At 58.5% G+C, this 230686-nt stretch carries 208 protein-coding genes and 1 pseudogene (1 of these 209 running past the window's edge); 105 read left to right on the top strand and 104 right to left on the bottom strand.

The genetic code is table 11. The features are described 5' to 3' along the window. Both KP808_RS06140 and KP808_RS06135 read right to left on the bottom strand, forming a co-directional pair. A protein-coding gene (locus KP808_RS06140; protein ID WP_230017798.1) for a type III effector HrpK domain-containing protein crosses the window boundary here: on the bottom strand, positions 1-1923 show its 5' portion. Its footprint begins 384 nt before the window's first position; the window shows 1923 of its 2307 coding nt (coding positions 1-1923); its start codon is at positions 1921-1923; its stop codon lies beyond the left edge, outside the window. A gap of 73 nt (positions 1924-1996) precedes the next feature. Continuing rightward, on the bottom strand, positions 1997-2551 hold the full coding sequence (locus KP808_RS06135; RefSeq protein WP_230017797.1) for an RNA polymerase sigma factor: 555 nt from the start codon (positions 2549-2551) through the stop codon (positions 1997-1999). A gap of 243 nt (positions 2552-2794) precedes the next feature. On the opposite strand from KP808_RS06135, the gene sctW reads away from it, so the two are divergent. The 12 genes from sctW to sctU are packed head-to-tail and all read left to right on the top strand — an operon-like array spanning position 2795 to position 13251. After that, complete coding sequence (gene sctW / locus KP808_RS06130; RefSeq protein WP_230017794.1) at positions 2795-3901, top strand: type III secretion system gatekeeper subunit SctW; 1107 nt, start codon at positions 2795-2797, stop codon at positions 3899-3901. Then, on the top strand, positions 3898-5985 hold the full coding sequence (sctV, locus tag KP808_RS06125; protein WP_054076889.1) for a type III secretion system export apparatus subunit SctV: 2088 nt from the start codon (positions 3898-3900) through the stop codon (positions 5983-5985). Before sctW ends, sctV begins: the two co-directional genes overlap by 4 nt. 33 nt (positions 5986-6018) lie before the next feature. Then, on the top strand, positions 6019-6993 hold the full coding sequence (sctD, locus tag KP808_RS06120; RefSeq protein ID WP_058399593.1) for a type III secretion system inner membrane ring subunit SctD: 975 nt from the start codon (positions 6019-6021) through the stop codon (positions 6991-6993). After that, complete coding sequence (locus KP808_RS06115; protein ID WP_122280230.1) at positions 6990-8339, top strand: FliI/YscN family ATPase; 1350 nt, start codon at positions 6990-6992, stop codon at positions 8337-8339. Before sctD ends, KP808_RS06115 begins: the two co-directional genes overlap by 4 nt. Before the next feature lie 2 nt (positions 8340-8341). Then, complete coding sequence (locus tag KP808_RS06110) at positions 8342-8788, top strand: YscO family type III secretion system apparatus protein (protein WP_005778280.1); 447 nt, start codon at positions 8342-8344, stop codon at positions 8786-8788. Between the two features lie 6 nt (positions 8789-8794). Next, positions 8795-9367: a type III secretion system HrpP C-terminal domain-containing protein gene (locus KP808_RS06105; protein ID WP_230017792.1), complete on the top strand. Its 573-nt coding sequence runs from the start codon at positions 8795-8797 to the stop codon at positions 9365-9367. After that, positions 9364-10080 carry a type III secretion system protein gene (locus KP808_RS06100; RefSeq protein WP_230017790.1) on the top strand — a complete coding sequence of 239 codons (717 nt, stop codon included), beginning with the start codon at positions 9364-9366 and terminating at the stop codon, positions 10078-10080. The genes KP808_RS06105 and KP808_RS06100 overlap by 4 nt, the downstream gene beginning before the upstream one ends. After that, on the top strand, positions 10070-10456 hold the full coding sequence (locus KP808_RS06095) for a FliM/FliN family flagellar motor switch protein (protein WP_230017788.1): 387 nt from the start codon (positions 10070-10072) through the stop codon (positions 10454-10456). The genes KP808_RS06100 and KP808_RS06095 overlap by 11 nt, the downstream gene beginning before the upstream one ends. Beyond that, positions 10453-11106 (top strand): type III secretion system export apparatus subunit SctR, encoded by a 654-nt coding sequence (gene sctR, locus KP808_RS06090; RefSeq protein ID WP_057430737.1) that lies wholly within the window; start codon positions 10453-10455, stop codon positions 11104-11106. Before KP808_RS06095 ends, sctR begins: the two co-directional genes overlap by 4 nt. A gap of 7 nt (positions 11107-11113) precedes the next feature. Beyond that, entirely contained in the window at positions 11114-11380 is a 267-nt protein-coding gene (gene sctS / locus KP808_RS06085) for a type III secretion system export apparatus subunit SctS (protein WP_002552413.1), read from the top strand. Continuing rightward, positions 11381-12175 carry a type III secretion system export apparatus subunit SctT gene (gene sctT, locus KP808_RS06080; protein WP_230017786.1) on the top strand — a complete coding sequence of 265 codons (795 nt, stop codon included), beginning with the start codon at positions 11381-11383 and terminating at the stop codon, positions 12173-12175. It abuts the gene before it with no gap. Beyond that, positions 12172-13251 (top strand): type III secretion system export apparatus subunit SctU, encoded by a 1080-nt coding sequence (sctU, locus tag KP808_RS06075; protein WP_230017784.1) that lies wholly within the window; start codon positions 12172-12174, stop codon positions 13249-13251. The genes sctT and sctU overlap by 4 nt, the downstream gene beginning before the upstream one ends. 205 nt (positions 13252-13456) lie before the next feature. On the opposite strand, the gene KP808_RS06070 is transcribed toward sctU, so the two are convergent. From KP808_RS06070 to KP808_RS06005, 14 genes are all read right to left on the bottom strand, one after another. Continuing rightward, positions 13457-13804: a hypothetical protein gene (locus KP808_RS06070; protein WP_002552410.1), complete on the bottom strand. Its 348-nt coding sequence runs from the start codon at positions 13802-13804 to the stop codon at positions 13457-13459. 2 nt (positions 13805-13806) lie between these two features. Further along, the gene (gene hrpT, locus KP808_RS06065; protein WP_002552409.1) at positions 13807-14010 is read right to left on the bottom strand and encodes an HrpT family type III secretion system protein; all 204 of its coding nucleotides are present in this window, start codon (positions 14008-14010) and stop codon (positions 13807-13809) included. Further along, positions 14007-16106, bottom strand: coding sequence for a type III secretion system outer membrane ring subunit SctC (gene sctC, locus KP808_RS06060; protein WP_230017782.1), 2100 nt, complete (start codon positions 16104-16106; stop codon positions 14007-14009). Before sctC ends, hrpT begins: the two co-directional genes overlap by 4 nt. A 1-nt stretch (position 16107) precedes the next feature. Then, entirely contained in the window at positions 16108-16539 is a 432-nt protein-coding gene (locus tag KP808_RS06055) for a type III secretion system protein HrpG (protein ID WP_058399586.1), read from the bottom strand. Continuing rightward, positions 16526-16750 (bottom strand): type III secretion protein, encoded by a 225-nt coding sequence (locus KP808_RS06050; RefSeq protein ID WP_002552406.1) that lies wholly within the window; start codon positions 16748-16750, stop codon positions 16526-16528. The genes KP808_RS06055 and KP808_RS06050 overlap by 14 nt, the downstream gene beginning before the upstream one ends. A gap of 83 nt (positions 16751-16833) precedes the next feature. Beyond that, complete coding sequence (gene sctL / locus KP808_RS06045; RefSeq protein ID WP_230017780.1) at positions 16834-17415, bottom strand: type III secretion system stator protein SctL; 582 nt, start codon at positions 17413-17415, stop codon at positions 16834-16836. A 35-nt stretch (positions 17416-17450) separates the two neighbouring features. Further along, on the bottom strand, positions 17451-17978 hold the full coding sequence (locus KP808_RS06040) for a type III secretion protein (RefSeq protein WP_230017778.1): 528 nt from the start codon (positions 17976-17978) through the stop codon (positions 17451-17453). Continuing rightward, positions 17978-18784, bottom strand: coding sequence for a type III secretion system inner membrane ring lipoprotein SctJ (sctJ, locus tag KP808_RS06035; protein WP_230017776.1), 807 nt, complete (start codon positions 18782-18784; stop codon positions 17978-17980). Before sctJ ends, KP808_RS06040 begins: the two co-directional genes overlap by 1 nt. An 8-nt stretch (positions 18785-18792) precedes the next feature. Then, positions 18793-19167 carry a type III secretion system inner rod subunit SctI gene (sctI, locus tag KP808_RS06030; RefSeq protein WP_230017774.1) on the bottom strand — a complete coding sequence of 125 codons (375 nt, stop codon included), beginning with the start codon at positions 19165-19167 and terminating at the stop codon, positions 18793-18795. Between the two features lie 27 nt (positions 19168-19194). Continuing rightward, a complete protein-coding gene (gene hrpZ / locus KP808_RS06025) occupies positions 19195-20232 on the bottom strand; it encodes a type III secretion system effector HrpZ (protein ID WP_230017772.1) in 1038 nt (345 codons plus the stop codon). A gap of 53 nt (positions 20233-20285) precedes the next feature. Continuing rightward, positions 20286-20612 carry a membrane protein gene (locus tag KP808_RS06020; protein WP_016980446.1) on the bottom strand — a complete coding sequence of 109 codons (327 nt, stop codon included), beginning with the start codon at positions 20610-20612 and terminating at the stop codon, positions 20286-20288. Positions 20613-20703: 91 nt separating this feature from the next. Beyond that, positions 20704-21612: a sigma 54-interacting transcriptional regulator gene (locus tag KP808_RS06015; RefSeq protein ID WP_230017770.1), complete on the bottom strand. Its 909-nt coding sequence runs from the start codon at positions 21610-21612 to the stop codon at positions 20704-20706. 50 nt (positions 21613-21662) lie between these two features. Then, positions 21663-22583 (bottom strand): sigma 54-interacting transcriptional regulator, encoded by a 921-nt coding sequence (locus tag KP808_RS06010; protein ID WP_058399578.1) that lies wholly within the window; start codon positions 22581-22583, stop codon positions 21663-21665. A gap of 1083 nt (positions 22584-23666) precedes the next feature. Further along, on the bottom strand, positions 23667-25130 hold the full coding sequence (locus KP808_RS06005) for a transglycosylase SLT domain-containing protein (RefSeq protein ID WP_230017768.1): 1464 nt from the start codon (positions 25128-25130) through the stop codon (positions 23667-23669). Between the two features lie 218 nt (positions 25131-25348). Between KP808_RS06005 and KP808_RS06000 the strand changes: the two genes are divergently transcribed. Beyond that, the gene (locus tag KP808_RS06000) at positions 25349-30493 is read left to right on the top strand and encodes an AvrE-family type 3 secretion system effector (RefSeq protein WP_230017766.1); all 5145 of its coding nucleotides are present in this window, start codon (positions 25349-25351) and stop codon (positions 30491-30493) included. A gap of 48 nt (positions 30494-30541) precedes the next feature. Here the strand turns inward: KP808_RS06000 and KP808_RS05995 are convergent, their stop codons facing one another. From KP808_RS05995 to KP808_RS05985, 3 genes are all read right to left on the bottom strand, one after another. Continuing rightward, on the bottom strand, positions 30542-30931 hold the full coding sequence (locus tag KP808_RS05995) for a type III secretion system chaperone (protein WP_230017760.1): 390 nt from the start codon (positions 30929-30931) through the stop codon (positions 30542-30544). 77 nt (positions 30932-31008) lie between these two features. After that, positions 31009-33243 (bottom strand): restriction endonuclease, encoded by a 2235-nt coding sequence (locus tag KP808_RS05990; protein ID WP_230017758.1) that lies wholly within the window; start codon positions 33241-33243, stop codon positions 31009-31011. After that, entirely contained in the window at positions 33240-33734 is a 495-nt protein-coding gene (locus KP808_RS05985) for a CesT family type III secretion system chaperone (protein WP_230017756.1), read from the bottom strand. The genes KP808_RS05990 and KP808_RS05985 overlap by 4 nt, the downstream gene beginning before the upstream one ends. Before the next feature lie 302 nt (positions 33735-34036). Here KP808_RS05985 and KP808_RS05980 point away from each other — a divergent pair, with 302 nt between their 5' ends. Next, positions 34037-35317: a pectate lyase gene (locus tag KP808_RS05980; RefSeq protein WP_230017754.1), complete on the top strand. Its 1281-nt coding sequence runs from the start codon at positions 34037-34039 to the stop codon at positions 35315-35317. An 86-nt stretch (positions 35318-35403) separates the two neighbouring features. Here the strand turns inward: KP808_RS05980 and KP808_RS05975 are convergent, their stop codons facing one another. Beyond that, positions 35404-36774: a type III effector gene (locus KP808_RS05975; RefSeq protein ID WP_230017752.1), complete on the bottom strand. Its 1371-nt coding sequence runs from the start codon at positions 36772-36774 to the stop codon at positions 35404-35406. 460 nt (positions 36775-37234) lie between these two features. On the opposite strand from KP808_RS05975, the gene KP808_RS05970 reads away from it, so the two are divergent. Then, the gene (locus KP808_RS05970) at positions 37235-38179 is read left to right on the top strand and encodes a bestrophin family protein (protein ID WP_230017750.1); all 945 of its coding nucleotides are present in this window, start codon (positions 37235-37237) and stop codon (positions 38177-38179) included. 149 nt (positions 38180-38328) lie between these two features. Here the strand turns inward: KP808_RS05970 and KP808_RS05965 are convergent, their stop codons facing one another. From KP808_RS05965 to KP808_RS05955, 3 genes are all read right to left on the bottom strand, one after another. Continuing rightward, positions 38329-40953 carry a GAF domain-containing hybrid sensor histidine kinase/response regulator gene (locus KP808_RS05965; protein WP_230017748.1) on the bottom strand — a complete coding sequence of 875 codons (2625 nt, stop codon included), beginning with the start codon at positions 40951-40953 and terminating at the stop codon, positions 38329-38331. Positions 40954-41271: 318 nt separating this feature from the next. Beyond that, on the bottom strand, positions 41272-42087 hold the full coding sequence (locus tag KP808_RS05960; protein ID WP_230017746.1) for an SDR family oxidoreductase: 816 nt from the start codon (positions 42085-42087) through the stop codon (positions 41272-41274). A 107-nt stretch (positions 42088-42194) separates the two neighbouring features. Beyond that, a complete protein-coding gene (locus KP808_RS05955) occupies positions 42195-43112 on the bottom strand; it encodes a LysR substrate-binding domain-containing protein (protein WP_005735171.1) in 918 nt (305 codons plus the stop codon). Positions 43113-43300: 188 nt separating this feature from the next. Here KP808_RS05955 and KP808_RS05950 point away from each other — a divergent pair, with 188 nt between their 5' ends. The 8 genes from KP808_RS05950 (at position 43301) to KP808_RS05915 (ending at position 50759) form a co-directional block, all read left to right on the top strand. Next, complete coding sequence (locus KP808_RS05950) at positions 43301-44050, top strand: SDR family NAD(P)-dependent oxidoreductase (RefSeq protein WP_058399568.1); 750 nt, start codon at positions 43301-43303, stop codon at positions 44048-44050. A gap of 100 nt (positions 44051-44150) precedes the next feature. Next, a complete protein-coding gene (locus KP808_RS05945; protein WP_230017744.1) occupies positions 44151-45452 on the top strand; it encodes an MFS transporter in 1302 nt (433 codons plus the stop codon). Between the two features lie 18 nt (positions 45453-45470). Then, complete coding sequence (locus KP808_RS05940) at positions 45471-46319, top strand: transketolase (protein ID WP_230017742.1); 849 nt, start codon at positions 45471-45473, stop codon at positions 46317-46319. Then, positions 46316-47335 carry a transketolase family protein gene (locus tag KP808_RS05935; protein ID WP_005735175.1) on the top strand — a complete coding sequence of 340 codons (1020 nt, stop codon included), beginning with the start codon at positions 46316-46318 and terminating at the stop codon, positions 47333-47335. The genes KP808_RS05940 and KP808_RS05935 overlap by 4 nt, the downstream gene beginning before the upstream one ends. Before the next feature lie 48 nt (positions 47336-47383). Then, a complete protein-coding gene (locus KP808_RS05930) occupies positions 47384-48337 on the top strand; it encodes an alpha/beta hydrolase (protein ID WP_230017741.1) in 954 nt (317 codons plus the stop codon). A gap of 41 nt (positions 48338-48378) precedes the next feature. Further along, positions 48379-48666, top strand: a complete 288-nt coding sequence (locus KP808_RS05925) for a YceK/YidQ family lipoprotein (protein WP_058399565.1) — start codon at positions 48379-48381, stop codon at positions 48664-48666. Positions 48667-48789: 123 nt separating this feature from the next. Beyond that, entirely contained in the window at positions 48790-50535 is a 1746-nt protein-coding gene (locus tag KP808_RS05920) for an OPT family oligopeptide transporter (protein WP_122259252.1), read from the top strand. A 62-nt stretch (positions 50536-50597) separates the two neighbouring features. Continuing rightward, on the top strand, positions 50598-50759 hold the full coding sequence (locus KP808_RS05915) for a DUF2986 domain-containing protein (RefSeq protein ID WP_230017739.1): 162 nt from the start codon (positions 50598-50600) through the stop codon (positions 50757-50759). A gap of 643 nt (positions 50760-51402) precedes the next feature. On the opposite strand, the gene KP808_RS05910 is transcribed toward KP808_RS05915, so the two are convergent. The 3 genes from KP808_RS05910 to hmpA form a co-directional block, all read right to left on the bottom strand. Continuing rightward, positions 51403-52029, bottom strand: a complete 627-nt coding sequence (locus tag KP808_RS05910) for a glutathione S-transferase family protein (RefSeq protein WP_058401732.1) — start codon at positions 52027-52029, stop codon at positions 51403-51405. A 127-nt stretch (positions 52030-52156) separates the two neighbouring features. After that, the gene (locus KP808_RS05905; RefSeq protein WP_230017737.1) at positions 52157-52573 is read right to left on the bottom strand and encodes an ester cyclase; all 417 of its coding nucleotides are present in this window, start codon (positions 52571-52573) and stop codon (positions 52157-52159) included. An 87-nt stretch (positions 52574-52660) separates the two neighbouring features. Continuing rightward, a complete protein-coding gene (gene hmpA, locus KP808_RS05900; RefSeq protein ID WP_230017735.1) occupies positions 52661-53848 on the bottom strand; it encodes an NO-inducible flavohemoprotein in 1188 nt (395 codons plus the stop codon). A gap of 309 nt (positions 53849-54157) precedes the next feature. On the opposite strand from hmpA, the gene KP808_RS05895 reads away from it, so the two are divergent. Next, positions 54158-55579 carry a sugar porter family MFS transporter gene (locus KP808_RS05895; protein WP_002552378.1) on the top strand — a complete coding sequence of 474 codons (1422 nt, stop codon included), beginning with the start codon at positions 54158-54160 and terminating at the stop codon, positions 55577-55579. Positions 55580-55628: 49 nt separating this feature from the next. Here the strand turns inward: KP808_RS05895 and KP808_RS05890 are convergent, their stop codons facing one another. The 8 genes from KP808_RS05890 to KP808_RS05855 form a co-directional block, all read right to left on the bottom strand. Continuing rightward, complete coding sequence (locus KP808_RS05890) at positions 55629-56249, bottom strand: LysE family translocator (protein ID WP_005743272.1); 621 nt, start codon at positions 56247-56249, stop codon at positions 55629-55631. Positions 56250-56311: 62 nt separating this feature from the next. Next, positions 56312-57235: an ornithine cyclodeaminase family protein gene (locus KP808_RS05885; protein ID WP_230017733.1), complete on the bottom strand. Its 924-nt coding sequence runs from the start codon at positions 57233-57235 to the stop codon at positions 56312-56314. Between the two features lie 39 nt (positions 57236-57274). Next, the gene (locus KP808_RS05880) at positions 57275-57859 is read right to left on the bottom strand and encodes a carboxymuconolactone decarboxylase family protein (RefSeq protein ID WP_230017731.1); all 585 of its coding nucleotides are present in this window, start codon (positions 57857-57859) and stop codon (positions 57275-57277) included. Between the two features lie 50 nt (positions 57860-57909). Then, on the bottom strand, positions 57910-58530 hold the full coding sequence (locus KP808_RS05875) for a bacilysin biosynthesis protein BacA (RefSeq protein WP_230017728.1): 621 nt from the start codon (positions 58528-58530) through the stop codon (positions 57910-57912). A gap of 2 nt (positions 58531-58532) precedes the next feature. After that, positions 58533-59516 (bottom strand): branched-chain amino acid transaminase, encoded by a 984-nt coding sequence (locus tag KP808_RS05870; protein ID WP_005743267.1) that lies wholly within the window; start codon positions 59514-59516, stop codon positions 58533-58535. A 2-nt stretch (positions 59517-59518) separates the two neighbouring features. Further along, the gene (locus tag KP808_RS05865) at positions 59519-60916 is read right to left on the bottom strand and encodes a phenylacetate--CoA ligase family protein (protein ID WP_058408956.1); all 1398 of its coding nucleotides are present in this window, start codon (positions 60914-60916) and stop codon (positions 59519-59521) included. Positions 60917-60941: 25 nt separating this feature from the next. Further along, entirely contained in the window at positions 60942-61364 is a 423-nt protein-coding gene (locus KP808_RS05860) for a DUF2000 domain-containing protein (protein ID WP_005743265.1), read from the bottom strand. A 14-nt stretch (positions 61365-61378) separates the two neighbouring features. After that, complete coding sequence (locus KP808_RS05855) at positions 61379-61759, bottom strand: Dabb family protein (RefSeq protein WP_058408957.1); 381 nt, start codon at positions 61757-61759, stop codon at positions 61379-61381. A 233-nt stretch (positions 61760-61992) separates the two neighbouring features. Between KP808_RS05855 and KP808_RS05850 the strand changes: the two genes are divergently transcribed. The 12 genes from KP808_RS05850 (at position 61993) to KP808_RS05795 (ending at position 73186) form a co-directional block, all read left to right on the top strand. Further along, on the top strand, positions 61993-62472 hold the full coding sequence (locus tag KP808_RS05850) for an Lrp/AsnC family transcriptional regulator (RefSeq protein ID WP_005745878.1): 480 nt from the start codon (positions 61993-61995) through the stop codon (positions 62470-62472). Positions 62473-62570: 98 nt separating this feature from the next. After that, complete coding sequence (locus KP808_RS05845; RefSeq protein WP_058408958.1) at positions 62571-62951, top strand: glyoxalase superfamily protein; 381 nt, start codon at positions 62571-62573, stop codon at positions 62949-62951. A gap of 249 nt (positions 62952-63200) precedes the next feature. After that, positions 63201-65006 (top strand): allophanate hydrolase, encoded by a 1806-nt coding sequence (gene atzF / locus KP808_RS05840; RefSeq protein ID WP_230017726.1) that lies wholly within the window; start codon positions 63201-63203, stop codon positions 65004-65006. Between the two features lie 15 nt (positions 65007-65021). Next, positions 65022-66131, top strand: coding sequence for a BMP family ABC transporter substrate-binding protein (locus tag KP808_RS05835; RefSeq protein WP_230017724.1), 1110 nt, complete (start codon positions 65022-65024; stop codon positions 66129-66131). A gap of 9 nt (positions 66132-66140) precedes the next feature. Further along, positions 66141-67250, top strand: coding sequence for an ABC transporter permease (locus KP808_RS05830; protein WP_230017722.1), 1110 nt, complete (start codon positions 66141-66143; stop codon positions 67248-67250). After that, positions 67243-68163, top strand: coding sequence for an ABC transporter permease (locus tag KP808_RS05825; protein WP_230017721.1), 921 nt, complete (start codon positions 67243-67245; stop codon positions 68161-68163). The genes KP808_RS05830 and KP808_RS05825 overlap by 8 nt, the downstream gene beginning before the upstream one ends. Positions 68164-68188: 25 nt before the next feature. After that, positions 68189-69205 carry a formamidase gene (locus KP808_RS05820; protein ID WP_230017719.1) on the top strand — a complete coding sequence of 339 codons (1017 nt, stop codon included), beginning with the start codon at positions 68189-68191 and terminating at the stop codon, positions 69203-69205. A 4-nt stretch (positions 69206-69209) separates the two neighbouring features. Next, complete coding sequence (gene biuH / locus KP808_RS05815; protein ID WP_058397441.1) at positions 69210-69896, top strand: biuret amidohydrolase; 687 nt, start codon at positions 69210-69212, stop codon at positions 69894-69896. Further along, positions 69893-71434, top strand: coding sequence for an ABC transporter ATP-binding protein (locus tag KP808_RS05810; protein ID WP_230017717.1), 1542 nt, complete (start codon positions 69893-69895; stop codon positions 71432-71434). Before biuH ends, KP808_RS05810 begins: the two co-directional genes overlap by 4 nt. Continuing rightward, positions 71431-72108 (top strand): cysteine hydrolase family protein, encoded by a 678-nt coding sequence (locus tag KP808_RS05805; RefSeq protein WP_058408964.1) that lies wholly within the window; start codon positions 71431-71433, stop codon positions 72106-72108. The genes KP808_RS05810 and KP808_RS05805 overlap by 4 nt, the downstream gene beginning before the upstream one ends. Continuing rightward, positions 72108-72503: an oxalurate catabolism protein HpxZ gene (gene hpxZ / locus KP808_RS05800; RefSeq protein WP_058408965.1), complete on the top strand. Its 396-nt coding sequence runs from the start codon at positions 72108-72110 to the stop codon at positions 72501-72503. The genes KP808_RS05805 and hpxZ overlap by 1 nt, the downstream gene beginning before the upstream one ends. Then, positions 72500-73186 (top strand): GntR family transcriptional regulator, encoded by a 687-nt coding sequence (locus KP808_RS05795; protein WP_054079125.1) that lies wholly within the window; start codon positions 72500-72502, stop codon positions 73184-73186. The genes hpxZ and KP808_RS05795 overlap by 4 nt, the downstream gene beginning before the upstream one ends. A 14-nt stretch (positions 73187-73200) precedes the next feature. On the opposite strand, the gene KP808_RS05790 is transcribed toward KP808_RS05795, so the two are convergent. After that, positions 73201-74319 (bottom strand): HWE histidine kinase domain-containing protein, encoded by a 1119-nt coding sequence (locus tag KP808_RS05790; protein WP_058408986.1) that lies wholly within the window; start codon positions 74317-74319, stop codon positions 73201-73203. Positions 74320-74480: 161 nt separating this feature from the next. On the opposite strand from KP808_RS05790, the gene KP808_RS05785 reads away from it, so the two are divergent. Further along, on the top strand, positions 74481-74774 hold the full coding sequence (locus tag KP808_RS05785) for a hypothetical protein (protein ID WP_058408966.1): 294 nt from the start codon (positions 74481-74483) through the stop codon (positions 74772-74774). Positions 74775-74863: 89 nt separating this feature from the next. Here KP808_RS05785 and KP808_RS05780 read toward each other — a convergent pair whose 3' ends face one another. Beyond that, complete coding sequence (locus tag KP808_RS05780; protein ID WP_316903252.1) at positions 74864-75100, bottom strand: hypothetical protein; 237 nt, start codon at positions 75098-75100, stop codon at positions 74864-74866. A 288-nt stretch (positions 75101-75388) separates the two neighbouring features. Here KP808_RS05780 and KP808_RS05775 point away from each other — a divergent pair, with 288 nt between their 5' ends. Continuing rightward, entirely contained in the window at positions 75389-76666 is a 1278-nt protein-coding gene (locus KP808_RS05775) for a sensor domain-containing diguanylate cyclase (RefSeq protein ID WP_230017714.1), read from the top strand. Positions 76667-76734: 68 nt separating this feature from the next. On the opposite strand, the gene KP808_RS05770 is transcribed toward KP808_RS05775, so the two are convergent. The 3 genes from KP808_RS05770 to KP808_RS05760 form a co-directional block, all read right to left on the bottom strand. Next, positions 76735-77748 carry an SMP-30/gluconolactonase/LRE family protein gene (locus tag KP808_RS05770; protein WP_230017712.1) on the bottom strand — a complete coding sequence of 338 codons (1014 nt, stop codon included), beginning with the start codon at positions 77746-77748 and terminating at the stop codon, positions 76735-76737. Between the two features lie 18 nt (positions 77749-77766). After that, positions 77767-78339, bottom strand: a complete 573-nt coding sequence (locus KP808_RS05765; protein WP_219171053.1) for a cupin domain-containing protein — start codon at positions 78337-78339, stop codon at positions 77767-77769. 144 nt (positions 78340-78483) lie between these two features. Further along, positions 78484-80223 (bottom strand): dipeptidase, encoded by a 1740-nt coding sequence (locus tag KP808_RS05760; protein WP_230017711.1) that lies wholly within the window; start codon positions 80221-80223, stop codon positions 78484-78486. Positions 80224-80555: 332 nt separating this feature from the next. On the opposite strand from KP808_RS05760, the gene KP808_RS05755 reads away from it, so the two are divergent. Continuing rightward, entirely contained in the window at positions 80556-81791 is a 1236-nt protein-coding gene (locus KP808_RS05755; protein ID WP_230017709.1) for a DUF1835 domain-containing protein, read from the top strand. A 104-nt stretch (positions 81792-81895) separates the two neighbouring features. On the opposite strand, the gene sodC is transcribed toward KP808_RS05755, so the two are convergent. The 3 genes from sodC to KP808_RS05740 all read right to left on the bottom strand — a co-directional run bounded on the left by sodC (position 81896) and on the right by KP808_RS05740 (position 84021). Next, positions 81896-82414 carry a superoxide dismutase family protein gene (sodC, locus tag KP808_RS05750; protein WP_230017707.1) on the bottom strand — a complete coding sequence of 173 codons (519 nt, stop codon included), beginning with the start codon at positions 82412-82414 and terminating at the stop codon, positions 81896-81898. 224 nt (positions 82415-82638) lie between these two features. Next, entirely contained in the window at positions 82639-83649 is a 1011-nt protein-coding gene (locus KP808_RS05745) for a zinc-dependent alcohol dehydrogenase family protein (RefSeq protein WP_058401709.1), read from the bottom strand. A gap of 63 nt (positions 83650-83712) precedes the next feature. Next, positions 83713-84021, bottom strand: a complete 309-nt coding sequence (locus KP808_RS05740; protein WP_074594616.1) for an ArsR/SmtB family transcription factor — start codon at positions 84019-84021, stop codon at positions 83713-83715. Between the two features lie 146 nt (positions 84022-84167). Between KP808_RS05740 and KP808_RS05735 the strand changes: the two genes are divergently transcribed. Both KP808_RS05735 and KP808_RS05730 read left to right on the top strand, forming a co-directional pair. Continuing rightward, the gene (locus tag KP808_RS05735; protein ID WP_230017704.1) at positions 84168-84956 is read left to right on the top strand and encodes a transporter substrate-binding domain-containing protein; all 789 of its coding nucleotides are present in this window, start codon (positions 84168-84170) and stop codon (positions 84954-84956) included. A gap of 117 nt (positions 84957-85073) precedes the next feature. Then, positions 85074-86066: an ATPase gene (locus tag KP808_RS05730; protein WP_230017697.1), complete on the top strand. Its 993-nt coding sequence runs from the start codon at positions 85074-85076 to the stop codon at positions 86064-86066. Positions 86067-86122: 56 nt separating this feature from the next. Here KP808_RS05730 and KP808_RS05725 read toward each other — a convergent pair whose 3' ends face one another. From KP808_RS05725 to KP808_RS05685, 9 genes are all read right to left on the bottom strand, one after another. Next, the gene (locus KP808_RS05725) at positions 86123-87142 is read right to left on the bottom strand and encodes a branched-chain amino acid aminotransferase (RefSeq protein WP_058408976.1); all 1020 of its coding nucleotides are present in this window, start codon (positions 87140-87142) and stop codon (positions 86123-86125) included. Between the two features lie 172 nt (positions 87143-87314). Further along, on the bottom strand, positions 87315-88199 hold the full coding sequence (locus tag KP808_RS05720) for a glycosyltransferase family 2 protein (protein WP_230017695.1): 885 nt from the start codon (positions 88197-88199) through the stop codon (positions 87315-87317). Positions 88200-88454: 255 nt separating this feature from the next. Further along, entirely contained in the window at positions 88455-89342 is an 888-nt protein-coding gene (gene cyoE, locus KP808_RS05715; protein ID WP_002552346.1) for a heme o synthase, read from the bottom strand. A gap of 10 nt (positions 89343-89352) precedes the next feature. Then, positions 89353-89685, bottom strand: a complete 333-nt coding sequence (gene cyoD, locus KP808_RS05710; RefSeq protein WP_024643949.1) for a cytochrome o ubiquinol oxidase subunit IV — start codon at positions 89683-89685, stop codon at positions 89353-89355. After that, complete coding sequence (locus KP808_RS05705; protein WP_002552344.1) at positions 89685-90317, bottom strand: cytochrome o ubiquinol oxidase subunit III; 633 nt, start codon at positions 90315-90317, stop codon at positions 89685-89687. Before KP808_RS05705 ends, cyoD begins: the two co-directional genes overlap by 1 nt. 3 nt (positions 90318-90320) lie before the next feature. Continuing rightward, positions 90321-92333: a cytochrome o ubiquinol oxidase subunit I gene (cyoB, locus tag KP808_RS05700; RefSeq protein ID WP_058401704.1), complete on the bottom strand. Its 2013-nt coding sequence runs from the start codon at positions 92331-92333 to the stop codon at positions 90321-90323. 3 nt (positions 92334-92336) lie between these two features. Beyond that, positions 92337-93278 carry a ubiquinol oxidase subunit II gene (cyoA, locus tag KP808_RS05695; RefSeq protein WP_003433560.1) on the bottom strand — a complete coding sequence of 314 codons (942 nt, stop codon included), beginning with the start codon at positions 93276-93278 and terminating at the stop codon, positions 92337-92339. A 10-nt stretch (positions 93279-93288) separates the two neighbouring features. Then, entirely contained in the window at positions 93289-93489 is a 201-nt protein-coding gene (locus tag KP808_RS05690; RefSeq protein ID WP_003314077.1) for a hypothetical protein, read from the bottom strand. Positions 93490-93741: 252 nt separating this feature from the next. Then, positions 93742-94251: a disulfide bond formation protein B gene (locus KP808_RS05685; RefSeq protein ID WP_058401703.1), complete on the bottom strand. Its 510-nt coding sequence runs from the start codon at positions 94249-94251 to the stop codon at positions 93742-93744. Positions 94252-94863: 612 nt separating this feature from the next. Here KP808_RS05685 and KP808_RS05680 point away from each other — a divergent pair. From KP808_RS05680 to KP808_RS05670, 3 genes are all read left to right on the top strand, one after another. Beyond that, positions 94864-95760 carry a chemotaxis protein gene (locus KP808_RS05680; RefSeq protein ID WP_058401701.1) on the top strand — a complete coding sequence of 299 codons (897 nt, stop codon included), beginning with the start codon at positions 94864-94866 and terminating at the stop codon, positions 95758-95760. A gap of 65 nt (positions 95761-95825) precedes the next feature. Further along, positions 95826-96287: a GNAT family N-acetyltransferase gene (locus KP808_RS05675; protein ID WP_058401700.1), complete on the top strand. Its 462-nt coding sequence runs from the start codon at positions 95826-95828 to the stop codon at positions 96285-96287. Positions 96288-96403: 116 nt separating this feature from the next. Beyond that, the gene (locus KP808_RS05670) at positions 96404-97159 is read left to right on the top strand and encodes a YkgJ family cysteine cluster protein (protein WP_230017693.1); all 756 of its coding nucleotides are present in this window, start codon (positions 96404-96406) and stop codon (positions 97157-97159) included. 18 nt (positions 97160-97177) lie between these two features. Here the strand turns inward: KP808_RS05670 and KP808_RS05665 are convergent, their stop codons facing one another. The 7 genes from KP808_RS05665 to KP808_RS05635 all read right to left on the bottom strand — a co-directional run bounded on the left by KP808_RS05665 (position 97178) and on the right by KP808_RS05635 (position 104045). Beyond that, positions 97178-97402, bottom strand: coding sequence for a hypothetical protein (locus KP808_RS05665; RefSeq protein WP_002552338.1), 225 nt, complete (start codon positions 97400-97402; stop codon positions 97178-97180). Between the two features lie 93 nt (positions 97403-97495). Further along, a complete protein-coding gene (locus KP808_RS05660; protein ID WP_058408980.1) occupies positions 97496-98494 on the bottom strand; it encodes a fimbrial protein in 999 nt (332 codons plus the stop codon). A gap of 1 nt (position 98495) precedes the next feature. Beyond that, positions 98496-99281 (bottom strand): fimbrial biogenesis chaperone, encoded by a 786-nt coding sequence (locus tag KP808_RS05655; protein ID WP_122259271.1) that lies wholly within the window; start codon positions 99279-99281, stop codon positions 98496-98498. Continuing rightward, positions 99278-101821 carry a fimbria/pilus outer membrane usher protein gene (locus KP808_RS05650; protein WP_456107277.1) on the bottom strand — a complete coding sequence of 848 codons (2544 nt, stop codon included), beginning with the start codon at positions 101819-101821 and terminating at the stop codon, positions 99278-99280. The genes KP808_RS05655 and KP808_RS05650 overlap by 4 nt, the downstream gene beginning before the upstream one ends. Positions 101822-101951: 130 nt before the next feature. Then, positions 101952-102713, bottom strand: coding sequence for a fimbrial biogenesis chaperone (locus KP808_RS05645; RefSeq protein ID WP_058408988.1), 762 nt, complete (start codon positions 102711-102713; stop codon positions 101952-101954). Positions 102714-102775: 62 nt separating this feature from the next. After that, the gene (locus KP808_RS05640; RefSeq protein WP_058401696.1) at positions 102776-103360 is read right to left on the bottom strand and encodes a fimbrial protein; all 585 of its coding nucleotides are present in this window, start codon (positions 103358-103360) and stop codon (positions 102776-102778) included. A gap of 307 nt (positions 103361-103667) precedes the next feature. After that, the gene (locus KP808_RS05635) at positions 103668-104045 is read right to left on the bottom strand and encodes a hypothetical protein (protein ID WP_058401695.1); all 378 of its coding nucleotides are present in this window, start codon (positions 104043-104045) and stop codon (positions 103668-103670) included. A 293-nt stretch (positions 104046-104338) separates the two neighbouring features. Between KP808_RS05635 and KP808_RS05630 the strand changes: the two genes are divergently transcribed. The 5 genes from KP808_RS05630 to KP808_RS05610 all read left to right on the top strand — a co-directional run bounded on the left by KP808_RS05630 (position 104339) and on the right by KP808_RS05610 (position 112387). Further along, positions 104339-105505, top strand: coding sequence for an efflux RND transporter periplasmic adaptor subunit (locus KP808_RS05630; protein ID WP_230017685.1), 1167 nt, complete (start codon positions 104339-104341; stop codon positions 105503-105505). Next, a complete protein-coding gene (locus tag KP808_RS05625; protein ID WP_219171045.1) occupies positions 105502-108606 on the top strand; it encodes a multidrug efflux RND transporter permease subunit in 3105 nt (1034 codons plus the stop codon). Before KP808_RS05630 ends, KP808_RS05625 begins: the two co-directional genes overlap by 4 nt. Before the next feature lie 10 nt (positions 108607-108616). Next, positions 108617-109294, top strand: coding sequence for a heavy metal response regulator transcription factor (locus tag KP808_RS05620; RefSeq protein WP_002552331.1), 678 nt, complete (start codon positions 108617-108619; stop codon positions 109292-109294). Continuing rightward, a complete protein-coding gene (locus KP808_RS05615) occupies positions 109284-110648 on the top strand; it encodes a heavy metal sensor histidine kinase (RefSeq protein ID WP_230017683.1) in 1365 nt (454 codons plus the stop codon). The genes KP808_RS05620 and KP808_RS05615 overlap by 11 nt, the downstream gene beginning before the upstream one ends. A 209-nt stretch (positions 110649-110857) precedes the next feature. Next, positions 110858-112387: a sensor domain-containing diguanylate cyclase gene (locus KP808_RS05610; protein ID WP_058408984.1), complete on the top strand. Its 1530-nt coding sequence runs from the start codon at positions 110858-110860 to the stop codon at positions 112385-112387. A 67-nt stretch (positions 112388-112454) separates the two neighbouring features. Here KP808_RS05610 and KP808_RS05605 read toward each other — a convergent pair whose 3' ends face one another. Next, entirely contained in the window at positions 112455-112934 is a 480-nt protein-coding gene (locus tag KP808_RS05605; protein WP_058401690.1) for a PA2169 family four-helix-bundle protein, read from the bottom strand. 218 nt (positions 112935-113152) lie between these two features. Here KP808_RS05605 and KP808_RS05600 point away from each other — a divergent pair, with 218 nt between their 5' ends. Beyond that, complete coding sequence (locus KP808_RS05600; protein WP_003341842.1) at positions 113153-113392, top strand: DUF3820 family protein; 240 nt, start codon at positions 113153-113155, stop codon at positions 113390-113392. 127 nt (positions 113393-113519) lie between these two features. On the opposite strand, the gene KP808_RS05595 is transcribed toward KP808_RS05600, so the two are convergent. From KP808_RS05595 to zwf, 3 genes are read right to left on the bottom strand one after another with little or no spacing between them, the layout of a single operon-like run. Continuing rightward, positions 113520-114194, bottom strand: a complete 675-nt coding sequence (locus tag KP808_RS05595) for a bifunctional 4-hydroxy-2-oxoglutarate aldolase/2-dehydro-3-deoxy-phosphogluconate aldolase (RefSeq protein ID WP_002552327.1) — start codon at positions 114192-114194, stop codon at positions 113520-113522. Between the two features lie 17 nt (positions 114195-114211). Continuing rightward, positions 114212-114925, bottom strand: coding sequence for a 6-phosphogluconolactonase (gene pgl, locus KP808_RS05590; RefSeq protein ID WP_044319951.1), 714 nt, complete (start codon positions 114923-114925; stop codon positions 114212-114214). Further along, the gene (gene zwf / locus KP808_RS05585) at positions 114912-116381 is read right to left on the bottom strand and encodes a glucose-6-phosphate dehydrogenase (protein ID WP_122280467.1); all 1470 of its coding nucleotides are present in this window, start codon (positions 116379-116381) and stop codon (positions 114912-114914) included. The genes pgl and zwf overlap by 14 nt, the downstream gene beginning before the upstream one ends. Positions 116382-116600: 219 nt before the next feature. Here zwf and KP808_RS05580 point away from each other — a divergent pair, with 219 nt between their 5' ends. Further along, positions 116601-117467 carry a MurR/RpiR family transcriptional regulator gene (locus KP808_RS05580; RefSeq protein ID WP_002552324.1) on the top strand — a complete coding sequence of 289 codons (867 nt, stop codon included), beginning with the start codon at positions 116601-116603 and terminating at the stop codon, positions 117465-117467. A gap of 594 nt (positions 117468-118061) precedes the next feature. Here KP808_RS05580 and KP808_RS05575 read toward each other — a convergent pair. The 10 genes from KP808_RS05575 to edd form a co-directional block, all read right to left on the bottom strand. After that, positions 118062-118937, bottom strand: a complete 876-nt coding sequence (locus tag KP808_RS05575; RefSeq protein ID WP_230017681.1) for a D-hexose-6-phosphate mutarotase — start codon at positions 118935-118937, stop codon at positions 118062-118064. Between the two features lie 108 nt (positions 118938-119045). Further along, positions 119046-120407 (bottom strand): carbohydrate porin, encoded by a 1362-nt coding sequence (locus tag KP808_RS05570; RefSeq protein ID WP_058402193.1) that lies wholly within the window; start codon positions 120405-120407, stop codon positions 119046-119048. A 126-nt stretch (positions 120408-120533) separates the two neighbouring features. Continuing rightward, positions 120534-121700 (bottom strand): ABC transporter ATP-binding protein, encoded by a 1167-nt coding sequence (locus KP808_RS05565; RefSeq protein ID WP_122281755.1) that lies wholly within the window; start codon positions 121698-121700, stop codon positions 120534-120536. Between the two features lie 2 nt (positions 121701-121702). Then, positions 121703-122548: a carbohydrate ABC transporter permease gene (locus KP808_RS05560; protein WP_004656028.1), complete on the bottom strand. Its 846-nt coding sequence runs from the start codon at positions 122546-122548 to the stop codon at positions 121703-121705. Next, positions 122541-123449, bottom strand: coding sequence for a carbohydrate ABC transporter permease (locus KP808_RS05555; RefSeq protein ID WP_004666129.1), 909 nt, complete (start codon positions 123447-123449; stop codon positions 122541-122543). Before KP808_RS05555 ends, KP808_RS05560 begins: the two co-directional genes overlap by 8 nt. Before the next feature lie 104 nt (positions 123450-123553). Continuing rightward, entirely contained in the window at positions 123554-124840 is a 1287-nt protein-coding gene (locus KP808_RS05550; protein WP_005745826.1) for an ABC transporter substrate-binding protein, read from the bottom strand. Between the two features lie 169 nt (positions 124841-125009). Next, a complete protein-coding gene (locus KP808_RS05545; protein ID WP_326839564.1) occupies positions 125010-126416 on the bottom strand; it encodes an ATP-binding protein in 1407 nt (468 codons plus the stop codon). A gap of 61 nt (positions 126417-126477) precedes the next feature. Further along, the gene (locus KP808_RS05540; protein ID WP_044319266.1) at positions 126478-127215 is read right to left on the bottom strand and encodes a response regulator; all 738 of its coding nucleotides are present in this window, start codon (positions 127213-127215) and stop codon (positions 126478-126480) included. A 50-nt stretch (positions 127216-127265) separates the two neighbouring features. Continuing rightward, positions 127266-128231 (bottom strand): glucokinase, encoded by a 966-nt coding sequence (locus KP808_RS05535; RefSeq protein WP_002552316.1) that lies wholly within the window; start codon positions 128229-128231, stop codon positions 127266-127268. After that, a complete protein-coding gene (edd, locus tag KP808_RS05530) occupies positions 128228-130054 on the bottom strand; it encodes a phosphogluconate dehydratase (protein ID WP_004656012.1) in 1827 nt (608 codons plus the stop codon). The genes KP808_RS05535 and edd overlap by 4 nt, the downstream gene beginning before the upstream one ends. 219 nt (positions 130055-130273) lie before the next feature. Between edd and gap the strand changes: the two genes are divergently transcribed. The 15 genes from gap (at position 130274) to KP808_RS05455 (ending at position 148497) form a co-directional block, all read left to right on the top strand. Then, a complete protein-coding gene (gap, locus tag KP808_RS05525; protein ID WP_044321796.1) occupies positions 130274-131275 on the top strand; it encodes a type I glyceraldehyde-3-phosphate dehydrogenase in 1002 nt (333 codons plus the stop codon). Positions 131276-131388: 113 nt separating this feature from the next. Beyond that, entirely contained in the window at positions 131389-131907 is a 519-nt protein-coding gene (locus tag KP808_RS05520; RefSeq protein ID WP_057402358.1) for an RNA polymerase sigma factor, read from the top strand. Positions 131908-131966: 59 nt separating this feature from the next. After that, positions 131967-132932 carry a FecR family protein gene (locus KP808_RS05515; protein WP_058402189.1) on the top strand — a complete coding sequence of 322 codons (966 nt, stop codon included), beginning with the start codon at positions 131967-131969 and terminating at the stop codon, positions 132930-132932. 121 nt (positions 132933-133053) lie between these two features. Beyond that, positions 133054-135633 carry a TonB-dependent receptor gene (locus KP808_RS05510; RefSeq protein WP_230017678.1) on the top strand — a complete coding sequence of 860 codons (2580 nt, stop codon included), beginning with the start codon at positions 133054-133056 and terminating at the stop codon, positions 135631-135633. 129 nt (positions 135634-135762) lie between these two features. Then, the gene (locus KP808_RS05505) at positions 135763-136377 is read left to right on the top strand and encodes a biliverdin-producing heme oxygenase (RefSeq protein WP_230017676.1); all 615 of its coding nucleotides are present in this window, start codon (positions 135763-135765) and stop codon (positions 136375-136377) included. Next, positions 136374-136832 carry a YbaN family protein gene (locus tag KP808_RS05500; RefSeq protein ID WP_002552308.1) on the top strand — a complete coding sequence of 153 codons (459 nt, stop codon included), beginning with the start codon at positions 136374-136376 and terminating at the stop codon, positions 136830-136832. The genes KP808_RS05505 and KP808_RS05500 overlap by 4 nt, the downstream gene beginning before the upstream one ends. A gap of 98 nt (positions 136833-136930) precedes the next feature. Next, on the top strand, positions 136931-137287 hold the full coding sequence (locus KP808_RS05495; protein WP_230017674.1) for a DUF5064 family protein: 357 nt from the start codon (positions 136931-136933) through the stop codon (positions 137285-137287). Between the two features lie 507 nt (positions 137288-137794). Continuing rightward, complete coding sequence (locus KP808_RS05490) at positions 137795-139303, top strand: sigma-54-dependent transcriptional regulator (protein WP_230017672.1); 1509 nt, start codon at positions 137795-137797, stop codon at positions 139301-139303. Between the two features lie 171 nt (positions 139304-139474). Next, positions 139475-141205: a PAS domain-containing sensor histidine kinase gene (locus KP808_RS05485; protein ID WP_230017665.1), complete on the top strand. Its 1731-nt coding sequence runs from the start codon at positions 139475-139477 to the stop codon at positions 141203-141205. Continuing rightward, complete coding sequence (locus KP808_RS05480; protein ID WP_057402352.1) at positions 141190-141579, top strand: response regulator; 390 nt, start codon at positions 141190-141192, stop codon at positions 141577-141579. Before KP808_RS05485 ends, KP808_RS05480 begins: the two co-directional genes overlap by 16 nt. 9 nt (positions 141580-141588) lie before the next feature. Beyond that, the gene (locus KP808_RS05475) at positions 141589-143706 is read left to right on the top strand and encodes a putative bifunctional diguanylate cyclase/phosphodiesterase (protein ID WP_230017663.1); all 2118 of its coding nucleotides are present in this window, start codon (positions 141589-141591) and stop codon (positions 143704-143706) included. Positions 143707-143793: 87 nt separating this feature from the next. Continuing rightward, entirely contained in the window at positions 143794-144543 is a 750-nt protein-coding gene (locus tag KP808_RS05470) for an efflux RND transporter periplasmic adaptor subunit (protein ID WP_122269244.1), read from the top strand. After that, positions 144540-145862 (top strand): efflux RND transporter periplasmic adaptor subunit, encoded by a 1323-nt coding sequence (locus tag KP808_RS05465; protein ID WP_230017661.1) that lies wholly within the window; start codon positions 144540-144542, stop codon positions 145860-145862. Before KP808_RS05470 ends, KP808_RS05465 begins: the two co-directional genes overlap by 4 nt. Next, positions 145862-147958, top strand: a complete 2097-nt coding sequence (locus KP808_RS05460) for an HlyD family efflux transporter periplasmic adaptor subunit (RefSeq protein ID WP_230017659.1) — start codon at positions 145862-145864, stop codon at positions 147956-147958. The genes KP808_RS05465 and KP808_RS05460 overlap by 1 nt, the downstream gene beginning before the upstream one ends. A gap of 29 nt (positions 147959-147987) precedes the next feature. Continuing rightward, a complete protein-coding gene (locus KP808_RS05455) occupies positions 147988-148497 on the top strand; it encodes a GNAT family N-acetyltransferase (protein ID WP_044318610.1) in 510 nt (169 codons plus the stop codon). Here KP808_RS05455 and KP808_RS05450 read toward each other — a convergent pair whose 3' ends face one another. Next, a complete protein-coding gene (locus KP808_RS05450; RefSeq protein ID WP_230017657.1) occupies positions 148498-148809 on the bottom strand; it encodes a DUF6916 family protein in 312 nt (103 codons plus the stop codon). 54 nt (positions 148810-148863) lie between these two features. Further along, positions 148864-149454 carry a phage tail protein gene (locus KP808_RS05445; RefSeq protein WP_058409392.1) on the bottom strand — a complete coding sequence of 197 codons (591 nt, stop codon included), beginning with the start codon at positions 149452-149454 and terminating at the stop codon, positions 148864-148866. Positions 149455-149819: 365 nt separating this feature from the next. Between KP808_RS05445 and KP808_RS05440 the strand changes: the two genes are divergently transcribed. The 7 genes from KP808_RS05440 to KP808_RS05410 all read left to right on the top strand — a co-directional run bounded on the left by KP808_RS05440 (position 149820) and on the right by KP808_RS05410 (position 164062). Beyond that, a complete protein-coding gene (locus tag KP808_RS05440; RefSeq protein WP_002552296.1) occupies positions 149820-150656 on the top strand; it encodes a sulfotransferase family protein in 837 nt (278 codons plus the stop codon). 139 nt (positions 150657-150795) lie between these two features. Continuing rightward, positions 150796-157047 (top strand): Ig-like domain-containing protein, encoded by a 6252-nt coding sequence (locus KP808_RS05435; RefSeq protein WP_230018817.1) that lies wholly within the window; start codon positions 150796-150798, stop codon positions 157045-157047. Between the two features lie 98 nt (positions 157048-157145). After that, positions 157146-158639: a TolC family protein gene (locus tag KP808_RS05430; RefSeq protein ID WP_031595939.1), complete on the top strand. Its 1494-nt coding sequence runs from the start codon at positions 157146-157148 to the stop codon at positions 158637-158639. A gap of 322 nt (positions 158640-158961) precedes the next feature. Beyond that, entirely contained in the window at positions 158962-159345 is a 384-nt protein-coding gene (gene gcvH, locus KP808_RS05425; protein WP_230017655.1) for a glycine cleavage system protein GcvH, read from the top strand. Between the two features lie 10 nt (positions 159346-159355). Beyond that, positions 159356-162220, top strand: coding sequence for an aminomethyl-transferring glycine dehydrogenase (gene gcvP, locus KP808_RS05420; protein WP_230017653.1), 2865 nt, complete (start codon positions 159356-159358; stop codon positions 162218-162220). A gap of 92 nt (positions 162221-162312) precedes the next feature. After that, entirely contained in the window at positions 162313-163437 is a 1125-nt protein-coding gene (gene gcvT, locus KP808_RS05415; RefSeq protein ID WP_230017651.1) for a glycine cleavage system aminomethyltransferase GcvT, read from the top strand. Between the two features lie 412 nt (positions 163438-163849). Further along, positions 163850-164062, top strand: coding sequence for a cold-shock protein (locus KP808_RS05410; protein ID WP_002552288.1), 213 nt, complete (start codon positions 163850-163852; stop codon positions 164060-164062). A gap of 144 nt (positions 164063-164206) precedes the next feature. On the opposite strand, the gene lptG is transcribed toward KP808_RS05410, so the two are convergent. Next, positions 164207-165268, bottom strand: coding sequence for an LPS export ABC transporter permease LptG (lptG, locus tag KP808_RS05405; RefSeq protein WP_002552287.1), 1062 nt, complete (start codon positions 165266-165268; stop codon positions 164207-164209). Further along, a complete protein-coding gene (gene lptF, locus KP808_RS05400; RefSeq protein ID WP_002552286.1) occupies positions 165255-166382 on the bottom strand; it encodes an LPS export ABC transporter permease LptF in 1128 nt (375 codons plus the stop codon). Before lptF ends, lptG begins: the two co-directional genes overlap by 14 nt. Before the next feature lie 319 nt (positions 166383-166701). Here lptF and KP808_RS05395 point away from each other — a divergent pair, with 319 nt between their 5' ends. From KP808_RS05395 to KP808_RS05385, 3 genes are read left to right on the top strand one after another with little or no spacing between them, the layout of a single operon-like run. Next, positions 166702-168192: a leucyl aminopeptidase gene (locus KP808_RS05395; RefSeq protein WP_002552285.1), complete on the top strand. Its 1491-nt coding sequence runs from the start codon at positions 166702-166704 to the stop codon at positions 168190-168192. Between the two features lie 57 nt (positions 168193-168249). Then, positions 168250-168678: a DNA polymerase III subunit chi gene (locus KP808_RS05390; protein ID WP_005756882.1), complete on the top strand. Its 429-nt coding sequence runs from the start codon at positions 168250-168252 to the stop codon at positions 168676-168678. A gap of 7 nt (positions 168679-168685) precedes the next feature. Next, positions 168686-169126 carry a DNA polymerase III subunit chi gene (locus KP808_RS05385; RefSeq protein WP_230017649.1) on the top strand — a complete coding sequence of 147 codons (441 nt, stop codon included), beginning with the start codon at positions 168686-168688 and terminating at the stop codon, positions 169124-169126. 43 nt (positions 169127-169169) lie between these two features. Here the strand turns inward: KP808_RS05385 and KP808_RS05380 are convergent, their stop codons facing one another. Then, positions 169170-170264, bottom strand: a complete 1095-nt coding sequence (locus tag KP808_RS05380; protein ID WP_230017647.1) for an RHS repeat-associated core domain-containing protein — start codon at positions 170262-170264, stop codon at positions 169170-169172. A 273-nt stretch (positions 170265-170537) separates the two neighbouring features. Between KP808_RS05380 and KP808_RS05375 the strand changes: the two are divergent. Further along, positions 170538-170708, top strand: a pseudogene (locus tag KP808_RS05375) (DNA polymerase III subunit chi); the annotation flags it as partial. Positions 170709-170752: 44 nt separating this feature from the next. On the opposite strand, the gene KP808_RS05370 reads toward KP808_RS05375, so the two are convergent. After that, the gene (locus KP808_RS05370; RefSeq protein WP_230017645.1) at positions 170753-171838 is read right to left on the bottom strand and encodes an RHS repeat-associated core domain-containing protein; all 1086 of its coding nucleotides are present in this window, start codon (positions 171836-171838) and stop codon (positions 170753-170755) included. A gap of 168 nt (positions 171839-172006) precedes the next feature. Here KP808_RS05370 and KP808_RS05365 point away from each other — a divergent pair, with 168 nt between their 5' ends. Together KP808_RS05365 and rlmF are read left to right on the top strand one after the other, a co-directional pair. After that, positions 172007-174853: a valine--tRNA ligase gene (locus KP808_RS05365; RefSeq protein WP_230017644.1), complete on the top strand. Its 2847-nt coding sequence runs from the start codon at positions 172007-172009 to the stop codon at positions 174851-174853. 86 nt (positions 174854-174939) lie between these two features. Further along, on the top strand, positions 174940-175926 hold the full coding sequence (rlmF, locus tag KP808_RS05360) for a 23S rRNA (adenine(1618)-N(6))-methyltransferase RlmF (protein ID WP_058402069.1): 987 nt from the start codon (positions 174940-174942) through the stop codon (positions 175924-175926). Between the two features lie 816 nt (positions 175927-176742). Here rlmF and KP808_RS05355 read toward each other — a convergent pair. Next, positions 176743-177024, bottom strand: coding sequence for an HU family DNA-binding protein (locus tag KP808_RS05355; protein WP_002552279.1), 282 nt, complete (start codon positions 177022-177024; stop codon positions 176743-176745). 393 nt (positions 177025-177417) lie between these two features. On the opposite strand from KP808_RS05355, the gene yejK reads away from it, so the two are divergent. Then, the gene (gene yejK / locus KP808_RS05350) at positions 177418-178419 is read left to right on the top strand and encodes a nucleoid-associated protein YejK (protein ID WP_044320535.1); all 1002 of its coding nucleotides are present in this window, start codon (positions 177418-177420) and stop codon (positions 178417-178419) included. Between the two features lie 5 nt (positions 178420-178424). After that, positions 178425-178775, top strand: coding sequence for a glutaredoxin family protein (locus KP808_RS05345; RefSeq protein WP_230017632.1), 351 nt, complete (start codon positions 178425-178427; stop codon positions 178773-178775). A gap of 285 nt (positions 178776-179060) precedes the next feature. On the opposite strand, the gene KP808_RS05340 is transcribed toward KP808_RS05345, so the two are convergent. The 4 genes from KP808_RS05340 to KP808_RS05325 form a co-directional block, all read right to left on the bottom strand. Next, a complete protein-coding gene (locus tag KP808_RS05340; protein ID WP_230017630.1) occupies positions 179061-179993 on the bottom strand; it encodes a glutathione S-transferase family protein in 933 nt (310 codons plus the stop codon). 103 nt (positions 179994-180096) lie between these two features. After that, positions 180097-180399, bottom strand: a complete 303-nt coding sequence (locus KP808_RS05335; RefSeq protein WP_058409298.1) for a GIY-YIG nuclease family protein — start codon at positions 180397-180399, stop codon at positions 180097-180099. Continuing rightward, the gene (locus tag KP808_RS05330) at positions 180392-180883 is read right to left on the bottom strand and encodes a nuclear transport factor 2 family protein (protein ID WP_230017628.1); all 492 of its coding nucleotides are present in this window, start codon (positions 180881-180883) and stop codon (positions 180392-180394) included. Before KP808_RS05330 ends, KP808_RS05335 begins: the two co-directional genes overlap by 8 nt. Before the next feature lie 87 nt (positions 180884-180970). After that, the gene (locus KP808_RS05325; RefSeq protein ID WP_003365360.1) at positions 180971-181414 is read right to left on the bottom strand and encodes a winged helix-turn-helix transcriptional regulator; all 444 of its coding nucleotides are present in this window, start codon (positions 181412-181414) and stop codon (positions 180971-180973) included. Positions 181415-181462: 48 nt separating this feature from the next. Between KP808_RS05325 and KP808_RS05320 the strand changes: the two genes are divergently transcribed. Further along, positions 181463-182401, top strand: a complete 939-nt coding sequence (locus tag KP808_RS05320; RefSeq protein ID WP_230017626.1) for an aromatic alcohol reductase — start codon at positions 181463-181465, stop codon at positions 182399-182401. A 42-nt stretch (positions 182402-182443) separates the two neighbouring features. On the opposite strand, the gene KP808_RS05315 is transcribed toward KP808_RS05320, so the two are convergent. The 5 genes from KP808_RS05315 to KP808_RS05295 all read right to left on the bottom strand — a co-directional run bounded on the left by KP808_RS05315 (position 182444) and on the right by KP808_RS05295 (position 188003). Further along, positions 182444-183673, bottom strand: coding sequence for a CynX/NimT family MFS transporter (locus tag KP808_RS05315; RefSeq protein ID WP_230017624.1), 1230 nt, complete (start codon positions 183671-183673; stop codon positions 182444-182446). Positions 183674-183839: 166 nt separating this feature from the next. Beyond that, a complete protein-coding gene (locus tag KP808_RS05310) occupies positions 183840-184604 on the bottom strand; it encodes an amino acid ABC transporter ATP-binding protein (protein ID WP_003365366.1) in 765 nt (254 codons plus the stop codon). Between the two features lie 10 nt (positions 184605-184614). Next, positions 184615-185712 (bottom strand): amino acid ABC transporter permease, encoded by a 1098-nt coding sequence (locus KP808_RS05305; protein WP_058400626.1) that lies wholly within the window; start codon positions 185710-185712, stop codon positions 184615-184617. 10 nt (positions 185713-185722) lie between these two features. Then, positions 185723-186904, bottom strand: a complete 1182-nt coding sequence (locus KP808_RS05300) for an amino acid ABC transporter permease (protein WP_122258173.1) — start codon at positions 186902-186904, stop codon at positions 185723-185725. Between the two features lie 70 nt (positions 186905-186974). Beyond that, a complete protein-coding gene (locus tag KP808_RS05295; RefSeq protein ID WP_002552268.1) occupies positions 186975-188003 on the bottom strand; it encodes an amino acid ABC transporter substrate-binding protein in 1029 nt (342 codons plus the stop codon). Positions 188004-188488: 485 nt separating this feature from the next. Between KP808_RS05295 and KP808_RS05290 the strand changes: the two genes are divergently transcribed. Then, positions 188489-189148, top strand: a complete 660-nt coding sequence (locus KP808_RS05290; RefSeq protein ID WP_058400625.1) for an alpha/beta hydrolase — start codon at positions 188489-188491, stop codon at positions 189146-189148. Positions 189149-189264: 116 nt separating this feature from the next. Next, positions 189265-190719 (top strand): ATP-dependent RNA helicase RhlB, encoded by a 1455-nt coding sequence (rhlB, locus tag KP808_RS05285; protein ID WP_058409302.1) that lies wholly within the window; start codon positions 189265-189267, stop codon positions 190717-190719. Between the two features lie 79 nt (positions 190720-190798). Here rhlB and KP808_RS05280 read toward each other — a convergent pair whose 3' ends face one another. The 8 genes from KP808_RS05280 to KP808_RS05245 all read right to left on the bottom strand — a co-directional run bounded on the left by KP808_RS05280 (position 190799) and on the right by KP808_RS05245 (position 196924). Further along, positions 190799-191458 (bottom strand): DUF799 domain-containing protein, encoded by a 660-nt coding sequence (locus tag KP808_RS05280; protein WP_058400623.1) that lies wholly within the window; start codon positions 191456-191458, stop codon positions 190799-190801. Further along, on the bottom strand, positions 191455-191826 hold the full coding sequence (locus tag KP808_RS05275; RefSeq protein ID WP_058409308.1) for a DUF4810 domain-containing protein: 372 nt from the start codon (positions 191824-191826) through the stop codon (positions 191455-191457). The genes KP808_RS05280 and KP808_RS05275 overlap by 4 nt, the downstream gene beginning before the upstream one ends. 27 nt (positions 191827-191853) lie before the next feature. Then, complete coding sequence (locus KP808_RS05270) at positions 191854-192504, bottom strand: CsgG/HfaB family protein (RefSeq protein ID WP_058400622.1); 651 nt, start codon at positions 192502-192504, stop codon at positions 191854-191856. 260 nt (positions 192505-192764) lie between these two features. Further along, positions 192765-193211, bottom strand: coding sequence for a molybdopterin synthase catalytic subunit MoaE (gene moaE / locus KP808_RS05265; protein ID WP_005746013.1), 447 nt, complete (start codon positions 193209-193211; stop codon positions 192765-192767). A 2-nt stretch (positions 193212-193213) separates the two neighbouring features. Continuing rightward, entirely contained in the window at positions 193214-193459 is a 246-nt protein-coding gene (gene moaD, locus KP808_RS05260; protein WP_004658311.1) for a molybdopterin converting factor subunit 1, read from the bottom strand. Beyond that, positions 193456-193941 carry a cyclic pyranopterin monophosphate synthase MoaC gene (gene moaC / locus KP808_RS05255; RefSeq protein ID WP_044320541.1) on the bottom strand — a complete coding sequence of 162 codons (486 nt, stop codon included), beginning with the start codon at positions 193939-193941 and terminating at the stop codon, positions 193456-193458. Before moaC ends, moaD begins: the two co-directional genes overlap by 4 nt. Before the next feature lie 115 nt (positions 193942-194056). Beyond that, entirely contained in the window at positions 194057-195451 is a 1395-nt protein-coding gene (locus KP808_RS05250) for a PhoH family protein (protein WP_002552259.1), read from the bottom strand. 294 nt (positions 195452-195745) lie between these two features. After that, a complete protein-coding gene (locus KP808_RS05245) occupies positions 195746-196924 on the bottom strand; it encodes a polysaccharide deacetylase family protein (protein ID WP_058400633.1) in 1179 nt (392 codons plus the stop codon). A gap of 202 nt (positions 196925-197126) precedes the next feature. Here KP808_RS05245 and yaaA point away from each other — a divergent pair, with 202 nt between their 5' ends. The 16 genes from yaaA (at position 197127) to KP808_RS05165 (ending at position 217201) form a co-directional block, all read left to right on the top strand. Further along, positions 197127-197906 carry a peroxide stress protein YaaA gene (yaaA, locus tag KP808_RS05240; protein ID WP_230017618.1) on the top strand — a complete coding sequence of 260 codons (780 nt, stop codon included), beginning with the start codon at positions 197127-197129 and terminating at the stop codon, positions 197904-197906. Positions 197907-198727: 821 nt separating this feature from the next. Continuing rightward, complete coding sequence (locus KP808_RS05235; RefSeq protein WP_002552256.1) at positions 198728-200044, top strand: nucleotide sugar dehydrogenase; 1317 nt, start codon at positions 198728-198730, stop codon at positions 200042-200044. A gap of 100 nt (positions 200045-200144) precedes the next feature. Continuing rightward, positions 200145-201626: a mannuronan synthase gene (alg8, locus tag KP808_RS05230; RefSeq protein WP_002552255.1), complete on the top strand. Its 1482-nt coding sequence runs from the start codon at positions 200145-200147 to the stop codon at positions 201624-201626. A 40-nt stretch (positions 201627-201666) separates the two neighbouring features. After that, entirely contained in the window at positions 201667-202839 is a 1173-nt protein-coding gene (locus KP808_RS05225) for an alginate biosynthesis protein Alg44 (protein WP_002552254.1), read from the top strand. 2 nt (positions 202840-202841) lie between these two features. After that, positions 202842-204254, top strand: a complete 1413-nt coding sequence (gene algK / locus KP808_RS05220) for an alginate biosynthesis TPR repeat lipoprotein AlgK (protein ID WP_230017611.1) — start codon at positions 202842-202844, stop codon at positions 204252-204254. Further along, positions 204251-205735, top strand: a complete 1485-nt coding sequence (locus KP808_RS05215; RefSeq protein WP_058409304.1) for an alginate export family protein — start codon at positions 204251-204253, stop codon at positions 205733-205735. Before algK ends, KP808_RS05215 begins: the two co-directional genes overlap by 4 nt. 26 nt (positions 205736-205761) lie before the next feature. Next, the gene (gene algG, locus KP808_RS05210) at positions 205762-207372 is read left to right on the top strand and encodes a mannuronan 5-epimerase AlgG (protein ID WP_058409305.1); all 1611 of its coding nucleotides are present in this window, start codon (positions 205762-205764) and stop codon (positions 207370-207372) included. A gap of 14 nt (positions 207373-207386) precedes the next feature. After that, positions 207387-208826 carry an alginate O-acetyltransferase AlgX-related protein gene (locus tag KP808_RS05205; protein WP_058400617.1) on the top strand — a complete coding sequence of 480 codons (1440 nt, stop codon included), beginning with the start codon at positions 207387-207389 and terminating at the stop codon, positions 208824-208826. A gap of 8 nt (positions 208827-208834) precedes the next feature. Beyond that, positions 208835-209971 (top strand): mannuronate-specific alginate lyase, encoded by a 1137-nt coding sequence (locus tag KP808_RS05200; protein WP_230017605.1) that lies wholly within the window; start codon positions 208835-208837, stop codon positions 209969-209971. Between the two features lie 190 nt (positions 209972-210161). Next, positions 210162-211718, top strand: a complete 1557-nt coding sequence (locus KP808_RS05195) for an MBOAT family O-acyltransferase (RefSeq protein WP_058400616.1) — start codon at positions 210162-210164, stop codon at positions 211716-211718. Positions 211719-211728: 10 nt separating this feature from the next. Then, positions 211729-212904: an alginate O-acetyltransferase gene (locus KP808_RS05190; RefSeq protein ID WP_031595142.1), complete on the top strand. Its 1176-nt coding sequence runs from the start codon at positions 211729-211731 to the stop codon at positions 212902-212904. 12 nt (positions 212905-212916) lie between these two features. Then, a complete protein-coding gene (locus KP808_RS05185; protein ID WP_002552248.1) occupies positions 212917-213585 on the top strand; it encodes an alginate O-acetyltransferase AlgF in 669 nt (222 codons plus the stop codon). A 118-nt stretch (positions 213586-213703) separates the two neighbouring features. Next, on the top strand, positions 213704-215155 hold the full coding sequence (locus KP808_RS05180; RefSeq protein ID WP_004663964.1) for a mannose-1-phosphate guanylyltransferase/mannose-6-phosphate isomerase: 1452 nt from the start codon (positions 213704-213706) through the stop codon (positions 215153-215155). A 259-nt stretch (positions 215156-215414) separates the two neighbouring features. Then, positions 215415-215774 (top strand): hypothetical protein, encoded by a 360-nt coding sequence (locus tag KP808_RS05175; protein ID WP_058400613.1) that lies wholly within the window; start codon positions 215415-215417, stop codon positions 215772-215774. Positions 215775-215900: 126 nt separating this feature from the next. Then, complete coding sequence (locus tag KP808_RS05170) at positions 215901-216365, top strand: hypothetical protein (protein ID WP_054077852.1); 465 nt, start codon at positions 215901-215903, stop codon at positions 216363-216365. 17 nt (positions 216366-216382) lie between these two features. Further along, a complete protein-coding gene (locus KP808_RS05165; RefSeq protein WP_122258166.1) occupies positions 216383-217201 on the top strand; it encodes an SDR family oxidoreductase in 819 nt (272 codons plus the stop codon). 581 nt (positions 217202-217782) lie between these two features. Here the strand turns inward: KP808_RS05165 and KP808_RS05160 are convergent. From KP808_RS05160 to KP808_RS05145, 4 genes are read right to left on the bottom strand one after another with little or no spacing between them, the layout of a single operon-like run. Continuing rightward, positions 217783-218643: an efflux RND transporter periplasmic adaptor subunit gene (locus KP808_RS05160; protein ID WP_219171030.1), complete on the bottom strand. Its 861-nt coding sequence runs from the start codon at positions 218641-218643 to the stop codon at positions 217783-217785. A gap of 23 nt (positions 218644-218666) precedes the next feature. Beyond that, complete coding sequence (locus tag KP808_RS05155) at positions 218667-218867, bottom strand: DUF1656 domain-containing protein (protein WP_005752937.1); 201 nt, start codon at positions 218865-218867, stop codon at positions 218667-218669. Then, entirely contained in the window at positions 218857-221043 is a 2187-nt protein-coding gene (locus KP808_RS05150) for an FUSC family protein (protein ID WP_230017598.1), read from the bottom strand. Before KP808_RS05150 ends, KP808_RS05155 begins: the two co-directional genes overlap by 11 nt. After that, positions 221040-222521: an efflux transporter outer membrane subunit gene (locus tag KP808_RS05145; protein ID WP_230017593.1), complete on the bottom strand. Its 1482-nt coding sequence runs from the start codon at positions 222519-222521 to the stop codon at positions 221040-221042. Before KP808_RS05145 ends, KP808_RS05150 begins: the two co-directional genes overlap by 4 nt. Before the next feature lie 183 nt (positions 222522-222704). Here KP808_RS05145 and KP808_RS05140 point away from each other — a divergent pair, with 183 nt between their 5' ends. Continuing rightward, positions 222705-223652, top strand: a complete 948-nt coding sequence (locus tag KP808_RS05140) for a LysR family transcriptional regulator (protein ID WP_002552240.1) — start codon at positions 222705-222707, stop codon at positions 223650-223652. A gap of 87 nt (positions 223653-223739) precedes the next feature. Beyond that, positions 223740-224714: a 2-hydroxyacid dehydrogenase gene (locus tag KP808_RS05135; protein ID WP_058400607.1), complete on the top strand. Its 975-nt coding sequence runs from the start codon at positions 223740-223742 to the stop codon at positions 224712-224714. 36 nt (positions 224715-224750) lie between these two features. Here KP808_RS05135 and KP808_RS05130 read toward each other — a convergent pair whose 3' ends face one another. Then, a complete protein-coding gene (locus tag KP808_RS05130; protein ID WP_057422374.1) occupies positions 224751-225653 on the bottom strand; it encodes a DMT family transporter in 903 nt (300 codons plus the stop codon). 136 nt (positions 225654-225789) lie between these two features. On the opposite strand from KP808_RS05130, the gene KP808_RS05125 reads away from it, so the two are divergent. Continuing rightward, the gene (locus KP808_RS05125) at positions 225790-226665 is read left to right on the top strand and encodes an AraC family transcriptional regulator (RefSeq protein WP_122281322.1); all 876 of its coding nucleotides are present in this window, start codon (positions 225790-225792) and stop codon (positions 226663-226665) included. On the opposite strand, the gene KP808_RS05120 is transcribed toward KP808_RS05125, so the two are convergent. From KP808_RS05120 to KP808_RS05110, 3 genes are read right to left on the bottom strand one after another with little or no spacing between them, the layout of a single operon-like run. Continuing rightward, positions 226654-226986: a DUF3325 domain-containing protein gene (locus KP808_RS05120; RefSeq protein ID WP_122281321.1), complete on the bottom strand. Its 333-nt coding sequence runs from the start codon at positions 226984-226986 to the stop codon at positions 226654-226656. The two genes, KP808_RS05125 and KP808_RS05120, sit on opposite strands and share 12 nt — an antisense overlap. After that, complete coding sequence (locus KP808_RS05115) at positions 226986-228527, bottom strand: PepSY-associated TM helix domain-containing protein (protein WP_230018815.1); 1542 nt, start codon at positions 228525-228527, stop codon at positions 226986-226988. The genes KP808_RS05120 and KP808_RS05115 overlap by 1 nt, the downstream gene beginning before the upstream one ends. 20 nt (positions 228528-228547) lie before the next feature. Beyond that, positions 228548-228892: a DUF3649 domain-containing protein gene (locus KP808_RS05110; protein ID WP_230017588.1), complete on the bottom strand. Its 345-nt coding sequence runs from the start codon at positions 228890-228892 to the stop codon at positions 228548-228550. A 202-nt stretch (positions 228893-229094) separates the two neighbouring features. On the opposite strand from KP808_RS05110, the gene KP808_RS05105 reads away from it, so the two are divergent. Both KP808_RS05105 and KP808_RS05100 read left to right on the top strand, forming a co-directional pair. After that, complete coding sequence (locus KP808_RS05105; RefSeq protein ID WP_004658339.1) at positions 229095-229598, top strand: sigma-70 family RNA polymerase sigma factor; 504 nt, start codon at positions 229095-229097, stop codon at positions 229596-229598. Then, positions 229595-230572 (top strand): FecR domain-containing protein, encoded by a 978-nt coding sequence (locus KP808_RS05100; protein ID WP_230017581.1) that lies wholly within the window; start codon positions 229595-229597, stop codon positions 230570-230572. Before KP808_RS05105 ends, KP808_RS05100 begins: the two co-directional genes overlap by 4 nt. Positions 230573-230686: the final 114 nt, after the last annotated feature.

The raw sequence follows: 230686 nt of genomic DNA, 5'->3' as shown, positions 1-230686 counted from the left end.
GGATACCGATGCAAAGCCCATGACTGAATTCAGCACCTTGCCACCCGCCCCGGCATCAGCAAGCTGAGCCAACAGCGAAGGGCCGCCCTCTTCATCGCTTTTGCCTTCCAGCAACTTGCGACCTTTTTTGGAGTTCTGCAGCTCATTCAATGTGCTGGTCGTGTAGTTTTCATGCTCGCCTTCAACGAAATCAGCGGGCAGCACACTTTCATAGGCCGCTTTCTGGTTGTCTGCGGTTTGCAGGGCTTCGCTGGCATCGGCCTTTTTCTGGCCGAGCAATTGTTTCAGTGCGCCGCCTTCGCTGAAGTTGCGAACGTACGAATCGGCAATAGACGATTGCAGATCAGGTCGATTGCTGACCACTTGCTCGGCCGTCGGCACTTCGGCATCGGGAAACAGATCTTTCTGCAGTTGCAATTGCGCCGACAGACCGCTGATAGCGCCGCTGTAATCGGGATCTGGCTTGTGCTTGTCGACCGCTTTGTCCGCTGTCGACATATCGGTCTGCAGCGCCTTGCCGCTGTTGACGTTTTCAGCTTGCTCGGCCACCGCTTTTTGCAGCGCGCTATCGCTGCGCACCAGTTTGCGTTCCTGCTCGGGAATGCTTTTGTTGAGGTAAGCCTGAACGTCGGGATCGGCCTGTAGCTGAGCGATTCTTTCGTTGAGGCCAGCCTCGGTTTTTTCAGTGTTGCGCAAGCCGCGACCGGCGATCACGCTCTGCTGGGTTTGCTGCAACTTGACCATCACGGCGGCTTTCTGCGCGCCGGTGTAAGACTTGGGTTTATCGAAAACACCGGCGTCCAGCTTGCTGATGTCGATACCCGCTACAGAATTCAGGGTCGCCGCATCGCTGAGCATGCTGGCGAACTGGCCACCATTGGTGGGCGCACTTTTCCTGATCCATTCGCTCATGTTTTTCGCGTCAAACAACTGGTCGGGACTGTGCGCAGCTTTCTTGCGCCCGGTCATCCCCGCCTCGTCCACCTGGCTGAGGAAGCCCGGCTGCGACCACGTGCTGCAGGATTGCTTGAGCGTACCCGACAACCCGGGGTTATTTTCAGCCAGCCCTTTCAAGTCGTCGGCACTGATATTGCCGTCCACGTCGGTCTTGTCAGTCGCACCGACCGCATGATGCGGGTCAGCGGCCACCGTCAGCGGCATATTGGCCCGCATCACTGCGGCATTGCGCACCATTTCCAGGGATTGAGGATCCGCATCGGGGTTGTCCTCCATGTATTTACCCAGGTCCTTGTCGGCAGCGTCCGCGGCCTTTTCCATATTTTTGGCGAACGCCTTGAGGTCTTTGTTGGTGATTTTGCCATCCGCGTTGCCGCCATCCTTACCGACGTCCACAGCCGTCTTCAACGCAGGGTTGGCGTTGATGAACGCCATCGCCTTGTCAGCATTGGGGCCGTGCTCTCTGGCCATCCAGGCGGCCGCAATCGGCCGGTTGAGTTCTTTTGCCGCCTGCTCGCGTTCTTCGGGCGGCAGATGGGCGACCATCGGATCCCAGCGCTTGAGGGCCTCGGGCGAAGAGTATTCGGAGTTATCGAGAAACGCGGCATCGGTAGCGCTTGGGGCGTTTGCCGGGTCGGAGGCAGCCGCCGCAGGTGACGCGCTCGCGGTTGACGAGACCGATGTCATCGGCGATACCTGATCACTGTCCTGATCGATGCTGGAGGTACTTTCGCTACTGCTGCTGCGAGTCAGCAGACTCATCAGCGATGAGCCGCTTTGCTCGGTATCGGAAAAGGAAGATGTATTGTCGTTGGCCTGGCCGAACTGCACAAAGGCCTGACCACCACCTGCGCTGCTCTGCGTGAGCGAGGCCTTGGCTAATGGCGTCTCAGCAGCCAGTTCGCCAGAGGTGGGTTGATTCACGATGCTGCCGAGGGCAGGACTGGGAGAACTGGATATACGCATGGTTGCCATCCAAGTGGTGAGGGATGGCAACTGTGTGGTTTTGCGCGCGAGTTGGTTCCAGACAGATATCCACTCAGGCGAACGGGTCAATCTGCTGCTTCAATTGCACCCGCGCCCGGGACAGTCGCGAGCGCACAGTGCCAATCGGTACGCCGAGCGTGTTCGCCGTATCCTGATAATTGCCATCCATCTCCAGCGACACTTCCAGGACCTTTTGCATGTTCGACGGCAAGCAATCGATGGCTGCGATGACGCGTGCCAATTGCCTGTGTCCGTCTACCTGATGAGTGATATCGCCATTCCATTCCAGCTCTGAATGAACGTCGTCTTCCCAGCTTTCCTGATAGGGCTGACGATACATTTTGCGGAAGTGATTGCGGATCAGGTTCAACGCAATGCCACACAGCCAGGTCTGCGGCTTGCTGGCATGCTGAAACTTGTGCTCGTTGCGCAGGGCCTCCAGAAATACGCATTGCAGGATGTCATCGACATCATCCGGGTTCATTACGCGCTTCTGAATGAACGCTCTGAGCATCTGTATCTGATCAGCCGTCAGTTGACGGATACCGGCAGACGAAGAGTCATTACGTGGCTGGGTTGCATCAAGGATCACAAGGTTGGGAAACATGGGCTTACCTTAATTTAATGGTGTGCAAGCCCTATAGCGATAACCGTGCCAGCCAAAATACTTATTTAAGCTACTGATTTATATAGCTATTTTAAAATGTGTAATTCCTTGTAATACATTTTTTTGCGCAACGCCGTTTTTATCCCTACAGCTTTTGGCACAAACGCGTCAGCCCCTTTTACAAGGGAACCGAATCCTGGCCAGGCCCCACTCAACGGTCATGACCAGGCTCAGAACCGTCCTATGAAAATCGTCGCCCCGCCTATATTGCCAACCCACACGGTCACGCCGATTCGCGCCGTCACGCCCGCTGCGCGAGCGATTCCCGGCACCCTATCGTCGGAAAAAGGCACGTCATCGCAACAGGTCTCGCGCTTCGCCGCAGCACTGGTGCAAAACAGCCGGATACTGCGCCAGCGCGAACTGATCGCAAGCAGAAATGCACTGCAGTCGCGGGCCGTCAAACTGGGTGAGCTCTATCAGTTGTTGATGAGCGCCAACGACACCGGGCTGGATAATGCCGCGAGGCTGCTGCGCAAAAAACTGCTGCAAGAGAACGACACAGAACTGGAACAGGTTCTGGAATTTGCCGATGGCGATGCGGCCAAGGCCCACGTGGTGCTGCAAGCAGCGCGCAAACAGGCTGAGGACGATGGCGCTGAAGGCGAGTACGTGGCGCTCACCCAAACGCTGAAACAGCTGCGGCGCAAGTTCGGACCACACGCACGGGCGGGCATTAATACTGCCAGGGCGTTCGGGCGACAGAACGTCGACAACAAACGCCGAGCCGCATTGCGCAACCTGTATGGCGTAGCGGTTTCCGGACAGCCGAACGTGACCGGTCTGATCGAAGCCTTGATCAGCGAGCAGGAGGAGACCGGAGACTTCGACCTCAACCTGCGCGACATGCGCAGAGCCATTGCCGACGATCTGTCGGCGATTACCCCTTCGGCATCTCATGAACAGCTGCGCACATTGATGCACGGGCTGACCACGGCACGGCACGTGACGACGTTGTTGCGCGGTTGTGAACACCTGCTTGGGCGCATGCGCAACAAGAACCCTGACCTGAAGGTGGATCCGCCAGCCTTTCTCAAACACTTGCTGACCCTGACGGCCAATGGAATGAACGTGAACCAGACCCTGCAACTGACTCAACACATCGGCGGTGCCAGGCTCAAGAACCAGCTGGCGTTTCTCAATGGCTTGCGGCCGATGCTGATGCAATTGCCCATCCTGCTCTGGAAGGACATGAAAAGCCGCCAGGCTGCGCTGAATAACCTGCTCACCCTGATGGCAGAACTGACTCAACAGGAACAGAAGCAGCTTTTTGAGGGACTTGCCGGATGAATCAAGTCATCAACTTTCTGAACATGATTGCCCTGTCGGCCATGCGCCGGTCAGAGCTGGTTGGCGCATTCTTCGTCATCGCCATTGTCTTCATGATGATCACCCCCCTGCCCACCGGGCTGGTTGATGTGTTGATTGCGGTGAACATCTGTATCTCGTGCCTGCTGATCATGCTGGCGATGCATTTGCCCAGGCCGCTGGCATTCTCGACCTTTCCGGCCGTGCTGTTGCTGACCACCATGTTTCGTCTGGCGCTGTCGATTTCCACCACACGATTGATCCTGCTCAATCAGGACGCCGGGCACATTGTCGAAGCCTTCGGCCAGTTCGTGGTGGGTGGCAACCTGGCGGTAGGCCTGGTGATCTTTCTGATCCTGACAGTGGTCAACTTTCTAGTTATCACCAAAGGTTCGGAACGGGTTGCCGAGGTCGGCGCACGGTTTACGCTGGACGCGATGCCCGGCAAGCAGATGTCCATCGACAGTGACCTGCGCGCCAACCTGATAACCGTTCAGGAGGCGCGCAAGCGTCGCGCCGAGCTGAACAAGGAAAGTCAGTTGTTCGGAGCCATGGATGGCGCGATGAAGTTCGTCAACGGTGATGCCATTGCCAGCCTGATCATCGTTGCCATCAACATGATCGGCGGTATTTCCATCGGCGTGTTGCAGCACAACATGAGCGCAGGCGATGCGTTGCAGCTGTATACCGTGTTGACCATTGGTGACGGCCTGATTGCACAGATCCCGGCGCTGCTGATCTCCGTAACCTGCGGCATGATCATCACCCGTGTACCCAATACCGAGGCCGGCGCAGAGGCCAACATTGGCCGTGAAATCGCCGAACAGATCACCAGCCAGCCCAAGGCGTGGATCATCGCCGCAGTGGCTATGCTCGGCTTCGCGGCCCTGCCGGGCATGCCCACGGGAGTGTTCATCACCATCGCGATCATCTGCGGTGCCGGGGGCATGCTGCAGTTGCAACGGGCAAAACCCAAGCCCGACGAACAACGCGCCACTGCCGTCGCCCCGGAAATGAACGGCAAGGAAGACCTGCGTACCTTCTCACCCAGCCGGCAGTTCGTCCTGCAGTTTCACCCAGGCCAGGACAGCGCACAGATAGAGGCACTGATCAGCGAAATACGTCGGCGACGCAATAGACTGGTGGTGCAATACGGTCTGACCCTGCCTTCGTTCATCATTGAACATGCCGATCATCTTCCTCCGGACGAGTTTCGCTTCACCGTCTACGACGTACCCATGCTCAAGGCGACATTTACCCAGTCCCATGTCGCCGTGGACGCTCGCCAACTGGGCGGTGAAAACCTCCCGGCGGCGATTCCGGGCAATACCGACCGCCAGGAAGATCAATGGGTGTGGTTGCCTGCCGAGCAATGCGGTGAGCTGAACCCGGTCAGCGCCATGACTCTGATTGTCGAACGCATGGAACGCGCATTGCAGTCCTGCGCGCCGCAGTTCATCGGCTTGCAGGAGACCAAAGCCATCCTCAGCTGGCTGGAATCCGAGCAGCCGGAGCTCGCGCAAGAGATACAGCGGGTGCTCACGCTGACGCGCTTCTCGGCGGTTCTGCAACGTCTCGCGTCGGAGCGCGTACCGCTCAGGGCAATCCGGCTGATCGCCGAAACCCTGATCGAGCATTGCCAGCATGAACGCGATACCAACGTGCTGACCGACTACGTGCGCATCGCGCTCAAATCGCAGATCTACCACCAGTATTGCGGTGCCGAAGGCCTGCAAGTGTGGCTGCTCACGCCGGAAAGCGAGGGCTTGTTGCGCGACGGTCTGCGCCAGACACAGACCGAAACGTTCTTCGCACTGAGTAACGAGATCAGTCAGATGCTCGTGCAACAAATGAATATCGCATTCCCGGTGCGCGCGCCCGAACAGGCGGTACTGCTGGTCGCGCAGGACCTGCGCAGCCCGCTGCGGACCTTGTTGAGGGAGGAGTTCTATCACGTTCCCGTACTGTCTTTCGCAGAAATCAGCAACGCGGCCAAGGTCAAGGTAATGGGTCGCTTCGACCTAGAAGACGATCTTGAGCCAATGGACAACGAGCACGCAGCTTGAGCCTTTCAGGCTTGAGCAAAGGGAGACTTTCAGATGTTTGAATTACGCGTACTGAACGGTCAGCACCAAGGCGCAGCCTTGCCACTGGTGGGCGAGCAATGGTCGATTGGCTCTGCCGCGCAACACGATCTGGCACTGGACGACGCGGGTGTGGAAAGCCTGCACTGCCGCCTGCAACGCCTGGACGACAGCTGGACACTGAACGCTGAAGAAGGCGCGGTGTGCGACGAAGAAGGTAACGCCCGGCCCAGCATTGACCTGACACTCAACACTGCGTTCATGTTGGGTTCAGTGTGGTTGTGCGTTTCGCCCGCAGACGATGAGTGGCCTTCAGTGCCAGCAGTCATCCCGAAACAGCCACAGGCTGACCCCGAGCCAGCACGCAATGATGTGCCGCTGAAAAAGGTCAAGTCGCGCTCGCAATTGCTCAACCGTACCACAGGGATCATCGCCGGCTTGCTGGTGGGTGTCATCGGCAGCGCCTGGAGCCTGACCCGCCCGCCCGCCATTGCAATGGACCAAGGCCCCGGCCACATGGCCTCGGTCACAGCAGAGGCACCGGCAGAGACACCTCCAACACCGGCAAAGACCATCAAACCCGCGGCCGACAAACGCATACGCCTGACCAGCGCGGAGGCAGTCCGCCATCAGTTGGGCACCATGCTCAGCGACCGGCTGCTGACCGATGTCAGCGTGGAAGAAACAGCCGAGGGGCTGGTGCTCAACGGCGATCTCAAAGAGGAATCCCTGCTGGTCTATCAACGCATGCTGCAGCGTTTCAAGGACCGCTATGAGTCGCCGGTGACGGTGTTCGACAACGTCGCCAGCACACGTAGCGCCCTGCCCTTCGTGGTGGTTCAGATCATGACCGGCCCGCATGCGCATCTGGTGACTGCAGACGGCCGCCGTATCTATGTGGGTGACGAAGTGGATGGCCTGCGCCTGACGCGAATCGACAATCAGCGCCTGCAATTCGACGGCAATCGCCACATTGAGGTGAACTGGTGAATGCTGCACTGAGCCAATGGAAAGACACCCACGCAGCGCGCTTGCGTGACTACAGCGCCGTGCGCGTCAGTGGCCGGGTCAGTGCAGTGCGCGGGATTCTGCTGGAATGCAAGATCCCTGCTGCCAAGGTGGGCGATCTTTGCGAGGTGAGCAAAGCCGACGGCAGTTTCCTGTTGGCTGAAATAGTCGGTTTCACTCAGGAATGTACGCTGCTCAGCGCCCTGGGCGCACCCGACGGAATTCAGGTCGGGGCTCCGATCCGCCCGCTGGGCATCGCCCACCGGATTGGCGTTGACGACAGTTTGCTGGGCTGTGTTCTGGATGGCTTCGGACGTCCGCTGCTCGGTGATTGCCTCGGTGCTTTTGCCGGACCGGATGATCGTCGCGAAACACTGCCGGTGATCGCCGACGCCTTGCCACCCACCCAGCGCCCGCGCATCACCAACGCCCTGCCCACCGGGGTACGCGCCATCGACAGCGCCATCCTCCTGGGCGAAGGTCAACGTGTGGGGCTGTTCGCCGGTGCTGGCTGCGGCAAGACCACACTGATGGCCGAACTGGCCCGCAACATGGGCTGCGATGTCATCGTCTTCGGGCTGATCGGCGAACGGGGCCGCGAGCTGCGCGAGTTTCTCGACCATGAACTGGACGAAACCCTACGCGCCCGCTCGGTGCTGGTCTGTGCCACCTCCGATCGCTCAAGCATGGAGCGCGCACGCGCAGCGTTCACCGCGACCGCTATCGCCGAGGCATTCCGCGCACGAGGCCAGAAAGTGCTGTTGCTGCTCGACTCCCTGACCCGGTTTGCCCGTGCGCAGCGGGAGATCGGGATTGCCTCGGGCGAACCGTTGGGGCGTGGCGGCCTGCCACCCTCGGTGTACACCTTGCTGCCACGCCTGGTCGAGCGCGCCGGCATGAGCGAGAACGGCTCGATCACCGCCCTCTACACCGTGCTGATCGAGCAGGACTCGATGAACGATCCGGTGGCGGATGAAGTGCGCTCATTGCTCGACGGGCACATCGTGCTGTCCCGCAAGCTGGCCGAGCGCGGGCATTACCCTGCCATTGACGTGTCCGCCAGCATCAGCCGGATCCTCAGCAATGTCACCGGCCGCGAACACCAGCGAGCGAACAATCGTCTGCGCCAGCTACTGGCCGCCTACAAGCAGGTGGAAATGCTCCTGCGTCTGGGCGAATACCAGGCCGGGGCAGACCCGGTGACCGATTGCGCCGTGCAACTGAATGACGCCATCAACGAATTTCTGCGCCAGGACCTGCGTGAGCCGGTGCCCTTGCAGGAAACCCTGGACGGGTTGTTGCGGCTCACCTCCCGACTGCCGGAGTGACCATGGACGACACACTGGAAGACGACCCACAGCGAGCAGCACTTGAGCAGGTGATCGGCTTGCTGACCCCGCTGCGCCAGCATCGTCAGGCGAGCGCTGAACGGGCCCATCGCCACGCGCAGGTGGAACTGAAATCGATGCTCGACCACTTATCAAAAACACGGGCATCGCTGGATCAGGAACGTGACAACCACAAGCGGCGTCGCGAGGGCCTGTCTCAGGAACACCTGGAAAAGACCATCAGCCTGAACGATATCGACCGATGGCATGAGAAAGAAAAACACATGCTCGACCGCCTGGCCTGTATTCGGCAGGACGTGCAGCAACAGCAATTGCGGGTAGCCGAACAGCAGGCGTTGCTTGAGCAGAAGCGCCTGCAAGCCAAAGCGTCTCAGCGCGCGGTCGAGAAACTCGCCTGCATGGAGGAGACGCTCAACGAAGAAGGTTAAGTGACGATGACCGCACCGATCAAACACCCGGCCAAAGCGCCAACGGCACCAGCCGTAGTGCATGCCACAGCGCCTTCTGCGCCCGCGCAGTGCGCACCGGACAAGGCTGATGACAAGCTACCGGTTTTTGGCGGCACAGCACGTACCGACATGCCAAAGATCCGCTTCGCACAAAACCGTTCGGCGACAGAGACACCGGAGAGCGCCGACGGCCTGTTCTTTTCCCAACTGCTGATACCTCAGGTCGGTGAAGAGCCTGATCAGCAAGGTTTCGGCGGCAGCAGCATCGCCCTGCCCGTGCACGCCGAAAATGTACCGCCCCAATTGATCGACGAGCTGGCGCAGCGTTTGCCCGAACAGCCCGTCGGCCCGCTGGCGTTTACCCTGCTGATGCCCAGCCTGGGGACAGTACGCGTCAATGCCGAAAGAACCGAACACCGTTGGAGCATTCAGCTGGGCTTCGCCCGTCGTGACGTTCTGAAGCGTTTGCAGGGTCATACCGGCGCATGCCGTGATTCACTGTCGCGGGCACTCGGCCATGACGTTGAGCTGGACCTGCATGAAGATCTTGCAGCATGAGCGCGCTGCGTCTGCGCAAGGTCGATGCCCTGCTGGCCCAGGCCACGCGTGAGCTGGGTGCCGGTCAGAGCCTGGGCTTCAGCGCCGCAGGTCAGGACGCCGAACTGACCCTGTTGCCACTGTTTGCCGACACAGGCGAACCGGCAGGCGCTGTCTGGCTGAGCACAGCCGTCGGCCCCCTTTTGCTCAGCGACGCCGAAGCGCTGCTCAGCCTGCTGGGCGATATCCCCTTTACGCTCGGGGGCGAGCAACAAGCCTGGTACTGGCAGCTGTTCAATCAACGCCTGAGTCCGACCATTGCCCGACTGCTGGCACCGATCGAACCCCTGCACAACAAACCGCACGCACTCACCCTGGGCTGCCGGGTTCAGATACGGCGCGGTGGTGAGCAGCTTCACGCGCACTTGCATGCCACGCCCGACACACTGCTCAGGCTGCTGCAATCGGCGCCCTGGCAAGCCCGCACGCGCCCTGTGGATGAGTCCTGGTCAGTGGCCAGCCCCCTGATCATCGGTGAAACGTCGCTGACCCTGGAACAAATCGCCTCGCTGCGCCCCGGTGACGTGGTGCTGCCCGCCCACTGCCAGTTCGACAGCGCCGGGCAAGGGTTCCTGAGCCTGGCAGGACGGCAATGGGCGGCGCAGACCGACCAGCACGCGCAGCGTCTTTTTTTGCGGCTCAGTCATGAGGAGCACCGCCACCATGAGTACTGAAGATCTGTATCAGGAAGATGTCGAGATGCTCGACGACTATGAAGACCCGTCGACTGAACAGCACTGGTCCGAAGAAGACGGCGAGCCATCCGGGTATGTGACGACCGAACCGGACGATCACGCAGCGCAGGAAGAACAGGACGAGCCCCAAGCGCTTGATTCGCTGGCACTGGACCTGACCCTGCGTTGCGGCGAGCTCAGGCTGACCCTCGCCGAACTGCGCCGGCTGGATGCCGGGACCATCCTTGAAGTCACCGGCATTTCGCCGGGGCACGCGACACTGTGCCATGGCGAACAGGTGGTGGCCGAGGGCGAGCTGGTGGATGTCGAGGGTCGCCTGGGTCTGCAGATTACCCGCCTGGTGACCCGCTCATGATCATGGAGGGCGTAAACCCGATCATGCTGGCGCTGTTTCTCGGCTCGCTGTCACTGATCCCCTTTCTGTTGATTGTCTGCACCGCCTTTCTGAAAATCGCCATGACCCTGCTGATCACCCGCAACGCAATTGGCGTTCAGCAGGTGCCGCCGAACATGGCCCTGTACGGCATTGCCCTGGCCGCCACGATGTTCGTCATGGCCCCGGTGGCGCATGAGATCCAGCAACGGGTCCATGAACACCCGCTGGAACTGGGCAGCGCCGACAAGCTGCAAGCCAGTCTGAAAACAGTGATCGAGCCACTGCAACGCTTCATGACGCGCAATACCGACCCGGATGTGGTCGCCCATCTGCTGGAAAACACCCAGCGTATGTGGCCCAAGGAAATGGCCGACCAGGCCAACAAGAACGACCTTTTGCTGGCGATTCCGGCCTTTGTGTTATCGGAGTTGCAGGCCGGTTTCGAGATCGGCTTTCTGATCTACATCCCGTTCATCGTCATCGACCTGATTGTTTCCAACCTGTTGCTCGCACTGGGCATGCAGATGGTCTCGCCGATGACCCTGTCGTTGCCGCTCAAGCTGCTGCTGTTCGTGCTGGTCTCAGGCTGGTCACGCCTGCTCGACAGTCTCTTCTATTCCTATATGTGAGGCGGCCATGGAAGCGTTGGCGTTGTTCAAGCAAGGCATGTTTCTGGTCGTCATCCTGACCGCTCCGCCGCTGGGTGTCGCCGTGCTGGTCGGGGTGCTCACCTCGCTGCTGCAGGCACTCATGCAGATTCAGGATCAGACGCTGCCGTTCGGCATCAAGCTCGGGGCGGTCGGGCTGACCCTGGCCATGACCGGCCGCTGGATCGGCGTCGAGCTGATTCAGTTCATCAATATGGCCTTCGACCTGATTGCACGGTCCGGGGTCAATCACTAAATGCCCTTCGACGCCCACGAAGCGTTCCAATTCATGCTGGGCATGGGTCTGGCGATGGCGCGCCTGCTGCCGTGCATGCTGCTGGTGCCAGCCTTCTGTTTCAAATACCTGAAAGGCCCGTTGCGCTATGCGGTGGTGGCCGTGCTGGCGATGGTCCCGGCTCCCGCAATCAGCCGCGCGCTGGGTTCTCTTGACGATAACTGGTTTGCCATCGGCGGCCTGATGATCAAAGAGGCGGTACTGGGGACGCTATTGGGGCTGTTGCTGTATGCGCCGTTCTGGATGTTTGCCTCGGTCGGTGCCCTGCTCGACAGTCAGCGCGGGGCGCTCAGCGGTGGCCAGTTGAACCCGGCACTCGGTCCGGACGCCACACCGCTGGGCGAATTGTTTCAGGAAACCCTGATCATGCTGGTGATTCTCACTGGCGGCCTTTCACTCATCACTCAGGTCATCTGGGATAGCTACAGCGTCTGGCCACCGACTGCCTGGCTGCCGGGCATGACCGCAGGTGGCCTGGATATCTTTCTGGAACAGCTCGACCAGACCATGCAACACATGCTGTTGTATGCCGCGCCGTTCATTGCCCTGCTGCTATTGATCGAAGCCGCGTTTGCGATCATCGGTCTGTATGCACAGCAACTGAACGTATCGATTCTGGCCATGCCAGCCAAAAGCATGGCTGGCCTGGCATTTCTGTTGATCTACCTGCCAACGCTGCTGGAGCTGGGCACCGGTCAACTGTTGAAGCTGGTTGATCTGAAGTCGCTGCTGGCGCTTCTGGTGCAAGTGCCGTGAGTGAAAAAACCGAAAAGGCTACCCCCAAACAGATACGTGACGCTCGCGAAAAAGGTCAGGTGGGGCAGAGTCAGGACCTTGGCAAACTGCTGGTACTGATGGTCGTCAGTGAAATCACCCTGGGCCTGGCCGATGACAGCGTCGACCGATTGCAATCCTTGCTGGCGCTGTCTTTCAAAGGTATTGACCGGAGCTTTGCTGCATCCGTCGAGCTGATCGCCAGCGAAGGCCTTTCCGTGTTGCTCAGCTTCACGTTATGCAGCGTCGGCATGGCCATGCTGATGCGCCTGGTCAGCAGCTGGATGCAGATCGGCTTTCTGTTCGCGCCCAAGGTCTTGAAGCTGGACATCAACAAGATCAACCCCTTCTCGCATGCCAAGCAGATGTTTTCCGGGCAGAACATCCTCAACCTGCTGCTCAGTATCCTCAAGGCTGTTGCCATTGGCGCGACCTTGTACATGCAGGTCAAGCCCGCGCTGGGCGCTCTTATCCTGCTGGCCAACAGCGACCTGACGACGTATTGGCACGCATTGGTCGAACTCTTTCGCCATATTTTGCGCGTTATTCTGGGATTGCTGCTGGTCGTCGCCATGGTCGACTTTGCCATGCAGAAATACTTTCACGCCAAGAAGCTGCGCATGAGCCACGAGGACATCAAGAAAGAATATAAACAGTCCGAAGGCGACCCTCATGTCAAAGGTCATCGTCGACAACTGTCCCATGAAATCCTCAACCAGGAGCCCAGCGCCGCCCCCAATCCGGTGGAGGAAGCGGACATGCTGTTGGTCAACCCTACGCACTACGCGGTGGCGCTGTATTACCGGCCAGGCGAGACGCCTCTACCGCTGATTCATTGCAAGGGTGAGGACGAGGAAGCGCTGGCGCTGATTGCGCGGGCCAAAAAGGCCGGTATCCCGGTGGTGCAGAGCATCTGGCTGACAAGGACGCTGTACCGCGCCAAGGTCGGCAAATACATCCCTCGCCCCACGCTGCAAGCTGTCGGGCACATCTACAAAGTGGTTCGCCAGCTGGATGAAATCACCGATGAAGTGATTCAGGTTGAGGTGGAGCTTTAGGCTGGGAGCTGCAAGCCAGGCGTAACAGGTGCTTATGCACCAGCCCTCCCCCACGCCCTGTTTCAATCTCTAGCCTCTAGAAGACCGCGTCCCGAAACAATCCTCAACATTACCTTACCTGTAGCTCGTGCCTGCAGCTCCAGCTGCCCCAAAAAAAGACCGCCTCCTCTGCAGGGGCGGTCTTCTTTCATGCTGGCCGAATTGCCTAAGCCAGGTGTTCCAGACCTGCCAGCATCAGCTCATGTCGCCGGATGTCATCCAGGTTGGTGACGGCATCCGGCGCGTCGCTTACGGCATGCCACACTACAAAATCACGCTGTACATCCAGAAACAGAAAGTAGTTACGGAACCGCTCGGCCTCTGAGAACCTCATTTGCAGCGCCTCTCTCAGTTGCTCGGGACGCAGCGCACGCCCCTCGATGTGCAGCGCGATGCCCCAGTCATGATGCTCACGCCGACTGACGAAGGACACCCCGTTTGCCACCGGCCAGACCGCAGGGCTCTGGGCAGCGACGTTGTAGTAGAACGCCGCTTTTTCCTTTACCTCAATCATTTCTAATCCTTTAACTTCACGACAGTGTAATCCCGCTCGTGGTCCTGGTCGTCCAGACCGTCGCGCATGTCCGGCGGCCACCAGATGACCAGTTCGCGGTTTGTGGAGTCCGGACGTTTGCAGGCAACTCCCGTACAGCCATGGGTGGCACACCCCGACAGGGTAGCGAACAGCACCAGCACAACTGCAATGCTACTGATCTTCATGGTTTCGCTCCCTTGAGCAGTGATGGCCGACTCTCTTTCGCCATTTTCGATATCTGTGGCTGGCGCACAGCGATATATACCTCGCTCTCTTCACCCGGTTGCAGCCAGGCGTGAGGCCAGGCGGCAACGCCGATGACCCAGCGACCGCCGCAGCGGCTCTCGTCGATACGCACCGGTTTGTCGGTATTGTTGTGCGCCACGACAACCGCAACACCCCAATCCTTTCTGGCGTACCACTGCGAACGTTGACCGTCGAGCGTCAGCCCCGCGCCCGGATCACAAAGGCTATCGGTTTCAAATGGCAGTGTTTCGCCGGTGCGCATACCCACGGGGGCAGTTCCATCGACCATCTGGGTGAAGACCTTCTGGACATCGCCACGGGTCGGCAACTCTCCACCGTCGCGTCGCTCCTTGATCCTTTTCATCTGATCATCGACGTCATGCGGGTTACCGTTTTGCACATAGCGAGCCGGGTTGACCTGATCACCAATCAGCCGCGGCGTCAGAATGAACAGGCGTTCGCGCTGGCTCAGTTCACGGCTGCGGGACTGGAACAACAGCTTGCCGATGTAGGGAATGTCGCCCAGCAAGGGAATCTTGTGGACCTTGTCGTTGGCTTCCAGCCCGTGGAAACCACCGATCACCAGCGAACCATGTTCGGCGATGACGGCCTGGGTGCTGACGTTGCCTTTGCGCACGCTGGGTTGCGTATCGTTGATATCGGAGATATCGATCTGGCCGTCTTCAATGTCGACGATCAGTTGCACCTGAGGCTTGCCATCGTGGTCCAGTGAACGCGGGATCACTTGCAGACTGGTCCCGGCGGTGATGGGCTCGATATTGGCGACGCGTTCTGAGGTCGCCGTGATGTATTCAGTACGACTGAAGTCAATGACAGCCGGCTGATTTTCCAGGGTAAGAATGGACGGGTTGCCGATCACGGACGCTGAACCGTTGCCTTCCAGCGCGTGCAACTCTGCAGAAAACTTGCCCGCGTTCTGAATGAACATCGTCGAACTGGTGCCCGCGTCGAACAGGTTGACGCCACCGCCGACGCTGCCTGCGTTAAAATTCCAGCGACTGGAGAGCTCCGCCAGCTCGTTGCGATCAATGTCGAGGATCACCGCATCGATTTCGATCAGGTTGCGCGAGACGTCCAGTTCCTTGATGAGTTTCTCGTACATCGGCTTGCGCGACGGCAAGTCATAAATCAGTACCGCGTTGTTGCGCACATCGGCTGTTACACGAATGTTCGCGCGGCCACCGGAACGGCTTTTCCCGGATTTCTTGCTGCCGCTGCCATAGCTCAACACCCGATCAAGGCCCTGTTGCAAGGCGCCGGTATCGATGCCGCTGGAATCCAGAGGCAGGCTTTGAGTGTCCGAGCCGCCACCCGCGAGTCCGGCATTTGCGCCACCGTGCCCCAACAGGTTGATGCCATTGATGGCTTCGCCGCGAGAACGCGTGTCGAGCAAATCCTGAAGAATGCTGGCGACACCCGCTACTGTCAGTTGTTGATCACGATAACGAATGGTCCGGTCCGACGCGTTGGCGTATTTGAGCGGAAACACAACAATGTCTTGCTTGTCGCCCTTTTCCGGCGTCTCGACTTTTTTGCTGTAGTCACGCACCAGTTCCACGTATTTTGCCGGGCCGCGAACCAGCACCACACCCTCGTTAGGCAGAACGCCCCAGCCAAAGCGTTTATCCAGCAGGCCTACATCGGTCAACGCCGTCTGCAAGTCATCTACCGCATCGGATGAGACTTCTACGCGCGCCGAGGTGTGTTCGCTGGACGGGCTGACGTAGAGCGTGTCGTTATAGACAAACCACTGGAAGTGGTATTCCTGACCAAGCCGATCGAGAAACTCTTCCGGGCTCTGGGCACGAATCCGGCCATCGAGCGTTCCTGGAATGGGCGGCATGTCCAGCGCCATGCCGAACTCTTTGGCAAAATCAGCCAGCGCCGTGGTCAGTTCAGTCTGCCGGGCGTCGTAGGCGTAAGCCGTGTGTTTCCAGGCTTCGGGGGTGACCGCCCATGTAACAGGGGTCAACCCGATCAACAATAAAGGCAACCACATCAAGGCCTTGCGCATTTCAAACTCCCGGTTGCCGGTGATTGAGGGTCGTGCGCCCGGATATCGCGGGCGTCATGTCGCCAATGGTGGTATGCATCAGGCTGAGCAAGGCCGCACGCTGATTGGCCAGGCTTTCAAGGCGATCGAGTAGATCGGCGAGGTTGCAGGGGTTGGGTATCCAGGTGACCAGGACCATGCAGCGGGTCTGCGGATCAATGGCGAAGGCGCCATCACAGGCACACGCAAGACTGGCACCCCCGTGGCTGAGCAACGCCTCGATGCGTTGGGAGTCATTGGCATCGTAGGGATCGAGCAGCTCGATGCTGCAACGTATTCCATGACCAACCACTTCCAGGCGGGCGTTGGCGTCGTCGACCCAGCAGTCCAGCGCAGTCGCCGGACGCTGATCACACCACTGGCCGACGACCTCAGCGAACTCACTGAAATCCATCGATGACATTTTTGGTCATTTTGTAGCCGGCTTGCTGGCACTGGTCAGCGATGTTGGAGCTGACAGCGGCCTGCTGACTTGCCTCACCGAAGGCATCAATGTCGTCGGCAGTAAAATGCCCGTTGCCACCCTCAAGCACGTCATCCACGTCGGACAAGGCGCGATTCAGCGTGCTGTCGAGGTTATTTTGCAGAGATTTGAAACTTATCATGTCCTTTTACTCCAGCAGGAAGGTTCAAACCTTGAGTGGAGCAAACGGCTGGAGCGGTTCCATTTGCGGCGCAAGAGCCTGTTTCAGGCAGACGAGTCACGGCCTGCCAGCCCGTTGCGCAGCGTCGCCCAATCGATGTCGAACGCGCCATTGGCATCGCTCAGGCGCAGGCTTTCGCTAGTCAGCGATGCGTCGCGCTTGAGCTGCCAATACTGGGTAAACCGGCTGTCAGCCAGCCACTCGGCGACCGGCTCGGCCATGTCGGGATGAACGCTGAGGGTCGCCACCGCTTCGTTGAGCTGACTGGCCGCGAGATTTTTCACCAGTGCCCTGGCGCGCTCGGCCAGCATGGTGTCGTCAAGCAGGTGCCGAAGTGACTCGCTGAGCAATTCCTCTACGGCGGTCATTGCTTGCTGCTGTAACACTTCACGCTGCACCTGCAGATCAGCGAGAAACGCATTGGCGTTTTCCCAGAAGCTGGCCAGCGCCTGCTGATGCAACAGGTCGGCCTTCTCTTGTTCGAGAACCAGCATTTGCTCTGCCTGGCGTTGCGCGTCGGCCAGAACATCGCGAGCCAGCAGGCTGTTGGCAATGTCTTCACGACGCAGTACAGGTTCAGGCAGAAGCGCAGTGGCAGTCAGCGTAATACTGCGTTTGGCGAGCATGGGGAATTCCTGATACAGAGCGAACCGGATCGAATTCAAACCGCCGTGACACGCCATAAAATGGCCTGCCACAACGTCTGAAGTTTATTCTCGGGTGCCTCGCACGGGGTGTCGGGAAGCTCATCTGGCGCCCATGCCAGACGCAATCGCGACCAATACTCAGGCCCCAGCCAGGCCCCCAACAGCAAGCGAGGGTCTTCGTTGGCAAGTTCCAGCCAGACGCCGGGGCGCAGCGCTTTGGTCAGCGCCCAGCACCACTGCCCGTCAGCGCCATCGCTTTCATTTCGGCAAAAGCAGATGCGCCCGGCCAGATCCAGCGCCCGTTCACGCTGTATGGGTGTCAGCGCCAGCCAGCGCAACACCGGCTCAGCAGCCATCGGCGGTTGATCGGGGTCAATGCCGACACTCTGCAAAAATACGCTGTGACGACTGGCCATCAGCCCATCACAATCACTGAGTGTCAGCCCGCAGTTCAAGGCAAAACGGCGTTGCCAGTCCGGATGCGCAAACTGCCAGGGGTTGCACCACCATTGAACCCAGTGCTCCTCGGCAATCAGCTCCATCAGGCACGCGCCGGTACGGTCGATCGACTCCGGGCGCCGAACCCGATTCGCCGAAGCAGCGCGGTACGCCAGTCACTGCGCAGCAGCAGCGCAATAATCAGCAGCAATACGACAACACCGGCCGGTACCAGCCAAAGCATCAGGTGCCAGAACGGCAAGTCTTCGCTGTCGAGCTTGAACGGTCCGAAGCTGGCCCATTGCGTCGTTTCCTGAAACTCGGTGGCCGGTACAAAAACGATGGAAAATTTCTTCGATTCTGCCGATTGCGTGGACATGCCGGGGATACTGCTGGCGACCATCTGCTGAATACGCCCACGCACACTGTCCGGGTCCAGCGCAGCCGAGTGCTTGATAAATACCGCCGCGGAAGCAGGTTGCACCGGCTCGCCCGGAGCGATGCGTTCCGGCAGCACCACATGCACTCTGGCCACGATAACGCCGTCTATCTGCGACAGCGTGGCTTCAAGTTCCTGAGACAGGGCATAGATGTAGCGGGCACGCTCTTCGAGAGGGGTCGAGATGACCCCTTCTTTCTTGAAAATGTCGCCCAGACTGGCGCGCGACTGGCGTGGCAGGCCGGCAGCGTTAAGCACGCGTACAGCGCGGTTCATGTCGCTGGTTGCGACCGTAACCACGACACCGGTCTTTTCAAGGCGCTTGCGCGCATCGATGTGCTGATCCGCAAGGCGTGCAACCACCTCGTTGGAGTCCTGCTCGGACAAGCCAGTGAAAAGATCGGTTTCATCACTGCACCCGCCAAGCAACAACATGCAAAACAACAGCAGCCCTGCGCTCAGAAATTTCACGAGAACCTCTACTGCAGGTTGGTCAGCTTGTCGATTGCCTGCGCAGTCTTGCTGACGACTTTGGTCGTGAGCGCTGTCTGCAGCGAGCATTGCGACAATGTGCGAGTCATCGCCGCGATATCCAGTGCCTCTCCGCTGCCGGAGGCCTTTTTCATGGAGCGCATGGCTTGCTGGGACATTTTTTCGGTTTCGCCCAGACCGCCGGAAATCGCGCTGGCGATATGCTCGGAAAGCGGTGCACCGCTTGAAACATTATCCGGGCGCGTTGCGGCGGTGAAGATATCGACATCCGCCTGGGGAGGTTCTGAAACGAGCCCTTGTGGTACATCCTGCCCGAGTTCCGGCGGGATGTTTTTAACATTACCAAGGTGGGAAATGGTCACTTGAGTTCTCCGTCAGGCGGGTGTCAGTCAGGCAGCAGCCTGATTTTTAGTGCTTTGCAGCAGCATGTTGACCAGCAGCAAGGCAACTTGAGCAGCGCTGGACTGCACGCCGGTCCCGGTCTGGCCAGCATCCTGAAGCGTCGCTTCCAGACCTTTCTGCAACAAGCCACCGAGTAACTGACCCAGGTCCTGATTCGGCTGTTCGCCGCCAGGCACAAGGGCAGTATTGGCGGTGCTCACAGGTGTTCCCAAGCCACCACCGGCCAATACCGATTGCAGGCCTCGGTCTATCAGCTCACCTATCAACTGGCCCACATCACCATTGGAATTGCTGTTGCTGGCGGGGCCGGTGTTAGCGTCGATAAGCGGATCACCCAGTGAACCAGGCGAATTTTCCGTATTGCTCACAGGGCTGCCCAGGCCACCACCGCTGCTATCGCCCGCCAGACCGCCGGCTGTATTCTGTTGACTGCCCAATTGCTGGCCGATGATGTCGAGTGCCGAGCGGAACTGCGCTGTTTCGTCGCCGTCGAGGAAGTTATCTTCCTTGAGTTCGTTCACCCACGAACCCGAGTCCGGTTTGGGAAACTGTGCGGGGTTGTCGTCCATGAACTGCGCGATCTTTTTCAGCATCGGCATGTCGTCCTCGGAAAAACGAGTTCCGCCATCCTGCTTGGTCAGAAGATCATTCAGCATCGACTTGGCCAGGCCATTGAGCACCTGTGTCATCAAGTCGGGTTGTCCGGTATCCGAGGCGTTGTCGGCAGAAGCGCCAAAATTGTCGCCCAGCTTTTCGTGGATAAGCGTGTCAAGCGCAGCCTTGATGTCCTCGAGGCCGCCGCCAGCCTTGCCACTGGCAGCCATCGCCTTGCCGAGCAACTTGCCCAATGGCGAACTCTCGTCCAGTTGACCATTATGGGTCAGCTCCTGGGCAAGCTGCGCAACCACTTCCTGAAGCGCCCGGCTGGATGTACTCGCCCCAGCAGTCTCGGTTTCAGGACGGATCAGAACGAGTGCCATCGTCGGGCCTTGCAGCGTACTGTTGTTAAGACTGAGACTCTGCATCACAACCTCCTCAAAGTAGCAGCCCCCTCTGTGTGAAGGGGGCATTCAAGAAATCAGAACTGGACGACCGAGTTCCGGATCTTGCTCGCAACGATTTGGTTGGAAAGCGCCTCTTTCTTGTCTTCGAAGCCCGCCAGCATGCTCGTCTCTCGCAGCAGGCCGTTCTCTTCGTTCGCAGTGCCGTCAAGCTCGGCGCTTTTTGCATCACCTTTACTGATGCTCGAGCGGGTAGCGTCGATACTGTCAGTGCTGCCCGTGTATTTTGTCATTGCAATGTTGCGGTCGGCGCTGCTCTTGACGCTGTTGATACCCTGCGCAGCGCCACCCACTGTGTTAACGACACCGCGACCCGCGTTAGTCAGAGAACTCATGATGCTCATAACGTGATACCCCTTGGTCTGTACCAGCGTAATTGCTTGGTACAGATAGGTGGTAACGACCCTTAAATCGGTTCCAGCGCTCTGCAAAAAATCAGATCTGCAACTCCTTGATACGTCGATAGAGCGTGCGGCGTGGCATGTCCAGCTCCAGGCTTGCCGCATCAATGCAGTTACGGTGACGCTTGAGTGACTGTTGAATCAGGGCCTTTTCAATCGCCCGCAGCTGGGATTTGAGCCCACAGGCCAAGTGCTCTTCACTCTGCGGGTCGACGCCCAGCACCGGAAAACCCAATACATGACGTTTTGCAGCAGCCTTGAGCTCACGAATGTTGCCGGGCCAGTCATGCCCCAACAACACCTGCTGAAGCAGCGGACAGACATCGGGCGGAGCAACGTCCAGTTCTTTGGCAGCCGCGGCTAGAAAGCGCTTGAACAAGGGCTGAATGCGCTCAGGCTGTGCGCGCAAGGGTGGCAGCTGGAGTGTCAACACGTTAAGGCGAAAGTACAGATCGCGACGAAATTTCCCCTGCTCGACGGCATCATCCAGAGACGACTGGGCCGAAGCGATCACGCAGACATCCAGCTTGATCGTCGATGTCGAACCCAGTCGCTCCAGTGCTCGGGTTTCCAGCACCCTCAGCAGCTTGGCCTGCAGGCTGAGCGGCATGCTATCGATCTCATCCAGATACAGCGTTCCGCCTTGTGCCGCTTCGATGTAGCCGACTCTGGAGCGATCAGCACCGGTGTACGCACCGCTGACCACTCCAAACAGCTCACTTTCCGCCAGAGATTCCGGAATCGCAGCACAATTCATCGCGACCAGGCGACCTTTACGGCCCGACATTGCGTGAATGCGCTGGGCAATCGTGTCTTTGCCGGTTCCGGTTTCGCCTGACAGCAACACATCGATACCGAGTTGCGAAATGCTTTCAGCGACGATCCCCAGATTTGGAACACGCTCCTCGTCCAGGTCGTCATCAAACCCCTCATCAAGATCCATCACATGACTCCCGAGACATCAGCTTTTTGGACTCCAGCCGTTGCTGCGATCTATGCAGCAACTCCCAGCTCCTTCATACGGTGGTAAAGCGTACGTCTAGGCAGTTCGAGCTCCTGAAGCACGGCGTCGACATTGTGTCGATGCCGTTTCAACGCATCCTGAATAAGCATCTTTTCGATCACGCGCATCTGCATGCGCAGACCGGTCACCGGATCACGCGCATCCATCGGCTCGGCCCCCAGCAGCGGGAACCCCAACACAAACCGCTTGGCTGCGGATTTCAGTTCGCGCACGTTGCCCGGCCAGTCATGGCTGAGCAGGATCTGCACACGCCCGTTATCCAGTGCAGGAACGGGACGTTGGAACTCAGCGGCAATCTCCTGGGTGAACTGGTCGAACAATGGCAGGATCTGTTCGCGACGTTTGCGCAAGGCTGGCAAGTGGAGCGTCAGCACGTTGAGCCGAAAAAACAGGTCGCGACGAAAAAGTCCTTGTTCCACCAGTTCATCCAGAGGGCGCTGGGCGGAAGCAATCACGCGCAGATCCAGTGGAATGAATTCGGTCGAGCCCAGCCGCTCGACTCCCCGGCTCTCCAGCACGCGAAGCAGCTTGGCCTGGAGGCTAAGCGGCATGCTGTCGATTTCATCGAGGTAAAGCGTGCCGCCGCTGGACGCCTCGATGTAGCCCTCGCGAGCGCGGCAGACGCCGGTAAATGCGCCATTGACGACACCGAATAACTGGCTTTCTGCCAACGATTCGGGGATGGCGGCGCAGTTCATGCCGACAAAGGGCCCGGACCTGCTGGACAGCTCATGAATGCGATTGGCCAGGGTGTCTTTACCCGTCCCGGTTTCCCCGCACAGCAGTAAGTCCATATCCAGAAACGCGCTGTTCATTGCAATTTGATGACCAGCGGATAATGCAGTTACGTCCCAACACTCTCGGACGTCCTTATCAATGTCTGTGCTCATCGATCACTCTCACTGTGGGTGGCAAGCGGACTATTAATACCACGTCTTACAAGGCACACATATAGTAATTTAGTTCCCCATGAAATGAGAAAAAGCTCACAAAGTTGAGAATTATTATCATAGTAATATCGTCATATGACGAGCAACACCCGCATAGAGCCAGACTGTTGGGATGATTAGTTTAATCTATCGATATTCCATTCCGATCAAGCGCTTACCGTTCATAAAAACCTTAAACCCCCCGGCGTTCGGGCCGTTCGTCCGACTGCCCCGTCTTGGACCCGGGCAAAAAACCATGTAATCACACGGTTTATTATTAGAAAAAACCGTGCAGGAAAGTGACTCGACTTATAAAAAATCAACGTACCGTTACAGGCCACATGAAAGGGCTCAACTAATAACAGGCCGAAAGAAATAAAAACGAGAAACACAAACTTAACCGCCCCCCTTCCAAGGAAAATTATTTTACCCAACTACCCGACCAAAACAAAAAGTTCGACATTGAAACTTAACTTACTGATTGGAAACGGAAGACGTTACACGTAACGCTGAACAGCGTTACTCATAGTTTTTCATCCATTCGGTTTTCCGAACGCTGCTCACGCTAGACATGGAGGGTTACAAAATCATCCCGGTTTTCGGGCTCGAAACTAGATAGCCTTTTGCCACCCACCCATTCGGCTATCCGAACGAGTGGATTCCGTCGCGCGTAGACTCAAAATTGGAGGGAAGGGATAGTTAACTGAAAGGATTCAGTGTAGGACAATCCATCAATCGCAAGCTGTCGCTGCGCCAAAGGTAGTGACCATAACCAATGGTGATACCTCGTCATCACGGAAGAATGTTTCTAAATGTGTGTAAGCACTAGCTTACAAAACTTTACAAAAGTTCAGCAAAAATAGTCGGCGAGTGTAAAAAGTTCATGGCTACCTGCCACGAACGAGAAAAAAAACAAGGACGTATCAGCGTTGAAATATAGCGTCTTAACGGCGAGTCACACCGAAACGCCAACAAGAAAAAGCACCAAAAAAGGGCATTTTTCAGGTGATTTTGCTAGGCATCCGGCTTTAAAACCGCAGGTTATTAGCGTGAACCGCTGGCATAGACCACGATACGCGGGCCGCTTGGCAGCTCGCGCGGGCCCGTACGATCCTCGATATCATCACGTCTGCGAGGCGACGAGCGGTCATCCACGTAGCGCCCGGCTTGTACCACGCTAGGCACCGTTAATGCCTCCCTTGCCGGTGTCCGCGGGGTCATCGGCGGCTCTTTATGCTCGACAGCCGGTACCAAGGGTGGTGTTTGCGGCGTAGAAGCCTGCTCTGCCACCCGCATGGGTTGCACGGGCTTGGGCACAGGTGCCCGCTCAGCAACCTCCACCGCCTGCACGGGCCTGGGCACCGGCGTTCGCTCGACCACACGCACAGGCTGCGGCGTCCGGGGTAATGCCAAGTGCTCGACCGCAGGCTTATCAACGCGCTGAGGGGCGCTCATGGTTACGGGCGATTCTCCGGTAATTCGCGCGATACCGGCTGTCAGCACTTGCTTCTGAGTCTTGGGCAGCAGCAACCGCCCCGGTCCATCCGGCGTTTTTTTGCGCAGAAACGCCGAGTTGAGTCTCAGCAACTGCCCCTCATCCACGCCCGCAGTGGCCGCAAGCTGGGTCAGGTCTACGGCATGGTTGAGTTCGACCACGTCGAAATATGGCGTATTGGCGACCGGGGTGAGTTTTACACCGTAGGTAGCGGCGTTGCGCACGATCAGCGAGAGCGCCAGCAGCCTGGGCACGTAATCCAGGGTTTCCCTGGGCAAATTCAGGTGCCAGTAATCAACAGGCAGGCCGCGCCGCCGATTGGCCTCGATCGCCCGGCCGACGGTGCCTTCGCCCGAGTTGTAGGCCGCCAGTGCCAGCAGCCAGTCATTATTGAACTGATCATGCAGGCGGGTCAGGTAATCCATCGCCGCCCTGCTGGATGCCACCACGTCACGGCGAGCGTCGTACGTAGCGCTTTGATAAAGATTGAAGCTGCGCCCGGTAGAAGGCATGAATTGCCACAGGCCAGCCGCCGCAGCCGGTGAATTGGCCATCGGGTTGTAGGAGCTTTCGATCATTGGCAACAGTGCCAGCTCCAGCGGCATGTTGCGCTCGTCCAGGCGCTCGACAATAAAATGCAGATAGGGGCTGGCCCGGACACTTGCCCCACTGATAAAGCCACGATTGCTCAGCAGCCAGTCGCGCTGGCGAGCGATACGCTCATTCATGCCCTGGCCAGCGGCCAGCCTGCTGCGTTGCGCAACGCGCTGCCACACGTCCTCGCCGTTATACACGGGCAAATCGGAAATGCTCTCTGCCGCACGCGCACCTTCCTGATCATCTCCCCCCCAGTAGACCAGGCCCGTAACCAGCCGCGGATTGCGTTCCTGCCGGGGTGCTGAATAGTCCACAGACTGACAACCCACACACAGCGAGCCCAAGGCGAGGACAGCGATTTGAATAGCGCGAGCCAGCAAGCGGGGGCGCGATACGAAGGAGGCAACGGCGGGCATGGGGGGAATGTCCTGAACGTGTCCATCCTACGTGGCACGTTCACCGTTACGGTTCCCTTTGAAACCGATATCAGCGCAGCAAGGCGCTTGGCTGAATCATTTCAGCCATAAGTATTTGCGATGGAACCCTCCACCATCACTTGCCACTCAGCCGATGAAGGAATTTTCACGCTTTGCATCAGGCTGCCATCAGTGGCAAATGGACAGGGAGATTCACCGTGCATTCATCATCGATCCACCGCAACACCGGAAGCATCATTCAGCCGCCGGTCCCGGCAAATACGAACGCTGCAACTGATCTACAGCAAAAAACCGAACAACCCAAGCAGCGCTCCTCGCACTCACTGAGCAGTGTCGGCAAGCGAGCGCTGAAGAACGTCAGCAAACTGTTCCAGAAATCCAAGGCACCGCAGCAGAAAGCGGCCACGCCTCCCACCGTAAAAAACGTCAAGCCTTCACAGCCCACTTCAAATGCGAAGACAGCCAAAGATAAAGCGCCTGTATCTCAGTTATCGAGCAATAGTCTTGATGACCTGGACGATACGCGCCAGCCAGTGACGCGTGCGGGGCATAGCGGCGCCAGCACTTCCGGCACCAAAGCCCAAGACCCGGACGAGCCGGCAACGCTCCAGAGTTCTCGGCAATCGATGATGACGCGCAGCAATGGAGGCCGTTTCGAGCTGAAAGACGAAAAACTGGTTCGCAACTCAGAGCCACAAGGCAGCATTCAACTGGACGCCAAGGGAAAGCCTGACTTCTCCACGTTCAATACTCCCGGCCTGGCCCCATTGCTGGATTCCATTCTCGCCACCCCCAGGCAAACCTACCTGGCCCATCAAAGCAAAGACGGCGTGCACGGCCATCAGTTGCTACAGGCCAACGGGCACCTGCTGCACCTGGCGCAGGACGACAGTTCGCTAGTCTTGATCCGCAGCAGCAAAGAAGCACTGCATATAGAAGGAAAGAAACCGCCAGCTGTGAAACTGGAGCGTGAAGACGGCAACATTCACGTCGACACCGCGAGCGGACGCAAGACTCAAGAGTTACCCGGCAAGGCGCACATCGCTCACATCACCGGCGTGCTTCTCAGGCACGACGGCGAGCGTATGCGTGTGCATGAAGACCGGCTCTATCAGTTCGACCCGATCAGTGCTCGCTGGAAAGCGCCTGAAGGCACGGAGGACATCGCTTTCAACAGTCTGGCCGCAGGCGGCAACGGCTCGGTCTATGCGAAAAGCGACGATGTGGTAGTCGACCTTACAAGCCCGTTCATGCCGCACGTTGAAGTCAAGGATCTGCAGTCATTTTCGGTGGCGCCGGACAACAGAGCGGCATTGCTCAGCGGCAAAGAGACCCAGGCGATTCTGCTCACAGACATGAGCCCGGTGATTGGCGATCTGACCGAGAAGAAAACCAAAGCGCTTGAACTCGACGGCGGCAAGGCGCAAGCGGCTGCGGTCGGCCTGAGCGACAACAAGCTGTTCATAGCAGACACCCAAGGCAGACTTTACAGCGCGGACCGGAGCGCATTTGAAAGCAATGACCCGCAATTGAAGCTGATGCCCGATCAGGCAAACTTTCAACTGGCAGGCCTGCCGCTGGGTGGCCACGACAGCGTCACCGGATTCATCAACGGGGATGACGGCCGTGTGCATGCATTGATCAAAAACCGCCAAGGCGAGATTCACTCCCACGCACTCAATGAGCAGAGTTCAAAACTGGAAAGCGGCTGGAACCTGACCAATGCTCTGGTACTGAGCAACAATCGCGGGCTGAGCATGCCCCCGCCCCCCACCGCCGCTGACCGGCTCAACCTCGATCGTGCGGGTCTGGTTGGCCTGAGCGAAGGACGCATTCAGCGCTGGGACGCGACGCCCGAATGCTGGAAAGACGCCGGTATAAAAGATATTGACCGCCTGCAACGCGGTGCCGACAGCAACGCCTATGTGCTCAAGGGCGGCAAGCTGCACGCGCTCAAGGTGACTCCTGAACACCCCAACATGGCCTTTGACCACAACACGGCGCTGGCCCAGACCGCGCGCTCGACAACAGTCGAGATGGGCAAGGAAATCGAAGGCCTCGACGACCGAGTAATCACAGCCTTTGCAATGGTCAGCAACAAATGCTTCGTCGCCCTTGATGACCAGAACAAGCTGACCGCCCACAGCAAGGATCACAAACCCGTCACTCTCGATATCTCCGGCCTGGAAGGCGATATCAAGAGCCTTGCTCTGGATGAAAAACACAACCTTCATGCGCTCACCAGTACCGGCGGGCTTTATTGCCTGCCCAAGGAAGCTTGGCAATCGACAAAGCTGGGGGATCAGATGCGCCCCCGCTGGACGCCGGTTGCCCTACCTGAGGGTCAGCCGGTCAAGGCACTTTTCGCCAATGACGACAACGTGCTCAGCGCCCAGGTCGAAGACGCCGAGGGCCAGGGTCTGATGCGGCTCAGTGCAGGCAAATGGCAAGCTTTCGAGCAGCGCCCGGTAGAAGAAAACGGTTTGAATGACGTGCACTCGCGAATCACGGGATCGAACAAGACCTGGCGAATTCCAAAAACCGGGCTGACGCTCAGAATGGACATCAATGCATTCGGGCGCAGCGGTGTGGAGAAATCCAAAAAAGCCAGCACCAGCGAGTTCATGCGCGCCAACGTCTACAAAAACACCGCAGAAGTGCCCCGCTGGATGAAGAACGTTGGCAACAATATTCAACATCGCCACCACGGTCACCTGGGTCTGAATGAGGTATATGAAACCGAGTCCATGCTGTTCAAGCAGTTGGAGCTGATCCATGAATCCGGTGGCAGGCCGCCTGCCCCGGGCAAGGATTTAAAAGCACGTATTGCCGCACTGGAATCAAAACTGGGGCCTCAAGGCGCTACGCTGGTCAAGGAACTGGAAACTCTGCGCGAAGAGCTGGAAAATCACAGCTACACGGCGCTGATGTCTATCGGCCAAAGCTATGGCAAGGTGAAAAACCTCAGGCAACAAGACGGCATTCTCAACCAGCACGGTGAGTTGGCCAAGCCGTCGGTGCGCACCCAGTTCGGCAAGAAACTCGCTGAGCTGGGCACAAAGCTCAACTTTAAAAGCTCTGGACATGACCTGGTCAAAGAGCTTCAGGACGCCTTGACTCAAGTTGCTCCGTCTGCTGAAAACCCCACCAAAAAGTTACTCGGCACGCTGAAGTATCAAGGGCTGAAACTCAGCCACCAGAAAGCCGACGTACCCTTGGGGCAGCGCCGCGATGCCAGTGAGGAGCATGGCCTGAGTAAAGCGCGTCTGGCGCTGGATCTGGTCACGCTGAAAAGCCTCGGCGCGCTGCTCGACGAGGTCGAACAGCTACCGCCGCAAGCCGACATAGATCGGTTACAAAACAAACTGGCGACGCTGCGTGATGTGACTTACGGCGAAAACCCGGTCAAGGTGGTTACAGACATGGGCTTTACCGATAACAAAGCGCTGGAAAGCGGTTACGAAGCGGTCAAGACATTCCTCAAATCGTTCAAAAAAGCTGACCATGCGGTGAGCGTCAACATGCGCGCAGCCACAGGCAGCAAGGACCAGGCGGAGCTGGCCGGGAAATTCAAAAGCATGCTCAAGCAACTGGAGCATGGAGACGACGAAATTGGGCTGCAACGCAGTTACGGACTGAACCTTACCACCCCGTTCATCATTCTTGCCGACAAGGCCACAGGACTATGGCCAACGGCAGGCACCACCGGCAACCGTAACTACATACTCAATGCCGAGCGTTGCGAGGGCGGCGTTACCCTGTACCTGATCAGCGAAGGTGCGGGAAACGTAAGCGGTGGCTTCGGTGCCGGCAAAGACTACTGGCCGGGCTTTTTTGACGAAAACCATCCTGCTCGTAGTGTCGACGTCGGTAACAACCGCACGTTGACCCCCAACTTTCGCCTGGGCGTGGACGTGACAGCCACCGTCGCCGCCAGCCAACGTGCCGGCGTGGTCTTCAACGTTCCGGATGAAGACATTGACGCATTTGTCGACGATCTGTTTGAAGGCAAGCTGAACCCCTTGCAGGTACTTAAAAAAGCAGTAGACCATGAGACCTACCAGGCGCGGCGATTCAACTTCGACCTCACGGCGGGCGGAACTGCCGATCTACGCGCAGGAATAAACCTGACCGAAGACAGAGACCCGGATGCCGATCCCAATAGCGATTCGTTCTCTGCGGTGGTGCGCGGCGGATTCGCGGCGAACATCACCGTTAACCTGATGACCTACACCGATTACTCGTTGACCCAGAAAAACGACAAGACCGAGTTGCGCGAAGGCGGCAAGAACCGCCCGCGCTTTCTCAACAACGCAACGCTTGGCGGGCAGCTTCGCGGTCAGATCGGCGGCACCCACACCGCCCCCACAGGCACACCCGCCTCCGCGCCGGGACCGACGCCTGCTTCACAGTCAGCCGCCAACAATCTGGGAGTAGCGGTCAACTTCAGCGTAGAGAACAGGACTGTCAAACGGGTCAAGTTTCGCTACAACGTCGCCAAGCCGATAACCACCGAAGGTTTGGGCAAGCTGTCTAAAAGCCTCGGCGAGGCCTTCAAGGACAGCACGACCAAAGCAAAACTGGCCGAACTGGCCGACCCGCTGAATGCGCGTTACGCAGGCAAGAAACCGGATGAGGTTATTCAGGCGCACCTCGACGGCCTTGAAGAACTGTTTGCCGACACTCAATGGCAGAACGACAAGCAGTACAAAGCACTTCGTGGCCTGAAACGCGGGGCGGTCGAGCATCGGGCATCAGTCAACAAGCACAGCGTGATGGATAACGCACGTTTTGAGACCAGCAAAACCAACCTCTCCGGCCTGAGCAGTGAAAGCATACTCACCAAAATCATGGGCTCAGTACGTGAAGCGAGCGCCCCCGGCAATGCAGCCAGGGTTGCCGAGTTCATGCGCCAGGACCCGAAACTCCGCGCCATGCTCAAGGACATGGAGGGCAGCATCGGGACACTGGCACGCGTACGGCTGGAACCGAAGGACTCACTGGTCGATAAAATCGACGAAGGTAGCCTGGACGGCACCATGACCCAAAGCGACCTCTCCGACCTTCTGGGGGACCGCAACCAGATGCGCATCAAGCGCCTGGTGGTATTCCACACCGCGACTCAGGCTGAAAACTTCACCTCACCAACCCCCTTGGTCAGCTATAACAGCGGAGCGAATATGAGTGTCACTAAAACGCTGGGGCGCATCAACTTCATTTATGGCGCAGACCAGGACAAACCGATTGGTTACACCTTTGACGGCGAGTTGTCGCGGCCTTCGGCGTCGCTCAAGGAAGCGGCGGGCAAGTTGAAGCAAGAAGGGTTTGAACTGAAAAGCTGAAAACGCAAACAGTGAAAAAAGCGCCGCCTTTACGCGGCGCTTTTTTATTCACGCCTGCAAAAATGCCCGAGCATCACGAGCCTGAGAAATGAAGCCGCGAGTCACGTCGCAGAACGCCGGTTCATCGAGTGAAGACAGTTCACGCTGGGCACATAGACGTACATCGCCCTGATCGACAGCAAACCAGCAACCGTGCAAACGGGCGACGTCGAAGTTCAGGCTCAACAGGCGCTGCAGATCAGTGGAACGCTCCGGACAGCGGCCTACACGGCAATGAAAGACGACCATTTCGCTGTGCTCGGGCAACTCGATGATCGCCGCTTCGTTGTTCTGGCCGTCGTAAAGGGCGCATACGCCATTCTGCAAGGCCAATGATGTACCGAGCTGGACGCTCAGAGCGTTGATGAAGCCGGCAAAATCGGGTGTCGGGTTTCTCATCGTTATAGTCCTTTAAAGTTAAAGCAGTCTGAATCAGCCGGACAACAGACAGGTACGGACTGTGCCCGGCGTTGGAATCAGCGCGGAGCGAGCAAGCCTTCTTCCAGCGCCCGCAACTGCTCGTCGTCAAGCGGAACGGAAGGTGCCGGCCGCTGCACTATCGGGCTGGTTGGCGACGTTGGGGCCGCGTTCCGGGGCTCGTCGACGGACCCGCGAGCTTCAGGCGGTTTTGCTGGCGTAAGCGCAGCGCGTGCTGACGACACGCCGTTCAGCACACCGTCTGCCAACACTCGAACCGTGTCCACAGCCATCTGGGTTGGCAGCTGCAACGCGCCTCGGCCCATGTGATAAGCGTTTTCCATAGCCCTTGGAATGCCGCTCAATGTGCCCGGCTGGGAGGTATGTGGCAGCGATTCCCTGTTCGGATGGCGGATGTTGTTCAAGGCTGTTTCGGTACGATCCAGCATCGGCGTTGCGCCGCCCATGCCCGCATCCTTCAGCGCCTTGGCTTCGGCGGTGACAGACTGGTTGGCGTACAGCGTGGACAGGTAGGAAATCGAGCCCGTTGCGGCCAGCGCCATGTTGCGCAGGATATTCCCCGCACTGAGCGTACCGCGCGCGCCTTCGGGCTGGGCTGTCACTGGCGGCAGTGCCGAGGTCAGCGCCGAGCTCTGAATACCCGATATTGCCTTGCTGTAGAACGTGGTACGTACCGACGCTTCGCGCAGGTCCATGCCTTTGGCCAGATCCTTTTTCAGCTCTGTCTCGGCACGGTCTGGCGTGAATACCGGAATTTTGCGCCCTGCGGGATCGACATACGTCGACTTCAGCTGCAAAAGCGTTTGCGAACTGGCAGACACCGCCCCGCCAAAGCCGGATGCCAAGGCTCTTGCACTCAGCGTCTGACCATTGATCTGGTGTAAATCGTTGAGCATCTGGCGCACGGCCTGTGAACCACCAAAGGCACTGTAAGCCATCATTTCACCCACCGGATGGGTGGACGAACCCTGGACCTTCTTCTGGTTCAGCACCGCGCGTTCGCCCTTGACGAATGCATTGTCCTGAGCGAGCTCATCGGGCGTTTTTCTGATCAGTTCACCGTGCTCGCTTTTCAGTTCGAAGGGGTCAGGAATCACCGAATTGGTATCGATAGCCTTGAGTGGCACCATGTTCAAGCGCTCGTTCAGGCCGGTCTTCTGCAAGGCAGCCTGAAACACCGGCTTCACTACGCTGTTGACTGTCTCGTGAGCAATGCCCGCGACCATTCCGGTTATTGCCGCCTTGAGCATGCTGGCGTCGCTGCTGGTCTCAGGCACCTCCTCTCGCAGCTTGTCACTGGTGGACAAACGCACGTAACCCAGGTGCGTCATTGACGACAGGAACTGTGGAACCGCAGCTGCGACAATCGGCCCGGTACCTTTCCAGCCGCCAACCGAGTTGCGGGCAGTGACAAGATCACTGACGACGGTGTCCAGTTGTGTATGTGCGGCGACCGAAGCAAGGCGTTTGGCCTCTGGCGATTTGACGAAATCGGCGTGCAGGCCGATCAGAGTGGTTTTGGCATCAACCAGCGCCTGCCTGTTAGCGTGCAAAGCTTCCTTATCGCCCTCTTCGGCACTTTGCAGGCTCACATCCACTGCAGCGATATGCTCATCCAGCGACACGATGCCTTTGCTCAGTCCTTCGCCGATTGCCTTGCTTGCACGACCGGCGTACTCGCCAAGGGCTGTCTGACTGACGGCAAGAGTCGCCCGATCCTCGTTGGCATGCGGGCCTGTCTTGGTGGGCGTAGCGTCATGCATCAACTGAAAGTGCTCCAGTTGATCGGCGACCGATTGCGCGAAGCCCTTGATCAGTTGACCGACTTCGGCTTTGTCGGGGGCCTGACCCGGCTGGGTAAACTTGTCCAGCAGTTGTTGCAAGTCCGAACCATGAAACTGCTTCAGTTGATAGCGCTCAGGGGAGAGACGCTCGGCCATGACTTCAAAAGGCAGCTTTTCAGCCTGCAGCAAGCTGCCAATCAATAACGCGGCACGCGAGCTGATCATCGGCGCGCCGCTGACCGGAGCCGTCGCAGGCTCAGCCTTGAAGGCTTGCAAAAGCTGCGTATGTCGCGCCGCAACATTCAGCCGCGCGGCACCGGCAGCCGAGCTTTCTGCTGCGTGCGGCCCTGCCTGATTGGGAGTCAGCGGCGGATTCATGCCTGGCGTCACTGCATTCGGGTGAGCGGTCTGGGCGGGAATAGCATCGGGCTGCTGGTTTATCCGGGCGAGCTCGATGCCGCCCGATCCAGCGATTCGCGGAGTGTTCATTGAAACCTCCCTGAGGCCGACAGGCTCTCGCGTTTGGCTGCCGTGGCAACAGGCTGCTCAACCGGGGCACCTGCTGTTTTGACCTGCCCGATGAACCCGTGCTCGCGCCACTCGTTCGCCAGATCAGCGAACGACTTCATCAACAGCAGCACGCCTTCGGCAGAGGCTCGTTCCAGGCTCACGGACCCCATAAGCAGCACCCGGCTGGTCTGAGCATTCCAGGAGAAGACCGGGCTATGGGCGCCAGAGAACATATGAAAATTGATGTCCATCAACGCCAGCAATGCAGCGTCACGATTGCGTGTCGGCAACGCTCCCATGTCGCCGTAAATCAGAACAGCACGGCCCTCATCACGATCCTGATACTGAAGTGTGAAGTCCACTTCGCTGATTTTGAAATTGGCAGATTCGTAAAAACGTTCAGGCGTGGAAATAAGGCTGAGCGCGCAGATTTCGTTTATCAGGATGTGGTACGGGTCATTATTGGTCATTTCACGGCCTCTGAGTGCGATATGAAGCCACACCGTTTTTCTGCCGGTGTGTTCGCACTGAGTCGACGGTAAAGGCGTTTTGGTTCCTTGCGCTCGTCAAGCGCACAAGGGATGGCGTCTTGAAAACATCGCCATCAATAGCGGCGAAACGGGAACCGCTCACCTCGCTTTGCCACTCACTTCGAGCAACATCTGGCGAATTCCTCGTCGACCTATAGAACTGACAGGGACGCGGCGACCGACGCTGGTAAATCCGGAAGACGACGCTGGTTCATATGTCCACCCCATCGAGGTAAAACATCATGAGCATCGGTATCACCCCCACGCCCTACCAACCCACGTCAGCCGCGCTGGACTTCTCGGCGCTGAGTGAAAAAAGCCCGCAGACAAACACCTTCCACGATGAGAGCGCCCCCCAGGCCGTAGACGCTGGCGCCATGCTGTTCAATAGCGCCGCACAGAAAAACGTCAGTTTCGGGCAACCCGACAACAGCGTGCAGAGCCCGCAGGATGCCAACAACACAGCAAACCCCGAGTCCAACCTCATCAAGCTGTTCAGTGCATTGATTGTTTCACTGCTGCAGATGCTCATGAACCTTAACAAAAAACAGGACACCGATCAGGACTCGAGCGGGTGGCAGGACCCTTTTCAGAACAATGGCGGGCTCGGTACGCCTACGACCGATAGCGGTGACAGCGGTGATGGCAGTACGCTAGCCGCAACGGGCGATGGTGGGGGCGATACACCCACTGCAACAGGTGATGGCGGTGGCGATACGCCGACTGCAACAGGCGGTGACGGCGGCGATAGCCCTGCACCCACTGCAACAGGTGGCAACACGCCTTCTGTCGATGGCAGCAGCGAGAACGATGATGGCGTAACACCGCAAATCACACCGCAACTGGCCAACCCCAACCACACCTCAGGCACTGATCCGGTTTCGGATACAGCGGGCGCCAACGACCAGGCCGGCAAGGTCATTGTGGTGAAAGACACCATCAAAGTCGCGGCCAACACAGTCTACGACGCCCACGGCGCAACCTTCACTGCCGACAAGTCGATGGGTACCGGAGACCAGCGCGAAGACCAGAAGCCTTTGTTCGAACTGGCAGAAGGTGCCACCTTGAAAAACGCGAACCTGGGTGAGAACGAAGTGGATGGCATACACGTGAAAGCCAAGGACGCCCAGCAAGTCACCATCGATAACGTGCACGCCGAAAACGTCGGGGAGGACATGATCACCGTCAAGGGCGAGGGAGGCGCAAAGGTGACCAATCTGAAAATCGAAAACAGCAGTGCTGAAAACGCAGACGATAAGGTTGTCCAACTTAACGCGAACACTCATTTGAACATCACTGGTTTCGAAGCCAACAATTTCGGAACGCTGGTTCGCACCAACGGTGAAAAGCAGTTTGATGACATGAATATCAAGCTGGACGGTGTAGACGCTAACCACGGCAAGTTCGCACTGGTAAAAAGCGACAGCGAAGACCTGAAGCTGGAGACCAGCAACATCGCCATGACCGATGTCAAACATGCCTATGATAAAACCAAGGCCTCGACCCAACACACAGAGCTTTGAATCCCAACCGGACAGCTGGAAAAAAGAGGTGGCCTCACTCGTTGAGCCCACCCCTTTTTACCGTCTAATTGCAACTCACAGGCTGCTTACGACCACCCAGGCTGAAACGGTGTTTCACTTGGAGAAGCCGCAATACCACCCTCTTCAATATCCGCTTCACGCGCGGGACGATGACGCAGGTTATTGACCGTGTTACGCAAGCTGGCACCGGTATTGACGAGCGCTTCCCCGCCTTTGTCTTTGACGGTTTTCGCCAGTTTTACGGTCTGGTCGGCGACATAGCCTGTCGTACTGGACGCAGTCGACTTCACCGTGTCCTGTATGAACGACTCGGCCTTTTTAACCGCAGGGTCAGTCGCCAGTGCAGCGGTGGTCCAGCCTGCGAAAACGCCTGCCGAACCCGCCAGGTTGGTCAACTGACTGACCGCAGCACTGGTCGCCGGATGGGAGATGTTTTTCGTCGCCATCTCCTGCAACTTGCCTACCCCTGCGAAACCGCCCGCCAACGCAACCCCGTTTTGTACCAGACTGGTTGCCGAGACCAGACTTCTCACCGCCTTGAGCCCGTCAGTCGCGATGTCCAGTGGCAGACCGGCCATCCGCTTGCCAGCGTTAAACGCCGCACCTGAGTAGCTGGCTGACTTGATCGCGTTGTAAGCATCAAGCCAGTCGGTTTCGTCATTCAGGTCAGCCTTGGGCTGTTTATCCTTCAGGCCGAGCACGAATGCACCACCGCGCAGGTGATCGCGCGACTGCACACTGAGCATGCGGTTGCCAAAGCCTGCGTTGGCAGCCAGACCACCCGCCGTCGACACGCTGATGTCGACAGCACTCTGGACTGCCGGTCTGGACGCCAGTGCCGGAGCCAACACCGTACGCACTGCGTTGCGCGCCGAGTACGTCTGCACCGCAATCCCCATGTCCACAATCTGCCTGCCAAGCCCTGGCGAGTGGCGCTTCACAGATGCAGCCATCGCATCATGGAGCCTGTCCGGCGAGGTGCTCAGGTAATGCAGATCACCTGTCGCACGATCCATCATCTTGGTGCCCACCTGGTCCATCACCCCCGACAGCGCCCCGGAAATGAACGGGGTTAGCGGCTTGAGTGGCGCAGGTAGCCAATCGCCCTTGTTAATCGCTGGCTGCATGTACTGAAGCACCGAAGCAGCGGCAAATGGCGTGGCCCGTAACGCGCTTGATGCCGTCGTCGCCAATCGGTCGAACTTTTCCGCCTTGGCAAATGTTTCTCCGATGCTTGCACGGGTTTCGCCCTGCTCACTCAACCGCCTGGCGCGCGCATCGATCAGCGCATCGATCTGCTCGTTATGAGCATGAATGGCAGCGTGGTCGTCCAATGAGTCGGTCAACGGCAATTTGTGTGCAGCGAACACATGATCCTTCAGGTAATCAGTAATCGCATGCAGATTGTCCTGCGCACCGGAGTTGACGGACCGCACAGAACTGGAAGCAAGAGACGCGTCAGACGCGGTTCGAAAGCTCTCCATCTCAATACCAGGCGGTTGTTGGACGGATCGATTGATGTGCATGGAAATTACCTCTCGGTCTACGGAGTTTGAACAGCAAAGTGCTGAGGCGGGCTTGTCCGGAACAAGTATTTGCATGAAAGCAATGCAACGAAGTGTCGATCAAACAACGCCAGAAACTGCGAAACGTCCGGCTACCCGCCAATTGAACAGGATCGACAAAGGCTGTGTGGTCCCGGATCCGTTGACGGTTCCAGTGCATGACCTGTGCATGCCGAATTCAAAGGCACCAGCCGAAACAGCACAGCAAACCGTGTTGAAAATTACGCACCTGGAAATTAAGCGGGCTTTAAGGCGAGCGGCGTAAGTTCGCGGCATAACGTGTTCACTGAACATGTACAGCCTTCTTCCAACCCAGCAAGGGAGTGCCGTAATGACGGGTCTTTTCGAAAAAAAATGGCGGTGCATCAGCAGAACGATCACCTACGTTGGCTGGTCGCTGTTCTGGCTTCTGCTCTGGGACCTGGCCGTGACCATGGATGTCATGCTGATCGAAGGCAAGGGCATCGATTTCCCGCTGATGCCTCTCACGCTGCTTTGCTCGGCACTGATCGTGCTGATCAGCTTTCGCAACACAAGCGCCTACAACCGCTGGTGGGAAGCGCGCACGTTATGGGGCGCGATGGTCAATAGCTCACGCAGCTATGGCCGCCAGGTGATTACCCTGATTGAGGGTAATACCGATGATCGCAACAACCCGGTGAAAGAAGTGCTGTTTCATCGCCACGTGGCCTACCTGCGGGCACTGCGCGCCCACCTCAAAGGCGATGTCGGCACCGCAAGGCTCGACGGTCTGTTGTCGAACGCCGAAATTCGTCGGGCCTCTGACAGCAATAACTTTCCCAATGACATTCTGAACGGCTCGGCAGCCATCATCTCCGAAGAGTTTGCAGCGGGACGCATCGACAGCATTCGTCTGGCGCGACTGGAGTCGACCATGGTCGAACTGTCCAACTGCCAGGGCGGCATGGAACGCATCGCCAACACACCGCTGCCCTACCCATACATCTATTTTCCGAGGCTGTTCAGCACCCTGTTCTGCATCATCATGCCACTGAGCATGGTGACTACCCTGGGCTGGTTCACCCCGGCGATATCCACGGTGGTCGGCTGCCTGCTACTGGCAATGGACCGTATCGGCACCGACCTGCAAGCGCCCTTCGGCAGCAGTCAGCACCGGATTCGCATGGAAGACTTGTGCAACACCATCGAAAAGAACCTGCGCTCGATGTTTAGTGCGCCGGAAAAGCAGCTGCTGTCGACAGGCTCGCAAGGCGAGGACGGTGATGCTTGGCAGGCGCATCGGCTGGCCGTTTGAGGAGCTGATATAAGCGCTAGGCGGCCAACCATACAAGTTTTCACAGGCGAAGGAGGTTTGGAGGCATAGCCTGGGATTAATGGCGCATCATTGACTGCCAAATCCAAGCTGACAGGAACGATGGCCTTCACCCCATACTCTGGCGAAGGTCAGGGTGCCAAGCCATAAGCTTCTGGCGCGGGGCCGCCGCCCTTGCCGTGAAGCGGGGCAAGGCATGCTGCAAGTTCGCTTTTGCGAAACGGCTTTGTGAGCCGCGGAAGATCCGGATCAAGGCCCTCACGTTCGGCATATCCGGAGACCAGCAGGATCGCGGTTCCAGGCCTTGAGGAGCGGACCACTCGGGCCAGATCGGTCCCGTTGATACCCGGCATGAGGTGGTCCGTGATCAGCAGATCAAATGCCTGCCCGTTGGCTATCAGTTGCATGGCCTCTTCACCTGACCCGGCCTCGATCACGCGGTAACCCAGCTCGGCCAGCATGTAACAGGTGCTTGCCCGTACCAGTTCCTCATCGTCGACCAGCAGCGCGATCCCGCGCGTCAATTGCGGCTCTGACGCCTCGACAATGTGCAAAGCCGCTGCTGGCACGGTCATGCTGCGCGGCAACCACAGCTCCACTTTCGTCCCGGAACCTGGCGAACTCTGAATCGTGAGAGCACCGTTCAATTGTGATGCCAGCCCATGCACCATCGAAAGACCCAGACCAGTCCCTTTGCCGACACCCTTTGTGGAGAAGAATGGCTCCACCGCTCGGCCAAGCGTGGCAGCGTCCATGCCAGTGCCCGTGTCTGCGACAGTTAAACAGAGGTATTCGCCTTTCGGCAGCTTCGAACGATGCCCATCGCCCACCAGCACCGTGCCGGCAGATATGCACAGGGTGCCGCCTGCGGTCATCGCGTCACGCGCGTTCACGGAGAGATTGAGAACAGCCATCTCCAGCTGGTTTTGATCGGCAATGGCAGCAGGCAGATTCTCTGGAGCATCGACGACCACCTTGATTTTCGGCCCGGCCGTTCTGGCCACCAGATCACCCATATCGCTCAGCAATTTGGCCACATCGACCGGAACCGTCTGCAACGGCTGACGGCGCGCGAAGGCAAGCAGTCTCTGTACCAGCGTCTTGGCACGCTCCGCCGACTGCATCGCGCCCGAGATGAGACGTTGCTCTCGATCGCCACCCACGCCACGTCGCAGGAGCAGATCGAGCGTGCCCACAATGGGCGTGAGCAGGTTATTGAAGTCATGCGCAACGCCGCCGGTAAGCTGCCCCATCGCTTCCATCTTCTGGCTCTGGCGCAGCGTCTGCTGGACCTCCTCGCGCTCGGCGATGGCCTGGACAATTCGCCTTTCAAGGGTGTCGTTAAGCTCTCTCAGCTCCTCCTCGGCAGCCTTGCGAGCAGTGATTTCGATTGCGGTGCCGGTGACGCGCAAACAGACACCGGCTGCATTGAACACCCCGCGCCCCTTGGCCGTGATCCAGCGAACGACGCCGTCCTCTCGGCCAATCGTGCGATAGTCGACCTCGTAGAGCGCGCGACGCTCTGGGTCTGCGGCCGCCAGGAAGGCGTCGATCGTCGCATCACGATCCTCGGGGTGCAAACCATCATAGAAATCTTGCAACGTGACCGTCACGTTAGCCGAGATGCCGAACATCGCCTTGGTTTGTAAAGGCCAAACCAGCGTGTCATGCACCAAATCCACGTCCCAAAAACCCACATCGGCGTGGTCAACGGCCAGGCGCAACCTCGACTCGCTGATACGGATCGCGGAATCCGTTCGTGCACGGTGAACAATCAGTCCGACCGTATGAGCCACGAAGTCGATGATCTCAACATCCTCTGGCAACGGCTCACGCAGCTCACGGTGGTACAGGACGAAAGCACCGAGCAGTGCGCCCTGCGCCGAACGGATAGGGACTGACCAGCAGACGAACAGCCCATGTCCGACGGCCAGATCGCGGAACTCGCTCCAGCGTGGGTCGATCATGATGTCGGCCACTGCCATTAATGCGCTCTGGTAGCCCAGGAACGGGGCGACAGCAATAGCTTTGAGAGCGTCAGTGTAAGCGTCAGGCAGACTCGGGCCGGCACAATGCTCCACGTGATCCATGTCCTCATCCAGGAGCACGATGCTCCCCACGAATCCCGACGTTGACAGCGCTTCCACTTCGCGGACGATTGCGTCCAGAGTAACGTTCAGGGTTGTCACTTCTACAGCCAGTTCAAGGATTCGATTCTGAGTGGCCCTTAGTGCCGCCCCGCGGTTGCGTGCCTGGGTCAGGCGCGCATTCTCGATTGCGATGGTTGCCAGTCGCGCTAGACTTTCCAACAGTTTGATCGTATCGGGATCATGATCGCGAACATCGGACCAGTAAGCGCCAAGCGCCGAGAACGGAACAGGTCTACCGATGGGAACCATCACGAGGCTTCGGACAAAGGTCGGCGCGTAAGCGTCCTGCGAGATGCGTGGATCGAGCCAAACATCACTGATCGCAACCGTCTCACCATGGCGCATCGTCCAACCAGATACACAATGGCTAATCGGGAAGCTCTGTCCTTGCCAAAGGGGAGAAACCGCATCTTCGGCTACATAAGAACAGCGGCCTTCATTTTCAATGATAACCGCAATGCCCTCCGCGCCTGCCGCAGCGCGCGCCGTGTCCCTCAATACAGCGACGACCTCCTCAACCGAGGCCGCACTGGTCAGCCTCTCGCTGGCACTCAGCACATGCGACAGGCGGTCATCACCAATCAGATCCTTGGGAACATTAAGCAAACGGGTCTCCCAACGGTCGCAGAATACTGTTCCGCGGCATGGTTCAAATTGAAGGAGGGAAAGAGATGCTGAAGTGCGACTCTCTTTTCGTTTTTGTCGAATTTCAGTCTCTCAGAAAATCGATTATCAAGCATCACCACTGCGGCATTTTACGACAGATAGCACTTGGCCACGAGCTGTCCCCGAGAAGGGCAGCTTTGGACCGACTCTGTTGAAAACAGTTGGTTTTCTCAAACGGGCCTATCATTGGTCGATGATCTGATTCAACAGAATCGGTAAAAAACTGTCTTTCGCAAGCACGATCTTAATATCCCAGGCTTAACTGTCGTTCAGGACTGCCGGAGTAGCAGCCGTTCCAGCCAACAGACCGCCATCAATGTTGAACTCACTGCCCGTGATGTAGGTGGCGTCATCCGACGCGAGCAACAAGGCCAGAGAGGCCACTTCTTCAGGCATACCAAATCGCCTGAGCGGAGTGTCTTGCACCAGCGCAGCCATTCGCTCTTCGCGACCGGCATCGCTACCTAGCATGGGTTCCCACATGGGGGTCAGGATGGCCGCCGGATGGATCGAGTTGCATCTAACGCTCAGTCCTTGTTCGGCGCAGTAAAGCGCCACCGTTTTTGTGTGGTTGCGAACGGCAGCTTTGGACGACGCATACGCTGCGGCACCTGGAATGCCAACCAGGCCGGAGCGAGAGGAAATGTTGATGATGGAACCGGCTCCTGACTGGCGCATGGAGCGAATGGCGTATTTGCATCCGAGGAATACACCGTCGAGATTGGTTTGATGCACCGAACGCCAAGCGTCCAGACTTGCATGTTCCGGGTCATGCTGCTCAACGCCATTTTCGAATCCGGTGATGCCCGCATTATTAACGAGGATGTTCCAACTCCGGCCTTGATTTGAAATCTGCGCGGCCAGTCGTTGCCAATCCTCTTCACGCCGCACATCCAGACGCAGAAAACAGGCGCGACTACCCAATGAGCTTGCAACCGCATTACCAAGGTCGTCGTTAATATCCGTGACGTAAACGAAGCAGCCTTGTTGCACAAAGAGTTTTGCAATCGCGGCACCGATGCCTTGAGCCGCGCCGGTAACGACCGCTGTTCTGGAAACCAGTTTATTTTCCATAAATGATGACATCTCCATGGTGAGGCGTATTCAGACATCATGAGAATGAGCCCATGCCCTATGCCACGCTCACACCTGGCAAAGAGGCTAACCATAAGCGGGGCGGCTCAAAACACAAACCCCTGCCCTAACTCATGCTCCATCCATTCAAGAAATCTTCTGACTCTGGGGAAGCCGGAATGGGCCTTGGGAAAGACCAGATGATGCGCTGCAACCGGTGCAGTCAATTCTTGAGGCGCAACTTCGATCAGTTCGCCAGTGCCCAGATACTTTTGCGCCAGCAAGGTGCTTTCCAGCGCAAAACCCAAGCCGTGACTGGCGGCTTCCAGCGTCATGTACGAGCGGTCGAAACTCAGCGCATAAGGCTTTTCCGGGCGAGCCAGTCCATGCCGGGCAAACCATTCGGGCCATTTGAGCAACGTGGCTTCGGAGAGAATCAATTCGCGGTCGAGCAAGTCTGCTGCGCTGTGCACCGGGCGACGCGCCAGCAGTTGCGGAGACGCCAGCACAGCGAATTTTTCGTCACGCAGGGTGCGCACTTCGTAGCTCGGCCAGTTTGGTCTGCCATGACGGATATCGACATCGATCTTGTCCCGGCTGAAATGCAGCGACTCATAAGAGCACGACAGGTTGATCTGGATATCCGGGTGGCTTACCCGAAACGCCTCCAGCCTTGGCATCAGCCAGAGCAGCCCGAAACTGGGCGCGGAATGCAGGCGCAAGCAATCGAGACTGACATCGCTTGCCGCACGTTCGGTCGCGACGGCAAGGCTGTGCAACACCCCCGAGACATCTTTCAGATACTGCTCGCCGACCGGCGTGAGCGTGACACCGCGCGCGGCCCGGACGAACAATTGCCGTCCGATCAAAGCCTCCAGTCTGGCCAGTTGGTGACTGACTGCCGAGGGTGTCAGGTCCAGGACCTCAGCTGCTCTGGCCAGATTGCCGAAGCGGGCAGTCTGTTCAAAGGCCTGAAGCGCTTTCAGCGGTGGCAGGCTCAGAGGTGCATCGTCATCAGGCTGCATGAACACTCCGATGTGTCCGATTATTCGAGTTTCATGCATTCAACCACTGGTATAGCGGATTGACGAGAGGTGAATTTTTTTCAGCATCCAGTGATTTTTGCGGCATTGCTCAGGACCCGCACCGGGAACACTCTGAAGTCATCGATCACCCGAATCGAATCCAACAACAATAATCAGAGGTAACCCTTATGCTTCTTCAAGGCAAAATCGCAGTCATCACCGGCGCAGCGTCGGAGCGCGGTATTGGTCGCGCAACTGCGGTCACGTTCGCCAGCCATGGCGCACGCGTGGTCATTATCGATCTGGATGAGTCCGCTGCACGCGATGCCGCTGCCGCACTGGGTGAAGGTCATCTGGGTCTGGCGGCCAACGTCGCCGATGAAAAACAGGTTCACGAAGCCGTCAGCAAAATCATCGCGCACTACGGTCGCATTGACATTCTGGTGAATAACGCGGGTATCACACAGCCCATCAAGACCCTGGACATCCGCCCTGGCGATTACGACAAGGTACTCGACGTCAGCCTGCGCGGCACTCTGCTCATGTCGCAAGCGGTGATCCCGACCATGCGCGCCCAATCCTCGGGCAGTATCGTCTGCATGTCGTCGGTTTCCGCCCAGCGCGGCGGAGGCATTTTTGGTGGCCCTCACTACAGCGCGGCGAAAGCCGGCGTGCTGGGACTGGGCAAGGCGATGGCACGTGAATTCGGGCCTGATCAGGTGCGTGTCAATTCCATCGCCCCCGGCCTGATTCATACCGATATCACCGGCGGTCTGATGCAGGATGAGCGACGCCACGCGATCATCGACGGCATTCCCTTGGGCCGCCTGGGCGCAGCGCAGGACGTGGCCAATGCCGCGCTGTTTCTGGCCAGCGACCTGTCGTCCTATCTCACCGGTATCACGCTGGATGTGAACGGCGGCATGCTGATTCACTGACCGCGTGTGGACGGGCTGGCAAACAGCCTGTGTTTGTTCTGGATCGACGATACGCCAGGCGGTTGCCTGGCGGTCTATAAAAACAAGAGATCAGACCATCATGATAACCACCATGACCCTCGACGCGGTTTCGACCACGCGCGCCAATGCCTACCGCAAGACCGCCTGGCGACTGATGCCGTTCCTGATGCTGTGCTACCTGTGCGCTTATCTCGATCGGGTCAATGTCGGCTTCGCCAAGCTGCAGATGATGAACGACCTGGCCTTCAGCGAGACTGTCTACGGCCTCGGTGCAGGCATGTTTTTCATCGGCTATTTCCTCTGCGAAGTACCCAGCAACCTGATCCTGCACCGGGTCGGTGCCAGACGCTGGATCGCCCGCATCATGATCTCCTGGGGCATCATTTCCGCCCTCTTCGCCTTTGTCGAAACCGCCTGGCAGTTCTATACCCTGCGCTTTCTGCTCGGCGTGGCGGAAGCCGGTCTGGCACCGGGCCTGCTGCTGTACCTGACGTACTGGTTCCCCTCTTATCGCCGCGCGCGCATGACCGTGCTGTGGTTCATCGCCATCCCGCTGTCCGGCATGATCGGCGGCCCGCTGTCGGGCTACATCATGACCCGCTTCGCAGGCGTTCATGGCTGGGCTGGCTGGCAATGGATGTTCGTCCTTGAAGCGATCCCGACGGTGATCGTCGGCTTGCTGGTACTGAGCTATCTGAAGGATGGCGTGCATCAGGCGACATGGCTGTCCGCTGAAGAAAAGGAATTGGTCAACAAGGAGCTGCAAGAGGACAACAGCCAGAAAGTGGTACACGCGTCGGTAGGCGCCTTCATTCGCGACAAGCGTCTGTGGCTGCTGGCATGCATCTACTTCTGCGTGGTGATGGGCCAGTACGCGATCACCTTCTGGCTGCCGACGCTGATTCGCAATGCAGGCGTTTCCGATCCGCTGCATATCGGCCTGATGACCAGCCTTCCCTACCTGTGCGCAATCGTCGTGATGCTGCTGATGGGGCGCAGCGGCGACAAACATCGAGAACGTCGCTGGCACCTGGTCGGGCCGATGATCGCAGGCGCACTCGGGCTGAGCCTGGCAGCGCTGTTTGGCGGCAATCTGCTGCTGTCAGTGTTCAGCCTGTGCCTCGCCGCAGCAGGCATTCTCTCGGCATCGTCGCTGTTCTGGATGCTGCCCACCACCCTGCTGGGCGGGGTATCGGCGGCCGCCGGGATTGCCGGGATCAACAGTTTCGCCAATCTCGCGGGCTTCTGTTCGCCCTACCTGATCGGCTGGATCACCACCACGACCGGCTCAAGCGCCATTGGCATGTACCTGATTACCGGCGTGCTGTTCATCGGCGCCTATCTGGTGCTGCGCATCCCTGCCGCCTCGGTCAATCGTTGAGTCAACGGAGTAATCACCATGACAGCCACTACTTTATCTGCGCCTTCAACCTCGCTGGCGCAGCGTGCTCATAACATTCGCCGGCACGCATTACGCATGGGCCAGGTTCAGGGCCAGGGTTATGTCGGACAGGCGCTGGGCGCTGCGGACCTGCTCGCTGTGTCCTATTTTCACGCGCTGAACTATCGGCCTGAAGACCCTGAATGGGAGCAGCGCGACCGCTTTTATCTGTCGATCGGCCACTATGCCATTGCGCTGTACGCGGCATTGATAGAGGCGGAAATCGTCCCGCTCGATGAACTGGAAACCTACGGCTCGGATGACAGCCGTTTGCCCATGTCCGGGATGGCGACTTACACCCCTGGAATGGAAATAACCGGCGGTTCGCTAGGTCATGGTCTGGGCATTGCGGTAGGTGCCTGCCTGGGGCTGAAGCGCAAGGCCTCAAGATCTTTCGTTTACAACCTGCTGTCGGACGGCGAGCTGAACGAAGGCTCGACCTGGGAAGCGGCCATGTCCGCCTCGCACTGGAAACTGGACAACCTGATCGCGATCGTCGATGTGAATAACCAGCAGGCCGATGGCCACTCCAGTGAAGTGCTGGCTTTCGAACCCATCGTGGATCGCTGGCAGGCGTTTGGCTGGTTTACCCAGCGCGTCGACGGCAACGACTTGAACGCACTGGTCGCAGCCTTCGACGCGGCCCGCCAACACGTCGGCGCTCAGCCCAGGGTCATCATCTGCGACACGAAAATGGGCAAGGGCGTGGCGTTTCTGGAAACCCGTGAAAAGACCCACTTCATCCGCGTGGATGAGCATGAATGGGACGTCGCACTGAATAACCTCGACGAGGGGAAAATCGTATGAGCTCTGCCAATCACACACCGTCTCCGTCCGTTGCCACGAAGAAAAAACTGACCACCTCGGCGATGATCGCGTCTATCGCGTCCGAGGGTCAGGCCACTCGCCCGGCTCCGTTCGGCCATGCATTGGCGGCGCTCGCGGAGCAACGTCAGGATATCGTCGGGCTGTCGGCTGACCTGTCGAAATACACCGACCTGCACATCTTCGCCAAAGCGCACCCTGAACGTTTCTACCAAATGGGCATGGCCGAGCAATTGCTGATGAGCGCGGCTGCGGGTATGGCTCGGGAAGGCTTCGTACCGTTTGCGACCACTTATGCGGTGTTCGCCTCGCGTCGCGCCTACGACTTCATCTGCATGGCGATTGCCGAGGACAACCTCAACGTCAAAATCGTCTGCGGCCTGCCGGGCCTGACCACTGGCTACGGCCCCAGCCATCAGGCCACCGATGACCTGGCGATCTTTCGCGCCATGCCCAACCTGATGATCGTCGACCCCTGCGACGCGCTGGAAATCGAGCAGGCCGTACCGGCGATCGCAGCGCATCAAGGCCCGGTTTACATGCGATTGCTGCGCGGCAACGTGCCGTTGGTACTGGATGAATACGGTTACACATTCGAGATTGGCAAAGCCAAGACCCTGCGCACCGGCAACGACGTGCTGATCATCTCCACCGGGCTGATGACCATGCGTGCCCTGGAAGCGGCCAAGGCACTCCAGGCCGACGGTGTCGATGTTGCGGTGCTGCACGTGCCGACCATCAAGCCGCTGGACGAGCAGACCATTCTGGCGGAAGCCAGAAAACCAGGCCGTCTGGTAGTGACCGCCGAAAACCACTCGATTATCGGCGGGCTGGGCGAAGCAGTGGCGACGGTGTTGCTGCGCAATGGCGTTACACCGACCTTCAGGCAGATCGCCCTGCCGGACGCTTTTCTCGACGCTGGAGCGCTGCCTACACTGCATGATCGTTATGGCATTTCCACGCCCGCCGTCTGTACGCAAATCAAGGCGTGGCTTTAAGCACTGACAGGCGCAGGGGCTTATTTCCCTGCGCCTCGGGAGCACGTATTGAACGCCGATGAATTACTGGACCCGGCCTATCGTTGGTTCATGGACGAGCCGTCGAGCAACTGGACGCTGCACACCCTTGCCGACATCAGGGCTCGCGTCAGCGCCTCATGGGCAACCGCCGCCACCAAGCGCGGCGAGCAACACTGGACCTCCTCCGATTCGGACAACGGCGTCAGGTTATGTCTTTATCGTCCGGACCTTTCGCTCTCTCACTCTGGACTCCCCGTCATCCTGTATATCCACGGTGGCGGCTTTGTTCTGGGCAGCCCGGAGATGGCCGATGATTACCTCGCAGAGCTAGCCGTCGAGCTCAAGGCAATCATCGTCGCTGTCGATTATCGGCTCGCCCCCGAGCATCCATTCCCGATCCCGCTGGAAGACTGTTACGCAGCGCTGGAGTGGATATTCAGCCACGGGCCGACGCTGGGCATGAACACCGGTAACCTGGTGATCATGGGCCACAGCGCCGGCGGCGGGCTTGCTGCCGCGCTCGCTCTGCTGGCAAGAAACAAAGGGCTGCGGACACTCGCCGGTCTGGTGCTGATCTACCCCATGCTCGATCACCGCACTGGCGCGCCTGACGCTCCGCCAGCCAACCCGACTACCGGCACTTTCAGCTGGTCGCGCCAGGCCAATCATTTTTGCTGGGAAAGCCTGCGCGGTGCCTACGCACTGGACGATGATCGCAAGACCCTGTTCTCCCCCGCACTGGCCACCGACCTGAGCGATCTGCCGCCCACTTTCATCTGCGTTGGCGCACTTGATCTGTTTCTGGAAGAGGACTTGGCATTCGCGCTGACCCTGTCGCGCTCTGGGGTGCCGGTGGAATTGCATGTCTACCCGGGCGTGCCGCATATGTTCGATCAGTTGCCAGGCGAGCAGACAGCGCAGGCTACGCAAGATATTGCCCGGGCCATGCGCAGGATGATCGCCACGGGGTTATGCGACTAGAATGACGCACACGTTGCATCAACTCTGAAACAAGGGAATGTATGTTCAAGCAATGCCTGTTACTGGCTGCAGCCATCTCACTGAGCGGCTGCTGGAGCCTGATGTATCACCTTGATGGTGAACGTTGCGTCTATCCCGGAACACGACACGGCTGGGCATGGGGTACCAAAGACGTGACATCAACCTGGCCCTGGCTGATAGACGTGCCGTTCTCTTTGGCGCTGGATACGCTGTTTTTGCCCTACGACCTCACCGCTTTCCTGCCAGAAAACCTTGGCGGTGATGATCGCGAGTGCCATTTCAATGATGGGCTGAATGTGCTTGGTTGAGAGGATCCCGCAGAGTCAGGATTCTACAAAGTGACGAGGGGCTGGAAGCCCGTCATCTGAACCTTCGGCCACTATGACGCTCACTTTATAGGTTGCCTTGTCTCATTGCCGAGAGGAACTCGCATGCTTTCAACCTCGCCATCGATCCCTCTTGTCAGTCCTGTCGAGCGCGAGCTTAGTCTGCGCGCGGTCATTACCGGGGTCGTGCTCGGTATCCTGTTGACGCCTTCCAATGTCTACGCCGGGTTGAAGATTGGCTGGTCGTTCAATATGTCGATCATCGCCTTGTTGATCGGCTATGCGATATGGCAAGGGCTTTCAAAGCGTTCATCCGAGCATCTGCCGTGGACGCTGCATGAGAGCAACATCAATCAGACCGTGGCGTCGGCAGCTGCGTCGATCATTTCCGGTGGGTTGGTCGCGCCGATTCCGGCTTATACCTTGCTGACCGGTCAGCAACTGGATGCCGTCCCGATGATCGCCTGGGTGTTCTCGGTGAGTTTTCTGGGGATCTGGATTGCCTGGTACTTGCGGCCATCATTGCTCAACGACAAATCGCTGAAGTTTCCCGAAGGCATGGCCACTCTGGAAACCCTGCTACACATCTACAACCATGGGCGCGAAGCCGCAATACGCTTGAAGGTGCTGCTCAGCACCGCGTTGCTGTCTGCGCTGGCCAAGTGGGTCGACACATTCATATGGGCGTTCCCGCGCTGGTCGCCGAGCGCTCACCTGGAGCGTCTGACCTTTACCGCCGACCCTTCGCTGCTGTTGGTTGGGTTCGGCGCAATTATCGGCATTCGCGTCGGCATGACCCTGCTGCTCGGTGCTCTGCTGGCCTGGGGCGGTGTGGGGCCGTGGCTACTGAACCAGGGTCTGGTGACATTACCGGCCGACAGCAGCGGCCCGCAGTTCGCAGCACTGGTGGAATGGTTGCTATGGCCGGGTGTGAGCCTGATGGTCTGCTCGACCCTGGCTTCACTGGCGATCCGTTTGTGGGCATTGCACAAATCCACCAGAGCCAGTGGCGGGACGACCTGGTCAGTGCCCAAGGCCGGGCCTGCCGTCGGTTTTGCGCTGGCGATTTTGCTGGTGGTCAGCCTGCAGGCGCTGTTATTCGGTATCAATCTGTGGATGGCATTGCTGACCATTCCCCTGGCAATCTGTCTCGCAGCCGTGGCGGCTCGAGTAGTCGGTGCCACCGGCATTCCCCCTATCGGGGCAATCGGGCAGTTATCGCAACTGAGCTTCGGCATCGTCGCGCCCGGGCAGGTGCCGATCAACCTGATGAGCGCCAACACGGCCGGAGGTTCTGCCGGGCAATGCACGGACCTGATGAACGACTTCAAGGTCGGCCGGGCGATTGGCGCCACGCCGCGTAAACAGCTGATCGCCCAGACACTGGGTATTTTCGTCGGCAGCATCGTCGGAGTTCTGGCTTACATGGCGCTGATTCCAGACCCGCAATCGATGCTGCTCACCGAAGAATGGCCCGCCCCGGCAGTAGCCACCTGGAAAGCCGTCGCACAAACGCTGACCCACGGCCTGGATTCGCTGTCGGCGAGCATCCGCTGGGCGATTTTCATCGGCGGGCTGGTCGGGTTGTTGCTGGGCATCCTCGACAGCACGCTGTCTGCTCATCGCGCGCGATACTTGCCCAGCGCCGCAGCACTGGGCCTGGCCTTTGTCCTGCCAGCCTCGGTGTCTCTGATGATGGCCCTTGGCGCAGTGCTCACCTGGCTGGTGAACTGTCGCTGGCCGTCCGTTACAGAACGCTTCGCCATTACCGCGGCGGCAGGCTTGATTGCCGGAGAGAGCATCACCGGTGTCGGTGCGTCGTTGTGGCAGATGGTTCAGAACGGCGGGTAGTCGCATGCATGGTGCGACAGGCAACTGCTATGATTCGCGCCTGTGCAAGCGAGTTGAAAAGCATGAATCGTCGCAAGAAAATCCAGCAGTTGCTGAAAGCCCACGCCAAAAAGGCCAGCGCCAAACTGGCCCCGCAGAGCAAGGCCAAATACATCAGCAAGGCCGACCGCTTGAAGCTGGCGGCCGAAGCGGGTCAGGACTCGACCAGCCCGTCCGAAGGCTGACCCGCCACATGCGCGCCTTGACGACGCAGAGCGTCGAGAACTGCATTCCCACGCTGGAGCGTGCGGAACGATGACCGCAACTATCGTGCGAAGCTCTGCGTCGTATGCCTTTCTGGGCCTCAACAACTATCGTGCGACGCTCCGCGTCGCATGCCTTTCCGGACGCTCTGCGTCCTCTTGGCGACGCAGAGCGTCGAGAGCTGCATTTCCACGCTGGAGCGTGCGGAACGATAATCGCAACTATCGTGCGACACTCCGAGTCGTAAAGCCCAATGCTGGAGCGATCATCGCAACTATCGTGCGACGCTCTGCGTCGTATGCCTTTCCGGACGCTCTGCGTCCTCTTGGCGACGCAGAGCGTCGAGAGCTGCATTCCCACGCTGGAGCGTGCGGAACGATAATCGCAACTATCGTGCGACACTCCGAGTCGTAAAGCCCAATGCTGGAGCGATCATCGCAACTATCGTGCGACACTCCGAGTCGTAAAGCCCAATGCTGGAGCGATCATCGCAACTATCGTGCGGCGCTCTGCGTCGCATGCCTTTCCGGACGCTCTGCGTCCTCTTGGCGACGCAGAGCGTCGAGAGCTTCATTACCTGGCGGAGCATGAGGAACCGCGGCGCAAACGCCTAAGGCATGGCGGTTACTTGGCGAAAGAATATTCCCCGCCCTGCTCCAAAGCCTTGCGGTACGCAGGCCTGCTCTGCAGTCTTTCAACCCACGCCGTCACATTCGGGTACGGCTGCAGCATTCCCTGGGCCTTGGCGAGTTCGCCAATGAAGCTCATCTGAATATCCGCGCCACTCAGTTCTTCTCCCAATAGATAAGGCGTCAACCCCAGAGAGTCGTTCAGATAACCCAGATAATTGGCAAGCTCCGACTGGATACGCGGATGCAGCGGTGCGCCAGCGTCACCCAGACGTCCTACGTACAGGTTGAGCATCAGCGGGAGAATGGCCGAGCCTTCCGCGAAGTGCAGCCATTGCACGTACTCATCGTAGGTAGCGCTGGCAGGGTCCGGTTGCAGTCGGCCATCGCCATGACGGCGAATCAGGTAGTCGACAATGGCACCGGACTCGATGACGACATGCGGGCCGTCTTGAATAACCGGTGATTTGCCCAGCGGGTGCACAGCCTTGAGTTCAGGCGGTGCAAGGTTGCTTTTCGGGTCGCGCTGATAACGCTTGATCTCGTAGGGCAGGTCGAGCTCTTCAAGCAGCCACAGAATACGCTGCGAACGGGAGTTGTTCAGGTGGTGGACAGTGATCATTTCAGGCTCCGCCGGGTGATAGTGTATAGAAAAGACTGCGCTGCCACCGGGGAGTGCCCTGAAATGCGGTTACTTCGACGAGCGTGCCGGAAAAGCTGCGTTGATGAGCTGCACACCGATGAAAATCTCAGGCGCTTCTGTCACTGGAGGCGGCCGCTGGCTCACCACGAAGTTCTCGCTCCACTGCGGCTTTATCAATGACCGACCAGACGCTGACAATCTTGCCGTCGCTGAATGTGTAAAACACGTTCTCAGAAAAGGTAATGCGCTGGCCATGCGCGTTCAGCCCCAGAAATCGACCCTGCGGCGAACAGTTGAATATCAGGCGGGCAGCCACCTGTGACGCCTCAACCACCAGCAGGTCGATGTTGAAACGCAGGTCAGGAATAATGCTGACGTCGTTTTCCAGCATCGTCCGGTAGCCGGCCACGCTGATCCGCTCGCCGTTGTATTGCACGTCGTCGTCGACGAAATCGCCCAGATCCTGCCAGCGGCGTTCGTTGAGACAGGCAATATAAGCTCGATATCGCTCGGTCAGATGCATGGCGTGCCCTCCTGTTCAAAATACTCGAAGCAGCCTTTTTAAGGGCCTGCGTCAAAAGACATGCGGTTCTGCGCATCTGAAATGCGCTCAGGCCAACGCCTCAGCCGGGCCAAAAAACTCATAATGGCTTTGCCCGTCCGGAACACCCAGCTCGTGCAGCGCGCGCTTCATGAACGCCATGAACGGCTTCGGACCAAGGAAATAGGCCTCGACGTCCCTGTCCGCCGGCAGCCATTGCTGCAGATGCTCAATCGAAGCAGGCCCCGTCACACTATTCGCCGGTGCGTCACCGGCCGCAACTTCGCTGTAGACCACGTGCGCCGCAAACTGCGCATATCGCTCGCGCCAGTCATCAATGACCGCCTGGAACGCTTGCACGCTGGCATTACGAGCGTAGTGGATAAACACGACGTGTCGGTGACCTGCCTGCAACGCAGCTTCCGCCATGGCCAGCGTCGGGGTGATGCCGACACCGCCGCTGATCAGTACCAGCGGTTTGCTGCCTTCGACAAGCACGAACTCGCCAGAGGGCGGGAACAATTCTACGGTGTCGTCCACTGCGACCTGATCGTGCAGGTAACCGGACGCAACGCCGCGCTGCTCTCGCTTGACGCTGATGCGATAGCTCACACCGTTGGCAGGCGCAGAGAGCGAGTAATTTCTACGAATTTCTCCGCCTTCGCTGTTCAACCGGATACCGATGTACTGACCGGGCTTGTGCGCGATGACCGGTTTACCATCAACAGGCTGCAGGTAGAACGACATGATCTCGCTGCTTTCCGGCACCTTGCGAACAACCTTGAACAGCCGTCCGCCACGCCAGCCACCCGGTGCTGCGGCGATGCTTTCATACACATCGCGCTCGGCATTGATCAGCATGTCAGCCAGTTGCTGATACGCCGCAGCCCAGGCATCGATCACTGCGTCCTTTGCGACCTCAGCGCCCAGCACCTCGCGAATGGCGCGCAGCAGGCAGGTACCGACAATCGGATAATGCTCTGGCAGTATCTGCAGCGCGACATGTTTGTTGACGATCTGCGCCGCCAACGGCCCGAGGTTTTCGAGGCGATCAATATTGCGCGCGTACATCAACACCGCATTGGCCAGCGCCCGTGGCTGTGCGCCATTTGCCTGGTTGGCCTGATTGAACAGCGGACGAACCTGAGGATATTCATCGAGCATGATGCGATAGAAATGAGTGGTAAGTGACTCGCCGCCTGTTTCAAGGATCGGTACGGTGGCTTTGATGATGTCGCGATGGGCAGTGCTGAGCATGATCCACTCCAGAGTGTGCAGTTTCGTTCATGGAACCAGAGCAACGCACGTGCCAGATAAAAACCCATTTAAAATCAATGAATAGAAAATTTAAAAGTCAAAAGGACTGAGTCTTATTGACTAATATCCGGAAAAATCCGGTCATTATGACCAGATAAAGTTAATCGTTTCAGCCATCCTCGCACGCAGAGCATCTTCAAGAATTCAATCCCGACCGGGTTTGTAGGGAACTAGCGCGCAACACATCGCCCTAAGCCTGACATCTACGTACTGGCGCGACGCTGGTTTCAAACGAAGGACTTCAGATTCATGTCTTCAAGTAGCACCTCAGCAGCGGCCGATCCGCAAGGTCGGCAAAGCGCTTCACCGAATCGACTCATCTTTATCTCCGTACTCGTGGCCACCATGGGTGCGCTGGCGTTCGGCTATGACACCGGCATCATCGCCGGTGCATTGCCTTTCATGACGCTCCCCACCGATCAGGGCGGGCTGGGCCTGGATGCCTACAGCGAAGGGATGATCACCGCTTCACTGATCGTCGGCGCTGCGTTTGGCTCGCTTGCCAGCGGCTACATCTCCGACCGTTTCGGACGCCGTCTGACCTTGCGTCTGCTGTCGGTGCTGTTCATTGCTGGCGCACTGGGCACGGCCATCGCGCCTTCCATTCCGTTCATGGTCGCTGCGCGCTTCCTGCTGGGTATCGCAGTGGGTGGCGGCTCGGCTACGGTGCCGGTGTTCATTGCCGAAATCGCCGGGCCGTCGCGTCGTGCGCGACTGGTCAGCCGTAACGAACTGATGATCGTCAGCGGCCAGTTGCTCGCCTACGTTCTGAGCGCGGTCATGGCCGCTCTGCTGCACACACCTGGTATCTGGCGTTACATGCTGGCCATCGCCATGGTGCCGGGCGTGTTGCTGCTGGTCGGTACGTTCTTCGTACCGCCGTCGCCGCGCTGGCTGGCGTCCAAAGGCCGCTTCGATGAAGCGCAGGATGTACTGGAGCAACTGCGCACCAACAAGCAGGATGCGCAGCGCGAAGTGGACGAGATGAAAGCGCAGGACGAGGAGGCTCGTCACCGCCCGAAAGCCAGGGAGTTGCTGCGTCAGGGCTGGGTGATCAAGTTGCTGCTGATCGGCATTGGCCTGGGCTTTACCGCGCAGCTCACAGGCGTTAACGCCTTTATGTATTACACGCCGATCATTCTCAAGAATACCGGCATGGGCACCAACGCTGCGCTGACCGCCACCATCGGCAACGGCGTGGTATCGGTTATCGCGACCCTGCTCGGCATTTGGGCGATTGGCCGTTACGGCCGTCGGCACTTGTTGATGACCGGGCTGGTGATGGTCATCCTGATGCAGGCAGCGCTGGGTTGCGTGTTGCAATTCATGCCGCAGAACCTCACCCAGAGCTACACCGCCCTCGCCTGCATTCTGGTGTTCCTGCTGTTCATGCAGATGTGCATCTCGCCGGTTTACTGGCTGCTGATGTCGGAATTGTTCCCGATGCAGGTGCGCGGATTGCTGACCGGCACAGCAGTATCGATGCAATGGCTGTTCAACGCATCGGTGGCATTCACCTTCCCGATTGCAGTCGATACCATCGGCAACCCGACGTTCTTCATCTTTGCGGCCATCAACGTCGGCTCGTTGATATTTGTCTTCCTGTGCCTTCCGGAAACCAAAGGCAAATCGCTTGAGCAGATTGAAAAGCATTTGAAGAAAGAGCTGTAACGGCCGACCGGATGAGGCCATCAACGGCCTCATCTACCCTCCAGGCAGATCAGCGCACCAGCATCGAAGCTGCCGCCGCCACCATGATTGCCGCCGCACCGCGAAACAGTTTTCTCTGGGCGCGCTCGCTCGACAGTAAATGTCGAATGCGCAATGCAGCAAATATGAATACTGCACCGACGCCAAGCAACACCAGCACGGTCAACGGCACCAGAACCAGCCCCCACGTCTGCAAAGAAACCGTTTCGAGATTGATGACCAACGGTAAAAGCGCCAGATAAAAGGCAATGGTCTTGGGGTTGCCCAAGGTGATGGTCAATCCTGAAGCGGCCGCAGACAGCAACTCTTTTTTCTTTGCTGATTTTCCGATTTCTATGGCTTGATGGTCTGCGAACCAGAACTGCCAGGCCAGGTAGCACAGATAAATCGCGGCCCCCCAACGCACGACCTGAAACAACGCATTGAAGTGTTCGGCAATCATGGCAAGGCCAAATACTGCAAATGAAAGATAGGTCAAGTCACCGAGAATCAGCCCGGACAGCAGGCAGAAACCTGACACCGCGCCGCCACTGACGCTCCGTGCTACCAGCGCAGCCATACCGGGGCCGGGAATGGCTGCGGCAATGCCCAGCGCAGCCGAATATGTAAGAACCTGAGTAAGATCAAGCATGTTGCACTCCTTGAAATAATTATAAGTGCCCGGCGAGCAGCGCCGTAAACCAAGTAAGACCGCTAACCGTTTAAACGGGACGCTACCCACTGGCGGATTATTTCCCGAGAGAACACCAGATCCTGCACAGCCAGCCCAACCGACTTGAAAACTGTTATGCCTCGAGTTGTTTGCGGCGTTTCATCTTTGCACAGTGTGCCGATCTCTGTTCCGCCACCCGGCTGCGCAAGCAGACCTTTCTCAACGGCCTTGATCACGCAGTCGGATGCGGCCAGCACCGAACGGTTGCAGTCAGTGAATAACGTAACGTCCTGATAGATATCCTCGTGCAGTTCCTGAAAACCGGGGGCTGAAGCGCCGATTGCGTTGATGTGACAGCGCACCGGAAGATCCGCATGAAACAAGATGGGCGAACGTGCAGCAGTGGTGGTACAGATGATATCGGCTTCGCTAACAGCCTCGGCAGCGGTATTGCAAATCGAAATGGGCAGATCGCAGTGCTGCGCGCTCCAGGCCGCAAATTCGCGACAGGCCTCGTTGCTACGCCCCCATACTGAAACGTATCTGATCGGCCTTACCGCTTGCATTGCCTGCAGATGAGCTCTCGCCTGCAAGCCCGTGCCCAGGATGGCAAGGCGACTGGCGTCGGGGACGGCCAGCAACCGTGTTGCATGAGCAGATGCAGCCGCTGTACGGATTTCCGTAACTGCACCTGCGTCCACCCCTACGACAGGGGCAACCTGCGCCTCGTCATAAATCAGTATCGTGCCCATGTGAGAAGGACCGCTGGCAGCGTCTCCGAACCTGACGACCACTGACTTCAGACCGAACCCCTTGTAAGGACCGCTCTTGATGTAGGCAGGCATGACGCCCATCAGTGCGTTATCACCGCCCTTGATAACGGTACGCAACGGCTGCTCTACCTGCCCTGAAGAATGCAGCAGGAACGCGGCCTCGCTAAGTTGGAGGCTGAGCTGAATATTCATGAGCGACTTGACCGTATTACCGTCCAAATGAAGCATCGTTCAAGCCTCGGACACTGTGTTGAGCCCTTGAAAGGCTTCCCATTTGAACCGCTCATCGATTTCAGTACCGGCAATACTGTTCAGGATCGTTGACATGTTTTTCTGTGCGACAGCGAGAATAACGTCCAGCATGTTTTGTTTACTGAAGCCCGCTTTGAGTAAGGCCTCTACGGCTGCCCCGCTCAAGCGGCCACGGCAGTTGATCACTTGCTGGGTAAACTCGCGCAATGTCCGCAAACGGACATTCAGGTGCGCAGGCTGATGAGCCAATGCATCGACCACGGACTGATCGACGCCCTTGGACAAGGCAATGAAGGCATGCGCCTGAATGGTATAGGAACACGCGTTTTCCACCCCTGTGGTTATCCAGACCACAGCCTTTTCCTCTTCGCTCAACGAGCTTTCGATAACTAGGTCATGCGCCCGCTGGTAAGCGCCCAATAATGAAGGCGACTCGGCCATATAGGCACTTTGATTGGGGATCCAGCCAAAGTTGTCGATTGAACTCTGAAGCAACGCTTTACTTTTCAGGGGGGCAGAATCGATCGTGTGGAGCTTCAAGACAGTCATGATGACCTCGATCAAAAGTGATTCGGGGCTACCCGGCTTGACCAGGTGGCCTTATGTTTGGGGAATCAGCGGTAGCGTGCGCTGACTTCAACGGGTTGAGTGTTCCACCGGATCGGCGCGAAGACGGACCAGAGCATGCGGATGGGGCGAGTCTTCGATATGAACTGAAGCCCATGGATATGGGCTGCCACCTCGGTGGTCAACGCAACGTCAACTTCACCCCTGGCTACCGCAGCCGCAGCGGCGCTGGTAGACAGCGAAAAGATCACCGAGTCGACTTCAAAACCGTCAGGCAGCAACTCCTGAATCAGCATCAGCGGAGCGGGATGAGTCGCTATCGTCAGTTTTCTGGTATTCAACTGCCCCTTGCTCACCAGGCCATACTCTGGGGTATCGAAGACGAAAGTGGCCACAAGGCTTAACCGCGGGTTCATATAAAAGTTATGAATCTGCGGATAGGCGTTGGCCACGATCAGTACCCCGGGGATGCGCTCGTCCATCGCTGAGCAGGCATGCTCATAAGAGTCACTGAGGTTGATCTGCACCTGTGATTCAGGAAAGCGCTGGCCAAGCCATTCGGTAAAAAAACCAGCCGCTGCTTCACTACTGGTTCCACTCGGCCCCAATGTATGAATCATCACCTCGCGCCAGTCGCCTACACTCAAATTCAGGAATTTACTGTCCATTGTCATAAATCTCCGGATGTTCGATTGTGCAAGGGGCTCAGCCAGTGGGCATATCGGCTATGCGAACCTTTTACCGTTTGCAGGTAGAGGCTTCTCAGCGCGCCGGTTACTTTGCCCACTTTGTGGTCCTGCAATACGTAGTGATCAATCTGTGTCACGGGTACGATCTCGACCCCTGTGCCAGCAAGAAAGCACTCGTCGACCGAATACAATTCGGAAAACGAAATGTCTCGTTCCACCACGCTTAATCCTAATGTTTCTCTGGCCAGGGTCATGATCGAATCACGGGTAATGCCCTCTAGAATGTGTGCACTGAGAGGCGGTGTGATAAGGCATCCATCCTTGACCACGAACACATTGGAGGTGGTTGACTCGGCCAGATTGCCGTGAATATTCAACATCAACGCATCGTCAAAACCGTTGCGTTGCGCCGACTCCATGGCCAACGCCGAATTGGCATAGCTACCGGTGATTTTCGCTCGCGAAGGAAGAGATACATCCGGGATGCGTCGCCAGCTCGAAACGGCGCAGCGGATGCCGGCAGCGGGCATGTAGGCGCCCATTGCCAGAGTATTGATCACCAGCCCTGAGCTGACGCCGGTCAGCTTTACACCAAAACCAACGCCGGGCAGCAGCGCTTTTTTATAGGCCATGGGCCTGATATAGCAGTCGGTCAGCGCCTCATTGCGACGCAGTAAATCAAGAATTATTTCCTTTAGTTCAGTGCGGCCAGGCAGGCTGTCCAACTGCAGCAACCTGGCTGAGTTCTCCATACGTTTAAGGTGATCGTCGAGCCTGAAGACATTCAGCTCGCCGTTATCAGCAACGTAAGCGCGTATACCCTCGAACACCGCAGTGCCGTAATTAAATGCCTGGGTCGTGATTGGAACCAGAGCTTCTGCAGCGGCGACAAAACGATCATCCAGGTACACCCATGGGTGAGGTTTGCGCGGACTACTTTTAGTGTTGAGCGGCACGTCGACCATGGTCAGGCCCTCCGTGCAGCGATCTTCAAGGCGGTATCACGCTCCAGATTATCGCCGCCCGTACGTTTGTCATGGAGTCGGGCAGCTTTCCAGCTGACCATCGCTGCCGTGCCAGTCACAGCGTCGGTAGGGCCGACAGTAATACTTACGGGAACACCGAGTGCAGTCTCCATAAAGCCGGCTACAGCGTTCAGGTCATTTCGGGCTTCGCTATTGGGCTGCAACTCGATAGTGACGCTTAATTTATCGATACCCGACACGGTCTCGACCTGGATGTGATAATCCAGACAGCCTGTGAGATGCTCGAACAGCGCTGCTTCGACGTCGTAGGCGCAATGGTTGCGTCCGTTTATAACCAGCGTGTCTCTGAGCCGTCCGATCGGGATGATCTGCCACTTGCCCTGATTCAGAACCCGGGCTCTGACCGTGTCTCCGGTGCGATACCGAATAAGGGGCTTTTGGCCCTGATAGAGGTGCGTGATAACCAGTTCACCGGTCATCTGGCCGTCTTTCGGTTCCAGGACTTCGCCGGTGATCGGGTTGACCACTTCATAGACAACATTCAAGGGCACGGTGCACAAATGCCCCTGCTTGTCACACGCGGCGAGAATGGAAGACTCCTGGGATGCGTACATACAGTTGTAAACCGCGCTGTTCCATACATCGCCAATGTTGCGCAACAAGCCAGGGGTGGTGAGTTCACCCAACGTGAATATCAACTTCACACCCAGCGATGAGGGGGTCTGCCCTTTGTTGATCAAATGCCTTGCCAGGCTGATTGCAACTGCGGGAGTACACACCAGTGCGGAGATTTTCAGTTCCCTGATCAACGTAATGGCACGTTCCATCCCGACGACAGGTGATCGCGGCCACATTTTCACTACCGTGTGCCCCAGACTTCGACAGACGTCCTCGAATGTATCTCCGGTGGAGTGAAGCTCCGTAGGCCCCATGACACCGACTATGTGTCGTTCGCCGTGAGCCTTGAAAAGCGCCTCGTAACGAAGTATCAATGGGGTGTTGTTGAATATCGAATCCCGCTCGTTACGCGGACAGGGCGTGGCCGCTCCTGTTGTACCGGTGGTTTCGTAATAGATCCAGGCATCGGCCAGCGGAGCAGAGAGCATGAAGTGACCTGCCGTGCGCAAGTCATCTTTCGTCGTAAATGGCAGTTGACGGAAAGCGTGCCAGTCCAGAGTGCCCAATGCAGCGTCCGAAGGGGACAACAGGTCGCGATAAAACGGAGAATGGGCTTTGACGTAACGAAGTGTTTGCCTGAGGCGGTCGAGTTGGATAGACCTTAACTCCTCAAGGGAGATACCATCGTTTTCAAACAACGCATGCTGCTGGTACGTGGCACGCGCCAACTCTAGAAGATCCGGTTTGAATAAAGCGTACACGCCAACCTCCTTGTCATTAAGATATTTACTTGAACAGCGGAAAGTTTCCTGACAGTTTGCTTATCTTTTTCTTCGGCCCTATCAGCCCGATCGCGACCAACTCGATGGACGAACTGTCCGCCTCGGAGATTCGTGACTCATACTCCTGATAGGTTTTGCAGGACTGCGCCAGTGCGCTGAAAGGAATGCTGAAAATTTCATCGTCGGCCAAGGCTTTTTCCTGAAGCTCGCGCAGGCTTTCATTGCTAGACAACAGGATCGGCAAAGGCGCGTAGATAACGCCGGGATAGTTGACACTGTCGCGGCTCTGCATGTCCGGGCCTACCAGCCCGTCTACGGAACGCCCCATGCTGACGCCGATGACGCTAACTGCGTTCGCGGCATGCCCCAGACCCAGCGACTTATCAACAACGATTACACACTTATGAAGTGTCGCATCAAAATTCATGGTCCCCCCTCCAACTATCGAGAAACGCTCAAGGCATCGAGCGGTGACCTGACAACGTCAGCCCAGCCCTCGAGCAGCCCTGACCAATGCGTTGTTTCACTAGTAATATCAATGTCCACGACCTGCCAACTGGCGATCTTTTGCCACTTGAGCACACCGTCCTGATGATCAGGATGAATAAGAAAACTTGAAAGTTCTTCCTGACTTTCAAATAAGCCCATAACCACAAAATCCATGGCTCTTTTACGAAAGCTTATATTTCTTCCACAGGCCCAGCCTGCAATCTCGTTAATATGGTGCGGGTGTCGACGGGTGGCAGCCTCTGCCTCAATGACTTCATTGTCACACCACTGAAAAGGCTCGTGAAACTTGAAAAAAACCAAGTGGAGAATCATGCATCGTCCTTGTTTATAGCCCACAACGTTTACAGAGTTATTGATAAGCGGGCCTGCCCCTATGCAATTTTTAAACAACCCAGCTGTATGCAAACAGTGTATGGATGAGACGTTTACCAAGCCTTGCCTGAAAAAATACTACACGCTTTAAACAGGAAGAAATGATCTATTCTGATTGTCAGCATCACCGAATTAGGTAGAATTCCCCCCATCCACAGGGAGTTGCGGAATTTATGACCTATCAGACGTTGAACCCTACTGATGTAAGGATCCTCACGGCCCTGCAACAGGACGGCCGGATCACCAATCAGACCCTGGCCGATCAGATCGGCATGTCTGCCTCGCCCTGCTGGCGACGGGTCAAACAACTTGAAGAGCATCGCTATGTGCTGGGTTACAGAGCGGTGCTGGACCGTCGCAAGATCGGGCTGGGTGTCATGGTGTTCATTCGGGTCAGCATCGACTCTCACAGTGAAGCCGAGGCAAGAAAATTCGAGCAGGAAGTCATGCAACTGGAGAACGTCGTGGCGTGCTACAGCATCGGCGGAGATGCCGACTTTCTGCTTCAGGTGGTGGCACGCGACCTGGATTCGTTTGCCGACTTCGCCATGACGGTGGTCAGAAGGCTCCCTGGGATTAAAGAGATGCAGAGCATGTTCGTCTTGAAGGAGATAAAGCCTTTCGTCTCATTTCCGGTCAAACCTGCGGCCTGACCGCATCAGGCTTAGGCCCTGGATGGCAAGTTCGGGTCAGCAAACATGCATCGCCTGCAAACATCAAACAATCGATCGTTTTCAATAAAGGAATAGTCATGTCCACGACCGAGCAAGCCACTGTGACTTTCGACAGTGCCATCCCGATCCTGCGGATGTTCGACGAACGCAAAGCGCGTGAGTTCTACCTCGACTTTCTCGGTTTCAGCGTCGAATTCGAGCATCGTTTCGAGGCCGATCTGCCGTTGTATCTGGGGATCAGCCGCAATGGCCTGCATTTGCACCTTTCCGAACATCACGGCGACGCCTGCCCGGGGGCTGCGGTGTTTATTCCCACTCAAAACATCGAGCAATTGCGCGATGAGCTGATTGGCAAACAGTACGGTTATGCACGACCCGGCATTGTTCAGCAGGGCTGGGGCCAGGTACTTGAAGTCTGCGATCCGTTCGGCAACCGCATCAGGTTCTGCCAGAGTTGAGGCAAACGCATTAACGTCAGCGGAGACCGATAAACCGGTTGTCCGGCTGACGCCACCACTGCCGGCACAATGGATATGCCGTGATCCATCGTTGTGCACATTGCCGCGTTCAAGCGCAAAGATGACGCATGACTGCGTCAAAAAACTTCGCTAACAGCCTTTAATCCCCTGCCAATCCGCCTTCGGTCAACCTTGGCCCATAACGTGCAAACGTGCCAGTTCATCTTGTATACATGAATGAACACCACTATGACCGCACTCGACATTTCCCAACTTCAGTCGGCGTTACGTTCAGGTCAAACAACCCTGACGGCACTTGTGCAAACCCTTACAGCGCACATTGATGCGGATGACCGGGCGGAAGTCTGGATTCATCGCGTGCCCGTGACGCAGCTTCTTGAAAGGGCGAAGACGCTGGAAAGCATTGCCGCAGAAGCGGGCGATTCGGTGTATGAGCAACTGCCGCTGTTCGGCGTGCCATTTGCGGTCAAGGACAATTTTGACGTGGCCGGAATACCGACCACGGCTGCGTGCCCGGCTTTCGCCTACACGCCCAAGGAAAATGCTCACGTCGTACAGTTACTGCTCGACAGTGGCGCGATCCTGATGGGCAAGACCAATCTCGATCAATTCGCCACCGGTCTGGTGGGTGTCCGCTCGCCCTACGGGGCCGTGCGCAATGCCCACGATCCGGCCTACGTCAGCGGCGGCTCCAGTTCCGGCTCGGCGGTGGCCGTCGCGCGTGGCTACGTGAGTTTTGCACTGGGCACGGACACGGCAGGATCAGGCAGAGTGCCCGCCGGGTTCAACGGTATCGTCGGGCTCAAGCCCAGCCTTGGCCTGTTCAGCAGCCGAGGCGTGGTGCCCGCCTGTCGCACGCTGGACTGCCCGTCGATATTTGCCGGGGATGTGCTGCAAGCCTGGCAAGTGGCGCAGGTCATCGCGGCTTACGACCCGCTAGACCCCGCCAGTGTGCCCGTGCAGGCATTGGCAGTGCAGCGCAGGGCTCGGCGTGTCGCGGTGCCACGGCACTGCGAGTTCTTCGGTGATGCTCAGGCGCAAACGGCTTACCTGAAAACCCTGGAAGCCCTGCAAAGCGACCCGCTGGTAACTGTCGAACCCATCGACTTCGATGTCTTCGCCGAGGCCGCGGCCCTGCTGTACCAAGGCCCATGGGTGGCCGAGCGGCGGGCAGCGGTAGGCAGATTCTTCACCACCCATGCTGAGGATATTCACCTGGTGGTGCGCGGCATCCTGCAGAGCGCCGCTTCGTTTGATGCCGTGGACACGTTCAATGCCCGCTATCGGCTGGCGGAACTGACGCGAACAGCCCAGCAACTGCTGGCCGGGGTCGATGTGCTGGTGGTCCCGACGGCGCCCTGCATGCCGACCATTGATGCAGTGCTCGCCAACCCGGTCGAGCTCAATTCACAGCTCGGCTACTACACCAACTTCGTCAACCTGATGAACATGTGCGCCCTCGCCGTTCCGGCAGAGCGCCGTGCCGACGGGTTGCCTGCGGGCATCACGCTGATCGGCCCCGCCGGTGCCGACCAACGCCTGGCAGAAATAGCCGCAGCCTGGCAGCCGCTCTTCGGTCAGACAGACCAGAGCGAAGCCGTCGCGATGGCACCCTTGCCCCGCAACAGCCCTGTCGTGCAGGTCGCGGTTGTCGGCGCGCACCTCGTCGGCCAGCCGCTCAACTGGCAATTGCTCGAAGGCAGTGCCCGTCTGCTGCGTACCACAACCACCAGCGCAGATTACCGGTTGTATGCACTGGCCGGTACTTCGCCACCGAAGCCGGGCCTGGTGCGTGTGCCTAAAAAGGGCGAGCGCATCGAAGTCGAGGTCTGGGAAATGCCGCTGAACCTGTTCGGGGCCTTCGTCGCCGCGATTCCCGCGCCATTGGGCATCGGTTCTCTGCAATTGGCCGACGGCCAGTGGGTCAAGGGTTTCATCTGTGAGCCAGCCGGCCTTGAGGGCGCGCTGGACATCACTGATTTCAAAGGCTGGCGCGCCTACCGCGCCGCGCACACATCTTCCATCGCTCATTGATCAGGGGTAGCACGCATGTCGAACGTTGATCGTCGCAGTTTCATCAAGTTGGCAGGCATTATCGGCCTGAGCGCAGCACTGCCGTTTGGTCGTGCCTACTCAGCCGACGCGCCGCTGGTGGTGGGTTTCATCTACGTCGGCGCTCGCGACGACTTTGGTTACAACCAGGCCCACGCCCAAGCAGCGGCCATCATCAAGACGCTGCCCAACGTCAAAGTGATCGAGGAAGAAAACGTTCCGGAAACCGTGGCCGTGCAGAAGACCATGGAAGCCATGATCCGTCAGGACGGTGCGACACTGATTTTTCCGACCTCATTCGGCTACTTTGAGCCGCATGTGGTCAAGGTCGCGAAAAAGTACCCGGACGTGCGTTTCGCGCATTGCGGCGGCCTCTGGCAGAAAGGTAAGGACCCGATCAACGCGGGCAGCTTTTTCGGTTACATCGACGAAGCGCAATACCTGAACGGCGTGATTGCCGGACACATGAGCAAGAGCAAAAAACTCGGTTTTGTGGCCGCCAAGCCTGTGCCTCAGGTACTGCGCAACCTGAATGCCTTTGCCATGGGCGCACGCTCGGTAGACCCGAGCATCGTGACCACGGTGATCTTTACCGGTGACTGGTCGTTGCCGGTCAAGGAAGCAGAAGCCGCCAATGGCCTGATCGACCAGGGCTGTGACGTACTTACCTGTCATGTCGACGGCCCCAAGGTGATCGTCGAGACGGCTGAAAAGCGCGGTGTCATGACCTGTGGCTACCACGCCAGCCAGGCCGCGCTGGCACCCAAAGGTTACCTGACCGGTGCCGAATGGAATTGGGAAACTCCTTATCGCGCCCATGTAGCGGCAGCCCAGAGCGGCGCGCCGATGATCAACTTCCTGCGCGGCGGGCTCAAGGAAGGCTTCGTCAAGACTTCCGCCTATGGACCATCGGTGACTGCCGACGCCAAACAGCAAGCGGATGCCATCAAGGCGCAAATGATGGCCGGGCAGTTCGTGATCTTCAAAGGCCAGCTCAAGGACAACAAAGGCGCGGTGGTGATTGCCGATGGTGTTTCACAAGGCCAGACCGACATCGCCCTGGAGAGCATGAATTACCTGGTCGAAGGTGTACTTGGCCAGCTCTGAGGAATGTTCATGAGCCTATCCATTAGTCTGCGCCGCCTGGCCAGCGCGCTGCTGCCGGGGCTGCCTACGGTGTTGGCGGTGTTTTCCTCGTGCGTGCTGTTCGGGCTGTTTCTGGCGGTTCAGGGCAAGCCTGCCTGGCAAGCCCTGCAACTGGTCGGTGAAGGCGCGTTCGGCTCGTGGTTCGCTTTGGAAAACACCCTGCAACGCGCTGCGCCTCTGATGCTGACCGCATTGTGCGTCGCCCTGCCCGCTCGGGCCGGGCTGATCATTATCGGCGGCGAGGGCGCGCTGGTACTGGGCGGTCTGGCAGCGGCAGTGACACCCTTGTGGCTCGGCAATTTGTCAGCCGGGGTGATGCTCGTCTGCATGGCCCTGGCGGCGATGAGCGTGGGCGCGTTGTGGATCGGTCTGAGTGGCTGGATGCGCCAGCGTCGCGGAGTCAACGAAACGATCAGCAGCCTGCTGCTTTCCTACATCGCTCTGGCGCTGTTCCGGCAGTTGGTAGAAGGGCCGTTACGCGATCCGGCAAGCCTGAACAAGCCTTCGACGCTGCCGCTGGACGATGCCTATATGATCGGCACCATCAGTGACAGTTTCGAAGTGCATTGGGGTCTGGTGGCGGGCGTGGTCGCGTGTCTGCTGGCCTATGTACTGGTGCGCCACAGCATCAAGGGTTTTGCCCTCGCCGTGGTCGGCGGCAACGTACGCACGGCGTTGATGATCGGCTTGCCGGTGGACCGTTTGATCCTGCTCAGTTGCCTGCTGGGCGGCGCGGCAGCGGGTCTGGCCGGAATGTTCGAAGTCACTGCTGTGCAAGGCAGCGCCAACGCCGCGCTGATCGCAGGCTATGGCACCAGCGGCATCCTAGTGGCTTTCGCCGCTCGCCATCATCCACTGGCCATTATCGTTTGCGCCATTTTGCTGGGTGGACTGGAAGCCAGTGGTGGGCTGCTGCAACGACGGCTTGGCCTGCCAGACGCCACCACGCTGATTCTTGAAGGGCTGCTATTCACCAATCTGCTGCTCTGGGAAGCCCTGGGTGGGCGTATCGCCGCCTGGAAGATCAGGCTGACGGCGTCGCCCGCGTCGGTCGACAAGGGAGCACTGCAACATGGCTGATATCGACCTGAGCACCTTTCTGCTGGCATTGCTGGCTGGCGCAATCCGCGTCGGTACGCCTTTTCTGTTCGTCAGCCTGGGCGAATGCCTGACCGAGAAAAGCGGCCGGATCAACCTGGGGCTGGAAGGCATCCTGGTTGCCGGCGCGATGTCCGGATACGCCGTGGCGTGCCTGAGCGGCTCGGCATGGCTGGGCGTTGGCGCTGCCGCCGGGGTTGGCATTCTGTTGGGCCTGCTGCACGGCCTGGCCTGCTCGTTACCTCGGGTCAACGATATCGCGTTCGGCATCGCGCTGATTCTGCTCGGCACCGGGCTGGCGTTTTTTCTTGGCAAAGCGTTTATCCAGCCGCAAGCCCCCATGCTGCCGTCACTGGCACTGGGTGCCTGGAGCGACGAAGAACGCGTGCGTTCGGCGCTGAATATCAACGTGCTGTTCTTCGTCGGTGCAGCACTGGCGTTCGTACTGCACTGGGGGCTGCGCACCACACGCTGGGGGCTGATGCTGCGTCTGGTCGGCGACCACGCTGAAACCGCTCAGGCGCTGGGCTATCGCCCGCTCAAGGTGCGCATTCTGGCGACAGCGGTCGGCGGCGGATTGGCCGGAATCGGCGGCGCTTACCTGTCGCTTTACTACCCCGGCAGCTGGAATGAAGGGCTGTCCAGCGGGCAAGGATTGATGGCCGTCGCGCTGGTGATATTTGCCCGTTGGCGCCCGTTGGCGTGCCTGTGGGCGTCGTTGCTGTTCGGCGCTGCCGGTGCCATCGGCCCGGCCCTGCAAGCGGTCGGTATCAGCACCGGCTACTACCTGTTTGCCGCAGCACCTTATGCGCTGACGCTGGTGGTGATGTACGCCACCTGCCGCCGTGGTCGCACTCTGAATGGCGCGCCGGGCGAACTCATCCTGACGCGATGAACTGATCTTTTCGAGGAGACATTGCATGGCCAGTGGTCTTGGTGGTTTGAACAAGTCGCCCAAGGGCGTGGTGATCGGCCTGGCGCAACTGGCGTTGCCTGATCCGCATACCCGCGAGGCGTTGTGGGCACAAACGCAGAAAGTGGTCAGCATGGTGGCCAAGGCGCGACGCAGCAATCCGGGCATGGACCTGATCGTGTTTCCCGAGTACTCCTTGCATGGCCTGTCGATGAGCACCGCGCCAGAGATCATGTGCAGCCTCGACGGGCCGGAAGTAATGGCGTTGCGCGAGGCGTGCAAGACGCACCGGATATGGGGCTGCTTCTCGATCATGGAAGCCAACCCGCACGGCAACCCGTTCAACAGCGGCCTGATCGTTGATGACCTCGGCGAGATTCGCCTGTATTACCGCAAGCTCCATCCGTGGGTGCCAGTCGAGCCCTGGGAGCCTGGCGATCTGGGTATTCCGGTCTGCGACGGGCCGCGTGGCAGCAAGCTGGCGCTGATCATCTGCCATGACGGCATGTTCCCGGAAATGGCCCGCGAGTGCGCCTACAAGGGTGCCGACATCATGCTGCGCACAGCGGGTTATACCGCACCGATCCGTCACTCGTGGAAGATCACCAACCAGAGCAATGCCTTCACCAACCTGATGCAAACCGCAAGCGTCTGCATGTGTGGCTCCGACGGCACGTTCGACTCCATGGGCGAGGCCATGTTCGTCGACTTCGACGGCACGATCATGGCTGAAGGCGGTGGTCGGGCCGACGAAATCGTCTGCTGCGAACTGCGCCCCGACCTGGTACGCGAAGCCCGTGTGCACTGGGGCGTGGAGAACAACATCTATCAATTCGGCCATCGCGGTTACGTGGCGGTCAAGGGTGGCGCGCGCGACTGTCCTTACACCTACATGCATGATCTGACCGCAGGCCAATACCGTCTGCCTTGGGAAGACGATGTCGTGCATACCGACGGTAGCGCCTGCGGCTTTACTGCGCCTGAGCGCGAATTCAAACCCACCCCCAGCAGCTGGAAGGATTAACGCCATGAGTGAACGTCATATTGCATCGGCGCCCTACCCCTGGCCCTGGAATGGGCAATTGCATGCGCACAACACAGCCTTGATCGTGATCGACATGCAGACCGATTTCTGCGGCGTCGGCGGCTACGTGGACAGCATGGGTTACGACCTGGCCCTGACCCGAGCGCCCATCGAGCCGATCAAGGCGCTGCTCGCCGCGATGCGCCCGCTGGGCTTCACCATCATCCATACCCGCGAAGGCCATCGCCCGGACCTCAGCGACTTGCCCGCCAACAAACGCTGGCGCTCGCAGCGCATCGGCGCGGGAATCGGCGACCCAGGCCCCTGCGGCAAGATTCTGGTACGTGGCGAGCCGGGCTGGGAAATCATCGACGAGCTGGCACCGCTGCCCGGCGAAATCGTGCTCGACAAGCCCGGCAAAGGCTCCTTCTGCGCCACCGATCTGGAACTGATTCTGCGCACTCGTGGCATCGAAAATCTGATCCTGACCGGCATCACCACCGACGTCTGCGTGCACACCACCATGCGCGAAGCCAATGACCGTGGCTTCGAGTGCCTGCTGCTGGAAGACTGCTGCGGGGCGACCGACCCTGGCAATCATGCGGCGGCCCTGAGCATGGTCAAAATGCAGGGTGGCGTGTTCGGCGCAGTCGGCCATTCCTCAATGCTTCGCGACCTGTTGGGAGCATGAACATGCGCGCCCCGAGCCTTGAGACGATTGGTGCCAGCAAGCATTTCGGAGCGTTTCGCGCACTCGACGAGGTGTCCTTCAAGGTCCGCGCCGGCACCGTCCACGCCCTGCTCGGGGAGAACGGCGCCGGCAAGAGTACGCTGGTCAAAGGCATCATCGGCTACAGCCCGCTGCAGTCGGGCAGCATTCTGATCGACAACCGCGAACACGAGATTCGCACCCCGCGCGACTCTCATCAGTTGCATATCGGCATGGTGTATCAGCACTTCACCGTGGCGCCGGGCCTGAGCGTTGCGGAAAACCTGGTGCTGTCGCGCGGTGATCTGCCGTGGCGTATCAACTGGGCCAGCGAGTACGAGCGCCTGGAAGCCTTCATGGCAAAGATGCCTTTTTGTCTGGATATCCATCGGCCGGTCAGCAGTCTGGCCGCAGGTGAAAAACAGAAACTGGAAATCCTCAAGCAGCTGTATCTGCAACGTCGGCTGATCATTCTCGATGAACCGACCTCGGTACTCACGCCGCAAGAGGCCGATGAAGTGCTGGGGCTGATGCAGTCGATGGCACATCGCGGTGAACTCACCGTGCTGATGATCACCCACAAGTTTCGCGAAGTCAGCACCTATGCCGATGACGTCACCGTGCTGCGCAAGGGCCGCTGGGTAGGCACAGCGACAGTGGCCGACACCACCACGCAGCAGATGGCTGCCTGGATGATGGGCGAAGCGCAAGTGCGTAGCGTGAGCAACGATCGGCCGGTCATGGCAACCCGTACGCCCCAGTTGCAGGTAGAGGGGCTGGATGTACCCGGTGACAAAGGCACGCTGGCGGTGAAAAACCTTTCTCTGGCAGTGCAGCCGGGAGAGATCGTCGGGGTTGCGGGTATTTCCGGTAACGGCCAGCGCGAACTCACCGAAGCCCTGCTCGGCCAGCGACCCTTCAGTGCCGGGCAGATATGGGTCGATGGCCAGCCTTACCATGCGCAGCGTGAACAGATGCAGCGTCTGCGCGTGTTCAGCCTGCCCGAAGAGCCCTTGCGCAACGCCTGTATCGGCAGCTTCAGCGTGGCCGACAATCTGGCCCTGCGCAACTTCGACCAGCCGCCGCTGTGCCGTCAGGGCTGGCGTCTTGATCGTCGTGCAATAGGCGCACAGGCGCGCACATTGATCGAACAGTTCAAGGTCTCGCCCAACGACCCGAACCGTCCCATCGGCACCTTGTCGGGAGGCAATGTGCAGCGCGCCGTACTGGCGCGAGAACTGACCCATGACGTCGCGGTGCTGATCGTCGCCAATCCGGTATTCGGCCTGGACTTCGCCAGTGTCGCGCTTATCCACCAGCGCCTGATCGACGCGCGCAACAGCGGCACAGCAGTCCTGCTGCTCAGTGAAGATCTCGACGAACTGCTGAGCCTGGCAGACCGCATCGTGGTCATTCATGACGGCGAACTGGTTTTTGAAACCAGCGCAGCCGCCGCTGATCGAACCGAGCTGGGTCGACACATGGCCGGTGCCGAGCAGCTTGCCGGAGAACCGGCATGATCAGCGTCAATGCGCGTCCGGACTGCTTCACGTTCGACCCCTCCTGTGCCGCTGTGGTGATCATCGACATGCAGCGCGACTTCCTCGAACCCGGCGGCTTTGGTGCCGCGCTGGGCAACGATGTCGCACCGTTGCAGGCCATCGTGCCATCGGTGCAACAACTGCTGGCGCTGGCCCGTGATCAGGGCATAGTGGTCATACACACTCGTGAATCGCACAGCGCGGACCTTGCCGACTGCCCGCCCGCCAAGCTGGCCCAAGGTTCACCGGGCCTGCGTATCGGCGACCTCGGCCCGATGGGCCGCATCCTGATTCGCGGCGAACCCGGCAATCAGATTATCGACAGCCTGACGCCGCTCGCCTGCGAGTGGGTCATCGACAAACCGGGCAAGGGCATGTTCTTCGCCACCGACCTGCATCAGCGGCTGACCGACGCCGGGATCACTCATTTGATCTTCGCAGGCGTTACCACCGAAGTCTGCGTGCAGACCAGCATGCGCGAAGCCAGTGATCGGGGTTATCGCTGCCTGCTGATCGAAGATGCGACCGAAAGCTATTTCCCGGCCTTCAAACAGGCCACTCTGGACATGATCACCGCACAAAACGCGATTGTCGGGCGTGCAGCGTCACTGGCCGATCTGCAACACGCCCTGCAAACAAGGAGTACACCCTGATGGACATCAACCTTGCGCACATCGTCGCCGAAGTGACCAGCGCGTTCACTGATTACGAGCGCGCCCTGCTGGCCAACGAGCTGACCACGCTGGATGGGTATTTCTGGAATTCCGAACAGACCGTTCGCTATGGCGTCGCGGAAAACTTGCACGGTGCCAAAGCCATCGCGCGCTATCGACGCCACTGTCAGCCAGTCGGGCCCGGTCGAAAATTATTGCGCACCGTGGTTAGCACCTTCGGTGAAGACTTCGCCACCGTCAGCACCGAGTTTCACGATGGCGTTACTGAGCGTCTGGGACGGCAGATGCAAACCTGGGCACGCCTGGACGGCGGCTGGAAAGTCGTTGCCGCACATGTCAGCATTGACCTGAGCAGCCTGGAGCCACGCCCTTGAATTCCCCCAACACCACCAACGCGCTGGCAGAAGACGTCTATCGGCGGCTCAAGCAGGAGATCTTCGACTTCTATCTGCTGCCCTACGACCGCTTCACCGAAACGCAACTGGCAGACCGTTATCAGGTGTCACGCACGCCGGTGCGTGACGCATTGTACCGGCTGCAGCGCGAGGGTTATCTGGACGTCGAGTTTCGACGGGGCTGGTCAGTCAAGCCGCTGGATTTCGACCAGATCGACCAGCTGTACGATCTGCGCATCGTGCTTGAATGTGCTGCGGTCGAACGTATCTGTGCATCCCACGAAGTGCATCCGGAACTCAATGTGCTGCGTCAGCACTGGCTGATTGATCGCAGCCACTGGCAGATCGATATGCAGGTCGTCGCAGACCTCGACGAACAGTTTCACACCCAACTGGTGGCCGCCTCGGGCAATCTGGAAATGGCCCGTGTTCATCAGGAAGTGACCGAGCGCATTCGCATCGTGCGCAGACTGGACTTCTTCAAAAGCGCCCGCATCGAACATACCTACCTGGAGCACGCCGCGATCCTCAATGCATTGCAGGCACGCAAACGGGACGAAGCGCTGTTGTTACTGCGCTCTCATGTGGAAATCAGCAAACTCGAAGTGCGCAAACTGACGATATCGATGCTCAGTGATGCGCGACGGCGGCATGAGGCATGAAGCGTTGACGGTTATCAGCTGCTTCTGCCGAGTTTGCCGGTGAACGGTGCGGATATCTCGCACCTCAGCCCGACCGGTTCGTAGAAGAACGTTGCCGAACCATCAAACGCATTACCCAGACTGCCCTTGATCATCGCCGTGCCATAACCCTTGCGGCTCGGCTGATCGACTTGCGGGCCGCCGCTCTCCGCCCAGACCAGCCTGAAAACAGGCTCGAGATCATCACTGCCCTGCGCAACAATCCCCCACTGCACATTCAGTTCTCCCGCTTCCCGAGACAGCGAGCCGTACTTGGTAGCGTTGGTACACAGCTCATGTATCACCAGTGCCAGCGCCGATGCAGCCTTCTGGGTCAGCAAGACATCGGGACCGGAAAAACTGATAGCACAGTCTTTTTGATAAGGCGCGAGCATTTCCTGCAGTAAGGCAGCCATTTCGATTTCGCACGTGCTCAGTGCCAGCGAGTGCGCGCGATGCATCATTACCAGCCGCTCGCTAAACACCGCCCGAAACTGCCTTACGTCGGGGTATCGTTTCAAGGTCAGATTGGCGACACCGCCAATCGTCAGAAACAGATTTCGAATACGGTGCTCAAGCTCGCCCAGAATAAGCGCGTTGGATTCCTGCGACCTGCTATACGCACAAATGCGCGCACATAACGATGATGCCAATTGCAGAAACTCGCGCTGTTCAACAGTCAGCGACATGCCCAGCGGATGGATGATTGCGATACTTCCCTGGGCGTTTTTATCAGCGCTCAGTGCCGGAATCGAAATCATCGCGTGCAGATCATGTCGGGCGAAGAGCGCTTTCCACTCTTGCGAAAAGCGCGGGTCGTTTGCCACGTCCGGAACGTCGATGGTTTTCCCGGTCAATATGCCTAGTCCACATGAGCCGCGCTTGCCGGTGATGATGTTACCCACCAGCGCTTGAGAAAAATCGGACGGCAGGTTCGGGAAAATAGACTGACGAAATGTTCTGCCGGCCTTATCCAGCACGTTGATGCCGACGACGGCACCCGGCAATCTGACTTGCAGCGCAATGGCAAAATCTTCAAGAAGCGGTTGGGCGGGCAAAGCGGATGACATGACGTCCAGTGCGCGATTACGAAAAATCTCTAGAAACTCACGCATGGCAGCCGCATCCTCAGGTGCGAAAAAATCAGACATGGTACACCGGTGGCAGGCTTGCGATACGTGAGTTGGACAAAACGCCTTTCAGAGAAAAACAGCGTGCTCGTCGTTGTTCAGCTATTAACGCTATCCTCAGCACTTTCCGGAAATGGAAGCCCACAATGACACGAGCCGTACTGTTGGTGCTGTTGATCCTCGCGGTTGCATGGCTGGCGCAAAGTGGTGATGGCGACGAAATGCACTGCCCTGACAAAGATGCGAATTTTTTTGCTGAATCCATCAACGCGTATTTTGACAAACATCCACCAAAAGCCGGTAAAGCCGTGACCATTCCTGACGGCGCCCGTTACGACAATCGTACCCACTGGTGGATAGTTCCGGTCGACGTCGGCCAGGAAAGATTACAGGCGCTGTTGAGTTGCGACGGCCATCTAGAACTCTCCGGACGTAGCTAATGAGGTCGTATTCTGAACTGCATAAAAACAGATTAACCTTGTTTACCAGATGTGGCGCAAACGAGAGACCTGTCTGCGCCAATCCCGTTTCACACCAGCCAATGCCACAACAACAGCGTACCTATCAGCCCCACTACCGAAACAATCGTCTGCAACACCGCCCCTAACCAAAGGGTTTGCTTGAGTTGCAGGCCGAAGTATTCGCGGACCATCAGAATCACCGACAGAAGAATGATCAGCAAGGAAGTCCCGAACCCGGGCTGGCGACGGGTATCAGGCTTGGCACTGAACAACTCGCCCAACTCGGCGGGTTCTTCAATGTGCATACGCCTGGACAGTATTTGCCAACCCGGTCAGAAATTCGGGTAAAGAACTAAATGTCCTGAATCCTCGCAGCACCCGCGTCAGCGTCAGCCGCAGACGCCCCGCAGCGCAACGGATATGGTCGTTACGCGCGTAATGCACCCTTTGAATCATGTGGGTATAGTGCCTGTGCAACAAGTGCCCGGTGCCTGCGGTCCAACACACTGCATTCAGTACCCGTCCGGCATTGCGTCACCCATTATCTGATCAGAGCCGCGATCAATTTAACAGATCACTCGACAGGACATCAGATGACCTCATCCAGCCAGCGCCTGGCCTTGCTTGAAGCAGTTGTCGAGCAGTCATTCAATGCCGTTTTGATCACCGATGCCAATCTGACCAATGGCGGCCCGTTCATTGTGTATGTCAATCCGGCATTCTGCGCGATGACCGGCTACGCAGCAGAGGCATTGATAGGCCGTTCGCCAAGGATCCTGCAAGGACCCGACACCGATCGTCAGGTGATCGAGCGTATGCGCCAGTGCCTGAGCGAGAGCCTCTTTTTCGAAGGGTCGACAGTCAATTACCGCGCGGACGGAAGCCCCTATGTCGTCGAGTGGAAAATTTCCCCGGTGCGCGACGATGCGGGGGCGGTTTGCAACTTTGTATCGGTGCAGCAAAACATCAGCCCGCGCATTCGGGCGGAGCGCGAACAGCATTTGCTGGCTCAGGCGCTGAACGCCGCGCTTGATCCGATCATGATTACCGATTGCAACGCCACTATCGTTTTTGCCAATGAGGCTTTTCAGAACATCACCGGTTACAGCGCGCCGGAAATCATCGGCGAAAACCCGCGAGTGCTCAGCTCTGGTAAACATGATGAGATGTTTTATGCGCAATTCAATGAAGCGCTGGCCAGTGGTACGCCCTTTCGTACGACCTTCATCAACAAGCGCAAGGATGGCTCTCTGTTCTATGCAGAACACAGCATTTCCCCGCTGTGTAACCTGGAGGGAACCATCACGCATTACGTCAGCATCAGCCAGGATGTAACCACTCGGCTGGGCCGTGAACAAAAGTTGTTGGAGATTGCTCACAGCGACCCGCTGACAGGGCTGAATAACCGAAGGGCGGCGGAACACACCCTTGAGCGGCTTATCGATACCGCACGGATATCGGGCAGGCCATTCAGCCTTATCATTGGCGACATCGATCACTTCAAATCAATCAATGACCGATACGGCCATCCCGCTGGCGACAGGGTATTGACCAGCGTTGCCGTCATCCTCAAACAACGGATCCGCCTGCAGGATGTCGCGGCCCGATGGGGAGGAGAAGAGTTTCTGATACTGGTGCCCGATAGCTCATTGAATCATGCCGCGGAGTTGGCCGACCGCATTCGAAAGGGCGTTGAGAGTCTGTTGATACCGGATACAGGCTCAGTGACTATCTCTCTGGGGGTTGCGCAACTCAGCCCCGGAGAAACAGCAGCAAGCCTGATCCAGCGCGCAGACAAAGCGCTCTATCAAGCCAAGCGCCTGGGCCGCAACCGCGTCGACATCGCACACGCAGACGACGCGATTTATTGAGATTGTCTGCGAGCGGAGTCGTCAGGAATAGCGCACGACGCTATCGGTATTTCATGGTGACGGACGCTTTACGGACGACTGCCGCCAACAAGAGCGGGTATTCTCAGCACCTTGTTGGCAGCGGTGATGTAAACCCAGTGCTGTGACCCGGTAGAACAGAATGCAAGATTGCCGGTGTCTTTCGCCGTGACCTTTATTTTCCCCAGCAACTCGCCGCTGGCAGAGAACACCTGAATACCCTCTTTGCTGCTGCTCCAGACGTTGCCCTGCGCGTCGACCTTGAGCCCGTCAGGGATGCCGGGGGCAATCTCGGCAAACACCTTGCCGTTACTCAGCGCCCCGTCGCGCACCTGATACACCCGGATGCTGTGTGCCAGTTTCGGATTCTTGAAATCATGCGCCAGTTGCGAGTCCGCGACATACAGCAAGCGTTGATCGGGTGAAAACGCCAGACCGTTCGGCGAATGAAGTCCCGGGGTATTCAACCTCACCAGTTGGTTTTGTTCCGGATCGTAGCGGTATACATACTCGCCGTCCTGCTCCGGTTTGCCGCCATAACTTTCAGCCTTGTTCAACACGCCGAAGGTTGGATCACTGAACCAGATACCGCCACGCTTATCGACCACGACATCATTCGGGCTGTTCAAACGCTTGCCTTCGTACCTGTCGACCACTGTGCGCCATTGACCATCCGCTTCCTGTCGCACTATTGCGCGTTCGCCATGGGATGCGGCGATGACTCGGCCTTCGGCATCCAGAGCATGCCCGTTCTGATAATGGGCAGGGTCCAGCCGTACAGTCACGCCGTCATGCTCTTTCCAGCTCATGACCTTGTTCGCCTTCACATCACTCCAGATCAACTGACCGTCTGGCAAACACAAAGGACCTTCCGCCCACTGCGCATCGGCGGTAAGCACTTGTGCCTGCGCGTCGGGCTGGATGAGTGCAGCAAACCGGGGATTACTGGCAACCACCGTGACGGGCGAAGCGTCTGAAGCCATCACTGCGCCTGCAGCGAGAAGCGCGCCCGCCAACACGAGCGAAGTGGTTTTCCTGCCTGGATGACGGAAGATTCGATTCATGCATTTCGCCCCAATTGATCAGTAGGCACACCGGCCAGAAGAACGTTTGGCAGCAGCATCCGGTTTGAGTTTCACGATGAGCTGAACGTTGGGCTGATCACCCACGGTACGAGTCAGATGCCCGACCCTGTTGTCGCCAGGCCTTGCTTTGGAGCTGCTGTCGGCATTGAACTGCATTTCCCCGGGGCCCTGAACCAATACCGTGCCATCAGTGGTTTCCACCGACCACTGACCCTGTAGGGTGATCACCCACTGAGGGCCCGGCGCATGGTGCCAACTGCCGACGTAACCCGGCGGCAGTACCGCGTAGGCAATACTTTCTACTTCGTCGGGCGAAACTCCGATCCACTGAGGCTCGGCGGGTGGCGCGTAACTTTTGAATTCCAGCCCCTCGATACGACAATGCTCGACATGGGTGGCCCCTGCCTCGTCGGCCCAGACAGTGGCGTACTTGACGGGGGGCTGAAGCTTGCCGTTGCTGGTGGTGCTTTGTTGAGAGTTTGCGGGTACAGACAGTACCGCCGCATTGACGCTAGTGCTTGCAGCGCAAACGGCAGCAAAGGTCAGTGCAAATGCGAAGAGCGTTTTCATGGGTAAATCCTTGTTCGCGAGAACACTGGGTGGAAAGACAACGTCGCTGTGCCACTACCAATCAAGAGGCCAGTCGCATGATAACGCGCGATCAAACAGTCACTCATCGAAACCGGACCTGCCCTGGCAGGCCCGGAAGTTACATCAGAGTTTCGGTAACTGACCGATGCGCGCCATCATTTCGGTAACGATCTGCAGGTCCAGCAAAAACTGTCCGGTCGTCTTGAACTCGTTGTCCGTGTGGCCGGTATATTTGACTTCGGGCCTCGCCAGACCGAACTGCACGCCATTGGGCAGTTCATGTACCGACGTCGCGCCAGCCGAGGTGCCGAACGCATGTTCCATACCGAGATTTTCGCTGGCAACTGCAAGCAGCGCCCTGACCCATTCGCCCTCTGGATTGCGGTACATCGGCTTGGCAATGGAATAGTCGAATGCAGGCTTGATGCCGGTTTTCACGCTCCACGCTGCAAGTTTTTCGGAGATTTCGGATTTAAGCTCTTCCGTAGACCTGCCCTTGGGCACGCGCAAGTTGACCGCAAGTTTGAACGCTGTTTCATCCATCGCGACATAGGTAAGAGAAGCGGTCAGCGGCCCCATGAACTCGTCGGAGAAACCAACGCCCAACTTGTTGCCCAGATAATCAAGGCCCCAGTTGTCGGCTGCATAGCGAGCAGCGTCAGTAATCTGGTTATGTTTGAGCGCGACCTTGCCTTGAAGGCTATTGATGAAGTCAAGCATCCTCGCAACCGGGTTGACTCCAGACTGGGGCGCCGATGAGTGCGCGGAAACACCCGTCACTGTCAGCTTGACGTCATTGCCGTCGACGCTGGCATCGACCGCGAAATTGCCGCCATTGCTTTTCACGTAATCCGCACCGGCCTGTTGCAGGCTGGCAGCCAGTTGCGCAGGCTTGTCGGTTAACAGAGTAGCGACCGATTTCGATGGAATCTGATTGGTGGCCGCACCTCCGGTCATCGACACGATTTCAGCACCCTCGCCGTCGGCGTTGCGCCGGGCAAAACTGGCCATGACCGTCCCATAACCTTTTTCCGCGATGACAACCGGGTAGCTGCCATCCAGCGCCAGGTTGTAACCAGGCGTGGGGTTGCGTTCAAAATAGTAGGGGATGGCGTCACCCGTGGTTTCTTCAGTTGTATCGATCAGCAACTTGAAGTTTCTGGCCAGCGGCAGCTTTTCTTCCTTGATGACTTTCATGGCATAGAGCGCCACGACGATGCCATTCTTATCGTCTTCGGTGCCACGCCCATAAAGGCGATCACCAATCAATGTAACCTTGAACGGATCGAGCCGCGTGCCGTCCGGCAACACCCAGTTTTCCGGCGTGACCGGTACAACATCGGCATGGACGTGAATGCCCACGACTTCATCGCCCGCCCCGTCGAGCGAAACTTCATAAACGCGGTTATCGACGTTGCGAAATTTCAGATCGAAGCGTTCGGCAAGGCCTTTGATCGCGTTGGCGATCTTGATGAACTCCGGGTTTTCATGCTGGGCAACGCCGTCAACACGGGCGGTTGGAATGGCGACCAGCTCACGCAATGTGTCGGTTGCCGCATTGCCATACTTCAACCGGGTATACAGACCGAGCAGGCGATTAATGTCGTTCTGTTGCGCGTCGGAAAGTGTTTTGTTGTCGAGAAAGGCGTTGATGGCCGGGCCAAAATCAGCAGCTTTGACAACATCAGTGCTGGACAGACTTTTCAGAAACTGCCTGAAATCCGTGACCGATTTCTCATTGAAAGTCTTGAGAATGATCGTGCTCTGTTGTGCAGTGACGTTGGCATTCGCCACGCTGGTGAAGGACGAAAGGCTGGCCATTATCAACGCGGTTGCGGCCAGTTGCTTGAGTGACAGGTTCATTGTTCAGGGCATTCCTTGGCAGGTACAGCACGCAAAAATTCTGACCACTTGATCAGTAAGATTTCAAACTTACACCATGAGCAATGATGCGAGAATCCCCGCTTTGAAATGAGGCAATGCCTTAAAGGGCTCGAATGATCAATGTGCCTTGAAACACACGTGATCAGTACGACCTGACGGAGTTGCAATCCCCCATCCGATTACCTATATTCCGGCGTGGCGCCATCTACGCCACCTACCGCGGAAAGGGCTGCGCCCAGGATTCTGATTCGATATTCCGTCACTACGACTCCCGACCTTCAAGCGGACAAGGTTTTTTGCAAGGAGATCGTATGCCCGGCAATAATAAGCCCTCGTCCCATCACGGCCGTATCAACCTCGAACAGCAGCGCAAGCGTGCCAAAGAGCTTCTGCTGCGAATGAAAGACGGCACTGCATCTGATCAGCTCATCCTGCTCGACAAGACGACGCCGACCTTATCGGATGCCCAATGGCTGATCGCGAGGCAATTGGGCTTCAGCAGCTGGCCCAGGCTAAAGGCGCATGTCGATGCAGTCGACTTCGCAGCACGGAATCCGGACTTCGAAGCAAGCGACGAAGCGCGAACCGTGCATTGGCGATGCGGCAGCGACATTGCCCACACTCTCAAACTCGCGGGCTTCAAAGGCTCTTTCAAGATGCTGACAGACCCTTTGTGCATGGGTCCGGTTCAGGCTGTGCCTGAAAAGGCATATCAGGCAGCGCGCAGCCACTACATCAGCCAGGCATTCGGGCTGAGCCTTACCGATGTCGCACGCCGGTTTGATGATGAATACACCGATCTGCAGCAGATGAGCAGTGCCGATCACAGCGTGCTGTGGTGCGAGGCAGATGCCTACGACCAGCTCTTCCTGATCAGGACGCTGGCAGCCCTTGAGCAATTGCCTGCCAGGCTTGAAATTATCCAGGTGAGCCAGATTCCCGGCGTCCAGCGCTTCATCGGCATTGGCCAACTGGCGCCCGACCTGCTTGCCTGGCTGTGGCCGCAGCGCAAGGCGGTGACTGAGGAAATGCTGCATCTGGCCCGCCAGGCATGGGCGGCTTACTGCAACGCCTCGCCGGTTGCCCTTGCCGAACTGGCCCACACCCCGCAACCATCATTGCCCTGCCTTGCCCCGGCCCTGTTACGTCAGCTACAGGAATTACCAGGCGTCGATGACGGCCTGTCACTCACCGAGCGCCTGTCGTTGCAGTGCATCAGCGAAGCCGGGGCAATGACCTTCGGCCAAGTGTTTGCTGAGCTGACGGACAAGCGCGAGCCTTTACCGTTTCTGGGCGACATGATGTTTCACGCGATGATGCGTCCCTTGATTGATTCTCCGACTGCGCTAATGATCGAATCAGACAGCCGACTTGAATGGCTTCGCCGCTCGCTAAAGCTAACGCCGTTGGGACAGCAAGTATTGGCCGCAAAGGCCTATTGGCCAGACTACTGCCATCAAGCGCGCTGGGTTGGCGGCGTCTGCATTCAGCCCGGGCAGCCTCACTGGATGATAGATAAGCACTTGCGCCCCCTATGGCGCGCCTGACTCTCAGGAACGCACTGACGGCCATTTGTAACATTGGTGATGCTGATCGGGCGCGAAAATATTCAGGGGGTGCCTGCACCCGAACCGGACACAGGCACGACGCATCAGATCACGCCACAGGCCGCACGATCACCGCCACCGCCCAAGGGTGCAGGGTGGTCAGAATGGTTATCGCCGCCCGCATGAACCATCAGCGCATGGCCTTTGATTTCCGAGATTTTCGTCAGCCGTGGCGCCAGTACCGGATAGTTGGCGGTGCCGTCGGCGTTAACGTACAACGCAGGCAGATCGCCTAGATGGCCATCAGCGTAAGGCCCCAGATGCTTGCCGGTTTTGGCCGGGTCAAAGTGACCGCCTGCGGCCAGCGCGGCGACCTTCTTGCCGTCCTTCGTACCAGCTTCGCAGCTGCCGTTTTCATGTACGTGAAAACCGTGAATGCCCGCAGGCAGGTCTTTCAGATTCGGGGTAAACAGCAAGCCATACTGTGTTTCGCTCACCGTCACGTTGCCAACAGGCTTGGGCGCGCCGTCAGCGCTGACCAGATTGATGGGAACGTCCAGCGATGCAGCCTGGACACTGAGGGAGAAAACGCCAAGCAGGCCTAGCCAAAGATGAGGTTTCATGATTTCAATGCGTCCCTGATCTGGTAATCGGATTGAACGTCGCGGCGGGCAGCGTGCCACGCAACGTCCTTGATGTCACAGAGGGTGTGACCACAGACCAGCGCACTTGATGCAAAAAGATGACCGGGGAAAGTTATGCAAAACGTCTCGACTGGCCTGCCATCACGAACGTTGGCAGACCAGCGATTTTGACTTGCGCTCAGCTATCGGCGCAGGGGCATCACTCAGATATCCAGGCAGATCTTGCCGAAGTGCTGATTGGTTTCCTGATAACGGAACGCCTCGACAATGTCGGTCATCGGGAAGGAGCGATCCATGACCGGACGCATGCCATTGGCATCAATGGCGCGAATCATGTCCTGCTGCTGGGTGCGGCTGCCCACCAATACACCCTGCATGCGCAGTTGCTTGACCAGTGCCGGGACGAATTCCAGCTGACCGGCGACACCGCTCAGAATGCCGATGACCGAGATATGCCCAGCGACCCGTGCGGCTGTCATGGAGTGCTGCAATGTCGAAGGGCCGCCCACGTCGATGATGTGATCAACACCACGGCCGCCAGTCAGCTTGCGGGCGGTCTCGCCCCAGTTGCTGTCCTTGCGGTAGTTGATCAGATGGTCAGCGCCCATGGCTTGCAGACGCTCCAGCTTTTCATCACTCGACGACGTCGCGATAACGGTCGCACCGACCATTTTGGCGAACTGCAGCGCAAAGATCGACACGCCGCCAGTGCCTTGCACCAGAACGGTATCACCGGCTTTCAACGCGTCATCGACCATCAGCGCGCGCCACGCGGTCAGGCCTGCGGTGGTCAGCGTGGACGCTTCGGCATGGGTATAACCCAGTGGTGCGTGGGTAAATGAGGTGGCACGGGCAGTCACCTGCTCGCGGGCATAACCGTCGACGCCGTCGCCCGGCACAGTGACGAAACCTTCAACCAGCGGCTCGCCGCTGATCCACTCAGGGAAGAACGTGCTGACAACAGAGTCGCCGACAGCGAACTCGCTGACGCCCTCGCCTACTGCGGTTACTACGCCTGCGCCATCGGCCATGGGAATGCGTTTTTCAGTCGGTGCCCACATGCCGGTGACGACTGCGAAGTCGTGATAGTTGAGCGAATTTGCGTGCAGACGCACAGTGATCTCACCGGCTTTCGGTGCCAGCACTTCGCTTTCGCCAACGCTGACCTGATCGTAGCCGCCGCCAGCCTGCACGTAGATGGTTGTATTGCTCATGGTCAATCTCCTATCAATTCAACATTACGCAAAATGACGAAATGTGTAAGTAACGCTAAAGGGTCATAGTTCTTTCTTGAGCCTATCGGCGAACCGGTCGATGGCTTGCTCGTCGCGGCGAAAATAAGTCCATTTTCCGATCCTTGTCGCCTGAACCAGCCCGGCGCGTTGCAGGATCGCCAGGTGCGCAGACGCGGTGGAAGCCGACAGACTGGCCTTGGCCTGAATATGCGAGACGCACACGCCTATCGCCGGATCACCGTGGTCCTGTGGGGGGAAATGGGCTTGCGGGTTTTTCAGCCACTCCATGATCAACATGCGAGTGTCATTGCCGACCGCTTTGATTTGCTCAAGAATCATGGGGCATAACATTACGCTTTTTTACGAAATGTTCAACCCCTGATTTGTGCACGCACATTTGACTTCATGCTTTCATTACAGCTTCACATCGGCCTGACAAATGAAGCAATCTGTCGACTCCAACAAAACCGACTGCACGGCTGAGAGCACTCAGACTCATGATGAACCTTAAATACAGCGCATTCACCGCCCTGCTGCTGGGCATGACAGGCATGGCTCAGGCTCAGGAATCCACCTCGCATCTGGACAAGGTTCTGCAAACCGGCCAGTTGGCAGTCTGCACCACTGGCGATTACAAGCCCTATACCCTGCTGCGCGAAGACGGTGAATACGAAGGCATCGATATCACCATGGCACGCTCGCTGGCAAAGAGTCTGGGAGTTAACGTGCAGTGGGTGCCTACCACCTGGAAGAACCTGATGCCGGACATGGTCGCCGGCAAATGCGACATAGGCATGGGCGGCATCTCGGTCAGCCTGGAACGGCAGAAAAAAGCCTTCTTCAGCAATACGCTGGATGTGGATGGCAAGATTCCTCTGGTGCGCTGTGAAGACAAGGCCCTGTACCAGACGGTCGAGCAGATCAATCAACCCTCGGTGCGCTTGATAGAACCTGCTGGCGGCACCAATGAAGTCTTCGCGCGCGCTCATCTGCCGAAGGCATCTTTGGCATTTCACGACAACAAGACCATCTTCCAGGAACTGCTGGACAAGAAGGCTGACGTGATGATCACGGATGCCTCCGAAGCGCTTTACCAGCAGAAACGTATGCCAGGCTTGTGTGCAGTCAACCCGACCGCGTACATGCAATACGGCGAAAAGGCCTACCTGTTGCCCCGCGATGATGTGACCTGGAAAAGCTACGTTGACCAATGGCTGCACCTGAGCAAGGCCACTGGCGAGTATCAGCAGGCACTCGGGGAATGGCTGGCAGTGCCCTCGGAGTAAGTCTCAGGAGGATTCGACGGGAATCGTATTCAACTTCCTGCGCAGCGATAGTTGCAAGGCGTGTCCGGGTGAAATAGCGTGTTGCAACAACTCTATACAGGAAGGCAGTCAACGAGCATGAAGCCCGGCAAACCTATCACACGCGCATTCTGTGTCGAGTTGCAGCAAGAGCTGTCAATCGCTGCTGCCCGACGCGAATACTTCTCTCAGGAGCCGCCACGCAAACGCTTCGAGTTTCTCTGCTCGAATGAGGCTTGCAGGGCAATGGGGGCAAAGGTGACCGGGGTTCGCTATGACGTGAAACCACAGGACAACCCGACCTTCGTTGCTGCGCACTTCCGTGCCAACCCGCACTACGATCACCATCCGGAGTGTGAGTGGGTGGATGAGAGCGCAGACGAAAAGCCGGACGTTCATGTCGAAGAAACAGATGCTCAGACGCGTCTGCGCCAGGCCAAGCGCAAGCTGGATGACTACATCGACATATTCGACCCGACGCTCAAAGCACCCGCCAAAGAGAAGTCCGGGGAAGAAAAAGCCGGTGCAGGCAATCTGCAGCCCGTCGTCAGCCAGCCTTTGACCGAACCGGCGTCACCCAAGGCCGCCCGCTACAGCGAAACCCGCACCAACAACCTGGAGCGACTGGTAGACAGCTATCGACAGGCCAAGGCCGAGTTGTCACTGGACGATTTCAAGCTGTTGAAACTGAGAATTCCCGGTCAGGGCGAAGTGTCGCTACGCGGGTATTTTCGCCATATCAAATACGCGCAAACGGGTGACAACGGCCGTGTGCTATTTGGTGGCGGGTTGATTGAGCAACGTTACGGACTGGGCTTCAAGTTCAGGTTTTTTGACCGTATCGACGGCAAACTGGTGACGCTTTACGTATCGCCCGCGCAAATGCAGGCCTACCGTTCAAGCCGCTATATCAGTGAGTTATTAAGCCACGCGGATGACGTGAAGTTCTTCACGGTATATGCACTGGGAACGGTCACGCAAAGTCCATCGGGCAAGCGTTATGGCCTGGAAGTCGATGACTTGCGGCATCTGGCGATTGTGCTGGGCCCAGCGAAAGACCTGGTAGAGGAAGGGAAAGCCGCTGCACCTTGAACATGCGGCCAGCGATCGTTCCAGCGCATGGCACTGGAACGATACAGGTCGAGCTATCAGACCTTGACGATCCAGCCGGCTGGCGCCTCGATGTCACCGGATTGAACGCCGGTCAATTCCTTGTACAGACGCTGAGTGACCGGACCGACTTCGGTCTGGCTGTAGAACACATGCAGCTTGTCCTTGTAGGAAATCCCGCCAATCGGGGTGATCACAGCAGCCGTACCGCAAGCGCCCGCTTCCTTGAAGGTATCGAGCTGGTCGATGAATACATCGCCCTCCTCGACCGTCAGGCCCAGACGGGATTTTGCCAGTTCGATCAACGACAGGCGGGTAATGCCCGGCAGCACCGACGGTGATTTCGGCGTAAGGAACACATCATCATTGGTGATGGCAAAGAAGTTCGCCGAACCCACTTCCTCGATCCTGGAGTGAGTCTGTGGATCGAGATAGATGCAATCGGCAAAACTGTGTTTCTTGGCTTCAGAACCGGGCATCAGGCTGGCGGCATAGTTGCCACCAACCTTGGCAGCCCCGGTGCCATTGGGCGCAGCGCGGTCATACCCCGAAATCACGAAATTGTTTGGCTTCAGGCCGCCCTTGAAATAGGCGCCCACCGGGATGCAGAAGATCGAAAAGATGAACTCCGGGGCCGTACGCACGCCGATGTTGTCACCCACACCAATCACGAACGGGCGCAGATACAACGCGCCGCCTGAACCGTATGGCGGGATGAAACGTTCGTTGGCCTTGACGACCTGCTTGCAGGCCTCGATGAACACATCAGTCGGTACATGAGGCATCAACAGGCGAGAACAACTGCGCTGCATGCGCTGCGCGTTCTGATCGGGACGGAAAAGATTGATCGAGCCATCCTTGCAGCGATAGGCCTTGAGACCTTCGAAGCACTGCTGACCGTAATGCAGCGCGGTCGAACCCTCGCTGATATGCAGCGTGTTGTCCTCGGTCAGTGAGCCCTGATCCCAGGCACCGTCGCGCCAATGAGAAAGGTAGCGCTTGTCAGTCTTGATGTAATCAAAACCCAGAGTGTCCCAGTTGATGCTTTCTTGACTCATAACGCCCTCTATCATTTTAGCGACTGCCTGGTCGAGTCAGGCCAATGCCTTATTCTGCCAGATCATTCGGGCCATGAGGCTCGAAATAAATGCAAACCGACATGGCATTTCTGACCCAGGCCCAAACATGGGCGCTCTGTATGCTCAGTGAGTTGACCAACGACGATGATGCTTACCGATAGCTCAGCAGCAAACGCTTGCAGCGTCGCCAGGTCGTTCCATTGAAATATTTCCAGGGGATGGTACGCAAAAGACTCCAGGCGTATCGCTTATCCGCGACCGCGGCGTATTTCAATGCCTTGTTGACAACTTGAGTGCGGCCACTCTGATATTCGGGATGCTCACGGTAGGGCTCGATACTTTTGAGATCAGCCTCAAGCAGCACCTTGTACTTGCGTGAAAGGTTGTTGGGGTGACGTCGATAGCGTGTCACGATTTCGGGAATCACATGCATTTCATAGCCCAGGCGGGCAATTCTCAGCGTGGCCTGGAAATCCTGAACCTTTATCTCCGGGTCGTAGCCGTTCGCGTCGCGCATGGCCTGCATCCGATACAGCGCCACCGGTGCCCCGACAACGACCGCACCGCGCAACACGTCGTCGAATGTCAGCCGTTCGACATAGTCGCGCGATTGGCATTTGATCGTGTTGCCGTCGCAGTCCATGTAGCTGATCAGTGCGCCTACGCAGCCTGCCTCGGGATGCTTGTCCAGATAATCGGCACGAATGCGCACCGATGAAGGAAGCATGATGTCATCGAGGTCGGGTGTGGAAAGATAGACGCCCTTTGCGTAGCGCAGACCATGATTGAGCGCAGCGCTGACGCCCTGATTGGCTTGGCGATAGAGCTGGAACGGGTAACGCGCCTGCAATGACTCAAGCATCGCGATGCTGTTGTCGGTCGAACCATCGTCAACGATGATGACTTCAAAATTACCGTAGTCCTGAGCAAAGATGCTCTGAAGGGCAGCTTCAAGGAAGCGCTCGGCGTTATAGCAAGGGGCGACGATCGAAACCAGGGGTTGAGGCGTGAGGCTCTGACTTTCTGAGGGCATCATGGGGTAATAGCCATAATCATTATCGGCCCTGACGGGCTCGGAAACCGGATATCTATAACAGGTCGCTTGAAAACGGCACATCATGCGGCAAGCGATCCTGATTTTCTACAGCAGGTCACAAACGCCGTGTAAACAGGCGTATCCAGCCGCCAGGAATCTGCTGCCGTTTGCTGTCATTCATCAAGTGTAGATCGCATCCGAAAAAAAACCCCGTTCTTCGCAGAACGGGGTTTCGGTTTGTGCATCAGGTGAAAATCAGAAGGCGTAGGTCACCAACAATTCTTTTGTCACCTGAAAGTCCACCGACATCATCACGCTCAAGGCAGTGATGGTGAAGATAGAAAACACGAACAGCTTGCGAGCCCAGACAGTATCGTCAACGGCTTTGTAACCCTTCCAGGCCATATACAACCAGTACATGCCCATGCCTGCTGCAACAGCCAGGTAGTTGAGGCCCGCATAACCACCTACGGTCAACATCAGGGTCGCCACGAGGAACGCCAGGATGTAGAGCATGATGTGGCGCTTGGTGACCAGAATGCCGCGCTTGACCGGCAGTACCGGAATTTTCGCCGCACGATAGTCATTGAAACGGAAGATGGCGATCGCATACGAATGCGGCATCTGCCACAGGCTGAACATCACCAGTAGCGTCAGGGCCGCAAAGTCGAAGCTGTTGGTCACTGCGCAGTAGCCGATCACTGGAGGCATGGCCCCCGAGAGACTGCCCACCAGCGTGCCGTGAACCGATCTGCGTTTCAGGTACAGGCTGTAAAGGCCGACATAGATCACAAACCCGATGACCGCAAACAAGGCAGCCAACGGGTTGGCCTCGGTGTACAGCAGGGCAACGCCCGCAACGCCGAGTATGGTTGCGTAGAGCAGCGCCAGTTTCAATGAAACCAGGCCCTGCACCAGGACCCGGTTACGGGTCCTTTCCATACGCTGATCGATATCGCGATCGATGCAGTTATTGAACACGCAACCAGACGCAACGACCAGGGAAGTACCGATTACAGCAGCGAGGAACACGCCGAAGTCGATATTTCCCTTGGAAGCCAGAAAAAAGCCACCTGCCACCGAAAGCACGTTACCGAAAATGATCCCCGGCTTGGTGATTTGGATAAAGTGCTTCAGTGACATCTGGTATTCCTCAATGCGCCATCATTTCGCGGTGGACGCTGAAAATGATCCACAGCGACAGGCCAACCAGCAGGACGATAACCATCGTGGTAAAGGCGAAGGCCATCACGTTGTTGCGCTGCACGCTCGTGAAATCCAGGTGCAGGAAGTAATGCAGGTGCACCAGGATCTGGATGATCGCGAAGACCAGAACGATTGCAATCGTCATGTCCTTCGGCAGCGACGGCGACATCACCAGGGCAAACGGAATGGCGGTCAGGATGACCGACAGTACGAAACCGATGATGTACGACTTCACCGAGCCGTGACTATTGTCTTCAGCGGAGTGATGCGAATTTGACATTACAAAGCTCCCATCAGATAGACAACGGTGAACACGCCGATCCAGACAACGTCCAGGAAGTGCCAGAACAGGCTGAGGCAGCTCAGGCGCGTCTTGTTGGTGTTGGTCAGGCCCTTTTTCTGGACCTGGAACATCATGATCGCCATCCAGATCAGACCGCTGGTCACGTGAGCACCGTGCAGGCCTACCAGCGCGAAGAACGCTGACAGGAAGCCGCTGCGGCTCGGACCGTAGCCTTCGTGGATCAGGTGATGGAATTCATAGATTTCCATACCGATAAACGCAGCACCACACAGGAAGGTCAGGGCCAGCCAGCCAAGAACCTGGCTTTTCTTGCCCTTGTACAACGCCAGCATGGCGAAGCCGTAGGTGATACTACTGACCAGCAGGAACGCGGTTTCCACAGCCACGAATGGCAGCAGGAAGATGTCCTGGCCCGACGGGCCACCCGCGACACTGTTGACCATCACGGCGTAGACCGCGAAGAACGAGGCGAACAACACGCAGTCAGTCATCAGGTACAGCCAGAAGCCGTAGACCGTCATGCCACCGCTGTCGTGGTGATCGTCATGCCCATGATCATGGTCGTGACCGTGATCGTGGGCTCCGGAGTTGATTGCAATATTTGACATTGTTTAAACCTGTTCCAGCGAGGACTTGACAGGAGTGTATGCACCGTTGGCCGCCAGGACCTTGTGATGCTCACCTTCAATACGCGCTACATCTTCAGCCGGCACCATATAGCCCTGGTCGTCACGGACAGCGTGAGCAACGAAGACTGCAATGGTCGCCACCAGGCTTGCGCCTACCAGCCACCAGATGTGCCAGATGAATGCGAAGCCGAAGACCGTCAGCAACATACCCATGTACAGGCCGGTCGCCGTGTTGTTAGGCATGTGAATCGCCGAGTAGCGAGCAGGGACCTTATAAGCGGTACCGGCACGTTTGGCGTCGGTGAACGCGTCGATGTCGTCAGCTTTTGGCAGTTCGGCAAAGTTGTAGAACGGCGGTGGCGAAGAAGTGGACCATTCCAGGGTATGGCCATTCCATGGGTCACCGGTCAGATCGCGGTTGTTGTCGCGGTCACGGATACTCACGAACAGCTGGATCAGCTGCGAAGCGATACCCATCGCGATCAGCACAGCACCGAACAGCGCGACGTCCAGGTAGATGTTCCACTCTGGCATGTCGGTAGCGTTCAGACGACGGGTCATGCCCAGGAAGCCCAGCGCGTAAAGCGGCATGAACGCGACGAAGAAGCCGACGATCCAGAACCAGAACGCTGCCTTGCCCCACTTCTCGTTCAGGGTGAAGCCGAACGCTTTAGGGAACCAGAACGCGAAGCCGGCGATGTAACCGAATACCGCACCGCCGATGATGACGTTGTGGAAGTGAGCGATCACGAACAGGCTGTTGTGCAGCACGAAGTCAGCACCAGGGATCGCCAGCAGAACGCCGGTCATGCCGCCTATCGAGAAGGTGACCATGAAACCCAGGGTCCAGAGTACCGGCGGAGTGAAGCGCAGACGGCCCTGATACATGGTGAACAGCCAGTTGAACAGCTTCACACCCGTCGGGATCGCGATAAGCATCGTCGCCAGGCCGAAGAAGGCGTTGACGTTGGCACCCGCACCCATCGTGAAGAAGTGGTGCAGCCAGACCATGAAGCCCAGGATACAGATCGCACCAGAGGCGAAGATCATCGACTTGTGGCCGAACAGACGCTTGCCGGAGAACGTGGAGATGACTTCCGAGAACACGCCGAAGGCCGGCAGGATCAGGATGTACACCTCAGGGTGACCCCACGCCCAGAACAGGTTCACGTACATCATGGGGTTACCGCCCATTTCGTTCGTGAAAATGTGGAAGTCCAGGTAGCGGTCAAGGGTCAGGAACGCCAGGGTAGCGGTCAGGATCGGGAAAGAAGCCACGATCAGGATGTTTGCCCAGGTGCAGGTCCAGGTGAAGATCGGCATGTCCATCAGTTTCATGCCAGGGGTACGCATCTTCAGAACGGTCACGAGGAAGTTGACCCCCGTCAGCGTCGTACCTAACCCGGATAACTGTAGCGCCCAGATGTAGTAGTCAACCCCTACGCCAGGACTGTATTGCAACCCGGAAAGAGGTGGATACGCGACCCAGCCGGTCTTGGCGAATTCACCGACACCCAGGGAGATGTTGATCAGCAGCATACCTGCGACCAGCAGCCAGAAGCTCAGGGAGTTCAGGAACGGGAACGCCACGTCGCGAGCGCCGATCTGCAGAGGCAGAACGATGTTCATCAGACCCGTGAAGAACGGCATCGCCATGAAGATGATCATGATCACACCGTGAGCGGTGAAGATCTGGTCATAGTGTTCAGGCGGAAGGAACCCTTCGGAACCGTTCTGGGCCATCGCCAGTTGGGTACGCATCATGATGGCGTCGGCAAAACCGCGCAGCAGCATGACCATGGCAACGACGATGTACATCACGCCGATTTTCTTGTGGTCGACAGAGGTCAGCCATTCAGACCACAAGTACGTCCACTTGCGGAAATAGGTGATCAACCCGACAACCGCAATGCCGCCGAGCGCGATCATGGCAAGTGTCACCATGACTATGGGCTCGTGGAACGGCACCGCTTCCAGACTTAATTTGCCAAACATCGTTTACTCCTCTGCCCCAGCAGCTGAATTTTTGCCTTTTTCCGCACCAGCGTCACCGGCCACTTCCTTCTCACCAGCAACAACCTTCTTGCCTGGATTCATACCTTCATACTTGTCGATGACGATCTGGAACAGGTTCGGGGTGACCGAGGAAAAGAGTTCGACAGGGTTGCGTTCGCTCGGCTTGATCAACTCGGCGTATTCGGCCGTGCCAAGCTTTTTAGGTGAGCTCTTGACTTCGCTGACCCAGCTGTCGAAATCGGCCTGGCTGGTGGCGATAGCCTTGAACTTCATACCGGTAAAGCCTGCGCCACTGTAGTTGGCCGAGATACCGTTGAATTCGTGATTTTCGTTGGCAATCAGGTGCAGCTTGGTGTGCATGCCCGCCATCGCGTAGATCTGACCACCCAGACCCGGGATGAAGAACGAGTTCATCACGCTGTCCGAGGTCACCTGGAAGTTGATCGGAGTCTTGGCAGGGAACACGATCTTGTTGACCGTGGCGATGCCGTAGTCCGGATAGACGAATACCCACTTCCAGTCGACCGAGATCGCCTGGATGGTGACCGGCTTGACGTCCGAATCAAGCGGACGGTAAGGGTCCAGCGAGTGAGTCGAAACGTAAGTGATGTACCCCAGAAAGACCAGCAGCAGCATGGGTACGCCCCAGACTGCGATTTCGATCTTGGTGGAGTGAGACCAGTCCGGCGTGTACTTGGCGGCCTTGTTCGACGCGCGATACTTCCAGGCGAAGATCAGGGTCATCAGGATGACCGGGATCACGACAATCAGCATCAGCAACGTTGCGATTACGATCAGGTTCCGCTGCTCGATACCCACCTGCCCTTTTGGATCGAGCAGAGGTACGCCATCGCATCCACTGAGCAAAAGCATACAGAAAAGGGCCAAGAAGCCAAAAAACCTGGGGTACCTTTTTTTACTCATTTCACGACCTCTAAAAGCAGCTTGCGCGGTGCAGTTGGGTTTCGACCGCCAACACTTCGCCCTGCCAGTGCCGGCTAATTTTTTTGAATTGAACAAGGGCCGCCAGTACGCACAGCGGCGTATCGACAAGTCCGGGTTTAGCTATGGATTCTTGTTTTTTGAGTTGCTGGAACTGCCCAAAACTTCGGGCAGACGCTTTCGACGCGGCCATTATACGCCCTCAGAGGCAAGCGTTGCGCTGCCTGTTCAGAGTGCACAGGGGACGCTCCAAGCCTCAAAATGCTGATCGTTCGGCCAAGCTGAACGACAAGTGACGGGGATTGTAGATACGTAAATTTTTAATGACTATGCCTAATTTTGTAACAGTTATTCTCTATATTCGTAACAATCGTCCTGCAATCGCCTCATTTCACTCGAAAAAAGCCCCGTATTCACGGGGCATTTTTTGCGAAAGCCCCTGTAGTTAGTAAGGTTTGCGGCGATTGCGAATGATGCACGCCGGTACCAGAACTGCGGTCAGGACAAACGCCGTCAGCGCCCATTGCGCGAGTGACAATCCGAGAACCGGCGGATATGGCGTCGTGCAGAAGCCGCTGACCTGAAACCCTGTAGGGAACAGTGTAGCCAATGGCAGGCCATCAACGATCGGTTGCAGCACGTCGATACCGCAGCTGTCGGACGGATGGGCGAGGATCCATACATGCCGACCGGCCGCGGCAATTCCGCCCAGTGCGCTGAGGGTGACCAGCGTTTCACACACCGTAACGCCGCGACGTCCGGACATTGCAGCGCCGATGAATGCAAAAATCGCGATGAACAGCAGTGCGTAGCGCTGCAGGATGCACAGCGGGCAAGGCGCCTCACCCAGCACGATCTGCATGTACAGGGCACCGCCGATCAAGGCCAGGCAGATAATCCCCAGCAAAACCAGAAAGCGCTTTTCGCGTCTCAGGTACAACGTGTTGTCGCTCATTCACATACCTTACTGAACTGATGAGGTGGTTGGTCAACGCCCTGCTACGTATGGGCGAAGCCTGAAACAGGAGTGTACGGCCCGGTCGCACCGAAGCGTGCGCGATGATCATCTGTCTGATTCGGCAACTCAAGCGCTCGCCAGCCATACGGACGCATTTGCCCGCCGGATGGTCTGCGTGTCAGCAGATCCACGACCAACAGGACGTTTTTGCGGGAGCCGGATGCAATGCCCTTCTATATATAGAAGGGTGCGTCAGTTTGTCGCAGCTCTTCTTCTATATATAGCTGCGGTATTTTGTCGCAGGGTGCCTTTCTGGCAAAGCACTACTGCGTGCGAACCCGCGACGCAGGTTGTCGGAATGCAGGGAGCGACAATCTGCCGCCCTCCTCCGGTTTGACGCAACCGAAGCCAGACTGCCACTATCGGGACGTGGGCAGTCAGTTTGTCGGGCCGGCCGCGGTCTGGTGCAGCGACTTCCAATGGCAAGCGAACGGCGCGCTCGGCTGTCGGTTAAAAATCCTCAAGCCTGCCCGTCGCAGGTCGATAACCTGTCATAGAAAGTTGTTTGCCGCTTCCAGGCGACGAAACACCTACAGCCAGAAGGTTCATATGTCCAATAACGTCCGAGCAGATTCACTGTCGCTGCTCCTCTTCACGTTGCGCAGCGGCAAGCTGATGGCGATCAACCTGCTCAAGGTCAGTGAGATCATTCCCTGCCCTCCCCTGACCCATCTTCCCGAATCGCACCCGCACGTCAAAGGTATCGCCACGTTGCGCGGCTCATCACTGTCGGTCATTGACCTGAGTCGTGCAATCGGTGAGCGCCCTTTGGCCGATCCCGATGGTGGCTGCCTGATCGTTACCGATGTCAGCCGCTCCAAACAGGGCCTGCACGTTCAGGCTGTGAGCAAGATTGTGCACTGCCTGACCACCGATATCCGTCCGCCACCCTACGGGTCGAGCAGCAAATCGTTCATCACCGGGGTCACTCAGGTCGATGGCGTGCTGGTACAGGTTCTGGATATCGAAAAAGTGATTCACGGTATTGCTCCGGCGCAGATCGTCGTGCAGTCGACGGAGCTGGCCAAAGAGGATGCCGAAATGCTCGGCAAGGCGCGGATTCTGGTCGTCGATGACAGCCAGGTTGCCCTGCAGCAGTCGATCATCACCTTGCGCAATCTGGGCATCGAATGCCACACGGCGCGCAGTGCCAAGGAAGCCATCGACGTTCTGCTGGATCTTCAAGGTACTGATCGGCAGATCAACGTGGTGGTGTCCGACATCGAGATGTCGGAAATGGATGGCTACGCGCTTACCCGGACTCTGCGCGACACGCCCGACTTCAGCGATCTGTATATCCTCTTGCACACCTCGCTCGACAGCGCGATGAACAGCGAGAAGTCGCAGATCGCCGGGGCCAACGCTGTGCTGACCAAGTTCTCGTCACCCGAGTTGACCAAATGCCTGATCGAGGCCGCACGTACGGTGGTCGCCCAAGGGCTCTGATCCCTGAGCGAGCACCGACGCAACGTCCGAACCTTACCGACGCATCTGCCGGACATTACTGGCTGATGCGTCGGACTCTCGCCTTACCCGTACCCGCTGCGATCTGGCCGCCGCGTGTCCTGCTGCGACCTTTCACCCTTGAGCAAGCTCCAGAGGTTCACCGCCTGCTGACACAGGGTCATGCCAGCGCGGCAGGCAGTGTGCCGGATTATCCGCACTGGCGAGCCGCCTTCGAACAAGACCCGGAATTCGACACGTCGCGGTGCTTTCTGGCCGTGCTCGACGAAACAGTGGTGGGCGTGATCGTCTGCTGGACCAGCGCATTCATCAAAGACCTGGTCGTGCATCCCGAAGTGCGACGTAGCGGGATAGGCTCCGCTCTGCTCAACCACCTGTTCGCCCATTTGAGTACATGCGGCGAAGCAGCGGTCGATCTTCACGTCATGGAAAACAACCTCAAGGCACGGCGTCTGTACGAGAAATCAGGGATGTCCTACCTGAAACGTTTCGATATTCCCGAAGCCTGACGGGACCGTTGACCCAACCAGCGACTGGCGCACAACTTGCTTCCTGAGCTGTATCAGCCAGGAGAGTGACCAATTGTTGTCGCTCGGCGCGCAGCTCTGAAAGGGTCATCGAGACAATGGACACCAAGTTTTCCTGTGTGGGTTGCGGCGGTTGCTGCACCGACCACCACGTGCCTCTTACGCTTGGCGAAGCCGCACAATGGGCGGCAGACGGCGGCACCGTGATTGTCTTGACCGAAGCTTTTCTGAGCAATGGCTATGGCGTTTCCGAGGCCCAACTGCCCCATGCCAGCCGGCGCTCGACGCAGGTGAACAGCGGCAGCACAACAGCCTTCGTGGCGATCACCTTCGCGGCCTACAACGTTGGGCGTTGCCGGAATCTTGACGAGAAAAACCTGTGTCGCATTTACGAGCGCAGGCCGCTGGTGTGCCGGATCTATCCGATGGAGATCAATCCGCACATTCCATTACGCCCCGAAACCAAGGGCTGCCCGCCAGAGTCCTGGGAGCAGGGTCCAGACCTGATCATTGGCGACAGGCTGGTTGATACGCAGTTGATGGACTTGATCGAACAATCCCGTCAGGCCGATCGGGATGAGATAGAGACCAAACAGTTGATCTGTCAGCAACTGGGCATACGCACCACCGCCCTCAAGGGCAACGGCTTCGTCGCGTATCTGCCGGACATGAACGCATTTGCGACCGCCATCGCGGAGGTCGCAAACCGTGCGCAGGATATGCAACCCAATGGCTCGCACTGGGAATTTCATGTGGCGGGACAGCAGGTTCTGGACACCCTGCAACAGGAGGGTGCCGACGTTACGGATCGGGAGCCGGTTTCCTACCTGTTCATACCCTTGCAGGCAGCCTGAACAGGATTACTCACGCGATCAGCGCTTGCCCATCGATCTGCGCGTGCCCGCCGGGGCTACGCCAGGGGTCTTGTGATGACCATGCTTGTTGGCTTTCTGATGCCATGCGGGTTCCTTTTTGGCCTGGGCGAACTCCGAAGGCTTGAACGGAAAGCTGAAAGGCGCAATGACAGCCTTCTTTTCAGTGTCTGCGACGGAGTCGGCTGCGGCGTCTTGAACAGGGGGTTGTTCAGGAGTGGTCATGGTGTCACCAGAAAGTCGAATTGGCCGGGCACATGCCCGCGGTCGCGCAGCATACATCAATCGCCGCGTAACCGCCCGAGCCTCCTGTCGCCGTCATTTGTAGAACAGATCGACCATGATCTCGGCATTGAACGGTCCCGGCGTCGGTGTATTGGAATTCCACAGCAACTGCGCATTGAAGTCAGCACTGGCAGCGTTGGTTTCACCCAGCAGTTCTGCCAGATGGAACGGTTCGTTGTAACGTAACGGCTGGCCACTGACAGCGCTGGCAATACGAATCCCCAGCGAATCATTGCCGGAGGGAACGAGCAGTTCGCCGGACAGATTGCCTGTCACCGGCCTGAAACGCGCATCAATGCTGAACGGCGAATCGCACGCACGACTGGTCAGCAAAGAAAATGTCTGCGTGGCGATTACCTTGCCAATGGTCACCTGATGTATGGCAACGTCGCCGAACTCCACGGTTTCGGGGAGCACTTGAAGGTCGGCGTCGCAGGCCACGAACCGCAGCCCCCGCAGGTTGTTGATCACGTAACTGAGGCTGCGCCCCGGCACCCGGCTTGAGTCCGTCGCACCACCCAGTTGAAAAAACCGGTAATCCAGCAGATCACTGGCCACGCCAGAGGGTGGTGTTGCGCCGAACTTCTGGATAAATACGGAAAACGCCAGATTGAAGCGCACCTTTGGACAATTTTCGATATTGCTGTCGCCTTCATGGCAGGCCGGCAAGTAGCTCCCGGTACTGACCCGTCCGCTGCCTTGCAGATGATCGGTGCCCTGAAGCGTCATGCCAGCGCGGATACCCTGACCGATCAAACGATTGTCCGGGTTCAGGTAGATGAAAATCTCTTCCTCGACAGACTGCGAGCCGTCCTTGGCACATTCGACCTGAACATTCACAGGCTCGGAACGCCACACCACTTCCCCGTTGGGAATCGACTCCGGAATCGCCACCGTACTGCCCAGATCATCGTGAATTTCGGTTTCGCCCGTCCCCTGAGTGGTACAGACCAACGCGAAGACGGAAGCCGGATTCAGCATCAGCAACACCACAGTGGATAGCAGCCAGCGTCTGGCAGACAGTCGTTTCATATCAGCATTCGTCCTGAAAGGAATGGGGCTCCAGCAAGCGGGCCGTAAAGGCCGCCTGCCCCTTGAGCGGTGTGCAATAAGTACGCTGACCGCCATAATCGGTCAGCGCCTTGTATGAAAAACGATGGGTTGCGGAGGGCAGAACGCTCGCTGGTACAACCATTTCAAAATGGGCGCCCGGTGCCAGCAGCAGGTACTCGCTGAGTTGAACAGCGTCAATGCGCAACGCTTGCAGAGACACGTGATAAGGCATTGGGTTACTGACCGTCAGCAAGGAAACGCCTGCCTCGTCATGAGTCAGTGTCCACAGCAACTTTGCGCCCGTGTCAGCAGGATCCCCCTCTAGACCAACGGGCCGGTAAAACACATTGATGCGCTGACGCACGGCGACATTCAACTGACGAGTGCCTGCCTGCCGTCGAGGCACCTCAAGCACATACAAATGCAGCAGCGACTCGCGCCCCTGCGGCATGCCTGTGCCCTGATACAACACGCGCAGGACCTGCCTGCCGCCGCCCGGCAGACGTGAAAGCGGCGGCGTGACCACGAACGGCAGCGTTCTACGCCGAACTAGCGGAGTGTCGTCGTCATCCTGGGCATCACTTAGCCAGGCCTGAAAAAGCGCCTCCGAATCACCTCGATTGCGCACCTCGATACTGGCTTCGTGATACTGGCCATCAAAGACCAGCCGTGTTCCGCTCAGCGAAATCGCCCCTTGTGCGCCAACGCTGCCCGCCAGCAGCAGCGCAGCCAACACTGCCGGGCATGAATCAGCAAGCGCGCTCATTGGCATGTCACCCTGATCCGCTCGTAGGCACGGGCCGGATCTCTGGGCGGCAGCGAGAATGCTGCCTGACAACTTTGATCAGACCAGCGAACCCGCAAGCTGCCGACATCCTGCTCACTGAGCACCAGCGCCTGACTGCCAGGGTCGACCACCGCCAGCGCCCTGCCCTGTTCATCCTCGACACTGGCACCCAGCGGTACCTTGCTGCCGTCGGCGCGCACCAGTTCAAACTGGACGCGGCGGCCCACAATGGCTTTGAAGCGCACCACCGGTATCGCTCCGCGGCGCGGTACGAGCTGGGTGATGGCATTTTCCAGGTCGACATCAGCGCCCAACTGGCGGGTATCCAGGCTGACCCAGTTGGTCCGGTAGGCCTGCGCATAGGGCAGAACCGCATAGCCGTTGTCTGCAGTTTCGACGTTACTGAAGGACTTCAACCGAGCCCCGCTGACGTCCGGAACCTGAACAAGGGCGAAGGTTTCGCCCAGCGCCTGCCCCAGGTTCAAACCACCGGGGTGAGCCACCAGCGAACCCGCCGCAGACAGGCTGAATGCATCGTAGTCCTGGCCCTGGCTATAACCGGCCTCGAAGCGGCCGAAACCGGTAGTGGTCATGATCTTCCCGGCACCGAAACTGCCGGAACTGCTGTCATGCCCGGCCTGTACCGAATAAAACGTATCACGGTCGCCGAGCACTTGACCGTTGAGCCCGGCCTGAGCGTTATACTCGCCGGTGCTGTCGCGCACGGCATTGAAAGACAGTCGCGACGAACCAGGGCTCGATCCGAGTGGCAGGGTCACGCTCAAGGCAACACGATTGTCGGTGCTCGCTTCACCGTTTCGCCCGAAGTCCTCGTTGCGTTCAATGGACAGGCTGTAATTGACGGTCTGCCAGGCAGCGTTATAGGACAGATAAAGTTGCCGGGTTTTGCCGGGCAGATTCCAGTAGCGCTGCTCGGAAGCGGTCAGACTCAGCGATGCGGCGTGGCTCGACACTATCTGGGTAACACTGAGCTCAAGCCGATCCCGAGCCAGGCCAGTGGACAGCGTATGTCTCTGCGGGTCGGTATCGCTGACGTGCTGGCTCAGGGTCCGGTACGCTTCAGTGGAGTAGCGGTAACCTGCCACGGCCAGCGTGGTGTCGGTAACGTCCAGCGTGTTGGCATAACGCACCCGCAGGCTTTGGCCGCTGCGCGACTGTTGAGCCACCTGACTGACTGACCGGGTGATATCCAGCGACACTGCGCCCAGCCCGGTATTGATCCCGGCACCTATATTCGCGGCCTGGTAATCTTCGGCCAGTTGCAGACCACCGAACCCGGTAATCCGCTCGGAAAGCCCATAAATCAGGGCCGTGCTGGCAAAATCGGGAGAGGCCTGAACATCATCGTTGCCATCGACCTGCCCGACGGCCAGGCTGTAACGCAAGGATCCCGAAGGAACCATGATCGGCAGCGATGCGTAGGCCTGGGTAAAAGTCCGTATGCGCCCGTCGGCCTCAATGACCGACACCGACAAATCACCATTGGAACCGCTGGGGTAGATATCGGCAATTTCGAAAGGCCCGGGTGAAACGCTGCCGCTGTACAACAGAAAACCGTTCTGACGAACTTCCACCGTGGCGTTGGTCTCGGCAATCCCGCGGATGACCGGGGCATAAGCGCGCTCGCTGTCGGACAACATGCCATCGTCAGAAGCCAGTGCAGCGCCCTTGAAGCGAACACTGTCGAAAACCTGCGAGTCGCTGAAGGTCTCCCCCACCGTGAACTGGCTTTTCAGGAAAGTGATGTCACGCTGCGCGAAAGTACGATTGCTGCGATAACGCCCGGGCCGATCACTGCCGCCGACCAGCGAGGACTCATTGCGCAATCGCCAGGCCCCGAGGTTCAGGCCATTTCGCATCCCGAGATAATACTGGTCCGTTTCCAGCCCCTTGTTACGGCGCCTGCTGCCATTGGCGTTGTAATTGATAAAACCTGCCGTCTCACCCTGGTCCCAAAGCTCCGGTGAAACATAACCGCGCGCGCCCCGCGACATAACGGCTTGCGGCACACTGATAGCGAGTCGCAACGCACCGGGCTGATAGTCGACACGCGCAAACTCGACACGCGCAGGCAAATCGAAACAGCCCTGAGCAGCGCCTTCATCTGAAGGCAGGCGACTCAGGTCCAGACCGAAGCTCTGCAGCATTTCAAGCGACAGACAGGGTTCAATCAGGCCTGACACTCTATTTTTTGAAAAGGTGATATCTCGCCTGCCGCTCAGTTTGCGATTGACGTAAATATCAACCCGATAAGTGCCGGGCAGTACGCTGTTGGTACGCAGAAACTCCTGGAGGTCAGGCGGCTGATCGCTTCCCTGGATAAACGCCGTATTGAATTTGACTGTCCCGTCAGCCCGAGTACCGCCAGGCGAGGCTGCGAACGCGCTGAGCGAAAACATTAACGTCAACCCCAGGCCGATACCCAGCGGACAGTGTCGTGGGTGAGGCAGAGCGAACTGTGCAATGACTCCCTTGTGATCTTTTTTGCGCCATTCCATAGCGGTCTTCACTCTACTTCGGCTGTCGCGCGCGCCGCGCAATCCTTTACACAGACGCAGGTCTGCCGGGCCGGTTTGTCACGCAGGCCCAACGGTTTGAACAGTGAACGCTGACGTGTGAGGCGGCAGGTTATCGAGGCAAGGCCTTGCGGGCATGACCCGGTTCTTTATCGGCCAGTGTCACTTGATAAGGCACTTGCCCGCCGTAGTCATTGATACTGACGAAACTCACCAGCAACGGCGCACTTCCCGGTGTGTGCAGCAACGGGATACGCAAGCGCTGATGGGGGGCAAGCATCTGACTGTCGAGACGGGCAAGCTCACTATCGTGTTGGCGTATGGAAATCCTCAGCATGGACACGTGATAGGGCCCCGGATTTTCCACCTGCACACCCGCGTTATCGATTGATTGCCAGTTCAGTTGTTCAGGTGCCTGCTGCGGATCGCCCTGCAAACCGTCCGGCCGGAAGAACACTTTTATGCGCTGACGTATCGCAATCTGTAGCGTGTTCTCTGCGGCGGTCTGGGGGATTTCCTGCACATTGAGCCATAACACCGATTCACGATCAGTGGGCATGTCTGCACCGGAATGAATGATGCGCAACAGTTGCTTGCCACCTCCGGCCATGCGCGTCAGCGCAGGCGTAACGATAAAAGGCAAATAGGCTGGGGTGTCGTTGTTGTCAGTCTTGTTGGTCGCCACTGTCGGAGATTCAAGCCAGGACTGCAGGAGAATCTCTCCCCCGCCACTGTTGTGAACACCCAGGCTGACCTCTTTTTCATTACCCTGATAAATAACGCGCGTCGTATTCAATACGATGCCCGCCTGAACAGAGGACGCACAGCACACTGTCGCAACCAGCATCGTGTAGCGAAAAAAATCAGGAAACATACTGGCGTTCGCCTTGAATTCGATAAGGGACAAGGCGAGCGTGCCCGCCCTGTCCGACACGGTTACTCGTAATCCATCACGAACGGCAGGAAGCCGTCGGCATTACCCGGATTGGTCGGCGTGCCGTTGAGCACATAGACCGCGCCAAAATTGATTTCAGCAGTCGCACCGCTGGCACCATCCTTGATGAGCGTGGTGTCGACGGTTTCAGCACCGCTCAGATCCATCAGAACGCTTGAGGCATTGAGCAGGCCGATACCGACGCCATCTGCCGCGCCGGTAGTGCGCAGAAGTTTGGCATCGTTATTGTCCAGACCGCTGCCGTTACGGGCAGTAAGGCGCATCTTGACCATGCTGTATTGATCTGCGCCCGCGCTACAGTTGACCAGCAGTTGAATAGGCGTAGCCGTTTCGAATCGACTTTCACTCGATACACCAATATCAGAGAAGGAGACGTTACCCAGGTCGACATTGATTTCGCCAGGGTTGGTGCCCGCACTGACGCCCGTGCCCGGTCCCACATCGCAGGAGATATTGGTCAGGGTGCCGTTGAAGACCATTTTTCCGTTGTTCGCCGCACTGGCGGTACCCGCCATACCAACGCCCATTACGCCCAGAACTGCCAATGTAAGAGAGAGCTTTTTCATGCTAACGACCTTCCTTGTGTTATGTCGTGTGTGCCCGCTATCGGACGGTGAGCACTATAGATCCGGGTCTATTTCGATGCTGTCAGCTGGATAACTTTTAACCCGCAGACAACACAACACGACACGCAGGACAGGTCTGTAGGAATAACCAGGCGTCTTGCGCAAGTAGGCTAATTAAGGCTGTTACACAGAGGGGCGCCGATGTTTTAAACCGCGGCGATTTCAGTTTTGAAAGGGCTGACTGGATACTGGACCGTCACTTAAACGTGGGTGACAGTCCGGTCGGAAAAATAGTACAGATCTGTATTTATTGATAGCTCAACGTGATGACTCCAGCGCGGGCCTGCAGGGCCTCGCCGTCGGTCTCGGCGACCGGAAGTACCTGATAGTGCGCGACAAACGGCACGAATTGATCACCACATGCATTGTGTTCGGTGCTCACCTGCATATTGATGCCCGGTGCAACTTGCAGAATGCGCGCATGAGCAACAGGCGCATTCACATTAATGTCGGAAATCACACAACTGCTGTTGACGATACTGCCATGCAACGTCAATGCGCCGTCCTTTGCCCATGAAAAAGCAGGCGCAGCCAGCAAGGGAACCGACACCATGACGGCCCCCAAACCCTGGCGAAGAAACAAACATTTCAACATAACTTTCCAGGTCGATTTTTTACTGTTCATGGCGTTCTCCACTCATAGGCTCATACAGTGAGTTAAGTTGATGGGAGAATTAGCTGCCAGAAGCCGACCTAGGAAAATGTAGGAAAACTCTTAGGACTTTATAAACATCTGGACAAATAGCTCTTCAACATAGATATCGTCCGTTAGCGGATTTTCTTGACTGCACGCCATGCGCAGTGGAGGCTTTCTGACAAACCTGACAGCTAAAAGTCATTCTGCTGACCGGGTTTGCAGGCTATAAGGAAGCCGTAAAAAAATATTACTCCCGTACCGACATTTGGCGTTTTCTTCATATGCGCAGAAAGACCCTGACCGTCACCGCTGTAGTCCTGCTGATAGCCTGCGTGGCCATTGCCGGATGGAAACTGACACGCCCTGCCACACTCCCGAAAAGCTCCGTGACTGCGGTGCCTGTCAAGGTGATCACGGTCAGCATTGAGGACGTACCACGTTTCGTCACCGGGATCGGCTCGGTGCTGTCGCTGCAAAGTGTGGTGATCCGTCCTCAGGTAGATGGCGTACTGACGCGCGTGCTGGTCAAGGAAGGTCAACAGGTCAAGGCCGGCGAGTTGCTGGCGACGCTGGATGACCGCTCGATCCGCGCCTCGCTTGAGCAGGCACGCGCCCAGCTGGCGCAGAGCAAGGCGCAGCTTGATGTCGCGCAACTGGACCTGAAACGCTATCGCCAGCTCACTCAGGACAACGGTATTTCGCGTCAGACATTCGATCAGCAGCAGGCACTGGTCAGGCAACTCGAAGCCACGGCGAAAGGCAACGAAGCAAGCATCAACGCCTCACAGGTGCAGCTCTCCTACACCCAGATTCGCTCGCCGGTTACGGGCAGGGTCGGCATCCGCAATGTCGATGAAGGTAACTTCCTGCGCGTCAGCGATGCTACCGGGCTGTTTTCGGTGACACAGATCGACCCGATTGCGGTGGAATTCTCTCTGCCTCAGCAGATGTTACCGACCCTGCAGGGGCTGATTGCCGAGCGTAGCGCTGCGACCGTCAAGGCGTATCAGGGCGACGGCGCGGCCAACGGACTGCTTTTGGGTGAAGGCACGCTTTCGCTGATCGACAATCAGGTTTCGGCAACCACCGGCACGATCCGCGCCAAGGCTCAATTCAAAAACCCCGGCGAACAGCTCTGGCCCGGGCAGCTGGTCACGGTGAAGATCCAGACCGGTGTCGAACTCAACTCGCTCAAAGTACCGCCACAAGTAGTGCAGCGCGGCATCGATCAGCACTTCGTCTATCGACTCACTGCTGATAAAAAAGTGGAAGTCGTACCGGTCAAGGTGCTTTATCAGGACAGCGAGCAGACATTGATCAGCGGTCCGAATGCCGGAGATGTGCTGGTCAGCGACGGCCAGTCGCGACTGCGGCCTGGGGCAACTGTCGAAGTGGTCAGCGCGCCCGCCCCGGATGTCGCGAGCGCGCAAGTGGAGCAAGCACGATGAGTGGCCGAGGCTCGGTATCGGCGTGGTGCATCGACCACCCGGTGGCCACCTTGTTATTGACCTTCGCGCTGGTACTGCTGGGGGTCATTGCCTTTCCACGACTGCCGATTGCGCCGTTGCCGGAAGCGGAGTTCCCGACCATTCAGGTTACCGCGCAGTTGCCCGGTGCCAGCCCGGAAACCATGGCGTCTTCGGTTGCCACCCCACTGGAAGTGCAGTTCAGCGCGATCCCCGGCATGACCCAGATGACCTCCAGCAGCGCGCTGGGGTCCACCAACCTGACGCTGCAATTCACCCTCAACAAAAGCATCGACACTGCCGCCCAGGAAGTCCAGGCCGCCATCAACACTGCGGCGGGGCGTCTGCCAGCCGACATGCCGAGCCTGCCGACCTGGCGCAAGGTCAACCCGGCTGACAGCCCGGTGCTGATCCTGAGTGTCAGTTCCAGCCTGATGCCCGGCACGGAGCTGAGCGATGTCACCGAAACCATCCTGGCTCGCCAGCTCAGCCAGATCGAAGGCGTGGGCCAGGTGTTCATCACCGGCCAGCAAAGGCCAGCGATTCGTGTGCAGGCCGCCCCCGAAAAACTGGCCGCGCTGGGGCTGACCCTGGCCGACATTCGCCTGGCGGTGCAACAGACCAGCCTCAACCTGGCCAAAGGTGCCTTGTACGGCAAGGACAGCATCTCGACACTGTCGTCCAACGATCAGTTATTCAAGCCGCAGGACTACGCGCAACTGATCGTTTCCTACAAGAACGGTGCTCCCGTCCAGCTCAAGGATGTGGCGCGGGTGGTCGCGGGTTCGGAAAACGCCTACGTCAAGGCCTGGTCCGGCGACCAGCAAGGCGTCAACATCGCTATTTTTCGTCAGCCGGGCGCCAACATTGTCGACACCGTGGACCGCATCCAGCGTGAACTGCCACGGTTACAGGAAATGCTCCCGGCCACCGTTGACGTCTCGGTACTCAACGACCGGACCCGCACCATTCGCGCCTCGTTGCACGAAGTGGAACTGACCCTGATGATCGCGGTGCTGCTGGTGGTGGCGGTCATGGCACTGTTTCTGCGCCAACTGTCGGCCACGCTGATCGTCAGCGCGGTGCTCGGGGTATCACTGATCGCCAGCTTTGCGATGATGTACCTGTTCGGCTTCAGCCTGAACAACCTGACACTGGTAGCCATCGTGGTCGCGGTCGGGTTCGTGGTGGACGACGCCATCGTGGTGGTGGAGAACATCCATCGCCACCTTGAAGCCGGACAAGGCATGCGCGAGGCCGCCATAAAGGGCGCGGGGGAAATCGGCTTTACCGTGGTGTCGATCAGCTTCTCGCTTGTGGCCGCGTTCATTCCGCTGTTGTTCATGGGCGGCGTGGTCGGGAGGCTGTTCAAGGAATTCGCCCTGACCGCCACTGCAACCATTCTGATTTCGGTGGTCGTCTCCCTGACCCTGGCGCCGACCCTGGCGGCATTGTTCATGCGCGCCCCCACTCACAATCCGCATCAGAAGCCAGGCTTCGGTGAACGTTTGCTGGCCTCCTACGAGCGAGGCTTGCGTAAGGCACTGGCCCATCAGCGACTGATGCTCGGCGTGTTCGGCTTGACCCTGGCGCTGGCGGTAGTCGGCTACATCCTCATACCCAAGGGCTTCTTTCCGGTTCAGGACACTGCTTTTGCACTCGGCACCACCGAGGCCGCTGCCGACATTTCCTACCCGGACATGGTGGAAAAACACCTGCAACTGGCAAAAATCGTCGGCGCAGACCCGGCAGTGCTGGCGTTCTCGCATTCAGTCGGTGTGTCAGGCAGCAACCAGACCATCGCCAACGGACGCTTCTGGATCTCGCTCAAGCCGCGCTCCGAACGCGATGTGTCGGTTAGCGAGTTCATCGACCGCCTGCGCCCCAAGCTGGCGAAAGTCCCCGGCATCGTTCTGTATCTGCGTGCCGGACAGGACATCAACCTCAGTTCCGGGCCGAGCCGCAGTCAGTATCAGTATGTGCTCAAGAGCAACGACGGCGAATTGCTCAACACCTGGACGCAACGGCTGACTGAAAAGCTGCGTAGCAATCCGGCGTTTCGCGATATGTCCAACGACTTGCAACTGGGCGGCAGCGTCACCCATATCGATATTGATCGCAGTGCTGCCGCGCGATTCGGCCTGACCACCGCCGACGTCGATCAGGCGCTGTACGATGCGTTCGGCCAGCGGCAGATCAGCGAGTACCAGACCGAGGTCAACCAGTACAAGGTGATCCTCGAACTGGATGCCCAGCAGCGTGGCAAGGCCGAAAGCCTGGCTTACTTCTACCTGCGCTCACCGCTGACCAATGAAATGGTGCCGCTGTCGGCACTGGCCAAAGTCAGTGCGCCGCGCATGGGCCCGCTGTCGATCAGCCACGACGGTATGTTCCCGGCTGCCAACCTGTCATTCAACCTGGCGTCCGGGGTCGCACTGGGCGACGCGGTAAGCATGCTCGATCAGGCCAAGAAAGAGATCGGCATGCCCGCCTCGATCATCGGCAGTTTTCAGGGTGCGGCGCAGGCATTCCAGAGTTCGCTGGCCAACCAGCCGTGGCTGATTCTCGCCGCGCTAGTGGCGGTGTACATCATTCTGGGTGTGCTTTATGAAAGTTTCGTGCACCCGCTGACCATTATCTCCACCCTGCCCTCGGCAGGTATCGGCGCGCTGTTGCTGCTATGGATGATGGGGCAGGACTTCTCGATCATGGCCCTGATCGGCATCGTGCTGTTGATCGGCATCGTCAAGAAGAACGGCATTCTGCTCGTGGACTTTGCCCTGCAAGCGCAGCGTGAGCAGGGCCTGTCGCCACAGGAGGCCATTTATGAGGCCTGCATTACCCGTTTCCGACCGATTATCATGACCACCCTTGCCGCCCTGCTCGGCGCCCTGCCGCTGATGCTGGGTTTCGGGGTCGGTGCCGAACTGCGTCAACCGCTGGGTATCGCAGTGGTCGGTGGCCTGCTGGTGAGCCAGATGCTGACCCTGTTCACTACGCCGGTCATTTACCTGCAACTGGAGCGGCTGTTTCATAAACGCCACCCGGCGCCCGCCGCACCCGCGCTGGCCCTTCACAAGTGAGAGTCACCCGATGCGCGTGCTGATTATCGAAGACGAAGAGAAAACCGCAGACTACCTGCGTCGCGGCCTGACCGAACAGGGCTACGCCGTCGACGTGGCACGTGATGGCATCGAAGGTCTGCACCTGGCGCTGGAGAACGACCACGCGATCATCATTCTCGACGTGATGCTGCCGGGCCTGGATGGTTTTGGTGTGTTGCGTGCGCTGCGTGCGCGCAAACAGACGCCCGTGATTATGCTGACCGCGCGCGAGCAGGTCGACGACCGCATTCGCGGCCTGCGCGAAGGTGCCGATGACTATCTCGGCAAACCGTTTTCCTTTCTGGAACTGGTCGCCCGTCTCCAGGCGCTGACCCGCCGCAGCGGTGGCCATGAACCGGTGCAAATCACTATCGCCGACCTTTGGATAGACCTGATCAGCCGCAAGGCGACCCGCGCCGGAATGCGTCTGGACCTGACCGCCAAGGAGTTTTCGCTGCTCAGCGTGCTGGCCAGACGTCAGGGCGACATCCTCTCCAAGACATCAATCGCCGAGATGGTCTGGGACATCAACTTCGACAGTGATACCAATGTGGTCGAAGTCGCGATCAAACGCTTGCGGGCCAAGCTGGACGGTCCTCACGAACATAAACTGCTGCACACCATTCGTGGCATGGGCTATGTGTTGGAGAACCGCAGTGCGGGTTGATTCGATTGCCCTGCGCCTCAGCGGGCTGTTCGCGCTGGTGGCACTGGTGGTGTTCCTGCTGATCGGCTGGGCCTTGTACCTGCAGGTCGACAAAAGCCTGGACCTGTTGCCGCGTGCCGAAGTCGATGCGCGCTACAGTGTGCTGGAATCGGCCGTCGGACGTTTCGGCAACCCGGAGCACTGGGGCAAGATCAAGGCAAAACTGGAGTTGCTCAGCGAGGAAGACAAGCGCTTGCGTTTCTGGGTAGTGAGCGACAACCCGCTGTACGAATTCGGCAACCCGGACGCGAACATTCGTCGTTTCGCGCAAGGCGCACCGGGTACGCATGACCTGAAACTGGCCGATCACCCGTTCGCATTCAAGGTGCTGGTCAGCGAATTCCCGGCCAAGGAACAGCGCCCGGCGCTGCGTTTTCTGACCGCCATCGATACCGAGACATTCTGGCATACCCAACACTCGCTGCTGGTCGCGTTGATCAGCCTGGCCACGCTGGGTATTTTGCTGGCTTCGGCGCTTGGTTACTGGGTCGCGCGCATCGGCCTGCGTCCGTTGAACAGTCTCTCGCAGGAAGTCCAGAAGCTCGCCCCGCCAAGGTTGTCCGGGCGCTTGCAGATTTCGCCGCTGCCACCGGAGCTTGAACAGTTCGTAGCCTCGTTCAACTCCACGCTGGAACGGGTCGAGCAGGCCTACTCTAGGCTCGAGTCGTTCAATGCCGATGTGGCGCACGAGCTTCGCTCACCGCTGACCAACCTGATCGGCCAGACCCAGGTGGCGCTGACCCGCGGCCGCTCTGCCGAGCATTATTTCGAGGTGTTGCAATCAAACCTCGAAGAGCTGGAGCGTTTGCGCTCGATTATCAACGACATGCTGTTTCTGGCCAGCGCGGATCAAGGCACCAAGGTCAAAGCACAGACCTGCGCGTCACTGGCAGACGAAGTCGCCACCACGCTGGATTACCTGGATTTCATTCTGGAAGATGCCCACGTGCAAGTCCGGGTTCAAGGCGACGCCAGCGCACCGATTGAAAAGCCCCACTTGCGCCGCGCCTTGATCAACCTGCTGCACAATGCCGTGCAACACACCGACGCCGGTCAGGTCATCGAGGTAACTATCGAGTCGCGCGATGCCCATGTGAGTATCGGCGTGACCAATCCTGGCATGCAGATAGCCCCGGAACATTTGCCCAGGCTGTTCGAGCGCTTTTATCGGGTCGATGCCTCACGCAGCAACAGCGGCGCCAATCATGGCCTGGGGCTGGCCATCGTCAAGGCCATTGCATTGATGCACGGCGGCACCGTGTTCGTGAACAGCGACAAGGGTGTCAATACGTTCGGCATACAGCTGCCCCGCTGATCCCTTCAAGAAATAAATTACTCCCCCCTGTTTTTTACAGTCGTCCGTGTGCGTCTGTTCGCATCATTTTAAATACACTTGCTTTATTCACATTCCATTCATATGAGGCTATAAGGAGCGTGCTATACACCCAGCATTAAAATCATAAAAATAATGATAACTGTCTTAACCATTTATCAAGATTCATTCGTCTGCAGGTAGAACAACCAATGATGTTGTTTGCGTCATCTCGGCAAGACCGGCTCAAATGGACCCGACCGGAACTCATGCTGATCTTTGGCAGTTCACTGTCAATGTTCGCCATACTGGGGATTGTGGCGTCCTTACTGGCCCGGGAGCGTGACGACGCAGCGCAGACTGCCGCGCGTGCGGCGGCCAATATCGTGCAATTGATTGATGCCGACGTCATGCATAACGCAGAACTTTACGACTCGTCCCTGCAAGGCATGATCAGCGCATGGCAGCGTCCGGACCTTCAGGACCTGTCACCCGAACTGCGACAACTTGTCCTGTTTGATCGCGCCACTGCAGCGTCTTTCAAAGGCGATCTGGTAATGCTCGATAACAAGGGTGCCATACTGGCTGACTCACTGTCCGTCATCCCTCGAAACGACAACTTCTCCGACCGCTCCTATTTCAAAGACCACAAGGCGGACCCTTCGCTGGGGCTGCACGTCAGTGCGCCTTATAAAAGTCGTTGGGGTTACAAGGACTGGTGCATCAGTTTCAGCCGTCGCATGTCAGGCCCCAACGGAGAGTTCAACGGCATCGTAAGTGCGGCAATGCGGCTGGTGTATTTCAAACACTTGTTCATGAGCCAGAATCTGGGTGTCGGCAGCAGTATCAACCTGATCAATACCGCAGGCATCCTGATCGTCCGCTACCCCGATCTGGAGGGCGAAGACCTGATCGGCAAGGACTACAGCCACAGCCCCAACTTTCAGCGCATTCTTCAAGAAGGAGATGGCAGCTTTGCTGCCATGTCGACGCAGTTGAACGCTCGTCGGCTGTATACGTTTTCCCGGGTCGGCAATCTGCCGCTGGTTGTCGTCATCGGTCAGTCCGAGGACGAGGTGTATGCGGTATGGCGGCGCAATGCATGGCTGGTCGGTTCCGCTACCAGCGTACTGTGTCTCGGAATCCTGTGGCTGACATGGCTGCTGTGTCGCGAGTTGCGACGACGCCATCGCGCTGAAGATGCACTGGCCAGCCTGGCCGCGACTGACGGTTTGACCGGGCTCGACAATCGTCGCCAACTTGACGAAGCCATGGAAACCGAATGGGCGCGGGCACAACGCTCAGGCAAACAGCTGTCCTTGCTGATGATCGACGTAGACCATTTCAAGGCATTCAACGAGCGTCATGGTCATCAAGGCGGTGACGAAGCACTGCGCCTGATTGCACAAACCATCTCCTTCAATATCCGCCGACCCGGCGACCGGGTTGCACGTTATGGCGGCGAGGAGTTTGTGGTTGTGCTGCCGGAAACCGACTTGCCGGGAGCCATGATGATTGCCGAACAGATCCGCAGGGCGGCTGAATCACTGCCGCCGTTTCCGGGAGCACAGCAGCCCATCACCGTGAGTATCGGTGTTGTTTCAGAGATCGTGCGTCAGGGAGACAAGCTGGAGGCGTTTTTCGGAATAGCCGACAAGGCGCTTTATCAGGCCAAACACAAGGGTCGTAACCGCGTAGAGCATCGCAGTTCGGTTACCAGAGAGATGACCGACCAGGTTTGATGAGCTGCCGACGGGCATAAAAAACGCCAGACTGGCTGGCGTTTTTAGTTACCGCTGCAACATCGAATTACGATGCGGCGTGGGCTGCACGTGCTGCGTCACGCAGTGCTTTTACTTTGTCGTGGTTGGCCAGAACGCCAGCCTGCTGCTTTTCAATCAGCGCAATAACGTTAGGGGCAACGTTCTTGGCACGGGCTTTTTCCAGCGCTTCGCGATAAGCCTTCTTGGCAACGTCTTCGCCTTTTTCGACTTCTTCCAGTACAGCCTTGTCGTCATCCGAAGTCACCATCGACTTCAGGTTGACCCATGCGCGGTGCAGTGCGCCAGACACGCTGGAAGAGTCTTCAGGCTTGCCACCCAGTGCGGTCACTTCAGCTTGCAGTTCACGAACAGCTGCAGCCACTTCAGTAGAGCGGTTGGCAAGGAACGATTTTACCTGGGCGCTTTTTGCGTGTTCTGCGCTGGTACGGAAACCTTCTTCACCGTCTTTGCTGGTTTCGATCAGGTCATTCAGGATAGAGATCGTTTCTTTGTTGATATCAGTCATTTGATAATTTCCTAATGGCAGGTTGATACGAAAGTGTTCGATGTATAGATAATTGCAGACACCGTGCCAGTTTCTGATATGAAAATAATTTATTAAAATCAATAGCTTACGAAATTTTCACAATTGGCTGTTCGTGACTTCTGCATGATCTGTCGTTTGGCCTGCATGCAGAATGCACGTATCGTACTGGCCGAGAGAGAAATACAGGCGTATCGCGGATGAATCCGGAAAAACTCAAGCTGCTGGTGACGCAGGAAATGCCGTTCGGCAAATACAAAGGCCGGCTGATCGCCGACTTGCCAGGTCATTATCTGAACTGGTTCGCGCGCGAAGGCTTTCCGAAAGGTGAACTGGGAGGTTTGCTGGCATTGATGCAGGAAATCGATCACAACGGCCTTGGCGCGCTCTTGGACCCGCTGCGCACGCGCCCACGTCAGTCGTTCAAGGACAAGGGATAAACAAAGAGGCGGCCCAGGGGAGAAAAAAACGGTGCTCCGGACCAGGGAGCACCGCAAAGCCATACAACCAACAACAACTTCCTTGTCGGAATCAGCCGCAAAGGGGCTGACTCCGAAATCCTGAAAATCAGTCAAACAACGCCATTGCCTGCGCAGTGGCTTCCTGAATGCGGCCCCAGTCGCCATTCTTGACCCAAGCGTTATCAATCATCCAGGTCCCGCCCACGCACATGACGTTGGGCAAGGCCATGTAGCTCTTCAGGTTCTGCTCGTTGACGCCGCCAGTCGGGCAGAAACGCACCTCATTGAAAGGTCCGCCCAAGGCCTTTATCGCCGCCACACCGCCGCTGATCTCGGCCGGGAACAACTTGAAACGGCGATAGCCCATGGCATAACCGATCATGATTTCCGAGGCACTGCTGACGCCCGGCAAAAGGGGCAACGGGCTGTCGACTGCGGCTTGCAGCAGGTCTTGCGTGCTGCCAGGGGTCACAATGAACTGCGAACCTGCCGCTTCGGCATCTGCCAGCATCTTGCGGTCCAGAATGGTGCCGGCACCCACACACAGTTCCGGACGCTGTTCACGCAGAATACGGATGGCGCTCAGACCGAACGCCGAGCGCAGCGTAACTTCCAGTGCAGTCATGCCGCCAGCGGCCAGCGCATCGGCCAGAGGCAGCACATCCTGGTCACGAGCAATGGTGATGACCGGCAGAATCTTTGCCTTGGCGCAGAGTTCGTCAATCTGGGCAATCTTGTTCGCCATGCTGATGAGCGGCTGATTATTTTCGTTCTGTGTCATGGCGACGTTTCCTTTGCTTATGGGCACCAGTAAATCTCGAGAGACGGGTTGAGAAACGCACGCACCGGCATCTCGGCGAGGTCATCGCCCGCCAGCGCGGTGCGCAGGGTGTCGAGTTTGGCCTGGCCGGACACCGACAGGATCGGCGAACGTGCCGACGCCAACAGGCGGCGGGTCAGGGTCAGGCGCTGATGCGGCACGCTCGGTGCGAGCATCGGCAGGCAGCGGCGCTCGCCTTGCAGATCGAGGGCTTCTTTCAGGTTCGGGCTATCGGGGAACAGCGACGCGGTATGCCCGTCGTCGCCCATGCCCAGAATCAGTACATCAATCGGTGGCAGCTCGGCCAAGGCCTGATCGGCAGCGAGCGCTGCCTCCTCGACACTGCCCGCAACGCTGTACAGCCCCAGAAACTTCGCCTTCGCCACAGGCCCCTGCAGCAAGTGGCGCTGCAGCAGGCCCGCATTGCTGTCGGCATGCTCGGTCGGCACAAAACGCTCGTCAGCCAGGCTGATGACTACTTTCGACCAGTCCAGCGGCTGCACGGCCAGGCTCTTGAAAAAGGCCACCGGACTGCGACCACCGGACACCACCAGGGTCGCCAGACCGTTTTCGCCAATTGCCTGCTTCAGGCGCTCGGCGACGTTGGCAGCCAGCGCATCAGCCAGTTGCTGCGGTGTGTCGAAATCACGTGCTACCAGCCCTGCTGGCAGCTCAAGGTCACATATCGCCATACCAGGATCTCCCGTCACGAGTAATCAGGGCAATGGAGCTCATTGGCCCCCAGGTTCCGGCAGGATAAGGCTTGGGCGCATCGCCCGCCTTCTTCCAGCCAGCGATCAACTGATCGCACCATTGCCAGGCGTACTCGATTTCATCTTTGCGGACAAACAGGTTCTGATTGCCACGCATGACTTCCAGCAACAACCGCTCATAAGCGTCGGGGACACGAGCGCTGCGGTAGGTGTCGGAAAAATTCAGTTGCAAGGGCCCGCTGCGCAGCTGCATGCCTTTGTCCAGCCCCTGATCCTTGGTCATCACCTGCAAGGAAATGCCTTCGTCGGGCTGCAGGCGGATGATCAGGCGGTTGCTGATCTGCAAACGCTGTTCCGGCGCGAAGATGTAGTGCGGCGGCTCTTTGAAATGGATCACGATCTGCGACATTTTCTGCGGCATGCGCTTGCCGGTACGCAGATAAAACGGCGTACCCGACCAGCGCCAGTTGCGGATATCGGCACGCAACGCGACGAAGGTTTCAGTATCGCTCTGGGTGTTGGAGTTCTCTTCCTCCAGATAACCCGGCACCGCCTTGCCTTCGCTGTAGCCAGCGGTGTACTGCCCACGCACCACCTGGGTCGCCAGACGCTCGGGCGTGAACGGTGCCAGCGCCTTGAGCACCTTGACCTTCTCGTCGCGAATACTGTCGGCCGACAGGTCACTGGGCGGGTCCATGGCGATCAGGCAGAGCAGTTGCAGCAGGTGGTTCTGAATCATGTCGCGCAACTGACCGGCCTGATCGAAATAGCCCCAACGGCCCTCGATGCCGACCTTCTCGGCAACCGTGATCTCCACATGAGAAATATGGTTCTGGTTCCACTGGGTTTCGAACAGGCTATTGGCGAAACGCAGCGCAATGAGGTTCTGTACCGTGTCCTTGCCCAGATAGTGGTCGATACGATAAACGCGGTTTTCCGGGAAGAACTGCGCCACTGCATCGTTAACCCGGCGCGAAGAAGCCAGGTCGTGACCAATGGGCTTTTCCAGCACGGCCCGCGTACGCTCGGCCAGATTGACCAAAGCGAGGTTTTCGCAGATTGCGCCGTAGACCGAGGCCGGGGTGGCGAAATAGGCGATCAGGGTTTCGGCGGTGCCGACGCGTTCGGCAAGCGCGACGTAGTCCTCAGCTTTGAGGAAGTCGACATGCAGGTAGCTGAGGCGCGCCAGAAACCGGCCCAGATTGTCGGGCTCAAGTTCGGCCTCGGGAATGAAGCGGCGCATGGATTTTTCGATATACGCCAGATGCGACTGTTCGTCGCCGGGTTCACGCGCCAGGGCAAGAATTTTTGTGTCTTCGTGCAGCAGTCCAGCGCGATCAAGCTGATAAAGAGCCGGGAACAGCTTGCGTACCGCCAGGTCCCCCAGGGCACCAAACAGGGCAAATGTGCACGGTTCAACCGTAATCAAGGGCATAATGTTGGTTCTTTTATCAAGTTAGGCTACAAATACCTTTTTTAAAGGCGTTACTCAAGGCCATATGTAGTAATAACCACAACATTCTGCCTAAAAGCATATTCCAGTGGTGATCAACACAGGCCCTCAGTACGATAGGCCACCTTTGCTACAGGCTAAAGAGCTAAAAAAAGCTCAGGCCAAAACCGTTGGTGAATCAGCCCCCGACAAGGACTTTGAATGGACCGCGTAAGAAACCTCCTGGAGCAAATCCAGGGCCGACTCGATGAGTTGAACAAGGCCGAGCGCAAAGTGGCCGAAGTCATCCTGCTTAACCCGCAGATGGCTACGCGACTGAGCATTGCAGCGCTTGCCCAGGCCGCCAAGGTCAGCGAACCGACGGTCAACCGCTTCTGCCGTTCGTTCAGCGTCAGCGGTTATCCGGAGCTCAAACTGCAACTGGCCCAGAGCCTTGCCAGTGGCGCAGCCTACGTCAGCCGCGCTGTGGAAGCCGACGACAATCCCGAGGCGTATACCCAGAAGATTTTCGGCAGCGCCATTGCGTCGCTCGACAGCGCCTGCCAGCAACTGGACCCGGCGCTGATCAGCAAGTCTGTGGACATGCTGATCCAGGCGCGGCAGATCCACTTTTTCGGGCTGGGTGCCTCAGCGCCGGTGGCGCTTGATGCGCAGCACAAATTTTTCCGTTTCAATCTGGCGGTCACGGCGCATGCCGATGTGCTGATGCAACGAATGATTGCGTCGGTGGCCCATACCGGTGAATTGTTCGTGATCATTTCCTACACCGGGCGCACGCGCGAGCTGGTGGAAGTGGCCCGCATTGCCCGTGCAAATGGCGCTTCGGTGCTGGGCCTGACGGCAGCTGGCTCGCCACTGGCGCAGGCCAGTACTGTGAGCCTGAACATTCCCCTGCCGGAAGACACCGACATCTACATGCCGATGACCTCGCGGATCATCCAGCTCACCGTTCTCGATGTGCTGGCCACCGGCATGACCCTGCGCCGCGGCGTCGACTTCCAGCCGCACCTGCGCAAGATCAAGGAAAGCCTGAATGACAGCCGCTATCCGATCGAGGATCAGGGCTGACTGGGTGTCGTTGACTATCGTTCACTCTGCGTAGTAATGCCTTTCGTGACGCTCTGCGTCACACAGCGGTTCTGTGACTTCAGGTGAATTGGCGTTCGACTCAGATTCTCGTTCCCACGCTCCGCGTGGTAATGCCTTTCGTGACGCTCTGCGTCACACAGTTCTGCGATTCAGCGAGATTTCGGCTCGACTTGAGTCACCTTTTCGCCCCTCGGCGAGTTACTTTGATGGGGCCAAAGTAACCAAAGCCCCTCGCTCCTGTTTCCGGCCCGACTTCGTCGGGTTCCTTCGCCCTGTCACTGATCCGGGGGTCGCCGCAACGGGCCATCCTTGGCCCGGTGCGGCTTGCTCGGCGTCCTGCCTCGCATCCCCCGGATCAGCGCCAGGACTCAGCCGTCACTAACGTCGCACTCTGCGTTGTCTGTGCCATCGTGGTTCAAAAGCGCTTAGAGCAGTTTGGTTAAAGGCACGATTCAGATATCACTATCGTGCCGACGCTCCGCGTCGGCATGCAGTTCGTGACGCTCTGCGTCACACAGCGGTTTTGTGATCTCAGGTGGATCCGTGCAGAGCGCGACGGGAAGACGATGCAACTCACCCCGCCAGGCTGGCTTGCAGTTTGAGCTGCACCTGCTCGCCCGGCCGCAGGCTGAAGGCGTCGCCGGAACCCGAAGCGGCTTCCACGCGCACAAAGCCTGCGGTTTCGCTGCCACACACTCCCAGTAGCGGTCTGTTGCCGGGATGCCAGACCACCGTATTGGCGCTGTCGCCGGTGTCGATGTTCAGCCTGCGCTGCCAGGTCGGGTCCTGCAGTTGCAAGGCTCCCGCATGTTCGAAAACTCGCTGGCAGCCGCCTGCCACACGTAATTCGCCTTGTTGCTGGCAGACCTGTCGGCTGAGTTCGTCATAACCCTGCACCCCATCAAGGCCCTCAAGCGCAACTTCAGCCACATCGCCAATCCGCCAGTACGCATGCAGCGCATGGCTGAAATGACATGGCTCACTGTCCTCGTGGCGTGTGCTCAGACGCAACTCCATGCCCTGCCCCAGCTCGGCATGCAGGTCGACCTGCCAGTCCCACAGCTGCAAGCGCCAGTGCAGGCTGACGCCCTTTTCGCTCTCGCTGCTGTCGATCAGTTTCCAGTCCAGCAAGCGCCCCCAGCCGTGTGCCGGCCAGCCGCTTTCACCGGGGTGTCGGCCGTACCAGGGCCAGCACACTGGCACGCCACCCCGAATCGCCCCCACCTGCGGCCATTGTGCAGCGCACCAGAGCCAGGGTTTCTGGCCTTGCGGCTGAAAATGCAGCAACTGCGCGCCCTGGCGACTGAAGACCGCCTGACACTGCGGATGATCGATAACCAGTACATCACGCAGCTGGTGACGCTCCCACTCGAAAGTGGGTCTGGCACGTCGGGATCGGAAGAAGCGTTGCAATGGATGTTCAGGCAGTTGCGCGTCGAGAGAGGTCATCGCCAATCGCGTCCCTGAAAAATAAAAGGATCAAGCCAAAAAAAACGGGCAGCCAGGCTGCCCGCAAAGCACACACGACCTTTGATCGCGTTACGCGTCAATCAGTACTCAGAACTTCGACTGGATCTTGATGCCCGCCACAATCGCGTCATCAACCTGATCTACACCGCCAGGATGCTTGACGTACTGCAGGTTCGGACGCACGGTCAGCCAGTTGGTAACGTGGAAGCCGTAGTAGATTTCCGAGTTGTACTCAGTGCTCTGGACCGGCAGGTAGCCAGGGTTGTCGTAGTCGTTGATGCCGCTTATCTGGTTGGCCAGACGCACGCGATCCTGCACATCGTCGTTGACGTGGATACGGGCGATACCGATACCGATGTCATCTTTCGGACGCGAGTTGAAAGGACCTTTGTACGTGAAACCGATCTGCTGGTAGTTATCGACGAAGTTGGTGGCCTTGTCATGCACGGTAGCGTTGGCAAAAATGCTCAGACCGCGCGATGCATCGCCATCGTGAGTCGTCAGCTGTTGCTGAGCAACAACCCACCAGCCGTGCTTGCTGTCATGCGACTTGAACGCAGCGCCGGTAGCTGCCTGTGGCTGACCGTTGACGTCTTCATAGACATCGTCGGCGTTGGGCGTGCTCTTGTAGAAGCCGACACGGTATTCACCGGGCAACGAATTGACGGTCGGGGTCCAGACCAGTTCGACCGGCAGGATCATGCCTTTGGTGCCGCTGCCGCTGAGTTTGAAGCCGTTGCCGGTTTCGAGGTTGGACGGGTTCTGCTCGTAGACGCCGACCTGTGCGTACACTTCCGGCGTGATGTTGTACTTCACGCGCAAGGCCCACTGGCTGATTGGCCAGTTGTACCAGGTGTTCACATAGTTACCGACCTGCGAGCCGCAGAACGACAGGTTCTGGAAATCGCAAGGGAAGCTGTTGAAGTCTTCGCCCGGCCCGAAACGACCGGCCTTGACGTCCAGCGCGCCGTCAAAGTACTTCTGCTTGACCCACATTTGCGTCAGACGCCAGGTCTGGCCGCGACCCCAGACTTCCTGGGAGGAACTGAGGGTGCCGGCACGAGGGTCGCCGATCCGGTCGTTGGAGATGTTGCGCCCGCTACGTTCGGTGATTGCCAGCTTGAACTCCGCGTCCTGCCAGCCAAAAGCCTTTTGCAAATCGACTTTCATGCCCAGCGCGAACTGGTCGCTGTAGCGGCCGGTCTTGTCGTCGTTGTAACCGCCCTTGATGTTACTGGCCATCTCGGAAACGTATTCCAGCGAGAAGTCATAACCCTTGTCGAGCAGTTCGGTACGCTTGCCGTTCCAGTCGCCAGTCATCCACGGTGAATCGGCAGAAAATGCGTCGGCAGCATGAACGCTGCCTGCCAGCCCCATCGCACCCAATACCGACAGCGTGCTTACCAACTGGAACCGGGAAAGCGATTTACCTTTGTTGATCTTCTTCATCCCATCAATCCTCGTTTTATTGTTATTAGCTTTGGTAGACGTTTTGCTTCATTCACTGCTTCGTTTTCGCCGATCGGCCGCTTCATTGTGGCAGTAGACAGCCGACCAGCGATGCCCGGTGCTGAATCAATTTATCACTTGCGGCTCAACTGGAACATTGTTTGCCCGTTCAGCCAAAGGTGGTGCTCCCAGAACTCCAAGACGCTCACCGCTCTGAGCATCGAAAATCAGCACCCTGGAAGGGTCGAACTGCAGGGTCAGACTTTCGCCCACCTGCGGTGCGACATCCGGCGCAAGGCGACAGCAGACCTTGCTCTGATTGAGCGTGACGAACACCAGCGTGTCCGGCCCGGTAGGCTCGGTCACCTGGACCTCGGCACGGATGGTCGGCATGCCATTCGACTCAGCGCCAGCAAGCATAATCTGTTCCGGCCGGATACCGAGAATGATTTCTCGATCTTCCAGCCCGGCATCGGATACGCCGACCGGCAGCTCGCAACGCGCCTGACCACTGTCGAGCAGCGCAATCAATTGGCCACCCTTGCGTTGCAGACGCAGCGGGATGAAGTTCATCGGCGGCGAGCCGATGAAACTGGCGACGAACAGGTTGGCCGGATCGGTGTAAATCTGCTTGGGCGTACCGAATTGCTGAACGATACCGTCCTTCATGACCGCGACCTTGTCGCCCAGCGTCATGGCCTCGATCTGATCATGGGTCACGTAGACGGTGGTGGTTTTAAGGCGCTGGTGCATCAGTTTCATTTCGGTACGCATCTCGACGCGCAACTTGGCGTCGAGGTTGGACAACGGCTCATCGAACAGGTAGATCTTGGGACGACGCGCCAAGGCACGACCCATCGCGACACGCTGCTGCTGGCCACCGGACATCTGGCCCGGCTTGCGATTGAGCAAGTGCTCGATCTGCAACAGCTTGGCTACACGAGCCACTTCCGCGTCGATGTCGGCTTGCGGCATCTTGCGGATCTTCAGCCCGAACGCGATGTTTTCACGCACGCTCATGGTCGGGTAAAGGGCATAGGACTGAAATACCATCGCGATGTCGCGATCCTTGGGGCTGGTGCTGCTGACGTCCTGGCCATCGATGAGAATCTCACCGCCGCTGATGCTTTCCAGACCGGCAATGCAGTTCATCAAGGTGGATTTGCCACAGCCGGAAGGGCCGACCAGAATCAGAAACTCGCCATCCTTGATCGACAGGTCGATGTTCTTGAGCGTGTCCGGCAAGTTGCTGCCGTAGGTCTTGTTGACGTTGCGTAATTCGAGAGTCGCCATGATTACCCCTTGACCGCGCCGGCCGTGAGCCCACGCAGGAAATACTTGCCAGCCAGTACGTAGACCAGCAGTGTCGGCAGGCCGGCAATCATCGCCGCCGCCATGTCAACGTTGTATTCCTTGGCACCTGTGCTGGTGTTGACCAGATTGTTCAGGGCCACGGTGATCGGCTGAGACTCACCACTGGAGAACACAACGCCAAACAGGAAATCGTTCCATATCTGGGTGAACTGCCAGATAAGGCAGACCATCACGATGGGCGTGGACATCGGCAGAATGATGCGCCCGAAGATGGTGAAAAACCCGGCACCGTCCAGCCGTGCAGCCTTGACCAGCGCATCGGGAATGCTGACATAGTAGTTACGGAAGAATAGCGTGGTGAACGCCAGCCCGTAGACCACATGTACAAACACCAGCCCGGTGGTCGTACTGGCCAGGCCCATTTTGCCCAGCGTAAAGGAAGCCGGCAGCAGAACAGTCTGAAACGGCAGGAAGCAACCAAACAGCAACAGACCGAAGAACAGCTGCGAGCCCTTGAAGCGCCACATCGACAATACATAGCCATTGAGCGCGCCAATGGCGGTGGAAATAATGACTGCCGGAACGGTGATTTTTATCGAGTTCCAGAAATAACCATCTACCAGGTCCCAGGCCTTTATCCAGCCAATTGCGGTGATCACACTTGGCCAGCTCAGCAGGTTGCCGGTGCCGATGTCTTCGGGGGTCTTGAAGCTGGTGAACAGCATCACCACCAGCGGCACCAGATAAATCAGACAGGCCAGTATCAGCACGGCGTAAATCAGAATACGACTGAAGCTGATGCCCGGTTTGCCAACATGACTAGTCATGGCGTTTGGTCCTCAGCTCGGAATACAGGTACGGCACCAGAATCGCCAGGATCGCGCCGAGCATCAGAATCGCACTGGCCGAGCCCATGCCCATCTGGCCGCGGCTAAAGGTGAAGGAGTACATGAACATCGCAGGCAGGTCGGATGAGTAACCGGGACCGCCGGCGGTCATCGCTGCCACCAGATCGAAGCTCTTGATGGCAATGTGCGCAAGGATCATCACGGCACTGAAAAACACCGGACGCAGGCTTGGCAACACAACGCGCCAGTAGATCATCGGCAAACTCGCGCCATCCATCTGCGCAGCACGAATGATCGATTGATCGACGCCACGCAGGCCCGCCAGAAACAACGCCATGACAAAGCCGGAAGACTGCCACACCGCAGCAATGACCAGGCAGTAAACCACGCGGTCCGGGTCGATCAGCCAGTCGAGACGGAAACCTTCCCATCCCCAGTCGCGCAGCATCTTGTCCAGGCCCAGGCCGGGGTTGAGCAGCCATTTCCACGCCGTACCGGTGACGATCATCGACAGTGCCATCGGGTACAGATAAATGGTGCGGATCATGCCCTCACGACGGATCCGCTGGTCCAGCAGGACGGCCAGCAGAACACCGATCACCAGGCTGATGGCAATGAACATCCCGCCAAACACCGCAAGGTTCTTGCTCGCCACCCACCAGCGATCGTTATCCATCAGGCGTGCGTATTGCGCCAGACCGACCCATTTGTAGGACGGCAGAAACGTCGAGTTGGTAAACGAAAGCGCGAATGTCCAGAGGATGTAGCCATAGAAACCCACCAGCACGATGAACATGCTGGGTGCCAGCACCAGTTTTGGTAGCCAGCGTTGCAGCGCATCCATTGGCGAGGCTTTGCTGATCGCAGCGACAGAGCTCATCGGGAGTATCCCATCCGGTGTATCGAATCCAGGCCGCAGCCGCGGGTGAAATCAACAGAGGATTTCAGCACCACGAACTGCGGGTACAGGCGGTTCAGAGAGAGTTACTGGGCCGATTTGACCGCAGTGGCCAGCTTCTTGGCTGTCGCTGCAGGATCAGCTGCCGGGTCGTTGATGTAGTTGGTGACCACATCAAAGAAAGCACCCTGCACCGCCAGCGTAGTGGCCATGTTGTGCGCCATGCTTGGTTGCAGGCCACCAGTCTTCGAATCAGCCAGGAAGTCCTTGGCAGCGGTTTGCGCACACGAGTCGAAACCGTACTTGCTCATGTCGGACAGCATGTCTTCACGAACCGGGATCGACCCCTTGTTGATGCTGAAGACTTTCTGGAAGTCCTCGCCCATCGCGACCTTGGCCAGATCCTGCTGTGCGGCAGTGGTGCCCTTGTCTTTCTGCTTGAACACCGCCAGCGAGTCGATGTTGTAGGTGAACGCCTTGTCGGTGCCAGGGAAGGCTACGCACTGGTAATCCTTGCCGGCGACCTTCTTGGCTGCGGTCCATTCACTCTTGGCCCAGTCACCCATGATCTGCATGCCGGCCTTACCGTTGATAACCTTGGCAGCTTCCAGGTTCCAGTCCTGGCCCTTGCCATCGGCATCCATGTAGGTCGCGACTTTCTTGAGCTCGGTGAGGGACTTGACCATGCCTTCACCGGTCAATGCGTCCTTGTCCAGATCAACCAGGGCCTTCTTGTAGCCATCAGCGCCCATGACCGAGAGCACAACGGCCTCAAAAACAGTGCTGTCCTGCCACGGCTGACCACCGTGGGCGAGCGGAATGAAACCGGCTTTTTTCAGCTTGTCGCCCGCAGCGTAAAATTCTTCGAGCGTGGTGGGTGCCTTGTCGATGCCGGCTTTCTTGAAGACTTCAGGGTTGATCCACAGCCAGTTGACGCGGTGAATATTCACCGGCACCGCTACGTAATCACCGTCGTACTTCACGGTGTCGGAGACCTTCTTGTCCAGCAGCGAGTCCCACTTCTCGGCCTTGGCGACGTCTTTCAACGCGTCCGTATCAAGCAGACCGGTAGAGGCCCATTCCTGAATGTCAGGACCTTTGATCTGGGCAACACCTGGCGGGTTACCGGCAACCGCACGGCTCTTGAGCACGGTCATGGCGGTGGAGCCGCCGCCGCCGGCGATGGCGCCGTCCTTCCAGACAAAGCCGTCTTTTTCGACCTGCGCCTTCAGAACATCGACCGCAGCCTTTTCGCCACCCGACGTCCACCAGTGCACAACTTCTACAGTGCCTTTGGATTCAGCGGCAGTAGCGCTCAGAGGGAACAACGAAGCGAGAGAGATGACAACAGCGAGACGTGACATGGAATTCATCGAATTGACCTTTCTTGTTGTTATGCATGAGCAAGTCTGATGCTTGCGCTTCGTGGGAGTCTAACCAAGCCTGAAGCGCCGACAGTAACGAAGGGACGCGCAATTGTCACAGGACGGTGACAATTGAAATCCCGGTGCAATCGCTAGCTAAAAGCCACTGTGCAGCGCGTCATTCCGCAGTTCTCGGCAGGTACAACGTTACCCGCAACCCACCCTCACGCAGGTTCTGCAGGCTGACTTCGCCACCGTGACTGTGGGCAATGTTGCGCGCGATACCCAAGCCCAGACCGTAGCCCTGCTGCTGATTGCCTGCCAGACGGAAATGCGGTTCGAAAACGTGTTCGAGACGTTGTTCGGGCACACCAGGCCCTTCGTCATCCACATGCAGGACAAAAGCCGTGGCGTTGTCCTCGACTTTCAGATGAGCCCGATGGCCATATTTAAGCGCATTGTCGATCAGGTTGCCGATGCAGCGCCGCAGCGCCAACGGCTTGCCGGGATAGGCAGCCTGAGCCTCGCCTTGCTGGGTGACACGTCCGTCGCCTTCAACGTTCAGCCAAGGCTCGACAAGGCAATCAAGCAGTGCATTGAGATCCACCGGCTCGATGTTTTCATGAATATCAGTGTCTTTGACGCACTGCAGCGCGCCTTTGACCAGCAATTCCAGTTCGTCCAGATCGCGGCTGAATTTACGCTGCATGTGCTCATCTTCCAGCAGCTCGACACGCAACCGCAGCCGGGTGATGGGCGTGCGCAGATCATGCGAGATGGCACTGAACAACTGACCGCGTTCGGTCAGGTAGCGGCTGATACGGATGCGCATGGCGTTGAACGCACGACTGACCTCGATCACCTCGCTGCCGCCGCCCTCGACCACCGGCTCGACGTCCGCGCCCAGCGACATGTCCCGTGCGGCCCGCGCCAGACGTTTGAGCGGCCGGCTCTGCCAATGCACCAGCAAACCGATGAACAACAGCAAAAACACGCTGGTCAGGACGATGAATGAAACCTGCTGAAGGGGCAGCTCCTGCTCCTCCAGCGAGGTGTAAGGCTCAGGCAGCAGAGAGGCAATGTAGAACCATTCACCGGGCGCCATTTCGATTTGCGTGACCAGCACCGGCGGGTTCACCGGTTCAAGTGTCAGCGCGTAATGCGCCCAGGAACGCGGCAGTTCATCGAGCTTCAGGCCGCTGTTGAAAATACGCAGCTCATCGGGCCGCGCAAACCATACGGTGATGTCCGGCCCATTGCCCAGACGCTGGCGCAATACCTCGCCCACCACGTCCAGCACCGCCTGCTTGCGAGGCGTGGGCTGCATGATTTGCATGTCCAGCGGGTGATCGTTGAGCGAGACGACGAAACGGGTCCCGCCCATACTGCGCAGTTGATCCAGCACCATGGGCCGGTAGGCCAGCGGCAATGAGCGAAAGTAACTGACACTGGCCGCCATCGAGTACGCGAGGCTGCGCGCACTGGTCACCAGCCCTTCGGTCTGTGTGGCGCGCAACTGTGACAGCCAGATCACACTGGACAGTGTCTGAGCCAGCAGAACCGCCAGTAACGTCAACAGCAGCATGCGCCCCAGCAATGAGCGCGGCAGTGGCAGGCCGGTTCTTTTCGCTCCTGCCACCGGCGGGTTAATAGCCGTTGCCCGCTTGCGAGTTGACGTTCGCGGCCAGCAGATAACCACTGCCGCGAATGGTGCGGATCAGGCGCGGCGACTTGCCGGTATCGCGCAGACGCTGGCGCAGGCGACTGACCGCCATGTCGACGATCCGCTCCAGCGGCATCAGCTCACGCCCGCGTGTGGCATTGCCGATAGTGTCGCGGTCGAGAATCTGTTGGGGGTTGTCGAGAAACAGCTTGAGCAGCGCGAAGTCGGCACCGGACAGAATCACTTCTTCGCCGTCATTGTGAAACAACCTGTGACTGACCATGTCCAGCCGCCACTCATCGAACAGAATCACATCGCCGCCAGGACGCTCCTGACCGAACTGGGCGCGCCTCAACAGTGCCTTGATACGCGCTTGCAGCTCACGCGGGCTGAACGGCTTACCCAGATAATCATCAGCCCCCAATTCCAGGCCGATGACCCGGTCGGCTTCGTCCGAACTGGCAGTCAACATGATGATCGGTACATGCGGCTGGCGCGGATGCTGGCGGATCCATTTGCACAGACTGAAACCGTCTTCATCGGGCAGCATCACATCAAGGATCAGCAAATCACTGGGTTCTTCGTTGAAGGCGCGGCGAAAATCCGCGCCATCACCCACCGTACGCACCTGAAAACCGGCGCGACTCAGGTAGGCGTCCAGCAACTCGCGAATCTCCTGATCGTCATCCACCAGCAGGATCGATTTACTGACTGAACTCAAGTTGAGGCGTCCTTGTTTGACGGTAAATCTTTGTTGTTATGGGATGCTGCTCAGATCTGCGAACCGAAGGCCTGTTGTAGAGCAACGCCTGAGCCCATCAGGCCAGGGTACTCGGCGGTGACCAGCCAGACCGGCAGGTTCTTGAAATAGTCGCTCATCACGCCCTTCTCGGCCATGGCGCGCTTGAAACCGCTGTTGATGAAGAATTCAGTGAAGCGCGGCACCACGCCGCCGACAATGTACACGCCGCCCAGGCTGCCCAGGGTCAGCACATTGTTGCCCACCACTCTGCCGAGAAACACGCAGAACTGCTCCAGCACGGCTGCGGCTACCGGGTCACCCGCCAGCGCCGCCGAGGTGACAGCCGCAGGCGACTTGAGCACCGGCTCGATATCGTCCAGGGCGCAACTGACCTGATAGAGCAACAGCAAGCCCGCGCCACTGAGTACGACTTCAGCGCTGACATGCTCATGCTCGGCCATCAGACGTGTCCACAACAGCGCCTCGCGTGCCGTACCGATTGGCAGGTCAGCATGCCCGCCCTCGCCCGGCAGCGCCAGCCAGCGACTGCCGTCAAGCTTGATCAGCGTGCCGATGCCCAGCCCCGTACCCGGCCCGACCACCACTCGCGGACGATCAGGCTTGCCAGCGCCAGGGCAAACCGTCAGGTATTCATCTTCCTTGAGCCGGGTCATGCCCAGCGCCATGGCAGTGAAGTCGTTGATCAGCAGCAGGTGATCGACTTTCAGGTCAGCGCAAAATGCCTCACGGCTCAACTGCCAGTGGCTGTTGGTGAACTGGAAAAAATCGCCATCCACCGGTCCGGCCACGGCCAGGCATACGTGACTGATATCACCGCGCTGCAATTCAAGGTCCTGCAAATAGACTTCGATGGCCTTTTCGGGACCGGCGTAGTCAATGGTCGGGAATACCCGGACAGAATGCAGCGTGTCGTCTTCCCAAATGGCAAAACGTGCATTGGTACCGCCTATATCACCGACCAGGGCCAACTTCACTTGAGCGTCTCCAGACTAGAAGTAAAGGCGCTGGCACCCTGCTCTGCGGAGCTGAAGGCCATGCGCATGAATCCAAAGAGCTCGCGACCACAGCCGACACTGTTGTCGATCTGGTTGATGGCCGGTTCTCTGGCGGCCAATTCTGACGCTTCGACCAGAACTTGTAACGTGCCTTTTACGCCATCCACACGGATCACATCACCATCGCGCACCAGTGCCAACGGGCCACCATCAAACGCTTCAGGGCAGACATGAATGGCCGCCGGGATTTTTCCCGATGCGCCCGACATACGTCCGTCGGTGACCAGCGCCACCTTGAAACCACGGTCCTGCAGAACACCCAGAAACGGCGTCATCTTGTGCAACTCGGGCATGCCGTTGCAGCGCGGCCCCTGGAAGCGCATCACGGCGACGAAATCGCACTCCAGTTCACCGGCCTTGAACGCATCGGCCAGCTCCTTCTGATCCTGAAAGACCTTGGCTGGTGCCTCGACGATCTGATGCTCCGGGGCCACGGCAGAGACTTTCATCACCCCGCGGCCCAGATTGCCTTCCATGACCCGCAGACCACCTTCCGGCGAAAACGGACGGGCGACCGGACGCAAAATGTTTTCATCAAGGCTTTCAAGCGGTCCTTCGCGCCAGACCAGCTTGCCATCCTCCAGGAATGGCTCTTTGGTGTAGCGGCTCAAGCCGTAACCGGCCACGGTATTGACGTTTTCGTGCAACAAACCGGCAGCCAGCAACTCACGGATCAGGAACGACATGCCGCCCGCCGCCTGGAAGTGGTTGATATCGGCTTTGCCGTTGGGGTAGACGTGACTCAGGGTTGGCACCACTTCCGACAGGTCGGCCATGTCCTGCCAGGTCAGTTGAATGCCCGCGGCCTGGGCAATCGCCGGCATGTGCAGCGTGTGGTTGGTCGAGCCACCTGTCGCGTGCAGGGCAACGATGGAGTTGACCAGCGAGCGCTCGTCGACGATTTCGCCGATCGGCATGAAGCTGCCGCTCTGCTTGGTCAGACGCGTCACCTGGTGAGCCGCTTCGGCGGTCAGTGCATCGCGCAGTGGCGTGTAGGGATTGACGAACGAGGCACCGGGAAGGTGCATGCCCATGACTTCCATCAGCAGCTGGTTGGTGTTGGCAGTGCCGTAGAAGGTGCAGGTTCCCGGACCGTGATAGGACTTCATTTCCGAGTCGAGCAACTCTTCACGGCTGGCCTTGCCTTCCGCGTAACGCTGCCGTACGTCGGCTTTTTCCTTGTTGGAGATACCTGAAACCATCGGTCCGCCCGGCACGAAGATGGTCGGCAGATGACCAAAACGCAGTGCGCCCATCATCAAACCAGGGACGATCTTGTCGCAGATGCCCAGCATCATGGCGGCGTCGAACATATTGTGTGACAACGCAACTGCCGTGGACATGGCAATCACTTCGCGACTGGCAATGGCCAGCTCCATACCCGGCTCACCCTGAGTCACGCCATCGCACATGGCAGGCACGCCGCCGGCAAACTGACCGACCGAACCAATGTCACGTAAAGCCTGTTTGATCTGGGCAGGAAAGTGTTCGTAGGGTTGATGCGCCGAGAGCATCTCGTTGTAGGAGGAGACGATTGCCACGTTGGCGGCGTTCATCAGACGCAGGCTTTGCTTGTCTTCCGGCCCGCAGGCAGCGACGCCGTGAGCAAAGTTGGCACATTGAAGCTTGCCGCGCATCGGGCCATCGCTCGCTGCGCCGCGAATCAATTGAAGGTAGCGCTGACGGGTATCGCGACTGCGGGCGATGAGTCGCTCGGTTACTTCAAGGACGCGGGGATGCATGTGATGAACTCCAGGCTAACGTCTAAGGTCACCCGTAAAGACGGTTCCGGTTTTCGAGCAGTGACGGGCGGGGAGCAGAACCCTGATCTCGATCAACCGGGAGGGCCTTTCAGGCTTGTAGTTGTAGATAAAACAAAATATTGCCACTAAAAAGGCTTGTTTTCTATTTCTATGAGAATAATCTTGTAATTCCAACAACAAATTCAGAAGGACGGCTGTATGACTCTTCGTATCGCAATCAACGGTTTTGGCCGCATCGGCCGCAACGTCCTACGCGCACTGTATACCCAAGGCTACCGTCAGGACCTGCAGGTCGTCGCCATCAACGATCTTGGCGACAGCGAAATGAACGCACACCTGCTGCGCTTCGACACCGTACACGGCCCTTTCAGCGGCACGGTCGAGTGCGACAAGGATAGCCTGACCGTCAATGGTGACCGTATTTCGGTCAGTGCCATTCGCAATCCGGCCGAGCTGCCGTGGAAGTCGCAGGACATCGATGTAGTGTTCGAGTGCACCGGCCTGTTCACCAGCCGTGACAAGGCCGCCGCGCACCTCACTGCCGGTGCCCGCAAGGTCATTATCTCCGCCCCTGCCAGCGGTGCCGATGCCACCATCGTCTATGGTGTCAACCACGACACGCTGCGTCAGTCGCACCAGATCATCTCCAGTGCATCCTGCACCACCAATTGCCTGGCCCCGGTCGCCCAGGTACTGCACCGTGAACTGGGGATCGAAAATGGCCTGATGACCACCATCCATGCCTACACCAACGACCAGAACCTGATCGATGTCTATCACACCGATCCGTACCGCGCCCGCTCGGCGACGCAGTCGATGATCCCGAGCAAGACCGGCGCTGCCGAAGCAGTGGGCCTGGTACTGCCGGAGCTGGCAGGCAAACTCACCGGCATGGCGGTACGCGTACCGGTCATCAACGTTTCGCTGGTCGACCTGACCGTGACCCTTAAGCGTGAAACCACCGCCGAAGAAGTCAACGCGCTGATGAAAGAAGCCAGCCAGCATTCCAAGGTGCTGGGCTACAACGCCCTGCCACTGGTTTCCCACGACTTCAATCACAACCCGTTGTCGTCGATTTTCGACGCCAATCACACCAAGGTCAGTGGCAAGTTGCTCAAGGTACTGTCGTGGTACGACAACGAATGGGCGTTCTCCAACCGCATGCTCGACAACTGCCTGGCACTGCACAACGCCGAGTAAATTCAGCGTCGTAGTGAGCAACACCGTAAGATAATTATTTACAGATGCAGGCTTGACCCGACCAAAAGATGAGAAGCATTATCATTTGCTCACATCTCTGGTCGGGCCTCTCTGTGTCGCAGTCACGCTTCAACGATGTCTTTCTGGCCCAGCGGCCGGTTCTGCTACGCACCCTGCAACGCATGGTCGGCAACCAGAACGCTGCCGAAGACCTGCTTCAGGAAACCTGGCTGCGCGTCAGCCGTGCATTGACCGAACACCCCGTCGACCACCTTGAACCCTTCGTCTTTCAGACCGCCCGCAACCTGGCGCTGGATCATTTGCGTGCGCGGCGTATTCATGGCCGGACCATGCTCGAAGACGTCTCACCTGCCCGGCTCGAAAGCGTCGTAGCCCAGATGGGCTCGCCTGAAGACGCAGCGCATGCCAAGCGCCTGCTTGAAAACCTGAGTGCCAGCCTGAGTACGTTGAGCCCGCGCCAGCAGAAAATCTTTACCCTCAGCCGCCTCGATGGCCGCAGTTATCTGGAAATCGCCGAGCAACTGCAGGTCTCGGCCAGTACCGTCCAGAAAGAACTGAAGCTGATCATGGCCATCTGCGTAGGCGTCCTTTCAAGACTTGACCCGCCCTGAACCCTGCCGCACGCTGCCAGACTCTAATCGATACAGTTTCAGGATTGCCGAGGAACACCGTGGCCCCGAGAACCGAACGCCCGCACGCGATTGCGCAGGACGTGTTGAGCAATGCTGCAATGGATCAGGCCCTGACCTGGCTGGTCGAACTGGAGGGCGCAGACGCCACCCGGCTTGCCCGTTTCCAGGAATGGCTGAACGCCGATCCGGAACACGCACGCGCCTTCGATAAGGCCCGGACACTCTGGAATTCACAGCCGGTTCAGCACGCCGCCGAAAGCATCGCGCAACCCCGCAAGCCATCGGCGTGGCAACGTGTCCGTGCGCAATGGAAACCTCTGGCCACTGCAGCGGTGTTGCTGCTGGGGCTGTTCAGTTTTAGCAATTTGCCGCTGCGCCTGCAGGCCGATCACCTGACGATAATCGGTGAGCGCCAGCGCCTGGAACTGGCAGACGGCTCGAAAGTGCTGCTCAACACCGACTCGGCCTTCTCCAGTCAGATCGGTGAACAACAGCGCTCTGCTCGCCTGCTGCAAGGCGAAGCATTCTTCGATGTCAGCTCCAGAGCGGGTGTGCCGCTGGAAATCGAAGCCGGACCGGTGCGCATGAGTGCCAACAGCACCGAGTTTTCCGTGCGCTATCTGAACGGCGTTGCCCAGGTAAAAGTGCAGCGCGGCGCTGTCGACGTGCGTGCCAGACGCGGCGACTCCAGCGTCAGCCTGGGGGCCGGAGAAAGCGTTCGCGTGGGGCCTTCCGGCTTCGGGCATCGTGAAAAGCTTGACCCGGTCAGGGATTTCGCCTGGGTGCAAGGTCGACTGATCTTCGACAACCGCCCGCTGAGCGAAGTGCTGACCGAGCTGCGTCGTTACTATCCCGGCTGGATCATCAGCACCAACCCGCAACTGGATCGTGTGGCAGTGACCGGCAACTATCGCCTGGACAACCCGCTCGACGTGGTGCGGTCGCTGGCACAGATCACCTCGGCAAGCCTTCACGAAATGCCCGCGCTGGTGATTCTCAACTGAAGCAAAGTTTTTTTACTCGATAGCGACTGCCCGTTCGTCTAGTTATAGCCAATGCAACTGATTCTCATTTTGAAACGGTTTGTAAACACTATAACGAGCAACACCCCAGGGAGCGCTACCGATGTCATCCACGTTCACGCCTGCCGCCCAACCACGCGTACGGCTCACGCTATCTCTGCTGACACTTGCAGTGCTGGGCGCCAGTCTGCAGCCGGTCAACGCCAGTGCTGCCAGTGAAAGCACCCAGGCGGCACGCCCGGCAGGCACCTACAGCTTCTCGATCAGGCAGCAACCACTGGTGTCGGCCCTGAACGAGTTCAGCCGCGTGACCGGATGGCAGGTAGGCATGCCAGCGGATCTGGCTCAAAACGTCATTTCTCCAGGTGCCCATGGCAACCTGAGCGCCGCACAGGCGCTGGACAACATGCTGGCTGGCAGTTCGCTGAGCTATCGCAATCTGGGCAACAACAATGTAGTGCTGGAAAAGCGCACCACAACCGCCGGCGTTATGGCCCTCGATCAGATCACCGTCAGTGCTACGCGCCAGGCACAGGATGTCGCCACAGTACCAAACACCGTCAGCGTGCATTCCCGTGAAGAACTGGACCGCAGCAACGTCAACACCATCCGTAATCTGGTGCGCTACGAGCCGGGGGTTTCGGTGGGCGGCGCAGGCCAGCGCGCAGGCACAACCGGCTATAACATCCGCGGCATTGACGGCAACCGGATACTGACTCAGGTCGACGGCGTGGAAGTCCCCGACAGCTTTTTCACCGGTCCTTATGCGCAGACCCATCGCAACTATGTCGACCCGGAGATCGTCAAGCGCGTGGAAATCCTCCGCGGTCCGGCCTCGGCCCTGTACGGCAGCAGCGCAATCGGTGGGGTGGTCAGTTATTACACGCTGGACCCGGATGACATCATCAAGCCCGGCAAGGATGTCGGCGCACGCCTCAAGACCGGTTACAGCTCGGCAGACGAAAGCTGGTTGAACTCGGCCACTGTCGCAGGCCGTCAGGGCGAGTTTGACGGCTTGCTGCACGTGAGCCAGCGCAATGGTCATGAGACCGAATCCTATGGCGAAACAGGTGGCACAGGCCTGAGCCGCACCGAAGCCAACCCTGAGGATGCGCGCAGCACCAACGTGCTGGCCAAGCTGGGCTGGAATTATACCGACGGTTCGCGTCTGGCTCTGGCTTACGAAAAGTACAAGGACGACCGCGACAGCAACCTGAAAAGCGCAGTCGGCGGGCCGTTCACCAACGGCAGCGGGCTGGGCATGTATCAATCGCGCGAGGGTAACGACACCATCACCCGCGAGCGCTTCGGGGTCGAAAACAGCTTCGCCGTCGACAGCCTGCTGGTCGACAACCTCAAATGGAGCCTGAATTACCAGACCGCAAAGACTGATCAAAGCACCCGGGAGCGGTACTTTCCGTTTTCCCGAGATGTCATTCGTGATCGCGACACGCACTATCAGGAAAAGCAGTGGGTATTCGATGCCCAACTGGACAAGGCATTCTCTATCGCCAGCACGGACCATGTGCTGACCTACGGTACGACGGTAAAGCAGCAGAAAGTCACCGGGCTGCGCAGCGGCAGCGGGACCTGTGCACGCGTATTCGGCTCCTGCCGCGTGGTCGGTGCAGACAGCCCGAGCGACCGTCTGGCCGCGACGAGCGATTTCCCGGACCCGACCATCACCAGCTATGCGCTGTTCGCCCAGGATCAGATCAGTTGGAACGACTGGGCCTTCATGCCCGGCGTGCGTTATGACCACACCACACTCGACCCGAAGTTCACGCCAGAATTTCTCAGGTCGGTCAGCCTCGCCGACCCCGGTCAGGGCAACGACGAAACGCGGACATGGCATCGCTTGTCGCCCAAGTTCGGTGTGACTTATGCACTCAGCGACGCCTACACCTGGTACGGCCAGTATGCCGAAGGTTTCCGCACACCGTCGGCCAAGTCACTTTATGGACGCTTCGAAAACCCGACGGCAGGCTACGTGGTTGAGCCCAATCCGAACCTGGAACCGGAAACCAGCAAAAGCTATGAAACCGGTTTACGCGGTCGCTTCGAAGCGGGCTCGTTCGACATCGCGGTGTTCTATAACAAGTACCGTGACTTCATCAACGAGGACGCCATCACCCCCGGTTACAGCGAACTAACGTTCCAGTCCAACAACATCAAGCACGCAACCATGAAGGGCGCGGAATTCAAAGGGCGCATCAATCTCGACAGCATCGGTGCGCCAAACGGTCTCTACAGCCAGGCATCGGTTGCCTACGTGCAGGGCCGCAACAACGATACAGGCGAACCAATCAACAGCGTCAACCCGCTGACCGGTGTGATCGGCCTGGGCTACGACCAGAATGACTACGGCGGCCTGCTGAGCTGGACGCTGGTCAAGCGCAAGAATCGCGTGGATGACAGCAATTTCCACACGCCGGACGGCACCTCCAGTCAATTCAAGACCCCGGGCTACGGCATTCTGGACCTGAGCGGCTACTACAAGGTCAGCAACGATGTGACCGTCAATGCGGGTCTGTACAACCTGACCGACAAGAAATACTGGCGCTGGGATGATGTGCGCGGCTACGACGGCGTGGGCGAAGCTGGTGTGACGGCGCCCGCTAATCTGGATCGCCTGACCCAGCCGGGACGCAACTTCAGCGTCAACGTGGTGTGGGACATATGAACCCGAAAGTAGCGTAAAACCCGTCGCCGAGTACATCGGCGGCAGGCTTTTTTACGCTTTCGGGTGTGGCTATTCGTCTATTCAACAAGCCCCTTTTTCAGCAAGCCTTTTTCAGCAAGGAAGAACTCGATGACTCTTGATCAGAACCGACCGACCCTGCGTTCGCAACGCCTGAGCCAGATCACCCACGCGCCGCACGAGCAACTCGACAAGGCGGTCAAGGCCCACGCGCCGTTTGAAACCCTGGCCAGCTACGCACGCTTCGTGGTTGCTCAATACCTTTTTCAGACGGAACTGCAAAGCCTGTACAACGAGCCTGCGCTGGAGGCGATCATCAACGACCTGCCGGCCCGCTGCCGCGCCGAACAGGCCGGGGCGGATCTTGCCGACCTGAACATGAACCCTCCCCTACCGGTGGCTGGAGGAGTAAAAGCGCCGAGCACCGCAGAAGCGCTCGGCTGGCTATTTGTCTCCGAAGGTTCCAAGCTGGGCGCTGCATTCCTGATCAAACGTGCCGAAGCCTTGAACCTGAGCCACAGCTTTGGTGCCCGGCATCTCGGGGAGCCTGCCGGAGGCCGCGCAGCAGGCTGGAAGACCTTTGTCAGGACGCTTGACGAGCTGTCGCTGACCGCCGAGCAGGAAGCAGCACTTGATCGAGGCGCCATTGCCGCATTCGAGCGTTTCAATGTCCTGTTGCAACACGCCTACGCCGATGTCCCGGTTGCAGACATGGCACAGGCATGAAAAAGCGCCCGGTGCTGTTAAGCTGGCCGGGCTCCCCGAACCTGCCTGTAGAGACCATGACGTACAAACCACCCGGCTCAAAACTCTCGCGCCTGTTATACGGCATCCTCGCCTATGTCGCCCTCGGCATCGGCATTGTCGCGATCTTCATTCCCGGCTTGCCAACCACCGAGTTCATTCTGCTGGCGGCCTGGGCGGCAACACGCAGCTCGCCGCGTCTGAATGCCTGGCTGGAAAACCATCGTGTGTTCGGGCCGATTCTGCACAACTGGCGCAACGGCAGACTGGTCGCCCGCAAGGCCAAGATCAGCGCCACCATCAGCATGCTGGTCTGCGCCGTGGTGATGTTGAGCCTGATCGGCCACGCCTGGTGGCTGTACCTGGCGCTCACCGGCATGGCGCTGGGTAATCTGTGGATATGGTCGAGGCCGGAACCGGACAAGATCGATCGTTGAGTGCAGGCATGATGCGAGCGGTACTCTGCACGAGGCTGAACCGTCCGGTCGCGAGGAGTGTCAGACTGAGCACACTCACCACTTGATGGAGTCACTTCATGTACGAGCCAGGCCATCTGCACCTCACCCACGTGGCGCTTCAACCGTCGGATATCAGCTATGACATCCACTTGCGCTACAACGTGGAGGAAGATCCCAAGCAAGGCACGTCCATGCACTTCACCATGCAGGGCGAAATCAACGGCAAGCCGTTCGAAGAGCAATTCCAGCTGCCCCGTGACCTGGCGTTCAACTTCGCCCATGACGCCAGTCGCATCGCGATAAGGCACGGCTTGCCCAACTCGGCCACACTGCCCATCGCCCAGCACAAGGACTACGACCGAATGTTCGCGGACATTCGCGACAAACTCCACGCCAAGTCAGGCGACCCGGTGAAGCCGGAGCATCTGGAGTAAGCGCCAGGTTCCTCGTGGCAACGGGAGTACGAGGTCCGGAGAACACCAGCGTGCGGTAGCGTGAGGCCCGGAGAAGATCATCGTGCCCATGCTCCGCGTGGGTATGCCGTTCCGGACGCTCTGCGTCCTCTCCTGAATATGCGGCGTAGCTTAAATCCATGACGCAGAGCGTCAAGAAGGGCATTCCCACGCTGGAGCGTGCGGAACGATAGGTGTGCGGCAGAACACCTGCGTGCAGTAGCGTGAGGAGTGAGGCCCGGAGAACACCATCGTACCCACGCTCCGCGTGGGTATGCCGTTCCGGACGCTCTGCGTCCTCTCCTGAATAAGCGGCGTAGCTTAAATCCATGACGCAGATCGTCAAGAAGGGCATTCCCACGCTGGAGCGTGCGGAACGATAGGTGTGCGGCAGAACACTATCGTGCCCATGCCCACCGCCGGATTTCACCAAACCTGCCGCTACAAGGCATACTTGCCGCCTTCTCATTCGCGAACCGTCAACGCCTCATGCGCATCCATGTCAGCTTCATCGACCGCGTCGGTATCACCCAGGAAGTGCTGGCGATCCTGGGTGGGCGCAATCTGAACCTGGATGCCGTGGAGATGGTACCGCCCAACGTCTACATCGACGCGCCGACCCTCAGCCACCAGATGCTCGAAGAGCTCAAGGACGCGCTGTTTCGGGTTCGTGGGGTAGAAGCAATCACTGTGGTCGACATCCTGCCGGGTCAGCGCCGCCATCTGCAACTGGACGCGCTGCTCGCCGCCATGACCGACCCAGTACTGGCACTGGACAGCGCCGGGCATGTGCTGCTGGCCAATCCTGCGCTGATCGCACTGATCGGCCGGGAACCTGCGGGCGAACCCATTGCTGAACTGTTCGCCGACCCCGGCCTGCAAGCGGCCCTGTTGGAAAACAGCTTTCGACTGCCATTGCGCGAAATCACCCTCAACGGTGAAGCGCTGTTGCTGGATGCCACCCCGATCACCGAGGCGGGTGCGCTGATTACCCTGTACCTGCCCAGCCGTATCGGTGAGCGCCTGTCGGCGCTGCATCACGATCACGCCGAAGGTTTCGATGCGCTGCTCGGCGAGTCAGCCGCAATCCGCACCCTCAAGGCGCGCGCGCAACGTGTGGCGGCGCTGGATGCACCGTTGCTGATTCAAGGTGAGACCGGCACCGGTAAAGAACTGGTGGCCCGGGCTTGCCACGCCAGCAGTGCCCGCCACGGCGAACCATTCCTGGCGCTGAACTGCGCGGCGCTGCCGGAAAATCTCGCTGAAAGCGAACTCTTCGGTTATGCCCCGGGCGCCTTTACCGGCGCCCAGCGCGGCGGCAAGCCAGGGCTGATGGAGTTGGCCAATCAGGGCACCGTGTTTCTCGATGAAATCGGCGAAATGTCGCCTTATCTGCAAGCCAAACTGCTGCGTTTTCTCAACGATGGCAGCTTTCGCCGTGTCGGTGGAGACCGGGAGGTCAGGGTCAATGTGCGTATCCTCAGCGCTACCCACCGCGATCTGGAAAAAATGGTCAGCGAAGGCACTTTCCGTGAAGACCTTTTCTACCGCCTCAACGTTCTCAATCTTGAGGTGCCACCGCTGCGCGAACGTGGGCAGGACATTCTGTTGCTGGCCCGCTACTTCATGGAACAGGCCTGCGCGCAGATTCAGCGTCCAGTGTGCAGGCTTGCGCACGGCACCTACCCTGCTCTGCTGGGCAATCGCTGGCCGGGCAATGTTCGTCAATTGCAGAACGTGATTTTCCGTGCTGCCGCCATCTGCGAACACACTCAAGTGGATATAGGCGATCTGGATATCGCAGGCACTGCAGTTGCGCATCCGCACGACAGCCCCGTGGACAGCCTCGAACATGCCGTCGATGCATTTGAAAGAAATCTGCTGGAAAAACTCTACGTAGACTACCCATCTACCCGTCAGTTGGCCGCGCGTCTGCATACATCGCACACCGCCATCGCTCATCGACTGCGAAAATATGGAATACCGGGCAAGCGCTAATCTATTGACGCCATTTATCGAAAATATATTCCGAAAAGATTCATTTAATAACCAATCTGCCGATACTGATCTGGTATGGTCCACAAACCTCTTATCATCCATTTGAGTGGATGTCCGTAAGTGTGATTACGGCCGTAATGGCAGAAAGGTCAGGTAGTACCGGGAAGTGATATGTCAACCCCGCCAGCAGACCGCCCGCTTGCCGATCCTCAGTCTCGTGCTGAAAAAATCGTCGAATCTCGCCGTCAGAAAATCCTGCTCAAAACCGGCGCGCTGCAGGACGCGATTTTCAACAGCGCCTACTTCTCCAGCATCGCGACCGACGAACACGGCGTCATCCAGATATTCAACGTGGGTGCCGAACGCATGCTTGGTTACCACTCTGAAGATGTGGTCGACAAAATCACGCCGGCAGATATCTCCGACCCCGCCGAGCTGATCATCCGCGCGGCAGCGCTCAGCCATGAACTGAACACGCCCATCACGCCGGGCTTTGAGGCACTGGTATTCAAGGCTTCGCGTGGCATCGAAGACATCTACGAATTGACCTACATCCGCAAGGACGGCAGCCGCCTGTCGGCCATGGTGTCGGTCACTTCACTGCGAGACAGCGCAGAAACCATCATTGGTTATCTGCTGATCGGCACCGACAACACCGCGCGCAAGCAGGAAGAGGAAGCCCAGGCCCTGCTGGATCAGCGGTTGCGCGACCAGCAGTTCTACACCCGCTCGCTGATCGAATCGAACATCGACGCGCTGATGATGACCGACCCGCAAGGCATCATTTCCGACGTCAACAAGCAGATGATGGCGCTGACCGGACGCACTCGCGATGAGTTGATCGGCGCGCCCTGCAAAAACTTCTTCACAGACCCGGCGAGTGCCGATGCCGCGATCAAACGCGTGCTCAGCGAGCATAAGGTCAGTGACTACGAACTCACCGTACGTGCCTACGACGGCACCGAAACCGTGGTGTCCTACAACGCTGCGACCTTTCATGACCGGGACCGCAAGCTCAAGGGGGTCTTCGCTGCCGCCCGGGACGTGACCGAGCGCAAGCGCTTCGAACGCACGCTGGAAGAAAAAAACGTCGAGCTGGAACACGCCAGCCATATGAAGTCCGAGTTCCTTGCCACCATGTCCCACGAGTTGCGCACACCGCTGAACGCCGTCATCGGTTTTTCCGAGGCGCTCAAGGACGGTATGGTCGGCGACATGACCGATGCCCAGCGGCGGTACATCGGCGATATCTTCAACAGCGGCCAGCATCTGCTCTCGCTGATTAACGACATTCTCGATCTGTCCAAGGTCGAAGCCGGAATGATGACGCTGGAGCTTGAACCGGTCGATCTGGAAGAATTGCTGAGCAACAGCCTGCTGATCGTTCGCGAGCAAGCCGCCCTGCAACGCATTCAGTTGAAACTGGAAACAGATGCCGACTTCGGCCTGCTTGAGCTGGATCGGCGCAAGACCAAGCAGATTGTCTACAACTTGCTGGCCAACGCAGTGAAATTCAGCGAACCCGGCGGCTGGGTGACCCTGGCGGTGCGCCAAGTGTCATTTGCTCAGGCAGGCGTCATCGAGGGTGACTGGCCAGCACATACGTTTCCATTACCTTCCAGTGACTACGAGCAGTTTCTGGAACTGAGCGTCAGCGACACAGGAATCGGTATCGCCCAAAGCGATATGAACAAACTGTTCAAAGCCTTCAGTCAGATCGACAGTGGTCTGGCACGTAAATTTGAGGGCACCGGGCTGGGTCTGGCGATGGTCAAGCAGCTGACCGAACTGCATGGCGGCTGCGTTGCGGTCGCAAGCGTCAAGGACCTCGGGGCACGCTTTGTGGTCTGGCTGCCGATTCGCCCGCCTGAATTCGAGGAGGCACGATGGCCCAGATCCTGATCATTGAAGACAATGCGGCGAATATGCGCCTGACGGAGCTGTTATTGACCAGCGCCGGTCACAGCGTACTGTCGGCAGTCGATGCTGAAACAGGCCTGAAACTGGCCCGTGAGCGTCAGCCCGACCTGATTCTGATGGATATTCACCTGCCGGAAATGGACGGCCTGAGTGCCACCGCGCTGTTGAAGAAAGACGCCGGCACAGCCGCGATCCCGGTGGTCGCCTTGACCGCAATGGCCATGAAGGAAGACAAGGAAAAGATCCGTCTGGCGGGCTGCAACGCTTATGTCATCAAGCCGTTGCGCTACAAGGAGCTGTACCGGGTCATCGACACCCTGCTGGAAAAAAATCTGCCTCAACAGTCCATTACCTGAGCATTCGATATGACCCAGAGCGCCGCGACCATCCTGATTATCGATGACGACGTCCATGTCCGGGACCTGCTGGAGGTGCTCTTGCAGAACCAGGGTTATCGGACACTGACGGCGGAATCAGGCGAGCTGGCGCTGGCCATGGTCAAACAACAGGCACCCGACCTGATCCTGCTCGATATCATGATGCCGGGCATGGACGGCTATGAAGTCGCCACCCAGCTCAAGGCCGAAAAGGGCACCGCCAATATACCGATCATCATGCTCTCGGCACTCGACGAGCAGAGTGCGCGTTTGTCAGGGCTGGAAGCCGGGGCCGAGGAATACCTCAACAAGCCAGTGGACAGCGCCGAACTGTGGCTGCGTGTGCGTAACCTGCTGCGCCTCAAGGCGTTTGGCGACTACCTGAAAAGCCACAGCCTGATCCTCGAAGACCAATTGCAGCAGCGCACCATTGATCTCGAGCGCTTTCGCACGGTGATGGACGCTTCCGAAGACGCGATTTTCCTGATCAACCGCAACACCATGAGCCTGATCGAATTCAACCGCCGCGCCTGCCAATTGCTCGGCTACACCGCCGAGGAGCTTTCACACAAGACGCCTGCCGAACTGGGCGAAACGTCCATGGAGCAGCTTGAGGTCGTGTACGACCAGATCATCGCCGGGAAAGGTCCCAGCGAACCACTGGAAACCCAGATTCGCGACAAGAGCGGACGCGATGTCGAGGTCGAAATCCATCGCCAGGCCTACCGTACCGGCGAGGACTGGGTCATCGTCGGCATCGTCCGCGACATCACCCGGCGCAAGGAAAGCGATCAGCGCCTGCTGACCATGGCCCACTACGACACACTCACCGGCCTGCCCAACCGGGACCTGTTTTTTACCAGCCTGCAAATGGGCATGACCCAGGCGGCCATCAGTCGCTGGAAGCTGGCGGCCCTGACGGTCAATATCGACGGTTTCAAGAATATCAACGAAACCTGGGGGCATGTGCTGGGCGATGAGGTGCTGCTGGAGGTCAGCCGCCGACTGTCGAACTGCCTGAATGCCAGCGACACCCTTGGCCGCGTGGACGGCGATCAGTTCGCCCTGATTCTGATGCTTCGTCCCGGCCAGGCGGATACCCGGCAAACGCTCGAGCGCATCCGCAACGCATTGCGAGCGCCCTTCCACATAGAAGGCCAGAGCCTGGTCATGACCGCCAGCATCGGTATTGCGCTGTACCCGGAGGACGGCGAAGACTCACGCGAGCTGATCAGACACGCCTACACCGCCATGAACAGCGCCCGAAAAATCGGCCCGGACAACTACCGGTTCTATACGCCGCAGATGAACGCTGACGTCTCGGCGCGTCTGGACCTTGAAGCGGCATTACGTGAGGCCGTGCAAAAACAGGCGTTCGAGATTGTCTACCAGCCCAAACTGAACCTGGCTGACAACCAGGTATGCGGGCTTGAAGCCTTGCTGCGCTGGCCGCGCCCTGGCCAGGCAGGCATTTCGCCTGCCGTATTCGTTCCGGTGCTGGAAAGCCTGGGGTTGATCGGTGAAGTCGGCAACTGGGTCGTCGACAGCGTTTGCGCGCAGATTGCGCGCTGGCAACGTTCCGGGCTGGGCTCGTTTCAGGTGGCAGTCAACATCTCCGGGCAGCAGATTTCCAGCAGCAGTCTGGTGGCCGACATTCGTCAGGCACTTGAGAAACACAAGGTTGCGCCGCAGTGGCTGGAGGTCGAACTGACGGAAAGCTCGTTGATGGAAAACACCCCTCACACCATCGCTACCCTGGGTGCGCTACGCGCCAATGGCGTGAGTATTTCCATCGACGATTTCGGCACCGGCTATTCAAGTCTGGCTTACTTGCGCCGATTCCCTATCGACAAGCTTAAAATCGATATCGCATTCATTCGCGAAGTGACCAGCAACCCACAGGACGCGGCCATTGCCAGAGCCATCATTGAACTGGCTCACAGCCTCGACCTGAAGGTTATCGCCGAAGGTGTGGAAACACCCGAGCAACTGGCGTTTCTGCGTGAAAACCATTGCGATCAAATCCAGGGTTACCTGATCAGCAAGCCGCTACCGCTTGGAGAGCTCGAAGTCTTTCTTCGATCACCGGCAAGCCGCGTCGGGTAATACAGCATGATCGGCACAGGAGCTGCCGATCATGTCTTTTTTGAAGGAGTTCGCTGCATGCGGTGTTTGCCAGCTGTACTTTTAGGGATGCTAAGTGTGGCGGGACTGGCTCAGGCGCAAACGCCGACCGATGCCGGGCTGATCGAGGACAACGCAGCAGCCAGTACACCCGCCTCGTCCAGCGAGGCCCGGGGCGTATTGCGAGCAACCAATCAGGCGGTCCTCGCCAGCGAGCTGTCCGGCCGTATTACTGACCTGCCTTTCCAGGAAGGCGAGTCGTTCAACAAGGGCGATACCCTCGCCCGCTTCGACTGTTCGGCCTATCAGGCTCAGCTCAATGCCGCACAGGCAGCCAGCCGTGGTGCCAGCGAGGAACTGGCGCACAACCGGCAACTGGCCGCGCTCAACTCAGTGGGCCGCTTCGAGGTGGCACGTGCCGAAGCAAAGCTTTCCGAAACCCAGGCGCAGTCTGGCGTCTATCAGGTGCAGATCAAGCGCTGCAGCGTGGTTGCGCCCTACGACGGGCAAGTCGTCGAGCGCAAGGTGAAGCGTTACGAGAGTGTCGCAGCCGGTACGCCGATGCTCGAAATCGTCGACAACCGCACGCTGGAAATTCACCTGCTGGTGCCCTCGCGCTGGATGAGCAGACTCAAGCCCGGACAAACCTTCAGCTTCGTGCCCGACGAGACCGGTCAGCCACTGACCGCCACCGTCAAGCGCCTCGGTGCGCGTATCGATGAAGGCAGCCAGACATTGCTGCTGATCGCCAGCCTGCCCAAAGCGGAGGGCCTGCTGGGAGGCATGAGCGGTACTGCACATTTTGCGGAACTCAAGTGAACGCCCCCGCATCCGGCGCGGTTGAACGGGTTTTCGCGCAGTTTCTCGACCTTGAACGATTGACCCGCGCCGCACCTGCGATAGATCAACTGGCCTACAGCCTGGTCAACGACAGCCAAGGGTTGTTCGGCTATCGCCACGCAGCGCTGGTGATCGCCGGCAAGGTGCGCTCAGTGACGGGGGTCAGCGTCATCGAACCCAATGCGCCGTTCGTGGCCTTTGTCGAACATGCCGTCGGCCAGTTGCTGAAACTGGAGCAGGTCAAACCGGCGCGCGTCATGCACATGGATTCACTCAGTGCATCGGTACGCGATGACTGGAACAGCCTGTCGGCACCGCATGTTTTCTGGCTGCCGCTGCAAGACCGGAAAGGTGAGGTGTTTGGCGGCCTGTGGCTGGCCCGCGACACGCCGTGGACACCCGCAGAGCAAATCCTGCTGGCACAACTGGGCGATACCTGCAGCCATGCCTGGCTCGCCTTGCAGCCCGGAAAACCGTGGCGCTTGCGCTTCAACCGCAAGCGTCAGGCTTTGCTGGTGATGCTGGCACTGCTGTGCCTGATGATTCCGGTGCGTCAGTCGGTACTGGCACCCGCCGAAGTCGTACCGCTGGGCGGACGCGTGGTCGCTGCGCCGCTGGATGGCGTGGTGGCCGAGTTTCTGGTCAAGCCCAATCAGGTCGTCAAGACCGGGGACCTGCTGCTGCGTTTCGAGAACACTACCCTCAAGGCTCAGGCTGATGTAGCCGAACGAGCACTGGGCGTTGCCGAAGCGGAACTGAAAGCCAACTCGCAGCGTTCTTTCGCCGATGCCGAATCCAGTTCACGAATCGACCTGCTGGCTGCCCGCGTCGAGCAGAAGCGTGCCGAGCGCGATTATGCCCGTGAACTGCTTAAACGCAGTGAAGTGCGCGCCGAACGCGACGGTATCGCGGTATTTGCCGATGCCCAGCGCTGGCTTGGCAAGCCGGTACAGACGGGCGAACGACTGCTGGAAATTGCCGACCCGACTCAGGCCGAGCTGCGCATCGAGCTGGCAGTTGGCGACGCCATCGCCCTGCAACCGGATGCCGAAATCGCATTGTTTCTGGACAGCGACCCGCTGCAACGGCATGCCGCCCGCCTTGAGCGAGCAGCCTATGAGGCCCAGCCCACTCCCGGCGGGCAGCTGGCGTATCGTCTGGATGCCAGCTTTCTCGATTCGCCGCCACCCCGGATCGGGCTGCGTGGCACAGCCAAGGTATTCGGCGACCGTGCTCCACTGGCGCTGTACCTGCTGCGTCGCCCTCTTGCCGGCCTGCGTCAAAGTGTAGGCCTGTAATGAACCTGCCCAACCTGCGTGCAGATTTGCAGCTTACACCTGCCGCCCCAGCCCTTGACGGTTCGCCACGCTGGACCCTGGCCGACCCGGTGCGCGGTCGCTATTTCAAGCTTGGCACCCAGGCCATTCGCCTGTTGCGTCATTGGGCGCTGGGTGATGCTTCACAGGTGCTGCAAGCGGCAAATCGCGAGCCGGGCCTGCCGTTGGGCAACACCGAGATTGACGAACTGTTGCGTTTTTTACGCGGCCATGACCTGATCGTAGCGCGCGATCCGGAGCAGCGTGCCAGTTACGCCTACAAGGCCGCAGCGGCACGTCATGGGCTGTGGCAGATGCTCTTGCATCAATATCTGTTCTTCCGGATTCCGCTCTGGCGTCCTGACGCATTTCTAAACCGCGTCTGGCCGTGGCTGGCGCGCTATGGCTCAGGATTACTGCGCTACGGGCTGCCGCTCACGCTGGGGCTGGGAATTTTTCTGGTAGCCCGGGACTGGCAACGCTTCATCGGGACCTTTCCCCACCTGTTCAGCCTGGGTGGCGCGCTGGCATTCGGTATAGCGCTGTTTTTCGCCAAACTCTGCCATGAGTTTGGCCACGCATTCATGGCCAAGCGTGCCGGATGCCGGGTACAGAGCATGGGCGTGGCGTTCATGGTCCTGTTGCCGTTGTTCTATACCGATGTCAGCGATGCCTGGCGGGTCAACGATCGCCGCGCCCGATTGCTGATCGGCGCAGGCGGCGTGCTGGCGGAAATGTTGCTGGCATGCATCGCCTTGCTGACCTGGTCACTGCTGCCCGACGGGCCGGCGCGCACCGCAGCATTCATGCTCGCCAGCGCGACGTGGCTGACCACTGTGGTGGTCAACCTCAATCCGTTCATGCGCTTTGATGGTTACTTTCTGATCAGCGATTTTTGGGAAGTCGACAATCTTCAGGGCCGGGCTTTTGCCCTGTGTCGCTGGAGACTGCGCGAGGCGCTGTTCGGCTACGGCCTTCCCGCACCGGAGCCGTGGTCAGCGGCCATGCAGCGTCGTCTGCTGTGGTGGGGGTATCTGTCCTGGTTGTGGCGTGCAGCATTGTTTTTTGGCATCGCGCTGGCGGTCTACCATCTGTTTTTCAAGTTGCTGGGGATTTTCCTGATGCTGGTGGAGTTGGGCTGGTTCATTTTTCTGCCGATTTTCAAGGAATGTCGCCACTGGTGGTCACACCGCGAACAGGCGTACGCACCCCGTGTGCTGCTCAGTGCGGCAGGCTTGCTGGCACTGCTCCTGTTGCTCATCGTACCGTGGCACAGCAGTGTCGAGTTGCCGGTGATGCTGGAAGCCGAAAGTGTGACGGCCATACATGCCCCGGCCGCTGCCAGAGTCAGGCAGGTCAATGTGCACGACGGCCAGAAGGTCGAACAAGGCGCCGTGCTGATGGAACTGGAATCCCCGGATATCGACTCGCGGCAAAGTATCGTGCGCCGTGAGATCAACATTTTGCAGTTGCAGATGCGTCGTCAGGCAGGCCGCAGCGAGACCGCCGCCGATGCCGGGATTCTCGAACAGCGTCTGGCCGAAGCAGTTGCCGAGTATCGCGGCCTGGCCGCACGACGCGAACGTCTGCTGTTACGCGCTCCCAAGGCCGGGCAGGTGCGTGACCTTCTGCCTCAACTGAGCGCAGGTCGCTGGGTTTCGACCAGAGACCCGCTGCTGAGGATTGTCGAGGAAGGCACGCGAATTCGCGGTTACGTGGCCGAGAACGCGCTGTGGCGTATCGCACCTGGTGATCGCGGACGCTTTATTGCCGATGATCCGATGCGTGAGTCGCTGCTCGTGGAGCTTCAGGAAGTCGATGCCAACGGCGTGGCGTGGCTGGATCAAGAGGCGTTGAGTTCCGATCACCACGGACCGATTGCCGTGCGGCGTGACGAAAATCAGCGCGCCGAACCGGTACAGGGCCAGTATGGTGTACGCCTGAAACTGGTCGACAACAGCGCTGCACCGTCCCAGCCGTTGCGTGGCGTAGCGGTGCTGGATGGCCGCAGTGAATCCCTGTTGGGCGCAACCTGGCGCAGGCTTGCCGCCCTGGGAGTAAGAGAAAGCGGGTTCTGAAGCTGACACATGGACAGAGGACAGCAGACATGACAAAAAAACCTTTCACCAATATCGATGGGCTGGTGGTGCGGCCATCGAGAGAAACCGACAGCGCCTTTCTGCAGATGCTCTACCACTCGGCGCGTCCCGATCTGCAATTGATCGACGGCGAACGCGATCAGGTTGAAGACGTTATCGCCCAGCAGTTTCGTGTGCAGGATCTGGGACAGGGAGAAAACTTCCCCAACGCCATGCGCTACGTGGTTGAAAAGCTCGGCACGCCCATCGGCGCGCTGGTCACCGATTTCGGCCACAACGAGATACGCGTGCTGTATCTGGCGTTCATTCCGGCAGCGCGCGGCAAGGGCTACGGGCGCAAGGTTTTGCAGGGTGTGCAGCAAGCCGCCGAACAGATCCGCTGCCCGGTGGCAACAGTGGTCTGGGCCAACAACCCGCATGCTCGCCAGCAATATCTGGCGCTGGGGTTTCAGGTTGAAGAGCAGGATGTGGCAGCGGCGAGACTGATCTGGTATCCAGGCCAGACCGCTGCCTTTTGATCAATTGAAGCTTATGCAGTAGTAGGCCAGGTTGTCGTCGCGGCCCATGGCGGGAACACGAGAGACGAACACATTCTGTAGCAGGCCCAGCTCCGGCAGTTCGATAGCACAGGCCCCATCGACAAACTCGCTGGGCTGAAGTGACTCAAGTGACACGTTGAACGGCATACGCTGTTGCCGGGCGGCTCGTGCCTGTGGTTTTTCGGCCACTGAGGCGACATTCACAGGCAACTGGCTGCCGTCGCTCATTTGCAACTGGCAGGTATTACCCAGCAGGCTCTGGAAGTGTTCAACGGTAACGTCTTGCAGCATGACGCGTCTCCAGTGAAATGAGTGGGAAGAGCCCGTCCTTGGACTCGTGTCAGATCAGTCCCTGGTAGGGAAAAGACCCTGCAGGGCGATACTGAAGTTCACCACCAGGAACGGGTTCATGCTGTCGATAGGCAGGCTGCCTCCGACGGGCTGCATGGTTCCGGTGATGGCGGTACTGACGCCCTTCTGCACGACAGGTGCGGTGCCTGCATTGGGCGAAAAGATATTGGCGGAGGTCGGTCCGCTAGTGGAAGCGCCTATGAACGCATTGTCTGTGGTGGGCGCGATGGTCGCCCCGCTCACTGCCGGGTTGGCCAATGTGATGGTGGTGTTTGCGGTCAGCGTGCTCATCTGGTGCACGTGTGCAGGCATGTTGGCGATGGCCACAGTGACCTTCTCAACACCCGATACAGAGCCGATCACCCGGTTGGTGAGGTTGACCCCGGTCCCCTGATTTATCGGCACCCGGCCTTGAAGATTGGGCAACATGAAGTTCTGCGACGGATTCCCTCCATAAATGACGCCCAATAGTGCGTACAAGGCGTTGTACTGACTGATGTTCAATGTTTGTCCATTGCATTGCATCCAGCCAGCAGGCGCAAACGGAAAGCCAAACGTCATGATCGAACCCATAAAAACTTCCATACACCCTCATCCTTCTTCTATGTCATGGGAAACTTCGATCCACCGGGGCACGGTCCACAGGTGGCAGGATAGAAGCGTAGACGCAGTTTTCAGGGTGTAAATGTTTTTGCAAATGACCGTTATCCGTCGCACATCCAGTGACACTCAACAGTCATTTCCGGAAAGTTCACTACCGTTCATCTGATACTCATCATTCTTTCACCGGAAAAACCCTAATAAAACCGGGAGGGAGAACGCTGCATCAGCTTTTTTACCGTTGCCATCCCTCAAGATATGCTGGCTCCTGTCGAACTACTGGCATATGAATGCACTTTGTTACGTAGTTCACACACTCGTATAAACAGTTGTTTTTCCGGGGCGCATGGATGCAAAAATTCCACTTCATTGCAGGTTTGCCACGATCGGGCTCCACCCTGCTATCAGCCATTCTCCTGCAAAACCCGCGCTTTCATGCGGGTATGAGCAGCCCGGTAGGCTCTCTTTTCTCCAGTATTCTTGGTCAGTGCAGCGCTGGCAGTGAATTCTCCTCAGTGATCAACACCGATGTGCGTCGTCGCTTGTTGCGCGGGGTTTTCGAGTCCTACTACGCCGACAAGGCCGCTAAAGACGTGGTATTCGATACAAACCGTGGCTGGTGTTCACGCCTGCCCGCGCTCATGGACCTGTTCCCGCAAAGCAAAGTGATTGCCTGCGTGCGTAACGTCGCCTGGGTCATGGACAGTATCGAACGTTTGTACCGCGCCAACCCTTTTGAAAACACCAAGCTGTTCAACGATGACGTGGAACGCAATACGGTCTACAGCCGGGTCGAGACGCTGGCGCAGCGCAATCGTCTGGTGGGCTTTGCCTGGGCATCGCTCAAGGAAGCCTATTACGGCGAGCATGCCGACTCGATTCTGTTGATCGATTACGAACTGCTGTCCCAGGCCCCGGAACGGGTCATACGGCTGGTCTACGACTTCATCGAAGAACCGTGGTTTGAACACGACTTCAACAACCTCGCCTATGACGCCCCGCAGTTCGACGATGCGCTGGGCGTATCAGGCCTGCACAAGGTCAAGCCGCGCGTTGCGCTGGAGCAAAGGCCCACCATCCTGCCGCCCGACCTGTTCGAGCAGTATTCAAAGTTGTCGTTCTGGAATGACGGGTCTGCCAGCGCAGCCAATGTCATCCGCATGAAATCAGACGCCGCCGTTAACTGACTGCGGTTTTATCACTCGTAACGTTCGATCTCTGGTGAGCAACATGTGGTGGAATAAACAAAAATCGCGGACTGCAAAGCGGGCACCTTCGAGTGCAACCTCACCCGTTTCCCCCATGATCATGTCTCTCGAACCGCGCATGCTGTTCGACGGTGCGGTCGCAGCCACCGTTGCTGAAGCGGCCCAGCCGGACAGCCAGCCCACGCCCGACGCATCGGCCAAAAGCGCCGAGCAGGCCAACAGCGCCAGCAACGACCATCATGCACAAGCGCCAGCCTCTTCGGACGTGGCTGCAACGCCTGCCGCCGTGCCCGGCACCACCGTCGTATTTGTCGATTCACGGGTGAAGGATTCGGCCAGCCTGCTGGCGGGCGTTGCGCCCGGTGCGCAAGTGGTCGAACTGGACGCCACCAAGGATGGCCTGCAACAGATTGCCGATTACCTGGGGTCTCATCAGGGCGTCAGCTCAGTGCAGATCATTGCGCACGGCAACTCCGGCGACCTTTGGCTGGGCAACAGCTATGTTTCCGCGGACAACATCGCGCAACGCAGCGCCCTACTGGCCGAAATCGGCAACGACATGAATGTTGGTGGCGATATTCTGATCTACGCCTGCAACACCGCCGAGGGCGACACCGGCCTGAGCTTTGTCGACTCGCTGGCAACCCTGACTGGCCGCGATGTTGCTGCGTCCACTAACCGCACCGGCGTGGGTGGCGACTGGGATCTGGAGATTGCCACCGGCAGCATTGAAAGCGTCAGCGCCCTTTCGCGACAGTCGATGGACGCTTACCAGTGGGGGCTGGCAACGTTTACGGTCACCTCCACCAGCAACACCGGCGCAGGCAGCTTGCGTGACGCGCTGACCAATGCCCAGAACGGCGATATCGTAACCTTTTCGACCGGCATGACCGTCGCGCTGCAAAGCCAGCTGGTGGTCAGCAAGAACATCACCATCGACGGCGACCTGAACAACGACGGCGTCGCTGACGTCACCCTCGATGGGCAGAACAGAACCAGCGTGATCCGGGTCAATTCCGGGGTCACAGCCACACTTGATGGCGTGATCATTACCCGAGGCGTGGCCAGCACGGCGGGCGCCAGCAGTGGTGCGACCATTGCGGCCTCTGATGCACTGGGCGGCGGAATCAACAACGCCGGCAACCTCACGCTGCGCAATGTCACCGTCACTGCCAACTCGGCAGCGGGTGGTGGCGGTGGCGGTGGCGTCAACTCGCCAAACGTGGGTGGTGGTGGTGGTGGTGGCGGCGGCATCGGCGGGCAGAACGGTGCTGCGGGTGGCAGTGCCGGCACCTATACATCCACCGCCCCGTCAGCCAATACCGGCGGCAACGGGGCATCGTTCAGCACTGCTTACCTGGCCGGCCAAGGCGGTAACTCCTCAGGAGGCGGCGCAGGAGGGTATGGCACGCCTGTCGGTTACACCAACGGCGGCGCAGGCGGCACCGCGACCAGCGGAGGTCGGACCATCGGTGGGGGTGGCGGCGGCTCTGGGTTTGACGCCAATGGGGGCAGAGGCGGCTCGGCAGTTGGCGGCATTTACAACGCCTCGACCGGCACTCTGGCGATCATCGGCACGTCGACCATCAGCAACAACATCGGTGCAGGCGGTGGTGGTGGCGGCGGCGGCACGATTGGTGGCAACGGTGGCCGTGGCATCGGCGCGATCTGGAACAAAGGCACGGTCAACATCACTTCCAGCAATAACTCGGCGATGACTGGCAACGTGGGTGGCAGCGGATCTGGCGGACAAGCGACCAGCGGCGGCACCAATGGCTCCTCGCCTACCGCCGTCACTAATATCTTCAACGATGGCGGCACGCTCAACGCCACCTACGCCTCAGACACGACGGCACCAACGGGCATCAGCATCGTGATTGCCAATTCGTCGCTGAGCTCGGGTGGCACATCGGCGGTCACCTTCACGTTCAGTGAGCCGGTATTCGGCCTGGAAATCTCCGAAATCACCGTGCCCAACGGTACGTTGAGCAACCTGGTGACCACCAACAACATTACCTGGACAGCCACTCTTACGGCCTCCAGCAATACTTCCGCCAATTCCAATGCAATCAGCCTGCCGTTATCGGCGGTGCAGGACTCAGCCGGCAATATCGGTACCGGGACAGTGACCTCCAACAATTACGCAGTGTCCGATACAGTTCCGCCGACAGTGACTGTCGTGGTAGCAGACACCGCACTGGCGGCAGGTGAAACATCACTAGTCACCTTTACGTTCAGTGAAGCGGTCACCGGCTTCGACAATACCGACATCTCGGTCGCCAATGGCACATTGACCGCGGTGAGCAGCAGTGATGGCGGCAAAACCTGGACCGCGACCCTGACTCCGACCGCCAACCTGACCAGCACCACCAACCAGATCAGCCTCAACCGCGCAGGCGTGCAGGATCTATCCGGAAACGCCGGTTCAGGCACTGCCACGTCCAACAACTACGCCATCGACACGTCGCGCCCGACCGCAACCATCGTGCTGGCCGACAACTCCCTGAGCATTGGTGAAACCTCGCAGGTGACCATCACCTTCAGTGAGGCGGTGTCCGGTTTCACCAACGCGGACCTGACCGTCGTCAACGGCACCCTGAGTGCCGTGACCACCAGCAACAATATTGTCTGGACCGCGACATTCACGCCGGCCAACAACATTACCGACAGCACCAACGTGATCACCCTGGACAACACAGGGGTCACCGATGCGGCGGGCAACACGGGTTCGGGAACCACAACCTCGAACAATTACGCCATCGATACCCAGCGCCCGACTGCAAGCATTCTGGTGGCAGACGCCAGTCTCACGGCCGGTGAAACCTCACTGGTGACGATTACCTTCAGCGAGGCCGTCAGCGGGTTCACCAATACCGACCTGTCCGTGCCCAACGGCACCTTGAGCACCGTCACCAGCAGCGACGGCGGCATCACCTGGACGGCGACCTACACGCCGAACAACAACGTCAACGACACCACCAACGTGATCACTCTGAGCAACGCAGGTGTAACGGATCTGGCTGGCAATGCCGGGTCCGGCACCAGCAACTCGGGCAACTTCACCATCGACACCGTGCGCCCGAGTGCCACAGTGGTTGTGGCCGACAGCGCCCTTTCCGCGGGTGAAACCTCGCTGGTGACGATTACCTTCAGCGAGGCCGTAACCGGGTTCACCAATGCCGACCTGACCGTCGCCAATGGCACCTTGAGCACAGTGAGCAGCAGCGACGGCGGCGTCACCTGGACCGCGACCCTCACGCCAGCCGCCAACGTGACCGATACCACCAACCTGATCACGCTGGATGCAACGGGTGTGGCCAATGCGTCCGGCAACGCAGGCACCGGCTCAATCAGTTCCAACAATTACGCCATCGACACCCAGCGCCCGACGGCCAGCATCGTAGTGGCCGACAACGCGCTGGCCATCGGTGAAACTTCGCTGGTGACTATCACCTTCAGCGAGGCGGTGACTGGCTTTACCAACGCCGACCTGAGCATCAGCAATGGCACCCTGAGCACGGTGAGCAGCAGCGATGGCGGTGTTACCTGGACGGCAACCCTGACGCCGACAGCAGGTATTACCAGCAACAGCAATTCGGTGACGCTGAACAACGTTGGCGTGGCCGATCAGGCGGGCAACGCCGGCAGCGGGCTGAGCACGTCGAACAATTACGCCATCGACACGGTACGCCCGACTGCGAGTATCACAATGTCGGACAACGCCTTGACCGCGGGTGAAACCTCACTGGTTACCATCACCTTCAGCGAGGCAGTGAGCGGCTTTACCAACGCTGACCTGAGCGTACCGAATGGCACGCTGAGCGCGGTCAGCAGCAGCGACGGCGGTATCACCTGGACGGCGACCTACACGCCGAATGCCAATGTCGCCGATACCACGAACGTGATCACGCTGAACAACACGGGCGTGACCGATCTGGCAGGCAATATCGGCAGCGGCACGACCGATTCCGGCAATTTCACCATTGCCACTCAGCAGCCGACCGCCACCGTCGTGGTCGCCGACAGTGCGTTGTCTGTGGGCGAAACCTCGCTGGTCACCATCACCTTCAGCGAAGCGGTCATCGGCTTCAACAATGCCGACCTGACGGTCGAGAACGGTACGTTGAGCACCATCAGCAGCAGTGACGGCGGTATCACCTGGACCGCGACCTTCACGCCGACCGCAAACGTGACCGACGCAAGCAACCTGATCACTCTGGACAACACCGGCTTCACAAACGGCTCGGGCGTGACCGGCAGTGGCGTCACCTCCTCGAACAACTACGCCATCGACACCCTGCGCCCGACCGCGACCATTGTGGTGGCCGACAATGCGCTGGCGGTCGGTGAAACCTCTCTGGTAACGATCACCTTCAGCGAAGCGGTCAGCGGTTTCACCAATGCGGACCTGAGCGTTGCCAACGGCACCCTGAGCGCGGTCACCAGCAGCGATGGCGGTATTACCTGGACGGCAACGCTAACCCCAACCTCAGGCATTAGCAGCGCAAGCAACTCGGTGACGCTGAACAATGGCGGCGTGACTGACCTGGCCGGTAACGCTGGCAGCGGCTTGACGCTCTCCAATAACTACGCCATCGACCAGACGCGACCGACCGCCAGCATCGTAATAGCAGACAACGCCCTTTCGGCGGGTGAAACCTCGCTGGTCACTATCACCTTCAGTGAGGCAGTCAGTGGTTTCGACAACAGCGACCTGAACGTACCGAACGGTACGCTGAGCAATGTCAGCAGCAATGACGGCGGCATCACTTGGACTGCCACCTTCACACCAAACGCAAACGTGAATGCCAGCACCGGGCAGATCAGCCTGAACAGCGCAGGTGTCACCGACCTGGCGGGCAACGCGGGCAGCGGCATCATCAGTTCGGCAAGTTTCACCGTCGACACGACCAGACCTTCCGCCACCATCGTGGTGGCCGACAATGCCCTGTCCGCAGGCGAAACGTCTCTGGTCACGTTCACGTTCAGTCAGGCGGTCAGCGGATTCAGCAACGCCGACCTGAGTGTCGCCAATGGCACGCTGAGCGCGGTTTCCAGCAGCGATGGCGGCATCACCTGGACTGCCACCTTCACACCAAACGCAAACGTGACCGATGCAAGCAACCTGATCACGCTGGATAACACTGGCGTGACCAATGCGTCGGGCAGTACCGGCAGCGGCACCACGGCCTCAAACAACTACACCATCGATACTCAGCGCCCGACTGCGACCATCACCGTCGCCAATCCGAACCTGGCCATCGGTCAAACCTCGCTGGTGACCTTCGCCTTCAGCGAGCGCGTGACCAATTTCGATCTGTCGGACATCAGTGTCGGCAACGGCAGCCTGTCCGGCCTGAGCAGCGGCGACGGCGGCCTCACCTGGACGGCAACGCTGACGCCGGATGCCAATATCACCGCACCCAACAACTTCATCGTTCTGGACAGCGGCAGAGTCAATGATCTGGCCGGCAACGCGGGCGCAACAGTCGCGCTGTCCAGCAATTACAGCATCGATAACCAGCGTCCGACAGCGAACATTTCCATCGCCAATCCAAACCTGGCGACGGGTCAGACATCACTGGTGACTTTTGCCTTCAGCGAGCCGGTGAATAACTTCACTCTGGCGGATGTCAGCGTGGCCAACGGCACGCTGTCCAACCTGGCCAGCAGCGATGGCGGAGCCACCTGGACCGCGACCCTGACGCCGACTGCGAACGTCACTGACCCGAGCAACTTCATTGTGCTGGACAGCAGCACAGTGACTGACCGGGCAGGCAACGCAGGGACAGGCATCGCGCTGTCTCCCAACTACGCCATCACGACCACGTCGCTGACCGGAGACCCGCAGTTCCGGATAGACGCGCCAGCACCGCTGGTCAACACACCCAATCTGCCACTGCAGCCAGCCCTGTTCGGTCCGCCAACCGGCAATCTGGGTTCGCCGTTGAGCTTCTCGCCGTTGTTCGAACAGCGCACTACCGGGGGTGATCTGCCGCCTGTGGGCAATATCTTCATCACCAACCGCGCCCTGGCACCCAGCTTCATTGCCCAGGTGTTCGACTCCAGCAGTGTCGGCGGCCCGGGTTCCGGGTTCACAGGCTTCAACAGCGGCGAAGGCAGTGTGTTCGGCACCAGTACGCTGTCGACGCTGTTTTCCCGCGAATCCGCGACGGACAGCTCGACCACGGGCGCCTTCAACAGCGCTGGCAGCAACGGCCTGCGAGACTCATCACAAAGCATCCAGGCCGGTTTCGGCGCGCTTACGCTGGGTCAGCAGTTGCAACAGATCACTGATAACGAGCAAGAAAAACTGCGCGCACTGGCATGGGCTTTAGGGGAAGTCGGTGTAAGTGAAGCGCAAGCCTGAAACAGGGTTTGGTAATGCGTCGTAGCTGTACGGCGCTCATAAAAAAGAATGCGGTAGCTAGAGCTAGGGGCGGTCGGAGCATGAAAAGAAGTCAGAAGTTGTTCAGCATCAGCCTGCTGGCGCTGGTAGTGAGTGGTTGCGCTGTTACCAGCCAACCTATCGACCGAAGCGTCAGCGAGCAGCGCGCCAAAAGCGATCTGCAACTGATGTACAAGGATCAAGAGCCATTGAACGGTGCATTGACCCTGCACCAAGCCATGGCCCGCGCGGTGAAGTACAACCTTGAAGCGCGTCTGAAAATCATGGAAGAAGCCCTGGCCAAACGTCAGTTGGACCTCGCCAGCTTCGACATGCTGCCGCGCATGGCTCTTTCAGCGGGCTATGCCGGACGCAGTAACGTCAGCGCATCGAGCAGTGAAAGCGTAGAGACCGGAACCCAGTCCCTCGAACCGTCAACCTCGCAGGATCGCAGCCGTCGTGTCGCCGACCTGACCATGGTATGGAACGTACTCGACTTCGGTGTCAGCTACATCAGTGCCAAACAGCAAGGCGACCAGCGCCTGATCGTTCAGGAACGCCGTCGCAAGGTGATCAACACCATCGTTCAAGACGTGCGTTCAGCCTATTGGCGCGCCGTCGCCGCCGAACGCATGCTCAAGCAGATCGACAGCTTGATGGCTCGTGTCGAGAAAGCGCAGGACAACAGCCAGCAAATGAGCCAGCAGCGTGTGGGTGACCCGGTACAGGCACTGGGTTATCAGCGCTCGCTGATCCAGGCGACGCGTCAGCTTGAAGAACAGCGCAAGGCGCTTTCACTGGCCAAGACCGAACTGGCGACCCTGATCAACCTGCCGCTGGGCACCGATCTGAAGCTGGCGACGCCGGACGACTACTCGATTCCGCAACTCAAGGTCGACATGGCACGCCTGGAAACCGAAGCGCTGGCCAGTCGTCCCGAGCTGCGCGAACAGGATTACCAAACCCGTATCAGCTCGGCCGAAACCCGCAAGGCCATGCTGCGCATGCTGCCCGGCCTTGAGTTCTCGGCAGGCGGCCATTACGACAGCAACTCGTTTCTGGTCAACGACAAATGGGCTGATCTGGGCGTAAAAGTCACCTGGAACCTGTTCAATGTGCTGTCGGCACCTGCCGCCATTGACGTCGCCAAAGCCGGTGAGGAAGTCGCTACTGCGCGTCGTCAGGCAATGTCCATTGCCGTACTGGCCCAGCTCTACGTGGCCAACGCCAACTACAACGAGGCGTTGCGCCAGTTCAAAACCAGCCAACAGCTGTCGAGCATCGACAGCCAGATCGTCGGTCAACTGCGCAATCGCTATCAGGCAGCCGGTCTGGGCGAGCTGGATCTGATTCAGGGCGAACTGAACACCCTGCAGGCTGATCTGCGTCGCGACCTGGCATATGCCGACCTGCGCAACGCTTACGGCCAGATTTTCGCCAGTGCGGGTCTGGATCCACTGCCGTCGGAGCTTTCATCCACCAAGGTGCAAGCCATTGCTGTTGCACTGGATGCGCGCGAGTCGCAGTGGGAAGCAGGTAATATTTCAGTAGCCGCTACCACGCCCAAGCCTTAAGCCTGCGTCATGAACGACCACCCGGTCAGCGCTGTGCGCTGGCTGGGTGCAGTAACGCCCCTCGCCTCGCAACGAAATCGTTCCACTGTAATGATTTCACTCCATTAAAGCGCACTCCCCTTGCATCAAGGCCTTGATCAGGCAGGTATTTTCAAATACCTGAACTGTGTAGCGATTTCGCTACAGCTGAAATCGGTCGTACTGATCTAATAATCATTAACTATTTGATTTATATGAAAAAATAAAACATGGCCGCTAAATTGCTTAGCCATAGCTCATATTGTTCGCGTGCTGCGCGAGCCCTGTTCTCCGAGGAGTTTGTATGAGCGAGTTGCGATTCACCGTTGACCATGAATGGCTGCGTGCCGAAGCCGACGGCAGCATTACGGTCGGCATTACGCCCTATGCGCAAGAATCGCTGGGCGACGTAGTCTTCGTGCAGCTCCCGGATTTGCAGGCCTACACTCAACACGCTGAAGTGTCAGTGGTGGAATCGGTGAAAGCCGCCAGCAGCATCAACATGCCGCTGGACGGTGAAGTGGTCGAGGTCAATGCAGTCCTCAATGACACGCCGGAGCTGGTCAATGAAGACGCTCTCGGTGCAGGCTGGTTTTTTCGTTTCATTCCACAGGATGCCGACGCCATCCACGGCCTGCTGGATCAGGACGCCTACGACCGCCTGATCAAAGCCAACGCCCAAGCCTGAGGAGCAAGCCATGACTGACCGTATTGAACTGACCACTGCCAACGAATTCATCGCCCGCCACATTGGCCCGCGCGCTGCCGACGAACAGGCCATGTTGCAGACGCTGGGCTTCGACTCCATTGAAGCGCTGAGCGAAAGCGTTATCCCGGAAAGCATCAAGGGCACCAGCGTGCTGAACCTGCCTGCCGGGCAGAGCGAAGCCGATGCGCTGGCGTCCATCAAGGCCATCGCCGGCAAGAATCAGCTGTTTAAAACCTACATCGGCCAGGGTTACTACAACACCCACACGCCGGCCCCGATTCTGCGCAACCTGCTGGAAAACCCGGCCTGGTACACCGCCTACACGCCCTATCAGCCAGAAATTTCCCAGGGCCGCCTGGAGTCACTGCTCAATTTTCAGACGCTGATCAGCGACCTGACCGGCCTGCCGATTGCCAACGCGTCCTTGCTCGACGAAGCGACCGCTGCTGCAGAAGCAATGACCTTTTGCAAACGCTTGAGCAAGAACAAAGGCAGCCAGCAGTTTTTCGCCTCCAGCCACTGCCATCCGCAGACACTTGATGTGTTGCGTACCCGTGCCGAGCCATTGGGCATCACCGTTGTGGTGGCGGACGAAGCCGAGTTGGGCGACGTCAGCGATTACTTTGGCGCGTTGCTGCAATACCCGGCCAGCAACGGCGACGTGTTCGATTACCGCGAGCTGGTCGAACGCTTCCATGCTGCCAACGCGCTGGTCGCCGTGGCTGCCGACTTGCTGGCCCTGACGTTGCTGACCCCGCCAGGCGAATTTGGCGCCGACGTGGCCATCGGCAGCGCACAACGCTTCGGTGTACCGCTGGGCTTCGGCGGCCCGCACGCGGCTTACTTCTCGACCCGTGATGCCTTCAAGCGCGACATGCCGGGCCGCCTGGTCGGCGTATCGGTGGACCGTCACGGCAAGCAGGCCCTGCGTCTGGCCATGCAGACCCGCGAACAGCATATTCGTCGCGAGAAGGCCACCAGCAACATTTGCACTGCACAGGTTCTGCTGGCCAACATCGCCAGCATGTACGCCGTCTACCATGGCCCGCGCGGCCTGACACAGATCGCCAGGCGCGTTCACCAGTTGACCGCGATCCTTGCCGAAGGCTTGAGCACGCTGGGTCTGAAGGCCGAGCAGGCATTCTTCTTCGACAGCCTGACCCTGAACACCGGCAGCAGGACCGCTGCCCTGCACGCAGCGGCTCGCGCCAGGCACATCAACCTGCGTGAAATCGATGACCAGCACCTGGGTCTGTCACTGGACGAAACCACCTCGCAGTCGGCAGTTGAAACGCTGTGGGAAATCTTCGCCAGCGACGCTCAGAACCTGCCGGACTTCACCGCACTGGCCGCCAGCGTCCCGTCGCGCCTGCCCGCTGCGCTGCTGCGCCAGTCGGCAATCCTCAGCCACCCGGTGTTCAACCGCTACCACTCTGAAACCGAACTGATGCGCTACCTGCGCAAGCTGGCCGACAAGGATCTGGCGCTGGACCGCACCATGATTCCATTGGGCTCGTGCACCATGAAGCTCAACGCCGCCAGTGAAATGATCCCGGTGACCTGGGCCGAATTCGGCAACCTGCACCCGTTCGCCCCGGCCGAGCAAAGTGCCGGGTATCAACAATTGACCGACGAGCTGGAGGCCATGCTCTGTGCGGCCACCGGCTATGACGCGATCTCGCTGCAACCGAACGCCGGTTCGCAGGGTGAATATGCCGGCCTGCTGGCCATCCGCGCTTATCACCAGAGCCGTGGCGATGAGCATCGCGATATCTGCCTGATCCCTTCATCGGCACACGGCACCAACCCGGCCACAGCCAACATGGCCGGTATGCGTGTTGTGGTCACCGCCTGCGATGCACGTGGCAACGTCGATATCGAAGACCTGCGCGCCAAGGCCGTTCAGCACCGCGACCAGCTTGCGGCGATCATGATCACCTACCCGTCGACCCACGGTGTATTCGAAGAAGGCATCCGCGAAATCTGCGGCATCGTTCACGACAACGGTGGCCAGGTCTACATTGACGGCGCCAACATGAACGCCATGGTCGGCCTGTGCGCTCCGGGCAAATTCGGTGGCGATGTATCGCACCTCAACCTGCACAAGACCTTCTGCATTCCGCACGGCGGCGGTGGCCCAGGCGTTGGTCCTATCGGCGTGAAATCCCATCTCGCACCGTTCATGCCGGGCCATGCACGCATGGAGCGCAAGGAAGGCGCAGTCTGCGCAGCCCCGTTCGGCAGCGCCAGCATCCTGCCAATCACCTGGATGTACATCCGCATGATGGGCGGCGAAGGCCTCAAACGCGCTTCGCAACTGGCGATCCTCAATGCCAACTACATTTCGCGCCGCCTGGAAGAGCACTACCCGGTGCTGTACACCGGCACCAACGGTCTGGTTGCCCACGAATGCATCCTTGACCTGCGCCCTATCAAGGACAGCAGCGGCATCAGCGTCGATGACGTGGCCAAGCGTCTGATCGACTTTGGCTTCCATGCCCCGACCATGTCGTTCCCGGTTGCCGGGACCTTGATGATCGAGCCGACCGAGAGCGAGTCCAGAGAAGAACTGGACCGCTTCTGCGATGCCATGATCAAGATCCGAGAAGAAATCCGCGCAGTTGAAAACGGCACTCTGGACAAGGATGACAACCCGCTGAAAAACGCGCCGCATACCGCTGCGGAAATCGTCGGCCAGTGGAGCCATCCTTACAGCCGCGAACAGGCGGTGTACCCGGTTGAATCGTTGATCGAGAACAAGTACTGGCCTCCGGTCGGACGTGTCGACAACGTCTTCGGCGACCGTAATCTGGTCTGTGCCTGCCCGTCCATCGAGAGCTATCAGGAAGCCTGATAGCCCGTGCCCTGGCATGCCTGTGCGCAGCTCGATAGTGAGTGCGCGCAGGCAATGCCGTTCTGCATGGCCCGCTCAACAAGGAATTGAACATGTCCACAGAAACCCTGCTGACCACTCCCCTGCACGCCCTTCACCGCGAACTCGGCGCGAAGATGGTGCCCTTCGCCGGTTATGACATGCCCGTGCAATACCCGGCTGGCGTAATGAAAGAACATTTGCACACCCGCGCACAGGCCGGCCTGTTCGACGTCTCGCACATGGGCCAGATTCGCCTTATCGGTGCAGATGCTGCCAAGGCCCTCGAGGCTCTTGTGCCGGTGGACATCATTGACCTGCCAGTCGGCATGCAACGCTATGCGATGTTCACCAACGATGCTGGCGGCATTCTCGATGACCTGATGGTTGCCAATCTCGGCAATGATCAACTGATGCTGGTGGTCAACGCGGCCTGCAAGCATCAGGACCTGGCGCACTTGCGCAAGCACCTGGCGGGGCATTGCACTATCGAACCGTTGTTCGAAGAGCGCGCCCTGCTCGCCCTGCAAGGTCCGGCCGCTGTCACGGTGCTGGCGCGCCTTGCGCCGGAAGTGGCGAAGATGACCTTCATGCAGTTCGCCAGCGTCAAGCTGCTGGACGTTCAATGTTATGTCAGCCGCTCGGGCTATACCGGCGAAGACGGCTATGAAATTTCAGTACCGGCCGAACAGGCTGAAGCCCTGGCGCGCCGCCTGCTGGAAGAGCCGGAAGTTGCCCCGATCGGTTTGGGCGCACGTGATTCGCTGCGACTGGAAGCAGGTTTGTGCCTGTACGGTCATGACATGGACACCGACACCTCACCGGTGGAGGCCAGCCTGTTATGGGCTATTTCCAAAGTGCGTCGCGCCGACGGTGCACGTGCAGGCGGCTTCCCGGGAGCAGAGCAGGTCTTTGCCCAGCAACAGAACGGTGTCGCCAAAAAACGTGTCGGCCTGCTTCCCGAAGAGCGTACGCCAGTGCGTGAGGGCACAGAAATCGTCGATGAACAGGGCACTGTCATCGGCACTGTCTGCAGCGGCGGTTTTGGCCCGAGCCTGGCTGGCCCGCTGGCCATGGGTTATTTGAACAACGCTTACACCACGCTGGATACACAGGTCTGGGCAATGGTGCGCGGCAAGAAAGTGCCCATGCGTGTTGCAAAAATGCCTTTCGTTGCACAACGTTACTTTCGCGGCTAAACAACGGCGTCAAAAAAACAGCAATACTTCGCTGTTGCGCAGGTGCTGTTACACACTACTGTTTCGGCCGTGTTTCAACTGAGTGAACAGTCTGTTGTATATGCCAAAAATGCACCTATAAAGTGCAAAATGTTATGACAGACCAAACACCGTGCACAGCAGGCAAACACGCCGGGCATAAGGCTCTCCCCCCCGGAAACAGGGTACAAGGCAGGGGGGTTGTATTTGTAACGAGAGTTGGCGTAGAGTTTCCGGACTGTGTTTGCATGGGTCGCCGAATCTGGACCTGGGCAGTAGCTCTAGGTTTGCTACAACCCGTTCTACGTTTCTTACTTCCTGCAACCAGCCCCAGTGCTCTTTCGTGTGAAAGAGGCTGTAACCAATTCAAGTCAAGCGTCAAGGAAATAAGAAAATGGCTGATCGTCAGAGCGGTACCGTCAAGTGGTTCAACGATGAAAAAGGTTTTGGTTTTATCACTCCTGAGAGCGGGCCGGATCTGTTCGTACACTTCCGCGCCATTCAGGGTAACGGCTTCAAAAGCCTGAAAGAAGGCCAGAAAGTTACCTTCGTTGCCGTGCAGGGCCAAAAAGGCATGCAGGCTGACGAAGTTCAAGCCGAAGCCTGATACGACACACTCTCGTACGTACAGAAAGCCTCTGACAGCAATGTCAGAGGCTTTTTTATATGTGCGATTCCGCTCGGCAAGTACATGAGTACGCCCATGAAAAAGCCGACTCAAGGTCGGCTTTTTCACTGCGGCTACACGACGCTATCCGGCGCGGCGCAGCAGATACACACCGGCCAGCGCACAGGCTGCAGCAGGCATCAGCACGGCCAGCAACGGCGGGAAACCGAACAGCAGGCTGGACGGGCCGAGCAGGTCCTGAATGATGCGGAAGGTAAAGCCGACCACCACCCCCGTGAACACGCGCTGCCCCAGCGTAACCGAACGCAGCGGGCCGAAGATGAACGAGATTGCCATCAGCACCAGCGCTACTGTCACAGCCGGTTGCAATACCTTGGTCCAGAACGCCAGCCAGTAGCGGCCATTGCTCAAGCCCTGATCAGCCAGATAATGCGCGTAGTTCCAGAGACCGCTGATCGAAAGCGACTCGGGCGGCATGATCACTGTGCTCAGCAATTGCGGGCTCAACGCTACATCCCAGCGCTCGACCGGCGTATTGATGACCTCGGTACGGCCGTCATTGAAATGCGTGGTACTGACGTCCTTCAACTCCCAGTAATCGGTCTTGAAATTGGCCTCTTTGGCAAAGCTGGACGTCAGCATGTGGCGTTGATCGTCGAAACGGTAACGTGTCACGCCAAGCATCAGACCATTGGGCTGGACGGTGTTGATGTGGATGAATTCGTCACCCTGACGGTGCCAAAGACCATGCCTGGCGCTCTGCGCATCACCCGAGCCCTGAGCCAGCGAGCGAGCGGCCTGAGCCTGGTTCTCGGCGTAGGGAGCCACGTACTCGCCGACCAGTACACCAGCAACCATCAATAGCAGCATCGGCTTCATGACCGCCCAGACGATGCGCCCGATGGACACACCTGCTGCACGCATGATGGTCAGTTCGCTGCTGCTGGCCAGCGTACCCAGACCAATGAGGCAACCGATCAGGGCAGCCATTGGCAGGGTGTCGTAGACACGCCGCGGCGCGGTCAGCATGACGTAGCTGAGGGCATCCGCCAGTGTGTAGGTGTCACTGATATCACCCATCTCGTCGATGAACGCGAACAATGAAACCAGCCCCAGAATGATTCCCAGAACCGCAAGAATCGCCAGCAATACGCTTTTACCGATGTATCGATCAAGCTTGACCACGAGTCACCTCCGTGACGCTGCGACGACTCGCCATCTTCAGACGCAGAGGCTCCCAATAGAACAACAGCAGGCCAATGGACAGGTAGATGCCATGCACCCACCACATGCCAAGGCTGAGCGGCAGCTTGCCCTTCTCCAGCGAACTGCGCACCGAGATCAGAATGGCCAGATAAGACATGTACAGAAGGATCGCCGGCAAAAGTTTCAGGTAACGGCCCTGACGCGGATTGACGCGCGACAACGGAATAGCCATCAACGTGACGATGAACACCGACAGCGGCAGCGAAATACGCCATTGCAGCTCGGCGACAGAGCGCGGTGCCGGGTTGCCGATCAGTTCGCTGGTCGGAATGGCCTCACGGTCGGTGATTTCTTCACTGATTTCCGGTTTGGGCAGCATCGCCCCGTAGGTGTCGTACTTGATCACACGATAATCAGCCGCACCAGGATTGCCATCGTAGCGGTAGCCGTTTTCGAGGATCAGGAAGCGACTGCCATTGGGCCTTACCTCCTGATGGCCCTTCTCTGCCACCAGCACGGTAATACCGTTGTCCTTGCTCTTGTCGCCGGACATGCGTTTTTCAGAGATGAACACACCAGCCAGTTGCGAGCGGTCTTCCGACAGTTCCTTGGTGTAAGTGATACGCGTACCGTCACGCAGCGCCTGAAAACGGCCCGGCACCAGCGTGTCGAACTCGGTCATGGCGTCCTGCTTGTTGATCAGCAGCGAAAACTGGGTAGCGCCCTGTGGAGCCAGACTGAAACTCAGCCAGGCGACCAACAGCCCGACCAGCGTGGCAGGCCCCATGGTGATGGCAAGCAGCCGCTGCTGACTCATGCCGGTGGCGGCCAGCACGGTCATTTCACTTTCCAGGTACAGGCGCCCGTAAGCCATGAGAATGCCAAGGAACAGGCCCAGCGGCAGAATTACCTGCAGAAAGCCTGGCAGGCGGAAGCCCATGATCAGGAACAGCACGCCCGGATCGAGCGCACCGGACGCGGCCTGCGCCAGGTACTTGATGAAGCGTCCGCTCATGATGAACACCAGCAGCACGGCGCTGACCGCGCTCAAGGTAAGCAGCACTTCTCGGGACAGATAACGGAAGACAATCAAACCAGACACTCCAGAGTTGTCAGGCTCAGGCAGCCAAACAGGGAAAAATTGTGAGCCACGGCAACCAGAGATTCACGCCGGCAAAAGGCGTGGGCATCAAAAAATATGCGGCATTATCCTGTGATTGTGTGTTTCTGTCACTGCGCACCGGGGATAGTTCGCACTTACACGCAACGCAGGCGGCTCTACGGGGTTGTCAGCAGTCGTGCAGCGGGGTCAAACTGCAAGGCTTACCGCGGGCATTCTCCTTGAAAACACTCAGGCCATCCCGCGTACATCATTCATATTGCGACTCTCATCGTCTACTCGGGGACCCCACATGGAATTGGTTGTTAAAAGCGTAAGCCCAGAAACCTTGAAAACCGCAACGCTGGTGGTCACCGTCGGCGAAAGCCGTGTACTGGTTGGTGCTGCCCAGGCTGTCGACATCCTCAGCGGCGGAGCCATCTCCCTCATTCTCAAACGCGGTGATCTGGCGGGCAAGGTCGGTCAGAGCCTGCTGCTGCACAACCTGCCCAACATCAAGGCCGAGCGCGTTCTGCTGATCGGTACCGGCAAGGAAGGTGAACTGTCGGACCGCCAGCTGAAAAAAATCGTCGGCGCAACACTGACCTGCCTCAAAGGCCTGGGCGGCAGCGACGCTGCGATTGCGCTCGATGACCTGTCAGTGAAAAACCGCGACACCTACGGCACGGCTCGCCTGCTGGTCGAGGCTCTGGCGGATGGCGAATACGTCTTCGACCGCTTCAAGACCCAGAAAGCCGAAGTTCGCGCCCTGAAAAAAATCACCCTGCTGACCGACAAGGTCCGCATAGCCGACATCGAGCGCGCTTCCACTCACGCCAAGGCGATCGCCACCGGCATGGCACTGACCCGCGACCTGGGCAATCTGCCACCTAACATCTGCCACCCGACCTACCTGGGCGAAGAAGCCAAGGCGTTGGGCAAGGCACACAAGAATCTGAAAGTGGAAGTTCACGACGAGAAGAAACTGGCCGAACTGGGCATGGGCTCTTTCCTCGCAGTGGCTCAAGGCAGCGCCCAGCCACCTCGCCTGATCGTCATGAACTATCAGGGTGCCAAAAAAGGTGATCAGCCCTTCGTGCTGGTCGGTAAAGGCATCACGTTCGACACCGGCGGCATCAGCATCAAGCCTGCCTCGGGCATGGACGAGATGAAGTTCGACATGTGCGGCGCTGCCAGCGTATTCGGTACCCTGCGCGCCGTACTGGAACTGAAACTGCCGATCAATCTGGTGTGTATTCTGGCCTGCGCCGAAAACATGCCGAGCGGCACCGCGACACGTCCCGGCGACATCGTCACTACCATGAGTGGCCAGACGGTCGAAATTCTCAACACCGACGCTGAAGGCCGTCTGGTGCTGTGCGATGCACTGACCTACGCCGAACGCTTCAAGCCACAGGCAGTCATCGACATCGCCACTCTCACCGGCGCGTGCGTGGTTGCGCTGGGCGGCCACACTTCCGGCCTGCTGGGCAACAACGACGCGCTGATCAATCAGTTGCTCGACGCTGGCAAACAGGCGGATGACCGTGCCTGGCAATTGCCGTTGTTCGATGAGTACCAGGAGCAGCTCGACAGCCCGTTCGCCGACATCGCCAATATCGGTGGCCCGAAAGGCGGCACCATCACGGCGGCCTGCTTCCTGTCGCGCTTCACCAAGGCCTATGACTGGGCTCACCTGGACATCGCTGGCACTGCGTGGCTGAGCGGCGGCAAGGAAAAAGGCGCCACCGGACGTCCGGTTCCGCTGCTGACCCAGTACCTGCTCGACCGCGCTGGCGTATAAAAAGACACCCTGGCGTGTCGGCTTCACGGTCGATACGCCACTGGTTCTGGAACCTGTATGACCCAAGTCGATTTTTACATCCTGCCCAGCGCCGATCCTGCCGCGCGCCTGGACTTTGCCTGCAAACTAACGGAAAAAGCCTGGCGTTTGGGCCACAAGGTCTATCTGCATTGCAGCGATGCAGCGCAGCGTGAAGACCTTGATGCCCGGCTCTGGCGCTTCAGGGGCGAAGTGTTTCTGCCCCACGGCGACGCCGAGAGCGACTCCGATGCCCCCGTGGTGCTGGGTCTGGGTGACGACTCGGGCGCTCACGAGGACCTGCTGGTCAACCTCGACCTGAGCATTCCGGCCTTCTTCAAACGCTTCGCCCGCGTGGCAGAAGTGGTTGTCGAAGACCCGGCCATACGTCTTGCCGCACGCGAGAGTTTCCGTTCATACCGTGAACAGGGCTATCCTCCGCAAGATCACCGACTGCAGCGCCTTTGAGGACACGATGGATACTTCAAAAAAAGCTGAATCCGCGCATTTGCTGAACGATCTGGAATCGATCCGCCAATTGCTCGGCGATGACTCCGCACACTCCCCGCTGCCGAACGACCCGGCTCGTCCGGAAGGCCAGATTCCTCTGTTATTCGATGTGGTCGGCGCTCGCCCCGACGCGACTTATCAACAGGACTTCGACGAAGACGACATCCCGACGCTGACGCCTGATGTGCAAGCCGCACCTGTCGAGCAGCTTCAGACCGTTCAACAGCCTGCCCAGCCTCAAGCACTGCCGAACCCGGATGCCCTGCTGCATCTGGACAACGAATTGCGTGCCGCCGCACAGTTGATCCTGCAGGACGTGATCGCCGACTTCGCCCCGCACATCGAGACTGAAATCAAGCGTCGGCTGGAGGCAAGGCTGGAGCGGTTATTGGCCCAGCAGAAGTGAACGTGTGATCAGGAGTCCGGAGTACACACGCATGCAGACGCTGTCAGGGAGAATTCAATAGGGAGCGAATCTCTGCTACTTGCCGCTCCATTTTCCCCTTGAGACTAATTTGGGCATACCAGGCTCCCATGAGCGTTTTGCGTTTAGCCACATCTCTTTTTATATTTAGCAGCATTTCGGGAGACCCTTCGTGCTCCTTGAGCTTAATAGCCGATGCCTTCTTGAAATCGTCGTAACCGGTATTGGGTTTACCCGTGAATTTGTCAGAGAATGAGTGCTCTACACGCCAGGCCTCCTTGATTCGATCGCTCATTTTTTGACTGGCGTTCGCCGTGACTTTTTCAAACCGTACTTTGAAGTCTGCACTCTTGAATACACTCGGCAGAAAACCCGGTTCGTTTTCTATAGCGCTGCGAAGGTCCAACAGTACGTCTGGGTTACTGGCGTCTACAAAACGCTTATTTAACTGCACGGCTATCAGCCCGGCTCCTCTCTCATTCAACGTATTAGACGCTCCACTCACTGCGGCCATATTTTTGAAAGACAGGTGCCTGAATATTCTGTCAAGCGCCAGGTCTGGTAACGTGTCGAGAAAGAGTCTGTGGACCCCGACGTGTCCACCCGGATCACTTCGATTAACCGGGTCCCCCTGACAATACGCATATGCATTCAAGCCTCCCCGCCCAAATGGACTTAACGAGTCTGGCCGGTTGAAACGCATCAGCACCGGGTTGAACGCGCGGTAGCCGTTACCCAGCAGGTAATGCCCGGTCACAGGGTCCGCGCGCTCGCCATTGAAGCCGGAAAAGGGGCCGCCCTGCGCGCGATGTCCGTAAGGGCTATAAGCAAGCGGCTGCCGTTCCTCTGAACTCAGGGCATGCAGCACGCTGATTTGCCTGTCGGTGCCCAGCAGGTCGGTCCGAGTGATGGAGCCGTCCGTTTCATACTCAGCCAACAAGCGATCATCGCCGTGAAATACACGACGGCGCGTTGCACCCTGTATCTCGACCGTCAAACGGTTCTTTTGATAAAAACGCGACACTGCACCCTTTGCTCCGGGGTCGACGACGGCAATACGGTCCAGCGCGTCATAGCGATATCGACACAGTACGCGCCTGCTTTCCGAAGTCTTGTTCATGGCCGCATCCGTCCTGTGATCAATGCTTGAACACCGGATCATGCCCCTCTCCCCCCTCGCCGCCTACTGACAGATCTGCCAGCTGTGGCCCGGCACATATGTGCTTGTCGCTTGCCGTCAGGTCTATGCTTACCGGTTTCCGAATCAATGCCACAGGTTCCCGCCGCGCATGGACAAGACTTACCAGCCGTACGCCATCGAAACTTCCTGGTATCAGACCTGGGAGCCCGAAAATTTATTTCGCTCCGCAAGGCGTAGCAGACAGCTCCACCGCAAGCGCAGCCCAACCCTGATGCACTGCTTCATCTGAACAGCGAACTGCGCGCAGCCGCGCAATTGATCATGCAGGACGTGGTCGACGGCTTCGCCCTACCTATAGAAAACGAGATCAAGCGTCGGCTGAAGGCAAGGCTGGAGCGGTTATTGGCGCAGCAGAAGAAGTGAAGCGCGCGGTTTGGAAACTGGCTCACATGCGTGTGGATACGTTATTAGCGAGGATTGAATGTGGAGCGGATATCAGCTATACGCCGGCCCGTGTCTGCTTCACGATTGATAAGTTCATTCCATTCCTTGTGCAACTTCCTGTAGTTTTCCATGAGCCCAGTGATTCTTTTCAGGCTCTCTGACTGATAGCGCTGGGCACGCTCTAGCGCGCGCGTAGCCTGCAACTCACTGCTTCCACTCACGCCAGCCACGTGATCAAGAATCGATTGTGTTTGACGATCAACGCTATTTATCTTTCTACTGAATCCTTGCTCGATGCTCGTCGCTACATACTTGAACTGCGCGCTGTAGAAAGCGTCATGGCTTAGCGCCCCGGTCGTACTTAAATGCCCTTCAATTGTCGACAGTGCGCTGGGATCGTTTATATCAACCCAAACCTTTTTTAATGTTTTTGATACTCTCTTACCTATTTGAGGGGTCGTTGCACTCAGCGCGGCCGCGTCTTCTAGAGAAACGCGCTTGAGTATATTCTCAAGGAGCTCATCAGGCAGCACTTCAAAAGCGAAACTCCTGGCCGCGCGCGTGACCGCCGCAAACCCTGGAATATGCCCATCAGGATCACTCCGGTTAACCGGGTCGCCCTGACAATAAGCATACGCATTCAGACCTCCCCGTCCAAATGGACTCAGAGTGTCCGGGCTATTGAATCGCATCAGCACCGGGTTGAAAGCGCGATAGCCGTTACCCAGCAGGTAATGCCCGGTCACAGGGTCCGCACGCTCGCCGTTGAAGCCGGAAAAGGGGCCGCCCGGCAAGCGATGTCCGTAAGGGCTATAGCCCAGCGGCTGGTGCCCCTCCGAACTCAAAGCATGCAATACACTGCTTTGCAGGTCGGTGGCCAGAAGGTCCGTCCGGGCGACAGAGCCTTCAGTCTCATACTCCGCTAACAAAAGGTTTTCACCGTGAAATACACGGCGACGCGTTGCACCCTGTATCTCGACCGTCAAACGGTTCTTTTGATAAAAACGCGACACTTCACCCTGTGCTCCGGGGTCGACGAAGGCAATACGATCCAGCGCGTCATAGCGATATCGGCACAGTACGCGCCTGCTTTCCGAAGTCTTGTCCATGGCCGCATCCGTCCTGTGATCAATGCTTGAACACCGGATCATGCCCCTTGGTCCACTCGCCGCCAACTGGCAGATCTGCCAGTTGTGGCCCGGCGCTTATGGCTTGTCGCTTGCCGTCAGGTCTATACTTGCCGGTTTCCGAATCAATGCCACAGGTTCCCGCCGCGCATGGACAAGACTTACCAGCCGCACGCCATCGAAACTTCCTGGTATCAGACCTGGGAGTCCGAAAATTATTTCGCTCCGCAAGGCGTGGGTGACTCGTACACCATCATGATCCCGCCGCCGAACGTCACCGGCAGCCTGCACATGGGCCACGGTTTCAATAACGCGATCATGGACGCCCTGATCCGTTTCCGTCGCATGCAGGGTCGCAACACGCTGTGGCAACCGGGCACCGACCACGCCGGTATCGCCACGCAGATGCTGGTGGAGCGTCGTCTTGAAGCGCAAGGCGTGAGCCGTCATGAGCTGGGCCGCGAGAAGTTTCTCGACAAGATCTGGGAATGGAAAGCCGAGTCCGGCGGCAACATCAGCCGTCAAATCCGCCGTCTGGGCTCGTCCGTCGACTGGAGCCGCGAGCGCTTCACCATGGACGACGGCCTGTCCGACGCCGTGAAGGAAGCCTTCGTGCGCCTGCATGAAGACGGCCTCATTTACCGTGGCAAACGCCTGGTCAACTGGGACACCAAGCTACACACCGCGATTTCCGACCTTGAAGTGGAGAACCACGACGAGAAAGGCCATCTGTGGAACCTGCGCTATCCGCTGGCCGACGGTGCAAAAACCGCCGAAGGTCTGGATTACCTGATCGTTGCCACCACTCGCCCGGAAACCATGCTCGGTGACGCCGCCGTTGCGGTGAACCCACAGGACGAGCGCTACAAGGCATTGATCGGCAAGTTCGTCGAACTGCCACTGGTAGGCCGCCGCATCCCGATCATCGCGGACGACTACTGCGACCCTGAATTCGGCACCGGCTGCGTGAAGATCACCCCGGCGCATGACTTCAACGACTATGAAGTCGGCAAACGCCACAACCTGCCGCTGCTGAACATCTTCGACAAGAATGCCAACGTATTGCCCGCCGCTCAGGTGTTCAACCTTGATGGCACGCTGAACGAAAGCGTCGACGGCAGCCTGCCTGCGGCCTACGCCGGTCTCGACCGCTTTGAAGCGCGCAAGCAGATCGTTGCTGCGTTTGATGCCGCCGGCCTGCTGGTCAGTGTCGATGATCACGCCCTTAAGGTGCCGAAAGGCGACCGTTCAGGCACCATCATCGAGCCGTGGCTGACCGATCAGTGGTACGTCTCCACCAAGCCATTGGCCGAGCCTGCGATTGCCGCTGTCGAAGACGGCCGCATCGCGTTCGTGCCCAAGCAGTACGAAAACATGTACTTCTCGTGGATGCGCGACATCCAGGACTGGTGCATCAGCCGTCAGCTATGGTGGGGCCACCGCATTCCGGCCTGGTACGACGAATCCGGCAAGGTTTACGTCGGCCGCGACGAAGCCGAGGTCCGGGCGAAAAACAACCTGGGGCCGGAAATCGCGCTGCAGCAGGACAACGACGTACTGGACACCTGGTTCAGCTCGGGCCTGTGGACCTTCTCCACGCTCGGCTGGCCGGAAAAGACCAAGGCACTGGAGACCTTCCACTCCACCGACGTACTGGTCACTGGCTTCGACATCATTTTCTTCTGGGTCGCCCGGATGATCATGCTCACCATGCACCTGGTGAAGAACGAGGACGGTACGCCGCAAGTCCCGTTCAAGACCGTCTATGTGCATGGCCTAGTGCGCGACGGTCAGGGCCAGAAGATGTCCAAGTCCAAGGGCAACGTGCTTGACCCGCTGGACATCGTCGACGGTATCGACCTCGAAACGCTGGTAGAGAAACGCACCAGTGGCCTGATGCAGCCGCAGCTGGCGAAGAAGATCGAGAAGCAGACCCGCCAGGAGTTCGCCGACGGCATCGCCAGCTACGGCACCGACGCCCTGCGCTTTACCTTCTGCTCGCTGGCATCCACCGGTCGCGACATCAAGTTCGACATGGGCCGCGTCGAAGGCTATCGCAACTTCTGCAACAAGATCTGGAACGCTGCGCGCTACGTGCTGGACAAAGGCGAAGACTGCGGCCAGAACGGCGAAGCTGTCGAACTGTCGCTGGCTGATCGCTGGATCATCTCGCAATTGCAGCGCACCGAAGCCGAAGTGACCCGCCAACTGGATCAGTTCCGCTTCGACCTCGCCGCCCAGGCGCTGTACGAGTTCATCTGGAACCAGTATTGCGACTGGTATCTGGAGCTGTCCAAGCCTGTGCTGTGGGACGAAACCGCACCGGTCGAACGTCAGCGTGGCACACGCCGTACGCTGGTACGCGTGCTCGAAGTCGCACTGCGCCTTGCGCACCCGTTCATGCCGTTCATCACCGAAGAAATCTGGCAGCGCCTCGCACCGCTGGCGGGCGCAGAAGGCAAAACCATCATGCTGCAACCCTGGCCAGTGGCCAACGAAGCACGCATTGATCAGGCTGCCGAAGACGACATCGAATGGCTCAAGGGCCTGATGCTTGCCGTGCGCAACATCCGTGGCGAAATGAACATCGGCCCGGGCAAGCCGCTGCAACTGTTCCTCAAGAATGTGAGTGCCGAGGATCAGCGCCGCCTGAGCGAAAACGATTACCTGCTCAAGAAGCTGGCCAAGCTGGAATCGATGACCGTACTGACCGAGGGTGCAGAAGCACCACTGTCGGCCACTGCGCTGGTGGGTGACATGGAAGTGCTGGTGCCAATGGCCGGGCTGATCGACAAAGGGGCCGAACTGGCGCGTCTGGACAAGGAAATCCAGCGCCTGCAAGGCGAAGTGCAACGCGTCGGCGGCAAGCTGTCCAACGCAGCGTTCGTCGACAAGGCACCGCCTGAAGTCATCGCCAAGGAACGCGCCAAGCTGACCGAAGCCGAACAGGCACTGGGCAAGCTGGCCGAGCAACACGCCCGCATCGCCAGCCTGTAAGGTGGCCAGAAAAGCCAGCCCGATCATGGGCTGGCTTTTTGTTATCTGAATTTCTGTACTCGACATCACGGCTGACCATCGAACCCATGACCGATACCCGCAAACCTCCGCGCAAAAAGCCTCAGCGGCCAGCCAAACCTGCTGCGCCGCGTGAAAAGGCCACCTTGCACCCGCGCAATCGTCATCAGGGTCATTACGATTTTCCGAAGCTGATCAAATCCAGCCCCGAGCTGGCAGCGTTCGTGATCCTCAATCCGTATGGCAAGGAAAGCATCGACTTTGCCGATCCGCAGGCGGTGCGGGTGTTCAATCGCGCTCTGCTCAAAGCGTTCTATGGCATCGCCCATTGGGACATTCCGGCCGATTACCTGTGCCCGCCCATTCCAGGGCGTGCGGACTACCTGCACTTCCTGGCCGACTTGCTGGCCGAGGACAATGAAGGCGTGATCCCACGCGGCGCATCCATCAAGGCGCTGGATATCGGCACCGGAGCCAATTGCATCTACCCACTGCTGGGGCATAGCGACTATGGCTGGCAGTTCGTTGGCTCGGACATCGACAGCACGGCCATCGCGGCGGCTACCACGATCATCAAAGCCAATGGCCTCAGCAAGGCCATCAGCGTGCGCCAGCAGGGCAATCGCAAGCAGATCCTGCTAGGGTTGCTCGACAGCAGCGAACGCTTCCACGTGAGCCTCTGCAACCCTCCCTTCCATGCTTCGCTGGATGAGGCGCAGCGTGGCAGCCAACGAAAATGGCGCGCACTGGGCAAGGCTGATCCCAGGCGCAAGCTGCCGGTTCTCAACTTCGGCGGGCAATCTCAGGAGCTGTGGTGCGAAGGCGGCGAGATCGGCTTCGTGACCCGACTGATCCAGGAAAGCGCCACATTGCCGGGCCAGGTGGTGTGGTTCAGCACCCTGGTGTCCAAGGCATCCAACCTGCCACCGATCCAGAGCGCCCTGAAAAAAGCCGGCGCGCTTGAAGTGAAAGTAGTCGAGATGGGCCAAGGCCAGAAACAAAGCCGCTTCGTGGCCTGGACCTTCCTTGACAAGGCACAACGCACACCCCACTGATAGGGCTATCGTGCCGCATCGACGATCGTGCGACGCCACGTCGGCAGGCCTTAATCTCGACTATCGTGCGACGCCGCGTCGGCAGGCCTTAATCTCGACTATCGTGCGACGCCGTGTCGGCAGGCCGTAAACTCGATTATCGTGCGACGCTCCGCGTCGCATGCCGTTCTGGACGCTCCGCGTCCTCTCTCGAGTATGCAGTGCGGCGCAGATCTGTGACGCGGAGCGTCACGCAAGGCGTTCCCACGCTGGAGCGTGAGGAACGATAATCTCAACTATCGTACGACACTCCGCCGACATGCCGTAATCTCGATTATCGTGCGACGCTCTGCGTCGCATGCCGTTCTGGACGCTCTGCGTCCTCTCTTGAGTATGCAGTGCGGCGCAGATCTGTGACGCGGAGCGTCACGCAAGGCGTTCCCACGCTGGAGCGTGAGGAACGATAATCTCAACTACCGTACGACGCTCCGCCGACATGCCTTAATCTCGATTATCGTGCGACGCTCCGCGTCGCATGCCGTTCTGGACGCTCTGCGTTCTCTCTTGAGTATGCAGTGCGGCGCAGATCTGTGACGCGGCGCGTCACGCAAGGCGTTCCCACGCTGGAGCGTGAGGAACGATAATCTCAACTATCGTACGACGCTCCGCCGACATGCCTTAACCTCGATTATCGTGCGACGCTCCGCGTCGCATGCCGTTCTGGACGCTCTGCGTCCTCTCTTGAGTATGCAGTGCGGCACAGATCTGTGATCAGACGCCCACAAAAAAGCCGTGCCCGGTTAACCGGTGCACGGCTTTTTCACAGCAAGCGGTTGCTTACTTGTTGATCGAGTCGGTCAGCACTTTGGCTGGTACGAACTTGATAACTTTCTTGGCAGCGATTTCGATGGCAGCGCCAGTCGAAGGGTTGCGGCCAGTGCGAGCCGGACGCTCTGCAACTTTCAGTTTGCCGATACCTGGCAAAGTGATTTCCACGCCGTTTTCCAATTGGTCGGCAACAATTTGGCCCAATTGCTCAAGAGCATTACGCGCGGTAGTTTTTGGCGCGTCGATAGCTTCAGCGATATCGGCGATCAATTGGTCTTTAGTAAGAGCCATGGTGGTGTTCCTTCCCTATCAAATTCATTTGGATTGCAGAGTGCAACGTCGGCCCGTGGCCAGGCAATGAACCTGGCCACCCGCTAGCAGCCACGATTAATCGCGAAAGTGTAGATACTGAAACCGGGCAATGGTTCGACCTACGTGTGCGCTAACTGCATGCTTGACGCGCTAAGTGCGCAAGACCGCGCAAAACTAGCACAGAGCCGGACAAATATCCGCCTCTACCTATCCTTTTGGTCAGGTTTTAATGCCAATTGCACAAAAAACATCCAGCAAACACGCCCTGCTGGCGAAAACCAGCCTGCCCGGGGCCAAGTGGCGCACGCGTGCGTTACACTTGCCGTCTTGCAACGAGCTGCACGCTCTTCACCTTTTTCAGCCGAGAAGCCCATGCCGATCCGTCATTGCATCGTCCACCTGATCGATAAAAAACCCGACGGTACGCCCGCTGTTCTCCATGCACGCGACTCCGAACTCGCTGAGTCCCAGGCCATCGAGAACATGCTGGCCGACCTCAACGAGAGCTACAACGCCAAACAAGGCAAGGCATGGGGCCTGTTCCATCCAGAATCCGGCGCACACCCGTTCAGCGGCTGGCTGAAAGAGTATCTGGACGGTGGCAACGACTTCACCGCGTTCTCGCGCACGGCGGTCGAGCATCTGCAGAAGCTGATGGAAGAATCCAATCTTTCCGTCGGTGGCCATGTGTTGTTTGCCCATTATCAGCAAGGCATGACCGACTACCTGGCCATCGCCCTGCTGCACCACAGTGAAGGCGTGGCAGTGAATGCCGAGCTGGACGTCACCCCTTCACGCCACCTGGACCTGGGCCAGTTGCACCTTGCTGCGCGAATCAACCTGTCGGAATGGCAGAACAACAAACAGTCCAAGCAATACATTTCGTTCATCAAGGGCAAGAACGGCAAGAAGGTTTCCGAGTACTTTCGCGACTTCATCGGCTGCCAGGAAGGCGTTGATGGCCCCGGCGAAACCCGCACCCTGCTCAAGGCCTTCAGTGACTTTGTCGAAAGTGAAGACCTGCCGGAGGAGTCAGCCCGCGAGAAGACCAAGACCCTGGTCGATTACGCCAGCAGCCAGAGCAAGATGGGCGAGCCGATGGGCCTGGAAGAACTGTCCGAACTGATCGACGAAGAGCGGCCACGGGCGTTTTACGATCACATCCGCAACAAGGACTATGGCCTGTCGCCCGAGATCCCGGCCGATAAGCGCACCCTCAACCAGTTCCGCCGCTTCACGGGACGCGCCGAAGGACTGTCGATCAGCTTCGAAGCTCACCTTCTGGGCGACAAGATCGAGTATGACGAAAGCGCAGGCACCCTGATCATCAAGGGGCTGCCGACCCAACTGACCGATCAGCTGAAGCGACGGTAACCGACATGCTGATACGCACCCTCAAGAAGTTCGCGCTGATCATGCTGGTTGTGGTGGTTTATCAGAACTGGGGCAAGATCGAGAACTTCGTCAACCCGCCGCCAGCAAGCGTTGCGCAGAGCTACAGCCAGGCGAAAGTGGTGATGTACGCCACTGACTGGTGTGGCTACTGCAAACAGACGCGGCGCTTTCTCGACAGCAAAGGAATTGCGTATCAGGAGTTCGACATCGAGAAGTCCGAAGAAGGCCGCAAGGCCTACGAAGCACTGGGTGGCAGAGGCATACCGCTGATCGACGTCAACGGCACCTTGATCCGGGGTTTCGACCCGGATCGGATACTGGCAGCATTGAAATAGCCTGGAATAACGTGCCAAAGCTCCGCGTCCCAGATCTTTGCCGCACTGCACACTCAAGAGAGGACGCAGAGCGTCCAGAACGGCATGTCGGCGTGGCTCCGCACGATAGTCGAGATTATCGTTCCTCACGCTCCAGCGTGGGAATGCCTTGGGTGACGCTCCGCGTCACAGATCTGTGCCGCATTGCACACTCAAGAGAGGACTCAGAGCGTCCAGAACGGCATGCGACGCAGAGCGTCGCACGATAAACGAGATTACGGCATGCAACACAGAGCTTCGTAAACTTCAGCGCTTCTCGACCCGAAATCCCATTCTCGGGAAGTGCACATGCACGACGTCGGCGCGTTCGTCTTCGCGGCGCAGGATTAACTCTTCGCGCCCGGTAAAGATCAGTTCACCCTCAACCGCCTCGACGCCATAGTCGACTGCCGAGACAGCGACCTTGTCGCCCGCCTTGAAGCCATTCGGATCAACAAAGACTTCGTCGGGCAGTGGCGCAGGCGTTGCATTTCTGGCGATTTCAATGGCATCAGCCGAACTCAGGTCGCTGAACGTGCCATGCCCAAACCCCAGAACGCGATCAAGCCAGGCACTGACACCCGGATAATCATCGACAAAGGGCGCAGTCACTGGCGTTTGCTTGAGAAACCACAGCGTATGGGCAACCGAAAAATCGGCAATCGAGGGTACGCCAAACAGAAAATCACCACCGCGCGACAACTGCAACTCCAGGCGTGACATCAGCGTGGGCCATTGATGCTTGACCTGCTCGACAGGCGGGCGTGAAGCCGTACCACCGTTGAACAGCGTGGAACGGTCAGCAATGAACGCCTTGGCAGCGTCTGGCGGCACTTTGGCAAATCGTACAGCCATAGACTCAGGCTGAAACACCAGGCTCACGGCATGCAGGAACAGCACCGAATCCGCCCAGGCGGCCAGACCGGCAACCGAAAACTCCTGACCTTGCGGATAAAACGCTGGCGAAGCCTTTTCCTGCTCAAGGCGGCGTGCCATCAGTGCAGTGTCACAGTAGATATCTGCGCCAGCCTGCAACACCGGCGTCCTGCGATAACCGCCTGTCAGCGCGGTCAGGTCGGGCTTGGGCATGATCGACGGGATAGTCACCGAGCGCCATGTGAGGCCTTTGAAACCCAGCATCAGGCGGGCTTTTTCGGCAAACAGTGACGTGGGGTAATGGTGAAGAATCAACTCGGACATGTTCAGCCTCTGCGCACTCGGGAAGCACACAGCTTAACCCGCAGTACCCTGCCCGCCCACAGACTCAAGCTGATGGCACGACATCACGCTCATGGATCGGGGGTCAGGCGTAACTGGCTGCCAGTGCCTCTTTGGCGCTTTTTCTGAGTTTCTTGATCAGCCGCTCCTGACGCAACGCCTCACCCTTGCTGGGCCACTGTTCGACGTAGACCAGCGCCATTGCCGGGCTGGAAGAGAAAAAGCGCGCGCCCTTGCCGCTCTTGTGCATAGCGAATCGGCGCTGCGGATCATCACTGATGCCACAGTACAGCGAGCCGTTGGCAGCGCGCACCAGATAGACAAACCAGGGTTTGCCGACCGCCTGTTCGGAAGTCGGCGCACTCGCGGTGCTGGCAACCTCAGGCACGGCGATTCTCTGAAAAGGTCTTCAGGCCCTTGAGCGCCTGAGCCCTGACGGCATTGCGTACCAAAGGCGTCCAGCCCAGCAGCAGGCCTTTCAAACCCAGTGCCTGACGCGACCAGCGCCACATATCGAAGTGATCGTGATGCTCGCAGATCTTCCCATCACGAAACATGAAACGGGCCTGAATATCGTTGACCACCGTGCGCCCGGTCTGACTGAACAGATAGGTCGCCACCCAATGCGCAGTGCCCGCGCGGTCATCGGCACGCACCTGATGGAAGACCACCGAGAAATTTTTCGCCCGGGAAGTCAGCATGCGCCACATGTCGCCGACCTGAGCGCCACGCAATTCACCAAATGCCGGGTCGCTGAACAGCACGTCCTCGGTGTAACAGGCACTCATCGCCTCGGCATCCAGCTGCGCAAACGCCTCATAAAAGCGGGTGATCAGTGCGCTGTTGGCCTGACTTTGTTCCTCGTAGTTCATGCGTGCACATCCCTTGGCGAATTATCCGTGCACGATAAGCGGCGCTGCGGAAAATGGCGAGGGTTGATGGCGCATCAGCCATCACTTTTACCTGTCCGGATAACGATTTCGCGCTGCACTGAACGCCTCTGAATTTTCAATCACCCAAGTCCACAGCGGAATCATTTGTACCAGCAGCCCCATGCCCAGATCGGTCAACGAATATTCCACCCTGAGCGGCTTCTCGCAGTAGTCATGGCGGGTGATCAACCCGTCCTGTTCAAGCTGGCGCAAGGTATGAGTGAGCATGCGCTGGGTGACACCATGCAGCTTTCGGCGCAATTCGGCATGGCGCAAAGGGCTGCTGACGCCGAGGGCATGTACCACGCCCAATGACCAGCGGTTTCCGGCGTGGCCGAGAATATCGCGCTTGAGACCATCCTCATCATCGCTGAGCGCAGCACAGGCCGCTTCGGAGCGTCTGACCACTTCCTGCGCGTCCAGCCCGCCCGGTATCACCGATGTGCCTACTTTTTGTATGTCGACAGGCATGCCAGCATCTCTCCCGCCTGAATTGAAAGACTGTCCAAAGGGGTCACCATGCAAGCCGATAACGCAAACGTCAAACAACGCATTCTGGTAATAGGCGCAGGAGAGCTTGGGCTCGCCGTGCTGCGAGGGCTGGTCGAGAAAGCCGGAGCATATGACTTGAGCATTGCCGTGCTGCTACGCCAAAGCAGCTTGAGCACTCAAGCGCCCGCCAAGCGTGTGGAAATCGAAGAAATCCGCGCGCTGAACATCGCCATCGAAACCGCCGATCTGGCCGATGCCAGCGTGGACGAACTAGCTACTGTCATGAAGCGCTATGACACGGTAATCAGTTGTGCGGGTTTTGCCGCTGGCCGGGGCACTCAACGCAAACTGACCGATGCGGCGCTCAAGGCCGGCATAAAACGCTACCTGCCCTGGCAGTTCGGCGTTGACTACGACCTTATCGGCCGGGGCAGCCCTCAGGATCTGTTCGATGAGCAACTCGATGTACGAGAAAAGCTGCGCGCCCAGCAGCAAACCGAGTGGGTAATCGTTTCGACCGGTATGTTTACAAGCTTCCTGTTCGAACCCGCGTTCGGTGTCGTCGATCTGCAAGGCGGTCGGATCAATGCGCTGGGCAGCCTCGATACGGCCGTCACAGTCACCACCGCAGAGGACATTGGCAGGCTGACTGCTGCCATCGTGATGCACGAGCCGCGCATTGTGAATCAGGTGGTGTACACCGCTGGCGACACATTGACGTACGCCGGGCTGGCCGATCTTGTGGAGCGTGTCACGGGGCGCGACATCGAGCGGCACGTATGGAGTGTTGCGCAGTTGCAGGCCGATCTGACGGAAATGCCGGATGACAATCTGCGCAAATACCGGGCAGTCTTTGCCATGGGCCGAGGCGTGGCATGGGACGTCGCCCGTACCTACAACGCGAAATCAGGGCTGAGCGTCACCAGTGCCGAACAATGGGCCCTGGCCAATCTGGCTCAGACCTGAAGCAGCTCAAGCCCGGTCCGAACGATCAACAATCATCGAAAATCAAACCTTCTCGCTACTGACCTGCACCTGCAGCGCCCGACCGGCACCCATGCCCGCGATGATGGCACCCAGCCCCAGCACTGCGAAGATCCAGCCAATCGCGTTCCAGCTACCGGTCATGTCGTGAACCACGCCCACGGCAAATGGCCCGGTCGAGGCGATGGTGTAGCCAAAGCCTTGCGCCATGCTCGACAGGTTGGCGGCGACATGTGAGTCACGCGAGCGCAGGACGATCAAGGCCAGCGCCAGACTGAACGTGCCGCCCTGCCCGATCCCCAGCAGAATGGCCCAGCCCCACAGCCCGCCGAGTGGCGCGTACAGGCAACCGAACAGGCCGGTCAGTGTGAGCGACATGACCAGCATGATCGCCAGACGCTGATCCTTGCCGCGTGTGGCCAGATACGGCACCGCCAGCGCGCTGATGACTTGCGCGATGATCGAGCCGGACAGCAGCAAACCGGCCTGGGTGGGCGTCAGGCCGCGACCGATGAGGATCGACGGCAACCATCCGAAGACAATGTACGACAGCGACGATTGCAGGCCCATATACAGCGTGACCTGCCACGCCAGCGGGTCACGCAACAGACCGCGAACTCGATAGACATCGCGATGTGAGCCATGCATTTCACGTGCTTGTGGAAACCAGAACAGCGCCGCAATCAACGCCGGAATCAGCCAGAAACCCAGACCTATTTGCCAGCTGTCGCCGACATACTGGCTCAGCGGCACCGTCGAACCGGCTGCAATCGCAGCGCCCAGGCACAGCGCCATGGTGTAGACACCGGTCATCGCCCCGGCCTTGTGCGGGAAATCGCGCTTGACGATACCGGGCAACAATACGCCGATGATCCCGATGCTCGCGCCCGCCAGCAGGCTGCCAGTAAACAGGCCGACTTCGCCGAACAGGCTGCGTACTGCCAACCCCGACGCCAGAGTCAGGAGGACCACCAAAACCACCCGCTCACTGCCAAAACGCCGGGCAAGAATCGGTGCCAATGGCGCGAACAGGCCCAGACACAAAACCGGCAAGGTGGTCAGCAAACCCGCTTCGGCAGCCGACATCCCAAGGCTTGCGGACACCTCGTTAAGCAACGGCGCAACGCTGGATAACGCGGGGCGCAGGTTGAGGGCGACCAGCACCAGCCCCAGCAGCAATAGCCAGGGGCGCTTCAGAACAGGATGGGCTTGATCGGTAATCGGTTGGGGGCTGGATTGAGCCTTGGCAGTCATCGGTTTCTCGGTAATCAGGTATGTCGACCCTTTTCAGGGGGGCGGTATCCTGTTGGAGAATCATCGCGAATACAAGGTTCAGCCAGAATTGCATACAAGATGCATGGCAAATGCAGGCGAAAAAAACCGGGCGCTTGGCCCGGTTTTCCGTGGAGCAGCTACTGACTCAGTGAATGATCTGACTGAGGAACAGCTTGGTACGATCGCTTTGCGGGTTGTCGAAGAAGTCGTTCGGCGCGGCCTGTTCGACGATTTCGCCTTTGTCCATGAAGATCACCCGGTTCGCCACGGTGCGGGCAAAGCCCATCTCGTGAGTCACGCACAGCATGGTCATGCCTTCTTCTGCCAGGCCAACCATGGTGTCGAGCACTTCCTTGACCATTTCCGGGTCAAGCGCCGAAGTCGGCTCATCGAACAGCATGATTTTCGGCTTCATGCACAAGGCACGGGCAATCGCTACACGCTGCTGCTGACCACCGGAAAGCTGACCCGGAAACTTGTGGGCCTGCTCCGGAATACGCACACGCTCCAGATAATGCATGGCGATTTCTTCGGCTTTCTTTTTCGGCATGTTGCGTACCCACATCGGTGCCAGCGTGCAGTTCTGCAGGATGGTCAGGTGCGGGAACAGGTTGAAATGCTGAAACACCATGCCGACTTCACGGCGGATGGTCTCGATCTGCTTCAGGTCGGAAGTCAGTTCGGTGCCATCGACGATGATACGACCCTGCTGGTGCTCTTCCAGACGGTTGAGGCAACGAATGGTGGTCGATTTGCCCGAGCCCGATGGGCCGCACAGCACGATACGTTCGCCCTGACGCACGTTCAGGTTGATGTCCTTGAGTACATGGAACTGGCCGTACCACTTGTGGACGCCCTCCATGCGGATCATGCCTTCAGCGCCCAGAGGCTTATTGATAACTTCACTCATCACAAAACTCCTAACGCTTGTGGCCTGTGTCCAGCTTACGTTCCAAATGCATGGAATAGCGGGACATACCGAAACAGAAGATCCAGAACACCAGGGCCGCGAAGACATAGCCTTCAGTGGCCATACCCAGCCATGCCGGGTCGGCGGTGGCTTGCTTGACGCTGTTGAGCAGGTCGAACAGGCCGATAATGATCACCAGACTGGTGTCTTTGAACAAGGCAATGAAGGTGTTGACGATGCCGGGAATGACCATCTTCAACGCCTGCGGCAAAATCACCAGCCCCATGCTGCGCCAGTAACCCAGGCCCATGGCCGCGGATGCTTCGTACTGGCCCTTGGGGATGGCCTGCATGCCGCCGCGTACCACTTCGGCGATGTACGCCGACTGGAACAGAATCACGCCGATCAGCGCCCGTAGCAGTTTGTCGAAGTTCATCCCTTCGGGCATGAACAGCGGCAGCATCACCGACGACATGAACAGCACGGTGATCAGCGGCACGCCGCGCCAGAACTCGATGAACGTGACGCACACCACACGCACAGCCGGCATGTTGGAGCGACGGCCGAGCGCCAGCAAAATACCCAGCGGCAAGGCACCGACGATACCCACGGTGGCAATCACCAGGGTCAGCATCAGGCCGCCCCACTGGCTGGTCGGTACGTTGGTCAGACCAAAAGCACCGCCGTGCAGCAGGTAGAAGGCGACAATCGGGTAAATCACCAGAAAGGCAATACCGTAGACAGCCTTGCGCTGAAACTTCGAGATGAACAGCGGCGCAGCACCGACAATCGCCAGGACGGCGGTCAGGTCGACCCGCCAGCGCAGCTCATTGGGGAAGTAGCCGTACATGAACTGGCCGAAGCGCTGCTCGATGAACACCCAGCAGGCGCCCGCCTTGGTGCAGTCTTCCTTGGTCGTGCCGACCCAGTTGGCGTCCAGCAGAGCCCAACTGATGATCGGCGGAACGACCAGATAGATCAGGTAGAGCGAGAACAGGGTCAGCAGGGTGTTGATCCAGCTGGAAAACAGGTTCTGCCGCATCCACGCCATCGGGCCGAACACTTTGCCCGGTGGTGGCATATCAGGTTTGAAAGTATGAGTCGTCATGCGCGTTTCCTCACCGCTCGATCAGCGCAATGCGCTTGTTGTACCAGTTCATCAGCAGGGAAATGCTGATACTGATCGCCAGGTACACACTCATGGTGATGGCAATGACTTCAATGGCCTGTCCGGTCTGGTTGAGCACCGTACCGGCGAACAGGGAAACCATTTCCGGATAACCGATGGCTGCTGCCAGCGAAGAGTTCTTCGCCAGGTTCAGGAACTGACTGGTCAACGGTGGAATGATCACTCGCAGCGCCTGCGGAATGATGACCTTGCGCAGCGTCGGCCCGGGGCGCAGCCCCAGCGAGCGGGCAGCTTCGGTCTGACCGTGACTGACCGACTTGATGCCCGAACGCACGATTTCAGCGATGAACGCCGCCGTGTAGATGGTCAGTGCCAGGGTCAGGGAGATCAGTTCCGGGATCAGCACCCAGCCACCGGTGAAGTTGAAGCCCTTCAGTTGTGGCAGTTCCCAATGCACAGGGCTGCCGAAGACCAGCATGCTCAGGCCCGGGATCACCAGCAGCAACGCCAGACCGACCCAGAACTTGTGAAACGGCTGACCAGTGGCTTCGAAGCGCTTGTTGGCCCAGCGCACCATCATCACGATCGCAATCACGGCAACCACGATGCTGATCAGGAACGCCCATGCACCTTCGGCCGGCAACGCTCTGGGCATATTGAGCCCGCGGCTGCTGACGTAGAACATGTCCAGATAACCATGCGCCTGACGCGGACCAGGCAGCGTGAGGAATACGGCGGTGTACCAGAAAAGGATCTGCAGCAGTGGCGGAATATTGCGGAAGACTTCGACATAAACAGTTGCCAGCTTGCTGATCATCCAGTTCGGAGACAAGCGAGCGACACCAATGACAAAGCCCAGCAAGGTCGCCAGGACAATACCGATGACCGATACCAGCAAGGTATTCAGCAGGCCGATGACGAATACGCGGGCATAACTGTCCGCTTCGCTGTAGTCGATCAGGTGTTGAGCAATACCGAAACCGGCACTGTTCTCAAGAAAACCGAAACCCGAGGTAATACCACGGTGTTGCAGGTTGGTCTGGGTATTGTCGAAGATGAACCAGCCCAACGCGATCACCGCCACGACAGTGATGATCTGAAATAACCACGCGCGCACTTTCGGATCGCTCAGAGAGAGCTTTTGCTTGGGTGCGACGATTTGCTTTTCCATGAAATGCCCCAGGAAAAATCCAACAGAACAACGCCCGACAGGCTGGGAAGCCTGTCGGGCGCCGGGTCAATCAACGAATAGGTGGAGCGTACTGAATGCCGCCGGCATTCCACAGAGCGTTCTGGCCGCGCTTGATTTTCAGCGGGGTACCTTCGCCCAGGTTGCGTTCGAACACTTCGCCGTAGTTACCGACCTGCTTGACGATCTGCACGACCCAGTCTTTCGGCAGCTTGAGGTCCTTGCCGTAAGTGCCGTCGGCACCCAGCATACGGGCTACGTCAGGGTTCTTGGTCGACTTGGCTTCAGCTTCAACGTTCTTGGAAGTGATTTTGGCTTCCTCGGCGTTGAGCATGGCGAACAGGGTCCAGCGAACGATCGAGAACCAGTCTTCGTCGCCTTTACGTACGACAGGACCCAGCGGCTCCTTGGAGATCACTTCAGGCAGAACGATGTAATCGTCCGGCTTGGCCAGCTTGCTGCGCTGTGCGTAGAGTTGCGACTGGTCGGAAGTCAGTACGTCGCAACGACCGCCTTCCAGCGACTTGGCGCTTTCGTCGGAGGTGTCGAAGGTGATCGGGGTGTATTTCAGGCCGTTCGAACGGAAGTAGTCGGAGACGTTCAGCTCGGTAGTGGTACCGGCCTGGATGCAGATGGTTGCACCGTCCAGTTCCTTGGCGCTTTTGACGCCCAGCTTGTTGTTTACCAGGAAGCCGATACCGTCGTAGTAAGTTACGCCGGTGAACACCAGGCCCATGCCCGCATCACGGGAGCTGGTCCAGGTGGTGTTACGCGAAAGGATGTCGATCTCGCCGGATTGCAGTGCAGTGAAGCGCTCCTTGGCGTTCAACTGGCTGAACTTGACCTTGGTGGCGTCGCCGAATACTGCGGCGGCTACTGCGCGGCAGACATCAGCGTCAATACCGGTGATCTTGCCGGTGGAGTCCGGAACGGAGAACCCTGGCAGGCCATCGCTGACGCCGCACTGAACAAAACCTTTCTTCTGAATAGCGTCAAGGGTGGCACCGGCGTTGGCAGCCCCGGTTACACCAAATGCGGCCAGGGCGGTGACGACAGCCAGGGTGGATTTCAACATCTTCATTCAAAAACCTCCAGTTTGCTCTTTGTTGTGTAGGTGTTTAAGTCGCGTCGCACCTTTGTGAGGCGCTAATAACCCGTGCTGGCTTATTTTTGGGTCATGCAACGCTGGGCCTGAATCACGAATCGTCTGCGGGATCATCCCGTCATTCGTCTTCATCATTCAGAATCGGCCCCGTGGACTGAAACCCCATGATTTTCCCGGACCAGAGCGGTACAGGTTGAATCTTGCCGCGAATCCTGACGCATGGACTCCCGAGCTGCTTTTCGATCGCTATAAGTAATAGCCTTATAGTGTTACCGAACGATGAGAGCGCCTCGACTCCAGTCCTGCTGTAGCAAAGCCCGTACCAGCATGCTGGCTATGTCGAATTAGCGACAGGTCAAGACAAAAACTTGTAATCTTGCGACATCTTCTTTCATTTTTAATCTAACCGCGCACCCTATTAATGCGCTCTAAATGAGCCAGCGCACACAAATGGAGCAGACATGAGCGAACCTTTGATCATCCAACCTTCAGGCATAGCGGATGCCTGCGTTATCTGGCTGCACGGGTTGGGCGCCGACCGCTATGATTTTCTTCCGGTCGCCGAGATGCTGCAGGAGTCGCTGACGACCACACGTTTCGTCCTGCCTCAGGCACCGACACGCGCCGTAACGGTCAATGGCGGCTATGAAATGCCAAGCTGGTACGACATCAAGGCCATGAGTTCCGAGGCCCGCGCCATTGATCACGATCAGATGGAAGCCTCGGCACAGAAGGTGCTGGACCTGATCGAGCAACAACGCGACAGCGGCATCGACCCGTCACGGATATTTCTGGCAGGCTTTTCCCAGGGCGGCGCGGTGGTGTTACACGCAGGCTATAGACGCTGGCAGGGTCCGCTGGGCGGTGTACTCGCGCTGTCCACTTATGCCCCGACATTCAGCAATGAGATGACACTTTCAGCCAGCCAACAGCGCATTCCTGCCTACTGCCTGCATGGCCAGCATGACGAAGTGGTACACAACCCCATGGGCCGGACGGTGTACGAGCACCTCAAGGCTCAGGGTGTAACCGCGCAATGGCAAGAGTACCCAATGGGGCATCAAGTGTTACCGGAGGAAATCCGTGACATCGGCGTCTGGCTGGCTGACAAGCTGCGCTAAAGCGCCCTGGGCCCGCCTGCAACTGACCGCTTTTGTAGCTCGCCATGGATGGCACTACGCCGAGCACGGTTCTTGCTTTACACTGCTCGGCGTACATTCCTTAACCAATTGATGAGATGACCGTGCTCAAAGCACTTAAAAAGATGTTCGGTAAAAGTGAGGCTGAGCAGCGCGCGCCTGGTCCGACAGCCTTTATTCCCGCCTCCCCCGCTGCCGCAGGCGACACACCGGATCATGCCCAGACTCAGCTTTCGGACACCGTCAACGAGCCCTCCAAAGCCAGAGCACCGCGCACCGACAAGCCAAGGGCCGAGCGCCCGCGTCGTGAGCGCGTGGCAAAACCGCCTGCGCCAGCATGGAAACTCGAAGATTTCATCGTCGAACCGCAGGAAGGCAAGACCCGCTTCCACGATTTCAACCTTGCGCCTGAACTGATGCACGCGATTCAGGACCTTGGTTTCCCGTACTGCACACCGATTCAAGCGGGCGTGCTGGGCTTCACGCTCAAAGGCAAGGACGCGATCGGTCGCGCCCAGACCGGTACCGGCAAGACCGCTGCGTTCCTGATCTCGATCATCGAGCAACTGACCCAGACGCCACCGCCAGCCGAACGCTACATGGGTGAGCCCCGCGCGCTGATCATTGCGCCCACTCGCGAACTGGTGGTGCAGATCGCCAAGGACGCCGCCGACCTGACCAAATACACCAACCTGAACGTCATGACGTTCGTCGGTGGCATGGATTTCGACAAGCAGCTCAAACAACTTGAAGCACGGCACTGCGATATTCTGGTGGCCACGCCTGGCCGCCTGCTGGACTTCAACCAGCGCGGCGAAGTGCATCTGGACATGGTCGAAGTGATGGTTCTGGACGAAGCCGACCGCATGCTCGATATGGGTTTCATCCCGCAGGTGCGTCAGATCATTCGCCAAACCCCGCACAAGGGTGAACGCCAGACGCTGCTGTTCTCCGCGACTTTCACAGAAGACGTGATGAACCTCGCCAAACAGTGGACGACGGACCCTTCCATTGTCGAAATCGAATCGTTGAACGTCGCCAGTGACAACGTCGAGCAGCATATCTATGCCGTTGCCGGTGCCGACAAGTACAAGCTGCTCTACAACCTGGTCACCGACAACGGTTGGGAACGGGTGATGGTCTTTGCCAACCGCAAGGACGAGGTGCGACGCATCGAAGAGCGCTTGGTACGCGACGGTGTCAATGCCGCGCAACTGTCGGGCGATGTGCCGCAGCATAAGCGCATCAAGACCCTTGAAGGCTTCCGCGAAGGCAAGATCCGCGTACTGGTAGCCACCGATGTCGCCGGTCGCGGTATCCACATTGATGGCATCAGCCACGTGATCAACTTCACCCTGCCTGAGGTGCCGGACGACTACGTGCACCGCATCGGCCGTACCGGTCGCGCAGGTGCCGATGGCGTATCCATCAGCTTCGCCGGCGAAGACGACTCCTACCAGTTGCCCGCCATCGAAGAGAAGCTGGGTCGCAAGATCAGTTGTGAAACGCCGCCGACTCACCTGCTCAGAGCAGTAGTGCGGCAAACGACCTGATACATGTGGCCAACAAAAAAGCGCAGCCCTTACGGGGCTGCGCTTTTTTTGTGCCTGCCGGAAATCAGCAGCGTGAGAATCAGTCAGTACCGTACTTCGGCGAACGTGGACCATAAAGCAGGCCCGCCGGCCGACCAGCAGTGAGCAGTCGGTTGCTGGCTATCCCGGCGATGGGATGACCGGCATCGGTCGAACTGTTGATGATCTGCTTGACCGCCGCGGTAATCAGCATACCCACCAGACCGCCACCGCTATTGTTGCCGCCCTCTTCACTGGACGCCGACGCGGTACCCGTCCACAGCGCAGTACCGGTGCGCAGATCAACCAGCTTTGCCGTGACCGTCACGACGGTCTGGCTATTGATGACCACGTAACTGGTGCCGTATTGCTTGACCGTGATGTACATCGCGGCGTCGGCTCCGAAGATCTCACGCAGCTTGGCGGGCGATGTCGCCTGAATATCATTGGCGTTGGTCAGGCCGTTATTGCGAAACGTCTCGTCAACCAGCGCCACTGGCAACACGTAGTAGCCCGACTCGGCCAGCGGGTAGGTCACCTGCGAGAAGGTGCTGTACGTCGCCTTGACGTCAGGCGATTCGTTGACCGGCGGCAGTACCAGAATCGAACGCGGTTTGCTTTCCTTGAAGGCCGAGTAGTCCACCGTCGGCGGGGTAACACAACCCGACAGCAGGGCAACGGCAAACAGGCTTACAGCAACTTTCAGATGAGCGAGGTTCATTTGACGACTCCTGCGTGGGCGTTCTTGAGCAGGAAGTCCATATAAGTGGCCGACTCGGGAAACAGTGCCTTTTCCGTGCGCAACTCCTGAACCATCTGGTCATCCTTGCCAATGCTGCCGTATAGCATGCCCAACTGAGCATGGTAGCCCGGTGGCGGCGTCGCGTTGGTAGAGCGGATTTTCTGCAGGTCTTCTTCGAGCTTGGCGACCTGGGCTTCCTTGGACTCGCCTTTGAAATACTCGTACACCTCAGGCTGGTAACTGCCCCACTGGTACAAGGTTTTCGGCTGTTGGACACAGCCCGTCAGGCACGCGCCGGCGACTAAAAGCATTGCGACACTGCGCAACGAAACATTAAAACGATTCATGAACACCACAAATTCCCTTTTGAAATATCAGTTGGCAGTCGGTTTCCAGGCACCGCTGTCGAGCGCACGCACCATGTTGTTGACGGCTTCGCGCATGGCCAGGTCCAGAACCTTGCCGTTGAGTGTCGAGTCATAACTGGCGGTGCCGCCAAAGCCGACGACTTCACGGTTGGAAAGCTCGAACTCGCCTGCGCCCTGAGTCGAGTACACCACTTCCGAGGTGCTGATATTGACGATGTTCAACGCGACTTTCGCGTAGGCAATCTGGGATTTGCCGCGGCCCAGCAGGCCGAACAGTTGCTGATCGCCGACTTCTTTGCGACCGAACTCCGTCACGTCACCGGTCACTACATAGTCAGCACCTTTCAAGCGCTGAGCGGTGGATTTGATAGCCGCCTCCTGCTTGATCTCCTCCATGTTGTCGCGATCCAGCACATTGAACCGGTTGGTTTGCTGCATGTGGGTGATCAGGATGGTCTTGGCTTGACCGCCAAGACGATCGACGCCATCGGAAAAGATCCCGCGCATATAGCTGGAGCGGTTATCGAACTTGCCGACCGCAACCGGATAGCGCGCACCGGCATAGGCAACTCCAGCACTTTCAACCTTTGTCACAGGCAGCGCCCGCGAGCTTTCCGTTGCACAACCAGCAACCAGCAATAAAGCCGCTGTCGTCATCCCTGAAACCAAAAACTGCTGAAGTTTCTTCACATTCTGCTCCGAGCGTTTACGAAAAACTGTCCGCAACGTGGCTCGCAAAACGCGATCACGTTCGGACAGTTATTGAATAGGATTGGGCAAAGCCAATAGGCCGCTTCTTCGCGGCCGCGCATGATAGCCCGAAGCCATCTTTCTGTACCGAGAAAGATGCAAATAGACGATATAAAAAGCGGAAGGTCAGACGTTCAGGCAAAAAAGATGGGCGCAACGACCCACGACTACCAGCGCCGGGCTGCTGCCTGATCGCTATCGCGGCCTTCAACCCACTGCGGTCCCTCGGAAGTCTTTTCCTTCTTCCAGAACGGCGCGCGGGTCTTGAGGTAGTCCATGACGAAATCGCAGGCTTCGAACGCTGCCTGCCGGTGAGCGCTGGCAACGCCCACGAATACTATCGGCTCGCCGGGCTCCAGCGCCCCTACCCGATGCAGCACATCAACGCGCAGCAACGGCCAGCGCTGTTCGGCCTCGGTAACGATTTTTGCCAGTGCCTTTTCGGTCATGCCCGGATAGTGCTCCAGAAACATGCCGGACACTTCACGCCCTTCGTTGAAATCCCGCACATAGCCGACAAAACTGACCACCGCGCCGATGCCGAGGTTGGCAGCATGCAGCGCGTTGACTTCAGTGCCGGGGTCGAACGCCGCAGCCTGAACACGAATGGTCATATTCAGCCTCCGGTCACGGGCGGAAAGAACGCGACTTCATCACCATCAGACAGCGGCTCGGTCGGCTTGCAAAGCTCCTGGTTGCGGGCACACATCAGGTTCTGCTCGGCAAGGACCTGCCAGGCCTCGCCACGCTGCAACAGCGTTTGGCGCAGTGCATCCAGCGTGTCGAACGTGCCTTCGACAGACTCGCTGTCCAGGCCAAGGACTTCACGGTAACGGGCAAAATACTGAACCTGTACCTTCATGACGAGACCTGTGCCTGATCGGCAATGAAGTGACCGCTCTTGCCGCCGAGCTTTTCCAGCAGCCGAACCGACTCGATGACCATGCCGCGATCAACCGCCTTGCACATATCGTAAATAGTCAGCGCCGCAACGCTGGCGGCAGTCAGGGCTTCCATTTCCACACCGGTCTGCCCGGCCAGCTTGCAGCTCGCAGTAATACGCACCGCATCATCGCCGTCAGCGGCGAGGTGAACCTTGATGCTGGTGAGCATCAATGGATGGCAGAGCGGGATCAGATCACTGGTTTTCTTTGCCGCCTGAATACCGGCGATACGCGCAACGGCAAATACATCCCCCTTGGGATGACCGCCGCTGACAATCATTTGCAGCGTGGTGGGCAGCATGCGCACCACTGCTTCGGCCACCGCCTCACGGGACGTCACGGCTTTATCCGTGACATCGACCATATTGGCGCGACCCTGGGAATCGAGATGAGTGAGCACAACGTTACTCCTTGGCAGAAGCAAGAAGTGTAGAGGGAGTGGCAGTTACACGCTACAAGCCGTGAGCTGCAAGCAAGGAACCCATTCACACATGGGCTCCCCGCATGCATCTGATTTACAAATGACTCTCCGCGTATTCGGCCAGTATCGAGCGTGGCACGCCTTGCAGGGTGATGTGCACGCCGTTCGGGAAGTCCTTGAAGCGCTCCGTCAGGTAGGTCAGCCCGGAACTGGTGGCTGACAGGTAAGGGGTGTCGATCTGCGCCAGGTTGCCCAGGCAGACCACTTTGGAACCGGCACCGGCACGGGTGATGATGGTTTTCATCTGGTGCGGGGTCAGGTTCTGGCATTCATCGATCAGGATCAGGCTTTGCTGGAAGCTGCGACCTCGAATGTAGTTGAGGGATTTGAACTGCAACGGCACCTTGCTGAGGATGTAGTCGACACTGCCATGAGTGTTTTCATCATCCATGTGCAGCGCTTCAAGGTTGTCGGTGATCGCGCCGAGCCAAGGCTCCATCTTTTCCGCCTCGGTGCCGGGCAGGAAGCCAATCTCCTGATCCAGGCCCTGAACACTGCGGGTAGCGATGATGCGCCGGTAGCGCTTGGTGACCATGGTCTGCTCGATGGCAGCGGCCAACGCCAGAATGGTTTTACCCGAACCCGCGGCACCGGACAGGTTGACCAGGTGAATATCCGGGTCAAGCAGTGCGAACAACGCCAGCCCCTGATAGATATCACGCGGTTTCAGGCCCCAGGCTTCCTGATGCAGCAGTGGCTCCTGGTGCATGTCCAGAATCAGCAGTTCGTCGTTCTTGACGCCCTTGATCCAGCCCACGAAGCCCTGTTCATCGACAATAAACTCGTTGATATGAACCGCAGGCAGCATTTCATTGAGCTGTACGCGGTGCCAGGTACGGCCACGCTCCTGACGGGTGTCGACCTTGTTGACCCGGTCCCAGAACGAACCGGTCATGTCGTGGTAGCCACGCGACAACAGCGAAACGTCGTCGACCAGCTGGTCGGTGCTGTAATCCTCGGCCGCAATGCCGCAGGCGCGCGCCTTGAGGCGCATGTTGATGTCTTTGGTCACCAGCACAACGCTCAAGTCCTTGTTGCGCGCATGCAGGTCGATCAATTGGTTGATGATGATGTTGTCGTTGAGGTGTTCGGGCAGCAGGCTGTTGGGTTCCTCGCGCTTGCTCATCAAAATCGACAGAAAACCTTTGAAAACACCGGTCCCGCGGTCGATCGGCACGCCCTTTTCAACTTCTTCAGGGTTAGCCTCGCCGAGGGTCTTGTCGATCAGGCGGATGGCCTGGCGGCACTCGGCAGCAACCGAATGTTTACCGGCCTTGAGTTTGTCCAGTTCCTCCAGAACCGTCATGGGGATGGCGACGTGGTGTTCTTCGAAATTCAGCAGTGCGTTTGGATCATGAATCAATACGTTGGTATCGAGCACGTAAAGGATTGGCTGGTTAGTGGAAGGGGTGCGTCCGTGGTCATCCATACTCGCTCACCTTTGTAGAAGCCGGGCGACGCAGAACCACGACAGTACTGCGCCACGAAAAGGCCGCCGGATTCTTCCCTTCAGGCAGGGGAGAAATGTCGCTCAAGGTGGGTCTTGGAAGACGCCACCTGTGTTGCAGGTTTCGGCGGTCTGTATTCGTAATACAGCAAAAGGGATGACAGAAAAAAGCTCTTTGACAGTTTTTTGAAGTTTATTTCACAGCCTGACGAATAGAGCTTGGCGGACGTACACAGCACGTTTAAAGTCGGAAGTCCGCCCACGCCGAATCTGCCTTCATTCCCCCTCGGGCGCAGCCTCTTCACTGCTCTGCGGCCCTTGTTCTACGGGGCTTTCAGAGATATTCCGGCAATCGTCCCAGATCAACTCGCTTTGCGCGGTATTGGCCAGCAGCAACGGCAGTGCGGACTGCGCCTTGTTGGCCACGTCGTGGAAGACCACCGTGCCCTTGCGCCAGAGCAGCATGAGGGTCAACACGCGGTCGCCCACCTGCTCTGCCGAAAGCCGCCCGGTGTTGTCATCGGCGTCGATGTTCCACAATGACACGCGTAAATGCTCGGCGCGGAAGAAGTCTCCGCTGTCGGCCCGCCGATGGCCGTAAGGCGGGCGAAACAGCGGCACGAAGTTATCCGGCAGCACACGCTGAACCAGTGCCGCACTGCGTTGCACTGAGTCCTGCCAGTCCAGCCACTGGCTATGCGAACGATATTCCCACCCTTGAATGCCCACGCACTGCTGGCGATACAGCGCCTGCAGGCTTGTGGCCGATGTGCTGTCGAGGCGCTCCTGAAGGCTCTTGCCCAACACAAAGAAGGTGGCGGTCATCTTCTGCTGACGCATGAAGTCGGCCAGCCAGTCGGTTCCGCCATCGGCCGGGCTCGGGCCGCTTTCGAAATTGAGCATGAAGGTACGGTCCGGCATCTCGTCGCCACTCATCTCATCAGAGTTGTAGCGCTCTATCTCGCTGCTGGTCTGCGGGAACAAGGCAGCCATGAACAGCAGCTCGTTCAGATAGCGCTGGTGGAACGCGGCGGCGGGTCTGGCCCAGTTGGCGTAGAACGAATCGTTCGACACCTGAAATTCTTCAGCGCGCTGACGCAGCTGGTCCATGTCCTCGACCAGCACGCAAAAGTTGGCATCCTGCTCGCAGCTCTTTTGAGCATTCTGATAGTTTTCCAGCAAGCGCAGCCACAGACGATGGCGGACCACGTTCAACGAAGGCACGTTGACGAAGCGCAGGCCGAGGCGCTGCTTGAGCCCCTCCTCGTCCAGCTTCTCGCTGAGGTACAGTTCGTGGGCAAAGGCGAGGATTTCCGCGCGCGACGCGACGTCGAACAACCCCGGCGTTTCAAGGCGCTCAGGCCATACACTGCGGTCTATGGTGGCAGTGACCGGCACTGCCGCCTGCGCCTGGAGCCAGAACAGACCTGCACACACTGCTAAAACAATACGCAAACCCGATGCCCTCTCGATCAACCGTTAACATCATGACCAACGCGCCACTATAGCTGATATGAGCCTGGCTTCTTATGTCGGTGCGCATACAAAGCCGCACGACATGCTGGCGTGACAAACACGCCGAATTCTATCGTTACCATAGCTGGAGTCATGAGCCATCAGCCCCTAGAATCACCGGACGATCAAAGGAGACGACTTCATGCTGATGGTGATTTCCCCGGCAAAAACCCTCGATTTCGAGACCCCGCCCACTACCGGATGCTTCACTCAGCCGCAGTATCTGGATCATTCTCAGGAGCTGATCACCCAACTGCGTGAACTGACGCCGGCGCAGATCAGCGAACTTATGCACCTGTCCGACAAGCTTGCCGGGCTGAACGCGGCACGCTTCGGCAGCTGGAACCCGGCCTTTACACTCGACAATGCCAAGCAGGCGCTGCTGGCCTTCAAAGGCGATGTGTATACCGGCCTGCAGGCCGAAACACTGAGCGACGCGCAGCTCGACTACGCCCAGGATCACCTGCGCATGCTGTCCGGCCTCTACGGGCTGCTGCGCCCGCTGGACCTGATGCAGCCGTATCGCCTGGAAATGGGCACGCGACTGGCCAACGCTCGTGGCAAGGATCTCTACGCGTTCTGGGGCACGCAGATCAGCGAATGGTTGAATGAAGCGCTGGCAGCTCAGGACGACGACCTGCTGCTCAATCTTGCATCTACCGAGTACTTCTCTGCGGTCAAACGTTCAGCGCTCAACGCCCGGATCATTGACACCGAGTTCAAGGACTTCAAGAACGGGCAGTACAAGATCATCAGCTTCTATGCCAAGAAAGCGCGCGGCATGATGAGCCGTTTCGTCATTGAGGAACGTATCAACAGTCCCGAGGCGTTACAGGCGTTCGATGTTCAGGGCTATCGTTATAACCGTGAGCAGTCGACGCCCGACAAGTTAGTGTTTTTGCGCAACGTCACAGAAGACTAGATACTGTAACCGTCGTGTAACGCATGGCTGTTACACGACCTGTCCTACGATCCAACAGCAAATGCCAACATCGTGACGCCAGATAAACGTCAACTTTTCGACGACACACTCCCGCCTGATTTTTTCATGAAAAAAAATCCATTTTTTTACGTAGTGGCTTTTTAGCTTTTTACCGTAATGGCACTTCAATACCTACCCCGCTGTAATCCCCGCAAACTAAGGCTTTTAAGAAAAAAGCCATCATCGCGATACTGCCCCCGTCACAAACTGGATACACCAAAATCCGCAAATCAGGACGAGCGGCCCGGAACTAAATGGGAATTCCTACGCTCCTACATCCCGTAACAATTCTGGGCTGACGTGTAAGAGATCACTTACAGGTCGACCGGAAAAACGGGAAGTTACCGACAGGGAAGCCAGGTTCACACAACACTGGCGTCACTGGCGTCAGGTATCAGAACTAAACTCACATCACTAGTTGATGTTGTAGACAGGCGAAGCGCCAAACAGGTGTGATGCGCAGGATTCGACAAGGTCAGCCAGGGCTCTAGCCACAGGTTTTCCGAACGAGGTCCGCCGTCAATCGTCAAACAGGAGTGGTTTACTGCATCCAAGGAGAGCAGGGCCCTGCCCACCGGACAGGTCACTTGCCGCTTGTACTTAGTGTCATTTGAGTTCGCCTCACCTATTTGGGCACTCACTCATTAAATATGCCTGCGTTAGTTCTACGGCGTTGTTAGCCGTAACGGATAGCGCGTGAAATCTGCTGGCCAAAATTAATATCCAGCCAATTTATGGCGTGAAAAATCGAGGAGAATACGATGCGTATCAGCATATTTGGTTTGGGTTATGTCGGTGCAGTCTGTGCCGGTTGCCTGTCTGCCCGCGGTCACGATGTAGTTGGTGTGGATATTTCCAGCACCAAGATCGATCTGATCAACAACGGCAAATCACCTATCGTTGAACCGGGTCTGGAAGAACTGCTGCAGAAAGGTATCAGTACCGGAAAACTGCGCGGCACTACCGACTTCGCCGAAGCCATTCGCGCCACTGACCTGTCGATGATCTGTGTCGGTACGCCGAGCAAGAAGAACGGCGATCTGGAACTCGATTACATCGAGTCGGTATGCCGCGAAATCGGCTATGTCCTGCGTGACAAAGCCACCCGCCACACCATCGTTGTTCGCAGTACTGTGTTGCCAGGCACGGTTGCCAACGTGGTCATCCCGATTCTGGAAGACTGCTCCGGCAAAAAAGCCGGTGTTGATTTCGGTGTCGCCGTAAACCCTGAGTTCCTGCGTGAAAGTACCGCAATCAAGGACTACGATCTGCCGCCAATGACCGTGATCGGCGAGTTCGATAAAGCCTCGGGCGACGTACTGCAATCGCTGTACGAAGAACTCGACGCACCGATCATCCGCAAGGACATCGCCGTTGCCGAAATGATCAAGTACACCTGCAACGTGTGGCACGCCACCAAGGTTACTTTCGCCAACGAAATCGGCAACATTGCCAAGGCCGTCGGCGTCGATGGTCGTGAAGTGATGGACGTGGTCTGCCAGGACAAGGCGCTGAACCTGTCCCAGTACTACATGCGCCCAGGCTTCGCATTCGGCGGCTCCTGCCTGCCAAAAGACGTTCGCGCCCTGACCTACCGCGCCAGCAGCCTGGATGTCGAAGCGCCGTTGCTCAACTCGTTGATGCGCAGCAACACCTCGCAAGTGCAGAACGCTTTCGACATGGTTGCCAGCTACGACACCCGCAAGGTTGCACTGCTGGGTCTGAGCTTCAAGGCCGGTACTGACGACCTGCGCGAAAGCCCGCTGGTAGAACTGGCCGAAATGCTGATCGGCAAGGGCTTCGACCTGAGCATCTTCGACAGCAACGTCGAATATGCACGCGTTCACGGTGCCAACAAGGACTACATCGAATCCAAGATTCCGCACGTATCGTCGCTGCTGAATTCGGACTTCGATCAGGTCATCAACGACTCTGACGTGATCATCCTTGGCAACCGCGATGAGCGTTTCCGCGCCCTCGCCAACAAGACTCCCGAAGGCAAGCGCGTCATCGATCTGGTGGGTTTCATGACCAACGCCACCAGCGAAGACGGTCGCGCCGAAGGTATCTGCTGGTAAATCAGCCGCAAGCCACAAGCGCCAGGCTCCAGGCCACAGGCTCAAGCAATGTGCTTGCAGCCTGGGGCTTGAGGCTCGCAACTGACTTAGGGATACGATTATGCAGAGGCTCAAGCACGGCCTGTTACAGGCCGCAGGTTGGCTGTTCTATTTAAGTTTACTCATGGGCCTTGCCGCGGCATTGCCTACCAGTATCTTCGACTCACAGTCGAAGAACTTTATATTCCTGATTGGTGCCGTTGGTATCTGGCGCTACTCGATGGGGATCACGCACTTCGTGCGCGGGATGATTTTCCTGTACATCGTCTACCCGCACTTGCGCCGCAAGGTTCGCAAGCTGGGCAGTGCAGCAGACCCGTCCCATGTGTTTCTGATGGTCACCAGCTTCCGCATCGACGCGCTGACCACCGCACAGGTCTACAACTCGGTTATCCGCGAAGCCATCGACTGTGGCCTGCCGACGACTATCGTCTGCTCGCTGGTGGAAATGTCCGATGAGCTGCTGGTCAAGAGCATGTGGGCGAAGTTCAACCCGCCGGAGCGCGTCAAGCTGGACTTCGTACGCATTCCGGGCACCGGCAAGCGCGATGGTCTGGCCTATGGCTTCCGCGCCATCTCGCGTCACTTGCCTGACAGCCGTGCCGTGGTTGCAGTGATCGACGGCGACACCGTGCTCAACGAAGGTGTAGTCGCCAAGACCGTGCCGTGGTTCCAGCTGTTCGACAACGTCGGCGGCCTGACCACCAACGAGTTCTGTGAAGTACGTGGCGGCTACATCATGAGCGAGTGGCACAAGCTGCGTTTCGCTCAGCGTCACATCAACATGTGCTCGATGGCCCTGTCCAAACGCGTATTGACCATGACCGGTCGCATGTCGGTGTTCCGCGCAACCGTGGTAACCGACCCCGAGTTCATTGCCGACGTGGAAAGCGACTCGCTCAATCACTGGCGTCTGGGTACCTTCCGCTTCCTGACCGGCGACGACAAGTCCAGCTGGTTCAGCCTGATGCGCCTGGGGTACGACACGTTCTACGTGCCGGACGCAGCGATCAACACCGTGGAACACCCGCCCGAGAAGAGCTTCCTGAAGGCCAGCCGCAAGCTTATGTATCGCTGGTACGGCAATAACCTGCGTCAGAACTCGCGTGCGTTGGGTCTGGGCGTACGTCGCCTGGGGATTTTCACCAGCATCGTGCTGTTCGACCAGCGTGTGTCGATGTGGACCTCCATCCTCGGTCTGACCGTCGCCCTGATCGCCAGCTTCAAGTATGGCGGCGCGTTCCTGTTGATGTATCTGCTGTGGATCGGCATGACCCGTCTGATCCTCACCCTGCTGCTGTCCCTCTCGGGACACAGAATCGGGCCTGCCTACCCGATCATTCTCTATTACAACCAGATCGTCGGCGCGCTGATGAAGATCTATGTCTTCTTCCGCCTGGACCGCCAGTCCTGGACTCGCCAGGACACCAAACTAAGCCGCGACATGGCCAGCTTTCAGGGCTGGTTCAACACGTGGTCGTCCCGAACCATGACTTTCTCGGCTGGCACCATCTTCGTCGCTGTGCTGTTGACGATGGTTTGACCGGGCCAACGGATTAATCGCTTAAGTAGGAAAATTAGCCATGAATACAGCCGTGAATGCGAACGTCGTACATGAATCCGAAGCCCAGCGCCAACACGCGCGGATCAAGATCCCTGCCAAGCTGCGCCTGCTGAATGACCAGCCCAACGCGCCGCTGGTACGTATCGAAGACCTGTCGGCCGGTGGCCTGAGCTTCGTTGCTCCGTCCGGGCAGAAATTCAGCGAAGGGCAGATCGTCAAGGGACGCCTGCAATTCATCATCGACAACCTTGGCCTGGCCATGGACGTCGATCTGCAGGTGCGCTCGATCGACAACGCCAGCAACCGCATCGGTTGCCAGTTCCAGAATCTGGAACCTCAGGACATCGCTACCCTGCGCCACCTGATCACCTCGCACCTGTCCGGCGAAGTCGTCACCCTGGGCGAAGTGCTGGCCACGCTGCAGCGCGACAACTTCACCAAGGCACGCAAGGTCAAGGGCAAGGACAGCGGCATGAGCGCCATGGGTCGCCTGCGCGCCGTGACTTTCAGCCTGGGCGTGTTCATTGTCGGTCTGGCCGCTTTCGGCTTCATCTTCAAGACGATCTACGGCCTGTACTTCGTCAGCCATGCATCGGCCGGTCTGGTCACCATTCCAAGCATGGACGTGACCATGCCGCGTGAAGGTACCGTACAAAGCCTGGTCGCTCAGAATGGCGAAGCCGCCAAAGGCGCGCCACTGGCAACCTTCAACACCAGCATGCTGGAAATGCTCAAAGGCAGCCTGACCGGTGAAGACCTGCAGCCCGCCAAGATCGAAGAGCTGTATGGCAAGCAGATGAGCGGCACCATGACCAGCCCGTGCGATTGCGTCGTAGCTCGCCAACTGGTTGCCGACGGTCAGTTCGCGTCCAAGGGTCAGGTGATCTTCCAACTGGTGCCACGCAACGCGCCGGCCACTGTTGAAGCTCGCTTCACCTATCGCCAGTTCAACGACGTCAAGCCAGGCACACGTGTCAGCTTCCAGATCGCTGGCGAAGACAAACTGCGCACTGGTCAGATCGTCAGCAGCACCAACCTGAGCGACGCCGACCTGTCCACCGACATCCGTGTGCAGATCAAGCCTGACGAAAGCCTGAGCAGCTCGCTTGCCGGTCGCCCTGTCGAAGTGGTCAGCGATCGTGGCCCGTCCGTGAACTGGCTGATCGATAAAGCAATGGCTGCGGGTCTGTAACCATGAACAGCCCACTACGACGCCTGTCGACCCCCACGCTACTGAGCCTCGCCGTCGCGCTCGGCCTGAGCGGCTGTGCCGGCCTGCCTGATCAACGCCTTGCCAATGAAGCCCTGAAAAACGGCGACACTGCATTGGCGGAGCAGAACTATCGGCAGCTGGCGGACCTGGGCTACAGCGACGCGCAAGTCGGCCTTGCTGATATTCAGGTCGCGACCCGCGACCCGGCTCAGCTCAAGCAGGCCGAGGCTACCTACCGCGCTGCCGCGCAGACCTCCCCTCGGGCGCAGTCGCGCCTGGGCCGTCTGCTGGCTGCCAAGCCCGACGCTACCGAAGCCGAACATCGCGAAGCCGAAGGCCTGCTGAAAAAGGCCTTCGCCAATGGCGAATCCGGCACCCTGATCCCGCTGGCGATGCTGTATCTGCAATACCCGCACACCTTCCCTGAAGTGAATGCGCAGCAGAAGATCAGTGAGTGGCGCGCTGCCGGTTATCCGGAGGCAGGTCTGGCTCAGGTGCTGCTGTATCGCACGCAAGGCACTTATGCTCAACACCTCGATGAGGTCGAGAGCATCTGCAAACAGGCACTGTCAGCCACGGATATCTGCTACGTCGAACTGGCTACTGTCTACCAGACACGCGGCCAGGCCGAGCAACGCACGGCCTTGATCGAAAAGCTCAAGAGCGACTACGCCGCTGGCCGCGTCAATGCTCAACGAGTGGACAGCGTCGCGCGCGTACTGGGTGACTCCACCATCGGTACGCCCGACGAAAAAACCGCTCAGCAATTGCTGGAAAGCGTTGCGCCGGGCTACCCGGTCTCGTGGGTCACGCTGGCCAAACTGCTTTACGACTTCCCCGAACTGGGCGACGTCAACAAGATGATGGAATACCTGAACAACGGCCGCGCGGCGGATCAGCCTCGCGCCGAGCTGCTGCTTGGACGCCTGTACTACGAAGGCAAATGGGTCACGCCCGATGCCTTCAAGGCCGAGGAGCACCTGAAGAAAGCCACAGCAACGGAAATTTCCGCCCATTACTACCTGGGTCAGATCTACCGCCGTGGCTACCTCGGTCAGGTGTACTCGCAAAAAGCCGTGGACGAGTTGCTGACCGCCGCCCGTGGTGGCCAGAACAGCGCCGACTTCGCACTCGCGCAACTGTTCTCGCAGGGCAAGGGCACGATGCCCGACCCGGTCAACGCCTGGGTGTTCGCGCAACTGGCGCTGGCCAGTCAGACCCCGCAAGCGACCGAGCTTGCCGAGGCCCTCAATACACAACTGCCGCCTGAAAAGCTCGCCACCGCCAAAGACCTGTTGGCACGCGAGCAAAAAGTCCGGGGCGCTAACGCTACTCAGAACGCGATGGCATTGCAGGCCCTGCAAGAAGAAAAAGACGGTGAGGAAGCATTATGAAGTTGAATCCCCTGATGGCCGCCGGCATGGGCCTTGGCTTCACCCTGTTGTGGGCCTGCCCGACACTGGCAGCGCTGACCGAACAACCGCAAAATTTCGGTATCGAAATCAAAGCCACGGCGCAGGCCGAGGATGATCGCGATCTGGGCACCCGTTCGGGCGGCGACGTCAACGGTGTGGGCCTGGACCTGCGCCCTTGGGTCTATGGCGAGCGCGGCGACTGGAGCGGTTACGCGATGGGCCAGGTGGTCACCGCCACCGACATCATTCAGACCGACCCGCTGGAGCAGAGCAACAGCGACGGCAGCGGCACCCAGACTTCGCGTGGCACGGCCAGCGAGCGCGAAACCGACAAGACCTACGCCGCACTGCGTGAGTTCTGGATCGGCTACAGCGGTTTCACGCCCTACCCTGGCGAGATCCTGAAAGTCGGTCGTCAGCGTCTGCGTAACGACGACGGTCAATGGCACGACACCAATATCGAGGCCATCAACTGGTCGTTCGATACCACGCTGCTGCGCGCTGAACTGGGTGCTGCCCAGCGTTTCAGCGAATACCGCACCGACCTGACCGAACTGGCACCTGACGACGAAGATCGCAAGCACCTGTTCGGCTCGGTGAGCTACCAGTGGACACCAGGCCATTGGGCCGGTATCCGTGCTCACCACAGTGCCGACGACGGCAAGCTCAAGTCGCAGGGCCAGGTGCTGGATGATCTGGACAAGACCTCCAATGGCGATCTGACCTGGGTCGGCCTGCAGGCTGACAGCGATGCCTACAACTATCGCAGCAACACCAATCAGCTCAACTACTGGGGCAGCCTGACCTGGCTGAACGGAACGCGCGACGAGATCGGCGTGACCTCCGCTCCCAACGACCAGTTCATCGCCGGCGAAAAGAACAGCCGTGACATGAATGGCTGGGCCACCGACCTGGGCCTGCGCCTGCGTCTGGACCCGCAATGGCAAGTCGGCGCCGCCTACTCGCGCGCCAGCAAGGACTACGTCCAGAACGGTCTGGAAAGTAACCGCTCCAACTGGACCGGTACGCGTTCGCGCATCCATCGTTTCGGTGAAGCCTTCCAGGGCGAAATGGCCAACGTGGAAACCGGCTCGCTGTTCGCCTCCTGGCAGATGAACGAGGAATACGACGCGTCGCTGATCTACCACAAGTTCCGTCGCGTGGACGGCAACACCGGTATCGGTGGCTCGGGCATCAACGCGGTGAACGACAACCAGAACGGTACGTTCAGCTCGCTGCCGCTGGAAGACGGCAGCAAGGACCTGGGTCAGGAAATGGACCTGGTCGTGACCAAGTACTTCAAGCAAGGCCTGCTGCCGGCTTCGCTGAGCCAGTCGTTCGATGAACCTTCGGCACTGGTGCGCCTGCGCGCAGGTGTCTTCAAGCCAGGCGACGCGTATCAGAACAACGTGGACAGCTACATGCACCGCGCTGTTGTCGACGTCATCTGGCGCTTCTGATGCGAACCGCCAAAGGAGTGCCAGAGATGAACAGTCATACAAGCAACGGGCGTAGCCGACACTGGCCGCACACCCTGCTCGAAAGCGCACTGCTGACCAGCGCCCTGCTGCTGGCCAGCGGTGTGGCGCTGGCCAACGCGCCTGTCGTACCCGACACACAGAAGGCGGTGGTCAAGGAGTTGCACCAGGCCAAGACCTACACCATCACCAGCCCGCCGACCGAGCCGTTGGAAATGGCCAAGCCGGTGTTGCCCGACCTCAAGGGCTACACCGCCGAAGCCGCCCTGAAAAAGATCGTGCGCAACAAACCGGGCAAGGTCACTGTTTCGCGGATGATGGAAGAAACCGGCCTGAAGGAATTCATCGGCGGCGATAACAAGATGGCCGAATGGGTCAACCGTCAGCGCGGCATCCCGCAGGCCATCATGATTTCCGACGGCTACGTGAACCTGCAGGACCTGGCCAAAAAGGTGCCCAAGCAGTTCCTCAATGAAGTGTCGCCGGGTGTCTACGTGGCGCGCCTGCCGATCCTGGTCAAGGAGACCGGGATCTTCGAGATCGACAGCAAGACCAAGGAATTGCGTCTGTCTCAGGAAAAAGGTTCGTTCATCGTCAGCGAAGGCAAGATGCTGATCACCCACACTCAGGTCAATGCCTGGAGTGAAACCCGCAACAGCCTGGCGACCTATCGCAAGCCTGACGAGTTTCGTCCGTTCCTGTTGACCTGGGGTGGCTCGGAAACCTGGATCGCCAACACCAAAATGGCGAGCATGGGTTACGACCAGAGCAAGTCCTACGGCATCAGTATTTCCCAGTACACGCCCAATACCGCGAAGATTCTCAAGCGTGCCGAACCGACGGGCTGGATCATCGATTCAGAGTTCTCGGACATGTGGTACGGCTTCTACTGCTATGAAACCCGCGACTTCGTGGTCAAAGGCAACACCTACCGCGACAACATCATTTACGGCATTGACCCGCACGACCGTTCGCACGGTCTGATCATCGCCGAAAACGATGTTTACGGGACCAAGAAGAAGCACGGAATCATCATTTCCCGGGAAGTCGACAACAGCTTCATCTTCCGCAACAAGAGCCACAACAACAAATTGTCCGGCGTGGTTCTGGACCGTAACAGCGTCGGCAACATCGTCGCCTACAACGAGATTTACCAGAACCACACTGACGGCATCACCCTGTACGAAAGCGGCAACAACCTGCTGTGGGGCAATCGCGTGATCGCCAACCGCCGCCACGGTATCCGCGTGCGTAACAGCGTGAATATCAAGCTGTACGAGAACGTCGCCATGGGCAACGGCCTGATGGGCGTTTACGGCCACATCAAGGACTTGAGCGACACCGACCGCGACATTGAGCTCGATCCGTTCGACGCTCAGGTCTCGCTGATCATGGTTGGCGGCGAACTGTCCAGCAATGGTTCCGGCCCGCTGTCCATCGACTCGCCACTGAGTGTCGAGCTGTATCGCGTCTCGATGCTGATGCCTACCAAAGAAGTCGGCATCAGCCTCAACGGCGTCCTCGGTGAGCGCCAGGACGAAATCCTCGACCTGCTGGTACGCCAGAAGAAAGCCGTATTGATCGACCCCGTCGAAAGCCAGACCGAGCTGCGGGAATGAGGAAGGGTATTGTTATGCACGCACATCTGATCAAGCTGTTGAGCCTGTCCAGCCTCACCGCCGCCTTGATGGCCGCCGCTGGTGTCGCTCGGGCAGACGACTCGCAAGCGCCGACGTTCAAGGCCGAGCCTTGCTGCTCGCTGTGCCCGGCCGCGCATGATGCGAAAAACTACACCACGCGCTATCAGCAGAACTTCACCACACTGGTCCAGGCGCAGGGCGACTGGCTGTTCCGGACTCAGGAAGACCTGCGCACCGAGTTCGACACCACGCCTGCCGGCTACCGCCGCATGAAAGAACTGCACGATGCGTTCAAGAGCAAGGGTGTCGAACTGGTCGTGGTCTATCAACCGACCCGTGGTCTGGTAGATCGCAACAAGCTTTTTCCGGCTGAACGCGACAAGTTCGACTATGACAAGGCGCTGAAAAACTATCAGGCCATGCTCGGCCGCTTCAGCAAGATGGGTTACTGGGTACCGGACCTGTCGCCGTTGACCAACGAGCAGCAGGCGCATGACTTCTACTTCCGCGGTGACCAGCACTGGACGCCTTACGGCGCACAACGCACGGCGAAAATCGTCGCCGAAACCGTGAAAAAGATTCCGGCCTACGGCGATATCCCCAAGCGTGAGTTCGAAAGCCATATTTCCGGTCGCATGGGCAAAACGGGCACTTTGCACAATATGGCGGGTCAATTGTGCGGCACCAGCTATGCGATCCAGTACATGGATCAATTCACCACCGAACCCAAGGGTGAGGCGGGCGACGGTGACCTGTTCGGCGATTCCGGCAACCCGGAGATCACGCTGGTCGGCACCAGTCACAGCGGCAAGAACTACAACTTCGCTGGCTTCCTGCAGGAATACATGGGTGCCGACGTGTTGAACGTAGCGTTCCCTGGTGGTGGTCTGGAAGGTTCGATGCTGCAGTACCTGGGCAGTGAAGACTTCCAGAAGCGTCCGCCGAAAATTCTCATCTGGGAATTCTCGCCGCTGTATCGCCTGGATCAGGAAACCATCTATCGCCAGATGATGGCGCTGCTGGACAACGGCTGCGAAGGCAAGCCTGCGGTAATGAGCGCCAGCACCACCCTCAAGCCGGGCACCAACGAAGTGTTGGTCAATGGCAAGAATGGCATCAAGGATATCCGCAACGGCAGCAATCAGATCGATATCAAGTTTGACGATACTTCGGTGAAAGTCCTTCAAGCCAGGCTCTGGTACATGAACGGGCGTCACGAAGATCTGAAAATCGAAAAACCGGAAACGTCCGATACTGACGGACGCTTCGCGTTCGAACTGCGCGAAGACGAGGACTGGGCTAACCAGCAATTGCTGGCGCTGGAGATCCAGGGACCGGAAGCAGGCACGGCACCACAGAAAGTCGAAGCCAAAGTATGCAAACGCAACGTGTTCCCGAGCGCTGCGACACACACCGCTCAAGCCGGACTATGAGGTGACTTATGCAGACTCCTAAACTGATACGCCCTGCCCTGCTGTCGATGGCAATTCTGTCATCGATGGCCTGGGCTACGGGTGCGTCCGCCGCACTGGTTCCACCCAAGGGCTATGACGCCCCGATCGAAAAAATGAAGACTGGCGATCACAACTTCAGCTGTGAAGCCATTCCAAAGCCGTACACCGACAAGCTGGTTTTCCGCAGCAAGTACGAAGGTTCGGACAAGGCACGTGCGACCCTCAACGCCGTGTCGGAAGAAGCATTTCGCGATGCGACCAAGGACATCACTGACCTTGAGCGCGGCGTCAGCAAAGTCGTGATGCAGTACATGCGTGACGGTCGTCCGGAACAGCTCGATTGCGCGCTGAACATGATGACCACCTGGGCCAAGGCCGATGCGCTGGAGTCGCGCGAGTTCAACCACACCGGCAAGTCCATGCGCAAATGGGCACTGGGCAGCATGTCCTCCGCCTACCTGCGTCTGAAGTTCTCCGAGTCGCACCCGCTGGCCAATCGTCAGCAGGACGCGAAGATCATCGAAGCATGGTTCAGCAAGCTGGCCGACCAGGTGGTCAGCGACTGGAGCAACCTGCCGCTGGAAAAAATCAACAACCACTCGTACTGGGCCGCTTGGTCAGTGATGGCAACCGCCGTCGCCACCAACCGCCAGGACCTGTTCGACTGGGCTGTGAAGGAATACAAGGTCGCCGCCAATCAGGTGGACAAGGACGGTTTCCTGCCTAACGAGATGAAGCGTCGTCAACGCGCGCTGTCGTATCACAACTACGCCCTGCCGCCGCTCGCGATGATCGCCAGTTTCGCCCAGGCCAACGGTGTCGATCTGCGTCCGGAAAACAATGGTGCCTTGAAGCGTCTGGGTGACCGTGTGCTGGCGGGTGTCAAAGACCCTTCGATTTTCGCTGAACACAACGGCGAGAAACAGGACATGACGGACTTGAAGAAAGATCCGAAATTCGCCTGGCTCGAACCGTACTGCTCGCTCTACACCTGCAGCCCGGATGTGCTGGAAGAGAAACACGAAAAGCAGCCGTTCAAGACTTTCCGCCTCGGCGGTGACCTGACCAAGGTCTACGACCCGACGCACGAGAAAGGCGACAAGGGCGACAACGACGGTTCGTGATTCACAGAGGTCTTTGTGGGAGCGAGCTTGCTCGCGAAGAGGCACGCCCAGACGCTGAATCCGTGAGACCGGACCTCGCCTGAGCTGCTTCACCGACAAGCCGTAACGCGACGTGTTTTACCCCCCAATTTCAACGGGGGGTTTGGGGGGGCTTTGAGCCCTTGAATGTTGGACAAACGGAGAGATAAGGATGGTTTTCTCATCCAACGTGTTCCTGTTCCTGTTCATGCCGATCTTCCTCGGCTTGTACTACTTGAGCGGGCAACGCTATCGCAATCTGCTGTTGCTGATTGCCAGCTATATCTTCTACGCCTGGTGGCGTGTGGACTTTCTGGCGTTGTTCATCGGCGTGACCGTCTGGAACTACTGGATCGGTCTCAAGGTAGGCGCAGCAGGTGTGCGGACCAAACCGGCACAGCGCTGGCTGCTGCTCGGCGTAATCGTGGACCTGTGTATTCTGGGCTACTTCAAATACGCCAACTTCGGTGTGGACAGCATCAACGCAGCCATGACCTCGATGGGTCTGGAACCGTTCATCCTGACCCACGTGCTGTTGCCGATCGGTATCTCGTTCTATGTCTTCGAGTCCATCAGCTACATCATCGACGTTTACCGCGGTGACACCCCGGCCACGCGCAACCTGATCGACTTCGCTGCATTCGTCGCGATCTTCCCGCACCTGATCGCCGGCCCCGTGCTGCGTTTCCGCGATCTGGCCGACCAGTTCAACAACCGTACACACACGCTGGACAAGTTCTCTGAGGGTGCCACGCGCTTCATGCAGGGCTTCATCAAGAAAGTGTTCATCGCCGACACCCTGGCGGTGGTCGCCGACCACTGCTTCGCCTTGCAAAACCCGACCACCGGCGACGCCTGGCTGGGTGCGCTGGCCTACACCGCGCAGCTGTACTTCGACTTCTCCGGTTATAGCGACATGGCCATCGGTCTGGGTCTGATGATGGGTTTCCGCTTCATGGAAAACTTCAAACAGCCCTACATCAGCCAGTCGATCACCGAGTTCTGGCGTCGCTGGCACATCAGCCTGTCCACCTGGCTGCGTGACTACCTGTACATCACGCTGGGCGGCAACCGTGGCGGCAAGGTTGCGACCTACCGCAACCTGTTCCTGACCATGCTGCTCGGCGGTCTGTGGCACGGTGCCAACGTCACCTACATCATCTGGGGTGCCTGGCACGGCATGTGGCTGGCGATCGAAAAAGCGGTCGGTATCAACACCAAACCCTACAGTTTCAACCCGATCCGCTGGGCACTGACCTTCCTGCTGGTGGTCATAGGCTGGGTCATCTTCCGCGCTGAAAACCTGCATGTCGCCGGTCGTATGTACAGCGCCATGTTCAGCTTCGGCGAGTGGCAGCTGTCGGAACTCAACCGCGCCAGCCTGACCGGTCTGCAAGTGGCAACACTGGTGGTGGCGTATCTGACGCTGGCGTTCTTCGGTCTGCGCGACTTCTACCAGAACCGCGAAAAAGACACCGGCAAGAGCGCCAAGGCTGACGGTCCTGCGACCGCCCAACCGGGCACCATCAAGGCCGTTCCCGGCGATGCTCCCGGCAGTCTGCACCTGCCAGGCTACACCGTGGGCAGCGAAGCCCAGGTGCAGCCCGCGTACTGGGTTGCCGACTGGCCACGTTACGCCATGCGTGCACTGATCCTGCTGCTGTTCGTGGCTTCGATTCTCAAACTCTCGGCGCAAAGCTTCTCGCCGTTCCTTTACTTCCAGTTCTGAGGAGCCTGACATGACCCGTTCATTACGAATCCTCTATATCGCCATCTTCCTGGCCATTCTGCTGGTCCTGGGCGTCTGGTCGCTGCGCAGCTTCAGCACCTTCTCGACGTCGGCCGAGACCACTGTGCTCAACGGCAAATGGACCAAGGCGGCGGAAACTCATTACGACGATGAGTTCCCGATCAAGCGCCTGGGCACCAACCTCTGGGCGGCGCTGGATTTCAAACTGTTCAACGAAGGTCGTCCGGGCGTAGTGCTCGGCAAGGACCAGTGGTTGTACACCGACGAAGAGTTCGACGCGGTTGCCAACGGCGAGCAGAACGAAGCCGACAACCTGGCGATCATTCAGGGTGTGCGTGACGCGCTGGAAAAACAGGGCACCAAACTGGTCCTGGCGATTGTTCCGGCAAAAACCCGTCTGTACCCGGAGCACATCGGTGACAGCAAGCCTGCCAGCCTGCACACCGACCTGTATCAGCAGTTCCACGCTCAGGTCGCCAAGGCCGGGATCTTTGCCCCGGACCTGTTGGCACCGCTGCAAGCTGCCAAGCAACAGGGCCAGGTTTTCCTACGCACCGACACCCACTGGACGCCAATGGGTGCCGAAGTCGCCGCGCAGCAACTGAGCGCCGCGATTGCCCAGAAAACACCACTGGAAGGTGAACCTGAGCAGTTCGTCACACAAGCCAAGGGAACCGAAGCCTACAAAGGTGACCTGACTACATTCCTGCCGCTCGATCCGCTGTTCAGCAACATGCTGCCCAAGCCGGACGAGTTGCAGAAACGCAGTACCGATCCGGTAGCAGGCGAAGCGGCAGGCGGTGACGCACTGTTCGCAGACAGCGACATCCCGGTGGGTCTGGTGGGCACCAGCTACAGCGCCAACCCTAACTGGAACTTCGTCGGTGCCTTGAAAGAAGCGCTGCGCAGCGATGTCGTCAACTACGCCGAAGACGGCCATGGCCCAATTCTGCCGATGCTCAAGTACCTGCAGACCGATGCTTTCAAGAACACCCCGCCGCAAGTGGTGATCTGGGAATTCCCGGAGCGCTACCTGCCGGCACACAACGATCTTGGCGAGTTCGATCCGAAGTGGATCGCCGAGCTGAAGAAATCGCGTGACACCCAAGAAAACGTGGCGCTCAACGCCAAACAATCCGAGTCGCCCAACCGGGCGCAAAACTGAGAGGACTGACTCATGACTTTTAACACTACTGCCAACCGTTCGGCCGCAAAACGCATTTTCAAAACCTGCGCAATGGCCGCAGGTCTGGGCCTGATGTCCCTGCAGGCTTTCGCCGGTGACTCCGCCCTGTACGGCCCGACCGCACCAAAAGGCTCGACCTTCGTGCGTGTCTACAACGCCAGCAACGCCGAAATCAGCGCCACCGTTGGCAACACCAACCTCAACGAAGTCGCGCCACTGGGCAGCACTGCGTTCAGCTTCATGCCACAGGGCGACTACACCGCCAAGCTGGGCAGCCAGAGCCTGCCGGTGAAACTGGCGGGTGATCACTACTACACCATCGTCAACAACGCCAGCGGCAAACCGCAGCTGGTTGAAGAGCCGCCGTTCAAGAACAAGCAGAAATCCCTGGTTCGCGTTCAGAACCTCAGCGACAAGTCCCTGACTCTGAAAACCGCCGACGGCAAGACCGAAGTGGTCAACGCCGTAGCGGCCAAAGGCACCGGCGAGCGTGAGATCAACCCGGTCAAAGTCAGCCTGGCGCTGTACGACGGCGACAAGAAAGTCACCGATGTGAAACCAGTGGCACTGGAGCGTGGCGAAGCCGCTGTGCTCTACATCACCGGCAGTGGCAGCAGCCTCTCGCCAGTGTGGGTCAAGCCACCGGTTGCAACCCGCTAAACGGATTATGCAGGTCGGTTCAGGGCATCAGCGCTGAACCGACCCGCGCGGAACAAGAACAAGACAGAAACGACAGACACCTCGTACGGCCCTAATTGAATGCTTTTGGAGAAACAAAATGATTCCAGTTATCTTGTCAGGCGGTAGTGGTTCACGACTCTGGCCGCTTTCGCGTAAACAATTCCCTAAACAGTTCCTGGCACTGACCGGCGAGCACACCCTGTTCCAGCAAACCCTGGAGCGTTTGGTGTTCGAGGGCATGCAGGAGCCTATCGTGGTCTGCAACAAGGACCACCGTTTCATCGTCAACGAGCAACTCGCTGCACTGAACCTGGAAACCCAGGCGATCCTCATGGAACCGTTCGGCCGCAACACGGCGCCAGCCGTTGCCCTGACCGCCATGAAGCTGGTAAACGAAGGCAATGACGGCCTGATGCTGGTGCTGCCAGCCGACCACGTCATCGAAGACCAGAAAGCCCTGCAACGCGCACTGGCACTGGCGACCGTCGCCGCAGAGCGTGGCGAAATGGTGCTGTTCGGCGTACCGGCCAACAAGCCTGAAACCGGCTATGGCTACATCAAGTCCACCGCCGATGCCCTGCTGCCGGAAGGCGTCAGCCGCGTGTCGCAGTTCGTCGAAAAACCTGACGAAAAACGCGCCAGGGAATTCGTCGAAGCCGGTGGTTACTACTGGAACAGCGGCATGTTCCTGTTCCGCGCCAGCCGCTTCCTGGAAGAGCTGAAAAAGCACGATCCGGACATCTACGACACCTGCCTGCTGACCCTTGAGCGCAGCGTGCAGGACGGCGATGCGCTGGAAATCGACGCTTCCACCTTCGCTTGCTGCCCGGACAACTCCATCGACTACGCGGTCATGGAAAAAACCCAGCGCGCCTGCGTCGTACCGCTGTCGGCCGGCTGGAGCGATGTCGGCTGCTGGTCGTCGCTGTGGGAAGTCAACGCCAAGGACGCCAACGGCAACGTCACCAAGGGCGACGTCGTCATCCAGGACAGCCGCAACTGCATGATCCACGGCAACGGCAAACTGGTGTCGGTGATCGGTCTGGACAACATCGTGGTCGTCGAAACCAAGGACGCGATGATGATTGCCCACAAGGACAAGGTCCAGGGCGTCAAGCAGATGGTCGCCACCCTCAACGAACAGGGCCGCACCGAGACCCAGAACCACCTCGAAGTGTACCGTCCGTGGGGCTCCTACGATTCGGTGGACATGGGCGGTCGCTTCCAGGTCAAGCGTATCTCCGTCAAGCCGGGTGCCTGCCTGTCGCTGCAGATGCACCACCACCGCGCCGAACACTGGATCGTGGTATCCGGTACTGCGCAGGTGACCTGTGACGAGAACGTGTTCCTGCTCACCGAAAACCAGTCCACCTACATCCCGATCGCCTCGGTCCATCGCCTGCGCAACCCAGGCAAGATCCCGTTGGAAATCATCGAAGTGCAATCGGGCAGCTACCTGGGCGAAGACGACATCGAGCGTTTCGAAGATATCTACGGTCGTTCGAACGCGCTTGAAGCGGGTGTGAAGACGCAAACTATCGCTCGTTGATAGGGTTTTAGCTGCACGCTACATAGCCTCCGGCGACTCATTGTTGCCGGGGGCTTTTTCATTTGCATAGGTATGCTTGCTTATACACATTCATAACCCGCCAGGTACTTACAGTTCTGTAAACCTCAAGTCCCTGCAACCTTAAATACGCGGCTATTAGCCACTGTCATTTCTGTCAGTAGTACTACCTGCCCACCATGGTTAGGATTGTTTGAACGCAGCCAGCCAACGCTGCACGTTCAAACAGGAGCTATCCGATATGGCTACGCCATCTGCACCCACCCTCCCGACCCCGGTTGTACAAGGAGCGTCAGCAAAAAAAGAAATCTCGTTGAGTAAAGGCATCGTTCTGGAATTACCCGCATTCAAAGACCCACGCTGTACCTTCGTCATACTGAACCTGGTCAATGCAGATAACAGCAACCGTCCGCTGTTATCAGGCTCATCGCCCATAACATCAGGTGAACCAACAATCATAACGCTTGAGAATACAGGCACGGATCCATCCATGATCTTTAAACCGACCCACAAGGCCAGGATTACCGGCACTGTGCAGGTGACAGATATGGACACTTGGCCCGATACCCCGGAATCTGCCGTTTACAGCTTTATTGAGTAATATCAGCCTGGCGCGAAGAGACCTCGGTGAGCATCGGAGTTTCTTTGACCTGTCTCATGTACCGTCATTGGTCAACCACACTGGTTTCTGTAGGATGTCCGGCACTGCCCCCTGCTGGAGACCTGCATGTTTATCGGCATCCTGTTGATCCTGACCTGGCTTGTGTTGTTATTGCGCTACCCCGCCAAGGCCTTGCCGGTCTCGTTGGCTGCGGCGGTCGGGCTTGGGGTCGTGGCGGCTGTGGTGATCTGGCAGGACAGCCAGGAAACGCGCCAGCTTGAGCGCCTGGAAATCCGCCTCGGATACGATCCGCAAGGCTGCCCGGCAGATCGTCCCTTGCAGGTCAGCATCACCAATACCAATCAGGTCGCGTTGCAGGAACTGCGCTGGCGGATCGCGGCCTATGCGCCCGGCGACTCGGTGAATCTGGCGGATAACACCTACACCTCTGCACGCTACCGCGGCCCCGGCGAACTTCAGGCCAAAGGTACGTGGCAGGATTGCGTGCCACTGCCTGCACTGCGCAATGGCTATCGCCCGCAAACCCTGGAATTTCGCGCAGAACATCTACAAGGCAGTTTCTCGGACTGACCACAAGGATCTCCCTCATGCCCATCGCTTTGATTACAGGCTGTTCCAGCGGAATCGGTCGTGCACTGGCCGATGCGTTCAAGGCCACTGGCTATGAAGTCTGGGCCACTGCACGCAAGGCCGAGGATGTCGCTGCACTCAGTGCCGCGGGCTTCATTGCCGTGCAGCTGGATGTCAACGACGGACTGGCGCTGGAGCAACTGGCCGCCGGCCTGGAGCACAGCGGTCTGGATGTGTTGATCAATAACGCTGGCTATGGCGCGATGGGGCCGCTGCTCGACGGCGGCGTGGATGCCTTGCAGCGGCAGTTTGAAACCAATGTGTTTTCCGTCATCGGCGTTACCCGCGCGCTGTTTGCGGCGCTGCGTCGCAACAAAGGCCTGGTAGTCAATATCGGTAGCGTTTCAGGTGTATTGGTCACCCCTTTTGCGGGTGCTTACTGCGCTTCCAAGGCCGCGGTGCATGCCCTCAGCGATGCGCTGCGTCTGGAGTTGGCACCATTTGGCGTACAGGTGATGGAGGTCCAGCCCGGCGCCATTGCTTCAAGCTTCGCAAAAAACGCCAGTCACGAAGCCGAGCAGTTGATCAGCGAGCAATCACCCTGGTGGCCGATCCGCGAAGGCATTCGCGCACGCGCCAAGGCTTCACTGGACAACCCTACACCCGCAACAGAATTCGCCCGCGACCTGCTCAAAGCCGTGCAACACACCCATCCGCCACGCCTTCTGCGTCTTGGCAACGGCTCACGCCTGCTGCCGCTGATGGCGTGGTTGCTGCCCAAAGGGCTACTGGATATGGGCCTGAGAAAACGCTTTGGATTGAACACCGACTTGTGACGCAGAGCGTCACGAACTGCATTCCCACGCTGGAGCGTGCGGAACGATCACCTGCCTATCGTGCGACGCTCCGATTCGTCAATCCCAATGCTGGAGCGTAGGGAGCGATCATCGCAATTATCGTGCGACGCTCCGCGTCGCATGCCGTTCTGGACGCTCTGCGTCCTCAAGCATCAGCCGCCTATCGGCCTGACAATCACCGTGCAGGTCATTCCCGCCGCCAGCACCGCTGTTCTGTAGCCGAGTCTTGTAACTATCGTGCGACGCTCCGCGTCGCATGCCGTTCTGGACGCTCTGCGTCCTCTAGCATCAGCCGTCTATCGGCCTGACGATCACCGTGCAGGTCATTCCCGCCGCCAGCACCGCTGTTCTGTAGCCGAGTCTTGTAACTATCGTGCGACGCTCCGCGTCGCATGCCGTTCTGGACGCTCTGCGTCCTCAAGCATCAGCCGTCTAGCGGCCTGACAATCACCGTGCAGGTCATTCCCGCCGCCAGCACCGCTGTTCTGTAGCCGAGTCTTGTAACTATCGTGCGACGCTCCGCGTCGCATGCCGTTCTGGACGCTCTGCGTCCTCTAGCATCAGCCGTCTATCGGCCTGACGATCACCGTGCAGGTCATTCCCGCCGCCAGCAATACGCTTTCCGGTACGGAATCCAGATGAATGCGCACCGGCACGCGCTGGGCCAGACGCACCCAGTTGAAGGTCGGGTTCACGTCAGCGATCAATTCGCGACTTTGCGGGTTGTCGCGGTCGTAGATACCGCGTGCGATGCTTTCGACATGGCCTTTTAGCACTTCGCCACTCATCAACTGCATATCGGCAGGATCGCCCACGTTAAGGTGCGGCAACTTGGTTTCCTCGAAAAAACCGTAGACCCAGAACGAGTTCATATCGACCACGGCCATCTTCGCTTCGCCAATGCGTGCATAGTCGCCACGATGGACGTTCAGATTGGTGACGTAACCGTCCACCGCCGCCAACACCCGCGTGCGGGACAGGTTAAGTTCGGCCGCTTCCAGTTGCGCCTGCGCCAGCTGGTAATCAGCCAGCGCCGAGGTGGCGACATTGCTCGCGTCGTCACGGTTTTCTGCCGAAATGACCAGTTCATCCATGTCGGCACGGCGCTTCGCGTTGAGCTTGCGCATCTCCCACGTCGCCTTGCGTGAAGCCAGCAACGCCTGCGCCTGGCGGACTGCGATCCGGTAATGTTCCGGGTCGATCTGCATCAGCAAATCGCCGCGTTTTACCCGTTGATTGTCGTGCACCGGCACATCGACCACGGTGCCGGACACATCGGCGGCTACATTGATGATATCGGCGCGTACCCGACCATCACGAGTCCACGGCGTATCCATGTAGTCGACCCACAGCGTACGACCAACCCAGAGCGCGATTGCCAACACCAACAATGTGGCAAGAAGGCTATAGAACTTTTTCATGCGGATATTTCTCGACTCAGGCGTCAACGATAAAGGGGCAGCGCCAGAGCGCCGAAGATGCAGATAAACAGGCCCAGACGCAGCAAGGCCGGGTGCCAGAAATGCCGATACAGGTCAAAACCAGCCAGCAGACGATCCAGCGCCCATGCCAGAACCACGGCCAGCAGAAAGATCAGCGTGAGGGTCGGCATATACAGACCGTGGAAGGCTATTTCACGCGGCATGGGCGACTCCTGAAGCGGTTCGCTCGACGCCATAGACAGCAAGCGGCGATTGCGGGTCCAGCAGCGAGGTGCGGATAAAGTGCAGATAGCTTTTCACCCGACGCAGCACCGAGGTGTCGAAATGCGAGGCGAAGGGTTCATCGGCCTCCTGCACCCGTTTGATGGCCTGATCGACCGCCGACAGGCCGCGCTGCAGATTGACCGCATCGGGCTGGATGAACAGGCGTACCAAGGCGCGTCCCATGACGCGCAACGCGATGCGCCAGGGTTGGTATTCGGCGTAGGCCGGATGAATCGGCAGAATTGCCTGTTCGCGGCGCAGCTCGATAATGGCGTGGCCGATTTCCAGCACCACGAACATCCAGCGCAACAGCTCGCGCTGCACCAAGGGTTTGCTGATCGCCAGACCGTACGCCTGATGCATCAGGTCGCGGGTCTGGCTTTCGAAGCTTGAACCCAGACGCTTGAGCGGTGCGCCAATCGCAAACACCACCTGATTGCGCAAGGCCTGCTCCAGACGCTGCCACATCCAGCGGCTGTTGGGTGGCAGGATGATCGCCCCCGCTGCGGCACAGATCAGCATGCCGATGACCATCGCGAGGTAATCGTTGATGAAGGTGTAAGGGTTGTAGACCGTCAGGTTGTCCGGCACCGAGCCCAGGCTGAAAAAAATCAGCAGCCCCAGGCCGTATCCCGTCCACTGCGGACGTGAACCCAGAAAGGCGCCGAGCACAAACACCGGGGCCAGTAGCAGGCACAGCAACGGAAAACCGTCGATGTGCGGGAACAGAAAAAAGGTTTCGACAAAACCCAGCAGCGCGCCGAGCAACGTACCGCCGGCCATTTGCAGCGACATGCGTCTGGGGTTGTGGGTGGTCGACGACAGAGCAACGGTGGCCGCCGAGGCCAGGACCATGCTCGCGCCGCTGGGCCAGGCCGTCAGCACCCAATATGCACTCATCAGGCCGACCACGCAGGTCGCGCGGGCTCCGGACGCCAGGGCTGTCATCCAGTGGGTATGCGGCACGAATGACGCGTTCCACTGTTCACGCACATGGGTGTGATCGGCCAGCGATGCGTGGGTCAGCGCGTAATCATGCAGCTCGCTGACCAGCCGGTACAGCAGCTCGAACGCCGTATGAAAATCGAGTCGTTCGGCGTCGCTCGGCAGGGTGTGTTCCAGCTCGGCGCGCAGTCTTCTGACCCGCTCGGGCAACTGCGCCCTGCACGTCTCAAGGCGCGTGACCAGCAGCGCAGCATCATCATTGGTCAACGCGCGGTCGGCGAAGCCATCGAGCAGTTCTGCGAGGGTTTCAAGACCGGGACCGATGTACCTCAACACCGTATCGGCACGTTCCAGCCGCAGCCGTTCAAGCAACTGATGCAGTGCATTGAAGCGCGTCGTAACGGCCATGAACTCGCTGTTCAAGCGATTGAGCCGCCCGTTGCGCCGGCGCATGTGCGGGTCCTCGAACACTGTGACGCTGCGCAGCCCTTCCAGACCGATGGCCTCGGCGACGAAGCGCACGTTTCCGGTTTCAAATGCCGTGCGTGCAATCTCCCCGCGCAAACCCTCGGCCATGAAACGGGCGAATACGCCGAAGCGCTGGTACAGCGCATTGCGCATAGCGGCACTGGAACTCTGCGGCAGAATTGCCGCACTCACCGCAGTGGAACAGAGGATCCCCAGGGTGATTTCCAGCACTCGCCACACCGCTGACATGAATGAACCTTCGGGGTGCGCCAGGGCGGGCAGCCCTACCATCGCAGCCGTATACCCCGCCAGCACAAAGCCGTAAGCGCGAAAGTTGCGATAACGTGCCGCACCTGCTGAGCAGACACCGACCCAGAGCGCCAGGCTGCCGAGAAACGGCAGCGGGTTCTGCGCAAACAGGGCCATCAACAGCACCATCATGGCCGACCCGGCCAGCGTACCCAGCAGGCGGTAAAAACTTTTGGCAAACACCTGCCCGCTCTGCGGCTGCATGACGATGAACACGGTGATAATCGCCGTGTGCGGCTGCGGCAACTCCAGGCGCAGAGCCAGCCAGTACGTCAGAAATGCAGCGATCAATACCTTGAAAAGGTAAACCCAGGTCACCCCGTCACTGCGCGCCCAACTACGAAATTCACGACGCCAGGGCAGAGCGGTCACGCGTTCAAAGGCAGCAATCATTTCGCACACTCAAGATCAGCCGTGGTGTGTGAAGGATGGCAACCGCCGCTCTCCCCACCCAGCGCTACCACCAGCCCGGCATAGGCATTAAGGCGCGCAGCCTCGACCTGTTGCTGAATCTGCTGCTGGCGAAACAACTGGGTCCGTGCGTTGAGTACGTTCAGGTAATCGGTCAGCCCGCGCTGCCAGGCGATCAACGCAATGTCGTAGGTCTTTTGTGCCGACGCCACCGACTCGGCGGCAAGTGCCTGTTGCTTGTCCATCGAGGCGCGACGAATAAGCTGGTCGGAAATACTTTTCAACGCCGTCACCAGCGTCTGGTTGTAACGCGCCACGGCCTGGTCATACGCGGCCGACGCCTGCCCCAGCTGCGCCCGCAAGCGCCCGCCGTCAAAAATCGGCAAGCTGATGGCTGGCCCGACCTTGTAACCCAGCTTGCTGCCGGTCAGAAACTCCAGCATGCCGCCGCCCGTGGCCATGTAGCTCAGGCTGCCGACCAGATCGACATTGGGATAAAAGCCCGCATGCGCAACGTCGATACCACGCGCTTGCGCCGCAACCTGCCAACGAGCGGCCACCACGTCAGGCCGCCGCCCCAGCAGTTCAGCGGGCAATGCCGACGGCAATTTCAGCTCGGTGTGCAACGACAGCGTGGGCCGTTGCAGCGCCGCGCCCTCTCCCGGCCCCTTGCCTGCCAGCGCGGCCAGCTGATTGCGGCTCAGGGCGATGGCCTCTTGCAGCGCATCAATCTGCCGGTGGGCCTCGGGCAATGGCGTTTCGGCCTGACTGATTTCGAAATGCGTGCCGATCCCGCCCTTGAGGCGACGCTGCGCCAGATCGAGTATCTGTTGCTGCTGGGCCAGCGCTGCCTCGGCGATATCCAGTCGGGCGTATTCAAGGGCCAGCTGGATGTAGGCGCGAACCACGTTTTCCTGCAATTCGAGCTGCGCCTGACGCTGCTCGGCAGCACTCACGTGCGCCAGATCAAGGGCCTGCTCGCTGGCGTTGCGTTCACGCCCCCACAGGTCCAGCGCGTAGCTCAGGCCCAGCGACGCATTGTTGTCCCAGGTGCGAGTATCGGCCAGCGCTCCGGGACCATAAAACTGATCCTCGGGCCAGTCGTGGCGCATCAGGCTGGCACTGCCCTGCACCTGCACCGACTCGGATGACTCGGCGATCTGCGCCATCGCTCTTGCCTGGCGCACACGGGCAGCGGCCAGCGCCAGACCCGGGCTGCCAAGCGTAGCAATATCGACCCAGTGATTGAGTTGCGCATCGCCGTAGGCACTCCACCATTGCGCTGCGGGCCAATGGGCGTCGAGGGCAGCGCTCTGAATCGCCTGATCGGTGGCCAGGCTGTCCGCGTGCAGAAGACTGCCCTGCGGTTTGATTCCATGTGTTCCGATACAGCCGTTGAGGACCAGCGTAAAAGCCAGGATACCGACGGGCCAGAGCCCTCTGATGATGCGACGCGGCACAGCTGCGAGTTCCCGAACGGAGGTAATACACCTTGAATGGCGGCGATTCTAGGCGGCGCTCGACGCGGTGATAAGCGGGGAGATTTGTGAATCTTTGTTACTGAAACGGCGATAATCCTTTGGTCTGGATACATGCATCCGTTACTTCATGTCACAATTTGCCATCTACTCAGAGAAGTACCCATGGACACCCTGCAAAACATGCGTGCCTTCAGTTGCGTGGCGCAAGCGGGCAGCTTCACTGCTGCCGCCGCCGTGCTGGATACCACCACCGCCAACGTCTCGCGCGCGGTCTCCAACCTTGAAGCACATTTACAGACGCGCCTGCTCAATCGCACCACTCGACGCATTGCCCTCACCGAAGCAGGCAAGCGCTACTTGTTGCGCTGCGAGCAGATTCTGGCCTCGGTCGAAGAGGCTGAAGCCGAAGCCAGCGACGCGCATGCCCGCCCGGCCGGGCAACTAAAGGTGCATTCGATGCCCGGCGTCGGCCAGCATTACGTGATCGACGCCATCGCCCGTTATCGCCGCAACCACCCTGATGTCGCGTTCGACCTGACCATGACCCACCGCGTGCCGGACTTGCTGGAAGAAGGCTATGACGTGTCGATCGTGCTGGCCAGCGAACTGGCAGACTCGGGCTTTGTGTCTCAGCGGCTGGGCATTACCTATAGCATCGTGTGTGCATCGCCCGAGTACGTCAAAACCTTCGGCATGGCCCACAAGCCTGCCGACCTGCTGAATCATGCGTGCCTGCGCCTGGTCAGCCCGGTGTTCCCGCTGGACAAATGGCTGTTCGATGGCCCGGAAGGTCAGGAGATGGTCACCATCAACAGCTCGCCGCTGCTGGTCAATTCTGCGGATGCCATGAAAACCGCGATTTCCAGCGGCATGGGAATTGGCATTCTGCCGATCTATTCGGCAATAGAAGGGTTGCGCAACGGCACGTTGGTGCGAGTGCTGTCGGATTACCGCTCGCAGGAGCTGAACCTGTACGCCATCTATCCGTCACGCCAGTATCTGGATGCCAAGATCAGAACCTGGGTCGAATACCTGCGCGGTTCCCTGCCGGAAATTCTCGCGGCCGATGAGGCGGATCTGCATGTGCAGGCACTCAAGTCCTCGTTCTGACATCGTACAACTGTAAAAAGCGGCTGCCAAAGAGCGGAGAGGAATGTTAGCGTGCTACTCATTCAACCGCTCAAGAGTGACTGCCCAATGAAAAAAACCGTACTCGCCTTCAGCCGTGTTACTCCAGAAATGGCCGAGCGCCTGGCACAAGACTTCAATGTGATCGTGCCCAACCCCAAGCTGGGCGACATCAGCGCCCAGTTTAACGAAGCCTTGCCTGAATCCCATGGGCTGATCGGCTCAGGCCGCAAGCTGGGTCGCGAGCAGCTGCAAAATGCAACGAAACTGGAAGTGGTTTCCAGCATCTCGGTGGGCTACGACAACTACGATGTCGACTACCTGAGCGAGCGCGGCATTCTGCTCACCAATACGCCGGATGTACTGACCGAGAGCACCGCCGACCTGGGCTTCTCGCTGATCATGAGCAGCGCCCGCCGCGTCGCCGAACTGGATGCCTACACCAAGGCCGGACAGTGGACGCGCAGTATCGAGCCTCCGCACTTCGGCACCGACGTGCACGGCAAGACGCTGGGCATCGTCGGCATGGGCAATATCGGCGCAGCCATCGCCCGCCGTGGTCGTCTGGGCTTCAACATGCCAATCCTGTACAGCGGTAACAGCCGCAAGACCGAGCTTGAAAAGGAACTGGGTGCACAGTTTCGCAGCCTGGACCAATTGCTGGCCGAAGCGGATTTCGTCTGTCTGGTAGTGCCGCTGAGCGAAAAGACCAAACACTTGATCGGCCGTCGCGAACTGAGCCTGATGAAGCCCGGCGCCATCCTGATCAACATCGCCCGTGGCCCGATTGTCGACGAGCCCGCGCTGATCGAAGCCCTGCAGAACGGCACCATTCGCGGTGCCGGTCTGGACGTCTACGAAAAAGAACCGCTGCAAGAATCGCCGCTGTTCCAGCTCAAGAACGCCGTCACCCTGCCCCACATTGGCTCGGCCACCACCGAAACCCGTCAGGCGATGGCCGAGCGCGCTTATCACAACCTGCGCAATGCGTTGCTGGGCGAGCGGCCGCAGGACCTGGTCAATCCGCAGGTGTGGAAGGGCTAAGGCATTCCTGCTCTATAACCGAGGATGAACATCGACTCAGGCCAGTTTACCGCCGACCAGGACGGCAACCGGCCTGGTCTTCCTGAACACCAGCACATTGCCCGCCATCACCAGCACAAGCCCGAGCAAGGCAGCCACGGTCCACTGGTAGCCTTCGACCCACGTCGAGATGTTCAGCGCCACAATCGGGAACAGCACAGTGCAATAAGCTGCGCGTTCCGGCCCCATGCGCCCGACCAGGGTCAGGTAGGCGGTGAAGGCAATCACCGAGCCGGGAATAACCAGGAACAGCAGTGAGCCTACGTAACGCGTGTTCCATTCGAAGGTGAACGGCGTGCCGCTGAGCAGGCAGTAGAGACCCAGTATCGTCGCCCCGTAGAACATTCCCCACGCATTGGTGGTCAGCGGACGCAGGCCGGCTTTCTGTTGCAGACTCGACAGCATGTTGCCCGCCGAGAAGCACAGTGTGCCCAGCAGGGCCAGGCCCAGACCGATCAGGGTCTCGCGGCTGGCGCTGTGCCCGGACAGCTCGGGCCAGAACAGACACGCCAGACCGATCAGGCCCATGGCACCACCGGCCATAACGTTACCGGCGATTTTCTGGCGAAAGAACACCCGCGCATTCAGCGCATTCCACAGCGTCGAGGTCGAAAACACCACAGCGATCAGCCCGCTGGGTATCCATTGGCTGGCGGTGTAGAAACACATGAAGTTGACGCAGAACAGGCACACGCCTTGCGCAAGACAAATCAACTGACCACGACGGTTGACCGGTTGCAGACGCTTTGTCAGCAACAGGAATGCAAACAGCACCAGAGCCGCCAGCGCGAAGCGATAGACGATCGATACCGGAATCGCGACATCGCCGAGTTGAAGTTTCAGGGCGATCCAGGTCGTACCCCAGATCAGCACAGTCAGCAGATAAAGCGAAATGTTCATGGTGCAGGCTCCTTGATGAGCCATCAGTCTGCTGCGTGCCGGTCTGCCAGCGCTTGCACAATCTTGCGCATTTGCTTCAAGCGCTACTGGCAGCGGCGTCGCCAGCGAGTAGGATACAAATCCTAGAGGAATCGTCATGCCCGCCATTGAATCCATCCAGGTCTTTCAGGCCCTGAACAGTTCACCCAATGCCAATCTGGAGCAGAGCGCGCCGCTGGGCGACGGGTTGGTGGCGGCGTTGTGGAACAATCGGCATGACTCGCAGGAATATCACGCACCGACCCACCACACGCTGTCGTGCTATATCGAGGACGGCACCGGGACCTTTCGCCGCGGCAGACCCGACCAGAAGGGTGCGCCGGGCAAGCTGTGCATCTTGCCTGCCGGTCATGAGTCCGCCTGGGTGGTGAACGGCGAGATCCGTCTGGCGCATCTGTATTTCAGCCCGGAACAGTTTGCGCTGGGCTGCGTGACACTACTGGATCGCGAGCCGCGTGAGATGCAACTGCGGGAAAACACCTTTCTGGAAGACCCCGCACAAGCCGCACGCTTCCGGCAGTTGATCCGCCTGAACTGGGCAGAACCCGGTGAGCGTTTGCTGACCAGCAGCCTGGCGCACGAGATGGTCAGCCATGCGTTGCTCAGTCAGGTAGGGTTGCGCGAGGGGTTGCGCCTGAAAGGCGGCCTGGCACCACACCTGCGGCGGCATCTGGTGGACTTCATCGAAATGCACCTCGCCGACCCGTTGAGCCTCGGCCAACTGGCAGGCATGTGCGCGCTGTCGGAATATCACTTCGCGCGAATGTTTCGCGAAAGCTTCGGCTTGCCGCCACACCAGTACCTATTGGCGCGGCGTATCGAACAGGCTCGCCAGTTGTTGCGCAGCACCGGCAAGCCACTGGGCGAGATCGCGCTGGCCTGCGGCTTTGCCAGCGCCAGCCATTTCAGCAACCGGTTTCGTCAGGCCACGGGGGCCACGCCGGGCGAATACCGGCTGGCGTTAGGCCAATAATTGACTCACGGCTGCCAACGGGCTGAGCAGCACGCCACAGCCTGCCAGCGCCAGCACCCAACGCGGCCGGAACGGCAGCAGCGCAACCAGCAACACCGCGCTGCTCATCAATGCGGCGAACCAGTGCACCGTGCCCATCATCCAGCCATCGGCCTGAACCGCCGCCCATGACGACAACAGCAGCGCGCCCCAGCCGACCAGCTTGAGCGATCGACGCCGCTGTTCGGTCAACGGGCCGTTGAGCAGTTCGCTGTAATGGCGCGCCATGGACAGGCACAGGCAGGTAAACCCTACGTAGCACAGCAAGGCAGCCAACAGCATCAGTGGCTCTCCTGAGGTGTGGGCTGCAATGCAACGCTGGATGTTTTACGGGTGGGTACAGCCGTGAACTTCAGTGCCGCCCAGCCAAGGAACAGCCCGGTGACCAGCGCCGTCAGGTCAAAGGCCGTCATTACCCAGCTTCCCGACATCAGCGAACCCAACAGATAGCGGCCGCTGGTCAGCAGATCGAGCAGCGGCAGCCCGGCAAACAGCACCGCGCCCAGCCCCAGTTGTTCGCGCCACGCACTGCGCCCTTTGCGCACCAGGGCGTGCACCACTGACAACGCCCAGCATGTGAAGAACACGCTGACTTCCCAATCGGCACGCCCGATGAAACCCGAAGGCAGCAGACGATTGGCCCAGAAGAAGCTGGCCACGGCAATCATCAACCCGGACATACTGGCGATGTTCAGCACTTCCACCAGACGCAACTCCAGTGGCAGCACGCCGGTTTTAGCGTGCTTGAGCTGACGCTTGCCCAGCCACATCACCAGCCCGGTGCCGATCATTGCGGTTCCGGCGACCCCGAAAATGAAGTACATCCAGCGCAGCAGCGGCTCGGCGAAATGGCCTACATGCAAACCGTACATCCCGCTGGAAATCAGCAGCGCGACCGGGCGCTCGGGTACTTCGTTCAGCAACGCGCCGCTCGCCCCGCTGAACGTCAGCGCCCCGCCCCGATCCGGCACGATGCTGCCCTTGTCATCACGCGTCAGCAGAACCGAGGCGGTGCTGTCGCCCGGATTATTGACGATCACCCTACCCACCTGACCGCTGTCCCACTTCGCGTTCGCCGCATTGACCAACGGCGCAAGTGCCACCAGCGGCGCAGGCTTGCCTTCTCGCTTGAGCATTTCCGGGGTCGGATAGGCTTCGCGGTAGAACGCTTGAACCGTGTCGTACTGGCTGAGGATGCTCGCGGGCATCACCATCGACATGAAGATCACCAGACTGCTGTAAGTGATCATCAGATGGAACGGCAACACCAGCACGCCAAGCGCGTTATGCCCGTCCAGCCAGGAACGCTGGCCCTTGCGTGGACGAAACGTGAAGAATTCCTTGAAGACTTTTTTGTGAATGATGATGCCGGTGATCAACGCAACGAACATCACCATCGCGGCGCTCGTCGCCAGCCAGCGCCCCCAGGGATAAGGCATCTGCAGTTGATAGTGAAAACGGTAGAAGAAATCACCGCCGCGCGTGTCTCGTGCCTGCACCTCGCTGCCGGTCTGCGGGTCAAGTAGCTTGCGCACGAAGTTATTGCGTTGGCCCTGCTTGCCTTCGGGCAGCCAGCCAGCCGTCAGGCCCGGCGTGCGCTCGTCCGGCAGGCTGATGAACCAGCGCGTGGCCCCGGCGGCGTGGCGTTGCAGATAATCCTGAGCCCGCTGCACGCTGGCACCGGCATCCAGAGCGCGCACCGGAATTTCCGGCTGCATCCACTGGGTAATCTCATCCTTGAAATAGGAAAGCGTGCCGGTCAGAAAAATCGCGAACAACAGCCAGCCGAACAGTAAACCGACCCAGGTATGCAACCAGGCCATCGACTGACGAAACCCCTCTTTCACAATAGCCACCGACCGCAGGCGCAGGCAGCCGCCAGCAATGCGCACGGCGCCAGCACTCCGCCCCAGGCCTGCAACGCCGTGCGGCAGGCAAAACACCAGAGCACCGCGACCAGATAAACCAGAAAGGACAGCATCATCCCCGTCACCACTGCTTCGGCGCGGGGGATAGGCAGCCACTGCGCGACGCAGATGCTGACCACTGAGGCGAGCAGATAACCGGCAAACACAGCCGCCAGCGCCCGCGAGGTAACGGCAAGCCGATAAGCAACCGTCAGGCCCTTGCTTCTGGATTTCGCCATGCGTTTTTCCGGCAGCGAACCGCTTGCGGTGGTGACATCCATCAAAGGGTCTTCATTGATTCATCAAATCTGGGAAGCCGGATCACCAGCCCTCGGGAAGAGGCCGCGATGAATGCCAGCTGTTTGCGCCATTCGTCCCTGAGTGGGATAAATGAACCGCAATATTAATGATAAATATTCTCATACGCAAAAGAGTCTGCCAGAATCCACGCCATCAACGAGTCCCCGTGGATTGTTCCCCGTGATGCCCATCGCCCACTCCGCTCTCAATCACACTGTCGAAAGCCTGTACAGGGCACACAACACCTGGCTGACGACCTGGTTGCGGCGCAGGCTCGGCTGCCCGCACAGCGCAGCGGATCTGGCCCAGGACACCTTCATCAAGGTATTGGGCGCACGCGATACGCAGCAGATCGTCGAGCCTCGCGCCTTTCTGACGACGATTGCCAAACGTGTGTTGTGCAATCACTACCGGCGTCAGGACCTGGAGCACGCCTACTACCAGGCGCTGGCCGAACTGCCGGAATGCGTGGCGCCTTCGGAAGAAGAGCGGGCAATCATTCTCGAAACACTGGTGGAACTCGATCAACTGCTGGACGGCCTGCCGGTGCTGGTCAAGCGGGCGTTTCTGATGTCGCAGGTCGACGGGTTGAGCCACGGCCAGATTGCCGCCGAACTGGGCATCTCCATTGCAACGGTCAAACGCCATCTGAACAAGGCCGCACTGCGCTGCTATTTCGCCTTATGAACCCGAGCAACGAGTCCTTGAACAAATCCGACATCTCGCCTGGCGTGGCGCAGCAGGCGGTCGGCTGGCTGCTGGAAATGCAGGAAGGCACGCTGGATGCGCGTCGTCAGCAGGCCTGGCAGCTCTGGCTCAATGGCAACGCCGAACATCAGCGGGCCTGGGCGCATATGCAGCGGGTCAACCAGCGCCTCAGCGGACTGTCTTCGCCGCTGGCGCATGCGACACTCAATGCGCCGAAATCCGCCAGCCGTCGGCACGCTCTGAAACTGCTGTTGTTGCTCGGCGCAGGCTCGGCAGCAGGCTGGAGTCTGCGCGAGCAGATCGCCCTGCAACCCTTGCTGGCCGACTACAACAGTGGCGTTGGCGAGCAGCGCAAGGTGGCTTTGAGCGATGGCAGTCAGGTGCAGTTGAATACTGCCAGCGCGGTCGATGTGCGTTTCGATGCACAGCAGCGCCTGATCAAGCTGTTGCAGGGCGAAATCCTCATGACCGCCTCGGCGGACAGCCGCCCGCTGAGCCTGTTGAGCGCCGAGGGCACGGTCAGGGCATCGACAGGCGCCAGCCGTTTCAACCTGCGCCAGCTGGATGGGCGCACGCAATTGGCGGTGTTTGCCGGAGCCCTTGAAATAGCCCCGCTCGGCAGGAGCGGCCCGGGTTTGATGCTGCGGGCCAGCCAGCAAGTGACCTTCAGCCGTGATGCCTGGGACAGCGTGAAACCGATAGATGCCGGCAGTGGCGCGTGGGCGGACGGGATGCTGGTGGCGTCGCGCATGAAGCTGTCCGACTTCCTTGCCGAGCTGGGTCGCTATCGACGCGGTCGTTTGAACTGCGATGCAAAAATCGCCAGCCTGCTGATTTCCGGCAGCTATCCGCTGGCCGACAGCGAGCGCATCCTCGACATGCTGGAACTCGCCCTCCCGGTGCATGTACAACGCTTCACCCGCTATTGGGTGAACGTGCAGGCGCGGGTTTGATCGTGATTGCTCGTTTTCACGCCGGGTGCTCATGGTGACGTACACATCCTGAAGAGCCCGAAATACGGGGCTGACGCTACGCTTACTATCGTTCCCATGCTCCGCGTGGGAATG

This window comes from Pseudomonas savastanoi (assembly GCF_020917325.1).
GTDB classification, from domain to species: Bacteria; Pseudomonadota; Gammaproteobacteria; order Pseudomonadales; family Pseudomonadaceae; genus Aquipseudomonas; species Aquipseudomonas amygdali.
Note: the sequence above shows the minus strand (reverse complement) of the source record. Positions and strands in the feature narration are given on the sequence as shown.

Excerpts from the sequence above, each read along its gene's own strand:
- KP808_RS05565 (WP_122281755.1), bottom strand. The coding sequence starts at position 121,700 with ATGGCGACTCTCGAATTACGCAACGTCAACAAGACCTACGGCAGCAAC.
- KP808_RS05955 (WP_005735171.1), bottom strand. The coding sequence starts at position 43,112 with ATGCAGCCTGATGACGATGCACCTCTGAGCCTGCCACCGCTGAAAGCG.
- KP808_RS05495 (WP_230017674.1), top strand. The coding sequence starts at position 136,931 with ATGTACGAGCCAGGCCATCTGCACCTCACCCACGTGGCGCTTCAACCG.
- KP808_RS05740 (WP_074594616.1), bottom strand. The coding sequence starts at position 84,021 with ATGTTATGCCCCATGATTCTTGAGCAAATCAAAGCGGTCGGCAATGAC.
- KP808_RS05570 (WP_058402193.1), bottom strand. The coding sequence starts at position 120,407 with ATGAAGAAGATCAACAAAGGTAAATCGCTTTCCCGGTTCCAGTTGGTA.
- KP808_RS05130 (WP_057422374.1), bottom strand. The coding sequence starts at position 225,653 with ATGAACATTTCGCTTTATCTGCTGACTGTGCTGATCTGGGGTACGACC.
- KP808_RS05105 (WP_004658339.1), top strand. The coding sequence starts at position 229,095 with ATGCCCATCGCCCACTCCGCTCTCAATCACACTGTCGAAAGCCTGTAC.
- KP808_RS06050 (WP_002552406.1), bottom strand. The coding sequence starts at position 16,750 with ATGATAAGTTTCAAATCTCTGCAAAATAACCTCGACAGCACGCTGAAT.
- KP808_RS05850 (WP_005745878.1), top strand. The coding sequence starts at position 61,993 with ATGACCTATCAGACGTTGAACCCTACTGATGTAAGGATCCTCACGGCC.
- KP808_RS05760 (WP_230017711.1), bottom strand. The coding sequence starts at position 80,223 with ATGAACCTGTCACTCAAGCAACTGGCCGCAACCGCGTTGATAATGGCC.
- cyoE (WP_002552346.1), bottom strand. The coding sequence starts at position 89,342 with ATGTCACTGAAGCACTTTATCCAAATCACCAAGCCGGGGATCATTTTC.
- KP808_RS05150 (WP_230017598.1), bottom strand. The coding sequence starts at position 221,043 with ATGATTGCTGCCTTTGAACGCGTGACCGCTCTGCCCTGGCGTCGTGAA.
- KP808_RS05480 (WP_057402352.1), top strand. The coding sequence starts at position 141,190 with ATGGCCCAGATCCTGATCATTGAAGACAATGCGGCGAATATGCGCCTG.
- gcvH (WP_230017655.1), top strand. The coding sequence starts at position 158,962 with ATGAGCGAGTTGCGATTCACCGTTGACCATGAATGGCTGCGTGCCGAA.
- KP808_RS05555 (WP_004666129.1), bottom strand. The coding sequence starts at position 123,449 with ATGAGCTCTGTCGCTGCGATCAGCAAAGCCTCGCCAATGGATGCGCTG.
- KP808_RS05915 (WP_230017739.1), top strand. The coding sequence starts at position 50,598 with ATGAATCGTCGCAAGAAAATCCAGCAGTTGCTGAAAGCCCACGCCAAA.
- KP808_RS06040 (WP_230017778.1), bottom strand. The coding sequence starts at position 17,978 with ATGGAGCTGATTGCCGAGGAGCACTGGGTTCAATGGTGGTGCAACCCC.
- KP808_RS05685 (WP_058401703.1), bottom strand. The coding sequence starts at position 94,251 with ATGAGCGACAACACGTTGTACCTGAGACGCGAAAAGCGCTTTCTGGTT.
- KP808_RS05640 (WP_058401696.1), bottom strand. The coding sequence starts at position 103,360 with ATGAAAAAGCTCTCTCTTACATTGGCAGTTCTGGGCGTAATGGGCGTT.
- hpxZ (WP_058408965.1), top strand. The coding sequence starts at position 72,108 with ATGGACATCAACCTTGCGCACATCGTCGCCGAAGTGACCAGCGCGTTC.
- rhlB (WP_058409302.1), top strand. The coding sequence starts at position 189,265 with ATGACCGTGCTCAAAGCACTTAAAAAGATGTTCGGTAAAAGTGAGGCT.
- KP808_RS05315 (WP_230017624.1), bottom strand. The coding sequence starts at position 183,673 with ATGACTGCCAAGGCTCAATCCAGCCCCCAACCGATTACCGATCAAGCC.
- KP808_RS05165 (WP_122258166.1), top strand. The coding sequence starts at position 216,383 with ATGCCCATCGCTTTGATTACAGGCTGTTCCAGCGGAATCGGTCGTGCA.
- KP808_RS05770 (WP_230017712.1), bottom strand. The coding sequence starts at position 77,748 with ATGAATCGAATCTTCCGTCATCCAGGCAGGAAAACCACTTCGCTCGTG.
- KP808_RS05655 (WP_122259271.1), bottom strand. The coding sequence starts at position 99,281 with ATGAGCGCGCTTGCTGATTCATGCCCGGCAGTGTTGGCTGCGCTGCTG.
- KP808_RS05385 (WP_230017649.1), top strand. The coding sequence starts at position 168,686 with ATGGATACTTCAAAAAAAGCTGAATCCGCGCATTTGCTGAACGATCTG.
- KP808_RS05575 (WP_230017681.1), bottom strand. The coding sequence starts at position 118,937 with ATGACCTCTCTCGACGCGCAACTGCCTGAACATCCATTGCAACGCTTC.
- KP808_RS05380 (WP_230017647.1), bottom strand. The coding sequence starts at position 170,264 with ATGAACAAGACTTCGGAAAGCAGGCGCGTACTGTGTCGATATCGCTAT.
- KP808_RS05925 (WP_058399565.1), top strand. The coding sequence starts at position 48,379 with ATGTTCAAGCAATGCCTGTTACTGGCTGCAGCCATCTCACTGAGCGGC.
- KP808_RS05460 (WP_230017659.1), top strand. The coding sequence starts at position 145,862 with ATGAACCTGCCCAACCTGCGTGCAGATTTGCAGCTTACACCTGCCGCC.
- KP808_RS05620 (WP_002552331.1), top strand. The coding sequence starts at position 108,617 with ATGCGCGTGCTGATTATCGAAGACGAAGAGAAAACCGCAGACTACCTG.
- KP808_RS05610 (WP_058408984.1), top strand. The coding sequence starts at position 110,858 with ATGATGTTGTTTGCGTCATCTCGGCAAGACCGGCTCAAATGGACCCGA.
- KP808_RS05630 (WP_230017685.1), top strand. The coding sequence starts at position 104,339 with ATGCGCAGAAAGACCCTGACCGTCACCGCTGTAGTCCTGCTGATAGCC.
- KP808_RS05625 (WP_219171045.1), top strand. The coding sequence starts at position 105,502 with ATGAGTGGCCGAGGCTCGGTATCGGCGTGGTGCATCGACCACCCGGTG.
- KP808_RS05550 (WP_005745826.1), bottom strand. The coding sequence starts at position 124,840 with ATGAATTCCATGTCACGTCTCGCTGTTGTCATCTCTCTCGCTTCGTTG.
- KP808_RS05455 (WP_044318610.1), top strand. The coding sequence starts at position 147,988 with ATGACAAAAAAACCTTTCACCAATATCGATGGGCTGGTGGTGCGGCCA.
- KP808_RS05140 (WP_002552240.1), top strand. The coding sequence starts at position 222,705 with ATGGACACCCTGCAAAACATGCGTGCCTTCAGTTGCGTGGCGCAAGCG.
- KP808_RS05100 (WP_230017581.1), top strand. The coding sequence starts at position 229,595 with ATGAACCCGAGCAACGAGTCCTTGAACAAATCCGACATCTCGCCTGGC.
- KP808_RS05595 (WP_002552327.1), bottom strand. The coding sequence starts at position 114,194 with ATGACACAGAACGAAAATAATCAGCCGCTCATCAGCATGGCGAACAAG.
- gcvP (WP_230017653.1), top strand. The coding sequence starts at position 159,356 with ATGACTGACCGTATTGAACTGACCACTGCCAACGAATTCATCGCCCGC.
- KP808_RS05110 (WP_230017588.1), bottom strand. The coding sequence starts at position 228,892 with ATGGATGTCACCACCGCAAGCGGTTCGCTGCCGGAAAAACGCATGGCG.
- KP808_RS05660 (WP_058408980.1), bottom strand. The coding sequence starts at position 98,494 with ATGAAACGACTGTCTGCCAGACGCTGGCTGCTATCCACTGTGGTGTTG.
- KP808_RS05330 (WP_230017628.1), bottom strand. The coding sequence starts at position 180,883 with ATGAACTACGAGGAACAAAGTCAGGCCAACAGCGCACTGATCACCCGC.
- KP808_RS05780 (WP_316903252.1), bottom strand. The coding sequence starts at position 75,100 with ATGCACATTGAAGAACCCGCCGAGTTGGGCGAGTTGTTCAGTGCCAAG.
- cyoA (WP_003433560.1), bottom strand. The coding sequence starts at position 93,278 with ATGAGTAAAAAAAGGTACCCCAGGTTTTTTGGCTTCTTGGCCCTTTTC.
- KP808_RS05325 (WP_003365360.1), bottom strand. The coding sequence starts at position 181,414 with ATGCCTGTCGACATACAAAAAGTAGGCACATCGGTGATACCGGGCGGG.
- algK (WP_230017611.1), top strand. The coding sequence starts at position 202,842 with ATGAACAGCCCACTACGACGCCTGTCGACCCCCACGCTACTGAGCCTC.
- atzF (WP_230017726.1), top strand. The coding sequence starts at position 63,201 with ATGACCGCACTCGACATTTCCCAACTTCAGTCGGCGTTACGTTCAGGT.
- KP808_RS05945 (WP_230017744.1), top strand. The coding sequence starts at position 44,151 with ATGATAACCACCATGACCCTCGACGCGGTTTCGACCACGCGCGCCAAT.
- gcvT (WP_230017651.1), top strand. The coding sequence starts at position 162,313 with ATGTCCACAGAAACCCTGCTGACCACTCCCCTGCACGCCCTTCACCGC.
- biuH (WP_058397441.1), top strand. The coding sequence starts at position 69,210 with ATGAGTGAACGTCATATTGCATCGGCGCCCTACCCCTGGCCCTGGAAT.
- KP808_RS05485 (WP_230017665.1), top strand. The coding sequence starts at position 139,475 with ATGTCAACCCCGCCAGCAGACCGCCCGCTTGCCGATCCTCAGTCTCGT.
- KP808_RS05935 (WP_005735175.1), top strand. The coding sequence starts at position 46,316 with ATGAGCTCTGCCAATCACACACCGTCTCCGTCCGTTGCCACGAAGAAA.
- cyoB (WP_058401704.1), bottom strand. The coding sequence starts at position 92,333 with ATGTTTGGCAAATTAAGTCTGGAAGCGGTGCCGTTCCACGAGCCCATA.
- KP808_RS06055 (WP_058399586.1), bottom strand. The coding sequence starts at position 16,539 with ATGGATTTCAGTGAGTTCGCTGAGGTCGTCGGCCAGTGGTGTGATCAG.
- KP808_RS05735 (WP_230017704.1), top strand. The coding sequence starts at position 84,168 with ATGATGAACCTTAAATACAGCGCATTCACCGCCCTGCTGCTGGGCATG.
- KP808_RS05690 (WP_003314077.1), bottom strand. The coding sequence starts at position 93,489 with ATGGCCGCGTCGAAAGCGTCTGCCCGAAGTTTTGGGCAGTTCCAGCAA.
- KP808_RS05605 (WP_058401690.1), bottom strand. The coding sequence starts at position 112,934 with ATGACTGATATCAACAAAGAAACGATCTCTATCCTGAATGACCTGATC.
- KP808_RS05705 (WP_002552344.1), bottom strand. The coding sequence starts at position 90,317 with ATGTCAAATATTGCAATCAACTCCGGAGCCCACGATCACGGTCACGAC.
- KP808_RS05195 (WP_058400616.1), top strand. The coding sequence starts at position 210,162 with ATGGTTTTCTCATCCAACGTGTTCCTGTTCCTGTTCATGCCGATCTTC.
- KP808_RS05825 (WP_230017721.1), top strand. The coding sequence starts at position 67,243 with ATGGCTGATATCGACCTGAGCACCTTTCTGCTGGCATTGCTGGCTGGC.
- KP808_RS05785 (WP_058408966.1), top strand. The coding sequence starts at position 74,481 with ATGACACGAGCCGTACTGTTGGTGCTGTTGATCCTCGCGGTTGCATGG.
- KP808_RS05680 (WP_058401701.1), top strand. The coding sequence starts at position 94,864 with ATGTCCAATAACGTCCGAGCAGATTCACTGTCGCTGCTCCTCTTCACG.
- KP808_RS05205 (WP_058400617.1), top strand. The coding sequence starts at position 207,387 with ATGCACGCACATCTGATCAAGCTGTTGAGCCTGTCCAGCCTCACCGCC.
- gap (WP_044321796.1), top strand. The coding sequence starts at position 130,274 with ATGACTCTTCGTATCGCAATCAACGGTTTTGGCCGCATCGGCCGCAAC.
- KP808_RS05985 (WP_230017756.1), bottom strand. The coding sequence starts at position 33,734 with ATGACCAATAATGACCCGTACCACATCCTGATAAACGAAATCTGCGCG.
- edd (WP_004656012.1), bottom strand. The coding sequence starts at position 130,054 with ATGCATCCCCGCGTCCTTGAAGTAACCGAGCGACTCATCGCCCGCAGT.
- zwf (WP_122280467.1), bottom strand. The coding sequence starts at position 116,381 with ATGCCCTTGATTACGGTTGAACCGTGCACATTTGCCCTGTTTGGTGCC.
- hmpA (WP_230017735.1), bottom strand. The coding sequence starts at position 53,848 with ATGCTCAGCACTGCCCATCGCGACATCATCAAAGCCACCGTACCGATC.
- KP808_RS05135 (WP_058400607.1), top strand. The coding sequence starts at position 223,740 with ATGAAAAAAACCGTACTCGCCTTCAGCCGTGTTACTCCAGAAATGGCC.
- KP808_RS05870 (WP_005743267.1), bottom strand. The coding sequence starts at position 59,516 with ATGGTCGACGTGCCGCTCAACACTAAAAGTAGTCCGCGCAAACCTCAC.
- KP808_RS05290 (WP_058400625.1), top strand. The coding sequence starts at position 188,489 with ATGAGCGAACCTTTGATCATCCAACCTTCAGGCATAGCGGATGCCTGC.
- moaE (WP_005746013.1), bottom strand. The coding sequence starts at position 193,211 with ATGACCATTCGTGTTCAGGCTGCGGCGTTCGACCCCGGCACTGAAGTC.
- KP808_RS05775 (WP_230017714.1), top strand. The coding sequence starts at position 75,389 with ATGACCTCATCCAGCCAGCGCCTGGCCTTGCTTGAAGCAGTTGTCGAG.
- KP808_RS06010 (WP_058399578.1), bottom strand. The coding sequence starts at position 22,583 with ATGAGCACAGACATTGATAAGGACGTCCGAGAGTGTTGGGACGTAACT.
- KP808_RS06135 (WP_230017797.1), bottom strand. The coding sequence starts at position 2,551 with ATGTTTCCCAACCTTGTGATCCTTGATGCAACCCAGCCACGTAATGAC.
- KP808_RS05175 (WP_058400613.1), top strand. The coding sequence starts at position 215,415 with ATGGCTACGCCATCTGCACCCACCCTCCCGACCCCGGTTGTACAAGGA.
- KP808_RS05180 (WP_004663964.1), top strand. The coding sequence starts at position 213,704 with ATGATTCCAGTTATCTTGTCAGGCGGTAGTGGTTCACGACTCTGGCCG.
- KP808_RS05435 (WP_230018817.1), top strand. The coding sequence starts at position 150,796 with ATGCTGTTCGACGGTGCGGTCGCAGCCACCGTTGCTGAAGCGGCCCAG.
- KP808_RS05910 (WP_058401732.1), bottom strand. The coding sequence starts at position 52,029 with ATGATCACTGTCCACCACCTGAACAACTCCCGTTCGCAGCGTATTCTG.
- KP808_RS05650 (WP_456107277.1), bottom strand. The coding sequence starts at position 101,821 with ATGGAATGGCGCAAAAAAGATCACAAGGGAGTCATTGCACAGTTCGCT.
- sctR (WP_057430737.1), top strand. The coding sequence starts at position 10,453 with ATGATCATGGAGGGCGTAAACCCGATCATGCTGGCGCTGTTTCTCGGC.
- KP808_RS05355 (WP_002552279.1), bottom strand. The coding sequence starts at position 177,024 with ATGGCTCTTACTAAAGACCAATTGATCGCCGATATCGCTGAAGCTATC.
- KP808_RS05805 (WP_058408964.1), top strand. The coding sequence starts at position 71,431 with ATGATCAGCGTCAATGCGCGTCCGGACTGCTTCACGTTCGACCCCTCC.
- moaD (WP_004658311.1), bottom strand. The coding sequence starts at position 193,459 with ATGAAGGTACAGGTTCAGTATTTTGCCCGTTACCGTGAAGTCCTTGGC.
- KP808_RS05970 (WP_230017750.1), top strand. The coding sequence starts at position 37,235 with ATGACGGGTCTTTTCGAAAAAAAATGGCGGTGCATCAGCAGAACGATC.
- KP808_RS05890 (WP_005743272.1), bottom strand. The coding sequence starts at position 56,249 with ATGCTTGATCTTACTCAGGTTCTTACATATTCGGCTGCGCTGGGCATT.
- KP808_RS05645 (WP_058408988.1), bottom strand. The coding sequence starts at position 102,713 with ATGTTTCCTGATTTTTTTCGCTACACGATGCTGGTTGCGACAGTGTGC.
- KP808_RS05310 (WP_003365366.1), bottom strand. The coding sequence starts at position 184,604 with ATGAGTGAAGTTATCAATAAGCCTCTGGGCGCTGAAGGCATGATCCGC.
- sctW (WP_230017794.1), top strand. The coding sequence starts at position 2,795 with ATGAAAATCGTCGCCCCGCCTATATTGCCAACCCACACGGTCACGCCG.
- rlmF (WP_058402069.1), top strand. The coding sequence starts at position 174,940 with ATGACCGATACCCGCAAACCTCCGCGCAAAAAGCCTCAGCGGCCAGCC.
- KP808_RS06095 (WP_230017788.1), top strand. The coding sequence starts at position 10,070 with ATGAGTACTGAAGATCTGTATCAGGAAGATGTCGAGATGCTCGACGAC.
- KP808_RS05860 (WP_005743265.1), bottom strand. The coding sequence starts at position 61,364 with ATGAATTTTGATGCGACACTTCATAAGTGTGTAATCGTTGTTGATAAG.
- KP808_RS05885 (WP_230017733.1), bottom strand. The coding sequence starts at position 57,235 with ATGAATATTCAGCTCAGCCTCCAACTTAGCGAGGCCGCGTTCCTGCTG.
- KP808_RS05215 (WP_058409304.1), top strand. The coding sequence starts at position 204,251 with ATGAAGTTGAATCCCCTGATGGCCGCCGGCATGGGCCTTGGCTTCACC.
- KP808_RS05790 (WP_058408986.1), bottom strand. The coding sequence starts at position 74,319 with ATGCGTGAGTTTCTAGAGATTTTTCGTAATCGCGCACTGGACGTCATG.
- sctL (WP_230017780.1), bottom strand. The coding sequence starts at position 17,415 with ATGCTCGCCAAACGCAGTATTACGCTGACTGCCACTGCGCTTCTGCCT.
- KP808_RS05830 (WP_230017722.1), top strand. The coding sequence starts at position 66,141 with ATGAGCCTATCCATTAGTCTGCGCCGCCTGGCCAGCGCGCTGCTGCCG.
- KP808_RS05490 (WP_230017672.1), top strand. The coding sequence starts at position 137,795 with ATGCGCATCCATGTCAGCTTCATCGACCGCGTCGGTATCACCCAGGAA.
- KP808_RS06020 (WP_016980446.1), bottom strand. The coding sequence starts at position 20,612 with ATGAGCATCATGAGTTCTCTGACTAACGCGGGTCGCGGTGTCGTTAAC.
- sctS (WP_002552413.1), top strand. The coding sequence starts at position 11,114 with ATGGAAGCGTTGGCGTTGTTCAAGCAAGGCATGTTTCTGGTCGTCATC.
- KP808_RS05980 (WP_230017754.1), top strand. The coding sequence starts at position 34,037 with ATGAGCATCGGTATCACCCCCACGCCCTACCAACCCACGTCAGCCGCG.
- KP808_RS05320 (WP_230017626.1), top strand. The coding sequence starts at position 181,463 with ATGCAAGCCGATAACGCAAACGTCAAACAACGCATTCTGGTAATAGGC.
- KP808_RS05345 (WP_230017632.1), top strand. The coding sequence starts at position 178,425 with ATGCTGATACGCACCCTCAAGAAGTTCGCGCTGATCATGCTGGTTGTG.
- KP808_RS05895 (WP_002552378.1), top strand. The coding sequence starts at position 54,158 with ATGTCTTCAAGTAGCACCTCAGCAGCGGCCGATCCGCAAGGTCGGCAA.
- KP808_RS05855 (WP_058408957.1), bottom strand. The coding sequence starts at position 61,759 with ATGATTCTCCACTTGGTTTTTTTCAAGTTTCACGAGCCTTTTCAGTGG.
- KP808_RS05275 (WP_058409308.1), bottom strand. The coding sequence starts at position 191,826 with ATGAATCGTTTTAATGTTTCGTTGCGCAGTGTCGCAATGCTTTTAGTC.
- KP808_RS05445 (WP_058409392.1), bottom strand. The coding sequence starts at position 149,454 with ATGGAAGTTTTTATGGGTTCGATCATGACGTTTGGCTTTCCGTTTGCG.
- KP808_RS06005 (WP_230017768.1), bottom strand. The coding sequence starts at position 25,130 with ATGCCCGCCGTTGCCTCCTTCGTATCGCGCCCCCGCTTGCTGGCTCGC.
- KP808_RS05370 (WP_230017645.1), bottom strand. The coding sequence starts at position 171,838 with ATGGACAAGACTTCGGAAAGCAGGCGCGTACTGTGCCGATATCGCTAT.
- KP808_RS05745 (WP_058401709.1), bottom strand. The coding sequence starts at position 83,649 with ATGAGCAATACAACCATCTACGTGCAGGCTGGCGGCGGCTACGATCAG.
- KP808_RS05905 (WP_230017737.1), bottom strand. The coding sequence starts at position 52,573 with ATGCATCTGACCGAGCGATATCGAGCTTATATTGCCTGTCTCAACGAA.
- KP808_RS05155 (WP_005752937.1), bottom strand. The coding sequence starts at position 218,867 with ATGCCGCGTGAAATAGCCTTCCACGGTCTGTATATGCCGACCCTCACG.
- KP808_RS05470 (WP_122269244.1), top strand. The coding sequence starts at position 143,794 with ATGCTAAGTGTGGCGGGACTGGCTCAGGCGCAAACGCCGACCGATGCC.
- KP808_RS05235 (WP_002552256.1), top strand. The coding sequence starts at position 198,728 with ATGCGTATCAGCATATTTGGTTTGGGTTATGTCGGTGCAGTCTGTGCC.
- pgl (WP_044319951.1), bottom strand. The coding sequence starts at position 114,925 with ATGGCGATATGTGACCTTGAGCTGCCAGCAGGGCTGGTAGCACGTGAT.
- KP808_RS05390 (WP_005756882.1), top strand. The coding sequence starts at position 168,250 with ATGACCCAAGTCGATTTTTACATCCTGCCCAGCGCCGATCCTGCCGCG.
- KP808_RS05920 (WP_122259252.1), top strand. The coding sequence starts at position 48,790 with ATGCTTTCAACCTCGCCATCGATCCCTCTTGTCAGTCCTGTCGAGCGC.
- KP808_RS05875 (WP_230017728.1), bottom strand. The coding sequence starts at position 58,530 with ATGGACAGTAAATTCCTGAATTTGAGTGTAGGCGACTGGCGCGAGGTG.
- KP808_RS05835 (WP_230017724.1), top strand. The coding sequence starts at position 65,022 with ATGTCGAACGTTGATCGTCGCAGTTTCATCAAGTTGGCAGGCATTATC.
- KP808_RS05990 (WP_230017758.1), bottom strand. The coding sequence starts at position 33,243 with ATGAACACTCCGCGAATCGCTGGATCGGGCGGCATCGAGCTCGCCCGG.
- KP808_RS05395 (WP_002552285.1), top strand. The coding sequence starts at position 166,702 with ATGGAATTGGTTGTTAAAAGCGTAAGCCCAGAAACCTTGAAAACCGCA.
- KP808_RS05410 (WP_002552288.1), top strand. The coding sequence starts at position 163,850 with ATGGCTGATCGTCAGAGCGGTACCGTCAAGTGGTTCAACGATGAAAAA.
- sctV (WP_054076889.1), top strand. The coding sequence starts at position 3,898 with ATGAATCAAGTCATCAACTTTCTGAACATGATTGCCCTGTCGGCCATG.
- KP808_RS05810 (WP_230017717.1), top strand. The coding sequence starts at position 69,893 with ATGAACATGCGCGCCCCGAGCCTTGAGACGATTGGTGCCAGCAAGCAT.
- hrpT (WP_002552409.1), bottom strand. The coding sequence starts at position 14,010 with ATGAAGATCAGTAGCATTGCAGTTGTGCTGGTGCTGTTCGCTACCCTG.
- KP808_RS05505 (WP_230017676.1), top strand. The coding sequence starts at position 135,763 with ATGACTCTTGATCAGAACCGACCGACCCTGCGTTCGCAACGCCTGAGC.
- KP808_RS05250 (WP_002552259.1), bottom strand. The coding sequence starts at position 195,451 with ATGGATGACCACGGACGCACCCCTTCCACTAACCAGCCAATCCTTTAC.
- yaaA (WP_230017618.1), top strand. The coding sequence starts at position 197,127 with ATGCTGATGGTGATTTCCCCGGCAAAAACCCTCGATTTCGAGACCCCG.
- KP808_RS05580 (WP_002552324.1), top strand. The coding sequence starts at position 116,601 with ATGGACCGCGTAAGAAACCTCCTGGAGCAAATCCAGGGCCGACTCGAT.
- KP808_RS05450 (WP_230017657.1), bottom strand. The coding sequence starts at position 148,809 with ATGCTGCAAGACGTTACCGTTGAACACTTCCAGAGCCTGCTGGGTAAT.
- algG (WP_058409305.1), top strand. The coding sequence starts at position 205,762 with ATGAACAGTCATACAAGCAACGGGCGTAGCCGACACTGGCCGCACACC.
- KP808_RS05500 (WP_002552308.1), top strand. The coding sequence starts at position 136,374 with ATGAAAAAGCGCCCGGTGCTGTTAAGCTGGCCGGGCTCCCCGAACCTG.
- KP808_RS05125 (WP_122281322.1), top strand. The coding sequence starts at position 225,790 with ATGCCCGCCATTGAATCCATCCAGGTCTTTCAGGCCCTGAACAGTTCA.
- KP808_RS06105 (WP_230017792.1), top strand. The coding sequence starts at position 8,795 with ATGACCGCACCGATCAAACACCCGGCCAAAGCGCCAACGGCACCAGCC.
- KP808_RS05510 (WP_230017678.1), top strand. The coding sequence starts at position 133,054 with ATGTCATCCACGTTCACGCCTGCCGCCCAACCACGCGTACGGCTCACG.
- KP808_RS05995 (WP_230017760.1), bottom strand. The coding sequence starts at position 30,931 with ATGAGAAACCCGACACCCGATTTTGCCGGCTTCATCAACGCTCTGAGC.
- KP808_RS05365 (WP_230017644.1), top strand. The coding sequence starts at position 172,007 with ATGGACAAGACTTACCAGCCGCACGCCATCGAAACTTCCTGGTATCAG.
- KP808_RS05475 (WP_230017663.1), top strand. The coding sequence starts at position 141,589 with ATGACCCAGAGCGCCGCGACCATCCTGATTATCGATGACGACGTCCAT.
- sctC (WP_230017782.1), bottom strand. The coding sequence starts at position 16,106 with ATGCGCAAGGCCTTGATGTGGTTGCCTTTATTGTTGATCGGGTTGACC.
- KP808_RS05190 (WP_031595142.1), top strand. The coding sequence starts at position 211,729 with ATGACCCGTTCATTACGAATCCTCTATATCGCCATCTTCCTGGCCATT.
- KP808_RS05755 (WP_230017709.1), top strand. The coding sequence starts at position 80,556 with ATGCCCGGCAATAATAAGCCCTCGTCCCATCACGGCCGTATCAACCTC.
- KP808_RS05115 (WP_230018815.1), bottom strand. The coding sequence starts at position 228,527 with ATGGCCTGGTTGCATACCTGGGTCGGTTTACTGTTCGGCTGGCTGTTG.
- KP808_RS05730 (WP_230017697.1), top strand. The coding sequence starts at position 85,074 with ATGAAGCCCGGCAAACCTATCACACGCGCATTCTGTGTCGAGTTGCAG.
- KP808_RS05160 (WP_219171030.1), bottom strand. The coding sequence starts at position 218,643 with ATGAAAAAGTTCTATAGCCTTCTTGCCACATTGTTGGTGTTGGCAATC.
- KP808_RS05765 (WP_219171053.1), bottom strand. The coding sequence starts at position 78,339 with ATGAAAACGCTCTTCGCATTTGCACTGACCTTTGCTGCCGTTTGCGCT.
- KP808_RS05340 (WP_230017630.1), bottom strand. The coding sequence starts at position 179,993 with ATGTCCGAGTTGATTCTTCACCATTACCCCACGTCACTGTTTGCCGAA.
- KP808_RS05225 (WP_002552254.1), top strand. The coding sequence starts at position 201,667 with ATGAATACAGCCGTGAATGCGAACGTCGTACATGAATCCGAAGCCCAG.
- KP808_RS05120 (WP_122281321.1), bottom strand. The coding sequence starts at position 226,986 with ATGCTGTTGGCTGCCTTGCTGTGCTACGTAGGGTTTACCTGCCTGTGC.
- KP808_RS05940 (WP_230017742.1), top strand. The coding sequence starts at position 45,471 with ATGACAGCCACTACTTTATCTGCGCCTTCAACCTCGCTGGCGCAGCGT.
- KP808_RS05300 (WP_122258173.1), bottom strand. The coding sequence starts at position 186,904 with ATGGAAAAGCAAATCGTCGCACCCAAGCAAAAGCTCTCTCTGAGCGAT.
- KP808_RS05665 (WP_002552338.1), bottom strand. The coding sequence starts at position 97,402 with ATGACCACTCCTGAACAACCCCCTGTTCAAGACGCCGCAGCCGACTCC.
- alg8 (WP_002552255.1), top strand. The coding sequence starts at position 200,145 with ATGCAGAGGCTCAAGCACGGCCTGTTACAGGCCGCAGGTTGGCTGTTC.
- KP808_RS05280 (WP_058400623.1), bottom strand. The coding sequence starts at position 191,458 with ATGAACCTCGCTCATCTGAAAGTTGCTGTAAGCCTGTTTGCCGTTGCC.
- KP808_RS05170 (WP_054077852.1), top strand. The coding sequence starts at position 215,901 with ATGTTTATCGGCATCCTGTTGATCCTGACCTGGCTTGTGTTGTTATTG.
- cyoD (WP_024643949.1), bottom strand. The coding sequence starts at position 89,685 with ATGTCAAATTCGCATCACTCCGCTGAAGACAATAGTCACGGCTCGGTG.
- KP808_RS06110 (WP_005778280.1), top strand. The coding sequence starts at position 8,342 with ATGGACGACACACTGGAAGACGACCCACAGCGAGCAGCACTTGAGCAG.
- KP808_RS05845 (WP_058408958.1), top strand. The coding sequence starts at position 62,571 with ATGTCCACGACCGAGCAAGCCACTGTGACTTTCGACAGTGCCATCCCG.
- KP808_RS05820 (WP_230017719.1), top strand. The coding sequence starts at position 68,189 with ATGGCCAGTGGTCTTGGTGGTTTGAACAAGTCGCCCAAGGGCGTGGTG.
- KP808_RS05305 (WP_058400626.1), bottom strand. The coding sequence starts at position 185,712 with ATGACGACTCATACTTTCAAACCTGATATGCCACCACCGGGCAAAGTG.
- sctD (WP_058399593.1), top strand. The coding sequence starts at position 6,019 with ATGTTTGAATTACGCGTACTGAACGGTCAGCACCAAGGCGCAGCCTTG.
- KP808_RS05635 (WP_058401695.1), bottom strand. The coding sequence starts at position 104,045 with ATGAACAGTAAAAAATCGACCTGGAAAGTTATGTTGAAATGTTTGTTT.
- KP808_RS05950 (WP_058399568.1), top strand. The coding sequence starts at position 43,301 with ATGCTTCTTCAAGGCAAAATCGCAGTCATCACCGGCGCAGCGTCGGAG.
- sctT (WP_230017786.1), top strand. The coding sequence starts at position 11,381 with ATGCCCTTCGACGCCCACGAAGCGTTCCAATTCATGCTGGGCATGGGT.
- KP808_RS05560 (WP_004656028.1), bottom strand. The coding sequence starts at position 122,548 with ATGACTAGTCATGTTGGCAAACCGGGCATCAGCTTCAGTCGTATTCTG.
- KP808_RS05200 (WP_230017605.1), top strand. The coding sequence starts at position 208,835 with ATGCAGACTCCTAAACTGATACGCCCTGCCCTGCTGTCGATGGCAATT.
- KP808_RS06015 (WP_230017770.1), bottom strand. The coding sequence starts at position 21,612 with ATGGATCTTGATGAGGGGTTTGATGACGACCTGGACGAGGAGCGTGTT.
- KP808_RS05720 (WP_230017695.1), bottom strand. The coding sequence starts at position 88,199 with ATGATGCCCTCAGAAAGTCAGAGCCTCACGCCTCAACCCCTGGTTTCG.
- yejK (WP_044320535.1), top strand. The coding sequence starts at position 177,418 with ATGCCGATCCGTCATTGCATCGTCCACCTGATCGATAAAAAACCCGAC.
- KP808_RS05675 (WP_058401700.1), top strand. The coding sequence starts at position 95,826 with ATGCGTCGGACTCTCGCCTTACCCGTACCCGCTGCGATCTGGCCGCCG.
- KP808_RS05270 (WP_058400622.1), bottom strand. The coding sequence starts at position 192,504 with ATGACGACAGCGGCTTTATTGCTGGTTGCTGGTTGTGCAACGGAAAGC.
- KP808_RS05670 (WP_230017693.1), top strand. The coding sequence starts at position 96,404 with ATGGACACCAAGTTTTCCTGTGTGGGTTGCGGCGGTTGCTGCACCGAC.
- hrpZ (WP_230017772.1), bottom strand. The coding sequence starts at position 20,232 with ATGCAGAGTCTCAGTCTTAACAACAGTACGCTGCAAGGCCCGACGATG.
- sodC (WP_230017707.1), bottom strand. The coding sequence starts at position 82,414 with ATGAAACCTCATCTTTGGCTAGGCCTGCTTGGCGTTTTCTCCCTCAGT.
- KP808_RS05185 (WP_002552248.1), top strand. The coding sequence starts at position 212,917 with ATGACTTTTAACACTACTGCCAACCGTTCGGCCGCAAAACGCATTTTC.
- KP808_RS06070 (WP_002552410.1), bottom strand. The coding sequence starts at position 13,804 with ATGATTGAGGTAAAGGAAAAAGCGGCGTTCTACTACAACGTCGCTGCC.
- KP808_RS05960 (WP_230017746.1), bottom strand. The coding sequence starts at position 42,087 with ATGGAAAATAAACTGGTTTCCAGAACAGCGGTCGTTACCGGCGCGGCT.
- KP808_RS05725 (WP_058408976.1), bottom strand. The coding sequence starts at position 87,142 with ATGAGTCAAGAAAGCATCAACTGGGACACTCTGGGTTTTGATTACATC.
- KP808_RS05600 (WP_003341842.1), top strand. The coding sequence starts at position 113,153 with ATGAATCCGGAAAAACTCAAGCTGCTGGTGACGCAGGAAATGCCGTTC.
- KP808_RS06100 (WP_230017790.1), top strand. The coding sequence starts at position 9,364 with ATGAGCGCGCTGCGTCTGCGCAAGGTCGATGCCCTGCTGGCCCAGGCC.
- KP808_RS05440 (WP_002552296.1), top strand. The coding sequence starts at position 149,820 with ATGCAAAAATTCCACTTCATTGCAGGTTTGCCACGATCGGGCTCCACC.
- KP808_RS05295 (WP_002552268.1), bottom strand. The coding sequence starts at position 188,003 with ATGAAGATGTTGAAATCCACCCTGGCTGTCGTCACCGCCCTGGCCGCA.
- KP808_RS05545 (WP_326839564.1), bottom strand. The coding sequence starts at position 126,416 with ATGCTGCTGTTGACGTTACTGGCGGTTCTGCTGGCTCAGACACTGTCC.